Below are 227,593 nucleotides of genomic sequence, written 5' to 3'. Positions count from 1 at the left end.
CCCTCCTTGACGAGATGGAGCATGCCGAGAAGAAGCTCAGCGAGCAGAAGCAACTGCGGGTGAAGGCCTCGCTGGACGCCGCAGTGGCCCTGGCCAAGGAGGCGGCGGCCGCTGAAGCGTCGAAGAAGGCCCAGCAGGACCTGTTCAAGCTGCAGCGGGAGCTCCAGCAGGCGGCGCAGGCACAGCAGCGCGGACACGACCAGGAGCTGTTCGCCATCGGCCATGGCGCAGCGGGTGTGGATCGCATGCAACGCCGTTCCGCACTGGATGAGGACCGGGACAATCGAAAGCGTGCGCTGGACGACGAGTCGCGTGGTGAAGACGGCAAGGTCATCGAGTCGGAGCGCTACAGAGCCCAGCTGGCCGAGCTCGATGCATTCCATGAACAGTCACTGCAACGCGAGGCCGCGTTCCAGGAGAACAAGAAGGCATACCAGTCCGATTGGAAGAACGGCGCAATGCGGGCGTTCGAGGACTATGCCGATGCCGCAGCCAATGCCGCCGAGTTGAGCCACGGCGTCTTCAGCAATGCACTGGGCGGGTTGGAAGACAGTCTGGTCAAGTTTGCCCAGACCGGAAAGCTGTCCTTCTCCGACCTCGCCGATTCGATCATCGCCGATTTGGCGCGCGTGGCAGCCAAGCAGATGGTCAGTGGGCTGATCAGTTCGATCGGGCAGATGTTCGGGCCGAAGATCACCGGCTTTTCCATCGGCGGCTACACCGGCCCGGGGGGCAAGTACGAGCCGGCCGGCATCGTCCACAAGGGCGAGGGCGTGCTCAGCCAGGAAGACATGGCTGCGCTCGGCGGCCCATCGGCATTCTTCGCCCTGCGCACGTCGCTGCGAACCGGCAATGGTCTGTCCGGTGGTGACAGCGGGGGTTATGTGCAGGTACCGATCGCCCGTGCCGGCGAGGGTGGGATGAATGTGGAAATCAACAACTACGGCGAAAGCCGGGTCAACACCCGGGAAGAGCGGCAGCGCATGCCCGATGGCAGCGAAGTGCGGCGACTGGTGATCGACATCGTGGGCGACAGCCTCAACGGTGGTGAGCTGGGCGCCATTGGACGGGCCCGATACGGGTGGACGGAGGCAGTGGGATGAGCAGTTGGCCAGAGTATGCAGAAATCCGCTTTGCGGATTACGGCGAGGAGATCGTCGCCTCGGAAGAACGGACCGAGATGGAGCGCGGCCCCAGCAAGATGCGCGCGCTCAACAGCCGGGTGATGAAGAACGTGTACGCCTCGGTGCAGTTTCGCACCGCGGCTGACGCCGAGGCATTCGAAGAGTGGTACCTGCACGATGTCGGTCGCGTTGGCTGGTTCACGATGGAGCACCCGCGGACCGGGCAGCCGATCAGCGCCCGCTTCCCGCAGGGCATCGGCCGCCTGGTGCCACTGAACACCCGGTTCCGCTTCTCCAAGCGCGATCTTGTACTGGAGTACATGCGATGAGTTCGTTCCATGAGCGCCGCCAGCGCCTGGCCGACACCCAGGGACCGCTGATGCTGCTGGAAGTGTCGGCACCGTCGATGCCGGAGGTACTGCGGATCGTCAACGACAACGTCAACTGGACCAGCAACGGCAGGGAGTTCATTGCCGCACCGTTCGGCTTCCAGCTTCCCGACGATGTCAGTGGACAGGCACCGCGCGCGCAGCTGGTGATCGACAACATCGGCCGCGCACTCACCGAGGACCTGGAAGGGCTGGTCCCCGGAGAGATGGTGACCGCACGGTTGATGCTGACCGATCGCGCCGATCCGGATGCCATCGAGGCCGAGTACGACCTGCCGATGACCCAGGTGTCGGTCAACACGCGCACGGTCAGTGCCCAGTGTGGTGTCGACTTCCTGATGCGCCAGCAGGCCGTGCTGCTGCATGCCAATCCGTTCACGTTGCCGGGAATCTTCTGATGCGCCTGGTCGACGTCGAGCGATGGGTGGGCATCCCCTATGACGAAGCGGCGTACGACTGCGCCGACCTGGTGATGCAGGTGCAGCGAGCGCTGTTCGCCCGTGAAGTGGCACTGCCCGGACGCCGGCCGCGCGGGCGGCGCGGCTCGGCCGAGCTGGGCGCATTGTCGCGCGCGCAGGCGGTACCTCGCGAGGGCCCTCCACAGGACGGCGACCTGGTACTGATGATCGAACGCGGACAACACAACCCCGGCCATGCCGGGGTTTTCTTTTTCCTGGCCCATGAGGGCTGGGTCTTGCACAGCAACGAAACGAACGGCTGCAGCGTGCTGCACCGCGTTCGTGACCTGCCCGGATTTGGGCTGAGGATCGAGGGATACTACGCATGGAACTGACACCACAACCGGCGGTCGACGGCCGCCTCATCATCACCCCGCACCCAGTGCTGCTGGATGGCCAGCGCAACGTGCCGGTCGACCTGCGCCCGGGTGAAAGCCTGTACGCGTTCCTCATGCGCCATGTAGACGGGCTCGATGGCCGCGCATGGCAGGTCTGCGTGGACGGGCTGGAGGTGCCGCGCGAGCAGTGGATGCAGGTGCGACCGCGCCATGGCCAGCTGATCGAAGTGCGCAGCGTGGTGGGCAAGGCCGTGATTCCGCTGGTGGCGATGATCGCGCTGACCTATTTCACCTTCGGCATCGGCACGCTGGTGGCCGGTTCCGCCTGGGGCGCAGGCGCCGTTGCGGGGCTCAGCGCCACCTACGGTACCGCGCTGGCGTCGGCGGTATACGTAGCCGGTAGCGTGCTGATCAACAAGGTGCTGGGCCCGAAGCCCCCCCGTGCGGGTGGTGGCGGCGGTGTCGCCGACACTGCGTATTCGCTGGCAGCGCCGCGCAACCGTGTGCGCGCCTATGAACCGCTGGGCCTGCTGTTCGGTTCCACGCGCCTCGCGCCGGACCTGATCAGCCGCCCCTATACCTGGTTCGAAGGCGATGAGCAGTACGTCGGCCTGACCCTCAGCCCGGGCATCAACGTTGGCCGGGTAGAGGCCCTGCAGAACGGTGATTCGGCGCTGTCCAGCTACGAAGGCGTGCGCACCTGGTTCCGCGGCTTCCCGCAGATGCCCGACGAAGCGATTCCGCTGTACAGCAACGCCGATGTGATTGAAGGTGCGCAGCTGCTCGATACCGGCAGCGATGCCAAGCACGTGGCCAGCCCGTGGGTGGAACGCACCAGCTCCGCCGAATCTCTGCGCCTGCAGGTGAACATCGAGTTCCGGCTGTGGGATACCACGTCCAAGGGCAAGGACAAGGACAACCGCGAGCAGATCCAGATCCAGTACCGGCCGGTCGGCTCCGATGCCTGGCAATCGTTCGGCAATTACAGCGTAGTGGGACGCACGCAGAAGGCGCGCCGCGTCAGCTACGGCCGCGACGTGGAACTGGGCCAGTACGACGTACGCGTGCGCGTGGCCGGGCAGAACACCGACGGCAGCGGCGCGCAGGCGAATTTCACCTGGACCACGCTGGTCAGCGTGCAGCGCGACGATGCCAGCCATGCCGGCATTCCTGCCATCGGCCTGCAGATGAAGGCGTCCGGCCAGCTCAACGGCACCCCGGATGAGATCCGTTGTGTGGCCCATTCACGACCGATCCCGGTGTGGAAGGGCGAAGCGGCCGGCTGGGTGACCGAGGAAACCAGCAACCCGGGCGCGCAGATCCTGGCCTACGCGCGTGGCATCCATGATGAGAACGGCAAGCGCATCGCCGGCCTGGGCATGGCCGACCGCCGCATCGATATCGAAAGCCTGAAAGCCTTCATGCTGCACTGCGCGGACAACGCGCTGGGCTATGACTACTGGCTGACCGAGGTGCGCAGCCACCAGGCAGTGCTCGACGCCATCGCGCTGGCCGGCTTCGGCCAGGTGACCTGGGCCAAGGGCCGGCTGGGCGTGGCCTGGGCGGCCGACGAGCAGCCCCTTTCCGGCGTGGTCAACATGGCCACGATCAAGAAGGGCCAGTTCCAGGTTGACTACACCCTGGCCAATGCTGCCGACGGCATCGAGTACAGCTACCTGGACCGTCGAACCTGGAAGGCGGCGACGCTGCGCGTGCCGGCGCCGGGCGTGGAGGTGATGCTCAATCCGGCCAAGATCACCGGTGAGGGCGTCAGTTCCGAAGCCCATGCCGCGATGCTGGCGCGTTGGCATCTGGCGCAGAGCGTCTATCAGTACAAGTCGATCAGCTACAGCACCGACATCGAGCACCTGGCCTACTCGCGGTTGTCAGTGCTGGCGTTGCAGCACGACCTGACCCAGTGGGGCTTCGGTGGCCGCCTGATCGGTGCCGCCGTCGACGCGGCAGGCGTTGCCACGCTGCAACTGGACGAGACGGTCCCGGCACCCTCTCTGGGCAGTGCGTTCATCGGCCTGCGCATTCCAGGCGAGCGTGTCTACCGCGTACTGCGCGTGGTTCCGGGCACGGAGCCAAGTGACAGGCTGGTGCTGGCCGATCCGTGGCCGGCAGATGCACCGCTGCCGGGCCACAACGACGGCAATCCTGCACACGACACGATCTGGATCTACGACTTCAAGCAGACGCCGGGTACCCGCGTGCGCGTGACCGGCATCCGCCCGGAAGGTGACCTGAAGGGCGCCGCAGTGGAGGTGGTGCAGGAGGGGCCCGAGTTCTGGCACTACGTGCGGACTGGCCAATATGTGCCGCCGTCGAATGAATCCTCGCTGCAGACCCGGCCGGTGGCCAGCAATCTGAAGGTGGTCGAGCGCCAGGTCAGCCGCGGTGGCAGCATGCACACCGAACTGCAGGCCAGCTTCGATATCAGTGGCCCGGCCGGCGAAACGCGGGTCCTGTCCGATCCAGACGGCAATGCTGCGCTGGAGGAAGTGGCACGCACCACCACGCGGTCGGCGAGCTGGGCGATTCCCGGAGCGGGCACCTATCCGGTGGTCGTTCGTCCGTACAGCCTCGATGGCCGTGCCGGCGTTGCCGTGTCCACCCAGTACACCACGCTGGGTGCTGATGCGCCGCCGGTCCTGGTCGATCTGTTCGACATCGAAGAGCTCAGCGGTGGCGTGCGCCGCTATGTGTGGGGCTTCTCCAGCGACACCGTGCAGTCGGCTGATTTCGCCGGCGTGGAGATCCGCTATACCGCCGGCAGCATCGACAACCCGTTGTGGGAGCACATGACCCCGCTGGGCGATGCCGGTGGCTTCTTCACCTCCGCAATCGAAGCCGTACTGCCAGAGGCGGGCAGCTGGACATTCGCCTGCCGCAGTCGCAACACCGCCGGCGTGCTGTCCGCCGGTGCCCGCTACCTGCGGCGCGCGCTGGGGCGCAACACCGGGCAGACGCTGGAGGGAATCGGCGGTGTGGTCGAATCGGTCAAGCAGGACCTGGGCAAGGAAATCAACGCCCGCATCGACAGCGACCTGGCCGCCGCCACCCGTGCCGCCGAGGCGCTGCGCAGCGAATCGCTGCGCCTGCAGGATCAGATCACCGCCAACGCCCAACGGCTTGCCGGCCAGGCCGAACGGCTGGACCAGCAAGCCCTGGCGCTCAAGGCCAGCACCGATGGCCTTGCACGCGAAGTGCTGGACCGCGCCGCCGGCGATCTGAATACCCGCACCGAGCTGACCACGGCGGTGACCCGCGAAACCAGCGAACGCCGGTCGGATGTGGAGAACCTCACCCGCATGGTAAGCCAGCTGTCGGCGGGCAGTGGCGTGCAGTTCGACAGCAAGCGCATCTGGTACTTCGACAGCAGCGTCGAAGGGTGGGGGGCAAACGGTGGCAGTCCAACGCTGGTGGAGGGCTGGCTGCGCCCGGCCAACCATGCCAGCGATGCCTTCGTGACCAGCCCGCGCGGCCAGGATGTCCAAGGCGCGGCGCATCGCTTCGTCAAGCTGCGCATCCGCAAGGTGGGCAGTCCTGCCTGGGACGGGCGCCTGCTGTGGAACGGTCCCGGCCAGTCGTGGGACAACGCACGCATGGTGCAGTTCGCGGAGCCAAGCTATGACAGCAACGGCATCGCGACGCTGGATGTGGACAACATTCCGTGGAACGGTACCGTCGTCGACCAGATCCGCCTGGACCTGTCCAAGGCGCAGACCGACGCCCACTACTTCCTGCTGGACTGGGTGGCGATCGGTCGCCCGACGCCGGGTGCGTCGGTGGCCATGCTGCAGGACGAAGCCACTGCACGCGTCGCGGCAGACAGCAGCGAAGCGGGCCGGCGCGAATCGCTGGCCGTGCAGATGCGGGGCAGCTACGAGGGCGGTGACCTGGCGGGGGTCAGCCAGGGCCTGATTGCGGCCGAGAAGACCGCGCGGCTGAGTGGCGACCAGGTCAACGCGCAGTCGATCCAGGCACTCCAGGCACGCATGCCGGCAGGCACCGGTGCGCTGGCCACCAGTGCCAGTGTCAGCAGCCTGCAGCAGGCGATGGTGACCGCTGACACCGCGCTGGGTCGGCGCGTGGACAGCCTTGATGCCACGATGGGGGACAAGATCGGATCCAGCGCATTCAATGCATTGAAGACCGAAGTCGGGCAGCTCGATGGCCGGGTTACCAGCAGCAGCCAGGACCTGGTGCAATTGAAGAGCCGCATGGAGGCGGTGATGGGCGCAGGCAGCAACCTCGCGCTCAATGGCGACTTCAACCTGGGCGCTGGCACCGGCTGGACGTTCTTCAACACCACCGCGGCATCGGTGGTGCGCGAGGGGCGCGGCAACAGTCTGTGCTGGAAGGCGGAGCCCTACGCGGGGGGAAGCAGTACGGTGGTCAGCGCCGCGGTCAATGAGGGGCGCGTCATCACCCTGACCGCAGGCCGTCGCTATCGAGTGTCGTGCTGGACGCGGACCAGCGAGGACTTCGACGGCACCGCCGACAACACCAAGCTGCGCGTCGCCGACCACAACGGCAACCTGATGGGCGGCGCAACGCAGTCGTTCCCGAAATCGGCCGACTGGGTCAAGACCGAGACCTTTGTGACGTTGCCGCCCACGGGAACGGTGCAGGGCATCAAGGTCACGATCAATCGCAATGGCACGGCCGGCACGTTGTGGCTGGACGATCTGTGGGTGGAGGATGTAACCGATGTCGACGCGAACGCTGCGGCGGTCAGCGGCCTGTCGACCAAGGTGGAACAGATCGATGGCAAGCTGGCCAGTGCCGCCGAGAACGTCACGCGGCTGGCCTCGGGCATTGGCAACATGGTGGCCTACAACATCATCGCCAACGCACATATCGCTTCCTCGCCTACAGGTGGCCCCCGCGCATCGGGTGTATACCGCGCCAATGGCAGTATCGTGCCGGGCATGGGCGCCAATCGGGGGCTACGGGTCGGCATCATCAATGCGGACAACAGCATCACCGATACGGCGGTGTTCGATACCCATGGCAACCTGCAGAGCGAGTCGGCCCGTTTCAACACTTGGTACGACCAGACGCTGAAGGACAACCAGTACTTCATTGCCTACACATCCGACGCAGTCGGGGCGATCAGCAGCGCCAGCAACGCTGACACCGGCGGCCTGCGCACCCGCCTGTTGGATGCGGGCCTGTCACAGGAGAACCTGGCGGCCCTGTCGGGGTCGCGGATGCTGGTGATGATCGGGCGGCGCAGGAGCGGCGCCGGCGGTGGCAGGCAGATCCTGTCGCCCTTGCCGGAGACCGGCCGTACCGGCATGTGGGTGGAAATGACCGTCACCGTGCTCAATGGCGTGCCGACCGGATCGCAGGATTCGTCGATGCTCGATCGTGCGGCGCGGAGCAATGCGGAAGCATTGACCGGGCTGCGCACCGACGTCAGCAAGCTCGGTACCGACCTGGTGTCCGCCGCCGACAGCCTGACCAGCCTGGCCGCGCGGGTGGAGACCTCGGTGACCAGCAGCGACAACGTGCTGCGCAACAGCTCCTTCGCTGGCAGTGCCGCCTGGTGGACGTTGACCCGCACCGTGTCGGCCAACACCGTGGAGTGGGTGAAGGCATCGGGCCAGAGTGGTGACGCACTGTTGATGACGCATGGTCCCCAGGCCGGGCAGAACCCCTTCATCACGGCCAATGATGCGCGGTGGTTGCTGGTGGTTGCCGGCAGGTCGCGGCGGTACCGCCTGGTGATGATCGCCCGCGCCTTCGACAATGCGACGGCCACCCTGGTCTGCCGGCTGCGCGTGCGGACCAGCGGAGGGGGCGAAAGCCATGCCGACGTGACGCTGAACCTGTCCGATGCAGCCTGGAAAACCTACACGGCCGAATGGTCTGCCGCGCAGGATCGCAACGAGATCATGCCGCAGGTGCATCTGACCAACGCGGGCGGCAAGGTGCTGTTCGACCGGGTCGAGCTCTACGACATCACCGATGCGCAGGACATCGCCGGCAACGCGACGGCCATCGCCAACCTGCGCAGCGACGTGGTGCAGCTTGGCGATCGTGTCACCAGCAGTGCATCCAGTGTGGTCAAGCTGCAGTCGGACGTGCAATCGGTCCTCAATGGTAGCGACAGCCTGTTCCCGCTGGGTGCGTTCGAAACGTTCCAGGACGGCCAGCTGCTGGGCAGTGCGGCGGGCACGATCTACACCGCCCGCGCCGATGCACGCCGGACCGGCGAGCGCGGTCTGGATGTGAATGTCGCGGCCAATACCAGCCCGAACACCAATGCGGACATGTACTTCGGCCAGTGGACCCCCATCACCGGCAATCGCCGCATCTATGTGGAGTACTACGCGCGCCTGCATCCGGACAGCATCCAGCCGACCGGTGGCTCGATCCGGGTGGGCTGGCAGACCACGAACGAAGCCAACGCGGAGAATTCGTGGCCCTTGCAGGCCTACGCACTGGCCTCCCTGCGCAAGGATGGCTGGACCAAGGTCAGCGGCTACATGAATACCGCCGCGTCTGCGGCGAAGTGGCGGATGCTGGTCAGCATCCCGGGAGGAAGCGGTGCGCGCGAAGTGGGCGTGCGCGTGCAGGTGGACGACATCCGCATGATCGATGTCACCGACGCCTACGCCGCGCAGCAGAGCGCCGCTGCCGCGGCCACTGCAGTGACCGCGCTGACCACCAAGGTTGATCAGCAGGGGACGAAGGTCGATGCGCAGGCTCAGCAGATCACCGACCTGTCCAGTGGGCTGAAGGGCGTACTCAACACCGGCAGCGGCCTGCTGCCCAATCCCGACTTCGCCGAAGGGCTGGGTGGCTGGACGGCATCGGCGGCCGCCAATGGCGCGGTGTGGAGCACGGTCAACGGTGATGGACGCCCAGGTGTGCTGCTCAACCGCTACACGAACGTGAATCCGACCCTGCAGGCCAACGGTGGCAAATGGGTGCCGATCAACGGCGCGCGCCGCCTGCGGGTGATCGTCCGTGCCTGCGGTGCTGGCGGTGCCAACAATCTGCTGGTGCGGATCTATCGCAAGAATGCGGCCGGCCAGCAGTCCTATCAGGATCTGCGTGCGGTGTTCGCAGTAGAGGCGTTCGAGACCCGATCGTTCGACTTCGATGCTTTCAACAGCGGCATCGATGCCTGGCGTTTGAACATCTATGCTCACCCCGACAACGGCCAGGTGCGGGTGGACAGCGTCCAGGTCTACGACATCACCGACCAGGTGGCCAACGATGCCAATGCCTCGGCCATCAGTGGGCTGAGCACCTCGGTAAGCCAGCAGGGCAGCAAGCTGGACACCACGGCGCGTGACCTGACCCAGCTCAAGACCCAGGTGGGCGACGTCTCGGCCAGCGGCTTCTCGCAGCTGAAAAGCCAGGTCAGCCAGCAGGGTACGCAGCTGACCGCACTATCCGGGCGGGTCGACGGCGTGCAGGCCTCATTGGGCGGCAAGGCGGACGCTGCCGTAGTGACCAGCATGCAGGCGCAGGTCAAGAACCTGGGCGCCGGCGGCAACCTGCTGATGAACACCACGTTCCCCTTCTGGCAGCGCTCGGGGTGGGGCTGGGGAAGCAATCCGAACGGCCGCTGGTCCGAGCTGGGCAATCCCACCGGCGATGACAGCTGGCATCCGAAGGGCATCACCGGACTGGGCTCAGTGACACCTGGCGTCGTCGCGGCAGGTGAAATCGCGTGGTGGGGAACCGAGTACGACATCGCCATCGAGGGCGGCAAGACCTATTGCGCGTCCGCCTGGATCAATACTCATCGCGTGGAAGTCAAGCTGGAGATGACGTTCTTCGATGCGGCCGGCAACCACCTGGGGCTGGTGCACAGCCCTGGCGTGAGGAGCGATACCGGAACGCCGATCACGCTCGACCGCTTGACGCGGACGTTCCTGATCACCAAGGCGCCCGCCACAGCATCCTTCGCTCGCTTCCGCGTGATCGTGATCGGTACCGGTGGAACCACGCCGTACTTCTGGATGTTCCGCCCAATGCTGAGCCAGGTGGATGCGTCGGCAACCGCCCCCCCCACCTGGTCGGCTGGAGGCACCGAGTCTTCCGCGCAATGGTCGGTGAACGTTCGTGCCGACGGCCGGGTAGGCGGCGTGCAGCTGGCGTCCAGTGGCCAGGTCTCGCGTTTCGATGTGGTGGCCGATGCGTTCAGTGTCAGTGCGCCCGGTGGCGGGCGCCGCACCGAGTACAGCGATGGCAACTGGCGGGTCTATGACGAAGCCGGACGCCTGCGTGTGCGCATGGGCGTGTGGTGAACCTCGCGCCTGCCCGTCGCGGTGGGTGCCTTGCATGAAAACCGTTCGGGCCGCCGGTGGATGCGGCCCCTTTTTTTGGAGATCCAACATGAAGTTCAATGCACGTCTCGTCCTGCTGACCCGCGCAGTGGAGCAGTCGGGGGTGGTCAATCTGCATTTCCGGCCGGAGGGCGACAACCTTCTTCCGCAGATGGTGATCCCGGTATCGCCGCTGGATGCGTATGCCTTGAAGTTTGGCGCGTTGTACCGGTTCGAGGCGATCGAGGTCGAAGAAGCGCTGCCCATTGAAGCAGTCGCTGGCTGAGATCGGGCGATTGTCAGGCGGCGGGTTGCCGCCGCCCGTTTCAGGGGGCCGCCTGCGCCCCCGTGTTTTCAAGGAGAAAGAAAAATGCCCGCGGGATTGCAGACATGGGACGCTGCCGGCCAACCGGAAATAGACCTGGCTACTCGCGTTTTCCGCACGTTGCAGGTCATTCCCATCGGCGCGGGGCCAGGGCAGATCGAAGTCAACGCCAGCGCCCAGGGCACGATACGTGCCTTTATCAACGCCGGTGGGTTCACCGGAAGCTCAAGCTCCAGGAGGGGCGTCACGATCAGTGGCAACCGGGTTTCCTGGTCCGCCGGCGACGGCGCCTATCTTTATCTTGTGGCCTGGTGATGGCGTACTTCGAAACAACCCTCGACGATGGCAATGGCATCCAGATCAGCGATGATTTCTCGTGCCTGCGGCTGGTGGATTACGAGCCCAGGTGGCCACAGGTCCATCTGGTCGCGAAAAGTCATGATCGCAGCTACCACTTTGCCGATGATCGTGTGATTCCCGCAGACGCCCGTGCGGGCCTGCAGGTATTCAATGGCGCCGGGCAATGTGCGTTCTGGTCCGGCTTCAAGTACGCGCGTGTGGTCGAGCTGATCGAGTACACGAACTCCTACGATTGGATCTATCGGATCATTCCGGTACCCGCCGGTCGAAAGTATGCGGTCGCGTTCCTGGTAGCGCCCTGGCAGGAGCTGATCGAAAACCAGCGCCTGCACGGTGGATGGCAGGCCCGCTGGATGACACGCCGTGCCGGTGTGATCGCCGGTGACAGCAGTCACCTGAAGCTGGGTTTCATCGATGGCATCTGGAGTGACTGGTCGATGATGTTCGAGACGCCGCAGCCAGGTCGGCCGGACTTCCGCGACCTGGTTGCGGTGGTGCTGGACGTGACCGGGTACTGACCGTTCACGGGCCAGGCGCCGCAGGCGGGAGCGGCGATTCAGGGCCCTGGCCCGAACCCCGGTATACTGGCGCCCTTTCAGGCCCCCGGCCCCCAGGAACCCCTGCCATGCCGGCAGGGGCCCAGGCCCCCAGAGTCCCGCGATTCCATGTCCCAGCTGAACCCCAAAGTCGGCTTCGTCAGCCTTGGCTGCCCTAAAGATCGCTAAAATATACTCCTGCTGCCGGGTCACTTCTTCGCGCCCGGCTTCTGCAGCACCCGCATGTGGCCCTCGCCGATCAGGAAGTTTCGGTAGGCCAGTACCGATGCTTCCCACGCAGCCTTCGCCACCTCCGGACCGGCAGCCAGCACGCGGCCATCCGCGTCCAACACTGCCAACGATGCAGGTCGGCCGTCGGCGCCCACCACCGTGATGCCCTCGAACACCACCGCAGAAATGACTGGTGGACCCTGTTCGTTGTCGCACTTCATGCCGCGTCCCTCATCAAGCTCATCACCAGGGCCTTCGCCGTGCGGTTCGGTACTGCGTTGCCGATCTGCTTGGTGATCTCGGTGGCGGTACCGGCGAAGTCGTAGACCTCGCCCTCGTCATCGAACGACGTGGCGCGGGCAAGTTCGCGCCAGTGCAGCATCCGGTAGTTGATGTCGATCACCACCTCGTCGGCCAGCTCGGCGGCCGGCTGAGCGAGCTGCACATGCCCGCTCGCGGTAACCGTGGGCATCGGGTTATCGACGCTGTGCGTGCGTGGAGTCTGCCCCGGCGCTTCACCGAAATTGGGCACCAGGAAGGGCTGGGCGAGTGCCAGCGACTCCGATGTGGTGATGGTGGCGAGCGGATCGCTCACCGGACGCATGTCGCGGACCCGGCCAGCACCGACGTTCCCGCGCATCACAATAGGCTCTGCGAGCGCGACCTCGTTGGATCCCGTCAGGGCCGGTACCGGATCACTGGCATCCAGAATTCGACTTGCAGGATCGCGGCCGTCGCTGTCGCCATGGCCGGCGCGCATCAGCACAGGCTCGGCCAGGCCGAACCGTGCCTTGGTCGTTACCGCCGGCACGGGCTCCGCGATCGAGGACGCGGTGAGCCCTGATCCGCCGCCGTAGTACGGCGCCACCAGCGGCATAGCCACCGCCTGGTCGCCGCCCTTGGCGGTGGTCACCGTGCGTATCGGCTCGGCCACCGAGCGGGGCACGCCCGCGCTGCTGGTGTTCGAAGTCGGGACGATGATGGGTTCCACCAATTGCGGCCGCGCACAACCGGGGCGCTGGCTGCCCGCGCCGCCGGTTGTGATGGTCGGCAAGGGCTGGTCCAGGTCGCGGGCTACGCCGCCGCTGCTGGTCGCCAGCACCAGCCCCACATGGGTGCCGCCGGCCGTGAGGGTCGGCACGGGCTCGTCCGTGGACCGAGAAGCGGACTGCAGGTGTTGCTCGCTGGTGCCGCGCAGGTTCAGCAGCATCGAGTCGGCGTGGACCAAGCCCAGCTCGACGGCCTCTTGCCGAGTGAACACCAGACGCGGTTGCCTGCCGTCGAGGAGCGCCTGCACGGCGTCGACGTAGGGCTGGGGCCAGTTGTACTTCACGGAGCCCGCGAGGATGCGGCGAAGGGTATTCGGCTTCAGCGCCTTCTTCCGGTGGAAGATGCTCTTGCCGGTCATGGTCCAGTCGATAACCTCACGTGCACCACGCCACCGCTGGCGGGTGCCGAACAGGTCGGTACCGCCCACGCGGTCGTGAGTGAACTCGGGCCACGTCAGGCGCTTCCCGTCGCTCCGACCGATCAGGAAGAAGCGACGGCGGGTGGTCGGGTCGCCATAGTCGGCGCAGCAGACCACCTTCCAGTCGACCTTGAAGCCCACCGCTTCCAGCGCCGCTACCCAGGCGCGGAAGTATTCGCCCTTGCGGCTCGGGATGGGCCGGCCGGTAACCAGGCTGCACGGGCCCCAGTCCATGAACTCCGGCACGTTCTCCACCAGGATGCGCGCGACACGCAGCTCGGTGCACCAGCGGACCACGTGCCACGGATCCATGCGCTGCTGATCGTGCACAGGACGGCCGCCGCGGGCCCTGCTATGGAACACGCATGAGGGCGCGGCGATGAGCAGGTCGAGGCGCCCCTCGGGCACCAGCGAGAGCGGCAGGGCGGATTCCAGATCAGCGCAGTGGATGCGGTCAGCGTCTTCCCGATGGTTACGGCGGTTGGTCTCGATGGCGACCGGCCAGTGATTCACGCCGATCAGCTTCACCGGCCGATTGAGCTGTCGCATGGCGCGCTTGGCACCATTCGACAGGCCACCGGCTCCGCAGAACAGGTCGCCGATGAGGGCCGGACGGATTCGTGTCTTGGTCCGCGTAACGCGGATGTCGGGTGAGCGGGAGCCGTCAGCCATTGGCAGGTTCCTTCATGAAGCAGATCCAGTGCGTGCCGGCGCGCTTGCCGGATGGATGGCCGAAAAGAGGAATTGCATCGGTCAGGGCCAGCACGTCCCGCGTGGCCACCTGGACTTCGGACCATTTGAAGATCAGAACGCCCTCGGGGCGAAGCACGCGGAAGCACTCCGCAAAGCCCGCACGCAGGTCCGCACGCCAGTCCTTGCTGAGCCGGCCGTACTTGGCTGCCAGCCAACTGTCTCTGCCAGCGCGCACCAGGTGCGGCGGATCGAACACCACCAGCGGGAACGAGCCGTCGGCGAAGGGCAAAGCACGGAAGTCCAGCATGCAGTCCGGGTGAATGGACAGCACGCGGGTGCCATCGGCGCGGTGGGTGCGGTCGATCACCGTGATGGTTTCGTGCCGCAGGTCGCCGAACAGGACACGCTGGTCGCTGGGGTCGAACCACATCATTCGGCTGCCACAGCATGGGTCCAGCACCAGAGGCGCGTTGTCAGCCATCGCTCTGCTCCTCGTGGCCAGGGCAACCGCCGCCGGCGTAGTCGAAGCCCTCGCAGGCGGGGCCGAGCGGAATGACCTTGTGGCCCGCCTCGAGGTGATCCAGCAGCACGTCCTTTGCTTCATCGGCGTTGAGCTTCCTGCCGGTGCTGGATTCGGTGAACATCGCGGCCAGCTCGCGCCGTGTCATGTTCTTCAGCGCGCCGCGCACGTCCAGATGGATGTGTCCGTAGAAGTTACCCATGGCTGCCGCCCCCTGGGACACCGCGCCAAATGTAATCGCCTTTGTCCTCGACCATCTTCGGCTCGCTCTCTTTGCAGTGGCATTCGATGCCGACCAGATGCTCAGCGACGGGACGCCACCAGTTACGGACGATGCCGTTGGGCACATGGTTGTCTTCTTCCGCCCCATCCATGTCGAAATCAGCGATCACTTGGCGCGCGTCAGCAGCGCTGCAGCGCTTCCCGTCGCGGCTGATGCTGATGTGATACTCGGGGCCCTTGGAAATGTCGCCCGGATCGGAAGCCACTTCGACGGCAGAGAACACCGTCAAGCCTCGCGCCGGATGGCGGAACGCCAGCGCGTCATATCCGAGGGACACCCAGGCCGGGGGATTGGGCTGCTGGATCCAACCAGCTCCGGCCTTCGGCCGTTTCGGTGCGATGAGCTGAATCACAGCGTCACCGCCTTGGGGGCAAGCAGGGTGCGGAACTCTGTGATCACTTCGGTGGCGATGCGCTCCACGTAGGTGCGCTCATGCTTCTTCACGTGCTCATGTCGCCCGCTCAGCATGTTGCCGGCCACGTAGTCGGCATCGCACGCGGCAACGAACTGCATCACCGTGCGGTCGCCCATAGCGCCCCAGAACCCGCACCATGCCTGCCCGTAGCAGGTCACCACGATTCGGCCACGCCCCAGCTCGTAGTCCTGCACGAAAACGTTGATAGGATCGAGCCCATTGCGACGTGGGATCTCGACCAGGCGGATGCCGTGCGGCATCTGCCCCAGGTCCACGGGCTGCGCAGCCGCATCGGCACGCGCCGCCTTCCAGAACGGCTCAGCCCAGTGACCGGCCGGCGGCGGCGTGTGGCCCTGCGCGCCGACCATCAACGTGCCGGTGATCACGTCGCACACGCGGGCGCGGATACCTGCCGGGTCGGCATCGAGCGAGTAGGGCAGGTCCAAGGCCTGCGCAGGCACGGATGCATCGGCGCTGCCCGGCAGCGGGGTGTCGAAGTGCAGCGCGTTCTTGGCTTCCTGCTTCGCCCTGATCTTCGCCATCACATCGGGCTGGTTGATGCGAGCCAGCTCGGCGTCGCCAGCAGTGTGCATGTTGAGGCCCGCCACCCAGCAGTAGCCGGCCAGGGTGACCATGACTCCGCCGACCTCCTGCGCCGGATCGCCGTCCGGGCGACCGAACACGTAGTCAACCAGGGTGGGCACGCGCGCCTTGTCGTAGCCGTGAGCCTGCAGCAGTTCCAGCACTTCTTCCAGCAGGCGGTCGCCGCGCTCGGTCATGTTGCTGTAGAGCGACGGCAGGAAGCACTGGCCCATCCACTCGGCAACGTCAGCCTGGAAGCTGCTCCCCACCGGCTGGCGGGAGGCGAGTGCAGCCTGCAACGTCTGCAGCTCTTGCGGTGCGACGACGACCCCGGTAGCAAGGGCCGATCCGCCGCTCGCCGTGTCTCGGAACCAACGCGCTTGCGGACGGGCAAGCAACGTATCGATGAGGTTGGCAGCGTTCATCGTGCTGCCTCCTTCTTGGCTCGGATCTCGGTGCGATCGATCTCGATTTCTGCCGGTGCGTCGAACGCCAGGCGGACCTGGCCGTTCCTGATTTCGGCAACAACAATGCGGATGTTCTCGCCGATGACGATGGACTCGCCGGCGCGGCGCGTGAGGATGAGCATGTGGGTTCTCCAAATTCCATGGAGCCGGCCGCCGGCGCGGCCGGCGTATCAGACGTAGCGGGTCAGGCGGAATGCCTGCTCGAGGGCGTCGAACAGCGCGCCGACCTCACCGACCTGCAGCACGAACCGGGCATCGATCTCGGCCCGCCGGCTGTCCACGTCAGTGACATCGAGCTGATCTACAGCCCCCTCGAGGAAGCGCAGCTTGCGAACGGTCAGATCCTCACCGAGGAGGAACGACAACCGATCCCTGAACACGAGCCCCAGTTTCGTGACCTGCTTTCCGGCGTCCAGGTGCTTGTCGATCTCGTCGCAGCGCAGCTCCTGGTTGTTGCACTTCACCACTGCGCCGCCCTGTACGGGATCACGCAGCTCCGCTTCCTCGCCGAGGCTGATCCCTTCGGGCAACGGCTCGCCGGCGATCCAGCCCGTCAGAACGGCACGGGGGGACACCTCCGCGTTGACCGGCATGGCAGGGAAGGATCCGAGTGCGCCCCGGATGGCGGACATCATGTTTTCGCCGGTCTTGCGGCTGGACGTGTCGACAAACACCACGCCGCGCGCGTGGTCGAGGTACATGTCGTTCCGCCGATAGGTCACGAATGCTTTGGGCAGCAGCTCGTGTAGTAGATCGTCCTTGATACGCTTCCGCTCGCGGCCACCTGGTCGGCGCCCCTCGCTTTCCTCAATTTCGGCCAGCTTGCGCTCCAGCATCTGATGGACGACGACGGCCGGAAGGATCTTCTCTTCTTCGCCGATGGTCAGCCACAGCGCCCCAGCGACCTCGTGGGAAAGCGGCTCGCCATCACCGCGGCCGAAAGGCGACACGAAGCCGGCGGAGTTGTATTCCAGCGGTCCGACCGGCTTGAGGGCGGATGCCTCGAGGCCATCCTGCAGCTCGAACATCGTGATCTGCGGCGCGCGGAACATGGTCAAATTGCGAAAGAACATGTGATTCCCCTTCTCGCCGCGTCAGGCGTTTTCGTGGTCGGCCATGGCCCAGTGGATTTCACGGCACGCCACCATGTCGGCGTGGGCTGTGTGAGCGCCGTCGAACTCGCGCCCCAGGAAATGCCTGTGCGCGTCGATCAGCTTCGGATTCTTGGTCATGCCCATCAGCGCCTTGGCCGCCTTGGCGGTGCACTGCGCGGTGCCTGCCTTCCATTCGTCCGCGACTTCTGCGGTCGCATAGCGCTTCAACGCGATTCGGAGGATCCGGGCATCGAAAGATTCGACATGGCCAATGCGGACATCCGACAACCGCCACATGTCGAGCACCAGCTCGGTCACAAGGCTTTCGTCAAGGCCACATTGCTCGGCCTGCTCGTTGGTGATCCCGTGAATGCGAGTTACTTCCTCGGGGATGGTCCAGCCGTCGGGCTTTACGAGCACATCGATGGACGAGATCACTTTACGGGTGGTCGCATCCACCAGCGATGCGGCGACCTGCACCAGGTGCGGCTGGTGGGGGGCGTCGGACGGTTCGCTGAAAGCTGGGAGGCCGGTGGTTTCAGTGTCGTAGAAGAAAATCAGGGACATCGTTGATCTCCAATCAGGCGCGGAAGCGCCAAAGGGGTTTGAGGGAACAGTTGGATGAGGCCGCCGGGGCTGCGCCGGCCTTCTCGATGCGCTTCTTGATCGATGCGCGTTTAGTCACGGCGCCCCAGCTCCGTGCGTCTGGTGGCGGCGGCAGCCCATTTGCTTCTGCCCAGCGCCTCGCCTCCTCGATGAGGAAAGGCTCGGCGTGCTGGCGGGCGAACGCGACCAGCAATCCCAGTGCCTGTCCGCTCCACTCGCTTTCAACCCGGTTGGCGTGGTTGACCGCGCGTTCCATTCCGAGCTGTGCGCGTTCGAGCGCAGGCGTGAAATCAATCGCGAGCTGTCGGCACGCTGGTTCGTGGTTTCGCATGTGATACCTCGTGTGCACAGGAAGGGGCTATGCGGCGGCGCCGAGCCAGACAACATCCACGCCTTCGCCCAGGTCGGGGCGTTCCTTCAAGGTGCCTGCGACGATCACCGTGTCGACATGGCCTTCCGCCACCAGGTGATCCATCCAATCCAGTGCATCCCCGCGCGCCAGTGGTGAAAGCACGTCGAAGCGGTCGAGCATCAGGATGCGGGCACCGGCAAGCTCTGCGATGGCGGCCGCGAACATGGCGTCAGCTCGCCACTGCTCAGATTCGGAAACCAGCGCGTAGGGACGGCCGCCGTAGGTCAGGGTGATGTCGCGGGTGACGGCTGCGGGTCGCCAGCCGGCGACGGAAGCGGCCGCGGCAAGAGTGGCGTTCACCGGGTCCAGCGCTCGGGCCAGCAGGATCGAGGGAATGCCCTCGGGTGCCAGGTTCTCCTCGGCCAGCTTCCATGCGGCCGCATCATGGTGATGGCGCGCGGCCTGTTCAGTGCGGTGCTTCGCACGTTCGTGCTGTGCCCGAGCATCGAGGAGGGCGCGGTGTGCGCGTTCGTGCTGCTGCAGCAACTCATTCACATCAGCCAGCAGATCCGGTGCGCGCAGCTCCTCGTCGGTGGGAGCTTCGGGAAGGTTGGCCAGCGTGGACGCGGCGGCCTGTGCGCAGGCGAGTGCCCGGCGAGCAACCTGCAGTTGCGTGTTGGCGTCATGGGCCCGCACCTTGGCGGCGGCGAGGTCGTTGCGCACCTTCTGCACGTCGGTGCCGTCGGATTCGGTGGCGGCGACGAGGCGCTGCCCATCGATCCGGATCGACTTTCCGCAGCATGGGCATGGGACGCCGCCACTGGCACCGGGCTGCAGTTGCACCTGCAGCTTTGCGACCGCTGCCGCCGTGTCGTCGTACACCTGCTGGGCCATGGCGAGGTCGCCCTCTGCTTTACCCTGACCGTCGGACTGCGCCTGCAACTCTGCCAGCTTGTCCGGTGGCAGCATGGCTTCAACCTTGGCAATCGCCGCGTGCAGCGGAGCCACGCGCGCCCGGAGATCAGCGATGGCAGCGGCGTGCTCGTCAATGGCGGCCTGGTCGGGCTCCTCGACCTCAACCGTTGCGGCCCAGCCCTCCGCCTTGGTGGAACCGTAGTTCTCACCGCTCACCGCGCGCCAAGCGCCGCGCGCTTCAGTGGCCTTGTCTCGAGCGTGGGCCGCCGCCGCCTCGAACCCGGCGCGCAGACGTGGCAACAGGTCTTGAATGATGTCAGCGCGAATGCCCTGGGCCTTCATCTGCTCGGAGACAGCCTCGCCATTCGCCTTTACACCGGCGATGGCAAAGAGCAACTTCCGGCGATCCTTGTCATCCAGCCGTGCGAACTGTGATGCCTCGAGGCAGAGGTCGAGGTGCGGGCTTTCCGGAGCATCACCCGTAAGCTTTGCCGTGGACACGGTGCGGCGCAGCGGGTTTCCGTCGACCTCCACCTGGACATAGCCTTTGCTGGCACCCTCGGTCAGCAGCAGGTTGCGGTCCGCAACTCTGGTGACGCCTCGGGGCATTGCGCCGGTCAAGGCGAAGCGGACGGCCTGCAGCAAGCTGGACTTGCCGTCGCCATTCCCGCCAGCGACGAACAAGACAGGCTCAGTAAGGGCGTGCTGAAAGTGGGGAAGGCCAAGGAAGTTGGATACGGTAATTCCGGTGATACGCATAATTGCTCCTGCATTCTGTAGGTTGAATATGTGAAACCTTGTGGGCGCAGTTACTCAATGATTCGGCGTCCGCTGCGCGCTTTCGGCTGTGCGTCTTTGGTTGGCGCCGTGTCGGTCGGAGGCGCCGAAGGCTCGTCTTCGGCGGGCGATCTTGGCTCCGCAAGATCAATGTGCGCGGCAGCGCTGCGTGCACGATCCGCAAGTTCATCCAGCAGGCCGGGCATGCCCCGGTCGTGGTCGTGTTCGATGACAGGAGAAGGCGACTCGCGTGCGTAACCCGGAGCATTCTCGAGATAATCCAGCTCCTCGACCGTGTGCAGACCGAGCGTTACGTCGCTGGCGTTCGTGCGGGACCAGAAGGAAGCCGCGCGATACTGGAACATCTGGTCGCGGAGCGTGTTCCACTTCGACTTCTGGCTGCCGTTATCGCGGTCCCAGCCTTCGCCGATGACCATCGCCCAGTCCACCCACGTGCCCTGCAGGACATCGCCCGTTTCGATCTCGGTCGCGTAGGCGCGGCAGCCGTAGTCGCCAGTAGGCTGCCCGGTGCCATCGTCGGGGGAGCCGCGCCACTCGAACTTGATTCGACTGAACAGTGGGCACGCGTTGATGAGGCCGATCAGGAATGCGCCGCGCAGTCCTGGCCGGCCCTTCACCACGTCCATGTTCTGCATCAGCATCACCGGCGACACGCGCAGACGTGCGGCGTAGTCGATGGCGATCAGGCAGTTGGAGGGATTGCCTTGGTACGGGGCCGGGATCACCGTGGAATCCGACAACATGCTTGCCATCTTCACGGCCAAGTTGAAGGCGTTGCCGTGGCTGAAAACGGTGTGCACACCTTCGAAGCTGGTGGCGTCCATGGCCAAACCACGTTCGATGCTGGCGGCTTCTCGGGCCGGGGAAAGCGCAGTGGATTGTGTGGAATCGGTCATGCTACCTCGTCGGTGCCGTAGTAGGCGTAGCTGGGGAGGGAAATCTGTCGGAAGCTGGTGGCATAGCCCGGCCAGCGGTCGGTACGCAGACACTCGGCCTGGATGCGCATACGCCGCCTACGCAACCCCATGCCGCGCTGCTCGGCCATGGGATCCAGGTAGTAGGGCTGGCACACATACGGCGGAGTGTCTTCGCAGGCCAGGAAGATGAAATGCTTCACTGGGGTGCCGCATGCGGCACCTCCCGCGCAGTAGTGAGCGGCCTGTTGGTCGTACTGGTAGTTGGCGATGGAGCGTGCAAAGGCCTCCTCGCTGGCGTCACGGGTCTTCTTGAGGTCGAGCATGAACAGGCCTGGCTCGTAGTTGTCGATACGTGCCTTGCACGCGAGGCCGGTTTCATCGTCCTGCCATCGCAATGTCGCCTCGCGAATCCCACCAACCAGCAGGCCCGCCACTTCATCCGAGTGCGAACGGATGCTCTCGGCCATGCGCTGGCAGCGGTCGTAGTCATCAACGCTGACCAACGTGCGACCTTCGTGGCCGGCGAGAAACATCGCCCACCAGTCGAGCGCAGCGCGGCTTTCGCGACCTGGCGATTTCGCGTTGAGTTGCCGCGAAGTGGGGCGGGCGGGTGCACCTGCAGGGATCACCGCATAGGTGCGACTGAACACGTCAGGTTCGAGCGTCGCGCAATGGAACGCTCTACCGAACGCGAAGTCCTTGGTGTCGCCATCGGACTGAGGGTTTTCCACCCAGTACCGGAAGTGGGCGGGGGAGCGCCCGATATGGCACAGGCCGGTGTGGTTGGCCACGTCCAGGCTGCGTGCGTAATACGTGCTTGGCGCCTCGTCAGGAATGAGACGAGCGCCGTCGATTGGTGGCGTCATGGTTCGCAAGGTTCAACATGTGACACCTGCGACAATACAGCTTTCCGCCGAGGCGTCAACCCCCCGGCTCGATTTTTCTAAATCAGATCCGGCGCGCCAGTGCCGAGGCGAAGCTGGCGAGGGTCTTGTCGGATACGTCCGGGGTGTCCATCAACACGTCGTACAGGCCGGCCACCACCTGGGCCAGGTCCGCGTGCTTGCCGTTGTCCGGCAGCGCGGCGGCGAGCGCGCGCTCGAGCGCATGCGTATCAAGTCGAACGGTGGAGGCCGCCTTTGCCTTCTGCGGTCCGCGTCCGCTGGAAATCCACTGGGCAGAGAAGCCAGTTACCGCCTCGATGGCGAACAGGTTGTCGTTGGTGGGGTTCTTCACGCCGTCGCGTTCCCACTGGCTGACCAGCGACTTCGTAACGCTGGACCCGCCTGCCTTGTTCACCTGCATGCCCAGTTGCTCCTGGGACAGGTTGGCGCTGATACGGGCGAAGCGTATGCGTTCCCCTTGGGTGCGGGGATTCGACGGCGCAGCGGTGCGCAGGGGTCGGCTCGTGGTCATAGGTAGCAACGATACGCCGGGCAAGGTGTGACATGTTGACACCTAGCGACAAGCGTGCTTTCCTTTCCGGCATGTCAACGATCCTTCGCACCTCAAATGTGCTCGCTTACTTCGGCGGCAATCGCGGCGAAGTCGCGCGCGCCTTCTCTCCACCCTTGACCCGCCAGGCCATCCGGCAATGGGGCGAGTTCGTGCCCGAGTTGCGGGCGCGGCAGCTCCTCGAAAAGCACCCGGACCTGCAGGCAGCAGTGCTGGACCCAGATACGGGGCGGACCCGCATGGAAGCGATGCAGGACCGCCTCGGAACCCCGGTTGCGGGGAAGTGAACGCAGTGAGCAACGCATTGTTGATCCGCCGCCGAGTCCGCGACGTGTCCCAGCGTGCCGTGGCGCGCCAACTCGGGTGTTCGGCCGCCACGGTCGGCCGAATGCTGCAGGGTATCGACCAGTTCGCCGCGCTGCTGGCTGCCCTGAACATCCACGCAGTTGTGCGGGCGGAATGACATGGCTGGCGACTGGATCAAGGTACGCACCGGGCTTGGAAGGCACCCCAAGGTTGTCCGCATGGCGTCCGCATTGAAAACGGACAGATTGCGGGTCGTTGGCGGACTGCATGCGGTGTGGTGCCTGTTTGACGAGCACACCACCGATGGCGTGCTTGAGGGCTACACGTTGGAGCTGGTGGACGAGCTGATCGGCCTACCCGGCATGGCTGGTGCCATGTTGGATGTCCGTTGGCTGGACGACAGCAAGCCGGGATGCCTTGTGCTGCCTGAGTTCGACACGCACAACGGCGCATCGGCCCGGCGTCGGGCGCAGGACGCGGACCGGAAGCGCGCGGAGCGGAGGGAGTCCGCAGGCGGTGCGGACGGGAAGCGGACCAGAGGAGAAAAGAGGAGAGGAGATTCTTCTACTCCAGATGGTAATCAGCTACCCCTTGGGGGGCTGGACGATCCACCGCCACCACCGCCACGCGAGGGCTACTTCGAGGGGCATGCGGAAGACCAGGCGCCCGTTCTGAGCCCTGCGGCGCCGATGGCCATCGCGCTCAACCGGCTTGGCTTCCGATGCACCAGCTACACGCCCGACCTGATTGCAGCGGCTGCCGAAGGTGTCACGGTCGAGCACGTTCTGGAAATCGCCGGGTGGGCTGAGTGTCGCGGGAAGCCCGCGACCTACGTAGTCGCTATCGCACGGCGTGAGAACGCCGAACGCCAGAATCCACCTCCACAGGGAGTGAGCCATGCAACGAATCGGAGAGGTAGTGCCGTCGAACGGATCGAGGCGGCAGTTCGCGCGGGACGCGAGGGAGATCAGCAGCGAGGCTGGGGCGCAGACGGCTACATCGAGGGCCGCGCCGACCGTATCGAATGACATCGTTGACTACCTGTGGCTCCGGATGGGCGGCCTGTACGGCGCAACCTGGGAGCGCGATTACGGCGCCAATCCTCGGTCATCGGCCGGGCGTGAGTGGGGGCTGACTCTCGCCGGTATGTCACGGCAGCAGATCGATTCCGGCTTGGAGGCCTGCCGAGTTGAAGGAAGTGACTTCCCGCCGTCCGCTCCGCGATTCCGCGCGATGTGTCTGGGCGTGCCCAGCCTGGGGCGGGTGAAGTTCGAGCTGTCGAAGCATTTCAAATTCCGCTCCGCGTTCACTCGCGCGGTTTGGCGGTACCTGGATGTCTATGCCTACCGCGCTGCATCGGCACGTGATGCCGAGCGGATGCTGCGTGACGCATACGACGTGGCGAAGGAAGCGGTAATGCGGGGCGAACCCCTGCCGCACGTGGTGGGCGAATTGGAAGCGCCGAAAGGCCGGCCGCACAAGCCGGCAACCAGAGAGCAGATGCGCAAGCACCTTGCTGACATCAGCGCCACGCTTGGCCTGTCGCCGAGCGAAGCTGAAAGCATGGGCAAAGATGGATTATTGCGTGCCGGCGATTCGCGTGGTGATTCCGACTGAGCACTGCTCGGTCGGTGCTGCTGCGCACGGCAAATTCCAAGGAACCAACAGACAGGGGTAGTACCGTATGAACAACGCAATTGAGCACCCACCATCGTTCAAGCTCGGCAATATCTGGCTGGTCGCGGCCAACCTCGCCCGCACCGCTGCGGATCTTGGCGGCGGAGCGCCCATGGTGGTGACGATTGACGCGGATGGAATGTTGGAGGCCGTGGGCCCGGACCACCCTGACTACAGCCAGCTCCTGACAGCGCCTGGCTTCGTGTGCACGGTCAGCGCGGCATCGAGCAATGAGCGCATCGCGGGGCGTATTCGCGCAGCCGCTACCGCGTTGGAGATCAGCAGTTGATCGGTGGAAACACGATGCGAGGAGGCGCGGGCACTCGCCCGCGTCACCCGGAAGATGCGCATCAGAAAGCGTTGTTCGATTGGGTGGCGGCAGCGAGCGCGCAGCTACCTGACCTGCAGTACCTGATGCACGTTCCGAACGGCGGACGGCGAGGGAAGCTCGAGGCGGCCAGGTTGAAAGCACAAGGCGTTCGCGCCGGCTACCCCGATCTGGTTCTCGATGTGGCGCGGGGCGAATATCACGGTTTGCGCATCGAGTTGAAGGCGACGCGAATGGACCTGGGGAGAAAGCCCGAGGTTTCAACAGCGCAGCGAAGCTGGTTGACCAGGTTGCAACAGCAGGGGTATCGGGCAGTGGTATGCGAAGGCTGGTTGGCAGCACGGGAGGAGCTGCTCTTTTATTTGGCCCTCGAGGTTTAACATGCGACACCTATAGCGAGTGGGGATCATGCGGAATTTCAAGAAGAAGCGGCGCCCTGGAAACAGGGCGATGAGAAAGTCTGAGGCAGCACGCGTTGATGAGGCGAAAGTGACGGTGTGCATCCCGTGCTTGATCTGGTCGGAAATGGGGCGCATGCCGCTTGAGCACGTGGCCACCTGCAGCGACTACAACCACGTGAAGTCGGGGAACATCCGCATCAGCCATGCGCACGGTTACGCCGGATGCCTCTGGCATCATCGCGGGCGCATCGAAGTGGACGGTTGGACGCACGCGCGGATGCGCGAGTATTTCGGCCCCAGTCTGGCCGAAGGGTCACGCACGTTCCACGAGACATTCGGAAGCGACGATTACCTCATTGCGCGCCAGACGGCGCTGCTGACGGGAGAGGCGGCGTGAGCAGGAATGTCGGAAAGACCATGGCGAGGCTCAGCCCGCGCAGCCTGCCGCTGCAGGTGGCCGGGTCACGCGGTACGGGCCAGCCAGAGCTGACCGCCATCGACATCGCGAACGCGCTGGCAGTTGCCGGCGGCGATCACCGGAAAGCGCTGGCAGTTGATGTGCTGTGCCTGCGGTGGTGGCCTGCGAGGATCGAAGGGCCCATGCGCGTGGTCGGCCATCGAGAGGTGAAGCGACCACTGCCACCAGTCGACGGCAAGCCCCGCTTCTACATCGAGCGAATGCCGGTAGAGAAGCCCAGCGAAACAGAGGCATTCCTTGGCATCGCGTCGCTACTGGCGCGGGCACTGTCCGGTCGGGCGCGCAAGGTGCTGGCACCCAAGACCCTCGCCAAGGTGGGGGAGCCTGCGTTTCTTCAACGATGGGCGAGGGCGGTCATCGATGAGTACAGAAACCCGCACCACTGCCCGGTGTGTCGGGATTTTGGCCGACCAGGTGAGGTAGCCAAGCCGGTATTGCAGGAGGGCAAGGTGGTCGGCTTCGAGTGGCATTTGTGCGAGGACTGCGAGGGCACAGGCGTGCAGCCCTGGGGAAAGCATCGCCGGGCCAAGGCTGTGCAGATCCGGGAGGCGACCTTTCGCGACGAGTTGAATCCGCTGCATGAGGGCGCTTTGGCATTGTTGCGGGAACTCGAGCACAGAGGGGCGCGCATGGTGAATGCAAAGCTCCGCGACGACTGAATGCGGGCGGTGTAGAAAAATTTAGGTTCAACATGTTGACACCGCCAAAAGGGCGGCGTAGTCTGCGCAGCAAGCCCGCCACGGAGGCGGGTTTTAACAGACCATGAGGTTTAACATGTCGAACCATGAGGTTTCCTCGACTGCCGTGGCGGAACTGCTGGCAAGCATCCGCGCACAGGCCACCACCAATCACTTCCAGCATGCCGACGACGCCGCCTTCATGGCAGAGCACGATCTGACGGCAGCGGGGAAGTATCAGATCCGTGAGCGGATCCTGATCGAGCGCGCAGTGATTCGGAAGGCTGTGTCGGACCTGATCGCTGAGGGCTACGCCATCCAGGTTCACAACGGTGAAGAACTCTCGGTGACCGGCACCCGCGACGCGGGCACGGTCATGGCGGCGATCATGCAGACCGATGAGGACCGCCTGTATCTGCTGAACGTCGAAGGCCCTGCGTATGCGCCCAAGATGACCCGCGTCGGCTGGGTGCACCTTGTCTATGGCAACGATGGGTGGGACGTGGTGAGCGACTACACGACCAACCTGGGTAACGCACTGACTGGCGCCGGCGACCTTGCTGACGCGCTCGGGGAGGTGCTGTGATGGGCGCCGCCGTGTTCTTGCAGGTGGAGGAAACCGCCACGATCCTCGCCGCGCTGCGGTTCTACCAGCAGCACGGCCAAGGTAATCCGGACAACCGTAGCGACGAGATCCACGAGATCGCAACCGGTGGCAACGATGACCTTACCTCCCTTGACGAAGAGGGTATCGACGGCCTGTGCGAGCACCTGAACATGGGTGACGACAACTGGCAGACGATCATGGCGGCACGCGACCGCTTGTATGAAGTGCTGCACGACCCCGATGGGGGCGACCTTGGGGACGAGTGCGATGCGGCCGGCAATCTCGTGGATGCCATCGACGCGTTCCGCGCCTCCCACGGGGATCCGTGATGACTGACGACACGAAGCCTGCGACCTGGATCACACAGTACGTGTGGGAAATGGCCGCGGTATTCGGCCTGATCGGCCTTGGCCTGGGTTTCGTGCTCGGCTGGGCCATAGGAGAGGCCCGATGACGCCCCCACCACCACCGCCCGGCGAAGCCGGGATCGCTTCACCTCGCCGGGCGCTGGCCCGGACCCACCAACACACGCCCATGAGGTTCAATATGCGACACCCTCCCGCGTTGACGCTCGCTCAGGCGACCAGGCTGGCCAGCCTTGAGGCCGGCTTGGCACGAGCGATCGATCAATCCCACCGTGAAGGCGACGTTGCACCGTTCCGCGCCTTCGAAGTGGCCCATTCACCGGAGTTGGAGCTGCTGCGCGCCGGCGCTGCTGGCGTCGACATTGACGTGCAGGAGATCAGCTCGCAGCGCTGGGCGGACCAGCTCAGCGTGATGCAGCCAGCCCGGCACCTGGTGCTGGACGTGGAGAACATCGAGACGTTCACCCCACGCGAGCCCTACAGCGGCGGTCTGTACCACCGCTACGTGCGTATCGGCCGGCACTGCTACCAGCTCGTGGCCCATCAGCTCGAATCGCTCGAGAGCATGGTCAAGCGCATTAGCGACTACGAGGTGGCAAAGGCGGGCGTCGCTGCCCAGGGCGGTGCCGCATGAGCGCCCCTGTCGATGTGCTGGCGGTGCTGGATCGCGCCATCGAAAGCGCCGGCCTGATGGTCAAGGCATCTGGTGACCTGCGAGCCGTGGCCTATCAAGACGACTTGTTCAAGGCCCGCGCCGCAGTCGCCGAGCTGATCGAGGCGGACAAGCGGATCGCCGAGAGGGCGCGCAGGAAGGCCGGCGGCGGCTGGTGGATGATCTCGAACGAGGACATGACCGCCCAGCGCACAGCCCTCGCCCGCGTCAAAGGCGGTGCCGCATGAGCCGCAGCGGATACAGCGACGACTGCGACACCTGGCCGCTGATCTGCTGGCGCGGCGCCGTTGCTTCGGCGTTGCGGGGCAGGCGCGGGCAGCAGTTCCTGATCGAGCTGCGCGATGCGCTGGACGCGATGCCCGAGAAGCGCCTCATCGCCGAGGAGCTGCAGGATGCCAGCGGCTGCCACTGCACGCTGGGAGTCATCGGCGCCAAGCGTGGCCTGGATATGACCGGGTTGGATCCCACCGACCGCGCTGCAGTGAGCCAAGCCTTCGGGATCGCAGAGGCGATGGCGGCGGAGATCGTCCACGAGAACGATGATGGTGAGTGGCGCAGGGACAAAGAGACGCCAGAGGCCCGGTGGACCCGGATGCGTGAGTGGGTCGAGGCACAGATCACGAAGGCAGGTGAGCCATGAACGGTCCGAACCTCGAGCGCTTCGTCAACGCCATCGCCTCAGACCTCGAGGAGGGTGGGTTCCGCGAGGTTACCGGCACCACGCTACGCCGGAATCTGACCACCGCCGTACAGGCGGCACTGCCGCTGCTGAAAGAACAGGAAGGCGGTGGCCACGCGCAGCCCGGTGGGAGGGTGAGGCTGGGGGATCAGGCCGAGCGGGCACGGTTTGAGGCATTCCTTAGCAGGAATCCGCTCATGGCTCTTTGTGCGGGGACGGCATGGCAGGTCTGGCAAGCCGCCCTCTCCGCCCAGCCCTCCCCGGGTGGTCAGGATGCGCGTGCGCAGTTTGAGGCGTATCGCGGTGGTGATTTCGAGCGTGATGCGCAGGGCTACTACACGAATGCGCGCACGGCGCAGGATTGGGCCATGTGGCAAGCAGCCCTCGCCGCCCGCCAGCCGGTGGGGGAGCCGGTGGCGGAAGTTGTCGAGATTGGTGGAGTGAAGAGGTTGCGTGTGTACCCCGACGCTGGGCTGCACGCACTCCTTCAATTCCCAGTGGGCACGCGGTACTTCACCGCCCCGCCCGCGCAGGCCGTGGACCTGGTGCAGCCGCTGCCGCTGATCGCGCGTGCACTGGCGGAGTGGCATGAAGACGATGGCAACGTGCTGTGGTGGGCGTGGTGTGGCCGGGGGTGGGCGGGGGAGCCGGCTTGGGCTGGCACGCCGAACGACAGTGACTGGCCCGGCTACCACACGCACTGGACCCCGCACCCGAATCAGCCGGCCCTGATCGACAGCCAGGCGGTGGGCAATGTGCAGGCGCTGCAGCTTGACCGTTACGACGCCGGCCTGCTGAGCGACGTGGGGGGAGGGGACACCGCGTGGTGGCTCAACTACCTGCGGTCGGAGTTGGCCCGCGCCCACGATCACTACCAGCACCAGGTGAACCCAGCAAAGGAGGCCGGCAATGGTTGAGTCGGCCCTGCTGCTGATCGTGGTGGTGATCGGCCCGGCCGCTGCCGGCGCGCTGCTGTATCACCTGTGGACCACCCGCCCGCGCCGACCAACGCACACGCACCAGGCCGTGGGTCAGATCCCGGTGAGCCGCCGCCGGCGGCAACAGGCGCTGCGGCGCCACGTGGAGGTGAGCTGATGGATCGCGAGATCAGCCTGCCGCTGTACGAGGCGGCCCGGCCCGTGCCCGAGGGCGGCTGGTACCTGACGTGGGGCTACGGGCAGAAGCCCATGGTCATGTACGCCAGCCAAGGCCTCACCCAGTGGCGCGATGGCATGCGCGCTATCCCGATCACCCACTACGCCGGCCCGCTGCCGGAAAGGAAGACCCGATGAGCGGCCACTACAAGCTCACGACCAAGCCATACGCCTCGCTCGGCCGAGCCACGCACAGGATCACCTCCCCTGGCGGCATCGTGTGTGCCGAGGTGCACGGCGACGAACTGCTGCCACATGCCGAGCGCCTGCTGGCCGATCTCAATGGCGTCCCGAATCCGTCCGCATCGCCGTCCGCATCCGAAGCGGACGCCTCCCCAGTGTCCATCCGTGGGGTGCTGCAGGCGATGCTCAACGGGATGGCCAAGGCCCACGGTGCAGATGCACCCGCTACCCAGTTGGTCCGCAATGCCATCGCCGATGCCGACCGCCTGGCCCTGGCCGCTGAGCAGGCCAAGGTCTACCTCGCCAGCAACGGCAGCGGCCCCGCACGCGACAAGGCATACAGGGGGCTGCATGCGGCCCTGCCCAGCTACAGGGGGGCGCTGTGATGGCCGAGCCGCAGCTCACGTACATGGGCATGCCGGTGCTGGTGTCCCCCATGGCGACGAAGACCGAGCCAGTCCGTCCGCACGTGAAGGGGAAGCACTCGCCCACCTACCACCGACGCATCAGCAAGAAGTGGCTCAAGCGGTTCGGTACCAGGCAGGTGCCGTGTCTCTACATGGTGGCTTCCCACCGGGTGGGTTTGCTGTCCTCTCCTGACACCGTGGTGGTTCATCCGGCCCTCTTGGACCGGGTAGCGGAGGCAGCTCGCCATGAGTAAGACCACCCATGGCGCATCGCTACAGGATGCCGACGACCTTGATTTCATTGGAGCTTTGACCAACGGCGCCCGACTCTTTGACGGGATTCCGATGGTGATGCCGCTCGCCCCGGCGCGCGCCGACACAGGTAAACCGTTGGTGCCCACCTCACGTGTGCGCGAGGAGACCGCCGATGAACAAGCCTGACGCCAGCCAAGGCTACGACTCGAGCAGCGGTCACACTCGCGCCCTCATCCAGCGGACGGGCCTCACCTACGCAGCGGTGGCGCAGCGCCTGGGGTGCAGCGTGCGGTCGCTCGAGCGTTGGGCTGGGCAAGGTGGGTCGATACCGTACCCCGAGCATTACCTCCTCGAGTGCCTGGCCGACCGTCGCGTCGCCAAGCCGAAGAAGGCTGCACGCAGGACCAAGGGCGCACCGTCGGGCAAACCGCACCCGCTGGCCGGCCTGCTTGGCCGATAGGTTCAACATGCTTGACCTGGCGCACCCCTATCCCTTACGTTTCCCCACGCTGGCGTAGTTCCCCCTGCTGCCAGCTTCCCCAACCCTCGGTCAGTCTGCGCTGGCCGGGGGTTTTTCTATTAGCGGGATAGAGCAGTCCGGCAGCTCGACGGTTTCATACGCCGTAGGTCGGTGGTTCGAATCCACCTCCCGCTACCACGTTCTTCGGCCAGCGCCCGGTAGTCACGGTCGCAGCGATACCCACACATTGGCCGTCGTGAGACGCGCCGTGCGGGTCCAGCCTATCTCTCCACTCGCAAGGTGATGCACAGCACCGCTGACGCAGCGGGCCGTGCCGGGCGCTGGCCGAACTTCCTCGAGGTCCACATGAAATCCATCGCTACCTGGCTGCGGCGCTGGCAGGAGCCGGTTGTCTGGCTGCCGGCCTTGGCCCTGATCGCTATTGCTGCATGGGTGGTGCTGGGCGCACTGGACCCGGCCTCCACCGTCGATGTCGTGGCTCGCTTGATCGAACTACCGATCCAGACCGCGTACGCGATCGCTGCGCTCGGGCTGGCCTGGCTGGCTCGCCGCCGCCAGCGCCGCAAGCTCAGCAAGGAAGAGGGACAGGAACTGTGGGCCGGCATCGTCGCCGGCCGTCGCGGTCCGCTGATCGTCTACATCACCGACACCATCGTGTGGATCGCATGCGTAGTTCTGCTGCTGCACTTCTTCTCGCCCTGAGCCTGGGCAGCGCGCACGGCGCGCAGCGGGCACTCGATGAGGTGCCATCGGCAATGGTCCGTGCGCGGGAAGCGGTGCAGTCCATCGTCCCGCCGGCGCCGCTGGTGCCGGAGCAGGTGTCCGACGCGGCCGTGGCCCACATCATCCGGTGGGAGATCACCAGCGCACGGCACTACGAAGAGCGCCTGCGCTGGCCGGTGTGGCCGGGTGGCGCGTCTGGCATCACCTGGTGCGTGGGCTACGACGGTGGACACCAGACGCCGGCGGTGATCGGCCGCGACTGGGCCAAGCACTACGCGGTGCAGCGCCTGAGCACCACCGCCGGCATCACCGGCCAGGACGCACGGGCTGTTCTTTCGCGCTACCGCGACATCACCACGCCGTACAGCTACTGCGAACAGGTGTTCCGCGCGGTGACGCTGCCGGCGTACCACCGGCTGGCGAAGCGGACGTTCTCCAACGGCTGGGACCGGCTGCCACCGGACGCGCAAGGCAGCCTGACGGCCACCGTCTACAACCGTGGCGCCAGCATGGCCGGCAGCCGCCGCAGCGAAATGCGCGCATTGCGCGACGTGTGCGTGCCTGCGGCCGACGTGGCCTGCATGGCGCGCCAATACCGCTCCATGTGCCGCCTGTGGCGTGGGACCGTCAACGAAACCGGGCTGTGCAACCGCTATGAAGACGCGGCCCGGCTTGCAGAGGGCCGCGCCCGATGAGCGATATGCAGATCCACCGCGACATGGGCCGAATGGAAGCAACGATCAAGGCTCAGGGAGAGCAGATCACCACGCTGGTGCAGCAGCAGAAGGAAATGCAGGCCCAGGTGCAGGAGATCCATGACGTGCTCACCGAGGCGCGCGGGAGCTGGAAGACGCTGCTGATGGTCGGCGGCCTGTCGTCGTTCATCACCGGGCTGCTGTTCAAGATCGCCACGGTGTTCAGCAAATGATCGCGCGCCTTGAGGCCTGGTGGGCTGCATGGAAGTGGGTGGCGATCCTCGCCGCGCTGTGTCTGGTGCTGGCCTCCCTCAACATCTGGCAGGCCTACCGCGCCATGACGGCACCGATGCGGCTCGAGAACGAGGCGCTATCGGCCAGCCTGCGCGCAGTCACCGGCATGGCCGAACAGCGCACACGCGACGACGCGAAGCTGATGGCCGACCTCGAGCGCATCGCTGATCGCGGCCAGCGCGTCCGCATCGAATACCGATCCATCGCAGCCAAGCAGCCGTTGCCGGAGCAGTGCGCTCCCGGCCAGCAGCGCGTGGATGCGATCAACCGCGCCCTCAGCGGCGCAACCAATCAGGAGTCGTCACCGTGACCCCGCAGACCCGTCAGTTCCAACCCCAGTACCTCGAGCAGGAGCTGGAAATCGCCCGCACCGAAGCCAGCATTGCCAACCTGGCCGCGCAGGCCAAGGAAGCCAAGGCGAAGGCATGGTTCTATCGCTCCCTCGCACTGCTGGCCCTCGTGCTGGCACTCGAGGTGCTGCTGTGAGCCGCGTCACCTTGGCCGAGATCGAGGCCGAGATCGTTGACGAGTTCTACGCCAGCGGCGCCGGCGCGTTCAGCAACAACTACCTGACGAAGGAGCACTACAGTGCGCTCAACCAGGTAACGCTGTGCGTGCTGATCCTTCGCAACGGATGCAAGGTGATCGGCGTGAACTACGGGGCCATCGATCCGGCGGACTTCGATGAAGCGCTCGGGCGTGCAGCAGCTCGCGAGGAGGCCATCGACCAGTGCTGGCCGCTGCTGGGCTTCCGCCGTCGCGATCAGATCGCGGGAACGGCAGAGGCCGCCGCCGCGAGCGAGCCGAAGGTCATCAAGCCGAGCGTGGGCCGCAAGGTGTGGTTCTTCCTGGATCCGCATCGCAGCATGCCGGCTGGGATGGTCAAAACCATGGCCATCGGTGAGGAGCAGCAGCCGATGGACGCCACCGTGATCTATGTGCACGACGATCACTGCGTCAACCTGTTGGTGACCGATCACCATGGCGGCCTGTTCCCCTTCCAGCGGGTGCAACTGATCCAGCCCGGCGACCAGGCCTGTGCAGCAGGCCATCGCGCGGAGTGGATGCCGTACCAGGTTGGCCAGGCCAAGAAGGCAGGTGGTGCGTGAGCGCTCCCTCGCCGCCGTGCGCGCCGCCATCCCTCGCAGCCGCCGGCATCAGCGCGGGCCGTGAGGACGTAGTAGCGCTGGTGACGCTGGACGCCCAGTTCGCCGAGAGCGGGGAAACCACGCTCAGCGCCGAGCAGGTGCAGCGCTTGGCAGACCTGGGCTGGGTGGAGGAGGGCGACGAGCCCGACGAAATCAGCATCAGCATGCTCGGCGAAGACGTGCTGGCCGAGATTGACCGGCAGGTGGCCACCATCACCCCGATCATCACGGCCGGTGCCACCGGCGAGAGCCAGGACTGAGCCATGCGCACTGCGCTTATCGCCATCGCCGTCGCGGCGCTGCTGGCCGGCTGCGGCCGGATCACGCGCCCGGTGCCGGCGCAGTGCAACGAAATCTGCCTCCTGCCGTGCACGGTTAACGGTGACGCCGGTGTGCGGTGGGAGGCAGACCCCAACAACGCCGAGGCGTGGGACGAGCTGGGTGGGGAGGTTGTGCCCACCCTGATCGGCAAGCTGCAGACCTGCGAGGTCCGCCGCGGCGCATGCGTCCAGTGCCTGCAACGGCTGGACAAGACCGGAATCATCCACCTGAAATGAGGACGCCCCATGGCGCTTGACGACTACACGATCCTGGTATCGGACACCCCCGAGGGCCTGGCCACCAAGGTGAAGGCCGCTGCGGCCGCCGGCCTGCTGCCGTTCGGCAGCATTGCCGTTGACGTGAGCCAGAAGCATTTCGCCCAGGCCATGGTGAAGGGCGACGTTGCTGGTGGCGGCGGTGGCGGTGGCACTCTGCCGATCACTGCCGACAACATCACCGACGCCAGCTCGGTCGGCAAGCAGGTGTTGACGGCCGCCGACCAGGCCGCAGCACGGACGGCCATTGGTGCGGGTACCGGCTCGTCCAACCTGGCCATCGGCGCGACTGCGACCACTGCAGCGGCTGGCAACCACACCCATGGTGCCGCCACCACCGCTGCTGCCGGCTTCATGTCTGGCGCCGACAAGGCCAAGCTGGATGGCATCGCAGCGAATGCCAACGCCTACTCACTGCCGGCTGCAGGCGTAGCCATCGGCGGCGTAAAGCAGGGCGTGGCCGTTGCTGATCCCACGAGCGAGACGGATGTCGTGGCGCAGGTCAAGGCCTTGATGGCGTCTCTGCGTGGGTCGGGCGCGCTGGCGACCTGATCGGCATAGGATCGACGTGAGCACGGACGTACTGGCCGGTGCACCTGCGCAGGTGATCGAGGCGTACAAGCGGCTGGGCGGGAAGCTCAAGGCGTTCGCGCTCGCCTTGCCGATGGCAGGGAGCCAGACGGAGGCAGCATTGAAGGCCGGCTACGCCGAGAAGACGGCCAAGGCCAATGCTTCGCAGTTCGCCGCGAACCCGGATGTCCGGATCGTGCACGACTACCTGGTCGGCTCCGTGGTGCGGACGGCGGAGATCACCTTCGAGCGCTGCATGGCGGAGCTGGCCAAGCTGGCATTCGGCGACCCTGCAGCGCTGTTCGGTGAGGATGGCGCGCTGCTGCCGCCGCACGAGTGGCCCAAGGATGCGGGCGCGATGATCGCGGAGGTGCAGCAGATCGACCTGTACGCCGGTGTGGGCGACACGCGCGAGAAGATCGGCGTCACCAACAAGATCAAGTTCGCCGACAAGCATGCGGCGCTGCGCACAGCGCTGCAGCTCATCGATGCGTTCCCGGACAAGAAGAAGAAGGTGGAGCACACCCACCGCGTCGGCGTGGTGGTGGTGCCGGCGAAGACGGGGCAGGGCCAGTCGGCAGGCCTGCAGGATGCGATCGAGGGCTCCGCGCAGCGCCTCGAGCAGCCGCAACGCAAGGGCAACGCGCCGGCATTCATGGTTCGCCGGGTGCAATCGCTGGCACAGCAGGGCTGAGCCATGAGCCTCGACTACCCCGCCGAGGACATCGTGTGGCAGCCCACGCCAAAGCAGTCTGATTTTCTGGCCTGCGACGACTACGAGGTGCTGTACGGCGGCGCTGCCGGCGGCGGCAAGTCGGATTCGCTGCTGATCGACGCATGGTGTCTGCCTTGGAACGGTCCCCAGCACCCGCAGCACCGCGGCATCCTGTTCCGCCGCAGCTTCCCGGAGCTGAAAGACCTCATCGACCGGTCACACGAGCTGTACCCGCAGTTCATCGAGGGCGCTCACTACGACAAGATCGAGCACCGCTGGAAGACGCCGTGGGGCGGCATGGTCGAGTTCGGCTATCTCAACGCCGACAATGACCGGTTCAAGTATCGAGGCCGCGCATGGAACTACATCGGGTTCGATGAGCTGACCCTGTGGCCAACCGCGACCTGCTACCTCTACCTGATGAGCCGCAACCGCACCACGGCGCGGGATCTGCCCAGGTACATGCGCGGCACCACCAACCCCGATGGCGTGGGCCAGCGCTGGGTGATGGAACGGTGGGGCATCGAGGAGGACGGCGGGCCGACGTGCCTGCCGGTCTCCATGATGTTCGAAGAGGAGGACGGCGAGGGCGGCTATCGTGAGGTGCCGAGAACCTTCACCCGCCGATTCATCCCGGCGAAGCTGACCGACAACAAGCACCTGCGCGGCACCGGCTACCGCGAGACGCTGATGATGCTGCCCCCGGAGGAGCGCGATGCGCTGCTGGCCGGTCGGTGGAGCGGCAACCGTGTCGAGGGTGCGTTCTACTTCCGCGAGCTGCAGGCGGCCCGTGCGCAGCAGCGCATCGGCAAGGTGCCGTTCGTACCAGGCGTACCGGTCAACACGTTCTGGGATCTCGGCTACAACGACTTCAATTCGATCTGGTTCCACCAGCAGATCGGGCTCACGAACCGCTTCATCCACGCGTACCAGAACAGCGGCTACGACATCTCGCACTACACCCGGTACCTGCAGGAGCTGGGCACCGAGCGCGGGTACGTCTACGGGAAGCACTACGTGCCGCACGACGCGGCCAACACCTCCCTGCAGACGGGCAAGACCATGATCCAGCTCCTGCGCGAGCAGATGGCCGGGCAGAGCTTCGAGATCGTGCCGCGCGTTGACCACGTTCTGGTCGGCATCAACCAGACCCGAGCCGCATTCGCAGGCTGCTGGTTCGATGAGGAGGAATGCGCCGATGGCCTGGCCTCGCTGGCCGCCTACCGGAAGCGATTCAACAAAGCCATCGGCGCGTTCACTGACGAGCCGATCCACGACAGCCACTCCAACTACGCCGACGCCTTCCGTCAGTACGCGCAGGGATACAACCCCGCCGCGATCATCACGAAGGATTCGGGCGACTGGAAGCGGCGCCTACTCGCGGCCAAGACCAAGGGCCGCAGCTACATGAGCCGCTGACCGATGAGCGACGTAACGAAGAACCGCGACACCGCCCGCGACGTGTTCTGGCGGCTGGACGAGTGCTACAAGCGCGGGCATGAGGACTTCATGGCCACCGCGACGCGGCTGGACGACTACTACCTCGGCGCGGGGCGGCAATGGGATCCCTCCATCCGGCAGGAGGTCGAGGCTGATGGACGGCCTGCGGTCGAGGTCAACATGTGCATGCAGGCAGTGAACGCTGCCGTCGGCTACCAGATCCAGAACCGTGTGGACATGGCCTACCTGCCCAAGGGCGGCCAGGCCGATGAGCAGCGCGCCAAGGTAATTTCGAAGGTCATCAAGCACGCCCTGGGCAATACCCAGTACCGGTTCCACGAGACAGACTCGTTCCTCGACGGTCTGATCCAGCAGCGCGGTTACCTGGACCTGCGCATGAACTACGACGACAACGACGAGGGCGAGGTCAGTCTGACCACCTTCGATCCGCGCGACGTGCTGCCGGATCCTGATGCAACGTCCTACAACCCGGACAGTTGGGCCGATTGCAGCATCACTCGTTGGCTCACGCACTCGCAGATCGAGCAGAACTACGGCAAGGACGCGGCGGACGAGATCCGCGACTCATCCATGGCCTACGTCCACAACAACTGGGGCGACGAGCAGGGGATGATGCGCGACGCGTTCGGCAACATGCCGCCGAGCTACGCGATGAACATGGGCTGGTACGGGGAGGAGGGAACCTGGCGTCGCTACAGGGTGGTGGACCGCCAGAGCCACGAGTACCAGCAGACGCTGGTGGCGAAGTGGCCAGCGACCGGTGACCTTCGCATCATCGAGGGCTTCGAGCCCGAGCTGATCGGCTGGCTGATCGAGCAGGGCGTTCACGTGATGCGCCGGCGCATCCGCCGCGTGCGGTGGCAGGTGTGCGCACCAGAGGTGTGCGTCTACGACAAGCTGTCGCCCTACGACCACTTCACGGTGATCCCGTACTTCCCCTATTTCCGTCGGGGCAAGACGGTCGGCATGCTCGACAATGCCGCGCAGGTACAGGATCTCATCAACAAGTTCGTGAGCCAGTACGCGCACATCGTCAACGCCAGCGCCAACGGCGGCTGGCAGGGCGAGGCCAACTCGCTCGAGAACATGACCGACGAGGAGTTCACCTCGCGCGGTGGCGAAACGGGCCTGGTCCTGCTGCGGAAGCCGGGCACCCAGCCGTTCCAGAAGATCGAGCCCAACCAGCCGCCGCGCGGCATCGAGAACATGATCGACTTCCTGCAGCGGAACATGCAGACGGTCACGGCGGTGAATGAGTCTGCGATGGGGCAGGGCAGTGCAGACATGAGCGGCATTGCCATCCAGTCGCGCCAGTTCGCCGCGCAGCAGGCGCTCGGCATTGCCCTGGACAACCTGAGCCGCACCCGGCAGATGCTCGCCGAGCGCACGCTCAAGCTGGTCCAGCGCTTCTACACCGCGCCGCGCGTCATCCGGATTGCCGAGCCTGACGAGTACGGCGTGGAGCGGCGCATCCCGCTGCTGCTGAACATGCCGCAGGACGACGGCACGATCCTCAACGACCTGACCATCGGCGAGTACGACGTAGAGGTCAGCGAGCAGCCCTATGCGGTCACCTTCGACAACGGCCAGCTCGAGCAGATGGAGCGGATCGTCTCGAAGATGGGTGTCCAGATCCCGCCGCAGTTCATCCTCAAGGCTTCGACGCTGGCGGACAAGACCGAGATCGCCAATGCGCTGCGCGAGGCGCAGGGCAAGGCGGATCCGGTCGCCGAAGCCGAGGCCGAGCTGAAACGGGCGCAGGCGCGCCTGGCCGACAACACGGCCGTTGGAAAGGCCGTCGAGGCGCAGTTCAGCGCGCTGCGCACGGCCGAGATCATCACCGCGATCCCGCAGACCGCCGAGATTGCCGACGCGCTGCTGCGGTCCAGCGGATTCAAAGACCAAGACGCGGCGCCGATCGTGCCGCAGCCGGCGCCGGGCGCCCTGCCCGAGCCCGAGGCGCTGCCGCCGGCATCTACCCATCCGCTCACCCCGGACAACCCGGAGGCGGGCATCACCGCCGGCATGCAGTCCCAGCAGCCGATCCAATAACCCAGGAGTCACCACCCTATGAGCACGCAGATCCCCGACGACAGCACCCACCCGAACAACATGGATGAGGCCACCCGCCAGAGCCTGCTGGCCTCCATCGATGACGATGCAGGCGACACCGACGACGCCGGCCAGGCCGCTGCTGGCACTGAGGGCGCCGCTGGCGCTGCCGGAGCTGGCACTGATGATCCCGATGCGGCCGCTGCCGCCGCTGCCGCCGCCGCTGGTGCTGCTGGCGGCGAAGGTGATGCAGCCGCCGGCGCTGCGGGTGCCGAAGGTGGTGGCGGGGAAGCCGGCAGCGGTGCGGCCGCAGGAGCAGCAGGTGCTGGCGCCGAGGGTGGTGCCGGTGCCGCTGGCAGCGAAGGCGGCGACGCCGGTGCGGCCGGCCAGGAGGATGACTCGAAGCCCGTCGACCGGGCTGCCTTCAACGGCGTGTTGAAGGAGCTTCGCGAGACTCGCGAAGAACTCAAGCAGTTCAAGGCACAGAAGCCATCTGTCAGCCAGCGGCCGGCAGATCGTGACTTCGCTGTGGAAAAGCAGAGCCTGCGGGAGAAGTGGGACGCCGGCGACATCGATACGGACGAGTACAACGAGCAGCGCGACGCGCTGGTGGTGGCCGAGGCCGAGCACCGCGCGACCCTGCGTTTCCATGAGCTGCAGGAAGCGCAGCGACAGGACACGATCCGCCAGCAGCAGGAGGCCGATCTGCAGTCCTGGAACGGCAAGGTGCAGAAGTGGGAGGCCGAGAATGCGGACTTCCTGGCCAACCCGATCCGCCGGCAGGCGGTGGCCTCCCTGATGGCGCAGCTCGACGCCGAGCAGGATCCGACGAAGCGCCTCAGCGATGATGCGCTGCTGGATACCGTGCGCAAGCAGGCGCACGAGGCGTTCAACTGGAATCCGGCTGGTGCTGGTGGTGCTGGCGGTTCCGCCGGTGCTGGCGCCGCCAACGTCGACCCGCGCGCAGTCGCTGCTGCCCGCGCCGCGGCGGCAGCATCGGGAACTCCGCCGCTGCCGACCGGTGGCATGGGTAGCGGCGCACTGGCCGGCAAGGTTAATCTGGAAGAGTTGAAGCCGGGTGACTTCAAGAAGCTGTCCCAGGCTCAGCGTGCTGAGCTGCTGGACGGCGAGCTGTAGGGTTCAGCAGTGGGAAAAGGGTGCCGCGCCCCACGCGCGGCTCGCTCACCGAGCAGGTGCTTCGCAGCACGCGAGCTGCGTTACCAATCGCGTCCCAAGGGTGGGTACCCCACGGCTCGCAGCCCCGATCCATGGCTGCGCTTCGCGGCGACCGGCGAACAGGTCAGTCCAGACATTTCCCCATTCCGACTGATGAACCCCGCAGGGAGAACCCACCATGGGTGCAACTGACTTTGGCTCGATGGAGCCGCAAAAGAAGCTCGCGTACCGCCTGAAGGCGTACGAGGAGATGACCGACAAGTTCTTCTTCACCAAGCTGCTGGGCAAGGAAGGCTCGGGCGCGATCGAGCACATCACCGAGCTGTCCAAGAACAGCAAGGGCGAAGCCGGCGCGTTCTTCCACCTGATTTCGCGCATGACCGGCGGCGGTACCGTCGGCGACAACCGCCTGAAGGGTCGCGAGCGCACCCTCGAGGCGCACTGGCAGCGTGTGAACTTCGACCAGATCCGCAATGGTGTGGTCAACAAGGGCAAGCTGGCCGAACAGAAGTCGGTGATCCAGTTCCGCCGCCCGGCGCGTCGCTCGCTGTCCGAGTGGCTGGCCGATTCGTGGGAAGACCAGGCCATCCTGACCGCTTCCGGTATCAGCTACGGCCTGAACACCGATGGCAGCCCGCGTGTCACCCCGGAAGGCCAGGATCCGTGGACCGACCTGGACTATGCGGCCGACATCCGCCCGCCGAGCAAGAATCGCCACTTCCGCTACTCGAAGACGCTGGGCCTGGTGGCTGGCGATACCAGCGCGATCGTGGCCGACGACAAGCCGGCCTACGCCATGCTGCCGTCCATCAAGGCCAAGGCCAAGATGAAGCGCATCACCCCGCTGAACATCGGTGGCAAGGATTACTACATCCTGCTGGTGCACGAAGAAACGATGGCGCACCTGTACCGTGATTCCGACTTCCGCCAGTGCCTGGTCGGTGGCGACGTGCGCGGCGAGGCCAACAAGATTTTCTCGGGCGCCGTCGTGACCATGAACGGGCTGGTGATCCACCCGTACACCCGCACCTTCAGCACCACCGGTGCGGCCAACAGCAACAAGTGGGGCAACGCGGGCACGGTCGACGGTACCCGCTCGCTGCTGCTGGGCGCGCAGGGCCTGGCCCTGGCCGACCTGGGTGCACCGGACTGGGACGAAGAGACCATGGACTATGGCAATCGCCAGGGTATCTCCATCGCCAAGATGGGCGGCTGGCTGAAGCCGCAGTTCCCCAGCTCCTACGACGGCGGCAGCGTCGAGGACTTCGGCATCATGGCGATCGACCACGCGCTGTGACCTGAAGGTTCCACATGAGACACCATCGGCCCGAAAGGGCCGATGCTTCATCCCAACGTCTGAGAGGTACATCCAATGAGCAAGACGCAGAGCGACACCCAGTTCGGGCGCAAGGTCGTGATCGACCTGGGCGTCAAGAACATCGGCGCCGGCAACGAGATCACCGTCAAGCTGCCGCAGGGCGCGATCATCACCGCGGTGGCGCTGCTGACCGTGGTCGCGTTCAACAGTGGCACCACCGCCACGGCCACCATCAGCGACGGCACCACCAAGTTCGCTGATGCTGTGGACGTGAAGTCCATCGGCAGCGAAACGACTGACAAAGCTCCGAAGCACTACGCGGAAGGCGGCACGCTGACCTTCTCGCTGGCGCAGACCGGTACCGGTGCCACCGCTGGCCGCGCACTGGCCATCGCCGAGTACGTCGTCGTCGGCGGCGGCGACGAAATCTACGGCTGATCCACGGGGCCGCCTTCGGGCGGCCCTCTCTTTATCACTTCGGAGTCACCACCATGAAATTCCGTCACCCCGATGGCGTGCGCCTGGCCCTGTCCAGCGGACACGTCACCCTTGTCGGTCCCGACTGGCAGCCCCTGCAGGAGATGTTCCACCAGGAAGCGCTGACCAAGGGCTGCGAATGCGACCAGACCACGATCCGGACGCGCACCCTCGAGCCGGCGGTCGCCGGTCCCAATGCCGTCACCCCGCTGGATGAGCGCGCCAAGATCCGGAAGGCGTTGATCCTTATGGTGGAGCGCAACGGCGAAGGCGACTTCACCGGTAGCGGCGCACCGAACATCAACATCGTCAGCAAGGAATGCGGCTTCCGCGCGGACAAGGGCCTCGTGCTCGAGGAATGGAATTCCATGGTGGAGGAGGCCCAGCAGGAAGAAGCTGCGCGCAAGGCTGCGGAGGCGGCCGGTGGTGCAGGCGCGGACGGCGGTGGTGCGCAGGTTGGCCAGCAGGGTGAAGCTGGTGCCGGCGCCGGTGTCGACGGTGCGCCGGGCGCTGGCCAGTAAGACATGAACCTGGCTGCCTTGATCGCCGAATACCGGCGGCGGGCCGATGACGAGGTGGCGCCCTTCTTCGCGGAGGGCGCCACCCTGATCGGATACGCCAATGAGGCCGTGCGGGAGGCATGCGTTCGCGCGCGCCTGCTGTTCGATGACGCGCCGCGGCCCGGCGTGACCACGTACGACGTTCAGCCCGGACAGGAGCGGGTGGAGCTGGGCGAGCTGGTGCACTGGATTGAGGCGGCCAGTTTCATCCGCGCGGATGGCCGCGAGTTCGAGCTTGAGCTGACTGGGTTGGATTGGATCCGTGACCACCCTGATTGGCGACGGAAATCGGCGAGCCGGCCGAAGGTGCTGGCGGACGACGGACGCGAACGCGTGCGCATGTGGCCCACCCCAAGCGGCGAAGGAACGCTGCAGCTCTCGGTCTACCGCTTCCCGCTGAAGGAAATGGTGGCCGACGAGGACACTCCTGAGATCCGCACCATCCATCACGCGGGACTGGTGGACTGGATGCTCTATCGGCAGTGGTCGCGGCCGGAGGCCGACGCCGAAGACCAGCAGAAAGCCGGCCTGGCGCTCACACAGTTCGAGCGCACATTCGGTACCCGAGACACTGCGGACGTGATGCGCAAGCACCGCGAACGCAAGCGCGTCACCACCACCTACGGCGGCATCCGCTAAACCTGGAGCATCACCATGGCAAATACCCTCTACGACAAGGGCCGGCAACGTTTCCTCGAAGGCCAGTTCAACTGGCTGAGCGACACCATCAAGTGCATCTTGGTGGACACAGGCGCATACACCGCGAACTTCACCACGCACGAGTTCCTGTCGGACATCCCGACCTCGGCGCGTGTGGGCACCGCCAGCGGCGTGACGCTGACGAGCAAGACCACGACCGGTGGTGCGGCAGATGCGGCGGACATCACATTCTCGAGTGTGACCGGCCCGAGTATTGAGGCGCTGGTGCTCTACGCAGACACCGGTACCGAAGGCACCAGCCCGCTGATCGCCTACATCGACACCGCCACCGGCTTGCCCATCACCCCCAACGGGGGCGACATCATCGTTACCTGGGACAACGGTACGAACCGCATCTTCAAGCTGTGAGGGCGCAGAGATGAGCCAGAAGCCGCCAACCCAGTCACTCGCGCCCGGCGGTATCGCCGCCTTTGGCGCAATGGGAGCAGAGCTTGCCTCTGCGCTCGATTTGGCTGCTCTCTGCCGGTTGCCGCCGTACCAGATGTACGTCGCCGAGCGGGAGCCGAACCATGTCGGCTTGGATGCAGAGCGCTATGCAATAGAGCGGACCGCGCATGCGCAAGCTCGCGGGGAGCTGCAGCGGTGGCTGGATCGCTACATCGCTTGGCATGCAGAGAAAGGCTGCTGGCGCAGCGAAAGCCCGTTCGGCGTGGCGTAACAGAGGAGTTGGAATATGCCTGTACTGGTGCCCATCAGCGATCAGCATTTCACCATGATTGACTTCACGTTGGAGGAGCGAACGCTCGATGCGATCTTCAGCCAGTGGGCGGCCGACGTGGTAAATCCGACTCCGTACACGGCAATTGGTGGAGACGACGGCATTTCGTTGATCGATGCTCCAGCTCTCTGGCCTGGCGGTCGCGACTCGCTATCGGTGGCGTACGAAGGCGGCATCGAGATTACTCCGCTGTACTTCGGCGCCGGCACGTCCTTTACCGCGAATCTTGCCTCGAACGGCATCAACCGGTACCAAAGCATGGACACGGGACGCCGGGTGGCGCTCATCTACCACCCGACAGGCCTTGACTCGGGTCTCTCCGAGTTCTCGGGAATTCGAAATTCCGTTGTTGGCCTGTTCCGCGGCAGCTACAACCGCACGGGTGAGGGGGTCAAGTTCGTAGCTCGAGCCGTGGCTGGAAAGCGTGTCGAAGTTGCTGTGGACAACACTGCGGCCGCCGCAGGTGTAACCGTAAAAGCTGTGGTGTTCGCCGGCACCAGCGTGGTTTCGGTTGCGGACGTTGGGACCATTCCGCGTGGCCAGCGTTACCTGATCCAGATGACCACTCGAGGGGGAGCCGTATCAGGCACGGTGGTTGACCAGGCAGGTGCGCCGGCGGCACGCCGTGTAGTGATTCATGAACGAGAGACGGGGAGTGTCGTTGGTCGAGGAATGAGCGGCACGGATGGCCGCTACTCGATCGACGTTTCGCTGCTGCCTGGAAAAGTGATGTACGTGATTGCGCTGGACGATGAGGTCGCACCACTGACCAACGCAGTGATCGCTGATCGCGTCGTACTGCAGTAACCATGGCCACCGAGGTCGAACTCCGATTTGACACACTTCCGACCGGATACATCCCGGCGGACAGCCGTGTTCTCGATCTCGGTTTCGGCGGGCCGCTGCCGAATCCACCGCCTGGCACGGTTTCTCCGTGGGGCATCGGTCGACTACCGATGCCGAGCGGGGCGACGGTGGTGCGTACCGTCCTGCCCGACCCGAAGGTTCGAGTTGATCTCGACTTCGGCACTACGCTGCCAGGCTATATCGGTCCGCCCAGCAACGATGTTCCGCTCTCGTTCCAGCCCATCGGTGGGGTGGATCTGGGCATCTTCCCTGGCGGTGAGGTCTTCACCGTGTTGGGGCAGCCGCTGGTGCGCAACCAGCAGATGCATGTTGGCCCTGCCGGGTTCCTCGCAGGCGCTGTCGGCGCTGGCGTGGTTCGGAACCATCTGGCCTACGTGCGACCTGCAGGCGCCGATCAGTCCCGCTACGGCCGGCCGTTGGTCGTCAACGGCTTCCCACAGGCCTTTCCGGTTGGCATCCCCCCGAGCGGCATCGGCCGGCCGACGGTATTCAACTTCAACCAAGAGGTGCGACCGGCTGGCCTGAATGCCTTCGGCGGGTTCGGTGAGCACTGGGTGAGCCTGGGTATTCGACGGATCACGCCGGCCGGGCTGGTGGCCACGCTGTGGGGCACGCATACCCTCGCAGGAGGAGTTCGTTGGATCGACCTTTCCAATCGCGGTATCACCTCCGCCGCGTTTGGCAGTGCCGTTGCCTGGTTCTTCGAGCGTCAGGTGTTTCCGCTGTGGTTTGTCGCGACGCGCTATGGCAACGCCCGATTGGACTTCAACCACGATGTGATGCCCGAAGGGATCCTGCCAGGCCGCGTGGGAACTCACGAGGTGCACGTCCCGCGTGTGATCGTAGACGTGGCTGGACGCGGTATGGCGCCGCCACCTATCCCGCTGCACCGGGTGGAAAATTTCGTCCAGCATGCGCAGCCGATTGGTTGGATGGATGGCGGCCCCAGTGAACCGGAGCGCTTCGGCCGCGGTGAGGTCATCAACAGGCTGCAGGTGATTCTGCAGCTATTCGCACCTTCCCCCAGCGATGGCGGGGTGTTCGGATCCTTCACCCGCGTGGACAACCGGAACAAGCTGGTGCGCACGGAAGGGCGCATTCATGCGGTGATGGGTGGACCTTCAGTGGCCAACAAGGCGCGGGTCGTCCGGACCCTGCCGGATCAGGACATGGCGCGGTGGGGCATGACGCTGGTAGCGGACCGAATCCGCAGTGTAAGGCCGCGAGGTGGGGATTCACTGGCGTGGGGCAGCCCGCTGGGGAACATCGTCTACAACGCGGCGCGCGTGGTAGCTCCTGCAGGCTGGCGAACTGAGGTCTTCGGTCAGCACGGGCCGGTGTGGAGCAACCGCCAGTGGTTCCGCCACGTGGGCGTAGACCAATCCGCGTTCGGCAGGGGAATGGTGTCGTTCCGGGTTCGTGCAGTAGCCGCGTTCTCGCTGCCCAACCCGCCGCCTTTCGGAGCGGCGGTTGTGCAGCACCTACAGCGAACGGTGAAGGCTGAAGGCTGGGCTTCGTTCCGTCACGGGTTGGCCACGCTGCACCAGCGCTTCAACATCATCGCTGCCTGGGCGGTTCTGCCGCCGGCAAACCAGATGGGCAGCAATACCGTGCGCAACGTCACCCCAGAGCTGAAACAGATGGGGGCAGTGGCCACTCTGTGGGGCGACGCACGGATCTATCACCGGTGGCGATCCTTCGACATGCAGGGATTCAACGCCCAGGCCTTCGGTACACATGTCGTAAAGGACCGGCGGCAGCCAGTGTTACCCGGTGGCATTGCACCGCGGCCGATTTCGCAAACGCATGCTGTCCGCAATGTGCTTCCGGATCCACCTGCAACGAGAACGCTCGGTGTGGTTGGGTGGGACAGCGGTGAGCGCAGGGTAGGTACGCCGATCGTGCGCGAGAATGCGATCCGGCCGGAAGGCTTCATCGCTACCCAGTACGGCATGCAACTGCTCGAGTACATGGGCATAGCGCCCATTGGCATCCCACCGCCTCGCGAAATCGGTGGTAACCAGTTCGGAACTCCCTCCCTCAATGCCTGGCGGACCATCGCGCCGGTGGGTGTGGTCGCGCCGGTTCCTCCTGTTGCAGACGTTGGGCCGCGCTACGTGTGGGCTCCGCGAGGCTATCCCTATAGCACCGGCCATTGGAACGAGCTGGGCCACATCATGGATTTCTACAGTCTGTTTAATGCCAACGGCCAGCTCACCACGGAGCGTCCGGTGTGGGGTCAGGCTGGCGTGAGCCATTTCCATCGGGCGGTCACTGCTGTAGGTGTCAATGCAGGGGCGCTGGGAATCCCAGCGCTTCGGGTCAATCCCCAGTACATTCGGATGGAGGGCAGCCGATTCCAGCGTTTCGGATTCCCGAAGGTGAACGCGGGTGGTGTCGTGGAAGCCGTTGGCAAGGACCAGGCAGAGTTCGGCAGGGCCATCATCATCGAGGCCGACTATGGGCCCCGAACGGCCAAGCCATCTGGGATCGTCGGGCTCAGCTTCGGGCTTTCCGAGGTCCAGCTCTTCCATCGCCAACTGCTGGGGCGCGGCTGGGACAGCTTCACGATCAGCTCGCCGGCGGCGCCATCATGGCCGCGGCGATCGCACTGGGTAAGCCACGCATACCCGCCGTTCAACGCGCAGGGCGCGGACATGGCGGTTTACGGATTGCCATGGGTCAGCAACGCGATTCGCTCCGTGTCGCCAGCCGGATTTGGAGACGGGGCGGTAGCTGAGTACACGCCAGGCCACTTCGCGGCGCGCATGCGTGTGCGCCGCACCGGGCGGGTTGTCAGCGCTTCGGTCGGGCCTGCCGGCAGCGTGGGTTGGCCGTCGATCAGCATGGGTACACGCTACGTCTGGCCCCGAGCGCTGGCGGCAGGTGGAAGCGGCGTTCCGCTGCTGGCGAGCACCTCCATTCTGCGCCCAAGCGGGTTGCAGGCCGGCGAATTCGGAGACATCGATCGGTGGGAGGCCGGGCACGCCAAGGTCCACGGTACCGATATGGGAGCGAGCGGGAACGCGATCATTCTGCGCGGGGTGCGTGCCGCCGGGTTTGCCGGCACGGTCGGCGCGCCGAGAGTTGGCCGTCCCGTCGCGCCCCACACATTCCGGGCAGACGCAGTAGGAGTGCCGACCGCCATCGCACGCTGGTGCGGCAATAAGGCAATGGCCGCGCAGGGAAGCGCACACGGCCGAGTAGGGATTCCGAAAATTGACACAGGACAGGTGAGCCCATGACTACTCCGCTCGGCCCGTGGCCGCTGGGAATGGACAACGTGAGCGCGTCCAGCACGCTCAAGCGAGACGAGGAGGGGCGGCAGGTTGCGCTGGTCGATGCCGCGAACGTCGACATTGACCGAGACGGCAGGCCTGGGCGGCGCCGTGGCGCACGCTTGGTACATGCGCGCGCGGACCTCCACAGCATCTGGTCCGGAAACGCCGGGGCGTTCGTGGCCGCTGGGGCAGAGCTGCTTTCTGCCCCCGACCTGCAACCGATCGCGCTGCTGAACAGTGCCGACCCATGTACCTATGCAGAGGTCAATGGGGAGGTTATTGTGGGAAATCGGACGACATTGCTGCGCGTCAAAAACGGCCGCGCAGCGCCCCTCGGAGTCCCTGATGCGCCTCCGCCGGCAGCTTCTGCAGGTGAGTCTGGAGGCATGCGCATGGGGCGCTACGGCGTGGCTGTGGCCTTTGTCTCCGATCAGGGTGAGGGAGGCCTTTCATCGCTGCGGTTCGTAGACGTGCCCGACGGAGGCGGAATCATCCTGTCCGCGCTGCCGACTGCGGGCGATGCTACGGCCCTACGTATCTACCGGACCCATCCGAACGGCGAGGAGCTGTACCGAGCGGCTGAGATCCCTCTCGGCTTCCCAAGCTACCACCTGGGCAACGGCGGGCTCGACGCCGCCGCAGACACCCGAAACCTGCGTCGCATGCCCCCAGGGCAGCATGTCGCCTCGTTCCAAGGCTATCTGCTAGTAGCGCACGGAAACGTGCTCCGGTTCAGCGAACCCCTCCGCTACGGCCTGCATTCGCCGCGGCACGGTTTCGTGCAGTTCCCGCACCGAATCACGATGCTTGCTGCCGTCGGGAGGGCCGTGTTTGTAGGGACGAGCGCAGGTGTCATAGTCCTGCGAGGGCCCCGTCCTCGCGAGTGGTCCCAGGACATGACGGGCGCGCTGGCGCCGATCGAGGGCGCTGTTGCTGTGGTCGCGTCCGGGGCACTGCGCACTGAACAGCCCGGCCAACGGATGGCCGTATGGCTGGCGCCCAACGGCTACGTGCTCGGAACTGAGGATGGGGCTGTGATCGAGCTGCAGGCAGATCGGATTACCGGTCTGATCCACGCTGCAGGCGCCCTGTGCGTTCACGGACGACGCGTCGTCGCCGCAGTCGCGTAGTACGATTGCAGTCGATGGCTGGGCATGGGCCCGGCCATTGTTGTGGCTGCAAGGTTCCATATGTCACACCATAAATCCACCAAGGAAACCGCCATGACTTCGAAGCTCGAACCGTTGATCCATACCGCCACCAAGAAGATGCGCAACTGGTTGCGGCGCTGGGATCGCCACCTTGCAGACGCACTGCGCCAGGGCAACTTCCGGGTCACGCCGGAAGGCATCGTGGTCTTTGATGACAAGGTGCTGCGCAACGCCTACTTCCATCGGGTCGTCGGGCGTGATGACGACTACACGGTTGACCACAACCTGCTGGTCGATCAGGGAATCATGAAGGCGTTGGGTGTCATGTTCTTCACCGATGCCAAGATCCCGGCCTGGTACCTGACGATGGGCAACGGTGCGGCCAATCCGGGCGCGGGCCTGACCGCTGCCAACTTCGCCTCGACACTGGGCGAGATCACCTCCACGACGGAGGGCTGGAGCAATACCACTCGGCCGAAGTGGAACCCTGCTGCGCCTGCCGCGAACGTCATCAGCAACGTGGCCAACAAAGCGCAGTTCAACATCGTGTGTGCGACCAGCATCAAGGTCACGTGCGGCATGCTCGTTTCCAGCGATGTTCGTGGCGGCACCGATGGCACGTTGTGGTCGGCGGCGCGTTTTAGCAATGAGCGCGAGCTGTACAACGGCGAGGTGTTCGAACTGGGCTACCAGACCAGCCTGACCGGTTGATGTGAGCCCCATGCGCTACGGGCCCGCCCGCGTCGTCTACAGCGGCGACAAGGAACGTGCGCAGGCCTTTCTGCCGAAGGGCCTGCAGCTCCTGCGCAATGCCCAGGAGCGCCAGCGGCTGGGTGGCTTGAACGTCCTGCGCGATTACCAGGTTCTGGACGACGACAGCTACTGCTACGTGATACTGGGCGGCGGCATGGCCGCGGTGCATATCGTCGCCGGGTACGCGCCCTCGGTGGGCGAAGTCGAGGTGGAGCGCAATGTCATTCCGGACTTTGTTTCCGGGGTCATTCGCAACGGGTACATCGAGTCCGCTTCGCGTTGGGAGGGTGACAGTCGACGGGTGCTCTCTCAATTTCATCCCACCTTGCGTTGCGCGGAAACCTATAGCCTGTGGGGGAAGAAGGTGCAGGTTCCTTCCTATGGTTATCAGGAGTTCGAGCGCCTGGCTGTGGAGCCGCTGCAGGGCTTCCCCGAGTTGCGCAACCCTGCAACAAGCGGACAGGCGGCCGAGCGCGTCTATTCGCAGTACACGCTGCTGCGCCCGACCATGTACTCGGGTGCGATGCGGGGGCTTGTACAGGCACTGATGGGCTTCGGCCGCCAGCGCCGTCGGCCCCCCGCGAAAGATGGGCAGTCGCGCGGGCGGGAAATCAGCCTGTACGAGAAGATCCGTAGTGGGCCAGCGCAGACCGACGTGGACGGTGGTACACCGCCATCATCCCGATCCACGTCCACATACCTCACGGAGGTGGCCAACGAGGGGCTGCAGGTTCGCTACGACTGGAAGTTCTACCGCACGCACGGCCTGACGCGGGCAGCGGATGGCCGCTGGTGGTTGGTGGAGATCAGTGGCAGTGCGGGAGTGATCGCGATGCCACTGCCGCTGCATGACGCCACGTTGAGCAGCACGTTCCGTGAGCTGCTCGAGCAGCGTGGAGACGTTGACGCGCTCCACCTCATTGAGCAGTTCGGAGGCTTCCCGACAGGCGAGCCGTTCCCCAAAGCAGGATCACTGGAATCATGGATCCGTGCGGGACGGGTTGTGCGCCTCGCAGCACGAGCGGATCTCGCTGAATTTTACCGTCACAGTCCCTACTCATCGGATATGGGCTGGGCGTTCAATCTGCGTGGCGACGAAGCGCACAATACAGCCTGGCGCTTTGGGGACGATGACCTGCAACGCGGGGTTCACTACGCCATCAGCTTGCAGATCGGCGCGGTCCGGCCGGTCAAGGAAACGGCTGATAGCCCGCTGTTGAAGCGCCTCGAGCGGATGCGCGATGCTGGTTTGTTCCCGGATCGAATTGACGCGGCAATCTGGAAGGCTGCGCGCATGTCAGCAAAGCAGCGCGCCCTGGCAATCGGTACCGATGAGGCGGTGTTTCGATACGTCGATGCGCTGGCTTTGGAGCCTATTGCGGTGGGTAGCGCTCGAGTGAGCAGGGTGAGCGAGGGCTTCCTGTGGTTCTCGCCGGCGGCCAAGCAGGACAACGGAAACATCATCAGGTTTCCTGAAACGGTGCTGGGCCACCTGGTTTCGCACTCCATGCAGCCTGCGTCGCGATTGGCGGAGCAGCCGGCCCTCTGCCACACGACCATGCATGTTTTCTTCGCAGGGAACGACCTGAAATGGGTCAAGTTCTACTGGGTTCGGGAATCAAGCGCACCAGCGCAGAACACCAGCGACTTTGAAGACTGCATGTACGTCGGCCAATGGCGCGCACATGACGAGGCGGGAACGCGACGCATCCCAATGATGTTCTACACGAACGATTTCGACCACCGTGAGGAGCTTCCTGCGGGGACCGTCGACACCCATATTGAGAGCAAAGACCTCGGATACTCGAGCGTCGATGTCATTGACTTTGGACCGCCCTATGCGAATGAGGGCTCCGTGACGCGCACCAAACGATTCCTTCGCCGTACCGAGGTGCGGCGCGTTTCGTCCCCGGACTTGGGTAGCGGCGTGGCGGTACCCTTCGGCGATCGCGAGAGCTACTACTATGCCTGGCGCCGCGGCCACGCCGGCACCGAGCGTGAGGTGCAGCACGAGTATCGCTATCTGCTTGACCCGCACCACTACGAGCATTGGCGGAACCGCGCTCCGTGGTCGGGCGGCGAGTGGTCAAGCGGCGTAGGCTGGCCGCCGAGCGAGGGTGAGGAACCCGGTACCAGCTACTGGATACGCCTCGAACAGCATCCGACTGGCTACGGTCCGGTGACTCAGCGCACTGTGTGCACGCCCGGCGTCCGCCACGCGCACTACAACTGGCTCGCCGGCACGGCCTGGCACGACGGCAACAGCTACAGCCCCTACGACTGCGGCGATGCCGCCGATGAGGGACCGTGGCTTTCGGGCGGCGAGCATGCGACTTCACTGGCGTACTCCGTCCCTGAGCCCCCTCTCCCCGTGCCGGTGAGGGAGTTGTCACCGCCGGGAGGCGAGTACGAGGTGTGGTGGATCAGCAGCTCGACTTTGGGGCAGATACGCACGCACCGCGAGGAGGGTCTGGGGTTCGGCCTTTGGGCTACCCCGTCACCGACGGTGGATACCAACCTGACCCAGTACATCGAAGCGACCTACAACTGCCTGGGCGAGGCCACGTCTGCGCGGTATGGCCTGAATCTCAACGGCGGAAGCCGAGCGGTGGGTGTACCGCAGTATCCAGGCATGGAGAGCCGCCCCCTCACCTACATCGGAGTAATCGACGGTGGCTGAACATCAGTGCCTGATGCTGGAAGACGGGATCTACCATTCCGAGCAGTGGCTGATCGCGAGGAATGACTTGCTGACCGACGCTGGAAGCGCGGTAGAGGCATACTCCTTCGGCCTGTCCGTGTCGCTACGCGACTCTGCCATGGTGCTCGAGAGCTACATTGGAATTCGAACTCTGGGGCTTGCTGAGGCCGGGGTTTGGCAGGAGGTCTACCGACCGGTCGCCTTGCCCGAAGCGCTGCTGCTAGACCGTGGAAGGATCGGCGAGCGGTGGATGACGCGACGGTCGGTCACGATCTCGGACGCCGGCGCTTGGGGAGAATCGTACGGCGGCAACAGCCGCCTGGCGGTGCAGGAGCGCGGTGCGTTTTCTGAGCAGTACGTGCCGACCGGATCGCCGTCCGCAATGCTTTCGGACATCGCCAAGGGGGCGGAGCGGTATTCAAGCGCCCGCACCGGAGCCTTGGCCGAGCTTGGTCATTGGGGCGAGCTCTTCACTGCAGCGCGTAGCGCGCTCCTGGCCGATGCTGGGCGACTCGGTGAGATCCTCTCGGCGGAGGCCAATGCGATCGTGTTCATCCGCGAGCGCGGCATGTTGGCCGACCAGTTCACGGGCATTGGGCGGCCTCGCGGACTGCTGGTAGACGCTGGATGGGGTGATGAGCGATATCTGCCATCGCCGCCGATGCCGGCCGGGGATGGGCATACCGCGCGGCGCGTCGGGATGACCACGGGCTGGACTGCTAACACCGACACCTGGGCCATGAGCCGCTACACCGATCTGCCGATGAATTCGCTGGCGGTGATTGACGGCGTGTTGTACGGCGCCGGCGATGCCGGACTGTTTCGCCTTGAAGGCGAGAACGACTTCGGGCTGCCGATCAATGCGCACGTGCGGACTGGCAAGCAGGCCCTGACCGGCGAGCAAACGGCGACGATGCGGACGGTGTATGCCGGCGCAACCACCGATGGACGGTTGCAGTTGACGGTGGATGCCGCCCCCAAGGGCGTGCCTGTGTTCTACACCTACGATTTCGAGCCACGCCTGGCTGAAGACCTGGCGCCCCAGCGGGCGAAGTTGGGGCGAGGCCTGAAGTCTCGCTACTGGCAGGCGACCATCGGCAACAAGGCCGGTGCTGATTTCACGATTGACAGCGTGTCGGTGCTCGATAGCGCCGGCCAGAGGAGGGTTTGATGGACAACTCGATCGCACCGTCGAATGACACGAAGAATGCCTATCAGGAGGCCATTCGGAACGTCAACAACGCCATGGAATACATGATGGGTGCGGCCGGCGAATGGCTGGGCCGGACCGAAACCAGCATCCACAACCTTGGACGCTGGACGCCGGCGCAGGAGCTGACGCCACCGGATATACGGCCCAGTGAGGTCGTTGTTGGCGATATGCCGACCTTTACCCCGCCCGATCCGAACTTGCTGGGGGAGGTGGGGGAGGTTGTGCCGCCGCCCTACGAGGATCTGCTGCACCTTATCGATGATCTTGATCTCGATGATCCTGGCCCGTTCCAGCCGAGCGTTGGCTTGCCGGTGATGCCGGCTACTCCGGCGCCGCTGAACCCTGGCGCCGCCCCCGAGCGGCCGGCGGTGAACCCGGTCGAGTTGCCGGTTGAGCCTGATCTGACGTTGCCTGCGGCGCCCTCGCTGGAAGCGCTCACGTTGCCGCCCGTGCCACAGGTGGACATTCCACCGTTCGATGTGGAGGAGGTGCCCACGTTCAATACCGATGTTCCGAGCCTGCGGTTCGACTGGCAGGAGCAGGAGTATTCACCGATGGCCCTCAACGAACTGTCGGCCAGCATCAAGCAGATGCTCGCCGGCGGTTTCGCGATGCCACAGGCGGTGCAGGACGCGCTATGGGCGGCCGCAGTGGAGCGGGAGGATGCGACCGCGCGTAAGGCGATCAGCGCGGCGGCTGATGACTGGGCGGCACGTGGGTACACCATGCCGCCGGGCATGCTTGTGGAGCAGGTGAACGCTGTCCGGGAACAGGCGGCGCTGAATGCCAATGGTCACAGCCGGGATGTGTTCTCGAAGGCTGCAGAATGGGCGATTGAGAATCTTCGAACTGCGGTTGCGCAGGGAATTGCCCTGGAATCGATGTGGTCGCAGCATTGGCAACAGACCGCGCAGAGGGCGTTCCAAGGCGCCGAGGTGATGCTCGGTGCAATGAAGGATGAGTTCAACCTCCATGCCGCGGCGTTCGGCCTGCGGCTGCAGAGCATCCAAGCCAAGCGGGAGGTGTTCGAAGCGCGGCTGCGTGCGGAGTTGGCCAAGCTGGACATTCTGCGTGCGCAGATCGAAGCGGAGCAGTTGAAGGGCACGATCAATGAGCAGAGGGTTCGGATTTATACCAGCCAGCTCGAGGGGGTGAAGGTGCTGGCCGACATGTTCAGTACCCGGCTGCAGGGGGCAAAGATCCGGTCGGAGATCGAGCGCGACAAGATCGACGCTTACAAGGTGGATGTGGAGGCCTGGGATGCGCGCCTGAGCGCCGAAAAGACCCGGTTTGAGGTGTACGACTCTCAGGTGCGGGGTGAGGTGGCCAAGGTGCAGGCCTTCGAAGCCGAAGCACGGGCCTATGCCGCCACTGTGTCTGCCGCCAGCGACCGCAACAACTCAAGACTGCGCGTGATCGAGGCGAAGCTGAGCGCCACGGATGCCAGCGTGCGGAAGTTCCTGGGCCTACTGCAGTCTCAGACAGCGGTAGTCGCAGCGCGAAAGGACGCGATCACTGCGCGGGCTCAGACCTATGCGGCTGATACTCAGCGGTGGGGCGAGCAGATGCGATATGCCGGCCAGGCTGAGGAGATCCGGGTGCGCGCCCAAGAGGCATCGGTGCGAAACAACATCGCGTACTTTGAGGTGGTCAGCCGTCAGTTCGAAGCACGCATGCAACGTTTGCAGCAGGTCGCGCTGGCCCTGAAGGATGCGATGAGCTCGGCGGGCCAGATGTCCGCTCAGATGGCCGCCGGCGCGATGAGCGCTATCCATGCCTCCGCATCGATCAGCGGCAGCGGCAGTGCCAGCGATTCGACTTCGGTCAGCCGCAGCTACAACTATTCCGGCGAGATCGCCGACGCCTCGTAACCACGAAAGGAACCGCCATGGCAAACGACCAACAGAAGCCCTATCCGCAGGTCAGCAGCACCTTCGCGCCTGCAGCGACGGCAAATCTCACTGGCGCCGACTACCGTGTAGGCCGGGGCCTGAGCAGCGGCGCGGTACCGTCCCTCCAGGCGGCGGCCGGACAGCCGGCGGCCGCTGCGGCACCCGCGCCGGCGGCGGGAACGCGGTTCGGCCGTGGGCTGCGTACGTGGGCCGACGAAACCGAGAAGGTGCACCGTCGAACGGTGAATGCGGGGCTGGGGGCAGCCGAAGGCCTGGCCAACGCCGCTCTGGCACCCGGCCGCACGCTTGGCGGCTTCGCTCGGGACGCAGTGAGCGGCTTCAATGGCACTGAGCACCCGGATGCCGGCAAACCGCTCAACCTGCGGGTCACGCTGCCCCGATTGAGCGCAGCGGCGGCCGCGCCAGCGGCGGGCGCCGTTTCAGCGGACAGCCCGGCAGCACCAGCCGCTACGAGCGCAGCGCCTGGCCCGGTGGGAGCTGCCGCGGCATCGCCGCAGGGGCCGACGGTGATCGTGAACGATGGCACGGTTGGGGCGCCGGAGAACCCCTACCTCAAGGACGATCCGAAAGCTCTCGTGCCGGGTATGCGAACGCTGGACGGCCAGCCGGGCGGAGTTGCCTCGCGCATCGGCGAACACGGCGAGAACGTGTACGACAACGCGAGCCTAGCCCGCCTTGGCCAGAACGAGAATCGCAACACGCTGGGCGCATTCGACGCGCGCACCGTTGGCGGACTGCCCGCCAGCCTGCCCGTGGTCGGCGCCGGGACCGCCGGTACCGGCGCGGTGGGTGCTGTGATCGGCATGCCCGGCGAAGCGGAGCGGCGCGCAGCGATGCGGCAGAGCGAGCTGGCCACGGACCTGCGGACCAAGGGGCGCGGCAGCCCGAGCATGCGCCGTGCGTTGGTGGATCAGTACCAGGCGGAGCAGGGCAACGCGGTCAGCATGGCGAACAACGCCGCCAAGATTGCCAGCGATGAAGGGCTGGCCGGTGCGAGCCTCGCCGCGCGCTCCGCCGAGGCTGGCGCTGATCGGCAGCTTCGCGGGCTGGGTCTGGCGGCCGACATTGCGCAGCGCAAACAGCAGGGCCAGCAGGTGGCTCGCATGCTGACGGGTGCCGATGGAAATGCCTATGGGCTGACCAACGATGGCGCCGTGCGGCAGATCACCGGCGCCGACGGCAAGCCATTCCGTGGGGCGGCCGACGCTGCCGGGGCGATCACCCCGAAGGTGCGACTCGACTTCCTCGGCGAGCAGCGCAAGAGCATCAACGATTCCCTGGGCCTCAGCGCCGAAGAGAAGGCCTCGGCGCTGGCTGACGTGGATGCCCAAATTGCTACACTCCTCGGCGGCAATCAGGTTCCACAAGGCGGACCTACGCCGCCGGAGGCGGCCATTGCCCAATTGCGAGCCAATCCCGGCACGCGCGCCCAGTTCGACGCCACGTTCGGCGCTGGCGCAGCGGCCCGTTACTTGGGGAAATAATCGATGTCGCAGGACAAGAACCCTTACGAGCAGTACGTTCAACATGCGGCACCAGAGGCCGGCTCGAGCAATCCGTATGCGGAGTTTGCCCAGCCTCGTCGGCTGAGCGGAGCGCCGGCGGCCGAGCCCAAGGCCGCTGGGTTTGGCGAGGCAGCATGGCGTGGCTTCAAGCGGAGCCTGCCGGAGACGAAAAGCCTCCTGTACGGCGCGGCCGCAGCCACCGGCGGGTTGGTTGGTGCCGATGGGCTGCGAGACTGGGGATTGGAGAACTACCAGCGCGTGCAGCGTGAGGAAGTTGAGCCGCTGCAGAACAACTCGTCGTTCAAGGGGTCGGTATCGGGCGATGCCTCCTTCGGCGAATGGGCCGGCGACACCCTGGGCAACTTCGGTGGCCAGGCGCTCCAAAGCCTGGCCGTATCCGCTGCTGGTGCCGCTGCCGGCGGTGCCGCCGGCGCTCCGGCAGGCGGCGTCGGCGCGGCGCCTGGCGCGGTGGTGGGTGCGGTCGGTGGTCTGGTTGCCAAGACCGGCGCCAAGAAGCTCATCAACGCAGAAGTGCGCAACCTTGTGGAACAGCAGTTGGCCAAGGGCGTCGGCCTTGAGGCGGCGGAGCTGGCGGGATCACAACTGGCGAAGAAGCGCCTTGCACAGCTCGGCGGGGGTGCCCTTGCCAACACCGGGTTGAACGTCGGGCAGGAAGTGGGCATCGCGTACACCGGCCGAGCGGATGATGCCGCTGAGGCCGGCGAGGCTTTGACCAGCGGAGACGCCGCGCGCGCGATCGCATGGGGTGTACCGGCCGGCCTGGTGGACTCTGCGGCCGAGGGCCTGATCGCGGGCCGGTTGTTCCGAGGCGCCTCCGCGAGCCCGCAGATGGGGCGCCGCATGCTGACGGGGGCAGTGGAGGGGGCGATCACCGAAGGTGCCACCGAGGGCGTGCAGGCGGTGATGGAGCGCGCTGGCGCGCGGCAGGCGCTGACTGGTGCGGAGGCCTACGACGACTATCTCGAGAACGTCGCCGCCGGGGCGCTGGGCGGCAGCGTGCCGGGCGCCGCGTCTGGCTTCCGCCGCAGGCTGCCGCAGAACGCGCCGGAGGAGCAGTCCAGCGTTCCGCAGCAAGCTCCGCTGGCGCTACCGCCGCCGGAGGCGGTCACCGTCGACCCCGAGGGGCAGGCGGTCACTGCGGCCCAGGCGTATGCGCGCGACGCGGCTGATGCGGCGTTTGCTCAGGAGCGGCAGAACATCGGCCTGACGCCGGATGTAAATCAGGCGCGCGCTCAGCACCCTGCGGCCGCGCCGGTGGCCACTCCGACGCTGCCGGATGGAAGCCCGGTACCGGACGCCTCGAATGGCCCGCTGTCGCGGGCAGTGAATGTTGCCGTGAACAATGGCGCAGCGCAGGCTGCCGCCGACGTGCAGGCGATGACGGCCGCATTGCAGGGCGAGCCCGTTGCTCCCCGCAAGGGCGAATTGATCGAGAGCACCGCGCGCCGCTTGCCGTCCGCGCCGCGCGGCGTGGATCCGGCCACCGGGGAAGTGCTGCAGCGGCCGGGTGCTGATGAAATGCGCTCCTTCCTGCATCGGCAGATGGAGACGAATGGACGCATGCCGGCCGTGAGCACGCTGGCGCGCGCCATGGGTGTTGATGCGTCCGAGGCCCAGCAGGTGGTGAGCGATGTGTTCGCTGATCGCCGTGCCCTGAACGAAGAGGCGAAGACCAATGCACGAGCTGCCGGACGATCCGAAGCCGGACGAGGCGACCTGGCGCGCGGCGCTGTGGACGCTGGCGGGGTTCCAGTCGAAGGTGTCGCTGTTCCGCAGCCTGTTTCTGGCGCAGAAAGCCCCCGCAGCGCCCCCGCCACCGCGGCAGTTGAGCGGGCGGCGACTGAGCCCCTGACCGCTCCGTCGGTCGTCCAGGCCGCCGCAGCAGAGGCTGCGACGAGCCCGGCGAACGCGCGTCCCGAGCCGACCGAGGCGCAGAAGGAGGCCGGCAACTACAAGAAGGGCCATGCGCGTGTGGCTGGCCTGGATGTGTCGATCGAGAATCCGGCCGGCACCAGCCGCCGCCCCGAGTGGCCGCCGCTGCAGGACCACTACGGGTATTTCAAGGGTTCCAAGGGCGCCGACAAGGACCACGTGGACGTGTTCATGACGGACCGGGCAGAGGACGAGAGCCTGCCCGTTTTCGTGGTGGACCAAGTGAACAAGGATGGCTCCTTCGATGAACACAAGGTGGTCATGGGGGCGCCGTCGGAAGCGGACGCCCGACAGACCTATCTGCGCAACTACGAGCCGGGCTGGGATGGCCTGGGCGGTATCACGCAGATGTCGCAGGAGGAGTTCCGCCGCTGGGTGAAGGATCCGAGCAAGACGACCGTGCCCGCTGCTGCCCAGCAGGTTCAACAAGCGGCACCTGGACGCGCCGCGATCGACACCCGCGAAGTGGATCGAGTCATGGGCGCAAAGGCGTCCGAGCTGACCACCGTGCGCAACGTCCACGGCGAAGCCTTCAAGGTGCGCAAGAAGGATCTGGAAGGTTCCCGCGTACTGCTGCCGACGTACGACGCCAGCGGAAAGCCCCGTATGACCAAGCAGGGCGTAACGCGCCTGCACCGGGACAACATCGCCAGCGATGAGCAGGTGGCCACCTACAACGCGGGAGCGAAGACGATCACGCGTCGCGGTGCCCGCAACACGAAGGAAGAGGGCTTTTCCAAGCCGGAAGTAGTGCAGCGCGAGATCAAGCGGCGTGGGCTCGATCCGGCCAACTATGAGGTGCGCAAGCACTTCGGCGGCTATGTAGGGGTGCTGAAGGAGGCCCCGGACACCGCGATCAAGAGCCAACCGCCGACGGCCGGCAACGAGGGCCGGGGTGCCCAGCCGACCAGCAAGGGCGACGGCGCCGCGCGCACGGAAATCCATCGCAGGATCGACCAGGAGTTCGCGGAGAACCTCGAGGCCATCGCAGAGGAGGGCATCGGCGCCGGTGACACCGTGAAGTTCCGCTCCGGCGATGAGACCCTGGCTGCGGAGGTGATGGAGATCGACAACGAGCAGGGCACGCTGCAGGTTCGCCTCGAGAACGGTGCAATTCGCATCGTTCCCGGTCGGGTTGCGGTGAAGCCCGGTGGCGACGCCGCGCCGACGGGCAAGCCGGAGAAGAAGGCGAAGAAGCCCGCGCGCGCTCCCGAGGCAAGCGCGAACACCATTTTCACGGAAGATGCGGCCGAGAGGGCGCGTGCGACTCTTCGTTCCAAGCTGAGCCAGCTCAACTCCGGGATCGATCCTGAGATCCTGCAGGCGGGCATCACGCTGGCCGGGTACCATATCGAGAAGGGCGCCAGAACCTTTGCGGCGTACGCCCAGGCGATGCTGGCTGACCTTGGCGAGGGCGTGCGTCCATACCTGAAAAGCTGGTACATGGGAGTCAGGTTTGACCCGCGCGCAACCGATTTCGAAGGGATGGACAGTGCGGCCGCCGTTGAATCGGCCGACGTGGACGCAATCGCCGCTGCTGCGGCACAGACCGAGTACACCGAGCAGGGGAATGCTGATGAGCAACCGACTGGACCCGAACTGGGTGCGGCAGATCAAGCAGGAGCACAAGCGCCTGCAGGCCGACGAGGACGTGATGCACAACCAGGAGCTGCATCGGCGGATCCTGGCAACGTGGAAGGAAACCAACCCGGAACTGCTGGCGAGCCTGCAGCGCGAGGGGATGGCCGACGCACTGGCGTACGTGCTGCAGCAGAGAATGTGGACGGAGCAGGACGAGCTGATGGCAGCCGGACTACCGGTGACCGACGCGCGCGAGCAGGCCGAGCGGAACAACCTGATGCTGGATCCCAGCGCCGCGGCGTAGCGAAGTCGCCGGCAGAGGTCAGCCCGGCCAATCCTGGGCCGGGGAACTTCCACATCGCGGATCCGACCGCAATCGCTGGTGGCGGTCCGGTGGCTCGCTTCAAAAAGAGCCAGGCCGCGATCGAGCTGTTCAATGAGCTGTCTGCCGTGGGGCGAGAGCCCACGATTGAGGAGCAGGCTGTCCTTGCTGGCTACACCGGCTGGGGCTCCTTCGGCCAGGAACTGTTCCAAGGCACGTGGGAGCGGCCCCGTCCGAAGGCCGGATGGGAGCAGCGCGACGCGTGGCTGAGGGAGAACCTTGGCCGTGAAGCATGGGAGAGCGCGCAGCGCTCGATCACGAATGCTCACTACACGGACCCGCCGACGGTCGCCGCCATGTGGGACATGGTGAAGACCATGGGCTTCCAAGGCGGCCGCGTGCTCGAGCCGGCAATGGGCATCGGCAACTTCTTCGGGCTGATGCCGCAGGCACTGCAGCGGCGCAGCCAGCTCGCCGGCATTGAGCTGGACCAGACCACCGGCGGCATGGCCAAACTGCTGTACCCAGGCGCCAACGTGCGGGTGATGCCGTACCAGGAGTCGAAGACCCCCGACAACTTCTACGACCTGGTGATCGGGAACTGGCCATTCGAGAACACCGTGATTGCGGACCGGCGGTACCAGCGCCTGAACCCGCATCTGCACGACTACTTCTTCTTGAAGGCCCTTGACCAAACCCGTCCGGGTGGTCTGGTGGTGGGCATCACGTCCGCCGGCACCATGGACAAGAAGGGGTTCGGCGTCCGCGCAGAGCTGGCGAAAAAGGGCGAGCTGTTGGCCGCATTCCGCCTTCCGTCCGGAGCGTTCGAGGAATATGCCGGCACGCAGGTGGTCACGGACATCCTGATTCTGCGCAAGCGCGACGTGCCGTTGGCGCAGGCGATGGATGCCGGATGGATCGAGTCGAAGGAGCTGATGACCCCGGCCGGCGAGCCGGTGCTGGTCAACGAATACTTCCATGCCAATCCTGACCATGTAGTGGGGCAGATCGACCACGGGCAGGGCGCCAACAGTGCTCGGCCAGGGATGCTGGTACGCCGGCCGGCCGACATGGGCGCCGAGTTGCAGCGTATTGCCCGCCTCGTGCCGAAGGGGGCGTACCAGAAGGATGCCCGCCCGGCGCAGGTCAGCTACATCACCAATCACACGGCCGATCGCGAGAACGCCCTGACCAAGACGGAAAAGGGATTCTTCATCGTGCGCGGCGAGCACCTGGCGCCGGCCAGCGAGGTGATTGCCTACGCCGTCAAGGATCCGGCCAAGACGGCCGCGCGCGAGCGCCAGCTCTCGAGCCTGATCGATATGCGGCAGCAGTATGCGGCCCTGATCGAGGCGGAACGGGCCGGTACCGACGCAGAGCAGGCGCGCACGGCCCTTCGAGCCCTCTACGACGGCTTCGTGCAGGAGCATGGCCGGCTTGGAGCGAGCTACGGGCTGCAGTACCTGCGGAAGGTGGACGATCCGTTCTACCCGGCGCTGGCGGCACTCGAGGTTCCGGATAGTCGGACGCAGGGCTTCCGGCCCGCCCGGATCCTGACGGAAAGCACCACGCGTGGCGCTCGCCGCATTGAGAACCCCAGCGTGGCGGATGCCTTTGTGCTGGCCCGCAATCGGTCGATCAACCCCAGCGCCGCCGAAATCGCCGAGATCGCCAGCCGCCCCGAGGCCGAGGTCAAGGCCGAGCTGATCCAGCAGGGCGCCGTGTTCGAGCTCCCTGGCGGCGACATCCTGCCTTCGGACATCTACCTGTCGGGTAATGTCCGCGAGAAGCTGCGGCAGGCGCAGGCAGCCGTAGCGGAGGGCATGGGGCACATTCAGCGCAACGTGGACGCGCTGAAGGAAGTAGTGCCTGCAGACATTCCCTATTACAAGATCGAGACGCAGCTCGGCGCCACCTGGGTGCCGGTAGATGCCTACCGCGACTACATCGCGCACATGCTCGGTACCGAGAGTGCACAGGGTGTTGAAGTGTCCTTCTCGGCCGGCCGCTGGCGGGTCCGAATTCCCGATTCAATGAAGGGGAGGGCGGAAGCCCGGACCAACTTCGGAACCGACAAGGTGCCGTTCCAGCGCCTGATGAACGCGGCGATCTCGAATCAGACCATCACGCTGCATCGCCCTGCCAGGGACGGCGGAGGTGTGGATGTCGACGCAACGAAGGAGGTGACGGAGAAGATCGCCAACATCCGCGGTCGCTTCGCCGAATGGTTGTGGAGTGACGCCGAACGCAAGGTGGCGGTGGAACGCGAGTACAACGAGGTCCGCAACGCCTACGCAACGCCCAAGTTCGACGGTTCCTTCCTGAGCTTCGAAGGTATGGCGCTGTCGTTGGGCAGCGGCCCGTTCGACCTCCGCGACCACCAGCGGAACGCCATCTGGCGAGGCCTGGTGATGCGCAAGTCCATCAACGCCCATGAGGTGGGTACCGGCAAGACGTTCACCATGGGCGGTATTGCCGTTGAATCGCGGCGCTACGGCATTGCCAAGAAGCCCTTGCTGCTGGCGCACAACGCCAACAGCGCCAGCGTGGCTGCTGAGATCCAGATGATGTACCCGGCTGCGAAGGTTCTCTATGTGGACAACCTGTCGCCGGCGACCGTCGATGTGAAGCTGCGCCAGATCGCCAACGACGATTGGGATGCCGTGGTGCTGCCTCATTCCCTGATGGATCGCCTGACGTTCCGGAAGGACACGCTGATGGGATTGGCAGCGGAAGAGATCGCCCAGCTCGAGGAGGCCGCGCACGAGGCCGCCAGCGATGATGGAACGAAGCTCACGCCCGAAATGCTGGCGGACGAGGATGAGCTGAAAAAGCTGCGCTCGCCGACGGCAAAGGAGCTGGTGAAGATCCGCAATCGCATCCTGAACTCGATCCAGATCCAAGCCGACCGTGCGTCGCGGCCTGGCGCCATCCCGTTCGAGGAACTGGGGATCGACATGGTGCTGGTGGATGAGGCCCACGAGTTCAAGAAGCCGCCGTTCACTACCAAGATGCGCATGAAGGGCTTGCAGACCCAATCCTCAGCGCAGTCGATTGGACTGAACTTCCTCACGCGCTACGTCCGCACCAACAACAACGGCAACAACGTGCACCTGTTCACGGGCACCCCGGTCACGAACACCATGACCGAGGTGTTCCACCAGATGCGGTACGTGATGGCGGAGGAGATGGAGGCGGCCGGCGTCGACCAATGGGACGGCTGGTTCGGATCGTTTGCGCGCGAAGTGCAGGATGTCGAGCTGAACGCGGCTGCCGAATACGAGGCGGTCACCCGCCTGGCCGCCTTCATCAACGTGCCCGAACTGCGCCGGATGGTCGGGCAGTACATGGACGTGGTGTTCGCCGATGACATGCCGGAAATGCGGCCGCGCCGCACGGCCTCTGGCAAGCGGCTGGGCGACAAGACCTTGACCGAGGCCGAGAGCGCTGAGCTGCTGAACGGCCGCACAGAAGGGGCCAAGGACCGGCCGTACAAGAAGGTGGTTGTTGAGACGGCAGACCTGACGGCGCCGCAAAAGGCTGCCTTCGAGCGCATCCAAGGGTATGCCCGCTCCTGGCGGGGCATGACCAGCAAGGCCCGAAAGGAGGCCATGCTCGCCGGCTTGCCCGAGTCGCCCATCATCACCGAAGGGCTGGCGAACAAGGCAAGCCTGGATGTTCGCCTGCTGGACGGCGAGAAGTTGGCCGGCCAAGAGGGCCGCGCGGAGGATGACCCGAACAGCAAGGCCAGCCGCCTCGTGCGTAACGTTGCGGACCTCTACCGCAGCCATCCGGAGGCGAATCAGGTCATCTTCACCGAGCTGGGGATCTCGACCACCGCCACCCGCAAGGTGGGCCCGGTGGGAGCGCGCATGGACCAGCGCTACAAGGTGTTCTCCACGATCCAGGACGTGGTGGCTCGTCTGGTCGAGCAGGGCATCCCGCGCGACCAGATTGCCCTGGTGGATGGATCGACCAGCAAGGAAAAGCGCAAGGAAGTTGCCGACCGCATGAACCGGTCGGAAATCCGTGTGGTCATTGGCAGCACCGCATCGCTGGGTGTCGGCGTCAACATGCAGCGCAATCTGCGGGCCATGCACCATCTGGACGCACCGTGGATGCCCGGCGACCTCGAGCAGCGCAACGGGCGCGGTCATCGACAGTGCAACCAGTGGAACACGGTGCTCGAGTACCGCTACCTGACGGACCGACTCGATGGCCGCCGCTGGCAGGTGCTCGCGGTGAAGGATCGCTTCATCAAGGCGTTCCTGCGCTCCAAGGGCGATGAGCGAGTAATCGAGGGAGAGGCGGCAGCGGAGGAGCAGAGCGACATCCTGCAGACCTTTGCGGAGGCGGCTGGCGATCCGCGCATCCTGATCCGGGAAAAGCTCCGCAAGAAGATCGAAGGCCTGCAGTCGAGGGAGCGCCTGCACAGCCGCGGCATCGCTGATTCGCAATCCAAGATTCGCTCGATCAGTAACCGTGCGGACCGCAATGAGGTGGTGCTTTCGAAGATCGAAAAGGCCGGCGCGGTTGACGCCGTGGACACCTTGGTGGCGATGAATGCCGGCAAGGGCTTCTCCATGGACGTTGACGGCAGGGCCCATGCCGACCGGAAGGAAGCGAGCGAGGCGATCGGGAAGTGGATCTCGGCCAACATGCGTGTTGGTGATGGCCCGGAGCGAGTGGCCACCTTCGGCGAGTTCCCGGTGAAGGCCATGTGGGACCGCTACGCGGAGGTGCCGCACCTGGTGCTGGATGTGCACGGCGTCGAGATAACGTCGAACCAGCCCACCGTGGCGAGCCTGGAGGCAGCGCTGCGCCGCTACCCGGTCGAAGTGCGGGAGCTGGCCGAAGGCATCGCCGAGGATCGCGCGACGGCGGAGCGGTTGCGCAAAGCCACGACGGAGCCCTTCCACATGGGCGACCAGCTCAAGGCGGCCGAGAAGGCGCTTGTGGAGCTTGAGCGCGACATTCAGGCCAATCCGGTTCCACCGCCGGCATGGCTCCGCAGCGGCGCTCCCGTCGAGACCGAGGTGGTTTGGAACGGCAAGACGTTCGAGGTGACCGGCCACCGGTGGACCGCTGACGGCTGGTTCGTGGTTGGCCGCGACGCACGCGGCGAGGTGGCCATTCCGTACGCGGAGGCGACCGACGGCCAGGGCATGCCGCTGTACGAGCCGCGCACCTTCGAATCCCCGGTGCTGGTCGACAAGAAGGCGGCACCGGCTGAGGCCGTGAAGCTGTCACGGCCGGCTGAGGTCGCCCCCCGCGGCATTTCGGCAGCCCAGGCCAAGAAGGCGATCGGCACGGTGACTGCGAAGTGGGGCAGCGAGGCGCCGGCGGTGGTGGTGCTGGAAAGCCATGCCGATCTGCCAGCACGGGCAAAGAGCGATCCCGAGCACGTGAGCGCGGAGGGGTTCTACGACGACTCGACCGGGACCGTCTATCTGGTGGCCAACAATCTGAGCAGCCCGCAGCGCGCTCTGCAGGTGCTGTCGCATGAGGCGGTGGGGCATTTTGGTATCGAAGCCATCACCGGCGACCGCACGTGGGCGGACATTGCGCGGACGATTGACCGCATGCGGGCCGGAGGAAAGCACGCCGCCCTGTTTGCTGAGATCGACCGCCGCTACCGTGGCGCGAATCGGGAAATCGGTATCCGCGAGGCCGTGGCCGTTATGGCCGAAAAGGGCGTTCGCAACAGCGTGATCGATCGAGCCGTCACGGCGGTGCGCAACTTCCTGCGGCAGCTCGGGTTCACGCTGCAGTTGAGCGAAGCGGAGCTGAGGCAGCACCTGGTCGCGGCGTCGCGATATGTCCGAGGCGGAGCGCGTCCGCGCGCGAGCAGTGCAGGTGCTGGCCTGGCCTTCTCCCGCACTGCCGGCGACCTCAACCAGTCCATCCCGGTAGTCGATGTCACGGTGGGCGACATATCGCCGGACCTGCCGCCGAAGGAGGCCCGTCGCGTGGCTCGCGACTACCTGGTGCGCATGCGCGATGCCGGCACGGTGATGCACAACGACGACAAGGGCTGGGACATCGGCCTCACCCGTCGTTCGATCAATGAGCTGGTGAGTTTCCGACCCGAGAAGCTGCTGCTGGTGCCGGCGCTGCCGCAGATCACGAAGGCGGCGGTACTGGGACGGTCACGCCCGAACGCGGACACGTCTGCGGTGAACCCGTCTGGCGATTCGGTGGTGGCCTATCACGACTTCTACGCACCGGTCCGGATCGGCGACGACCTGCGTGTGGCCCGCGTGGTGGTGCAGGAGCAGCGCAACGGGAAGTTCGCCTACGACCTGCAGCAATCGGATGTTCTGGAAAACGTAAGCCCCGCAGAAGCCGTGCGCGAACCCGGTCACATCCAAGGCGCGTCACGGCCCACAACGGGGCTCACGGCGCTGACCCTATCGCAGTTGCGGGATGCGGTCAATTCCGTGGATCGCCCCGGTTGGGTTATGTCAAGACCCGATCAGGTCCGCAGCCCCGAATTCAGGGAGTGGTTCGGTCGGTCGCAGGTGGCCGATGCCAGCGGCGATCCGAAGGTCGTGTACCACGGTACCGGCGAGGAGTTCTGGTCGTTCGATCCGGCAAGGCTGGGCCGTTCTACCGGGCACATGACGGCGCCACTGGGCTTCTTCTTCGATGAGAGCAAGGCGAAGGCGAAGCGGTACGCCGAGAAGGCCGCAGACGGTGTTCCCGCCGATGAGCGCGTGATCGACGCCTACCTGTCGCTGCAGAATCCCAAGCCCATGACCCTCGATCAGTTCCTCGCTGTCGATTCCTTCGAAGAGGCGAAGGCGCTTCGCTCGGCCCTCAAGGCTGAGGGGCATGACGGTATCCACCTTGCTGAAATCGGGCAGTGGATCGCGTTCGAGCCTGGTCAGGTGAAGTCGGCCACGGCCAACACCGGCGCGTTCAATTCGCGTAACGCCGACATGCGCTATTCGAAGCCCGATCCGGAGGCCACTGTTGCGGCCGTGGATGCCGCGTTGGGTGGACCGTCGAGCCGTGTGGCGGACAAGCTGAAAGCGATGTTCAGGGGGCTGAAGCCCGAGAATCTCCGCGAGAACACTCGGCCGGCCTGGCTCGGTGCGCTGACCTTGCGGCATCTGGCCGAGCTGGGCAGCGACTTGCATCTGCAGCAGGTCGCGGCCTACGCGGACCGAGTGCAGCAGATGGCTACCGACCGCAACATCATGCAGGAGGAGGCCGCAGGGATCGCGGATTCCTGGGAGAAGTTCCAGCGCAAGGACCGCGCCGGGGCTGATGCGACCGCGAACCTGATGCACGACACCACGATCGAGGGTGTCGACCCGTCCCAGGACTATGTGCCGTTGCGTACCGGCGCCACCCGCCGCGGTCCCGACGAGATCGTCACCCCTTCCAGCATCGAGCGCCGTAAGGCCTCGGTGGCAGAGGACATGCGCCAGGCGCGATCGTCGGAGGCTGTGGGCCGCCTGGAGGCCGAGCTGCAGGCACTGGATGACTTGCTCGCACAGGAGCAGGCTCGAAAGGCGGTCTACCCCGAGTTGGTCCGGCGCTTCCTGGCGCTGCCGGCCGCCGGCCAGCAGCTCTACCGCACCGCCAAGCAGGCCTACGTCCGCCAATCGGAACAGATGGAGCAGGCCCTGATCGACCGCATCGAAGCACTGCAGGCCGACCGGAAGTCCAAGGCGACGATGGTGAGCCAGATCCGACAGCAGTTCGAGTCGGCGCGTTTGAATGGTCCCTACTTTCCGCTGCAGCGCTTCGGTCAGTTCTGGATCTCCGCCACGGACGCTGCTGGCGAGCCTGCCTTCCTGATGTATGAGAAGGTCGAGCAGTGGCGGGAGGCACAGCGGGAGCTACCCGCGCGCGGCTTCACCGTGAAGAAGGCGGGCCGCAAGCTCGATGAGGCCCGCAGCCTGGCCGGTGCCAGCGGCGGCTTCATGGCCGACCTGCAGGAGCTGCTGGCCAACGCCGGCATTGACGAGAGCACACGCGACGACGTGTACCAGCTCTACCTGCGCACGTTGCCGGAGCTGTCGGTGCGAAAGCACCAGATCCACCGCAAGGGCACGGCCGGCTACAGCGCAGACGCCCTGCGGTCGTTCTCGTCAAACCTCTTCCACGGTAGCTTCCAGGTCGCGCGGCTTCGCCATGCCCACGAGCTGGACGCCGATTTGATGGACATGAAGGCAGCCGTTGACCGGTTGACCGAGAGCGATCCGGAGCGCGCGGCCAAGGGGGCGGCGCTCTATAGCGAAATGAACAAGCGGCACGAGTGGGTGATGAACCCCAAGGACTCCAAGACGGTCAGCGGGCTGACTTCGCTGGGCTTCGCCTGGTACCTGGGCACCACGCCGGCGGCCGCGCTGGTCAACCTGTCGCAGACGGCCATCGTTACCTTCCCGGTGCTGGCCGCCCGCTTCGGGGTCGGCAAGGCGTTCTCGGCCCTGTCGTCCGGGATGGGCCTTGCGCTGCGCACCGCGACGGGCGACATCACCGGCAACCTCAATGCGGAAGAACGTGCGGCGTACCACGTCTGGCGCACGTCGGGCGCGATCGACAAGTCCCAGGCACACAACCTGGCTGGCCTGTCGGAAACGGACACCCGCGCCTTTAACCCTGCGGTGCGCAAGGGCATGCAGGTGATCTCCTGGTTGTTCCACAAGGCGGAGGTAGTGAACCGAGAGGCAACCGCGTTGGCGGCCTTCCGCCTTGCGCGCCAAGGTGGCCAGACGTTCAACGAGGCGGTGAAGTACGCCGGTGATGTGGTGACGGAGAGTCACTTCGACTACAGCAACGCCAACCGCGCGCGCTTCATGCAGAGCAACGCAGCCAAGGTGCTGCTGCTGTTCCGGCAGTACAGCCTGAACATGACGTGGTTCCTGTGGAGAAACCTGTACCAGTCGATCAAGGGCCAGGCACCGGAGGTCCGCCGCGAGGCGCGCACGAAGCTGGGTGGGGTGCTCGGCATGACTGGCCTGTTCGCTGGCCTGATGGGCATGCCGCTGACCTCGGTGATGTTCGGACTGGCTGATGCCGCGGCGTCGGCGTTCGGCGATGACGACGACGAGCCGTTCGATTCGGAGGTGGCGTTCCGCAACTTCCTTGCCGATCTGCTGGGCGCGGATGCGGCCAGAATCTTGGCAAAGGGGCCGGTCGACTACTTCACCTCGGCCAGCATCGGCAGCCGCGTGAGCCTCAACGATCTGTGGTTCCGCGAGCCCAACCGCGAGCTGGAAGGCAAGGAAATGGCCGACTATCTGCTCGAGCAGGCCGGTGGCCCGTTGTTCGGCGGGATGCTGGTCAACACGCTGCGCGGCCTGGCACAGGTCCAAGAGGGGCACACCTGGCGCGGCGTCGAGACGATGATGCCCAAGGCGGTCAAGGACGGCATGAAGTCGGTCCGCTACACCACTCAGGGCGTCAACACCCTGCGCGGCGACCCTGTGATCGAGGATCTTGGGGTAGGCGGTTCGCTGTTGCAGCTCGCGGGATTCTCGCCTGCGAGCCTCAACGAGCGGTATGAAGGCATCAACGCGGCCAAGAACTACGAAAAGCGCCTGCTTGACCGCCGCTCATCGCTGCTGAATGCCTACGCGATGGCGTGGCGGGCGGGTGACGCCGATACGGTCACGAAGGTGTTGGGCAAGATCCGCTCGTTCAACGAGGCTCAGCCGGAGCTGGCGATCAACACGTCCACCATTCGCGACTCGCTGCAGGCCCGCATGCGTTACAGCTCCCGAGCTGAGGGTGGCGTTGTGCTGAACCCGAAGATCGCTGACAAGGCGCGGGAGGAGGCGCGCTTCGCCGAATAGTCAGCGCCTGGGGCGGAGCATCCTCTCGGCAATGATCGGGAGGGTGCATTGCCTGGGGTCGGCAGGATGCCCGACGTAGCCCGTCGGGCACCCGCCGAAGAAGCCGCGCTTCACGAACTGCGGCACGTCTTTTTCACAGCGATCCACATTCGCCGCCGGCGCGTGCTGGCCGTCGGGGCACACCTTGAAGCACGACTTGCCGACCGGCTTGAAGCCGGCAGCGCACTTCGGCTGCGCGTAGCGCGCATATGGGTTTGGTTCTTCGGCAGCGGCAGCGGTGGCAGCCAGAGCCAGGGCGAGCGCGGCGATGATGCGGAACATGACGATCCTCCTGATGTCAGGAGCGAATGATCGCCGGGCGCGGCCGGCGTGTCGAATCGTTCCGCTACAGCGGCGCTGGCAGCGCCTCAGTGGTCAGCTCCTCGCCAGCCCGCCATTCGCCGGTCTGCCGGTCAACGTGTAGCACCCGCGTGCTGCCGCGCTTGGCCACCAGCACCAGATCGATGGTTCCCTTCCATGACCGGGTTTGGACGGGCTCTATCCCGCGATGGTAGATGGCGATTCGCTCGAATGTATCTGCGACCATCTGGCGAGCCTTGATACGGGCGTCATAGTCGAGCGCACGCACACCCTCCACCAGATCGGCCCAGGCCTGCGCCAGCGCCGGCGGCGGCGTGGCGGCAGCGCTGGCCAGCTCGTGCTCGAGCGCGTCTACCTCGGCCTGCTGGCCGGCCAGCGTCTCTTCCAGCTCGCGGGCGCGGCGCATGAATGCAGCCGGGGCCTGGCCGGCGGCCGCCGAAAGCAGAGCATCGGTCACTTTTTCGATCTTGGCGGTGGTGTCGGCGACGGCCGCGCGGGCCACTGCGAGTTGACCGCTGATGCTGGCCTCCCGATTGCCCCCCTCGTGAAGCCGGGTCAGGTTCATCTGGTCGGCGCAGAAGGTCATGAGCGCGTGCTCGATCGGCACCACACTGCAGCTCCCGGAAACCGCGCAGCCCGAGCCCTGGGAGTTTCCGACGCAGATCATGCGGCGGTGCCCATGCTGCGGTTGCCCATCCGCCCGTCGACTGCGATTCATCAGATTCTGCGCGACCATGGCCGAGCCGCAGTATCCGCAGTAGGTGACGCGCATGCCGGCGATCAGGCTGGGGATCTCGCTGGTGCCCTTGCGGCGGATGCGCTGGCCGGCGACGTGCTGCAGGTCGGCAAACTCCTCCGCCGTCAGCAGGGGCGGGTAGTAGCCCGGCAGCCGGTACTCCTGCCCCTCCACCTCGAGCACCTTCTCGCCCACCAGCGCCCGGTTGCGGACGATCTTGTAGAGCTGGCCGGCGGGGTTGCCCCCGTTGGTGATCTGCAGTCCCTGCTCCTCGAGGGCGCGCATGATGGTGACCGCGCCGTTGCCCTCGCGGAACATGCGGACGGCCAGCCGAACGGCCTCGGCTCGATCCGGCACCAGCTTGAACTCGCCGGGCTTGGTCAGTTCCAGCCAGTGCGGGTCACGCCCGTTCCGGATGACCCCGCGCCAGGTGCCGGCGATCCAGCCCTGGCACTGCCGGTGGATTGCGGCGCGCACGCGCTTGCTCTTGGTATCGGACTCTTCGTGCGCCCGGATCATCACCAGGAGGCTGTAGACGAGATCCATGGGCTGGGCCTTGAGTCCAGCCCTGTTGTACTCACGGCCATCGCTGGCGGTCACCACCGTGATGCCGGCGTTGATGATCTGCGCCAACTGGGCCTGAGCCTGAATGGGCTCGGCGCGGCTGAGGCGGTCCAGGCCCTCCACGATCAGCACCGACCCGGAGGGGATCCGTCCCTCATCTATGGCCGCCAGGAACACCCCGAGGGCACCCTTTTTCACGTGGCGCTGGTGGTAGGCGGAAAGGCCCTCGTCCTGCATGGAAAGGGCCGAATCCAGGGTCATTCCGTGCTCGGAGGCCCAGCGGCGAGCGTACTCGAGCTGGCGGTCGGCACTGCTGCCGGCCGCCTGCTTGGGATCACTGAAGCGCAAGTAGCTGTAAACTCTCGCCTTTGTAGCCATAGAGCCAGGTGTCGCAGTGTCGGATCGCAGGAGTATAGGGTTTATTTCTTTAGGGTGCCCGAAGGCCCTCGTCGATTCCGAGCGCATCCTCACCCAGCTCCGCTCGGAAGGCTACGACATCGTCCCGTCCTACGATTCGGCCGACGTGGTGGTGGTCAACACCTGTGGCTTCATCGATTCGGCGGTGACTGAGTCGCTGGATGCCATTGGCGAGGCGATGAACCAGAACGGCAAGGTGATCGTCACCGGTTGCCTGGGCAAGCGCCCGGAGCAGATCCGCGAGGCGTACCCCAACGTGCTGGCGGTATCCGGCCCGCAGGATTACCAGAGCGTGATGGAAGCGGTGCATGAAGCACTGCCGCCCAAGCACGATCCGTTCGTGGACCTGGTGCCCGACTACGGCATCAAGCTGACCCCGCGCCACTACGCCTACCTGAAGATTTCCGAAGGCTGCAACCACAAGTGCAGCTTCTGCATCATTCCGTCGATGCGCGGCAAGCTGGTCTCGCGCCCGGTTGACGAGGTGTTGCGTGAAGCCGAGCGCTTGGTGCGTGGTGGCGTGCGTGAACTGCTGGTGGTTTCGCAGGACACCTCGGCCTACGGCGTGGACGTGAAGTACGCCGAGAAAATGTGGCGCGACAAGGCCTACCAGACCCGCCTGAAGGCGCTGTGCGAAGGCCTGTCCGAGCTGGATGCGTGGGTGCGCATGCACTACGTCTACCCGTATCCGCACGTGGACGAAGTAGTGCCGCTGATGGCCGAGAACCGGATCCTGCCGTACCTGGACATCCCGTTCCAGCACGCCAGCCCGCGCATCCTGCGCCTGATGAAGCGTCCGGGCGCGGTCGAGAAGACCCTGGAACGCGTGCAGAACTGGCGCCGCATTGCGCCGGACATCACCGTGCGTTCGACCTTCATCGTCGGCTTCCCGGGCGAGACCGAGGCCGAGTTCGAAGAGCTGCTGTCGTTCCTCGACGAAGCGCAGCTGGACCGCGTGGGCGCGTTTGCCTATTCGCCGGTTGAGGGTGCCACCGCCAACGATCTGCCCGATGCTGTGCCGGAGGAAGTGAAGCAGGAACGCCTGGCCCGCTTCATGGAGAAGCAGGCGCAGATTTCCGCCGCACGCCTGGAGGCCAAGATCGGTACCGTGCAGCAGTGCCTGGTCGATGCCATCGAAGGTGACATCGCCGTGGCCCGCTCCAAGGCGGATGCGCCGGAGATCGATGGCCTGGTGCATATCCAGAATGCCGACCAGGTGCCGCTGCGCGTGGGCGAGTTCGTCGACGTGGAAATCACCGAGAGCGACGAGCACGACCTGTACGGTGACGCGCTGCCCGCCGCTACCCGCCCGGCATTCGACCTCAAGATGCTGTGACCGCAGCGACGACCGCCGCCGGTGACGGGGGCGGCGTCCGCCGCTTCGTACCGCCGCCACGTGCGGCGGTCGATCCGCAGGTGTTCGGGCAGCCGCTGTTCGCCGGGCTGCAGGACGTCCGTGATCTGCTGGTTGGCCCCGACTGGCCGTCCATCGCGGCACTTGACGCACGCCTGTCCCTGCCGGGTTTGCAGCTGGTCGAACAGGATGCCGCGCTGCTGGCCGATGGCCTGCACTACGAGGCCCGCATCGCGCAGGGGCGCATCGCCACCCGTGCCGACAACTGGCACGACCTGTTCAACGCGCTGGTGTGGGCATCCCACCCGCAACTGAAGCGGGCACTCAACGTGCAGCAATGTCGGCATATCGAGGCCATGCCACCCGGACAGCGCAACCGCGCGCAGGCCGCCTTGACCCAGTTCGACGAAACCGGCGTGATTGTGCGTGTGCGCGATGACACATTGCTGCGCGCGTGGGATGGGCATGACTGGCCTGCATTGTTCGAGCCAACGCGCTGGCAGGGCGGTGACATCGCCATTGCCGCGGTATTCGGGCATGCGCTGATGGAACAGGCGTTGCTGCCGGGGCGATTGCTGGTGGGCAAGTGCGTAGTGGTGCAGGGTGATGCCGATGCTGCCTGCGTTGATGCAGTGACCGCGGCCATCGCCGAGGGCAGGGCAGTGACCGATCCACTGCAGCTGCGGCCGCTGCCATTGGCCGGTATTCCCGGCTGGCACGAAGGGCAGGATGACGCCTTCTATCGCAATGCCGACTACTTCCGCCCGCTGCGTGCCGGCCGCCAGTACCCGCCGCCGCTGGTGCGGTTGCCGTTGTAGAGCCGAGCCCATGCTCGGCTGCGTTTGCCCATCAGCCGAGCATGGGCTCGGCTCTACAGAGGGCAGGTGACGCTACACCGGCGCGTACTCCACCCCGATCACCGCAAAGGTGAACTGCCCGCCGGGCAGCTCCACCGAGAACTCATCGTCCAGCCGCTTCTTCAGCAGCGCACGCGCCAGGGGGGAATCGATGCTGATCCAGCCCAGACCAGCGTCGGTCTCATCCGGCCCGACAATGCGGTAGCGGCTGGTGTCGCCGCTGTCCACGTTCTCCAGTTCCACCCATGCGCCGAAGAACACCGCCAGCGGATCGGTTGGCGTGGTATCGACCACGCGCAGCGATTCCAGCCGCTTGGTCAGGTAGCGCACGCGGCGGTCGATCTCGCCCAGCTGCTTCTTGCGGTAGGTGTACTCGGCGTTCTCGGAGCGGTCGCCTTCCGCGGCAGCGGCGGCCAGCGCCTTCACCACTTCCGGGCGGCGCACGCGCCACAGCTCATCCAGTTCGGCCTTCAGTCGCGCATGCCCGGAGGCGGTGATCAGGGCGGTGCTTTTCTCTGCGGGGGGACGCCAACGCGACATGCAATACGACTTCTTTTCTGGATGACGAATGGGGAGCGGGGTCAGATCCCTTTCCAGCGGAAAGGGCTCTGACCCCGGTAGTGGCGGCTCAACGCTTGCCGCCGAAGATGCCACCGAGGATGCCGCGCACGATCTGGTTGCCCAGCTTGGTGCCGACGGTGCGCGTGGTCTGCTTGGCCATGGTTTCGATCATGCCTTGGCGGCGCTTGGTGCCGAAAATCGCGTCCTTGATCGCCTGGCCGAAACCACCTTCCTGCGCTTCGTCCTGCTCGCGGCTGCGCGCGGCCGGCGCCTGCGCCTGTTCGACGGTCTTCTGTGCACGCTGGGCCAGCAGTTCGGCGGCCGATTCGCGGTTGATCGCGGTGTCGTAGCGGCTGCCGACCGGGCTGCCGGCACGCACCTGGGCACGCTCGGCCTCGGTGATCGGCCCCATCCGGCAGCGCGGCGGCGCGATCATCGTCTGCTGTACCGGCATCGGTACGCCCTTGTCCTGCAGCGTGGAGACCAGGGCCTCGCCGGTGCCGAGCTGGCTCAGTACCTTGGCCACGTCCAGCTTCGGGTTCGGCACGAACGTCTCGGCCGCGGTCTTCACCGCCTTCTGATCGCGCGGGGTGAACGCACGCAGCGCATGCTGCACGCGGTTGCCGAGCTGGCCGAGGATGTTGCCCGGCACGTCGTCGGGGAACTGCGAGCAGAAATACACGCCCACGCCCTTGGAACGGATCAGGCGCACCACCTGCTCGATGCGCTGCACCAGCGATGGCGGTGCATCGTCGAACAGCAGGTGCGCCTCGTCGAAGATGAAGACCAGCTTCGGCTTGTCCAGGTCGCCCACTTCCGGCAGCTGCTCGAACAATTCCGACAGCAGCCACAGCAGGAAGGTGGAGTACAGCTTGGGCTTGAGTACCAGCTGGTCGGCGGCGAGGATGCCGATCATGCCGCGGCCGTCGTGGTTGACCCGCATGATGTCGGCCAGCTCCAGCGCCGGTTCGCCGAAGAAGTTCTCGCCACCGTCCTGCGCCAGGCGCAGCACCGAGCGCTGGATCGCGGCGATCGACTGCGCACTGACCAGCCCGTACTCGGTGGAGATGTCCTTGCGCTCCTCGGCGACGAGGCCGAGCAGGGCGCGCAGGTCGTCCATGTCCAGCAGCAGCAGGCCGCGATCGTCGGCCAGCTTGAACACGATATCGAGCACCCCGGCCTGGGTGTCGTTCAACTCGAGGATGCGCGACAGCAGGGTCGGGCCCATTTCGCTGACGGTGGTGCGCACCGGGTGGCCCAGCTTGCCGTACAGGTCCCAGAAGATGGTGGGGCTGGCGGCCGGCGCATAGTCGGCCACGCCGATCTCGGCAGCGCGCTGGAGCAGGTTCTCGGCGCCGCTGCCGGGCACGGCCAGGCCGGAGACATCGCCCTTCACATCGGCCAGGAACACCGGCACGCCCAGTCGCGAGAAGCCCTCGGCCAGCGTCATCAGGGTCACGGTCTTGCCGGTACCGGTGGCGCCGGCCACCAGGCCGTGGCGGTTGCCGAGTTTCGGCAGCAGGGTGACGGCAACATCGTCGGTAATGCCTTTGCCGAGCAGAATCGGATCCATGGTCCAGCCCTTGTGATGAATAGCCCAATGTTAACCGCCGGCAGTGACGGTCCGAAGGTCGGCTTGCCCGGACCTTGGCGGCGCCGCTACTCTGCCTGCCTGTTTCGCACACAGTGCCATCAATGCCCGTTCCTGTCCTGATTTCCCGTGGTTGGCCGCTGCTGGCCCTGGCCGGCCTGGTTTCCCTGGCGCCCGACGCCCATGCACAGCGGGTTTCGGCCCGGGACAAGGTGAAGGTGGATGCGCTGCAGCAGCGCATGACCGCCGCCGAAAAGCGCTACAGCGACGCCCTGCTGCTGGTCGCCAATGCCGATCCCAAGGGCAGCAACGAGGCAGATGCCGCGCTGGAGGACATGGAAGATGTCCTCAACGACTGCGTGAAGCAGAAGGGCTGCCAGATGGGCACCCTGCTGGCCAGCTACAAGCGCCTGCTCAAGCACGACGCCGATGCGGCCGCCAGCGATGACGTGGCCGACGAGGGCGGTGACCGCCTGGAAGCCGACCCCGACCACATCGGCCCGCTGACCGCGGACGTGCCCGAGGCCGCGCGCGCAGCCGCGCTGCTGAACGACAAGCGGCACGCCTTCGACAGCATGGTCGAGTACAACCCGGCAGTGCAGGCCGGCATCCGTCGCTGGCTGACCGACATGCGCCCGGCGCTGCTGACCAGCTACGAGAATTACCAGAACCTGCGCGCGGTGATGTGGCCGGAGTGGGAGAAGCGTGGCCTGCCCGAGGCACTGCTGTTCGGCATCATGGCCAAGGAATCCAACGGTCGCGTGCATGCCTCCTCGCGTGCCGGCGCCGCCGGCCTGATGCAGTTCATGCCGGCCACCGGCCGCCGCTTCGGCCTCGGCCCGGACGGCACCGGCTTCGATACCCGTTTCGACGCACGCAGCGCGGCCGAGGCCAGCGCCAGCTACCTCAACGAGCGCCTGCGCGAACTGAACAACAACGTGGAAATGTCGGTGGCTGCCTACAACGGTGGCGAAGGCCGTGCCGCACGCGTGTTCAAGCAGAGCGCCGGCCAGAGCTTCTGGACCGACAGCGTCTACAACCAGTTCCCGGGCGAGACCAAGGACTATGTGCCGATGGTGATCGCTGCGGCCTGGATCTTCCTGCACCCGCAGCAGTACGGCGTGGAGTTCCCGAAGATCAGCGCGCAGCCGGCCACGCTGCGCCTGGCCAAGTCCACCACCATCTACGAACTGACCATCTGCCTGGGCAGCCACGGCACCCGTGATGGCTACATGCGCGCGCTGCGCAACCTCAACCCGCGCTATGAAGCCGATGGCTGGATTCCGGCCGGCACCCTGATCAACGCCACCACCCGCATCGCCGGCCTGTACCAGCGCAACTGCGTCAGTGGCCCGCGTGCCGACCTGGCCCGCACCCTGATCACCGCCGATCTGAACGCGGCGATCAAGCGCCCGACCGCGGCCAGCTACACCGGCAGCGTGGCGGTGGGCGGTGTGGTACCGGTGGCCGATGCCGCTGCATCCACCAGTGTGCCGACCACGCCGGTGGCGGCGGTGGCGACGCCCCGCCCGGCGCCGGCCGCGCGCCCGAAGCCGGTGCGCAGCCACAAGGTGGGCAAGGGCGAGACCCTGGGCGCCATCGCGGCGAAGTTCCAGTGCGACGTGCCGACCCTGGCCCGTGCCAACGGCCTGAAGGCCCCTGCCTACAGCCTGCGCCACGGCCAGACGCTGAAGCTGCAGGGCTGCGACAAGTAATCCCCCCGACCCCTGGAACCTGCATGGACCTCGAAGCCACCCGCAACCTGTTCGCCAACCTCCGCGAAAACACCGACTGGGACATCAACGGCCCGTTGCTGTGGGGGTATTTCTTCGTCCACTCCAGCGCCGAGCCGCTGCAGGCACTGGCGGACCACCTGCAGGCGCAGGGCTATGCCTTCGTGGAACTGTTCGAGCAGGAGCCGGAAGAGGGCGACGCGCCGTTCCACGTGCTGCACGTGGAGCGCGTGGAGATCCACGACGAAGCCTCGCTGGACCGTCGCAACCAGGAATTCGCGGCGCTGGCCGCGGAGAAGGGCGTGGAAGACTACGACGGCATGGACGTCGGCCCGGCCCCGGCCCTGCAGTAACGAGAAAAAGGGGACGGAGGGGATTAAGTCGTTTATGCATAAACGACTTAATCCCCTCCGTCCCCTTTTTGTCAGCGCAGCTTCGCCAGCGCCTGGCCCAGCTGCACCGGGCTTTCGGCGCCCAGCTGCGGGGCGAAATCGGCCACGCCGGGCGGCAGCAGCACGATCACGGTCGAGCCGTAGTTGAAACGTGCCATTTCGGCGAAACGCTCCAGCTTGATGCCCTGGCCGCGGTAGTCCTTGCGGGTGATGCGATCACCGTAGGCCGGGATCTCCTCGCCGCTCCACACGGTTTCCACGCCGGACACCAGCAGCGCACCGACCATCACACTGACCATCGGGCCGAAGCTGGTGTCGAAGTGGCAGACCAGGCGCTCGTTGCGTGCGAACAGGCGCGGTACGCCGTTGACGGCGGCCGGGCCGACACTGAACAGGCGCCCCGGCACGTGCACCGTCTCGCGCAGGGTGCCGGTCCACGGCATGTGCACGCGGTGGTAATCGCGCGGGGACAGGTACACGGTGGCGTACAGGCCATCGTTGTACGGCTTGGCATCCTCGTCACTGCCCAGCAGCTCGGCGGCGGTGAACGACTGGCCCTTGGCCTGGAAAATGCGGCCGGCCTCGATCCTGCCGAGCTGGCTGATGCGGCCGTCGGCCGGCATCACCAGGCTGCGCGGATCGGCATCGGCCGCGCGCGCGCCCGGCTTCAGTGCGCGGGTGAAGAACTGATTGAAGGTCGCATAGCTGCGCGGGTCCGGGTTGGCCGCTTCGTCCAGGTTGACGTTGAACTTGCGGGTGACCGTGTCGATCAGCCAGCGCGACACGCGCGGATCGTCCGAGTACGCCAGCGAGCGCGCCATCGAGGACAGCAGGCGATGGGGCAGGGCGTACGTCAGGGCGGTGGTGAGGCTCATGGGGCGGTTTTCTCGGTCAGCTTCTGCAGGTCGCGGGCAATCGCCGGCGCGTTGAACGGGGGGCGCACCAGGCCGGCAAGACGGCCCTGCGGGTCGAGCACGGCCAGGCTGGCCGAATGCTCGACGGTGTAGTCCTCGGGGTTCTCGTCGAAATGCTTGCCCGGCACTTTCTGGAACACGAAGCCCAGCGAGGTGGCGAAGCGCTCCAGCGAGGGGATATCGGCGGTGGCGGCCAGGGTGTCCTTGTGGAAGCCATGCACGTACTCGCCCAGGCGGGTGGCGCTGTCGCGGTCCGGGTCGACCGAGATGAACAGCACGCGCGGGCGCAGGCCATCGGGCAGGGCCTCCCACTGGTTCTGCGCGCCGGCCAGCTCGGCCAGCGTGGTCGGGCAGACGTCGGGGCAGAAGGTGAAGCCCAGGAACACCAGGGTCCAGTGGCCCTTCAGTTCGCCCGGGATCAGGCGGGTGCCATCGGACTGGGCCAGGTTGAAGTCGGGCAGTTCACGCGGGTGCGGGTACAGGGTGATCGCTTCGGTGGCCGGGGCGTTGGCCGGCGGCTTCGGCGCGAACACCTGCTGGGCGGCCAGCAGGCCGAGCCCCGCCGCCAGGGCGATCAGCAGGATGATGCCGGCGTTGCGATTGAACATGGGGGCTCCCGCGCGAAATGGGCTCCATCATACCGGCTGCGGCCCGATCGTTTCCGCCGCAACGGATGCCGCCGCGGGCGCCAGCCCCTATAATCGGGGGCCACTTTGCCCGCAGTACCGCCATGACCGCTGAAACGGCCGCCGAACTCCACACGATCATCGATCTGATCCGCTACGGCACCAGCCGTTTCAACGAAGCCGGGCTGACCTTCGGGCACAGCTACGACAACGCGCTGGACGAGGCCACCCAGCTGGTGCTGCACAGCCTGCACCTGCCGCACGACCTCGGCCCGGCCTACGGCCAGGCGCGCCTGCTGCAGGCCGAGAAGCTGCGCGTGCTGGAGCTGTTCCAGCGCCGCATCGACGAACGCATCCCGGCCGCCTACCTGACCGGTGAAGCCTGGTTTGCCGGCCTGAGCTTCAAGAGCGACAAGCGCGCCCTGGTGCCGCGCTCGCCGATCGCCGAACTGATCGAGTGCGGCTTCGAGCCCTGGCTGGCCGGCCGCGACGTGTACCGTGCGCTGGACCTGTGCACCGGTTCGGGCTGCATCGCCATCGCCATGGGCCACTACTACCCGAACTGGCAGGTGGACGGCGTCGACCTGAGCGACGACGCGCTGTCGCTGGCTGAAGAAAACCGGGAGCGGCTGCAGGCGTACAACGTCAACCTGATCAAGTCGGACCTGTTCAACGGCCTGTCCGGCCGCCACTACGACCTGATCGTCACCAATCCGCCGTACGTCACCAACGACGAGACCGATGCGCTGCCGAAGGAATACTCCTACGAGCCGGAAATGGGCCTGCGTGCCGGCGACGACGGCCTGGACCTGGTGCTGAAGATCCTGCGTGACGCGCCGCTGCACCTGAGCGAAGACGGCCTGCTGATCTGTGAAGTGGGCGAGTCCGAACAGCATCTGATCAAGCTGCTGCCGGAAGTCGATTTCGCCTGGATCGAGTTCAAGGTCGGCCAGATGGGCATCTTCGCGGTCGAATGCCGCGAGCTGATCGCCCACAGCGCGCGCATCACCGAACTGGCGGCGCAGCGCCCGTGAGCTCCAATTCGTTCGGCAAGCTGTTCACCGTCACCACGTTCGGCGAGTCGCACGGGCCGGCCATCGGCTGCGTGATCGATGGCTGCCCGCCGGGGCTGGCGCTGGACGCGGCCGAATTCGCCCACGACCTGCAGCGCCGCGCCACCGGCAAGAGCCGGCACACCTCGGCGCGGCGCGAGGCCGATGAGGTCGAGATCCTGTCCGGCGTGTACGAGGGCCTGACCACCGGCACCCCGATCGCGCTGCTGATCCGCAACACCGACCAGCGCAGCAAGGATTACGCCAACATCGGCCAGCAGTTCCGCCCGGGCCATGCCGACTACAGCTACTGGCACAAGTACGGCATCCGCGACCCGCGCGGTGGTGGCCGTTCCTCGGCGCGCGAGACCACCATGCGCGTGGCCGCCGGCGTGGTCGCCAAGAAGTGGCTGGCCGAGCGCTTCGGCGTCACCGTGCGTGGCTACCTGTCGCAGCTGGGCGACATCACCCCGGCCGGTTTCGACTGGTCGGCGGTGGAAGACAACCCGTTCTTCTGGCCGCACGCCGCACAGGTGCCCGAGCTGGAGGCGTACATGGATGCGCTGCGCAAGTCCGGTGATTCGGTCGGTGCGCGCGTGGACGTGGTCGCCGACAACGTGCCGCCGGGCTGGGGCGAGCCGATCTACGGCAAGCTTGATGGCGAACTCGCTGCCGCGCTGATGAGCATCAACGCGGTGAAGGGCGTGGAAATCGGCGACGGTTTCGCCAGCGCCGCGCAGAAGGGCACCGAACACCGCGACCTGCTGACCCCGCAGGGCTTCGCCAGCAACCATGCCGGCGGCATCCTCGGTGGCATTTCCACCGGCCAGCCGGTGGTTGCCTCGATCGCCCTGAAGCCGACCTCCAGCCTGCGCCTGCCGGGCCCGTCGCTGGATACCGCCGGCAACGTGGTCGAGGTGGTCACCACCGGCCGCCACGACCCCTGCGTCGGCATCCGTGCCACTCCGATCGCCGAGGCGATGGTGGCGATGGTGCTGATGGACCAGGCGCTGCGCCACCGCGCGCAGTGCGGCGATGTCGGCACGATCACCCCGCGCATTCCCGGGCAGATCGATGGCTGACACGCGGCCGACCGTGTGGGTGAGCCAGCCGCTGATCGACGCGGCCATCGCGCCGCTGCGCGATCGCGTGCAGCTGCGCAGCACCGACACGGTCACCGCCTGGTCGCCCGGGCAGATCGCCGAACAGCTGGCCAGCGCCGATGGCGCGATCATCACCCTCAACGAGCGCATCGGTGCGGCCCAGGTGGCCGGCGCCGCGCAGCTGCAGGTGATCGCCAATGTCGGGGTGGGCTACAACAACCTGGACGTCGACGCGCTCAGCGCGGCCGGCATCCTCGCCAGCAATACCCCGGACGTCCTCACTGAAACCACCGCCGATCTCGGTTTCGCCCTGTTGATGGCGACCGCGCGCCGCATCACTGAATCCGAGCGCTGGCTGCGCGAAGGCCAGTGGCAGCAGTGGTCGTTCCAGACCATGCTCGGTGCCGACATCCACGGCAGCACGCTGGGCATCCTCGGCATGGGCCGCATCGGCCAGGGTATCGCCCGCCGCGGCGCGCACGGTTTCGGCATGAAGGTGCTGTACCACAACCGATCGCAGCTGCCGGCCGCGACCGAGGCGGAAGTGGGCGCCACCTATGTGGACCTGGATACGCTGCTCGCGCAGTCAGACCACCTGCTGCTGGTGCTGCCGTACACGCCGGCCTCGCATCATCTGATCGATGCCGCCGCGCTGGCGAAGATGAAGCCGTCGGCGACGCTGGTGAACATCGCCCGCGGCGGCCTGGTCGATGAGATCGCGCTGGCCGATGCGTTGGCCAACGGTCGCCTTGCTGCAGCGGGTCTGGATGTGTACGAAGGCGAGCCAAAGGTACGCCCCGAACTGCTGGCGCTGCGCAACGTCGTGCTCACTCCGCACATTGGCAGTGCCTCGCTGGCCACGCGCACGGCGATGGTACAGCTGGCCGTCGATAATCTGGTCGCCGGGCTCGGCCTGGACGGCGGCCCGTCGCGCATGCCGAGCGCGATCAACGCTGACGCGGCGATGGCCGCGCGCGTGACCCTGGGCAAAAAAACCGGGAAACGATAGGGAACCTCCGCGCGCCCCGCTTGAGGAGGTTCCCCGAACCCAGCTGTCGTGCGTGTTTTTTCCCATCCCCGTTTTCGTGAGAGTTTCCCCCATGAGCAATGCACAGCGCAGTTTCCACGTCGCCGTCGTTGGTGCCACTGGCGCCGTCGGCGAGACCATGTTGTCGATCCTGGCCGAGCGTGACTTCCCGGTCGGCACCCTGAGCGTTCTCGCCTCCGAGCGTTCGGCCGGCGGTGAGATCGAGTTCAACGGCCAGAAGGTCACGGTCCAGGACCTGGCCACCTTCGATCCGACCGGTGTCGAGATCGCGCTGTTCTCGGCCGGCGGCAGCGTGTCCAAGGAATACGCACCGAAGTTCGCCGCCGCTGGTGCGGTGGTGATCGACAACTCCTCGGCCTTCCGTTACGACGATGACGTGCCGCTGGTGGTGTCCGAGGTCAACCCGGAACAGGTCGCCAACCGTCCGCGCGGCATCATCGCCAACCCCAACTGCTCGACCATGCAGATGCTGGTGGCGCTGGCACCGCTGCACCGCAAGTACGGCATCGAGCGCATCAACGTCTCCACCTACCAGTCGGTGTCCGGCGGTGGTCGTTCGGCCACCGAGGAGCTGGGCAAGCAGACCGGTCAGCTGCTGAGCTTCCAGGAGATCGATCCGCAGCGCTTCCCGGTGCAGATCGCCTTCAACCTGATCCCGCACATCGACGACTTCCAGGACAACGGCTTCACCAAGGAAGAGATGAAGCTGATCTGGGAAACCCGCAAGATCCTTGGCGACGACAGCATCCTGGTGAACCCGACCGCGGTGCGCGTGCCGGTGTTCTACGGCCACTCCGAATCGGTGGCGATCGAGACCCGCGACAAGGTCACCGTGGCAGAAGCACGCGCGCTGCTGGAGCAGTCGCCGGGCATCGAAGTGGTGGATCGCCACGAGGCCGGTGGTTACCCGACCCCGGTCACCCACGCCTCGGGCACCGACGCGGTGTATGTCGGCCGCATCCGTGAGGACCTGTCGCACCCGCGCGGCCTGAACCTGTGGATCGTGTCGGACAACGTGCGCAAGGGTGCTGCCCTGAATGCCGTGCAGCTGGCTGAGCTGGTCGCCGCCGAGCAGCGCTGATCACTGCGGTTGCCTCACCGGTCGTGCCGGCCGCTGGCCGGCATTGCCCTGAGCCACCGGCCGAAGGGATTGCCGGCCAGCGGCCGGCACTCCCTCAAGGGTCTTTCCGGTGGGTGCGGACTCCGGTCCGCACGCTTTATAGTGTCGCCCATGAATAAATGGGCCAGGGGCGCAAAGCGCCCGCTCCTCTATCTTTCCACCGCGCTGCTGGCCCTGGCCAGCAGTTCGGCGCTTGCGCTGGGTCTGGGCGACATCCGTGTCCTGTCCAAGCCGGGCCAGCCCCTGTTGGCCGAAATCCCGGTGGTCTCCGCCGATCCGTCCGAGCTGGAGAACCTGCGTGTCGCGTTGGCCTCACCGGTCACCTTCGAGCGCGTTGGCCTGCAGCGGCCGACCGGGCTGGTCGGCGAACTGCAGTTTGAACTGACCCGCAATGCGCAGGGCAGGGCGGTGGTGCGGGTAACCTCGCAGACGCCGGTCGAGACCCCGTCGCTGAGCTTCCTGATCGAGGCCGACTGGGGCCAGGGTCGCCTGGTGCGCGAGTACTCGGCGCTGGTCGATGCACCGTCCAGTGCACTGGCCGTGGCCGAGCCGGAAATCGTTGCACCCGCAGGTACGCTCTCCAACACCATCGCCCGTGAGGCCACCCCGTCGCCCGCCGCTGCGGAGAGCGCGAGCGCGCCTGCGGCGTCCACTGCCGCCACGCCGGCACCCGCACCGGCCCGCCCGCGTGCAGTGGCTGCACCCGCTGCCGCGCCAGCAGCCGATGGCAGCGTCACCGTCCAGCGTGGGCAGACCCTGTCGCAGATCGCCAGCGCGGTGGCCCGCGGCAACCAGGTCAGCCGCGACCGCGCCATGATCGCGCTGCTGCGCGCCAACCCGGAGGCCTTCATCCGCGGCAACGTCAACCTGCTCAAGCAGGGCGCCGTGCTGCGCATGCCCGGCAGCGATGCACTGGCGGCGGTCGATGCCGCCGAGGCCGCAGCGCTGGTGCGTGAGCATGCCGCACAGTGGCGGCAGGCACGCACCGTGCCGCAACCAGCGGGTACCGTGGCCCCGGTCGCCACGGCGGCAACCACGAACGCTTCTTCCCCGGCTGCGGCCAATGGGGCACGACTTGAAATCGCTCCGGCGCTGGCCTCCGACGCCGCGCACGCGGGCACAACCACCGGCACTGGAGCCGGCAGCGAGGGTGACATGCTGGGCAACGAACAACTGCGCCAGGCACGCGAGGACATCGCGACCCGCGATGCCGAGATCGGCGAGCTGAAGCAGCGCGTGGCCGACCTGGAAAAACTCAAGGAACAGCAGCAGTCGCTGATCGCGATGAAGGACAACGACCTGGCCGCCGCGCAGCAGCGCCTGGCGCAGGCACCGGATGCCCGCGATGCGGCCACGCCGTGGTACTGGCTGGGTCTGCCGGTGCTGTTGCTGGCGGCCGGCGCGGCCTGGCTGCTGCGTCGTCGCAAGCCGTCGCCACTGCCGCCGCTGCGCGAGGAAGGCGATGCCGCCGGCCTGGCCGCTGCGGTACCGGCGGGCGCGGCGCTGGATACGCTGGCCGAGCAGTCTTCGTGGTCGACGGCGGTGTCCGACAGTGGCCGCCAGGAGCCGGCGATGCCGGCCTGGGCGAGCGAAACCGAGGTGCAGGATGACGTGGCTGCCGAAGCGGTCGCCGACGTCGCCGCCCAGGCTGACTGGCAGGCGCAGACGCTGCGCGATGACGAAGTGGTGCAGCTGCCCGAGGCCGTGACCGACCTGCCGCGCTGGGACGAGCCGGTGACTACGCTGGACACCCCCGTGCCGGACGCCGCCGTGCAGGATGAGCCGGTCGTGCAGGCGGTCCCTGACGAGATCGCAGTGCCGGACTACGCGCTGCACGCCGAACAGCAGCCGCAGTTCCGTGGCGTGTTCGACCTGCCGGCCGAGCACCATGACAACGGCGATTCCAGTGGCGCGCCACACGACGCGCTGGCCGCGGCCGCGCACGAAGAACACACCGCGGCACCGGCCAGCGATGCCGGCTGGGCGCCGCGTGCCGGGCAGGAACGCCTGGAGCTGGCCATCGCCTACCTCGATCTGGGCGATGCCCAGACCGCCCGTACCTTGCTGCAGGAAGTGGCCGAGGGCGGCGACCTGCACTGCCAGGCCCAGGCCCGCGAACTGCTGGCCCGCCTGCCGTGACCGAACCCGCCGACAAGGACCGTGCCATGAGCCGCGAGCGCCGTATCGACTACGTTGAATTCGCCTCCAGTGACCCGGCCGCCAGCCGCGCCTTCTTCGAAAAGGTGTTCGGCTGGTCGTTCGTCGACTATGGCAGCGACTACACCGCCTTCGACGATGGCCGCCTGCAGGGCGGCTTCTTCCGCGGCCAGCCGCAACGGGCCAGCGACAGCGGTGCGCCGCTGCTGGTGCTGTATGCCGACCAGCTGGCGCCGATCGAAGCGGCGGTGCGCAACGCTGGCGGTGAGGTCGTGCGGCCGGTGTTCTCTTTCCCCGGCGGCAGCCGCTTCCAGTTCGTCGAGCCCGGTGGCAACGAACTGGCGGTCTGGTCCGAACGCGATCCGGCCTGAGCGCCGCCCCACCCGCAACATCGAGGTAGCACATGCGTTACGCGCTTGGCGTCGAATACGACGGCAGCGATTTCAGGGGCTGGCAGAACCTGGGCGAGGGCGGCCCCAGCGTGCAGGCCAGCCTTGAGCAGGCCCTGTCGTCGGTGGCCGATGCGCCGCTGCAGGTGGTCTGTGCCGGCCGTACCGATGCCGGTGTGCATGGCCAATGCCAGGTCGTCCACTTCGATACCGACGTGGTGCGCGATCCGCGCGCCTGGATGCTGGGCACCACCACCCGCCTGCCGCGCTCGATCGCGGTGCGCTGGTGCGTGCCGGTGGCCGATGATTTCCATGCCCGTTTCTCGGCGCGTGCGCGCCGCTACCGCTACCGCCTGCTCAACCGCGAAGTGCGGCCGGCGCTGCAGCGGCAGACCCTCAGCTGGGAGCGCCGTGCGCTGGACGCGGACCTGATGCATGCTGCCGGCCAGGCCCTGCTCGGCGAGAACGACTTCAGTGCGTTCCGCTCGGTGCAGTGCCAGGCGCTGCATGCACGGCGTGAACTGCAGTCACTGCAGGTCAGCCGCCAGGGTGAGGTGATCGAGGTCGCCGTGCAGGGCAATGCATTCCTTCATCACATGGTCCGCAATATCGTCGGATCGCTGATCCTGGTGGGCAGCGGCGAAAAACCGGTGGAATGGATCGCCGAACTGCTGGCCGGGCGCGATCGCACCGTAGCCGGTCCCACCGCACCGCCGCAGGGCCTGGTGTTCCTTGGGCCCCTGTACCCCGACAACTGGCATCTGCCCGCCGAGGTCACGCTATGAGCCGCTCCTACTACCGCACGCGCATCAAGTTCTGTGGCATGACCCGGGCCGGCGACGTCCGCCTGGCCGGTGAACTGGGTGTGGACGCGGTGGGTTTCATCTTCGCCCGTGAAAGCAGCCGCCGGGTCGCCCCGGCCGAGGCACGCGCGATGCGCCAGGCGATCGCGCCGATGGTCGACGTGGTGGCGCTGTTCCGCAACAACAGCAAGGAAGAGGTGCGCGAGGTGCTGCGCACGGTACGACCGACCCTGCTGCAGTTCCATGGCGAGGAAGACGAGAGCTTCTGCCGCAGCTTCAACATGCCGTACCTGAAGGCGATCGCCATGGGCGGGCGTGAAGAGATCAACGCCCGCACCCTGCAGCTGCGCTATCCCAGCGCCGCCGGCTTCCTGTTCGACAGCCATGCGCCGGGCGGCGGTGGCGGCACCGGCGTGGCCTTCGACTGGGGGCGGATCCCGACCGGCCTGCATCGCCCGTTCCTGCTGGCCGGTGGCCTGAACCCGGAAAACGTCTACGACGCGGTGCTGGCCACCCTGCCGTGGGGCGTGGATGTCTCCAGCGGCATCGAACTGGAACCGGGCATCAAGGACGGCTACAAGATGCGCACCTTCGTCGAGGAAGTGCGCCGCGCCGATTGCACGGTTCTCGAGTGATTCGCGTCACTATTTACCCTGATCAGCGCCCCGATTTGAGCCTGCACGCATTCTTCACATAGGATGGTCCCAAGCGCGCCTGCCATGAGGGCTGGCGCGGGGATCGACGGGACGCGCTCGGCGCGCCCCGAACGGGCGGCCGCCGCCCATAGCCCAGGAAGGCAAGCGATGCAGGAGTTTCTCACCGTCGTACTCGGTTACCCGACGCTGCCGTACAGCATTCTGCTGTTGGTGTCGGTGATGTATTGGGCGGTTGCGGCGTTCGGCCTGGTCGATGACGGTTTTGGCGATCTCGGCGCCGATGGCGCGCTCGAGGCGGGGACCGACCTCAGTGGCCTGTCGGCCATGCTGGCGCGCTGGGGCCTGGGCGGCGTCCCGATCATGGTGGTGGTCACCCTGCTGGGCCTGTTCGGCTGGCTCATCACCTATTTCATCCATCTGTTCGTACTGCTGCCGCTGCCGGACCTGCTGCGCTGGGGCCTGGGTACGCTCGTGGCGGTGCTGGCACCGCTGCCTGCGGTACCGGTCGTCGCGCTGATCCTGCGCCCGGTCCGGCGCTTCCTGCTGCGCCTGCGTCCGGTGCCGCAGGCATCGCTGCTGGGCCGGATCGGCGTGGTCGCATCGCCGAAGGTGGACGCACGCAGCGGTCATGCCACTGTCGATGATGGCGGCGCCGGGCTGGTGCTGCAGATCCGCAGCGACATCGAACTGCAGCGTGGCGAGCGCATCGTGCTGGTCGAGCACATGGCCGAACAACACTATTACCGGGTGGTCCGCGCCGATGCGATCGCCCTCGATTTCCAGGACAACCTGCTTCCGGGCAACAAGGAGAATCATCAATGACGTTGGCATCCCTCTTACCGATCCTGGCCGTCGCCGGCGGCCTGCTCGTCCTGCTGCTGGGCGTGGCCGGGCTGTTCAAGGCCTTCTATCGCAAGGTCGACCAGGGCGTGGCCCTGATCGTCAACGACATGAGCTCCACGCCCAAGGTGCACTTCACCGGTGCGCTGATCATCCCGGTGCTGTACCGCGCCGAGCTGATGCGGATCAGCCTGATCACCCTGCAGATCGACCGCCGCGGCAAGGAAGGCCTGATCTGCCGCGACAACATGCGTGCCGACATCGCCGTGGCCTTCTACCTGCGGGTGAACGAGACCCAGGCCGATGTGCTGCGCGTGGCCAAGGCCATCGGTGCCGACCGTGCGTCGGACAAGCATGCCGTCGATGAGCTGTTCAACGCCAAGTTCTCCGAAGCGCTGAAGACGGTCGGCAAGAAGTTCGACTTCACCGAACTGTTCGAGAAGCGCCAGGAGTTCCGCGACGAGATCATCGCGGTGATCGGCAACGACCTCAACGGCTATGTGCTGGAAGACGTGGCGATCGATTACCTGGAGCAGACCCCGAAGTCGCTGCTGGACCAGTTCAACATCCTCGACGCGCAGGGCATCCGCAAGATCACCGAGCTGACCGCCGCGCAGAACGTGGTGACCAACGAGCTGGAGCAGAACGAGAAGCTCGCCATCACCAAGAAGAACGTGGAAGCGCGTGAGGCGCTGCTGGCGCTGGAACGCCAGCAGGCCGAAGCCGAAGCACGCCAGAAGCGCGAGATCGAGACCATCCGCGCGCGCGAGGAGGCCGAGACCGCCAAGGTGCAGGAAGAGCAGCGCCAGCTGTCCGAGAATGCCCGCATCGAAGCACAGCAGCTGATCGAGATCCGCGACCAGAACCGCCTGCGCGAAGTGGAAGTGGCCGAGCAGAACCGCCAGCGTGCCGTGGCCATCGAGGCCGAGCGCGTGGAGCGCGCACGCCAGCTGGAGCAGGTCACCACCGACCGCGAAGTGCAGCTGCAGGGCGTGGAGCGCGACAAGGTGGTCGAGCAGGGCAAGATGGACGTGGCCAACATCACCCGCGAACGCATCTCCATCGACAAGACCGTGGCGCAGGAAGAAGAGCGCATCAAGGAAGTGCGCGAGGTCTCCGAGGCCGACCGCCAGAAGCAGGTGCTGATCCTGGAAGCCGAGGCCAAGGCGCAGGAATCGCTGGTGCGCGAGGTGAAGGAAGCGCAGGCGCGCGAAACCGCCTCCAAGCACCGCGCGGTTGAACTGACCACACTGGCCCAGGCCGAACACGAAGCAGCCGGCAAGCAGGCCGAAGCCAAGCGCCTGCTGGCCGACGCGCTGCGCGCCGAGCAGGCGGCGCCTGGCCTGGCCGAAGCGCAGGTGCGTGAAGCTTCGGCACTGGCCATCGAGAAGGTCGGCATCGCCGAGGCCCGCGTGATCGAAGCCAAGGCCGAAGCCAGCCTGAAGCAGGGCAGCAACGAAGCCCGCGTGCTGGCCGAGACCCTGCAGGCGCAGGCGCAGGGTGAGGAGAAGATGGGCCTGGCCCGTGCCACCGCCACCGAATCGCTGGGCAACGCCGAAGCCGGCGTGGTGCAGAAGAAGCTGCTGGCCGAGGCCGAGGGCCTGGTGCGCAAGTTCGAAGCCATCGCCTCGCTGAGCGACCAGGCGCGTGGCCACGAAGAGTTCCGCATGATGCTGGACAACAGCCTGAAGCAGGCGCTGGCCTCGATCGAAGCCGGCAAGGAAGTCTCGCGCGAGAACGCCAATGTCATCGCCAGCGCGCTGCGCAACGCCGACATCGACCTGGTCGGTGGCGACGGCGGCATGTTCGAGAACCTGGTCAAGGCGGTGTCGCTGGGCAAGTCGATCGAAGGCTTCGCCGGCAAGAGCCCGATCGTGCAGGAGTTGATGCAGCGCTACCTGGGCGTAGCCGTGGCCGAACCGGCACCGCGCCAGATCGCCGAGGATGCCGAAGCGGTGCCGACCGTGTCGGCCACCGTGGTCGACAGCGCCCGTTGATGCATGGGGCGATGGCCGCTGCGGCCATCGCCCGCCCGCGCCGGCCGCAACCGCGGCCGTCCGCCCGTGAGCCGGAAGCCTGCTGATGTCTGAAACCCATCCGTCCGCCGAATCCACTGCACCGGAGGCCGGCGGCAATACCGTCGACCAGGCCGTTGCCCAGGGCGGCGCCTACGAAGTCCTGCGCCGCCGCCTGGCCGAGCAGGGCCAGCGCCTGCAGGGCCTGGCCGAGACGCTCAACCGCCAGCGCCTGGCCGAGTTCGGCGACAGCCGCCTGGAGGTGGTCGGGCGCTTCCGCATCCGCAGCGAGAACAACTGCGTCGGCCGTGACATCGTGCAGGTCGGCCCGGACCGCCTGCTGTTCGGCTACAACGTGTTCATCGGGCTGAAGACCCAGACCCGCATCGAGGACGTGTTCGGCCTGTACCGGCTGGTGCAGGGCAGCGACGGCTACGACGTGGCCGCGCTGGAGCTGAAGGGCAGCTTCCTCGACCAGCCCGGCTTCGTGCACGACTTCAACGAGCTGTACGCCTACTACAAGCACGCACGCCTGCTGCAGCTGATCGTGGTGGGCGACAAGCTGCTGGCCTCGTTCCAGATCGGCGAGCGCAGCAGCGACGTGCGCGTGTTCCGCTGGGCGCTGTCGCGCGATGGCGAACTGGCCTATCTGGATGCGCGCGGCGAGCGCGATATCGCACTGCCGCCGCCGTTCGACTTCGAATGGACCAGGGCGACCCGCGACCTGGCAGTCAATGGACGCCATTCGCACCTGAACATCCTCGACACCCTGTTCGTGGAGACCACCGGCGGCGACCTCACCATCAAGGTCGAGAACAACACCGAGACCGGGCAGGGCATCTACAGCGAACCGGTGGAGGACAGCACGCAGTCGCTTGACGACGCCCAGTTCGAATTCGCCCGGGTCGGCTCGCTGGTGCTGCTGAAGGTGCTGCCGTACCGCGAGACGGAGTGGCGCGGCCTGATCTACAACACGCTGACCGGTGGCATCGTGCGCAATGATGCGATCGTGCAGGCCTGCGTGCAGCTGCCCGAAGACCACGGCGTGATCTTCCCGGGTGGGTATTACCTGCAGGGCGGCGAGCACAAGGCATTCGACGCCTCGATGGCCGGCATGCAGTTCAAGCGCAGCATCCGTTCGCCGAACGGCGAGGACGTGCTGTACATCTTCTACGAGCGCGAAGGTGGGCGCTCGGCACTGTTCGTCTACAACACCATCCAGCGCGTGCTGCAGAACCCGGTGTTCGGCCATGGCTACGCCTTGATGCAGGACGGGCGCATGGTGCTGTTCCATGCCGAAGGCAGCGAACCGACCCGCATCCATCCGATGCAGGTCTGGCAGACCCCGTTCAGCAGTGACGAGTTTGCCGCCAGCCGACCGCCCGGCAACACCTTCATGGGCCGCATCGGCAACGCCGAGCTGGTGCGCGGCATTTCCAACCTGTTCAACCTGGCGCGCGAGATCGAAGGCCAGGACGTGTCGGTGCAGCGCTACCAGCGCCTGGTGGCCGACACCCGGCGCCTGTTCGATGCCCACCACTGGCTGGGCGACGCGGCCTGCGATGGCGCCGAGGCGCTGCTGCGGCAGATCAGCGCCACCGGCGAATCGGTGCTGGACGAATACGAGAAAGTGCAGTCGATCCGCCAGCAGTCGGCGCAGGCGATGGTCGAGGCCGAGGCTGCGCACAAGGCGCTGCTGGGCCGGCTGCAGCCGCAGAACTGGAACGAGGTGCAGGCCTTCGTCGAGGCGCTCAATGCGATCACCGCCTTGCGTGGACGGCTGTTGACCATCCGCGAGCTGCGCTACATCGACACCGCGCGTATCGAAGTGATGGCGGCCGAGCTGGTGGAAGCGCAGGATCATGTCGGCGCCGCCACGGGTGACTTCCTCGCCGGTGATGCTGCGCTGGCGCCACTGACCACGCGCCTGCAGGCGCTGGATGAAGCGGCCCAGCAGGCACAGAGTGCCCGCCAGCTGGACGAGCAGCTGGAAGGGTTGCGTGGCATGGCCGCCGACCTGGACATGTTGTCCGAGCTGATGGCCGGCCTGAAGGTGGACGATGCCACCGCCCGCACCCGCGTGGTCGAGTCGATCTCGGTGCTGTACGGCCGCCTCAACCAGGCCCGTGCGCGTGCTGATCAGCGTCGCCGGTCGCTGGGTTCGGCCGAGGCCGTGGCGCAGTTCGCCGCGCAGTTCGCGCTGTTCTCGCAGTCGATCACCAGCGCGCTGGCGCTGGCCACCGATCCGGAACGCGCCGACGAGCAGCTGTCGCGCCTGCTGGTGCAGCTGGAGGAGCTGGAGAGCCAGTTCGGCGAGCACGAGCAGTTCCTTGGCGACATCCTGAGCAAGCGCGAAGAGCTGGTTGAAGCCTTCGAAACGCACAAGCAGGCACTGCTGGATGATCGCCAGCGCAAGGCACGTTCGGTGCTGGACGCGGCCAGCCGCATCCTCGATGGCCTGGCCAAGCGCACCGAGCGCTTCGCCACCGCCGATGAGCTCAATGCGTTCTTCGCCGGCGATCCGCTGATCCTCAAGCTGCGTGAGCTGGCCGAACGCCTGCGCGCGCTGCATGACAACGTCAAGGCCGACGACATTGAGGCGCGCCTGAAGGGCGTGCGTGACCAGGCGGTACGCCAGCTGCGCGACCGCAGTGATCTGTACGAAGCGGGCGGCAACGTGGTGCGGCTGGGGCCGCGCCATCGCTTCAGCGTCAACACCCAGGCGCTGGACCTGACCCTGCTGCCGCGTGGTGACACGCTGGCGATCCATCTGACCGGCACCGACTTCCTGGAGACCCTGCACGATCCGGAGCTGGATGCGCTGAAGCCGTTCTGGCCGGTCACCCTGGACTCGGAGTCACCTGCGCTGTATCGCGGTGAGTATCTGGCCGGCAGCCTGCTGATGGCCGCGCAGGAGGGGAGCGACGGCCTTGACCTGGCCACGCTGCAGCACGATGTCGCCACGCCCGAAGCACTGGACCAGCGCGTGCGAGCATTCGCCGCACCGCGCTACCGCGAAGGCTACGAGCGCGGCATCCATGACCATGATGCCGCGCTGATCCTGCGTGCATTGCTGCCCTTGCAGCAGGCGGCCGGCAGCCTGCGCCATGCACCGCGGGTGCGTGCGCTGGCACTGCTGTTCTGGGCCGCCGAGCAGCGGCGCGAAGCGGTGGCGCAATGGCCGGGCCGGCAGATGGGTGCCGAAGCGCTGGCACGCCTGCTGGGGTCCGACGAAGGCCGACTGGCGTTGCGTGCGGAAATGGCCGAGGCACTGCTGGCGTATGCGCAATCCCACGCGTTGCCGTTCGATGCCGATGCCGCAGAGGCCGCGGCCGCCTATCTGGGCGAAGAGCTGGCGACCGGCGAGCCGGTGTTCAGCAGCAGTCGCCATGCGCTAGCGCTGCTGGATGCACTGGCGCAGCAGCTGGAACAGGCCGGGCAGCGCGAGGCGGTCGAACGCGCCCTGCAGCGCAGCCAGGATCCGCTGGCCACGCGCTGGGCGCTGGCCGGGCAGTGGCTGCGGGCGCTGGCGCGGATGCCGGGGCATGCCCTACATGCCGGCTACGTCGACGAGGCTGCGGCACTGCTGCTGGTGCAGCGCCAGCTGCGTACCCGTGCCAGCGACGCCGCGTTGCAGGCGGAGGTCAATGGCCTGCTGGGTGAACACGCACGCATCAGCAACGGCACGCTGGTGGTATCGCTGGATGATTTCCATGCGCGCCTGACGCAGCACCTGCGTCATTTCGTGCCGGCGTTCCACGCCTACCAGGCGCTGCGCCAGGGCATCATCGGGCGCGAGCGCGAGACCCTGCGGCTTTCCGAGTTCAAGGCGCGGCCGCTGTCCTCGTTCGTGCGCAACAAGCTGATCAACGATGTCTACCTGGGCGTGATCGGTGACAACCTGGCCAAGCAGATGGGCACGGTCGGCGAGAACAAGCGCAGCGACCTGATGGGCCTGCTGATGATGATTTCGCCGCCGGGCTACGGCAAGACCACGCTGATGGAATACGTGGCGCACCGCCTGGGCCTGGTCTTCATGAAGATCAACGGCCCGGCGCTGGGGCATGAGGTGCGCTCGCTGGACCCGGCCCAGGCGCCGGACGCGACCTCGCGGCAGGAGCTGGAAAAGCTCAACCTCGCGCTGGAAATGGGCAACAACACCATGCTGTATGTGGACGACATCCAGCACACCCATCCCGAGTTCCTGCAGAAGTTCATCTCGCTGTGCGATGGCACCCGCCGTATCGAAGGCGTGTGGCGCGGCCGCACCCGCACCTACGACATGCGCGGCAAGAAGTTCTGCGTGGTGATGGCCGGCAACCCGTACACCGAGTCCGGCGAGGTGTTCAAGATTCCGGACATGCTGGCCAACCGTGCCGACATCTACAACCTCGGTGATGTGCTCGGTGGCATGGAGGCGGCCTTCACCCTCAGCTACATCGAGAACAGCCTGACCTCCAACCCGGTGCTGGCGCCGCTGGCCACGCGCGACATGGCTGACCTGTACATGCTGGTCGACCGTGCGATGGGCAAGGAGGTCTCGACCAACGGCCTCAGCCATGCCTACAGCAGCGCGGAGATCAACGAGATCACCGCCACCCTGCAGCGCATGCTGCGCGTGCGCGACGTGGTCTACCGGGTCAACCAGCAGTACATCGCCAGTGCCGCACAGGACGATCGCTACCGTAGCGAGCCGCCGTTCCGGCTGCAGGGCAGCTACCGCAACATGAACAAGCTGGCAGAGAAGATCTCGCCGGTGATGAACGAGGACGAGCTGCAGCAGTTGATCTCCGACCACTACCTGGGCGAGGCACAGCTGCTGACCACCGGCGCCGAAGAAAACCTGTTGAAGCTGGCCGAGCTGCGCGACGTGCTGGACGACACGCAGGCGCAGCGCTGGGCGCAGATCAAGCGCGATTTCCTGCGCAACAAGGCCATGGGTGCCGACGACAGCGATGTCGGCGGGCGCGTGGTCGCGCAGCTGGCCGACATCGCCACCGCCCTGCAGCTGCCACCGCCGGCGCCGGAAGCGATTGCCGTTGCCGATCCGGCACCGTGGCCGGCGTTGCTGGAGGCCCTGCATCGCCTTTCTGAAACACGTCCCGCCGTCGCGGCGCCGGAGCCGGTCGCGGCGGCCCCCAGTGTGCCGGCCTCGGTCCTGGCCGACGACCTGCAGGCGGGCCTGGCGCCATTGGTGGAACTGTTGGCGGCATCGCAGGCGCAGCAGGCACAGGTGTCGCAGACCCTGGCCGCGTTCGCCGGCTGGGCGCGGCAGCAGGTCGAGCGTGGGGTGCCGAACAGTGCGGTGGCGCAGCGTGCGCGTGTGCGCCGTGCCACGACGCCGGAGGAGCGCGCGCTGGATGAGGCCCTGATGCGCCACTTCTACGGTGAGTCGTTGCCGCCGGATGAAGGTGAGGAGATTCCGGCAACGACACCGAAGCCGCCGCCGCTGCCGTGACCACGCAGGCGCCACTGCCGCCACCGAGCTTGCCGGACACGGCCGATGTCGCCGTGCTGGCCGACTATGGTGCGCCGTTGCTGCAGGCACTGGCGCGGCGCGAAACACCGTTGCCGCCGGGTGCGGGCGAAGGCCTGGTGGCCGCACTGGCACGCATCGCGCTGGCCCTGCAGGCCGCCAACCCGGCGCAGATCCGGCAGCAGGAGGGCTGGTGGGGCCGCCTGCTGGGGCGCGATGTCGATCGCGAGGCGGAAGGGCGTGCGTTGCAGTCGCAGCTGGGCGTGCTGGCCCTGCAGGCTCGCGAGCAGGCCCTGCACCTGCAGCAGCACCTGCAGCGGCGGGCCATGGCCATCGCAGGGCATTCAGCGGCGGCCGCAGCGCTGGACGACTGGATCGGGCTGGCTGAGGCGCGGCTGGCGTCGCTGGATTTCGCCGGGCAGGCCGCGTTGTCGCAACGGCTCGATCATCTGCGCCGGCTGGCCATGCTGCGCCGTCTCGAGTCCGGCCAGTGGCAGCTGCTGCAGGACCAGGACAACGTGCTGCTGCAACGCTTCGCGCGCATCCATGATGTTCTGCTGCCGGCTTGGCGGCAGGCCGCCGTGGCGGGCCAGGCCGCGGCCGGCGCCACACTGGCGGCGAAGGCCGCCACGCTGCACGCACAGATCGATGACGAGGTCGCGGCGGCTCAGGCTAGACTGCCTTGAGCCGGCCGCCGCTGCCGCTTACCCAACTGCAAGGAGACTGCCCGATGACCCAGGACAGCCAGACCCCCGGTGCCCTCGTGCCCGGCACGACCACCGCCACTCCGCTCGATGACGGCGCACTGCAGGCGCTTGGCCTGGTCCGCGAGGATCTGCCGCGCATCGCCGAGATCCGCCTGGAGCTGGATGACCTGCGCCCGGGCAACCTGCAGGTGTTCGGTCGCGAAGCGGCCACGCGCACCGCAGCGTTCTCCAGCCAGTTGCTCGACCAGGTGCGCAATCGTGACCTGGATGCCAGCGGCGAGAAACTGGGCGAAGTGGTGCGCATCGCGCGCAGCCTGAAGCTGGACGGCTTCGCCCAGCGGTCGAAGGTGCCGGTGATCGGCGGCCTGATCGACCGCCTACGCGTATCCAAGGGCGAGCTGGTGCAGAAATTCAGCGACACCAACGCGCAGATCGAGCAGCTGCTGGGCGATGTCGGTGTGCAGCAGGCGTTGATGGGCAAGCGCGTGGGCGAGTTCGACCGCATGCATGACATCGTCCGAGAAGAACGCCATGCGCTGGGCCTGTATGCTGCCGCCGGCAAACAGCGCCTGGCCGAACTGCAGGCCGAGCAGCAGGCCGGGCAGGGCAGTGAGGATCCGCAGCAGCGCATCCGCCAGGGCGAAGTCGACAACGCGATCCGCCTGATCGAAAAGCGCGTGTCCGACCTGCAACTGATGCAGCATGCGGCCGATCAGTCGCTGCCGATGATCCGCCTGATCCAGGCCAATGCGCTGCAGCTGATCGAGAAGTTCAACACGGTGCGCGAGATCACCATCCCGTCGTGGAAGCGCCAGTTCGCCATCCAGCTTTCGCTGGGTGAGCAGAAGGCCGCGGTCGAGCTGTCCACCGCCATCGACGATGCCACCAACGAGCTGATGCGCCGCAATGCCGATCTGCTGCGCCAGGCCTCGGTGGATACCGCGCGCAGCAACCAGCGCGGCGTGATCGACGTAGCCACGCTGCGCCACGTGCACGACCAGTTGATCGCCACGGTCGAGGAAGTGCGCAGCATCCATCGCGAAGGCATGCAGCAGCGGCAGCAGGCCGAAGTCGAGCTGTCGCGCCTGCGCGAAGACCTGCAGCAGCGCCTGGCCACTCCAACCGCCAGCTGAAAAAAAGGGGACGGAGGGAATTAAGTCGTTTGTGCCACTTGCGACTTAATCCCCTCCGTCCCCTTTTTGTTGTCAAGGGAGTTGCTGGCCCAGCCAGTCGGCCAGCGCATCCACGCGCGCATCGGCCGGTCCGTCCGGTCGCGCCAGCACCCAGAAACCACCGGTGGCGGCAAACCCCCACGGCGCGACCAGTCGCCCGGCGGCCAGGTCCTCGGCCACCAGCGGCTCAGGTGCGATCGCCGGACCCAGCCCGGCTACCGCTGCCTCCAGCAGGTAGTACAGATGCTCGAAGGCCGTGCCCAGCTGCAGCTTGGCGGTGTCCAGAGCGTGCGCCTGCGCCCACGCCGGCCACGCCTGCGGCCGTGAGCTGGTGTGCAGCAGCGTCTCCTGCAGCAGCGCCGAGGGCGGTACATGCCGCAGGCGCTGCGCGGCCGGGTGCGAGGGGGCCACCACCACGCCGACCCGTTCCGGCGCCAGCTCACGCACCTGCCAGCCCCGGGGCCACGGCCCCTGCGCCAGCAGCAGGACCGCATCCAGTGCGGCCTGCGCCTCGGTGAAGCTGCCATCCAGCGCCGACCACTGCAGGCGTACGCCGGGCAGGGCGGCCTGCAGTGCGGGCAGGCGCGGGATCATCCAGCGGGCCAGCACGCTGCCGCTGCAGCCCAGCACCAGCGCCGGGGCCGCCGTCGGCCGCCGCAGTTCGCGCACGCAGTCTTCGATGCCGCTGAAGGCCTCGCTGCACGCGGCCTGCAGGCGCGTGCCCGCAGCGGTCAGGCGCAGGCCGCGACCGGCACGCTGGAACAGCGCCAGGCCGAGGTGGTCTTCCAGCAGCTTCAGCTGGCGGCTGACCGCACCGTGGGTAACGTGCAGGTCCTGCGCGGCGCGGCCAACCCCGCCCAGGCGGGCGGTGGCCTCGAACGCGCGCAGCGCCTTGAGCGGTGGCAGCAGGGAGCGGCTCATGTGAGATTTCCTGACGATATGCGCCAGATAATATCCATTTTCCGGTCACGACCCGTGCGCTAGAGTATCCACCTGTCTCGAACCAGCGGTCGCTTCCATGTCTGCCTCCCCCATTGCCGACTACCACGCCTTCCCGGATGCCCAGGGCCATTTCGGCCGCTACGGCGGCAGCTTCGTTGCCGAAACCCTGGTCGGCCCGCTGCAGGAACTGGCCCAGGCCTATGACCAGGCCCGCCAGGACCCGGCTTTCCAGGCCGCCTACGACCGCGACCTGGCCCACTACGTGGGCCGGCCGAGCCCGATCTACCACGCCCAGCGCCTGAGCGACCATGTCGGCGGCGCGCAGATCCTGCTCAAGCGCGAAGACCTGAACCACACCGGCGCGCACAAGATCAACAACACCATCGGCCAGGCGCTGCTGGCGGCGCGGATGGGCAAGAAGCGCATCATCGCTGAGACCGGCGCCGGCCAGCACGGCGTGGCCAGCGCCACCGTTGCCGCGCGGCTGGGCCTGGAATGCGTGGTGTACATGGGCGCCACCGACATCGAGCGGCAGAAGATCAACGTCTACCGCATGAAGCTGCTCGGCGCGACGGTGGTGCCGGTCACCTCCGGCTCGGCCACCCTGAAGGACGCGCTCAACGAAGCGATGCGCGACTGGGTGACCAATGTGCAGGACACCTTCTACATCATTGGTACGGTCGCCGGCCCGGATCCCTATCCGCGCATGGTGCGCGATTTCAACGCCATCGTCGGCCGCGAAGCGCGCGAGCAGATGCTGGCCGAGTACGGCCGCCTGCCCGATGCGATCACCGCCTGCGTCGGCGGCGGCAGCAATGCCATCGGCCTGTTCCATGCCTTCCTCAATGATCGCCAGGTCGAGATCGTCGGCGCCGAAGCCGCAGGTGATGGCATCAGCACCGGCCGCCACGCCGCGTCGATCGCCGCCGGTCGTCCCGGCGTGCTGCATGGCAACCGCACCTATGTGCTGTGCGACGACGACGGCCAGATCATCGAGACCCATTCGGTGTCGGCCGGCCTGGACTATCCGGGTGTCGGCCCCGAGCACGCATTCCTGGCCGATACCGGCCGTGCGCGCTACCTCGGTATCACCGATGAAGAAGCGCTGCAGGCCTTCCACCTGCTGGCGCATACCGAGGGCATCCTGCCGGCGCTGGAGTCCAGCCATGCGCTGGCACAGGCGATCAAGCTGGCGCGTGAGCGTCCGCGTGACCAGATCGTGCTGTGCAATCTGTCCGGCCGTGGCGACAAGGACGTGCATACCATCGCTGCGCGCGAAGGGCTGGTGCTGTGAGCGCGCTGCTGCGCAACAGTGGCGTGCTGCTGCTGGCGCTGGGGTTGGCCGCGTGCCAGCCGCCGGAGCCGCCGCTGCTGGCGCCGGCCGCCAAGGCCACCACGCAGCCGGCACAGCAGCCGGCCGCCAACGATGACCTCGACCCGATGGCGCGTGCGCCGATCGTCGATCCGCCGTCCATGGAAGATACGGACAGCGATGGCGCGCCCGCGGTGGTCTCGGTGGCGCTGGACCATGCCGGCGAGGTGCTGATCGGCCAGCATATGACCGATCTGAAGGCACTCGGGCCGTGGACCGCGCAAGGGGCGGTCGAAGCCATCGGCGGCAGTTGCGAGTACTACGACGGCAAGGGGCTGCCGCCCGGCGTGTCGATGATGACCGATGAAGATCGCGTCGTCCGTTTCGATCTCGGCCTGGATCCGGAGAGCGGGGCGCCGACCCAGCAGCCCGGGCCATTCGGCCTGCGCGTCGGCATGACCCGCGCCCAGGCCATGGCCCAGTTCCCGAAGCCGTCGGTATCCAGCCCGCATGCCTACGACGGTGACCAGGGCGAGTACCTCACCTGGCAGGACCCGGGTTCGGACCTGGGTATCCGCGTGGAACTGTTTGAAGGGAGGGTCACCCAGATGTACTGGGGAACCAGCGATGCGATTGAACTGATTGAAGGATGTGCCTGAAATGTCCGTATCCCGACTCGATGCCTGTTTCCAGCGTCTGCGCGAACAGCAGCGCAAGGCGCTGATCCCCTTCGTCACGGCCGGTGATCCCTCGCTGGAAGCCACCGTGCCGGTCATGCACGCACTGGTCGATGCCGGCGCCGACGTGATCGAACTGGGCGTGCCGTTCTCCGACCCGATGGCCGATGGCCCGACCATCCAGCGCAGCTCCGAGCGCGCGTTGGCGCGCGGTGCTGGCAGCCGCTACGTGCTGCAGGCCGTGGCGCAGTTCCGCGAGCGCGATGCGCAGACCCCGGTGGTGCTGATGGGCTACCTGAACCCGGTGGAGATCCACGGTTACGCGGCCTTCGCCAAGGCCGCCGTGGACGCCGGCGTGGATGGCGTGCTGCTGGTCGACCTGCCGCCGGAAGAAGCGGGCGAGGCCCTGCAGGCGTTCGACGCAGCCGGCCTGGCGCTGGTCCTGCTGGCGTCGCCGACCACCAGCGAGGCGCGCGCCGACAAGCTGCTGGCGTTGGCCCGTGGCTATCTCTACTACGTCAGCTTTGCCGGTGTCACCGGTGCGTCCGAGCGCCTTGACAGCGATGCCGCCAGTGCCCGCCTGCAGGCGTTGCGCGCGCGCGCGTCGGTGCCGGTGGTGGCGGGCTTCGGCATCAAGGATGCCGACAGTGCCGCGGCGATGGCCCGCCAGGCCGACGGCGTGGTGGTGGGCAGCGCGCTGGTGGCGGCGCTGGCCGAAGCGGGCTCGGCGGAAGAGGCCGCGCAGCGCGCCCGGGCCTTCCTCGCCCCGCTGCGGGAGGCGCTGGACGCGTAACAGGACGACCGGCCGCTGGCCGGCATCGTCCATACCCGCCTGCGCGCAGGGGCTGCCGGCCAGCGGCCGGCACTACCCATCGGTCCAAACACAATGGTTGCCGGCCAGCGGCCGGCACTACCCCACACCTAAACGTACGTCCCAGCATGGTTTTTTCCGGCGGCCCCGTGGCCGGCAAGGGGGTGCACGGGCGGGGAAAGCGGAGCTAGACTGTCCGCCTTTGCGGCCCCTGGGCCGCCCTGAACGGAAGTGTCCTCCCGCATGAGTTGGCTCAGCAAGTTGATGCCGTCCGGCATCCGCACCGACAACACCCCCAGCAAGAAGCGCAGTGTCCCCGAGGGCCTGTGGGAAAAGTGCAGCAACTGCGGCAGCGCGTTGTACCGTCCGGAACTGGAAGAGAACCTGGAAGTCTGCCCGAAGTGCGGCCATCACATGGCGATCCGTGCGCGTGCGCGCCTGGCCGCCCTGTTCGACGCCGACAGCACCACCGAGATCGGTGCGCGCCTGGGCCCGACCGACCTGCTCAAGTTCAAGGACCAGAAGAAGTACAGCGAGCGCATCAAGATCGCGCAGAAGAACACCGGCGAGTACGACGCGCTGATCGCCATGCGTGGCCTGCTCAAGGGCCGTGCGCTGGTGGCATCGTCCTTCGACTTTGCCTTCATGGGCGGCTCGATGGGCTCGGTGGTCGGCGAGCGTTTCGCACTGGCCGCGGAAACCGCGGTCGAGATCGGTGCGCCCTACGTGTGCTTCTCGCAGAGTGGTGGCGCGCGCATGCAGGAAGGCCTGTTCTCGCTGATGCAGATGGCCAAGACCTCGGCGGCGCTGGGCAAGCTTCGTGAAGCCGGCCTGCCGTACATCTCGGTGCTGACCCATCCGACCACCGGCGGCGTGTCGGCCTCGTTCGCGATGCTGGGCGACATCAACATCGCCGAGCCGCAGGCGCTGATCGGCTTCGCCGGCCCGCGCGTGATCGAGCAGACCGTGCGCGAGAAGCTGCCGGAAGGCTTCCAGCGCTCGGAGTTCCTGCTGGAGCATGGTGCCATCGACCAGATCTGCGACCGCCGCGAAATGCGCGACCGCCTGTCCGATCTGCTGGCAATGCTGGGCCGTCAGCCGGCGCCGGAGGTGGCTTGATGGGAGGCCGCAAGTACTTCGGTACTGATGGCATCCGTGGGCGGGTCGGCCAGGGCGTGATCTCGGCCGACTTCGTGCTGCGCCTGGGCAATGCCCTGGGCCGTGTCCTGGTCGCCCAGCGCGGCCAGGACGGGCGCCGGCCGATCGTGGTGATCGGCAAGGACACCCGCATTTCCGGCTACATGTTCGAAGCGGCACTGGAAGCCGGCCTGGTCGCCGCCGGTGCCGACGTGCAGCTGCTGGGGCCGATGCCGACCCCGGCGGTGGCGTTCCTGACCCGCACGCTGGGCGTGGATGCCGGCATCGTCATCAGTGCTTCGCACAACCCGCACTACGACAACGGCATCAAGTTCTTCTCCGCCCAGGGCGAGAAGCTCGACGATGCCACCGAGCTGGCCCTGGAAGCGGCGCTGGACGTTCCGTTCACCACCGCCGAATCGGAAAAGCTGGGCAAGGCGTCGCGTGCGCGCGAGGCGGTCGGCCGCTACATCGAGTTCTGCAAGGCCAGCGTGCCGCGCGCGTTCGACCTGCGTGGCGTACGCCTGGTGCTTGATTGTGCGCACGGCGCCACCTACCAGATCGCACCGCTGCTGTTCCGCGAGCTGGGCGCCGAGGTGATCGGCATTGGTGCCGAGCCCAACGGCGTCAACATCAACGCCGGTGTGGGTTCCACCCATATCGACAACCTGGCGGCCAAGGTCCGCGAAACCCGCGCTGATCTCGGCATCGCCTTCGATGGCGATGGTGACCGCGTGCTGATGGCCGATGACCAGGGCAATCCGGTCGACGGCGATGACCTGCTGTACATCCTGGCCCGTGCATGGAAGGCCGAAGGCCGCCTGCGCGGCCCGGTGGTCGGCACGCTGATGAGCAACTACGGTGTGGAGAAGGCATTCGCCGACCTGCAGATTCCGTTCGTGCGCAGCAATGTCGGCGATCGCTACGTGCACCAGGCGCTGATGGAAGGCGGCGGCGTGCTCGGCGGCGAAGCCTCCGGCCACCTGCTGTGCCTGGACCGGGCCACCACCGGTGACGGCATCGTCAGCGCGCTGCAGGTACTGGTGGCGCTGCGCAACAGCGGGCAGACCCTGCGTCAGGCGCTGAAGGGGCTGGTGCGGGTGCCGCAGAAGACGGTCAACGTGCGGCTGGGCAATGTCTCGGCCAAGGCCACGGTGCAGGCCGACAGCGTGCAGGCCGCGCTGGCCGTCGCGCAGCAATCGGTGGCTGGCCGTGGTCGTGCATTCCTGCGCCCGTCCGGTACCGAGCCGGTGGTGCGGGTCACGGTCGAGGCCGATGATGCAACGCTGATGCAGGACACGCTGGACCGCCTGTCCGCTGCGGTGCGCGACGCCGCCGCCTGAGCCCGGCGACGGTACAACCTGGCACCCCGACATGGCCGCTTCTGCGGCCATGTCGCTTTCCAGCACCACTGACTGAACCGATCGCGACCCGTGATCACGTTCAGCTGCGGCTGTGCGCTTTGTGACGCGCTTTGAACGATGCGCGGCGTATCCCCGGCATCAGGATCCCTGCATCGACGCACGCGATGCGCAGGCGGGGGCCCGGTCGGAGCGGACCACGCTCCATCCTTCTTCCTTCGTTGCAAGGACCATGACCATGAACACCTCACTGCGCTACAGCCGCCGCCTGCTGGCAGGTGCGCTGCTGGTGCTGCCGCTGCTGGGCGGTGTCTCCATTGCCAGTGCCGAACGTCGCCCCGAAGGCGGGCCGCATATGACCGCCCCACGCGAGGAGCCCATGCGCGCGCCGTGGGGCTATCCGCGAATGGAGCGGCCACGTGAGCTGGGCAATGCACGACCGGTGTTCCGTGAAGACTACCGGCACAATTTCCGTGCCGACCATGCCTTCCGCATCGGCCCGTACCATCCGCCAGTCGGCTACGCCTACCAGCGTTGGCATTACGGTCAGATTCTGCCGCGCCCCTACTGGGTCGGAGACTACATCCTCAACGACTTCTGGCTGTTCGGCCTGGACATGCCGCCGATGGGCTACGAATGGGTTCGCTACGGTCCTGATGCGCTGCTGATCAACACGGGCAACGGCGAGATCGTGCAGGTCGTCTACGGGCGATTCTTCTGACTGACAGAACCTGCCTGCGTCACGGCGCAGGCAGGTGCAGTCGTTCGTTCACGGGCGTGTCGGTGGCGCTTGGGCCGGCATTTCCCGCTGCCACTTCCAGGTGTCACGACACATGTCGGACAGCGAGTGACGGGCCTTCCAGCCCAGCTCGCGCAGCGCCAGCGAGGCGTCGGCGAAGCTGACCGCGATGTCGCCATTGCGTCGCGGGACGATGCGGAACGGAATCCGAATGCCGGTGACCTGCTCGAAGGCCTGGATCAGTTCCAGCACGCTGTGGCCCTGGCCGGTGCCGAGGTTGAGCGTGATGCTGCGTCGCTGGTCGCGCAGGAACTGCAGGGCCAGCACGTGGGCGCTGGCCACATCCTGCACATGGATGTAGTCGCGTACGCCGGTGCCGTCATGGGTCGGATAGTCATCACCGAAGACCTGGACTTCCGGCAGCAGGCCAGCAGCGACCTGCGCGATGTAGGGCATCAGGTTGCTCGGCGTGCCGTGCGGCAGCTCACCGATCAATGCCGTGTCATGTGCGCCCACCGGATTGAAGTAGCGCAGCGTCGCCACGTGCAGGTCCTGGCCCGTCGCGACCAGGTCCGCGAGCAGCTGCTCCACCACCAGCTTGGTACGGCCGTAGGGCGTCATTGCACAGGTTGAAGCGGACTCGGCCACCGGGCAGTGCTCCTGGTTGCCGTACACGGTGGCGGAGGAGCTGAAGACCAGCAGCGTCACCCCCGCATCCTGCATCGCACCGAGCAGGGCAATCGTGCCGCTGATGTTGCTGTCGAAGTACTGCAGGGGCACCTTCTGCGATTCGCCCACGGATTTGAGCGCCGCGAAGTGCAGCACGGCATCGATCGCATGCTGCTGCATCAGGGCGGCCATGCGCGGTCGATCACGGATGTCAGCCTGCACGAACACCGGCGCCGTGCCGGTGATCCGTCCGATGCGCTCGACGACGCTGGCGTCGCTGTTGTACAGCGAGTCCACGATGACGACGTCGTGTCCCTGCTGCAGCAGCTCGACGCATGCATGCGAGCCGATATAGCCAGCGCCGCCGGTCACCAGTACGTTCATTGCCTTCACTGTTCCTTCGAATCCATTCAAGAAGCGGGTGCTGCCGATCACAGGGATAGGCGCCTCTGCGCCGTTTACGGGCCCGGCACCATCTTCTTCTGCCGGGCCTTGAAGCCGTTGAAGATCGGCGCGATCAGCGGGTTGTAGCTCCAGGCGATGCGTTTGCGCAGCCAGCTGGCCGGGCGGTTGCGGATCGCGAAACGGTAGATGCGCTCCGGATCTCCACCCACCACGTTGCGGCCGAACGGATGGGTGGTATGCAGGTAGCGGAAGCCCTGTTCGCGCGCCACTTCGATGTAGTCATCGTCGAAGTCGCCATAGGGCCAGCACAGCGTGTCGGAGACTTCGCCGAGCTTCTCCAGCAGCGTCTGCCTGGCCATCGCCAGGTCACCGCTGATGCCTTCGCGGCGCTGCCCACGATCCAGGTCGTCACGCTTCAGCCAGCGGGTGTGGCTGTGGGTATGGCAGTGGACCTCGAACGTGCCGGCTTCGATCGCCGCGCGCGCTTCGCTCCAGCGCATCATCACTTCGTCGCTGCGGCCCTGCTTGTAGATCAGGTCTTCGCAGGCACGGTGCTCCGGCGTAACCGGCAGCTCGGCGCCTTCGATGCCGGCGTGCGGGCGCACCGGGCCTTCGTGCATCCAGCCGGTGACCACGAACACCACCGCATGCATGCCGTACTTCTGCAGGATCGGGTGGGCGTAGACCCAGTTGTCCAGGTAGCCGTCATCGAACGTGATCACGATCGACTTGCGCGGTACCGGCTTGCCGGCAAGGAAGTCGGCGTACTGGTCCAGCGTCAGCGATGTCCAGCCGGTACGTGCGAGCCAGGCGATCTGGCTCTCGAAGTTCTCCGGGGATACGGTGATCATGCCCGGCGAGTTGCTGACATGGTGGTGCATCAGCACCGGTACGGTTCTGGCATTAGCCATGACCCAGCTCCTTCAACCATTGGAGGTAATAATTTTCGGTGGCCTCGCCATGGCCGGCCGCGCTGAACCGCGCAGTGCTGCGGATCCAGTCCCAACCGGCACGGCCCATCTGCCGCCGACGTTCCGGATCGTCCACCAGCAGGCGCAATGCGCCGGTGAGGGCGGCGTCATCGCCCAGCCGGGTGAGGATGGCATTGCTACCTTCCACCAGCATTTCAGGCACGCCGCCAACGCGGTGCGAGACGATCGGCAGCGCTGCCTGCGCGGCTTCGAGGAACACCGTGCCCGAAGCCTCCTTGTGGGTGGCCAGGGCAAAGACGTCGAAACCGGCCATCAGCCGGTGGGCGTCGCTGCGGAAGCCGAGCAGATGCACCTGCTGCTCCAGGCCGAGTTCGCTGCGCAGGGCCTGCAGGCGGCCCATCACCGGCTCGCCGTCGCCTATCACGCACAGGTGAAGATCCGGGTTGGCTTTGCACAAGGGTGCAATGGCATGCAGCAGTTCGGCATGGCCCTTGGCTTCGCGCAGCACGGCCACGCAGCCGACCACGATGTCGCGCTCGGCGAAACCGAGTTCGGCACGCACCTGTGCACGGGTGTCCTGCAGGCTTGTCCAGGGATCGCCCTGCTCGGCGCCGTCCCAGCGTGGCGGCGTCGCCATCGGCGGCACGATGCCGATGCGCTCTGCGGCGATGCCACGGTCGACCAGCAGCTGCTTGACGAAGTCGCTGACGGTGATGATCCGGTGCGGCAGGCCGGTATAGGTCAGCAGTGAGTTGACCGGGCTCATCAGGTGGCGCGAGCGCACCACCAGCGGTGTGCCGCCGAGGCGTGCACCGGCCGCGGCTATCAATGCATCACGGCGGCTGGTGGTGTTGACCACGTCATAGCGCTCGCGGCGCACCAGTCGCGAGACCGACCAGATGCCGCGCAGCAGGCGCGGCAGGCCGCCCATGCGCAGGGTGTGCACGGTGAAGCCATCATCGCGTGCAAGCTGGGCCAGTCGCGCCTCGGGCTGGCACAGCAGCGCCACCTCGTGGCCACGCGCGCGCATCACCTGCATGTGGCGGAAGATGTAGATCTCCTGCCCGCCCATTCCCTTGGCGGCTTCGGTGTGCAGGATGCGCAGCGGACGGTTCATGCGGGATCGATCCTTGAGGGTCAGCGGTTGCGGAAGCGGGTCAGCGCTTCCCATGCAGTGCGTACGGCGGCTGCGTCGGGCGCCTGCTGCGGCAGCGGGCGGTAGTGCAGGTCCAGGGCGGTGGCGTTGCCGAATTTGTCGAACACGTAGATGGCGTCGCCATGGCGTATCGCACGCTGCGACCAGCTTTCGACCACCAGGGCGCGCTGGCCCTGCGGCTCGGCCAGCAGGTCCTGGCCGGTGCTGTAATCGCCCAGCGCGTTCTCGCAGCCCAGTGCGTGGCGCATCAGCGTCGGCACCCAGTCTTCGTGCGAGCTGGTGCGTGCGTCGTGGCCAGCGGCCTTGCCCGGCCAATGCAGCACGAACGGGACCTGCAGCTGGTAGTCGGAGAAGTTGCCGTTGTGGCCCCAGTAATTCAGCTTGAGGTCGTTGAACTCTTCGGCATGGTCACCGGTGACCAGCACGATGGTGTCCTCGGCCAGGCCCTGTGCACGCAGGTCGTCGAGCAGCGTGCCGATCAGGCTGTCGGCATAGTGCACGGCGGTGCGGTAGCGGTTGAGTTCCGGCGTCGGATCATGCTCCGGGCCGAACTTGAGGAAGTCGATGTCCGCGGCCATCGGCGTCGCCACCGGCGGGTAGCCGTCGGGCATGTGGTAGGGCGCATGGGTGGAGTCGAGGAACACGAAGCCGAACCACGGGCGCTGCGCGGCCTGGCTGGCGCGGATGTCCTGCTGCAGTGCACTGATGATCGCGCGGTCGCGGCCGTCGGACTTCAGTGCCGACGGCCCCTGGTGCAGCTGGTCGCGCACATCGGCGAACACGGTGCGGTCGAATTCCGGGCTGTACATCGGCGCGCTGCCGTACAGGTGCAGGTCGTAGCCCTGCTGGCCCAGCACCTGGAACAGCTGCGAGCCACGCTGCTCGTCAAGCATGCTTGGCCAATAGCCGCCGGGCAGGCCGTAGAGCAGCCCGAACAGGCCGTAGCGGGTGGCATTGCCGGTGCTGAAATGGTGGTCGAACACGCGCGCATCCTGCGCCAGCGCCGACGCGTTGGGCATCAGCTGCGGTGTCAGCACATCGTGGCGCAGCGACTCCAGTACCACCATCAGTACATTGGGGCGATGTGGGCTCTGGCAGCGCAGCGGATGCAGCGGGTACAGCAGCTGCGCATGGCGCGGGTCGGGCAGGCCGGCATGCTGCTGGCTGACCACGCCCAGGCGCCGCATGAAGCTCTTGGCCGTGATCGGCTGTGCCCACGGCAGGTAGTTCCACTGCGCGATCACATCGCGGTCGCCGCGGGCGTCGTAGTAGGCCGTGGCGACCTGGCCGCCGCCCATCAGCAGCGCGACCACCGCCCAGGCCTGCAGCACCCGTCGACGGCGCGGCGCGGCCGGCAGCAGTTTCCAGCACGCCCAGGCCAGCAGGCCCTCGGCGGTGAAGACTGCGGCAACCAGCAGGCCGACCTGCAGCCAGGTCTTCCAGGACAGGGCAACCTGGTCCTGCAGTGCGCCGCCGAACACCATGTTCACGACCATGGCATTGAGGTGGAAGCGGTACAGGGTGAAGACCTTGGCGTCGACCAGCAGCAGGCACAGCCACAGGCCCTGCAGCACGACCGCGCTGATGCTCAGCGTACGCGCACTGCGCGGCCACAGGCCCAGCAGCAACGGCAGCAGGCCGGCCAGCGCACCGAATGCGAGCAGGTGGCCGGGCAGGGCGACCGCCAGATAGGCCAGGCCGGCGCCGCCGCCCGGATTGTCACGCAGCGGTACATTGCCCAGCGTAATCGCCGCGGCCAGAACTGCATTGCCGGCGATGAACAGCGACCACCAGGCCAGCCGGCGCCAGCGCCGGGCGGAACCTGCATTGTCGGGGGTGGCAGAGGCGGCTGCGGGCATGTCGGGGCAGGTTCAGGGGGCGCGGGGAAAGGGGCGGGGCCGAACGTGACGGAAGCGTTACGCCGCGCGCGGGTCGCGCATTGTATCGGTTTGTTTCTTCGTATCGAGTGGCGTCCCCCGGGCGATCTGTCACAATGTTCAGGCGGGCCATGAATGCGCTGGCCCCTTCAGACCCAACGACAAGCCAGGAACCGCTGTGAGCCAGATCCCCACCCTCGACATCACCCGTTTCGACAGCGACCGCGAGGCCTTCGTGGCCGAGCTGGGCGCGGCCTATCGCCAATGGGGATTCGCGGGCATCCGCAACCACGGCATCCCGCAGGCCGACATCGACGCGGCCTACGATGCCTTCAAGGCCTTCTTCGCCCTGCCGGAAGAGGTCAAGCGCAAGTACCACGTGGCCGGCAGCGGCGGCGCCCGCGGCTACACCCCCTTCGGCGTGGAGACTGCCAAGGGCTCCAAGCACTTCGACCTGAAGGAGTTCTGGCACATCGGCCGCGAGATCGCCGACGACTCCAAGTACCGTGACGTGATGGCGCCGAACCTGTGGCCGACCGAGGTCGAAGGTTTCCGTGAGCGCGGTTACGGCCTGTATCAGGCGCTGGACAACCTGGGGTCGCGCGTGCTGTCCGCGCTGGCCCTGCACATCGGCCTGCCGGAAGACTTCTTCGCCGACAAGACCAACTTCGGCAACTCGATCCTGCGCCCGATCCACTACCCGCCGATCACCACCGACGACATTCCGAACGTGCGTGCCGGTGCCCACGGCGACATCAACTTCATCACCCTGCTGGTCGGCGCCAGTGCCGCGGGCCTGGAAGTGCAGTCGCATGAAGGCGAGTGGGTGCCGTTTACGTCAGATGCGGACACCATCGTGGTCAACATCGGCGACATGCTGCAGCGCCTGACCAACCACGTGTATCCGTCGACCATCCACCGCGTGGTCAACCCCCCGGGTGACCTGGCGCGCCAGCCGCGCTACTCGGTGCCGTTCTTCCTGCACCCGAACCCGGACTTCCTGATCGACGTGCTGCCCTCGTGCATCACCGCGGAGAACCCGAGCCGGTACCCGGAGGCGATCACCGCCCACGGCTTCCTCGAGGAACGCCTGCGCGAGATCAAACTGAAGTAATGAGAAGGCCGCCGAAAGGCGGCCTTTTTCTTTGCAGGGCTGCGCCCTGCACCCGCAGAGGCTGAAGCCAGAGCCAAAGCCAAAGCCAAAGCGGCTCTGGGTTTCTACTGGTTGGGCGGGGCGGTGTGGGTTGGCAGGACACGCCGTGAACCCGTCCCTGGGGGCTCGATGGCGCCATCCATGGCGCCAACGGTCCTGCCAACCCACACCGCCCCACCCCCGACAGTTTCCCGGTGACGGTGGGTAAATCGCGATTTCCGGTAGGTGTCGACCTTGGTCGACACGCTAGATCCAGGCCATGGGTGTGGGGTAGGGGTCAGATCCCTTTTCCGCAGGAAAAGGGATCTGACCCCGGCAGCTACCCGCAATGCCGCTTTTGCTTTTGATCTTCTTATTTCTTTCCGTGGTGGGCGGAACCGCCGGAATGTGTCAGAGGCCGGGCGGGTGGGGATGGCGGGGGTGTCCGCGGCATGGATGCCGCGGCCAAGCCCCCAGGGGTGAGGGCGCTTTGCTTGCGAAGCACTGCTTCGCAAGCGTCCGAACGCACAGCCGCCAGCGGCTGGGCCGGCCTGGGGGTTTACGGCGTCCCCCGCCATCCCCACCCGCCCGGCCCGGCCCACCAACCCAACCGGACTCTCCGCGACCCACCCAGCCCAGCCGGCCCGCCACGAGGGGCTGCGCCGTTGGCTGAAAATCCATGTAACCGCTTACACGGAAACGGATTTTTGCCGTAGCGGGTATCATGACCGGCTGACTTCACACAGGAGCCACCCGCTCATGCGCCGCAAGATCGTCGCCGGAAACTGGAAGCTGCATGGCAGCCGTCAATTCGCCAATGAACTGCTGGGGCAGGTGGCCGCCGGGCTGCCGCTGGAGGGGGTGGACGTGGTGATCCTGCCGCCGCTGCCGTACCTGGGCGAGCTGGTCGAGGACTTCGGCGAGACCGGCCTGGCCTTCGGCGCGCAGGACGTGAGCAGCAACGAGAAGGGCGCCTATACCGGCGAGGTCTGCGCGGCCATGCTGGTCGAGGTCGGGGCCCGCTATGGCCTGGTCGGCCATTCCGAGCGCCGCCAGTACCACCATGAAAGCAGCGAGCTGGTCGCGCGCAAGTTCGCCGCCGCCCAGCATGCCGGCCTGGTGCCGGTGCTGTGCGTGGGCGAGACCTTGGAGCAGCGCGAGGCCGGGCAGACCGAAACGGTCATCGCCAGCCAGCTGGCGCCGGTGCTGGAGCTGGTCGGCGCGGCCGGTTTCGCCAAGGCCGTGGTTGCCTACGAGCCGGTCTGGGCCATCGGCACCGGTCGTACCGCCAGCAAGGAGCAGGCACAGCAGGTGCACGCGTTCATCCGTGGCGAAGTCGCGCGTATCGATGCTAGAATCGCTGATTCACTGCCCATTGTTTACGGCGGTAGCGTGAAGCCCGACAATGCCGGGGAACTGTTCGCGCAGCCGGATGTCGATGGTGGGCTGGTCGGCGGCGCCTCCCTGGTGGCCGCGGACTTCCTGGCCATCGCACGGGCGGCGGCCGCGAACTAATCCTAGAAGTATTGTCCGAGGGCGGTTTCCAATGCTGATGTTGATCCTCAATGTCGTCTACGTGCTGGTCGCTGTGGCCATGATCGCGCTGATCCTGATGCAGCGTGGCTCGGGTGCGGCGGCGGGTTCGGGCTTTGGTGCCGGTGCCTCGGGTACGGTGTTCGGTGCGCGCGGCGCCTCGAACTTCCTGTCCAAGTCGACCAAGTGGCTGGCTGTCGTGTTCTTTGGCATCAGCCTCTTCATGGCCTGGTATGCCGGTCACGGCACCCGCCCGGCGGCTGACCAGGACCTGGGCCTGATGTCCGCCCCGGCGGCGACCGCTCCGGCGGCTCCGGCGGGCGAACTGCCGGCCGTTCCGAAGGCCGATGCGGTCCCGGCCGCCCCGGTTCCGGCCGCGAATGTGCCGGCTAAGGCGGAATCTTCGGTTTCTGGTGAAGAAAAGCCTTCGGAAGGCTCCCAGAAAGACTGAAGCCGGTTACAATACGCGGCGCATCGGGAACATAGTCTGATGTGATCGTTTGCCCAGGTGGCGGAATTGGTAGACGCACTACCTTGAGGTGGTAGCGACGCAAGTCGTAGGGGTTCGAGTCCCCTCTTGGGCACCATTTGTAAGTAAAGCGGGTTCGTCTGGCGCGCAAGGCGCCAGGCAGATTCCCGTCCACTCCCCCATGCCAAAGCGCCTGCAGGCGCAGCGGCAGAGGCAAGAGAGAATCGCTGTGCTGGCCGAATATTTGCCGTCTCTGCTGTTTCTGATCGTTGCCACCGGTATCGGCATTACGCTGATGCTGGTTGGTCGATTCCTCGGTCCCCGCCGCCCCGATCTGGAAAAGCTGTCGCCGTACGAGTGCGGCTTCGAGGCCTTCGAAGACGCGCGCATGAAGTTCGACGTGCGCTACTACCTGATCGCGATCCAGTTCATCGTCTTCGACCTGGAAATCATCTTCATCGTGCCGTGGACCCAGGTCTTCATGGAACTGGGCGCCCGTTCGCTCATCACCATGGGCCTGTTCGTCGGCATGCTGTTCCTCGGTTTCATTTACGTCTGGAAGAAGGGAGCGCTGGAATGGGAGTGATTCAGACTCTCGATGGCCTCATGAACAACCCGTCGCCGGAAGGCCGGGTTGATGACATCCTGCGGCCGGAAGGCGACAACCCGCTGCTGGAAAAGGGCTTCGTCACCACCAGCGTCGACGCACTGCTGAACTGGGCGCGCACCGGCTCGATGTGGCCGATGACCTTCGGCCTGGCCTGCTGCGCGGTCGAGATGATGCACGCCGGCGCCGCGCGCCTGGACCTTGACCGCTACGGCGTGGTGTTCCGCCCGTCGCCGCGTCAGTCCGACGTGATGATCGTGGCCGGTACCCTGGTCAACAAGATGGCCCCGGCGCTGCGCAAGGTCTACGACCAGATGCCGGACCCGAAGTGGGTCATCTCGATGGGTAGCTGCGCCAACGGCGGTGGCTATTACCACTACTCCTATTCTGTCGTGCGCGGCTGTGATCGCGTGGTGCCGGTGGACGTCTACGTCCCGGGCTGCCCGCCGACCGCCGAGGCGCTGGTGTACGGGATCCTGCAGCTGCAGAAGAAGATCTGGCGTACACAGACCATCGCCCGCTGACCCCTTCACCTGACAAGAGCGCGCCAAGCCCCCATGGCAGAGCAAGCATCCTTCATCGACCGACTCTCCGCACGTTTCGCAGGTGCGAAGGTCATCGTGGTCGAACCCCGCGGCGAAGTGACGCTGGAAGTGCCTGCCGCCGAGTGGCACGCCACCGCCCTGGCGCTGCGTGACGAGTTTGGTTTCGAGCAGGCCGTGGATCTCTGCGGCGTCGACTACCTCGGTTATGGCTCCGACGAATGGGACACCGCCGACGTGTCCTCGCAGGGCTTCAGCCGTGGCGTCGAAGGCAAGGCCCAGGGCCGTTTCGCGTGGGGCGAGTTCCCCACCGAGGAAAACGGTGCCGACGGTGCCCGCCCGCAGCACATGCCGACCCAGCGTTTCGCCGTGGTCGCCCAGCTGCGTTCGTACCAGCACAACCTGATGATGCACCTGCGCTGCTTCGCCCCTGACGAAGCACTGCCGGTGGTGTCCTCGCTGACCGGCATCTGGCCGGGCCTGAACTGGTTCGAGCGCGAAGCGTTCGACCTGTACGGCGTGATCTTCGAAGGCCACCCGGACCTGCGCCGGATCCTGACCGACTACGGTTTCGTCGGCCATCCGTTCCGCAAGGACTTCCCGCTGATCGGCAATGTCGAAGTCCGCTACGACGAAGAAAAGAAGCGCGTGATCTACGAACCGGTCACCTCGGTGGAGCCGCGTGTCGGCGTGCCGCGCGTGATCCGCGACGACGCCCGCCTGCAGACCGCAGAAGGTGAGCGCGCGCAGGAGGCAGTGAAGTGAGCCACGTACACCAGGCCGGCGAAGCGTTCGCCAGCAATGCCGCCGAAAGCCGGCAGGAAATCCGCAACTACACCATGAACTTCGGCCCGCAGCATCCGGCCGCTCACGGTGTGCTGCGCCTGATCCTGGAAATGGACGGCGAGACCATCATGCGCGCCGACCCGCACGTGGGTCTGCTGCACCGTGGTACCGAGAAGCTGGCCGAGTCCAAGCCGTTCAACCAGTCGATCGGCTACATGGATCGCCTGGATTACGTGTCGATGATGTGCAACGAGCACGCCTACGTGCGCGCGATCGAGACCCTGATGGGCATCGAGGCGCCGGAGCGTGCGCAGTACATCCGCACCATGTACGACGAAATCACCCGCATCCTCAACCACCTGATGTGGCTGGGTTCCAACGCGCTCGACCTGGGTGCGATGGCGGTGATGCTGTACGCCTTCCGCGAGCGCGAAGAGCTGATGGACTGCTACGAAGCGGTCTCCGGCGCGCGCATGCACGCGGCGTACTACCGTCCGGGCGGTGTCTACCGCGACCTGCCGGACCACATGCCGAAGTACAAGGAATCGCGCTGGCACAAGGGCAAGGCGCTGAAGCAGCTCAATGCTTCGCGCGAAGGCTCGCTGCTGGACTTCCTGGAGAACTTCACCGTCGAGTTCCCCAAGCGCATCGACGAATACGAAACCCTGCTGACCGACAACCGTATCTGGAAGCAGCGTACCGTCGGCATCGGCGTGGTCACTCCGGAACTGGCTCACCAGTGGGGCATGACCGGCGTGATGCTGCGCGGCTCGGGCATCGCCTGGGACCTGCGCAAGAAGCGTCCGTACGCCAAGTACGATGCCGTCGATTTCGACATCCCGCTGGGCAAGGAAGGCGACTGCTACGACCGCTACCTGGTCCGCGTTGCCGAAATGCGCGAGTCCAACCGCATCATCAAGCAGTGCGTGGCGTGGCTGAAGGCCAACCCCGGCCCGGTCATGGTCAAGAACTTCAAGGTCGCTCCGCCCAAGCGCGAGGACATGAAGGACGACATGGAAGCGCTGATCCACCACTTCAAGCTGTTCAGCGAAGGCTATTGCGTGCCGGCCGGTGAAACCTACGCGGCAGTGGAAGCGCCCAAGGGCGAGTTTGGCTGCTACCTGGTCTCCGATGGCGCCAACAAGCCCTTCCGCGTGCACCTGCGCGCACCGGGCTTCGCCCACCTGTCCTCGATCGATTCGATCGTGCGCGGCCACATGCTGGCCGACGTGGTGGCGATGATCGGTACCTACGACCTGGTGTTCGGCGAGGTTGACCGGTAATGCCGTCCGCCACGCCAACGCCCGCTGCAGGCAGCCGGCGCAAGCCGGCGCCGCAGTTTCTGGAATTTCACGTTATGCATTTCGCTGAGGTCGGCCGATGAAGGCGACAGGTAATTTCGAGGCGGCGCGCGACGTCGACCCGATGGTGGTGCTGAGCGACAAGACCCGCGCTCACATCGATCACTGGCTGTCCAAGTTTCCGCCGGACCGCAAGCGCTCTGCCGTGCTGCAGGGCCTGCATGCGGCCCAGGAGCAGAACGAGGGCTGGCTGACCGACGAACTGATCGCCGGCGTGGCCAAGTACCTCGACCTGCCGCCGGTGTGGGCCTACGAGGTCGCCAGCTTCTACTCGATGTTCGAGACCGAGAAGGTGGGCCGCAACAACGTGGCCATCTGCACCAACATCAGCTGCTGGCTCAATGGCGCCGAGGACATCGTCCGCCATTGCGAGAAGAAGCTGGGCATCAAGCACGGTGAATCGACCCCGGACGGCCGCGTCTACCTCAAGCGCGAGGAAGAGTGCCTGGCCGGCTGCGGTGGCGCGCCGATGATGGTCATCAACGGTCACTACCATGAGCGTCTGACCCTGGAAAAGGTCGACGAGCTGCTGGACGGGCTGGAGTAAGGGCATGGCACATCACCACGAATCCAAGGGTCCGGTCGGCCCCGCGCCGCTGCCGCACCAGGTGGTCTACACCACCCTGCATTACGACACCCCGTGGTCGTACGAAAGCTACCTGAAGACCGGTGGCTACGCCGCCCTGCGCAAGATCCTCGAAGAGAAGATCCCGCCGGAGCAGGTCATCGAGATGGTCAAGGCCTCGGGCCTGCGCGGCCGCGGTGGCGCTGGCTTCCCGACCGGCCTGAAGTGGTCCTTCATGCCCAAGGGCAACATGCAGAAGTACATCCTCTGCAACTCGGACGAATCCGAGCCGGGCACCTGCAAGGACCGCGACATCCTGCGCTACAACCCGCATTCGGTGGTGGAAGGCATGGCGATCGCCTGCTACGCCACCGGTTCGACCGTGGGTTACAACTACCTGCGCGGTGAGTTCCACCACGAGCCGTTCGAGCACTTCGAGCAGGCCCTGGCCGACGCCTATGCAAATGGCTGGCTGGGCAAGAACGTGATGGGCTCGGGCGTGGACATCGACATCTACGGTGCGCTGGGCGCCGGCGCGTACATCTGCGGCGAAGAAACCGCGCTGATGGAATCGCTGGAAGGCAAGAAGGGCCAGCCGCGCTACAAGCCGCCGTTCCCGGCCAACTTCGGCCTGTACGGCAAGCCGTCAACGATCAACAACACCGAAACCTATGGTTCGGTGCCGGCGATCATCCGCAACGGTCCGGAGTGGTTCAAGGGCCTGAGCCTGACCGCCAACGGCGGTCCGAAGTGCTTCTCGGTGTCCGGCTGCGTGCAGAACGGCGGCAACTTCGAAGTGCCGCTCGGCACCAAATTCCACGACCTGCTGGAAATGGCCGGTGGCCTGCGTCCGGGCCGCACCCTCAAGGGCGCGATCCCGGGCGGCGTGTCGATGCCGGTGCTGACCGCGGCCGAGTTGAAGGATCTGCCGATGGACTACGACACCATCCGTGCGCTGGGCTCCGGCCTGGGTTCGGGTGCGATCGTGGTGCTCGACGACAGCGTCTGCTGCGTCAAGTTCGCCTGCCGCATCAGCCAGTTCTTCCACAAGGAATCGTGCGGCCAGTGCACCCCGTGCCGTGAAGGCACCGGCTGGATGCATCGCGTGCTGGAGCGCATCGTCGCCGGCAAGGCCACGATGGAAGACCTGCACCAGCTGAAGGCGGTGGCCGGCCAGATCGAAGGCCACACCATCTGTGCGTTCGGTGAAGCGGCTGCATGGCCCATCCAGGGCTTCCTGCGCCAGTTCTGGGACGAATTCGAGTACTACATCGTCAACGGTCATTCGATGGTTGACGGCAAGAAGGTGGAGGCAGCCGCCGCATGAGCGCGCAACCCGTAAACCCGAACGTGCCACCGGACCACGTGACCATCGAAATCGATGGCAAGTCGCTGGTCGTGCCCAAGGGTTCGATGATCATCCAGGCGGCCGACAAGGCCGGCATTTCGATTCCGCGCTTCTGCTACCACGAGAAGCTGCCGATCGCCGCCAACTGCCGCATGTGCCTGGTGGACGTGGAGAAGTCGCCGAAGCCGGCGCCGGCCTGCGCCACCCCGGTGATGGACGGCATGAAGGTCGCCACCCGCAGCGAAAAGGCACTGAAGTTCCAGCGCTCGGTGATGGAGTTCCTGCTCATCAACCACCCGCTGGACTGCCCGATCTGCGATCAGGGCGGCGAGTGTGAGCTGCAGGACGTGTCGCTGGGCTATGGCCGTTCGGTCAGCCGCTTCAACGAGCGCAAGCGCGTGGTGCCGGACGAGGACATGGGCCCGCTGGTCGCCACCGAGATGACCCGCTGCATCCAGTGCACCCGCTGCGTCCGCTTCACCGCCGACGTTGCCGGTACCTACGAACTGGGTGGCATGTACCGCGGTGAGAACCTGCAGATCGGTACCTTCGACGGCAAGCCGCTGACCACCGAGCTGTCCGGCAACGTCGTCGACGTCTGCCCGGTCGGCGCGCTGACCAACAAGGTGTTCCAGTTCCGCGCCCGTCCGTGGGAACTGACCGCGCGCGAATCGCTGGGCTACCACGACGCGATGGGTTCGAACCTGTTCCTGCACGTGCGTCGCGGCGAAGTGCTGCGCACCGTGCCGCGCGACAACGAAGCCGTGAACGAGTGCTGGCTGTCCGACCGTGACCGCTACTCGCACCAGGGCCTGTACAGCGAAGACCGTGCGGTCAAGCCGCTGCGCAAGGTCAATGGCGAGTGGAAGGAAGTGAGCTGGGCCGAAGGCCTGGCCGCGGCCGCCGAGATCCTCAAGGCCAACCAGGGCGACAACCTGGGCGTGCTGGTGCACCCGTCGACCTCGAACGAGGAAGGCGCGCTGCTGGCCCGCCTGGCCAAGGGCCTGGGCTCGAGCAACATCGACCACCGCATCAACAACCGCGATTTCTCCGACGCTGCAACCGCCGAAGTGTTCGGCCTGCCGCTGGCCGAGATCGAAGGCGCTGACCGCATCGTCGTTCTGGGCAGCAACATCCGCCACGAACTGCCGCTGCTGCACGCCCGCCTGCGCAAGGCGCAGACCACCAACGGCGCGAAGATCCACGTCGTCAACCCGGTGGACTTCGACTTCGCCTTCAGCATCGCCGGCAAGCAGATCGTCGCGCCGTCGAAGTTCGCCGACGCGCTGGCCAACGCCGAGCTGCGTTCGGCGGTGCAGGGCGGCAACAACACCGTGCTGATCGTCGGTGGCATTGCCGAAAACCACCCGCAGGCTGCCGCGATCCGCGCTGCCGCGCGTGACTTCGCTGCCGCCACCGGTGCCAAGCTGTGCCGCATCCCGCAGGGCGCCAACGCCGTTGGCCTGACCCGCGCTGGCGTGCTGCCGGCCGGCAAGGACGTCGCCGCGATGCTGGCGCAGCCGCGCCAGGCCTACGTGGTGTACGGCCTGGAGCCGGGCCTGGACTTCGCCGACGCTCCCGCCGCGCGCAAGGCGCTGGCCGGTGCCCAGGTGGTGGCCTTCAGCCAGTTCGCCTGTGCTTCGACCCGCGACGTCGCCGACGTGATCCTGCCGATCGGCGCGCTGCCGGAAATCGACGCCACCCTGACCAATCTCGATGGTCGCGAGCAGTCGGCCCGTGCCGGCGGCAAGCTGCCGGGCGAGGCCCGTGAAGGCTGGCGCGTGCTGCGCGCCCTGGGCGGCGACCTGGCTGTGGCCGGTTTCGACTTCACCGACCTGGCCGGCCTGCGCGCCAGCCTGGCCCCGGTGTCGGTCACCGTTGCCGCCTCGGCACAGCCGGTGGTTGCCGGCGAAGGCCTGGAAGTGGCTTCGACCGCCGCGATCTACCGCACCGATGCGGTGGTCCGTCGCGCCCCGGCGCTGCAGTCGCATCCGCTCAACAACGCCCCGCGCATCGTGCTGAACGCTGAAGATGCCGCTCGCCTGCAGCTGCAGGAAGGGCAGATGGCCAAGGTCGGCACCGATGCCGGCAAGGCCACCCTGCCGGTGGTGGTCGACGCCCGCGTCGCTGCGGGTTCGGTCTGGATTGAATCGGGCCACGGCGCGACCGCGCCGCTGGGTGCCGCTCGCGTAACGGTGGTGGCTGCATGAACGAATTGCTGTTGAACGCGGTCGACCCGCTGCACCAGTGGCTGCTTGGCCTCGGTGACATCGGCGCGCTGATCTGGATCATCCTGAAGATCCTGGTGATCACCGTGCCGGTGATCATCTCGGTGGCCTTCTACGTGGTCTGGGAACGCAAGCTGATCGGCTGGATGCACGTCCGCCACGGCCCGATGTACGTGGGCATGGGCATCTTCCAGGCCTTCGCCGACGTCTTCAAGCTGCTGTTCAAGGAAGTGGTCCAGCCAAGCAGCGCCAACAAGGCGATCTACCTGCTGGCCCCGCTGATCACCCTGGCACCGGCCTTCGCGGCCTGGTCGGTGGTGCCCTTCGATTCGCAGATCGTGCTGTCCAATGCCAACGCCGGCCTGCTGTACCTGCTGGCGATGACCTCGCTGGGCATCTACGGCATCATCCTGGCCGGTTGGGCGTCCAACTCGAAGTATGCGTTCCTGGGTGCGATGCGCGCCTCGGCGCAGATGATCAGCTACGAAATTGCCATGGGCTTCGCCCTGGTCGGCGTGATGATCGCGTCGGGCAGCCTGAACCTGAGCAACATCGTGATGGCGCAGGCCGGCAGCTCCGGCTTCTTCGACTGGTTCCTGCTGCCGCTGTTCCCGCTGTTCGTCATCTACTGGGTGTCGGGCGTGGCTGAAACCAACCGCGCGCCGTTCGACGTGGTGGAAGGCGAATCGGAAATCGTCGCCGGCCACATGGTCGAATACTCCGGCGGTGCGTTCGCCCTGTTCTTCCTGGCCGAATACGCGAACATGATCCTGATCAGCTTCCTGATCTCGATCTTCTTCCTCGGCGGCTGGCTGAGCCCGGTGCAGGGCTGGGTCAACTTCGGCGACGTCTCGCCGCTGGTCGACTGGATCTGGAAGGGTGGTGCGCCGTGGCTGTTCGTCAAGGTGTTCTTCTTCGCCAGTGCCTACATCTGGTTCCGTGCCAGCTTCCCGCGCTTCCGCTATGACCAGATCATGCGCCTGGGCTGGAAGGTCTTCATTCCGCTGGCCATTCTGTGGATCGCGGTTACCGCCGTCATGGTGTTCTTCGGCGTGATTCAAAAGGGCGTCTAAAGTGATGAACAGGATTACCCATTACTTCAAGAGCCTGCTGCTGCTCGAACTGCTGGCCGGTCTCTGGCTGACGCTGAAGTACAGCTTCAAGCCGAAGTACACGATGATGTACCCGATGGAGAAGTTCCCGCAGTCGCCGCGCTTCCGTGGCCTGCACGCCCTGCGCCGTTATCCCAACGGTGAAGAGCGCTGCATCGCCTGCAAGCTGTGCGAAGCGGTGTGCCCGGCGCTGGCCATCACCATCGACTCGGCCAAGCGCGAAGACGGCACCCGCCGTACCACGCGCTACGACATCGACCTGTTCAAGTGCATCTTCTGTGGCTTCTGCGAAGAAAGCTGCCCGGTGGACTCGATCGTCGAAACCCACATCCTCGAGTACCACTTCGAGAATCGTGGCGAAAACATCGTTACCAAGCCGCAGCTGCTGGCCCTGGGCGACCGTCTCGAAAACGAGATCGCCGAGCGTCGCGCCGCCGATGCCGCTTACCGCTGAGGTCGAGAGATGGATTGGGTAAATATCGCTTTCTGGGTGTTCGCCATCGCGGCAACGGTTTCGGCCGGTGCGGTGATCAGCGTGCGCAACCCGGTTCACGCCGTGCTCTGCCTGGTGCTGACCTTCTTCTCCATCGCCTGCGTGTGGCTGCTGGTGGGCGCCGAGTTCCTCGGCGTGGCGCTGGTGCTGGTCTACGTCGGCGCAGTGATGGTGCTGTTCCTGTTCGTGGTGATGATGCTGGACATCGACCCCACCAAGCTGCGTGAGGGCTGGGTGCGCTACCTGCCGGTCGGCCTCATCGTCGCGGTGGCGATGCTGGTGCAGATGCTGATCCTGATCGGCGTCAAGGCCCGCTCGGTCACGCCGTTCCCGGCCGACAACGCTGCAGCGGTCGCCGCCGACAGCTCCAACGTCACCTGGCTGGCGCGCACGCTGTTCACCGAGTACCTGCTGCCGTTCGAGTTCGCCGCCGTCATCCTGACCGTGGCCGTGGTTGCCGCGGTGATGCTGACCCTGCGCCGCCGTACCGGCGTGAAGAGCCAGAACCCGGGCGAGCAGACCATGGTCAAGGCCGGCCAACGCCTGCGCATGGTGAAGATGGGCGCCGAAGCACCGGTCGTGCACAGCAACAGCAAGCCGGCCGCCGGCGAGGAGACCCAGCCGTGATTACCCTTGGCCACATGCTTGCGCTCGGCGCGGTGCTGTTCGCCATCAGCCTGGCCGGCATCTTCCTCAACCGGAAGAACGTCATCGTCCTGCTGATGTCGATCGAACTGATGCTGCTGTCGGTGAACATCAATTTCGTCGGCTTCTCGCGTCAGCTGGGCGATCCGTCCGGCCAGCTGTTCGTGTTCTTCATCCTGACCGTCGCCGCCGCGGAAGCCGCCATCGGCCTGGCGATCCTGGTGACCCTGTTCCGTACCCGCCGCACGATCAATGTCGGCGAAGTCGATTCGTTGAAGGGCTGATCCACAGATGGAAATCACTCTCTCCAAGAGTCTGTTGATCGCAGTGGTGCTTGCACCGCTGTTCGGCAGCATCATCGCCGGCCTGTTCGGTCGCCAGGTCAAGCGCTTCGGCGCGCAGACCATCACCATCCTCGGCGTCGCGGTTGCCTGCGGCCTGTCGATGTACACGCTCTACCAGCTGCTGTGGGGCGGGGCGCAGCCGTTCAACCAGAACATCTACACGTTCTTCGAAGTCGGCCAGTACTCGGCCCACGTCGGTTTCATGGTCGACAAGCTGACCGCGATGATGATGGTGGTGGTGACCTTCGTGTCGCTGCTGGTCCACATCTACACGATCGGCTACATGCAGGACGATCCGGGCTACCAGCGGTTCTTCAGCTACATCTCGCTGTTCACCTTCTCGATGCTCACCCTGGTGATGAGCAACAACTTCCTGCAGCTGTTCTTCGGCTGGGAAGCGGTGGGCTTGGTGTCGTACCTGCTGATCGGCTTCTGGTTCAAGCGCCCGACCGCGATCTTCGCCAACATGAAGGCGTTCCTGGTCAACCGCGTCGGTGACTTCGGCTTCCTGCTGGGCATCGCCGGCGTGCTGTGGGTGTTCGGCACCCTGGACTACTCGCAGGTGTTCTCGCAGGCCGGCATGCTGGCTGACCCGCGCGCCCAGCTGCAGATCTGGGACGGCACGATCCTGGGCATGCAGCTGCTGAACGAGCCGGTGATCTGGTCGATCGCCACCGTCATCTGCATCTGCCTGTTCATCGGTGCCATGGGCAAGTCGGCCCAGGTCCCGCTGCACGTGTGGCTGCCGGACTCGATGGAAGGCCCGACCCCGATCTCGGCACTGATCCACGCCGCGACGATGGTGACCGCCGGTATCTTCATGGTCACCCGCATGTCGCCGCTGTTCGAGCTGTCGCAGACCGCGCTGAACTTCGTGCTGTTCATCGGTGCCACCACCGCGTTCTTCACCGGCCTGATCGGCATCGTGCAGAACGACATCAAGCGCGTGGTCGCGTACTCGACCCTGTCGCAGCTGGGCTACATGACTGTCGCCCTGGGCGTGTCGGCCTATTCGGCCGCCGTGTTCCACCTGATGACGCATGCGTTCTTCAAGGCCCTGCTGTTCCTGGGCGCCGGCTCGGTCATCATCGCGATGCACCACGAGCAGGACATGCGCAAGATGGGCGGCCTGCGCAAGTACATGCCGATCACCTTCATCACCATGTGGATCGGTACCCTGGCGCTGGTCGGTACGCCGTTCTTCTCCGGCTTCTACTCGAAGGACACCATCATCGAGGCCGCCGAGCTGCACGCGCACCTGTCCAACAACTGGGTGGCCACCTATGGCTACTGGGCGGTGCTGGGTGGCGTGATCGTCACCAGCTTCTACAGCTTCCGCCTGCTGTTCCTGACCTTCCACGGCAAGGAGCGTTTCCGCGACGCGCATCATGACGATCATGGTCACGGCCAGGACGATCACCACGCCGCCGACGCCCACCACGGCGATGCGCATCACGACGACCACGGCCATGGCCACGGTCCGCACGAGCCGCACGAAACCCCGTGGGTGGTGACCCTGCCGCTGATCCTGCTGGCCATCCCGTCGATCGCCATCGGTTTCTTCAGCATCGGTCCGATGCTGTACGGCACCGACTGGGCCGGCAACCATGCGCACGATGCCATCAAGGGCCAGGCGCATACGTTCTTCACCGGCGTCGTCGACTTCTACGATCCGGCCAAGAACACCATCGGCTTCCTGGGTGAAGAGTTCCACGGCCCGGTCGCCTTCGCGCTGCACGGCATGATGGCTCCGGCGTTCATGCTGACCGTTGCGGGCTTCCTGCTGGCCGCACTGTTCTACCTGTGGAAGCCGGACCTGTCGGGCAAGGCTCGCAAGACCTTCGCCCCGCTGGTGTCGGTGCTGGAAAACAAGTACGGCTTCGACAAGCTGTGGATCGATGGCTTTGCCGGTGGCAGCGTCAAGCTGGGCAAGGTCTCGCGCTGGATCGACAGCAACATCGTCGACGGCGTGGTCAATCTCTCGGCACGTGTTGTGGACGTCGCAGCCGGCGTGCTGCGTCGTACCCAATCCGGTTTCCTCTATCACTACGCCTTCGCGATGATCATCGGCCTGATTGCCCTGCTGGGCGTGCTGATGCATTACCTGCGTTGATGACCTGTACGGAATAAGAAGACGTGTCGAACTGGCCTCTACTCAGTGTCCTCATCTGGCTGCCGATCCTCGGTGGCGCCCTGATCCTTGCGATCCGTGATGCGCAGACCGCCCGCTGGGCGTCGCTGGGCGTAGCGGTGCTGACGTTCGTGGCGAGCCTCTCGCTGCTGAGCGGCTACAACGCGGGCATCGACGGTCTGCAGTTCGTCGAGACCCATGCCTGGATCCCGGCGTACAAGATCGGCTACAACCTGGGCGTGGACGGCATTGCCGTGGCGCTGATCCTGCTGACCACCCTGGTCAGCGTGCTTGCCCTGATCGGCGCCTGGAGCGCCATCGACAAGCGCGTGAACCAGTACGTGGCGGCCTTCCTGATCCTGGAAGGCGTCACGGTCGGTATCTTCTCGGCCACGGACGCGATGCTGTTCTACGTGTTCTTCGAGGCGATGCTGATCCCGATGTTCCTGATCATCGGTGTCTGGGGTGGCCCGCGCCGCATCTACGCCGCGCTGAAGTTCTTCCTGTACACCTTCCTCGGCTCGGTGCTGATGCTGGTGGCGCTGATCTACCTGTACCTGAAGGGCGGCAGCTTCCAGCTGGCCGACCTGTACGCGCTGCCGCTGTCGGCCAAGGAACAGACCTGGATCTTCTTCGCCTTCCTGATCGCCTTCGCGGTCAAGGTGCCGATGTTCCCGGTCCACACCTGGCTGCCGGATGCCCACGTGGAAGCACCGACCGCCGGTTCGGTGATCCTGGCCGCAATCGCCCTGAAGATCGGTGGCTACGGCTTCCTGCGCTTCAACCTGCCGATCGTCCCGGACGCATCGCAGGAATGGGCCTGGCTGGTGATCGCGCTGTCGCTGATCGCCGTGATCTACGTCGGCCTGGTCGCCCTGGTGCAGGACGACATGAAGAAGCTGATCGCCTATTCGTCGATCGCGCACATGGGCTTCGTCACCCTGGGTACTTTCATCGCCCTGTGGCTGGTGCGTGAAGCCGGCAACGCCGATGCCGCCCGCCTGGGCCTGCAGGGCGCCATGGTGCAGATGATCTCGCACGGCTTCGTGTCCGGCGCGATGTTCTCCTGCGTCGGCGTGCTGTACGACCGCATGCACAGCCGCCGCATCGCCGATTACGGCGGCGTGGTCAACGTGATGCCGTGGTTCGCCACCTTCGCCATGCTGTTCTTCATGGCCAACGCGGGCCTGCCGGGTACCAGCGGTTTCGTCGGCGAGTTCATGGTCATCCTGTCGGCCTTCCAGCGTAATCCGTGGATCGCGCTGGGCGCGGCCACCACCCTGATCATCGGCGCCGCCTACACCCTGTGGCTGTACAAGCGCATCTTCTTCGGTGAAGTGGCCAACAGCCATGTTGCCGAACTGAAGGACATCAACGGCCGCGAATGGCTGGTGCTGGGCGTGTTCGCCATTGGCGTGCTGGCGCTGGGCATCTATCCCAAGCCGCTGACCGACCTGATGGAGCCCTCGATCGCGAAGCTGGCGATGCAGATCGCATCCAGCAAGCTGCTGTAATTCCAGGATTTGATGATGACCACCTCGCCGCTGCTGCCATTGACCGCCGCTGACCTGCCACCGCTCGCTCCCGAGCTGGTGCTGATCGGCAGCGCCTTCGCCCTGATGATCCTCGACCTGTTCGTCAGCAACCGGAACAAGATCGTCACCCACCTGTTCTCGCTCGCTGCGCTGGCCGTGGTGCTGTTCATGCTGGCCACCGGCGTGGGCGGGCAGGGGGAGGTCTTCCATGGCATGTTCGTGCGCGATACCGCCGCGGACGTGATGAAGACCGGGATCGTGCTGCTCAGCGGCCTGACCCTGGTCTACGGCTGGCGCTACCTGCGTGACCGCAACCTGTTCCAGGGCGAGATCCCGGTGCTGATCCTGTTCGGCACCGCCGGCATGATGATCCTGGTCTCGGCCGGCAGCCTGCTGATGGTCTACCTGGGCCTGGAACTGCTGGCGCTGTGCTCCTACGCCCTGGTCGCCAGCAACCGCGAAAACGGCCTGGCCTCGGAAGCGGCGATGAAGTACATCGTGCTGGGTTCGCTGGCCTCTGGCCTGCTGCTGTACGGCATGTCGCTGATCTACGGCGCCACCGGCAGCCTGCACCTGGACGTCATCCGCGAGGCCATCCCGCACTCGGAAGAGCGCGTGCTGCTGATCACCGGTGCGGTGTTCATGATCGCTGGCGTCGCCTTCAAGCTGGGTGCCGCGCCGTTCCACATGTGGCTGCCGGACGTGTACCAGGGTGCCCCGGCACCGATCGCACTGTTCATCAGCTCGGCACCGAAGCTGGCCGCCTTCGGCATGGCGTACCGCCTGCTGGAAATGGGCGTGGGCCCGCTGTCGACCGAACTGCAGCTGCTGATCGCCGGCCTGGCCGCGGTCTCGCTGGTCATCGGCAACCTGATGGCCATCGCGCAGAGCAACCTCAAGCGCATGCTGGCGTTCTCCACCGTCTCGCACATCGGCTTCCTGCTGATGGGCATCGCCGGTGGCGGTTCGCAGGGCTATGCCGCCGCACTGTTCTACGCACTGGCCTACGCCATCATGTCGACCGCCGCCTTCGGCGCGATCATCGCGCTGTCGCGTGCCGGCTTCGAAGCCGAGAACATCGAAGACTTCAAGGGCCTGAACGCCCGCAACCCGTGGATGGCCGGCCTGGTGCTGTGCATCATGGCGTCGCTGGCCGGCATCCCGCCGTTCCTGGGCTTCTGGACCAAGCTGGCGGTGCTGGGCGCGGCCGTCAACGGCGGCCTGCTGTGGCTGGCCATCCTCGGCGTGCTGTGCGCCGTGGTCGGCTGCTTCTACTACCTGCGCGTCATCAAGGTCATGTACTTCGATGAGCCGGTGGGCGAGGCCATGCCGCGCAGCAACGACCGCGTGCTGGGCGTGGTGCTGGGCGTGAACGCGCTGGCACTGCTGGCCCTGGGCCTGGCCTGGAACCCGATCATGGTCTGGTGCCAGCAGGCATTTGCGCATCTTGCATAAAAGTTGACACAAAGCTGCGTGATTCGTGTAATATGCGCAGCCTGAGTTGTCACTGCAGCGGTTCAGCCAGAACATCGTTGCGGTAGCCCTCCTCGAAAGAGCAGGGCAGCAGTTCAAACACTTCCGGTGCGGGGTGGAGCAGTCTGGCAGCTCGTCGGGCTCATAACCCGAAGGTCGCAGGTTCAAATCCTGCCCCCGCTACCAACTTCATATCGGCGCCAACCGGTTTGATGAATGAGGGAAAGCTTGCATGTTTTGAAGCATTCACTCATAATTCCGCTTCTGATGCGGGGTGGAGCAGTCTGGCAGCTCGTCGGGCTCATAACCCGAAGGTCGCAGGTTCAAATCCTGCCCCCGCTACCAAGTAAAGAGATCGCCTTCGAAGTCCTGCTTCGAAGGCGTTTTTCTTTGGGGTCTGCGTCGTTTCCGCGTGATCGGGGTCAGATCCCTTTTCCCGTGGAAAAGGAATCTGACCCCGGGTCCGCACCTTGCACCAGCGCGGTGCAGTCGCTATCATCAGCGGCCTAGCAGTACCCCTGAAGGCGGCCTCCCAGCGGGAGTCCGGACCCGGAAGGAGGGCCGCAACCGGCAGGCAATGCAGGTTGCAACCGGAATCCAGTCACCGGAGTCTTTCCGGAAAAGGGGCCCAACGGGCCCTTTGTCGTTTCCGGGGCGTCATGTTTCCACGCCGGCCAAGGCCGGCACCCAACCATAGAGATCAAGGCAGGCTGTGAGCGACAAGGCAACCGACATCGCGAATCTGCTCGCCCCGACCGTTGTGTCGCTGGGCCTGGAGCTGCTGGGCGTTGAGTATCTGCCGGCCCCCGGCGGTGCGACCCTGCGCCTTTACATCGACGTGCCGCTGGCTGAACAGCCCGAGCGCATCATCAATGTCGACGACTGCGAGCGCGTCAGCCGCGAAGTGTCGGCGCAGATGGACGTCGAAGACCCGATCAGCGGCAACTACACGCTGGAAGTGTCTTCGCCGGGCGTCGACCGTCCGCTGTTCAACCTGGAGCAGTTCGGCCGTCACCTCGGCGAAATGGCCAAGGTCACGCTGAAGCTGCCGCAGGACAACCGTCGTCGCCTGCAGGGCCGCATCGAAGCGACCGACGAGGCCGCGGACACCATCACCTTCATCGTCGACAAGGCTGAAGTGGTCGTGTCGGCCGACAACATCGACAAGGCACGGATCATGCCCGACTGGGTGGCGCTGGGGCTGGCCCCGAGCAAGCCGACCGGTCCGGCACCGAAGCGTCCGAAGCCGAACAAGAATTCTTCTTCCAACGAGCCGGCGGCAAAGAAGCCGCGCGCGGAGTGAGCCAATGAGCAAGGAACTGTTGCTGGTAGTCGACGCAGTCGCCAACGAGAAGGGCGTGCCGCGTGAAGTGATCTTCGATGCCATCGAGGCCGCCCTGGCCTCGGCAGCGAAGAAGCGCTATCCCGACGAGGAAGTGCTGACCCGCGTGGTCATCGACCACAAGGACGGCAGCTACGAAACCTTCCGCCGCTGGGAAGTGGTGGCCGATGACGTGGTCATGGAATCGCCGGACCGCCAGATCCGCCTGATGGACGCCGTCGATGAAGCCGAAGGCGTGGACGTCGGCGACTACATCGAAGAGCAGATCGAGAACCCGGACTTCGGCCGCATTGCTGCCCAGGCCGCCAAGCAGGTCATCGTCCAGCGCGTGCGCGAAGCCGAGCGCCAGCAGGTCGTGGATGCGTGGAAGGATCGCGTGGGTGAGCTGATCACCGGCGTGGTCAAGCGCGCCGAGCGCGGCAACATCTATGTCGACCTCGGTGGCAACGCCGAAGGCTTCATCCCGAAGGACAAGGGCATTCCGCGCGACGTGCTGCGCGCCGGTGACCGCGTGCGCGGCTACCTGGCCGAAGTGCGCTCGGAGCCGCGTGGCCCGCAGCTGTTCATCAGCCGTGCCGCCCCGGAATTCATGATCGAGCTGTTCAAGCTGGAAGTGCCGGAAGTCGGCCAGGGCCTGGTGGAAATCAAGGCCTGCGCCCGCGATCCGGGCGACCGCGCCAAGATCGCCGTGCTGGCCCACGACCAGCGCACCGATCCGATCGGTGCCTGCATCGGCATGCGTGGTTCGCGCGTGCAGGCCGTGTCCAACGAGCTCAATGGCGAGCGCGTGGACATCGTGCTGTGGAACGACAACCCGGCCAACTTCGTCATCAACGCGATGGCGCCGGCCGAAGTGCAGTCGATCATCGTCGATGAAGACAAGCATTCGATGGACCTGGCTGTTGCTGAAGACCGCCTGGCCCAGGCGATCGGCAAGGGCGGCCAGAACGTGCGCCTGGCCAGTCGCCTGACTGGCTGGCAGCTCAACGTGATGACCCAGGACCAGGTCACCGCCAAGTCGGAAGCCGAGCAGGCTTCGGCCCGCCAGCTGTTCATGGACAAGCTGGAAGTGGACGAGGAAATCGCCGGCATCCTGGTCAGCGAAGGCTTCGGCACCGTCGAGGAAATCGCATATGTCCCGGTCGGCGAACTGCTGGCCGTGGAAGGTTTCGACGAAGACATCGTCGAAGAGCTGCGCGCCCGTGCCCGCGATGCGCTGCTCAATGAGGCCCTGGCAGTCGAGGAAGGCCTTGAAGACGGCCAGCCGGCGCAGGACCTGCTGTCCCTGAAGGGCATGGACGAAGCCACCGCATATGCGCTGGCCGGCCACGGCGTGCGTACCAGCGAGGACCTGTCCGACCTGGCCGCCGACGAGGTCATGGACTTCGGCATCGAAGGACTGGATCAGGCGCGCGCCGCTGCGCTGATCCTGGCCGCCCGTGCCGAGGAGATCGCCCGACTGGAACGCGGCGAATGAGCCGGCAATGAACAGGGCCCTGAGCCGCTCAGGGCGTAGAATCCGCGCCACCTCCAGATGCGGGGGGGCGCCCACAAGATCATAGGATCCGAATGTCGCAGCAAACCACCATCCGCAAGCTTGCCGAACTGGTCAACACGCCGGTCGAAAAACTGCTGGAACAGCTGGCCGGTGCCGGCATGAAGTTCAGCGGTCCCGACCAGGTCGTGACCAGCTCCGAGAAGGTTAAGCTCCTGGGCTTCCTTCGTCGTTCGCACGGCAAGCCCGAGCAGGCCCCGGAAGAGACCGATCAGTCTGCAAAGAAGATCACGCTCAACCGCCGGAAGCAGCAGGAAGTGACGGTCAATTCCGGTCGCAGCAAGACGACCGTGAATGTCGAGGTCCGCCAGAAGCGTACCTACGTCAAGGATGGTGCTCGCGCCATGACCCCGGACGAAGAGCGCGCCGACATCCTGCGCAAGCTGGAAGAGTCGCGTGCCCGCAACCTTGCCGAACAGCAGGCCCTGGCCGAGAAGGATCGTCTGCGCGACGAGGCCATCGTCCGCGCCCGTGAGGAAGAGGTTGCCGCCAAGGAGCGCGCCGAAGCCGAGAAGAAGGCGGCCGAGGAAGCTGCGGCTGCCGCCAAGGCGGCCGAGGCGCTGGCTGCCAGCAAGCCCAAGCGTGCTCCGATCGACGAAACCGCGCCGCGCCCGCCGCGCGCCCCGGCCGCAGCCCCGGCTGCACCGCGTGGTGCGCCGCCGCCGCCGCGCAGCGACGACCGCAACAACCGCAGCGCGCCGCGCAACGAGCGTGGCCCGGGCGATCGCTTCGCCGGCCAGATGCACCTGTCGGCTGCCGACCGTGCGCGTCGTGGCAACAGCAACAACAGCAATTCCCGTGGACGTCCGGGTGGCCGCAACCAGTCCGGTGGCCGTCGCGACATGTCGCGTGGTGGCAACAATGCCGGTCCGCACGCCTTCGAGCGCCCGACCGCACCGGTGGTGCGTGAAGTGGCGATCGGCGACACGATCACCGTGGCCGACCTGGCGCAGAAGCTTGCGCTGAAGGGTGGCGAGGTGGTCAAGGCGCTGTTCAAGATGGGCGTGATGGCCACCATCACCCAGTCCATCGACCATGACACCGCCGCGCTGGTGACCGAAGAACTCGGCCACAAGGCGATCCGTGCCAACGACAATGACGCCGAAGACGCACTGCTGGCCTCGACCGGTGAAAACCAGGGCGAAGCCACCCAGCGTCCGCCGGTGGTCACCATCATGGGTCACGTCGACCACGGCAAGACCTCGCTGCTGGATTACATCCGCCGTACCAAGGTCGCCACCGGCGAAGCCGGCGGCATCACCCAGCACATCGGCGCTTACCACGTCGATACGCCGAAGGGCGTGATCAGCTTCCTGGATACCCCGGGCCATGCTGCCTTCACCTCCATGCGTGCGCGCGGTGCCAAGCTGACCGACATCGTGGTGCTGGTCGTGGCCGCCGATGACGGCGTCATGCCGCAGACCAAGGAAGCGATCCAGCACGCCCGTTCGGCGGGTGTGCCGCTGATCGTGGCGATCAACAAGATCGACAAGTCCGATGCCGACCCGATGCGGGTCAAGAACGAACTGCTGTCCGAGCAGGTCGTGGCCGAAGACTTCGGTGGTGACACCCAGATGGTGGAGATCTCGGCCAAGACCGGCCTGGGCATCGACGACCTGCTGGACGCCATCTCGATCCAGGCCGAACTGCTGGAACTGAAGGCCGTCGACGAAGGCCGCGCTTCGGGCGTGGTGATCGAATCGTCGCTGGACAAGGGCCGCGGCCCGGTCGCTACCGTGCTGGTGCAGCAGGGCCGCCTGAAGAAGGGCGACTACCTGGTGTGCGGCATCCAGTACGGCCGCGTGCGTGCGCTGTTCGACGAGACCGGCAAGCAGCCGGAGTTCGCTGGCCCGTCCATCCCGGTGCAGGTCCTGGGCCTGTCCGGCGTGCCGGAAGCCGGTGACGACTTCGTTGTGGTCGAGGACGAGCGCCTGGCCAAGGACGTTGCCCAGCAGCGTGAGACCAAGCGTCGTGAATCGCGCCTGGTCGCCACTGCGGGCAGCCGCATGGAAGACATCATGGCGACCCTGGGCAAGGGCGAGGGCCAGCAGGTCCTCAACCTGGTCATCAAGGCCGACGTGCAGGGTTCGGTACAGGCGCTGAGCCAGGCACTGGTCGCGCTGTCCAACGAAGACATCCGCATCAACGTGATCCACTCCGGCGTGGGCGGCATCACCGAGTCGGACGCCAACTCGGCGGCCGCTTCGAAGGCCACCGTCATCGGCTTCAACGTGCGTGCGGACGCTTCGGCCCGTCGCATCATCGAATCCAATGGCGTCGACCTGCGTTACTTCTCGATCATCTATGACGTGATCGACCAGGTGAAGCAGGTGGCCTCCGGTCTGCTGGGCGTGGAGATCCGCGAAGAGATCATCGGTATCGCCGAGGTCCGCGACGTCTTCCGCAGCTCCAAGCTGGGCGCCGTCGCCGGCTCGATGGTCATCGAGGGCGTGGTCAAGCGCAACAAGCCGATCCGCGTGCTGCGCGACAGCGTGGTGATCTTCGAGGGCGAACTGGAATCGCTGCGTCGCTTCAAGGAGAACGTCGAGGAAGTCCGCAACGGTACCGAATGCGGTATCGCCGTGAAGGCCTACAACGACGTCAAGCCGGGTGACCAGATCGAGTGCTTCGAGCGTATCGAAGTGCCGCGCACCCTGTAATGCTGCGTGGCGGCCCGGCCAACGGTCGGGCCCTACCGGCATGCAAAGCCCGACCCACGGTCGGGTACCATGTAGATGTAGCGCCCGACCGTTGGTCGGGCGACAACTGAACCAAGAGCTCCTCGTGCCCAAGACTTTCCATCGAACCGACCGTGTCTCCGCCCAGCTGCGCCGTGAACTCGGCACCCTGGTGCACAACGCCGTGCGCGAGCACGGGTTGCCCTCGGTGAGCGTGTCCGACGTGGAAATCACCCGCGACATGGCCCATGCCAAGGTGTTCGTCACCGCGCTGATGCCGGAACGTTCGGCCGAAGCCGTGGCCGGCCTGAAGGAACTGGGCTACCGCCTGCGCATGGACCTGGCCCGTGCGATGAAGCTGCGCCACGTGCCGGAGCTGCATTTCCACTACGACGACTCGGTCGACCGTGGTGAGCACATCGACAACATCCTGCGCGACCTGCCCGATACGCTGGCCGCCGAGAAGCGTCGCGAGAGCGACGAAGAATAAGGTAGCGCCGGGCCCATGCCCGGCGTCTTTCCATTCCGGCAACGCGAAGCCCCTGCGGGCCGCGCTGCGGCAGCCGAGCACGGCCCGGCTCTACACACTCCTGTCATGACCCGAATTCAGTTCCGCCGCCTGGATGGCATCCTGCTGCTCGACAAGTCGACCGGCATGAGCTCCAACGCTGCCCTGCAGGTGGCGCGCCGCCTGTTCCGCGCCGAGAAGGGGGGCCATACCGGCAGCCTCGACCCGCTGGCCACCGGCCTGCTGCCGCTGTGTTTCGGCGAGGCGACCAAGATCGCCGGCCTGCTGCTGGGTTCGGCCAAGGCCTACGACGCCGAGATCGTGCTCGGCCAGACCACGGATACCGACGATGCCGAAGGCCAGGTGCTGCTGCAGCGCCCGGTGCCGGCGATCAGTACCGAGGCCCTGCAGGCTGCGCTGGCGCCGCTGACCGGCAACATCCGCCAGCGTGCCCCGATCTATTCGGCGCTGAAGCAGGGCGGTGAACCGCTGTATGTGAAGGCTCGCCGCGGTGACGCCATCGAAGCGCCCGAACGCGAGGTGCAGGTGCACGCCATCGAGGTGCTGGAGCAGCGGCCGGAACGGCTGCGGTTGCGCGTGACCTGTGGTTCCGGCACCTATATCCGCAGCCTGGCCCGCGACCTCGGCGAAAGCCTGGGCTGTGGCGCCCACATCAGCGCGCTGCGCCGGCTCTGGGTCGAGCCGTTCCGCGAGCCTGCCATGGTCACGCTGGACCAGCTGCGGGCGATGGTCGAGGCCGGTGACGAGGCCGGCATGGATGCGTTGCTGCTGCCGTTGGCGGCCGGCCTGGCTGAATACCCGAGGGTCGACCTGGACGCCGACCAGGCCCATCGGTTCTGTGTCGGCCAGCGCCAGCGCGACCTGTCCTGGCCGCGCGGCCTGGTGGCCGTGTTCGGTCCGGACGATGCTGTCCAGGGCCTCGGCCAGGTCGACGACAGTGGCCTGCTGGCCCCGCAGCGCCGATTCAACCTCTGACCGGGGCCTGCCGGTTCAGCCCCGGTCCTTGTCCCGGAAGCCCCCGGCCGTTACAATTTCGCGGCCGTTTTCCGGCAACCTGCCTCGCGCAGGTTTCATCCTCGTAGTCCACGGCGAGCCTGGCGGTGCGCGAAGCGCGTTCCTGCCGGCCACGCATCACAGAGAAAAAAGAAATGTCGATCGACACCCAGAAGGTCATTGAAGACAACAAGCGCAGCTCGGCTGACACCGGCTCCCCGGAAGTCCAGGTTGCACTGCTGACCGCCCGCATCGAACTGCTGACCGGCCACTTCAAGACCCACAAGAAGGACCACCACAGCCGCCGCGGCCTGCTGCAGATGGTCAACCGCCGTCGCAGCCTGCTCGACTACCTGAAGAAGAAGGACGTCGAGCGTTACAAGGCCCTGATCGAGAAGCTTGGCCTGCGTCGCTAAGCAACGAATCCCCCGCGGCGCAGCGATGCGCCGCGGTTTTGTTTTGTAGCACCGCAATCCCCGATTCAGGCCGGAACGATCCGGCCACCCGCTGGCGGCAAGGGTCGCCGACGGTCCAAATTCGCAGACAGCATCCCCAAGGACACCCTCCGTGGCAAAAATCACCAAAACCTTCCAGTACGGCAAGCACACCGTCACGCTTGAGACCGGCGAAGTCGCCCGTCAGGCCAGCGGCGCCGTCATCGTCAAGATGGACGACACCGTACTGCTGGTCACCGCCGTCGCCGCCAAGAGCGCGCGCGAAGGCCAGGACTTCTTCCCGCTGACCGTCGATTATCAGGAAAAGTTCTACGCCGGCGGCCGCATCCCGGGTGGTTTCTTCAAGCGCGAAGGCCGTGCGACCGAGAAGGAAACCCTGATCTCGCGTCTGATCGACCGTCCGATCCGCCCGCTGTTCCCGGAAGACTACAAGAACGAAGTGCAGATCATCGCCACGGTGATGTCGCTGAACCCGGACGTGGACGGTGACATTCCGGCCCTGATCGGTGCTTCGGCTGCCCTGGCCCTGGCTGGCACCCCGTTCATGGGTCCGATCGGCGCGGCCAAGGTCGGTTACAAGAACGGCGAGTACATCCTGAACCCGACCGTCAGCGAACTGGCTGACTCGCAGCTGGAGCTGGTCGTCGCCGGTACCTCCAACGCCGTGCTGATGGTTGAATCCGAAGCCGCGCTGCTGTCCGAAGAAGTGATGCTGGGCGCCGTGACCTTCGGTCACCGCGAAATGCAGAAGGTCATCAACGCGATCAACGAGCTGACCGTCGAAGCCGGCACCAAGCCGTCGACCTGGGAAGCCCCGGCCAAGAACGACGCGCTGATCTCCGCCCTGAAGGAGGCCATCGGCCCGCGCCTGGGCGAAGCCTTCCAGGTGCGTGACAAGCTGCAGCGCCGCGATGCCATCTCGGCGATCAAGAAGGACGTGGTTGAAACCCTGGCTGGCCGCGTGGCCGCTGAAGGCTGGAACCCGGCCGAGCTGTCGAAGGAATTCGGCGAGCTGGAGTACCGCACCATGCGTGACTCCGTGCTGGACACCAAGGTCCGTATCGACGGCCGTGCGCTGGACACCGTCCGCCCGATCGCCGTGAAGACCGGCGTGCTGCCGCGCACCCACGGTTCCTCGCTGTTCACCCGTGGCGAAACCCAGGCCATCGTGACCATCACCCTGGGCACCGCCCGTGATGGCCAGGTCATCGATGCCGTTGCCGGTGAGTACAAGGAAAACTTCCTGTTCCACTACAACTTCCCTCCGTTCTCGGTGGGTGAGTGCGGCCGCATGATGGGCCCGAAGCGCCGCGAAATCGGCCACGGTCGCCTGGCCAAGCGCGGCGTGCTGGCTGTCATGCCGTCGCTGGAATCCTTCCCGTACACCATCCGCGTCGTCTCGGAAATCACCGAGTCGAACGGTTCCTCGTCGATGGCCTCGGTCTGCGGTTCGTCGCTGGCCCTGATGGACGCCGGCGTGCCGGTGAAGGCGCCGGTGGCCGGTATCGCCATGGGTCTGGTCAAGGAAGGCGAGCGCTTCGTCGTCCTGTCCGACATCCTGGGTGACGAAGATCACCTGGGCGACATGGACTTCAAGGTGGCCGGTACCGCTGAGGGCATTTCCGCCCTGCAGATGGACATCAAGATCGAAGGCATCACCGAAGAGATCATGAAGCAGGCTCTGCAGCAGGCCAAGGCTGGCCGTCTGCACATCCTGGGCGAAATGGCCCACGGCCTGACCGCTCCGCGTGAAGAGCTGTCCGACTACGCGCCGCGCCTGCTGACCATCAAGATCCACCCGGACAAGATCCGCGAAGTGATCGGCAAGGGTGGCTCGACCATCCAGGCCATCACCAAGGAAACCGGCACCCAGATCGACATCCAGGACGACGGCACCATCGTCATCGCTTCGGTCAATGCCATCGCTGCCCAGGCCGCCAAGGCCCGCATCGAGCAGATCACCTCGGACGTCGAGCCGGGCCGCATCTACGAAGGCAAGGTCGCCAAGATCATGGACTTCGGTGCGTTCGTCACCATCCTGCCGGGCAAGGACGGTCTGGTCCACGTGTCGCAGATCTCCAGCGATCGCGTCGAAAAGGTCGGCGACGTGCTGAAGGAAGGCGATGTGGTCAAGGTCAAGGTGCTGGAAGTCGACAAGCAGGGCCGTATCCGCCTGTCGATGAAGGCCGTGGAAGAAGGCGACGCCGTCAGCGCCGAGTAATCGGTACTGCTGATTGTGCGGTGGGTGAGGACCGTTGGTCCTCACGCTTTCGCAAATGAGAAAGCGGGCTTCGGCCCGCTTTTTCTTTGCCTCGATGTCATGAAGAGCCGCTCATCCGGGTCGCTGCATGTCCTGCCGCAGTGCGTGAGCGCCGCCACGTGGCCATCGTTCTGTCACGGTTGCGCGGATCGCACCTGTCCACTGGACGACATGCCACGACAACCGTCCCACAGCCCCATCCGTTTGCTAACGTGGCTTCGCCTTCGAACCGGGAGATCCCATGTTCCGCCAGACCGTGGCTGCCCTTGCCGTGCTGATTGCCGGTGCCTTGCCCATTGCCGTGCATGCGGCGCCCGCGCAGCCTCCGATCTTCGGTGCCTACTACCCCGGTGGTTCGGCCGAGCGCTACCCGGTGTCGAGCATTTCCGCCGAGCGCCTGACCCATCTGTTCTATGCGTTCTCCACCATCGAGGACGGGCGCTGCACGATCGGCGCGGAAGCGCCGAAGAATTTCGCGGCGCTGGCCGAGCTGAAGAAGGCGCACCCGCACCTGCGCACGCTGATCTCGATCGGTGGCTGGGGCGCGGGCGGTTTCTCCGATGCAGCGCTGACCGAAGCCAGCCGCAAGCGCCTGGTCGATTCCTGCATGGCGCTGTTCTTCGATCGTCACGCCGGCAGCTTCGATGGCGTGGACATCGACTGGGAGTTCCCGGTCAGCGGTGGGCCGAAGGAGCTGGCACATCGCCCGCAGGATCGCGCCAACCTGACCCGGCTCGCGCAGGCCTTCCGCGTGGCCCTCGATGCGCGTGGCCGCAAGCTCGGGCAGCCGATGCTGCTGACCGCCGCGCTGGCCGCCGGTCGCCTGCAGACCGATGGCCCCTACGATCCAGCGGCGAGCTATGACCTGCCGGCGCTGGCCAAAGTGTTCGATTTCATCAACCTGATGAGCTACGACATGGGCACCGGCTTCTCATCGGTATCGACCTTCAATGCGCCCCTGCATGAAGTATCGACCGATCCGCTGGCACCGGAGCTGCGGCGCTGGAACAACGTGGCCGGCGCAGTGCAGTACTACCGCGAGCACGGTGTGCCGGCCGACAAGCTGGTGCTGGGCGTGCCGTTCTACGGGCGCGGCTTCAAGGTCACCGGCGATGCACCGGATGGCCTGTATCAGCCCTACAGCGCACCGGCCGACGCCGGCGACTGGCGGGTGATCAAGGCGCGCTATCTGGACCAGCCGGGCTGGACGAAGCACTGGCAGCCGCAGGCGCAGAGCCCGTGGCTGTACAACGCCGGGCAGAAGATCTTCATCAGCTATGAAGACCCGCGCTCGATCGGCCTGCGTGCGCAGTTCGCCCGCGAGCAGGGCCTGGCCGGGGTGTTCATGTGGGAGCTGACCGGCGACGACGAGCAGGCCAGCCTGCTCAACGCGATGCTTGGCCCGTGGCAGAAAGCACGCATCGGCGATTGAGCCTGTCCTTCGTGGGGTCGAGCCTGCTCGACTGCGCTTGGCGTGAAATCAACGGCAGTCACGCAGGCCTGGCTCTACCGGGCCGGGCCTGGCCGGTGCGGACAACGTAGCGCCGGGCCACGCCCGGCGAACGCTCAATCGGCCCAGACGCTGTTGGGATCACCGTTGCGGGCGCGGCGCTGGCTGGCGACGGCCAGGCGGGCGAAGCCGAAGGCCATGGCCAGCGCGATGGCATCGACCCAGAACAGCGGCCAGTGGCCACGCGCCGCCGCGCGCCACAGCCAGTCACCATTGAGTGCACCGTGCAGGACCGGCACCAGTGCAGTGCTGATTGCTGCGGCCCACAGCAGCTCGCGCGCGGCCTGCGCGGGTCGGCGCAGTGCAGCCCACAGCGCACAGGCTGCCCAGCTGCCGAAGCAGGCCCAGCGGATGCCGTGGTCGACCGCCGACGGTGCCAGCCGCTCCAGCACCAGTGCGGTGACGAACGCGACCGAGATCGCCACGCACAGGCCGATGCACACGCCGACCGTGGCCCGTGCCATGTTCACCCCGGCACGCGGCTGTTGCGGCTGGCGACGCTTGCGTCGCGACTCGATCCACAACAGGTTGCCGGAGTAGAACAGGAACGCACCGCCGAGGCCGAGCAGGAAGTACAGCCAGACCACGACGCCGTTGCCGAACTCGCCGAAGTGCAGTGCGTAGGCCGCGCTGAGCGTGGCGTGGTTGGCATCGCGCTGGCCCGGCAGCTGGGAGGCCAGGACGTTGCCGGTGGCCACGTCCAGGGCCACCGAGCCGAGCGGGCCGAGTGTGCCGGTGGATTCACCAGTGATCTCGATCGTGGCGTTGGCATCGCCGGCGTTGGCCAGCTTCAGGTAGGCGGGTTCGAAGTTGGCCACGCCCTGTGCGCGGGCCACTTCAAGCGCACGCGCATGCAGCAGGCGCAGGCTGCCCGGCGGTGCCGGGATGCCACTGGCGTCGCGCACCGGCGCGGTGTCCATTACGGTCGGTACCGCCTGCAGGGCCTTGCCGTCGTAGATCAACGGATTGAGCAGGGCCATCTGCACGAACACCAGGCAGAGCAGGGCGCCAGTGACCGCGAACATCAGGTGGAAGGGCAGGCTGAGCACGCCGATCACGTTGTGCGCGTCCTGCCACAGCTGCTTCAGGTTGCGGCCCGGCCGCAGCGCGAACAGGTCGCCGAACAGCTTTGGCAGGTGGATCACCAGGCCGCTCAGCAGCGCCATGCCATACAGCAGGCTGACGATGCCCATCACGTAGATACCGGCCACCGGCAGTCCGAGGCTGTAATGCAGTTCGTTGACCAGTTCGGCCAGCCCGGTCTGTGGCGGCGTCGGGCTGCCGGCAATCTGGCCCGGCCAGGCATAGCGCCAGCTGCCGTCATCTGCCTGCCAATAGGCCAGTGGTTGTGGATGCTCGGCGCCAGGGAAGGTCATGCCGACGTGGCGGCGGGCTTCCGGGTGTGTCGCCAGCACGTCTTCCAGCAGGTACTGCGCGTCGTCCAGGCCCGCCGGCAACGCGGTGGCTGCACCCGGGGTCTGCCACAGCGGCAGGTCGTGGTGGAACAGGGTCAGCGCACCCGCGTAGAAGGCCACGAACAGGCCGAAGCCGGCAACCAGGCCGACCCAGGTGTGCAGGGTGGTGAACGTACGCAGGGTCTGCGAGCTGAACTTCATGGGGTGGGTCTCATTGCACCGCGCCGGTCAGGCGCAGCAGCGTCAGCACGGCGAAGCCGGCCGCAGCGTTGCCGGCCAGTGTCAACCAGGCGCGCAGTGCGCTGCGGAAGCTGAACGCCCACAGGGCAGCCAGCATCCACAGCGGGATGAACGTGATCAGGCTGGGCACCAGCGCGTTCTGCCAGGGGCCTGGCGGCAGCCAGGTCACCAGCCCGGTCACGGCCGCGGCCAGGAAGAAGCCGGCCACGATGCCGGCGAAGGCGCGCGGCCACATCAGGGCGACTCCGTGCCCGGGCGATGCCAGGCGGCCAGGGCGGGCAGCAGCATCGCGGCCAGCATCCAGGTGCACAGCATCGCCACCAGGCCAGCAGCAAAGCCGAGTTCGGCCATCCACAGCCACAACGCGGCAGCGGCAGCGACCAGGCCGATCTGGCGGCCGAGGCGGCCGGCGCGGCGCAGGCGCGGCCAGCGGCAGTGCGGCGAGGCGGCATAGAACGCCAGCACCGAGAACATCGCCGCCAGCATGCCCAGGCTGCAGAAGCCCAGCGTGGAAAGGCCGACGGTGATCATTGCGGGCGGCCGCCTTGGCAGCGGGCCGGCGAACGCGGGGCACGGGCGGGGCCGGCGGGAGCCGGTCGGAGCGGGTGGCGCATCACGAGGTCCTGGGGGAAAGCGGGCAGGCTGGCACGGGGCGGGCTGCGCGGACATGGTAATCATTGCGTTTTCACGCCGCCAGCGCTGGCCATTCAGCGGACCGTACGGTAGCCCTTGGGCTTTCCGGTGCGCTGGTTTAAGATCATCTCAGAACCCTGACTGGAACAAGGTGGCCCGCGCCCAGCGCCGGCCGAGCGTGCGACATGAGCACTACCACCGCCCACTGTTGACCTGCCCCCGAAGGCCCTGTGTTCCAGGCGCCCTCGCGGCGCTTTTTTATTGCCCGGGCAATGGCCCGGGAACGCTTTCCAGCCCGCCCCGCGGGCCCCGCACGAAGCCAATGCGATGATCAACATTACCCTTCCCGACGGCAGCCGCCGCGAGTTCGAAAACCCCGTCAGCGTCATGGACGTCGCCCAGTCGATCGGTGCCGGCCTGGCCAAGGCCACCATCGCCGGTTCGGTCGATGGCGTGCTGGTCGATGCCAGTGACGTCATCGACCACGATGCCAGCCTGCGCATCATCACCGCCAAGGACGAGGAGGGCGTGGAGATCATCCGCCACTCCTGCGCCCACCTGGTCGGCCACGCCGTCAAGCAGCTGTACCCGGACGTCAAGATGGTGATCGGCCCGGTGATCGCCGAGGGCTTCTACTACGACATCTACTCCGAGCGCCCGTTCACCCCGGATGACATGGCCGCGATCGAGAAGCGCATGGGCGAGCTGATCGCCCAGGATTACGACGTCATCAAGAAGGTGACGCCGCGTGCCGAAGTGATCGAGATCTTCAAGGCCCGTGGCGAGGACTACAAGCTGCGCCTGATCGAAGACATGTCCGACGACATCCAGGCGATGGGCATGTATTACCACCAGGAATACGTGGACATGTGCCGCGGCCCGCACGTGCCGAACACGCGCTTCCTGAAGGCCTTCAAGCTGACCCGCATCTCCGGCGCCTACTGGCGCGGCGACGCGCAGAACGAGCAGCTGCAGCGCATCTACGGCACCGCCTGGGCCGACAAGAAGCAGCTCGAGGCGTACATCAAGCGCATCGAGGAAGCCGAGATGCGCGACCACCGCCGCATCGGCAAGCAGCAGGACCTGTTCCACCTGCAGGAAGAGGCCCCGGGCCTGGTGTTCTGGCACCCCAAGGGCTGGGCGCTGTGGCAGGTGGTCGAGCAGTACATGCGCAAGGTGTACCGCAAGACCGGCTACGGCGAAGTGCGCTGCCCGCAGATCCTGGACGTGAGCCTGTGGCAGAAATCCGGCCACTGGGACAACTACCAGGACGCGATGTTCTTCACCGAATCGGAGAAGCGCACCTACGCGCTCAAGCCGATGAACTGCCCGGGCCACGTGCAGGTGTTCAACCAGGGCCTGCACAGCTACCGCGACCTGCCGATCCGCTACGGTGAGTTCGGTGCCTGCCACCGCAACGAGCCGTCCGGCGCGCTGCACGGCATCCTGCGCGTGCGTGGTTTCACCCAGGACGACGGCCACGTGTTCTGCACCGAAAACCAGGTCGAGGCGGAAGTGACCGCGTTCCACCAGCAGGCGCTGGCGGTTTACCAGCACTTCGGCTTCGATGAGATCCAGGTCAAGATCGCGCTGCGTCCGGAATCGCGCCTGGGCGACGACGCCACCTGGGACAAGGCCGAGGGCGCGCTGCGCTCGGCACTGTCCAGCAATGGGGTGGAGTGGCAGGAGCTGCCGGGCGAGGGCGCCTTCTATGGCCCGAAGATCGAGTACCACCTGAAGGACGCGATCGGCCGTACCTGGCAGCTGGGCACCATGCAGGTCGACTTCATGATGCCGGGCCGTCTGGGCGCCGAGTACGTGGATGAGAACAGCCAGAAGAAGCACCCGGTCATGCTGCACCGCGCCATCGTCGGCTCGATGGAGCGCTTCCTGGGCATCCTGATCGAGCACCATGCCGGCCAGTTCCCGGCCTGGCTGGCGCCGACCCAGGTGGTGGTGGCCAACATCACCGACGCCCAGGCCGACTACGTCTCGGGCGTGACCAAAACCCTTGCGGAGCAAGGCTTCCGCGTCAGCTCGGATTTGCGTAACGAGAAGATCGGCTATAAAATCCGCGAGCATACGTTGCAGCGCGTGCCCTACCTGCTGGTCATTGGTGACCGCGAGAAGGAAAATGGGGCTGTGGCGGTGCGTACGCGTTCTGGCGAAGACCTGGGCAGCATGAGCCTGCAGGCCTTCATCGAGCGGCTCCACGCCGAGGGCGCGTAAGCAAAGGTCCGGTCCGGGCGCACAGGCACCCGGACCGGTTCGATACCCTTGGGAGAACGTAATATCAGCACCCCTGACAACAAACAGAACCGCAAGAATCAGGAAATCCGTGTGCCGCGCGTCCGCGTGATCGGCAGTGACGGAGAAATGATCGGCGTGTTGTCGCGCGACGAAGCGCTGTCCATGGCCGAAGATGAAGGCCTGGACCTGGTCGAAATCCAGCCGCAGGCCGATCCGCCGGTCTGCAAGATCATGGACTTCGGCAAGTTCAAGTTCGAAGCGCAGAAGAAGGCCAGCGAGGCCAAGAAGAAGACCAAGCAGGTCGAGATCAAGGAAGTGAAGTTCCGTCCGGTCACGGACGAGGGCGACTACCAGATCAAGCTGCGCAAGATGCGCGGGTTCCTCGAAGATGGTGACAAGATCAAGGTCAACATCCGTTTCCGTGGCCGTGAAATGAGCCACCAGGAACTGGGCCGCGAAATGGCCAACCGGATCGAGACCGATCTGGGCGAGGACATCGTCATTGAATCCCGTCCGCGCCTGGAAGGGCGTCAGATGGTCATGATGATCGCGCCGAAGAAGAAGACCTGAGGCCTGACGGGCCGCCTTCCGGGGCGCCTGGCTGAATGGTTCAGGGTAAAGGGACGCCATGGGCGTCCCTTTGCTTTTGCAGCAAGCCGGTGAATTGCCGGCGAAAGGGTTGCAGGGGCTGGTGGCAGGGCTGTTTTGCCTGTATCATGCCCGGCTCGACCCACCCAGGACGGGTCGTACGCCGATCATGGCAGGACGGAAAGAGCGGCCCAGGCCGCCGCCAGATCAGTCAGAAACCAGGGTCATATCCCATCAAGGACATTGCAATGCCCAAGATCAAGACCAACCGGGCAGCGGCCAAGCGTTTCCGCAAGACCGCCTCGGGCAAGTACAAGTGCGGCCACGCCAACCGTAGCCACATCCTCACGAAGAAAGCGACCAAGCGTAAGCGTAATCTGCGTCAGACGGGCCATGTCCGTGCAGAAGACGCAGGCCGTCTGGACCGCATGCTCCCTTACCTCTGAGGAACTGAAAAATGGCACGAGTTAAGCGTGGCGTACAGGCGCGTCGCCGCCACAAGAAGATTCTGGATCTCGCCAAGGGCTATTACAACGCCCGTCGCAAGGTCTTCCGCGTCGCCAAGCAGGCGGTCATCAAGGCACAGCAGTACGCCTACATCGGCCGTAAGCAGAAGAAGCGCAACTTCCGTTCGCTGTGGATCACCCGTATCAATGCGGCTGCCCGCATCAACGGCCTGAGCTACAGCCGCTTCATGAACGGTCTGCTGAAGGCCGGCATCACCCTGGATCGCAAGGTCCTGGCTGACATCGCCGTGCACGACGCAGCTGGTTTTGCTGCGCTGGCCGAAAAGGCCAAGGGCGCGCTGGCGGCATAAGTCCTTCCCGATGCCGTAACCGTTCACTCGGAACGGTGTCAGGTCAAGGCAATGCATGGGGAAGGGCGCAAGTCCTTCCCCATTCTTTTTTGGGTCCCGGCGCGGCCACAGCGGCAGCGCGGGGACGGCGGTGGCGACAGGGGTCGGCCCTTCGCGCATCGCGATGGCAGATCGACTGGAGTTCCGGCCCCCCATGAGCGACATCCAATCCCTCACCACCCAGGCGCTGGCCGATGTGGCCGCCGCACAGAGCCCCGACGTGCTGGAACAGCTGCGCGTGGCCCTGCTTGGCAAGAGTGGCAGCATCACCTCGCAGCTCAAGCAGCTCGGCGCCCTGCCGGCCGACGAGCGCAAGGCCGCCGGTGAAGCGATCAACCAGGCCCGCGACGCGCTGACCCGCGCGCTGGGCGAGCGCAAGGCGCTGCTGGAAGACGCGGCACTGGATGCACGCCTGGCCGCCGAAACCATCGACATCACCCTGCCGGGCCGCAATGGCGATCGTGCCGGCCTGCATCCGATCACGCGCACCCTGGAGCGCATCACCGGCATCTTCGGCCGGCTGGGCTACGAGCTGTCGGAAGGTCCGGAGATCGAGGACGACTGGCACAACTTCGAGGCGCTGAACTTCCCGCCGCACCATCCGGCGCGCGCCATGCACGATACCTTCTACTTCGGCGACGGCCGCCTGCTGCGCACGCACACCTCGGGTGTGCAGGTGCGCTACATGGGCGACCACGCGCCGCCGCTGCGCATGATCGCCGCCGGCAAGGTGTACCGCAGCGACAGCGACCAGACCCATTCGCCGATGTTCCACCAGGTGGAAGGCCTGCTGGTGGACGAGCATTCGACCTTCGCCGACCTGAAGGGCACGCTGGCCGAGTTCGTGCGTGCGTTCTTCGAGCGCGACTTCGAGATGCGCTTCCGCCCCAGCTATTTCCCGTTCGTTGAACCGGGCGCGGAAGTGGACATCGCCTGGCAGCAGCCCGATGGCAGCACCCGCTGGCTGGAAGTGCTCGGCTGCGGCATGGTCCATCCGAACGTGCTGCGCAACGTCGGCATCGATCCGGAGCGCTACACCGGCTTCGCCTTCGGCATGGGCGTGGAGCGCTTCGCGATGCTGCGCTACGGCGTCAACGACCTGCGCGCGTTCTTCGAGAACGACGTGCGGTTCCTGAAACAGTTCGCGTAAGCCGCAACCGTGTAGAGCCGAGCCATGCTCGGCTGCTTTTCTGGATGGACGCCTCCTTGCGCATGCGCTGGGCGACCACAAAAACCGCAACGGGAGGCGCGCCTCCCACCAGGGTGACACCATGAAATTCTCCGAAAACTGGCTGCGCAGCCACGTCCCGACCGGCGCCTCGCGCGATGAACTGAGTGCGGTGCTGACCGCCATTGGCCTGGAAGTGGAAGAAGTGACCGCGCTGGGCGAGGGCCTCGAGCACGTGGTCGTGGCACGCATCGTCGAAGCCGTACGCCATCCGGAAGCCGACCGCCTGCAGGTGTGCAGGGTCGACGCCGGGCAGGGCGAGCTGCTGCAGATCGTCTGCGGTGCGCCGAATGCGCGCCCGGGCCTGGTTGCGCCGCTGGCAATGGTCGGTGCGCAGATCGGCGAGCTGAAGATCAAGCCGGCCAAGCTGCGCGGCGTCGAGTCCAACGGCATGCTGTGCTCGGCCAAGGAGCTGGGCCTGGACAACGATGCTTCCGGCCTGCTGGAACTGCCCGATGACGCCCCGGTCGGCCAGACCCTGGTCGACTACCTGGGCCTGCCGGACGCCAGCATCGAGATCAAGCTGACCCCGAACCGCGCCGACTGCTTCAGCCTGCGCGGGATCGCCTACGACGTCGCCGCCGCCACCCGCAGCGAAGTGCTGGCGTTCGCCGCCGACGCCATTCCGGCGGCCGGCAGCCGTGAGCTGAGCATCCAGCTCGACGCCGGCGCCGAAGCGCCGCGTTACCTGGGCCGTGTCATCGAAGGCGTCGACGCCGCTGCCAGGACCCCGTTGTGGATGGCCGAACGTCTGCGCCGCAGCGGCGTGCGCCCGGTCTCGCTGCTGGTCGACATCACCCAGTATGTGATGTTGGAACTGGGCCAGCCGATGCACGCCTACGACCTCGGCACCCTGCAGGGCAGCATCGCCGTGCGCCGTTCGCGCGCTGGCGAGAGCCTGAAGCTGCTGGACGGCCGCGATGCCGCGCTGGACGACAGCTTCCTGGTGGTCACCGACGCCGATCGTGCGGTCGGCCTGGCCGGCCTGATGGGCGGCTTCGACACCCGTGTCACCGACGCCACTACTGCCGTGTTCCTGGAAGCCGCGCATTTCGCGCCGGCCGCGATCATGGGCCGTGGCCGCAAGCTGGGCCTGCACACCGATGCCGGCCACCGCTTCGAGCGTGGTGTCGATCCGGCACTGCCGCGCACCGCGATCGAGTACGCCACCCGCCTGGTGCTGGACCTGGCCGGCGGTACCCCGGCGCCGGTCACCGAGGCCGTGCGTGAAGCCGATCTGCCGCAGCCGGCAACCATCGTGCTGCGCCGCGCCCGCATCACCCGCGTGCTCGGCATCACCATCGACGATGCGGAAGTCGAGCGCATCCTGCGCGCGCTGGGCATGGACGTGGTTGCCACCGCCGATGGCTGGCAGGTGGCCGCGCCGAGCCGCCGCTTCGACATCGCCATCGAAGAAGACCTGATCGAGGAGCTGGCCCGGATCCACGGTTACGAGCAGATCCCGACCACGCTGCCGGGCGGTGCCTCGCGCGTGGCGATGCCGAGCGAGACCCAGCTGGATGCGCTGAGCGTGCGTCGCCAGCTGATCGCCCGTGACCAGCAGGAAACCGTCAATTTCGCCTTCGTCGACGACGCACTGCTGACCCAGTGGCAGCTGCGCGACGGCCTGGTGCCGCTGGCCAACCCGCTGTCGGCCGAACTGGCGGTGATGCGCCCGTCGCTGCTGCCGGGCCTGGTCGCCACGTTGGGCCGCAACGCCGCCCGCCAGCTCGGCCGCGTGCGCCTGTTCGAGCTGGGCCGCGTGTTCGCCCAGCAGGCCGGAGACGGTCAACCGGCGCCGCTGGAGACCCCGCGCGTGGCCGCTGCGGTCTGTGGTGACGCGCAGGCGGTGCAGTGGGGCCTGCCGACCCGCAAGGTCGATTTCCATGACCTGAAGGGCGACCTGGAATCGCTGGCGGCCGCCAGTGGCGCGCAGCTGGAGTTCCGCCCGTCGGCGCGCGCCTACGGCCACCCGGCGCGTTCGGCCGAGGTGTTCCGCGATGGCGTGTCGATCGGCTGGATCGGCCAGATCCACCCGCGCCTGGCCAAGGCGATGGAGATCGAAGCCGACGTCTATGCCTTCGAGCTGGACCTGGAGCCGCTGACCGCCCGCCGCCTGCCGCGTGCCGGCGAACTGTCGCGCTTCCCGGCGGTGCGCCGCGACCTGGCGTTCCTGGTGCCTGAACAGGTGGCCTGGGCCGATCTGGCGGCCACCGTCCGCCAGGCCGCCGGCCCGCTGCTGCGCGACCTGAACCTGTTCGACCGCTATGTCGGCCAGGGCGTCGAGCCGGGATTCAAGAGTCTCGCTATGGGCTTGATTTTGCAGGACAAGTCGCGCACTCTGACGGACCGCGACGTGGATGCGGTGGTGGCCGAGGCGGTCACTGCCATCGAGCGTGAACACCACGCCCGGATCCGCGGCTGAGCGGGCAGCACTCGGGGGTAGCAGGCAATGGCATTGACCAAGGCGGAGATGGCGGAAAAGCTGTTCGACGAAGTCGGTCTGAACAAGCGGGAAGCCAAGGAATTCGTCGACGCGTTTTTCGATGTGCTGCGTGAAGCATTGGAACAGGGACGTCAGGTGAAGCTGTCGGGCTTCGGTAATTTCGATCTGCGGCGCAAGAACCAGCGCCCGGGTCGCAACCCCAAGACCGGCGAGGAAATTCCGATTTCCGCCCGTACGGTGGTCACCTTCCGTCCGGGCCAGAAGCTCAAGGAGAGGGTGGAAGCTTATGCTGGATCCGGGCAGTAACCGCGAACTACCGCCGATCCCGGCCAAGCGCTACTTCACCATTGGTGAGGTCAGCGAGCTGTGCGACGTCAAGCCGCACGTGCTGCGCTACTGGGAAACCGAGTTTCCCAGCCTTGAGCCGGCCAAGCGCCGAGGCAACCGCCGCTACTACCAGCGCCATGACGTGCTGATGGTGCGGCAGATCCGCAGCCTGCTGTACGAACAGGGCTACACCATCGGTGGTGCACGCCTGCGTCTGGACGGTCCCGATGCCCGCGAGGAATCGGCACTGAGCAACCAGATCATCAAGCAGGTGCGCATGGAGCTGGAAGAAGTGCTGCAGTTGCTGCGCCGCTGATCCCATTTCCATCGTAATCCGCTATACTTCACGGCCCGCCGCACTGGCGGGCACATCGCAGCATCAGTCGGGGCGTAGCGCAGCCTGGTAGCGCATCTGCCTGGGGGGCAGAGGGTCGTCGGTTCGAATCCGGCCGTCCCGACCACTGTGATGAATCAAGAAGCCTGCGCAGCGATGCGTGGGCTTTTTTGTGCGTGCGGTGTATGCTGCGCGCCACTCGTACTACCGCGGCTGCTGAACCCGGTACTCACGAGAACACATCATGGAATCTGCAAGAAACCGTGCCTGGCGTCGCAGCCAGGCCCGCAACCGCGGTGGCGACCGCGCTACGACTGCGTACAGCTATAAGCCTGAAAAGAACTGGAAGCTGTTGTATACGCGCGATGCCAAGCTCGCGCGTGCACGCCAGCTGGGCTTCACCTATCCGGTCCTCAGCGCCCGCCAACTGCAGGAACAGGAATGATCAACCTGCTGTTCGTCTGCAGCCGCAACCAGCTGCGCAGCCCGACCGCCGAAGCCATGTGGCGACGGCGGCCCGGCTTCACTGCGCTGTCGGCCGGCACCAGCCCGCATGCACGGCGCCCCATCGGCCCGGCGGACATCCGCTGGGCCGATGTCATCTTCGTGATGGAGGCCAAGCACCAGCATCGCCTGCAGGCCGCGTACGCGCGCCTGCTGGAACACAAGCGCCTGCATTGCCTGGACATCCCCGACGACTATCGCTGCATGGATCCGCTGTTGATGGACCTGCTGGACGCCAAGGTAACTACGTATCTGGATCAGCTGCCGGCAAAGCGGTAGATCAGCTCCGGATCCCCTTCGTCCAGGCCATGCACGATGCCGCTGTCGATGAAACCCGAGGCGGCGAGCAGGCGTTGCATGCCGGTATTGGAGGCATTGGTCGAAGTGAACAGCTTGCCCTGGCCCTGGAGCGCGATGGCATGGCGCAGCAGCGCGGCGCCGACGCCCTGGCTGCGTTGCTCGCGCGCCACCATCAGCATCTCGACGAAGGCTTCGCCGAAGAAGTGACGATGGATGACCAGGTAACCGGCCAGCTGGCCGGCGCGTTCTGCCACGTGCATGCCATCGCTGGCCTGCCAGTCGCTGATCTGCCGTGCGCGTTGTGGATCACGGGCCGCAACGCTGTCGAGCGCGATCAACGCGGGAACGTCGGCGAGCATTGCCTTGCGGATGTGCAGCATTGTCGCGGAGGGATCGGGCGGTACCATCGCATGCTCCTGGGCTGGGTGCGCCCAGTCTATCGATCACCTCGGCGGTGCCTGCCGATCCGCCGCAGCCAGCGTGTGGACGGCAGTCAATACACACGGAATTCTGCGCGGCAGCCATCGCTGACCCACACGCCGCGTCGGTCCCAGCCCCAGTTGCGGTCCTCGATGCAGGGGGTCACCGATTTCTGCTTCACCAGGTGCACCTCGCGATGCACGCGGATGCGGCATTCCTTGTCCTTCTGCTCATAGGACTCGCAGACCAGGCGCTCGCCGTCGTCCTCCCGGTCACGATCCCGGCCGCGCCCCGGCCAGCGGCCGCGTCCATGCTCGTCGGCCACGAACTCGGCGCGACATCCGTCGGTGACCCAGAGCATGCGGCGGCTCTGGCCCCAGTTCCTGCCCTCGACGCAGCGGGTGACCGACAGCTGCCTGGCCAGGCGCATGCGGCCTTCGATCAGGCACTGCTGGGTCTTGTTGGACTGCGACTCGCAGCGCAGCGGCGGAATGTGATCGCTGTCGTAATCCTGGGCGGCCACCGTGGTGGCGGCCAGCAGCAGGGCCAGGGAAGAGGCGGCGATCGGCAGCAGCAGGCGATGGGTCATGGAGAGCCTCGGCAGGGGAACGGGCCGCAAGAATGGACCAGCCCGAGGCTGTCGGAACGGATCGTTCCGGCGCTGGCTCAGTGGGGATTTAGTAGTGCGCACGGGCCCATGCAGGGCCTTACATCCCTTATCATCGCTGCACATCCGATCGCATCGGCTTACACCTTCTTACATGTCTCCCACGCTTGCCGGCACCGCCTGTGGTTGCCGTCACTGGCGTGCAGCCGGCTTGTGGAGGAGGATGCGCGGACCACGACGACCACAGGGGGTTGCGTTGATCAGCAGTACCGTCATTCATCGCTCGGCTGGCGCAGAGGCCGGGCAGGTGCGTGTCCTGGACACCACGTTCAAGGGCAAGCATGTGTTCATTGCGTGGGGCCTGCGCGGGCCGGAACTGACCCGCAGCGCAGACCCGGCCGCCACCGTGGCTGCGCGCAAGGCGCTGCATGCCGTGGCCGGCCACAGCGAGGGGCCGCGCAGCCCGGAAGTGTTCATCGCCAACCAGTCCGCGGTGGCGATCACCGTCTATCGGCTGCTGACCGAAGCGCGTTCGGGCGATGCCATCTTCTTCCTGTGTGATTCACAGGCGGTGGTCGATTGGCTGATCACCGCACTGGAAGTGCAGGGCGAGGGCTGACCGCGCGCAGGGTCAGGCCAGCGCTGCGTCCACCGCCGCAAGCGCGTGCAGGGTGGTGGTGTCGAACAGAGGCACCGCACTGTCTTCGGGGCGCACCAGCAGCATGATCTCGGTACAGCCGAGGATGATCGCTTCGGCACCGCGCGCGACCAGGCGCGCGATCACACTGGCATAGACCTGCCGCGAGTGTTCGCTGACCACGCCGGCGATCAGCTCCTGGTAGATGATGTCATGCACGCTACGGCGATCATCGGCCTCCGGAACCAGTACCTGCAGCCCGAAACGGTCCTGCAGCCGGTCGCGGTAGAACGCCTGCTCCATGGTGAAGGCAGTGCCGAGCAGCCCCACCTTGCGGATGCCAGCCTGGAGGATCGCAGCGGCGGTCGGGTCGGCGATATGCAGCAGAGGCAGCGGGCACTCCGCTTCGATCCGGTCGGTCAGCGCGTGCATGGTGTTGGTGCAGATCACCAGCAACTCGGCGCCGCCGGCCTGCAGGCGTCGTGCGCCATCGAGCATGTGGTCGCCCAGCGCACCCCAGTCGCCGTCGTGCTGCAACTGCTTGATCGGGGCGAAGTTCACCGACCACAGCAGCAGTTGTGCCGAGTGCGCGCCACCGAGGCGCTGCCGCACCGCCTCGTTGATGAGCCGGTAGTACTGCGCCGAGCTTTCCCAGCTCATGCCGCCGATCAGGCCGAGGGTCTTCATGCACTGCTCCATGCCAGAGGGGGCCATTGCAGCACAGATGGCCATGGCAATGCCGTGCACGGCTGCCGGCATCTGTAACCGTCGCATCCACCGCATGCTGTATGTGCCGCATCCTGCATGGGTGCCCTATGCTGGTGCCGTCTTCTGAAGTGGAAACCGGCATGGCCCTGCATACCTGGTGGTGGTTCCTGGCCACGGTCTTCGTGCTGTGCGGGACGCCCGGGCCGAACATGCTGCACATCCTTGGCCGCAGCGTCGGGTTGGGGTTTCGTGGCAGCGTGCCGGCCATGGCCGGCTGCCTGCTGGCGATGCTGCTGGTGCTGGCCGCTTCCGCTGCAGGCCTGAGCGCCTTGCTGCATTCTTCGCCGCTGCTGTTCGAGGTGCTGCGCTATCTCGGCGTGGCCTACCTGGCCTGGCTGGGCATCAAGGCGTGGCGTGACAGCACCCGGCCGGCACCGCCGGTGGCCAACGATGCAGAGGTCGTGCTGGCGCCGGTGCACGGCGCGGGCACGGTGTTCCGCGGCGGCCTGTGGGTTGGCTTGAGCAACCCCAAGTTGTTGTTGTTCGCGGCAGCGTTCCTGCCGCAGTTCGTCGACCCGTCGCGCAGCCAGGCCGTGCAGTACAGCGTGCTGGTGGCGACCTTCGCGACCTGCGAACTGTTCTGGTACGTGATGTATGCCGCCGGTGGCCACGGCCTGCGCCGTTGGTTGGCCAAACCCTTCGCACGGCGCTGGTTCGAGCGGCTGGTGGGGAGCGTGTTCCTGGCCTTCGCGGTGGCCCTGCTGCGCTTCCGGCCGCGCTGATTCACGCCGCGCACGCGGCCTGTTCACGACTGCCGCATCCGCGGCGGCCTAGCCTGATCACACCGTTTGCATTCCCTGCGGGGAAAGGACTGACATGATCAAGTGGGCCATCATCTTTGCCATCATCGGCATCATCGCAGGCGTGCTGGGCTTCGGCGGCATCGCCGGTGCCGCCGTGGGCATCGCCAAGTTCCTGTTCTGGGCCGGCATCATCATCGCCGTGGTGCTGTTCCTGATCGGCATGAGCGTGGCCAAGAAGGTCAGCTAGCGCCTGTCGCGCAGCAGCGGGTTCAGTGCGCGCTGCTGCGCGAGAACAGGTTGATCACCAGCACGCCGGCACAGATCAGGCCGATGCCGATCAGCGCCGGTGCATCCAGGCGCTGCTTGAATACCACCAGGCCGATCAGCGAGATCAACACGATGCCGACGCCGGACCAGATGGCATAGGCAATGCCGGTCGGTATCGATTTCATGGTGACTGACAGCAGGTAGAAGCACAGTCCGTAGCCGACCAGCGCGCCAAGCGTCGGCCACAGCCGGCTCATGCCGTCTGAGGCTTTCAGCAGCGACGTGGCAATCACTTCCAGCACGATGGCCGCAGCCAAGTAGATATAGGGGTTCATCGCGGGCTCCGGGTCACTGCGGGTCGCACAGCTTGAGGGCCTGTTCGGCCATGGCCAGTGCATTGAGGCGTTCTTCTTCATCCAGCGGACGGCCGTAGGCGGTGGCCCAGTAGCCGTCGGCAACGCAGCGCGCTGCATACAGGCGCGGGTCGGAGGCTTCATCCGGGAATTCGGCCAGCATGCCTCGCAGCCATGCGCCCCACTGGGCAAGCAGGGCAGGTTCGAGCATGTTGCCCAGGGTCAGGCCGATGTCGTTGTCCCGCTCCTGCTGCAGCAGGTGATCGAAGTTGGCCCGTACGTAGGCGCGGCTGAAGCAGCCATGGCGGGGGCTGCCTTCCATCAGGCCGCGCACCTGCGCTTCGAAGTCGGCGATGAGTGTGGCGATGGCTTCATCGACCAGCACCTGCTTGCTGCTGAAATGGTGGAACAACGCGCCTTTGCTGACCCCGGCCGCGCGCGCGACATCCTGTACGGTCAGCGCCGCCAGTCCATGCTGGCCGATCACTGTGATGGTGGCCTGCAGCAATGACTGGCGCACGCTGTCGGGCGCCTTGCGGCGCGAACGGGAAGGGGATGCGGACATGGGCGGGAAAAAACCGACTGGACGGTACGATTGTAGCGCAGGCCTGCCGCCGCGCCGTGGCTGCCGGCCCGTGCCGGCAGCGTGGATTCAACCGTCGATGCGTGCGAAGCGTGGCTGGGGGCCGTGCTCGCCGGGCACCTGTTCGATGAACATCGGGTAGGGGCGCACCCACAGGCCGCCTTCGCCATACAGGGCGCGGTACAGCACCAGCGGTTCCAGTGTCTCGCTGCTGCGGACGATGTCGATTACTTCGTACTCGCCGCCCTTGAAGTGGCGATACCGGCCACGGGCGAGGTCGGGCAGGGGACTCAGCTCAGCCATGACGGAGCGTGCTCACTTGCGCGCCGGGCTGGCCGGCGTGGCGCAGTACGCGTCGATGGCTTCGGCGGTGTTGGCCATGCCCTGTGCCTGCGCCAGTTCCCATGGGCGTTCGCAGCGCTGGCTGTGCTCGCACCACTGGTAGCCGGCCGAACCAATGCAGCCATGCGCATCGCGATCACCACCCACCACGGGCGTGGCCGTCGACTTAGCGCTGGCATCGGCACGCGCGGTCGCCGCCTTGTCCGGGCTGGCACAGGCGGACAGCACCAGCAGGGCGGGAATCAGAAATAGCGCTTTCATCGGGCGGGCTCCGTGCCTAAAGCAACAGTGTCCGCCGCAGCCCTCCCGACGGCAAGCGCTCAGTGCACGGCGGCGCGGACCAGTTCTTCGATCAGGATCAGATAGCTGGCCACGAAATAGAACTTCAGCAACGTCCAGCGCTGCTGCGAGAAGAAGGTGCGCATGTGGAAGGGGCCCCTGTTGATGACGGTAGTGTGAAGCCAGGCTGACTCCGTGACAAGGATCACGGAATGAACGGGCTAAACGGACTCAGGGATGTGATGAGGGTGGTGTTCTGACGGACAGGCGCGGGTTTTTCGTACTTATCTGATGGGAGCGCCCTGATGGGCTGGCTAGGGTGACGGCATCAGCAGAGGGGCTAGTACCCCCTGCGCCTTTCCCAGAAGGAGCGTCCCATGGTCATTACCGTCAAGTGCAGTGCCGCGCAGTGGTCCCTGTTGGACCCGGCTGAGGGCGTGGCTGAAGCATTCAACACCGGCGCCGCAGCGTTCGATGCCGCGGTTGGCCGGGCCAGCGCCCACCACCGCCGGACCGGCCAGGGCGCCATAGTGCGTGTGGAAGCACTGGGCAACAGCGTGGATGCCGTGCACTTCGAGGCGTTGGCGATTGCCTCCGGGCCGGTTATCGGGCTTAATCCTGCGCCGGTGGCGTAACGCCAGACGATCCCTCGCGCACTGCCTGGCTTACGAAATGGCTCAGCCACGATGGATTGACCGTCTTGGCATAGACATGACCGATCTGCGCCGGCAGGGCGCGATCCTGCAATACGCGCAAGGGTTGTTGGGCCAGGACGAGGATGAGCAGATCCCTGCGCAGGCAGCAGATGCGGCGCAGCAGTGGCATGCCGTCAACCTGGCCCACAGTCGGCATGCAGGGATCGATGATCAGTGCCTTGCATCGCGGGCTGGCAATCTGGGTCAGGACCTCTGCGGGCGAGCGTGCTTCGCCGAGCGCTTTGCCGCCCAGGTAGGGGAGGGCGCCGTGTATCAGTTCGCGTCGGATCCAGGGATTTGCATCGGCGATGACGAGGGTGGGGATCGGGGATGACCGGTTTTCGCAGGCGCCGCTGCCTGAATGGAGCGGCAAAGCGTCAACAGCTTGAGGTATGTGCATGAAGGCTATGGATTGTCGGGGCCACAGCCTTTGGGCAGGAGGTCGTAATAGGGGATGTTAGTCCAGCAGCGCCATTCACGGCTGCGCGTGTCCATGATCAGCACCAGGTTGCTTCGCCATTTCCCCAGGTTGTAGCCAGCATCGAATCGCAGCAGGCAATCGATCTCGAAGCCGCCATCTGCACGATAGCTTGCCGCGATGGTTTCACAGCGCTCACTGCTCTCCGGTAGTCCCAGCTTGCGGTTGTCTGAGCCATAGAAATCCCCCCGTTCGGCCAGCCACGCCTCCACTCCTGCCTTCCCGCCGGCCAGCTCGGTCAGGGCCGCCGCCAGCTTGGATCGGGTAGAGAACTTCTTGTATTGCGGGACTGCGATCAGCGAGAGAATCATGATGATGGCCAGGACCACCATGAGTTCGATCAGAGAGAATCCGCGCTGGTGGTGTGCGTGATTCGATCCGCAGCCAGCCTTTGATGTTTTCATTTTCATCGGTTCCTTCGTCAGGAAATCAACGTTGAATCGTGGATGGCGCACGCAATGGAAAGGCGCATGCGACTGTGGGCAGGTTGAGCAGTCCGCGCAGTGGCATGCGCCCGTGATCAGGCCTGGCAGCCCTGGGGAAGCAGGCTCTGGTCCGAGATGTCGCTCCTGCGGAGCCAGACGCCCTCCGAGTCGCGATCCAAGGTCAGGTTGCCACTGCCGATTGCAGCGTCGTTCTTGAGCTCGCAGTTGATGCTCGTAGATCCATCCGTGACATCGCTTGTCACCGTAATCCAGGTACAGCGGGAGCTCGACTCGGGCAGGCCAATCGATGCCGACGTGGTGACCTCGCTGCCCTCGGCGAGGAGTGATTCAACGCCAACTTTTCCGCCGGCAACTTCTGCGAGGGCGCCAGCCAGCTTTGCCTTGGCCGAGAACCGCTGATACTGCGGCAGGGCAATCATCGCGAGAATCCCGATGATCGCCACCACCACCATGAGCTCAACAAGGGAAAAACCCTTCTGCCGGGATGGGCCTGTGCCTGCGCGGGGTGTCGGGCCGGGTACGGTATTCATGATAATCCTCTGTGACATGGCGGTTTCCTGGGTTCGGCCACGAAACGATCATTCGCGGCGCAGCCATAGAAAATCACGTGTGCAGCAGTGGGTATATTCAAGAACTGGTAAAGTCGAACCTGTTTAGTAACTGCACGATTGTTTTGCAGGTAATCAGAAGGTGCGCCGTAGCTCCATGGGGCACGGCGTCGCCACTGCATGCACATCGGCCTTGCTTGCAGTGCATCGCCATGCGCCCGCAGGGGTTCGCCGCCATCGCACGCTGCCCTCCTGGTGCAGATCACAGGTCAGCACTGCGCGGCCGGTATCGGGGAGTGCGGCGCGCAGGCGCGCGCAGTGTGCGGTGCTGGCAGGCAGGCCGAGGTGCGGGTCGGTCACGGTGAGATCACCTTCGGCGTAACTGTTTTCCACGGCGGCGATGGCGCCGCCCAGCACGTTGGCCGCATCGCGCAGCCGGGTTCGGCTGGCATCGTCATCCAGGCGGGGCGCACACAGCAGTAGTGCGTAGATGGCTGTCAGTCCGGCGACGATGCTGACCGAAGCCCATCGCCGGTAGTGCCGCGGGTGATGTGTCGCCTGGGTGGTTGATCGAGGGCGCATGGACGGCAGCTCCTGCGGTTGAGAAGGGCGCGCGGCGCAACTACAGGCCGGGGCCGCTCTCCCCAGAGCAGCCCCGGCATTCCGATCCCCTGCCTATCGTTGCCTCGCGTTACAGCGCCAGCGAACTTTCCACGTCCAGTACGATGCGCCGGGCGAGGGCAAGATTGGCCTTCTGCCGGTCCAGCACCACATAGAAGAACAGGCCCTTCTTGGCCGACACCGGGCGCAGCACGTGGTACGCCCGACCCAGGGTGATCAGCACGTCTTCGATGTTGTCGTTGAGGTTCAGCGCTTCGGCCGTCTTCATCTTGGCGCGCAGCACCTCGGTGTTTCCGGCTGCCGCCAGTTCCATGTCCACGCCCGAGCCGGCGTCACCCAGCAGCATGCCGCTTTCGAAGTCGACCAGGGCAACGGCTTGCGCGCCGTTGATCTGCATGAGCGTGTCCAGGCATTTGTTGATGGCGATATTCATTTCAGTGGTCCGTTGCGGGTGTGAGGGGGTGAAGAGGCGTCTGAGTACTGAGAGGGACATGTATCAGTCCGGGGTGTTGGCCAATGCGCGCACGCACTGCTTGGCATGCCACAGCACGGTGCCGATGACGCAGCTGTGGTCGCACGCCGTCATCAACAGGCGCGGTTGCTTCCCTGGAATGGCGAGCATCAGTACCTTGCCGTTGGCGGCATCGAGGATGAGTGTGTCGAGTTCACCAAAGTGCAGTTCGCGACCCAACGCACTGGCCAGGCCGAGCATCGAGCTGGTCATCGCGGCCAGTCGATCGGCGACATGGCCCTTCGGGCCGGCCTGGGCCAGGGCGAAACCATCAGTGCTGGCAACGACGAGCGCCTGGATGCCGGTGACATCGTGTACCAGCGCGTCGAGTGCCGATGTGCGGTCGACGTCATTCATGGGTGGCCGCCATGGCATTGCATTCGATCTGGCTCATCAGCAGGTCCATCGCAATGACGGCCTGTGCCATGTCGCGTGGGTCCAGCGGCAATGCCGGCAGGTGTGGCGCATGGTCCTGCAACCAGTCCTGCCAGTGCGGCTGTACCGGATCATCGGTGCTGCCGCATCGGGTGAAGCCGATGACCACGGGCAGGCCCGGTGCGCTTTCGGCGATGGCTCTCAGATGCCGCCCGGCCAGCGTGGCGCCCACGCTGGCGCTGCCATCGATCAGGACGATGGCACCTTCTGCACCGGCCAGCAGGATCGGCCAGATGTAGGAGAAGCGTTCCTGCCCCGGCGATCCGTACAGGCGCAGGCGGTCGCCGCCTGGCAGGTCGATGTCGCCATAGTCCATCGCCACGGTGGTGTATTGCTTGCCCACGGAAGGGTCGGTATTGCGGGCTTCCGTCACCACGGCCGTGCCCTGGGTCAGGGTCTGCACGAGGGTGGACTTGCCCGCGCCGAGTGGGCCCATCACTACGATCTTGTGCTCACGCACGGTCATGCACTCCAGCGGATGCGAAGTTGTCGCCACAGATTGACGAGGCCGTCGGCGGGCGAGGGGCGCACGGGAGCGTCCTCGCCCACGACGGGAAAGGCATAGGCGGTGAGGAACGCTGCGTTGAAGAACGACTGCACGGATTGGCGTGGCAGATCGAGGATGTCGCAGCATGCCCGCACGGACGCGCCCTGCTTGATCAGCAGCGCGCACAGTCGGAAGTGATCGGGACGATGGGTCAGGATGCGGAAGTCTGGCCAACGCCGGAGGCGCAACTTCGTGCAGTCCTGCAGGGGCGGGATCGGCACGCCGCGCCCGTCCGTGACCAGGGCAACGTTCCACAGCGTCAGACGCAGCGGAACATTGCTGCACACCGTTGCACGCTGCACGAAGACCTCCTGTGTCACCGGTACCAGGCTCAGCCGAGGGTCTGCGTCGCCCAGTAGTCTCTGCAGCAGTGTCAGCGTGATCGGCGCGGGTGCGGTGGTCATCATCCGGTCGTTCCTGGCGTCCAGCCAGCACACGGTGGCCCCGTCATGAATGATCGCGGCATGGGCCGAACGCCGTGGCAGCGCGCCATCGCTTGCCAGGTGCAGGCGCAACTGCTGTACGAACGGCAATGCGGCAGTTGGCAATGCGGCCGGCGCCAGTGGCTCTGCTTCAAAGGGCTCTTGCAGATCCTCAAACGGTTGACGACGGAAACGGACCATGGGATGTCCAGGGCAGCGAGTGATCGGAGGTCACTTTGTAAGCGGCCCCTCTGGCTTTCTGGAATGAAACTATTGGGAAAACTGCAGTGCCATTCGTGTTTTTGATGCTCTCTGCAACAAATGGAATTGGCCGGATGTTTATGCTTCGATGAAATCAATTGCAGTGAGCGATTATTAAGTTGACGTAACATGGAATGATTACTAGCGTCTCCACTGCGCACTGCGGCGTGACTATTGACGGGTAATCAGCATGCTCACTCGAATTGCCATTGCGGATGATCATCCACTGGTCCTGCTTGGCACGCGCATCGTGATCGAGGCCGGTGGGCGCCATCGCGTGGTGGCGGAGGCGCGATGTGCAGAAAGCCTGCTGGCCATCCTGGCCGAAGAACCGGTGGATCTGGTGGTGACTGATTTTTCGATGCCGGATGTCGGCCGCTCGGACGGCCAGGCGATGCTGCAGGCATTGAGTCGCAATTACCCCAAGGTGCCGGTGATCCTGGTCACGATGGTCACCAATGCCACCACCTTGAACATGGCCATGCGTACCGGTGTGCGCGGACTGGTGTGGAAGTGCAGTTGCGTGGATGGCACCCGCAAGGCGGTCGATACCGTGTTGAGCGGAGGGATCTACCTGGACCCCCAGTTGGCGCACTGCCTGCAGGAGGGTGGGCGCGAGCGATCGCTTTCGGTGTTGTCGCCCAAGGAGCTGGAAGTTCTGCGGCTGTATGTGTCGGGGCCTTCGATCACAGAGATCGCCGGGCAGCTGCGGCGCACCGTCAGTACCATCAGCCGGCAACGCATTTCGGCGATGAGGAAGCTGGGCATCAGCAATGATGCCGAGTTGTTCGCCTATGCGTTCGAGGAACGCCTGGGCAATGCCGGTGGCATGGCCAGTGGGGCAGCAAACGGGAGCCCGTGAGCTCACAGCGGTCCAGTCAGGTCCGGTTGCGTTGTTTGAATGGGGAAAAACTGCCGTTGCGCCCCCCTCTGTGCGGCGGGCCGTGAATCCCGGATGCTTGCGCCATCGTATTCATCTGGAGATCTCGATGGGCAAGGCACTCACCTGGCGCACCCTGGCCTGCACCCTGTTGCCGATGCTGGCGGCTGCCGGTGGCGCTCAGGCGCAGAGCTATGGCTACGGCTATGACGACGACCGCTATGGTGGCCGCGATGGCAGTGGCATCGTGCGCTGCGAGTCGGTCAAGAACCGCAGCAATGAGTGCCGCCTGGACGGCCGTGCGCGGTTGATTCGCCAGCTGTCCGGTTCGCCCTGTGTGGAAGGCGAAACCTGGGGCCAGTCGCGCAATGGCGTCTGGGTCACACAGGGGTGCCGTGCCGAATTCGTGGGTGAGTACCGCCGCGGTGGTGGCTGGGGCGGCAATGGCGGCGGCTGGGGCAATGGCAATGGCAATGGGTGGGGCGGCGGCGATGTGGTCACCTGCCATTCCAATGGTCATCGCCAGGAGTACTGCGATGCCCGCATCCGCCGGGGTGTCCGCCTGATCCGCCAGGACTCGCGCAGCGCCTGCATCGAAGGCCAGAGCTGGGGCTGGGATCGCCGTGGCATCTGGGTCAGCGATGGCTGCCGGGCGCAGTTCCAGGTGAACTGAGCATTACGGGTCTGACCCGTAAAAATCAGAATAATCTGATACAGCTCACATTTTGAACGCCGTATCGTCTGCGATCAGGGCACGTTGCGTGCCCTGAATCCCAGCGGTGCCGCGTGCCCTAGCCGGCATGCGCATCGCGCCGCCATCGATACGCTGCCTCAAGGAGTGAGCTGCATGTTGATCCGCCTGCAATGCGAACAGCGCCAGTGGCGCGTGCTGCATCCGGACCGGCCGGAGCCGATCGAGTTCCGCGATGGCGCCCGTGCCTATGACTTCGCCGAAACCCTGGCCCGCCTGCACTTTGTCGACACCGGTCAGCGTGCGGCCGTGCGCGTGGAAGCCAGCGGCGCATTCGTCGAAGCGGTCAGCTACGGCTGAGCGCGGGTGCCTGCCGAGGCAGGTCTCCGGAGTTCCGCCGTCCACGCATGGCGTGGATCTACGCGTTTCGATCCTGAAGGGGGCGGACTCTGTCCGCGCCCATTGGGCTCTGTGCGGATCTACCGGCTGGTGATCGGCCTCAGCCTGCCGCGCTGAGCGGCGGGGTGCCTGCGGCCAGCTGCGGCCAGCGCTTGAGCACAGCGGCGCGGATGCCGGCCGCGTCGATGCCGGCTTCGGCCAGCAGGTCCTCGCGGCTGGCGTGGTGCTGGTAGCTGTCGGGCAGCCCCAGGTGCAGGATCGGACGCAGCACGCCTTCGGCATTGAGCAGTTCACCGACGCCGGACCCGGCACCACCGGCCACCACGTTGTCTTCGATCGTCACTAGGCCCTCGTGCTGGGCGGCCATGGCCAGCACCAGCTCGCGATCCAGTGGCTTGATGAAGCGCATGTTGACCACGCTCAGGCCCAGTTCGCGGCCGACCTGCTCAGCGGCGGCCACGGTGCTGCCGAAGGCGAGCAGGGCGATGCGGCTGCCCTGCAGGCGCAGCTCGCCCTTTCCGATCGGCAGGGTCGACAGGTCGGTACCGGCCGCAACGCCGGTGCCGGTGCCACGCGGGTAGCGCACGGCGGCCGGGCCCGGGTGCTGCAGGCCGGTGCTGAGCATCTGCCGGCACTCGGCTTCATTGGACGGTGCCATCACCACCAGGTTCGGCACGCAGCGCAGGAAGCTCAGGTCGAGGTTGCCGGCATGGGTCGCACCGTCCGGGCCGACCACACCGGCGCGATCGATCGCAAACAGCACGTCCAGGTCCTGGATCGCCACGTCGTGCACCAGCTGGTCGTACGCGCGCTGCAGGAAGGTGGAATAGATCGCCACCACCGGCTTGCCGCCCTGGGTGGCCATGCCGGCGGCGAGGGTGACCGCGTGCTGCTCGGCGATCGCCACGTCGAAGTAACGCTGCGGGTATTCCTTGCTGAAGCGCACCAGGCCGGAGCCTTCGCGCATTGCCGGGGTGATGCCGTACAGGCGCGGCTCGGCGGCGGCGGCATCGCACAGCCAGTCGCTGAATACATCGGTATAGGTCGGCTTCTTGGCCCCGGCCTTGGCCACCAGGCCTTTGTCCGGATCGAACGGGCCCACGGCGTGGTAACCGATCTGGTCGCCTTCGGCCGGCTCGTAGCCCTTGCCCTTGGTGGTCATCACATGCAGCAGCTTCGGGCCCTTGGAGGCGCGCAGCGTCTTCAACGTGGACAGCAGGGCAGGCATGTCGTGGCCGTCGATCGGGCCGGTGTAGTGGAAGCCCATTTCCTCGAACATCGTGGAGGGCACGAACATGCCCTTCCAGTGTTCTTCCCAGCGCTTTACGAAGCGCGCGGGGTTGTTCTTCTTGTCACCGAGGATCTTCTTGCCGCCTTCGCGCAGTGCGTTGAGCGTGCGGCTGCCGGTGGCGCGTCCCAGCATCTTGGTCAGGCCGCCCACGGCCTCGGAGATCGACATGTTGTTGTCGTTGAGGATCACCAGCAGGTTCGGTTCCGGCTCCATGCCGCCGGCATGCATCAGTGCTTCGAACGCCATGCCGGCGGTCATCGCGCCGTCGCCGATCACCGCCACGACCTTGCGGTCGTCGCCTTCGGACTGGCGGGCGATGGCCATGCCGAGTGCGGCCGAGATCGAGGTCGAGGAGTGGCCGACGCCGAAGGTGTCGTACTCGCTTTCCTCGCGCTTCGGGAACGGCGCGACGCCGTCCTTCTGCTTGACGGTGTGGATCTCGTCGCGGCGGCCGGTGAGGATCTTGTGCGGGTAGGTCTGATGGCCGACGTCCCAGACCAGCTGGTCGTGCGGCGTCTGGTACAGGTAGTGCAGGGCCACGGTGAGTTCGATCACGCCCAGGCCGGCGGCGAAGTGGCCGCCGCTCTTGCCCACCGATTCGATGAGGTAGGCGCGCAGTTCGTCGGCAACCGCCCTCAATTCGGGTTCGTCGAACGTGCGCAGGTCATCCGGTGTCTGGATGCGCGCGAGGCGGGGATAGCGGGCAGAGTCGATCATCATGTTCGCACTTTTTCTGAACGCCCATTTTCGCCCTCAAACGGGGGTGGGGCAAGCAAACGCCGCCGTCCGTGACAGGACGGTGAGGGTTGCATTTTCGGGCGTTCAGGTGCTCAGTTTCGACCGCTTGGGCAATTGCGCCTTCAGGAAGGCCATCTGGTCGGCCAGGATGTTGCGGTTGGACAGGATCAGGTGCTCGATCCAGCTGGGCCGGTAGGGCACTGCCAGCAGGGGCATGCCGGCCTGCTGCGGGGTGCGGTCGCTCTTGCGCGAATTGCAGTGGAAGCAGGCGGTGACCACGTTTTCCCAGCAGTCCAGCCCGCCCTTGGACAGCGGCATGACGTGGTCGCGGGTAAGCGTGGGGCGGCTGAACTGCTGGCCGCAGTACATGCACAGATGGGCGTCGCGGGCGAACAGGGCCTGGTTGGTCAGGTTCGGTGTCGGGTCGATCGCGCGGGAACGGGCATGGCCGCGGGCGGCGATGATCGGGTGCAGGTCCATGCCGCTCTGCAGGCCGCTGAAGCGGTTGGTGCCGCCATGGATGTGCAGGCAGGGATCGCCGAGCGTCCAGGCCACCGCTTCGCGTGCGTAGAGGCACGCCGCGTCCTGCCAGGTGATCCAGTCCAGTACGCGTCCGTGGGCATCAAGCGAGAGCAGCCGGACCGAACCGGGGCGATGCAGCGTCGTGGCGTTGGGCGATGCTTCGGCGCCCGGAGCAGAAAACGGAGCTCCGGCTTCGATCAGACCCAAGCGTGTAGTGTCTGTCTCCATCGGGAGAACAGCTTATACCTGAATGTTGACGATTTGTGTATCGCCTGTCGGCGATACGCAAAACGCAACGATTCAGGTCCGCGCATTCTGCATCCCAGCCCGCCGTCGGCGGGTTGGGATGCCCACGCATTTCTCCTATCCCCTGCGCCGTTGGCGCGCCCCCCCTTAACAAAGGGGGGCTCTTCTCCAGAGAGATCCCGGTGGTTTCCATCCACGCGTGGCGTGGATCTGCCATGTCGACCAAGGTCGACACCTTCCATCAGCCGAGTGAACCTGTCAGAGGCCGGGCGGTGTGGGGTGGCAGGACCGTTGGCGCCATGGATGGCGCCATCGAGCCCCCATGGATGGGTTTACGGCGTGTCCTGCCAGCCCACGCCGCCCAGCCATTCATCGGGATGCAGCTGTTGCTGTTGCGGTTGCCGGCCAGCGGCCGGCACTACCGCGGGTGCCGGGCGCAGCCCGGCTCAGGCGCCGAAGCGCTCGTCGTCCATGGCCATCAGCGGGGCGGCGCCGGCCTGGATCGCGGCGGCGTGGCTGAGCGTGCGCGGCAGCACGCGGGCGAAGTAGAACCGTGCGGTCTCGCGCTTGCCCTGGGCGAAGGCGGCGCCGTGCGCGCTGGCGTCGGCGGCGGCGACGCTGCGGGCCCACCAGTAGGCCAGCACCACGTAACCCGAATAGAACAGGTAGTCGTAGCTGGCCGCACCCAGTTCGTCGGGGTTGGCGGCCGCGCGCTGCAGTACGTCCAGGGTCAGCTTGCCCCATTCGGCGGCCTTGGCGCGCAGCGGGCCGATGAACTCGGCCAGCGCTTCGTTGCCCTCGTTCGCCTTGGCGAAGGCTTCGATCTCGGCCAGCATCAGCTTCAGGCCGGCGCCCTGGCTGGACGCGGTCTTGCGGCCGATCAGGTCCAGCGCCTGGATGCCGGTGGTGCCTTCATACAGCGTGGTGATGCGTGCATCGCGGGCCAGCTGCTCCATGCCGTGTTCGCGGATGTAGCCGTGTCCACCGAAGCACTGCAGGGCGTTGTAGGTGTTCTCGATGCCCCATTCGGTCTGGCAGGCCTTGGAGATCGGGGTCAGGAAGCTCACCAGGGTGTCGGCGCGCTCGCGCTCGGCGGCATCCTCGGCGTGGTGGGCGACGTCGATCAGGGTGGCCGCGTGCAGGGCCAGCAGGCGGCTGCCTTCGACCAGCGACTTCACCGTCAGCAGCATGCGGCGCACATCCGGGTGGACCAGGATCGGGTCGGCCGGCTTGTCCGGGAACCTGGCGCCGCTGAGGGCGCGCGACTGCAGGCGCTCACGGCTGTACTTCAGTGCGTTCTGGTAGGCGCGCTCGGACAGGCCGATGCCCTGCAGGCCAACGCCCAGACGCGCGGTGTTCATCATGGTGAACATCGCCTGCAGGCCCTTGTGCGGCTGGCCGACGAGGTAGCCCTGCGCACCATCGAAGTTCATCACGCAGGTGACCGACCCCTTGATGCCCATCTTGTGCTCGATCGAGCCGCAGCGCAGTGCGTTGCGCTCGCCGACGTTGCCCTCGCGGTCGACCTTGAACTTCGGGGTGACGAACAGCGAGATGCCCTTGGCGCCCGGAGGGGCGTCGGGCAGCTTGGCCAGCACCAGGTGCACGATGTTGCCGGTCAGGTCGTGCTCGCCGGCGGTGATGAAGATCTTGGTGCCGGTGATCGAGTAGCTGCCATCAGCGTTCGGCTCGGCCTTGGTCTTGAGCAGGCCCAGGTCGGTGCCGCAGTGCGGTTCGGTCAGGCACATGGTGCCGGTCCAGCGGCCCTCGATCAGCGGCTTGAGGAAGGCCTCGTGCTGCCAGGCCTCGCCGTGCTGCTTCAGCGCTTCGATGGCGCCGTGCGAGAGCAGCGGGAAGTTGCCCCACGCCAGGTTGGCGGCGTTGATCATTTCGTTGAGCGGCACACCCAGGGTGTGCGGCAGGCCCTGGCCGCCCAGCTCCGGCGAGGCGGTCAGGCCGGTCCAGCCGCCATCGACGAACTGGTCGTAGGCCTGCTTGAAACCGGGCGGGGTGGTCACTTCACCGGTGGCCTGGTCGAGTACGCAGCCGATCTCGTCGCCGACGCTGTTGAGCGGGGCCAGCACGGTGGCGCTGAAGCGGCCGGCTTCTTCCAGCACGGCATCGACCACGTCGGCGGTGGCGTCGGTGAAGCCCAGGCGGGCGAACAGGGGTTCGACCTTGAGCACGTCGTGCAGGGCGAAACGGAGGTCGGAAAGCGGGGCGGTGTAGCTGCTCATCGGTACGTCTCGATTTGATCAGGGCAGGGGAGAGCGGCGCCGGGCGCCGCGACGAAAGGCGGGTTCAGCGCAGCACGCCGGGCAGGCCGGGGGCCTGGTTGAGGGTGCTGCGGCTGCTGATGTCGAAGCTGCGCTGCTTCTTTTCCTGCGGCGTGGCCGCCACCGTTCCCTTCAGGCTGTAGGCCAGGGTGCGGTTGCTGGCCAGTGCGTCGGCCACCACCAGGCGCGCGGCCGAGCTGGGCACGAGGTCGACATTGATGACGTCGGCGGAGGTGCCGCCGATGGAGATGCCGGGCTTGACCTGCAGGGTGCCGGCGTCGTTGTCGCCGACGGTCAGCGCCAGCGAGACGTCATCGAAGGTCATCGGCATCGAGCTGAAGTTCTGCAGGCGCAGGGCCACGGTCCAGTTGCCGTCGGCGCGCACGGTCAGCTGCTGCAGGCTGGCCGCCGGTTCCGAAACACGCTTGACGATGCCGTTGTTGCAGGCAACAAGGGCGAGGGTGCACAGGACGATCAAGGCGGTACGGAAACGGTGGAGCATGGGCGCAAGTCCTCTGGAGGGGGTGCGTTGGGGTAAGCATACTACGGCGTATGGTTTTGTGGATCGCCTGTGGCGACCCGTCGCAGAGGGTAGCGCGTGAAGATGGCGGCCGGGCGTGCGCAACGCTGGATCGGGCACGCCGGATGCCCCCGATGCGGGGCGGTTCAGTCGGCGGGCGTATCGCGCAACGGTGCCATCAGCCGCAGCGGGCCGAGGTCGTAGCCCATGGCCTCGGCCTTGGCTTTCAGCTGTTCGAACCGGGCGCGATCCATTTCCGGCAGTCGCGAGAGGATCCATAGGTACTTGCGGTCCGGTTCACCAACCAGCGCCCATTGATAGTCCGGGTCCAGCGCCAGCACCCAGTAGTCGGCCCAGACCAGGGGGACCCAGCTCAGCCAGTCGGGCACGAAGCGCACCTGCAGCTGCCCGGGGTGTCCGGCCACCGGGCGTGCCACGCCTTCGGCGACCACGCGTTCGCCCTCGCCATTGCGGCAGGCATTGGTGACGCTGATGCGGCCGTCGCGGCGCAGCCCGTAGTTAGCGGTGATCTCGCCAACGCACTGCTTCTGGAACGACACCGGCAGGTGCGCGATTTCGTGCCACTGGCCTGCGTAGCGGTCGATGTCCAGCGTGTCGACTGCGCGCACCGGTTCGGCGGCGATCACCGGGGAGGCGGCCAGCAGCAGGCAGGCGAGCAGGGCGGGGCGCAGAGGCATCGGCGGGCTCCAGGCAGGAGTCTGGAGCGTAGGTGCCGCCGCGCATGCCGGTGTAAATGTTTCGTCAACCGGGCGGCGGTGGATGCCGCTTGCGCGGAGCGCGAATAAAAAAAGACCTGCATTTCTGCAGGTCTCTGAAGATGGTGGCCGAAGACGGAATCGAACCGCCGACACGGGGATTTTCAATCCCCTGCTCTACCAACTGAGCTACTCGGCCAAATTGTGTGGCGACCGCGGTGAATGCGGTTTCCGGAAAAAAAAGACCCGCATTTCTGCAGGCCTTCGAAAGTGGTGGCCGAAGACGGAATCGAACCGCCGACACGGGGATTTTCAATCCCCTGCTCTACCAACTGAGCTACTCGGCCACATGTTTCGTTGCAGCGAGGTCGCTGCCAAGGACGCGTATATTACGGAGGTCGGCTGCCTTCGGCAAGCGTTTTGCCAAGATTTCTTCACATTGCCGTCTGCGCGCTCGCAAGTGCTTGATCCTCCGTCGTGGGGCGGGGCGTGGCCAGTCGATCATCGTCTGCGGTGGAAATCAGCAGATCGCCGCGATCGCCAAAGCTGCAAGGGCAAGGGCTGCGCTGGACCCGCGCCGGTCCGGGCAATGGAACGCTGTTTTCGTGGCCGCCATCGGGGATGGCGGCGGCGTAGTGTCGGCAGTCCTTTCCTGATGCTGGCAACAGCAGAGACCTGGCCATGTCCGATCCCTCCACCACCTCACGCATCGTGCTTGCGTCGCGTCCGCAGGGGGCGCCAAGTGCAGCCAACTTCCGCCTGGAGCAGGTTGCGTTGCCGGCATTGGCGGATGGCGAAGTGCTGCTGCGCAACCGCTACCTGTCGCTGGACCCGTACATGCGTGGACGCATGGACGAGGGCCCGTCGTATGCCGCGCCGGTGGCGGTAGGGGCGGTGATGGAAGGCCAGACCGTGGCCGAAGTGCTGCGATCCAACGCCGACGGTGTGACGGTGGGAGAGCTGGTGCTGGCGCCGGGTGGCTGGCAGACCCACGCGGTGCTGCCGGCCAAGGCGCTGGGGCGTCGTCTGGATCCGGCCGGACTGCCGCTGAGTACGGCGCTGGGGGTGTATGGCATGCCGGGTTTCACCGCCTATTCCAGCCTGCATGAAATCGCACGCCTGAAGCCGGGCGAGACGCTGGTGGTGGCTGCCGCGACCGGGCCGGTGGGCGCGACCGTGGCCCAACTGGCCAAGCTGCAGGGCGCGCGCGTGGTCGCCATCGCCGGTGGCGAGGCCAAGCGTGCCTATCTGCAGACGCTGGGCGTGGACGTGGCGCTGGATCATCGCGCCGCTGATTTCGCCGCCCAGCTGCGCGCGGCGGTGCCCACGGGTATCGACGTGTATTTCGAGAACGTGGGCGGGCACGTGCTGGATGCAGTGCTGCCGCTGCTCAACGACTTCGCCCGCATTCCGGTGTGCGGCACCATCGCCACCTACAACGAGCGCGGCGTTGAGCAGCCTGGCCCGGACCGGTTGCCGGCACTGTTCAGCCAGATCCTGCGCCAGCGCCTGACCGTGCGTGGTTTCATCGTGCACGACTTCAACCACCTGTGGCCGGACTTCGAACGCGAGATGCCGCAATGGCTGCGCGAAGGCCGCATCCAGTACCGCGAGGATGTGGTGGAGGGGCTGGAGAAGGCGCCGGAGGCGTTCTTCGGGCTGCTGAAGGGGCACAACTTCGGCAAGCTGGTGGTGACGCTGGATTGAGGGCCTGGCGGCGTGCCGACCAAGGTCGGCACCCACGTCAGGCAGTCGAGGCCTTTTCCCGGCGCAGCAGTTCGCGCTTGCGTGCCACGCCCCACGCATAGCCGGACAGGTCGCCATCGCGGCGCACCACGCGGTGGCAGGGCACGGCCACTGCCAGAGGATTGCTTGCGCAGGCACGTGCCACCGCGCGGCTCGATCGGGGCGCGCCGATGCGCGCGGCGATATCGGCATACGAGGCAGTGTGCCCGCGCGGGATCTGCTGCAGCGCCTGCCACACCCGCTGCTGGAACGCGGTGCCGCGGATGTCCAGCGGCAGCGTGGTGCCCCGCGTGGGATCCTCGACCAGGCCCACCACCTGCGCTACCAGTTGTTCATAGCCGCTGTCGGCGCCAACCAGTTCGGCCTGGCGGAAGCGCTGCTGCAGCGACTGCAGCAGCGTCTCCGGATCATCGCCGAGCAGGATCGCGACCACGCCGGTACCGCTGCTGGCCACCAGCACGCTGCCCAACGAGCTTTCAGCGATGGCGAAGTGGATGACTTCGCCGCGGCCACCTGCGCGCCATTGCTTGGGCGTCATGCCCAGCAACTTCGGTGCGTTCTCGTAGAAGCGCCCGCTGGAACCGAAGCCAGCATCGTGGAAGGCATCGGTGATGCGCTCCTGGTGTTCCAGGCCGGTGCGCAGGCGGTCGGCGCGCAGCGCGGCGGCGTACTGCTTTGGGGTCAGCCCGGTCGCCTGCTTGAACAGGCGATGCAGGCGCGTCGGGCTGCAGCCGGCGATCGCGGCCAGTTCCTGTAGCGAGGGTTCGTCGAGGCTGGTCTGAAGGTGGCGGCAGACGCGTTCGACGCGGGCATCGAGGGCGGTGGTGGCGGTACTGTCCATGGCCGGATTCTGGCACGTGCCGGTGCTGCGGAAACTCCGTTTCCTGCACCCATCTGTGAGGCCCGGAAACGGAGTGTTGGTGGGCCGAAGGCGCGGCATCGTGGCGGCCACTTCACAACCGGTACCACGACCATGCGCCTGAACAACAAGATCGCTCTCATCACCGGTGCCAGCGCCGGCATTGGCCGCGCCAGCGCCCTGCGCTTTGCCGCCGAAGGCGCAAAACTGGTGCTCAACGCGCGGCGGCTGGAGCCGCTGCAGGCGCTGGCCGAGCAGATTCGCGCCGCCGGTGGCGAAGTGGTGGTGCATGCTGCCGACGTGGCCGCCCCGGGCACGGCGCAGGCGCTGGTCGATCTGGCCCAGCAGTCCTTCGGTGGCCTGGACATCGCGCTCAACAACGCCGGCATGCTCGGCCCCGGTGTACCGGCGGCGGAGTTCCCGGTGGACGCCTGGCGCGAAGTGATGGCCACCAATCTGGACGCCGCCTTCCATGCTTCACGCGCGCAGCTGCCGGCATTGCTGGCACGTGGCGGCGGCTCACTGGTGTTCGTCGGCACCTTCGTCGGCCATACCGTGGGATTCCCGGGCATGGCGGCCTATGCGTCGAGCAAGGCCGGGCTGATCGGCCTGAGCCAGGTGATCGCCGCCGAGTACGGGGCGCGTGGCGTGCGCAGCAACGTGCTGCTGCCCGGTGGTACCGATACCGAGATGGGCCGGCAAGCGGCACCGACCGGCGATGCCCGCGACTTCGTGCGCTCGCTGCATGCGCTCAAGCGCCTCGCCGAGCCGGAGGAGATCGCCAATGCGGCGTTGTTCCTGGCCAGCGATGAAAGCAGTTTCGTTACCGGCAGCGCGATGCGCGTGGAGGGTGGGGTGTCGATCACCCGTACCTGAGTGGGGTCACGTGCGTGGGGAGTAGCGGATGCCGCTGCTGGCCATGAAGCCTTTCGGGTCGAACCGGGCCCAGGCCTCGCCCCAGCCGAAGCGGGCGTGGCCGCCGGCCAGTTTGCGCCCGAGTGCCGTAGCCAAGGTGCGGCGCATGAAAGCGACTTCGGCATCGATTGCTGCCTGGGTCGGCCAGCCGTCTTCCAGTGTTGCACCGGGCAGATCGACGCTCATCGTCACCATGTCGAGCCGTTGCCCGTGGAAGCACAGGCTGATGCCAGCGGGCGCACCGCCCAAGCTGAGCCGGTGCAGGCTCAGCCAGTGGTAGCCGGTGCCGACATCGCGCTCGTCACGCACCAGCGCGGCAAAGGCGACACGCGCTTCATCCCGAGACAGGGTGGGGCCGATCAGCGTCGGCAGGTTGCCGAGCTGGATGCTGCCGTCGGTCGGATTGAAGTTCATCGGCACGAATGACGCGAGGCGCTTGGACGTTGAGGGCATGGCGTACCGATATGCGGTTTGCATCGGGTTCTGGATGTACCTCGTCGATGGCTGCAAGCCGCTGGCTGCACACCGTGTTCGCGCCGGACTGACCTGCGGCTTACCCGTTGCGTTCTAGCGTGGCGTCAGCGCCGGACTCCACCGGCGAAGGAGTGTTCAATGAGTAAGCGAGACAACGACCACGGCGATCCGAAGCAGGGTGTGCAGGAAAGCCGCCAGGACAGGAAGCAGGACGACGTGGCCAGGCAGCGGCCAGGCCAGCGCGATCAACAGGTGCGTGATGCGCACTCGCGCAGCCCGCAGCGCAAGGACGGCGGCGAGGAGCCGGCCTGAGGCGGAACCCGGAAAAGAAAAAACCCGCAGATCGCGGAGATCTACGGGTTCTTCTGAATAGTGGTGGAGCCAAGGAGGATCGAACTCCTGACCTCGTCATTGCGAACGACGCGCTCTCCCAGCTGAGCTATGGCCCCACGGCAGGGTTTCAGTGTAGCGCTGCCTGCCGGGCTTGCCAAGCGCCGCGCCGGGACGGCGGCAGGCATGCATCTGCCGCCGTCCCCAGCCGGTTCAGGCCAGGGCCTGGCGCAGCAGGGCGCCCGCGCGCTGAACCGCCATGCCGGTGGAAGCCGCCACTCCCTGCAGGTGGATGCAGGCGTGGATCATTCCGGACAGCCGCTCCAGCGTGCAGTCGATGCCCGCCGCCTGCAGGCGATGCGCGTACCGTTCGGCCTCGTCGCGCAGCGGATCGTGTTCGCAGCTGAGCACGGAGGCTGGCGCCAGCCCCTGCAGGTTGGTGGCGTGGGCGGGCGAGGCCAGTGCCGGCGGCTGATCCCGACCACCCAGATAGGCCTGCCAGCAGCGCAGCATCAGTTCGGCGCTGAGATAGTAGCCAGTGGCGTAGTCGCGGTAGGAATCGCTGCCCATGCCGGCATCCAATGCCGGGTACAGCAGCAGCTGGTGGCGCGGTTGCGGCAGGCCCCGTTCGCGCAGCAGCAGGCAGCAGGCGGCGGCGAGATTGCCACCGGCGCTGTCGCCACCGATTGCCAGGCGCTGTGGGTCCAGGCCGAGGCGATCTGCATTGGCCTGCAACCACCGCCAGGCGTCGGCGACGTCATGCAGTGGAACCGGGAACGGGTGTTCCGGCGCCAGCCGGTAGCCCACGGCGACAATCACGCAGCCGCTGGCATTGGCCAGCGCACGGCAGGGACCGTCGTAGACCGCCAGCGAGCACTGGAACCAGCCGCCACCGTGGGCGAACAGCAGGGCCGGCGCTCGTTCGTCGGGCAATCCTTCCGGTGTGTAAAGACGGACGACCAGCGCATGCCCGTCGCGTGCGATCACCGTGTGCTCGATCACATGCGCAACCGCCTGTGGCGCACCCTGCAACTGTGGCAGCGCGCCCTCGCTGATCGCCCGCAGTTCGCGCAGGTCCTCCGGCAGCGGATGGGCCGCGACGGCGTCGACGAACTGCTGCAGCGCAGGTTCAAGCTGCATGGCGTGCCTCCTGCAGGAACGGCAGCAGCTGTGCAAGGAACGCCTGCGGCGCTTCTTCCATGATGAAGTGGCCGCAACCCGGCACGATGCTGCCGCGGACATCATCGGCATGCGGCTGCAGGGTCAGCATCGGCGCATCGCCGGTGGCGTGCTCGGCGCCGATCGCCAGCACCGGCATCGGCAGCCGGCGCTGCGCGCGCAGCTTGTTCTGGCGGATCGTTTCCGGAATCGCACGGTACCAGGCGAAGCCCGCCCTCAGCGCACCGGGGCGGCTGTAGGCGGCGATGTAGGTATCGGCCGCCACCGCATCGCGCCGGTACGACCAGCGATCAAACATGAATTCCAGGTAGGCGCGCTCGCGACCGGTGATGAGCGCCTCGGGCAGGTCGGCCACCTGGTTGAACATGAAGTGCCAGAGGAAGATGTTGTCGGCCGGTGCAGCAAAGATGCCGGGTTCCGGCGCCAGGCCGGGAATCACCGCTTCGGTGACGGCCAGCTGGCGCACGGCCTGCGGTTGGTCGCTGGCCAGTGCATAGGCGATCCACATGCCGATGTCATGCCCGACCACCTGGTAGCGGTCGTGGCCCAGCGCCAGCATGGTCTGGTGCAGCACGGCGGCGGCACTGCCGGTGTCGTAGCCGTGGGCGGGGCGATCGGATTCGCCGATGCCTGGTGGATCCACGGCAATCGCTTCGAAGCCGGCCTCGGCCAGCGCGTGCAGCACGTGGCGCCAGGCGTACCAGGTCTGCGGCCAGCCGGGAATCAGCAGCACCGGTTCACCGTGGCCCGCGGACACGCAATGCACGCGCTGGCCATCGATGCGCAGGTAGTGGTGGCGCAGCGAAGCGTCGCCGGCAGCGCCAGCGGAAAGGGAAGTGGTCATGGGGGAATGCTCCGTTGGGGCTCAGGCGATGCCGAGCATCTGCTGCATCTGTGCGGTGCTGATGGGAGCACCGGCGAAGTCGTCGAAAATCTTGTCGGTGACCGGGATGATGTGGTCGCGGATGAACGCGGCACCTTCGCGCGCGCCGGCTTCCTGGTCCTTCAGGCAGCACTCCCATTCCAGCGTCGCCCAGCCCGCGTAGTCGTACTGGGCCAGCTTGGAGAAGATCGACTTGAAGTCGACCTGGCCGTCGCCCAGCGAGCGGAAGCGGCCGGCGCGCTCGGTCCAGTCGGCATACCCGCCATAGATGCCCTGGCGGCCGCTGGGGCGGAACTCCGCGTCCTTGACGTGGAACATGCGGATCAGCGGATGGTAGATGTCCAGGTACTCCAGGTAGTCCAGCTGCTGCAGCACGAAGTGGCTGGGATCGAACAGGATGCGGCATCGTTCGTGCTGGCCGACGCGCTCGAAGAAGCGCTCGAAGCTGGTGCCATCGTGCAGGTCTTCGCTGGGATGGATCTCGTAGCAGAGGTTGATGCCGTTGTCCTCGCAGGTATCGAGGATCGGCCGCCAGCGTCGTGCCAGTTCATCGAAGGCCGCGTCGATCAGGCCTGGCGGACGCTGCGGGAACGGGAACAGGTAAGGCCACGCGAACGAGCCGGAGAAGGTGCCCATGTCGTGCAGGCCGAGACGGCGTGACGCGCGGGCGGCCAGGTGCAGCTGCTGCTGCGCCCATTCGCTGCGGGCCTTCGGGTTGCCGCGCAGTGCTTCCGGGGCGAAGCCATCGCAGAGTTCGTCGTAGGCCGGATGCACGGCCACCAGCTGGCCGAGGATGTGGGTGGTCAGTTCGCTGACCTGCAGGCCGTGCTCGGCCAGTGTGCCGCGGATGTCATCGCAGTAGTCCTGGCTGTCGGCGGCGGTGGCCAGGTCGAACAGGCGTGCATCCCATGCGGGAATCTGCAGGGCCTTGAAGCCATGGCCGGCGGCCCACGCGGCAATGCCGGCGAGGCTGTCGAACGGCGCCTGGTCGCCGGCGAACTGCGCGAGGTGCAGGCTGGGGCCCTTGAGGGTCTGCATGTGTTGCTCCAATTGTTTGTCGGTCGACAAAGAATAGGCGCGACCCTCGCGGTGGTCAACACCCGCGTTACACTGCGCGCCTCACTGGAGCAGGCAGGCAGATGGCAGGGCGACCGCGCGAATTCGACAGGGACCAGGCGTTGCGCAAGGCAATGCTGCTGTTCTGGCAGCACGGCTATGAAGGCACGTCGATGTCGGCACTGGTCGAAGCACTGGGCATCGCCTCTGCACGCATCTACGCTGCGTTCGGCAGCAAGGAGCAGTTGTTCCGCGAAGCCGTTGCGCTGTACGAGGAAGGCGAAGGCGGCTTCGCGCCGCGCGCGCTGGAGCAGGCCACGCTGCGCGAGGCGATCGGGTCGATGCTGCGTGACGCGGTGCTGACCTACACCCGGCGCGGGCGCCCGCACGGTTGCCTGGTGGTGTCCTCGGCCAGCAGCGTGTCGCCCGACGGCGAGGGCGTCCGGGACTGGTTGGCCAGCCATCGTCGCCAGCGCACGGCGGCGATCATCGCGCGCCTGCAGCAGGCGCAGGCCGAAGGGCAGCTGGCCGACGATGTGGCGGTGCAGGCGCTGGGCGATCACTTCGCCACGCTGCTGCACGGCATTTCGGTACAGGCCCGCGATGGCATCAGCCGTGAGCGGCTGCTGGCGATGGTTGATATCGCGCTGACCCCGTTGCCCTGAGATCCGGGGTCAGATCCGTTTCCCCCTGGGAAACGGATTTGACCCCAGGCGGTGCTGGCTGACTGTGCCGAAACCGCCTGTTTCACCGGGCGTGGGCGCCGCGCAACGAAATCGTAACAATTTGGGGGATAATGGCGGCTTGCGCAGTTTTCCTCCTATTTGCCGCCCGGCTCGCGCAGGCCGCACGGACGCCTCCTCAGAGCATTCCATGCCCTCCCATTCCGATTCCCGCCGCCTGTCGGGTATGTCGTCTTCCTTCGTTTCCTTCCGCCGCCACCCGCTGGCCCTGGCCTGTGCTGGCCTGGCCCTGGTCGGCAGCTTCGGCGCCGCCGCGCAGGACAGCGCGCCGACCCCGACCGGGCTGGACACCATCACCGTGACCGCCGAGCACCGCGAGCAGAACCTGCAGGAAGTGCCGGTCTCGGTGGGCGTGGTGCAGGGCGAGCGCATGCGCGACTTCACCGCCGGCGGCGACGATACCCTGCTGGCGCTGTCCGGCCGCGTGCCGAGCCTGTATGCGGAAACCACCACCGGCCGCATCTTCCCGCGCTTCTACATCCGCGGCCTGGGCAACATCGACTTCTACCTCGGTGCCTCGCAGCCGGTGTCGATCATCCAGGACGACGTGGTGCTGGAACACGTGGTGCTGAAGTCCAACCCGGTCTATGACGTGGACCAGGTGGAAGTGCTGCGCGGCCCGCAGGGCTCGCTGTTCGGCCGCAACACCACCGCCGGCATCATCAAGTTCGACACCCTGAAGCCGACCCAGGACTACACCGGCCGCGTCAGCGCCAGCTACGCGACCTACAACAGCGTGTCGATCGACGGCGGCTTCGGTGGCCCGATCAACGACATCGCCTCGTTCCGCGTGTCGGCCCTGTACCAGCACCGCGACGACTATGTCGACAACACCTACAAGGGCCCGAGTGCCGACGGCACGGTCAGCCCGAAGAAGAACGCCATGGGCGGCTTCGATGACCGCAACGTGCGCGCGCAGCTGCTGCTGACCCCGAGCGACCAGTTCTCGATCCTGGCCTCGGCCCACGCCCGTGACTACGAAGGCACCTCGACCCTGTTCCTGCGCGGTGCGCTGACCAAGGGCTCGAACAAGACCGACGTGCCGCGTGACAAGGTCGCCTACGACGAAGCCGACAACAACCCGCAGGCCTACAAGACCTACGGCGGTTCGGTGAAGGCGCGTTACGACTTCGGTGCGATCGACTTCACCTCGATCACCGCCTACGAAACCACCTCCGGCTACAGCCGCGGCGACACCGACGGTGGTGCAGCGGTGAACTTCCCGGTGAACGGCGTGCCGAATGGCTACGGCCAGTCGATGGGCCGCATCCGTGATCTGGACCAGTGGACCCAGGAATTCCGCCTGGCCAGCCATGACGACAGCGCCCTGCAGTGGCAGGCCGGTGCGTTCTACTTCAACGGCAGCGACACCACCGACTTCTACCAGCGCGCATGGTTCCTGCAGGGCGCGGCCCGCAACCCGAACAACTGGGTGCGCCTGCGCAACAAGAACACCTCGTGGGCCGGTTTCGGCCAGATCAGCTACGCCTTCACCGACAAGTTCACCGTTACTGCTGGCCTGCGCCAGACCAAGGACGAGAAGCACACCCGCCTGCTGAAGACGGCTGACACTGCCGCCGGCGTGGTCACCTACAAGGGCCGCACCGACGTCAAGATGTCCGACACCACCCCGAGCTGGGATCTGAGCGCGATGTATCAGATCACGCCGGACGTGAGCGTCTACGCCAAGGTCGCACGCGGCTTCCGCGGGCCGACCATCCAGGGCCGTTCGGCGGTGTTCAATGCCGACTTCACCACCGCCGATTCCGAGACCATCCTGTCCTGGGAAGCGGGCGTGAAGAGCAGCCTGTGGGACAACCGCCTGCGCCTGAACGCCACCGCGTTCACCTACACCGTCAACGACATCCAGCTCAACGGCAACGATTCGGACGGCAATGGCGTGCTGTTCAATGCCGACAAGGCCAAGGCCTACGGTTTCGAAGCGGACATGGAACTGCGCCCGATCCCGAACCTGACCCTGAGCGCCGGCCTGAGCCTGCTGCACAGCGAGATCAAGGACAAGCGCGTCTACGCGCAGGTCTGCGGCCTCAACGGCCAGGTGGTGTGCACCGTGAATGACCCGACCATCAAGGTCGGTGCCAACACCTTCGCGCAGATCGACGGCAACCCGCTGCCGAACGCGCCGAAGTACAACGTCAACCTCGCAGCACGCTACGATTTCCCGGTCAGCGATGCCGGCACCATGTTCGTCTCCACCGACTGGAACAAGCAGGGCTACACCAGCTTCGTTCTGTACGACAGCAAGGAGTTCAACTCCAAGGGTGACTTCGAGGGCGGCCTGAAGATCGGTTACTCGGGCAACTACGGTGCCTACGAAGTGGCGCTGTTCGCGCGCAACATCACCAACGAGAAGAACCTCAAGGGTGTGATCGAGAACTACATGGCCGCGGTCTACAACGAGCCGCGCACCGTCGGTGTCTCGCTGAACATGAACTGGTAATGCGCTGTCGCGGTGGCGGGTCGTCCCGCCATCGCGCTGCTGGAATGCAAAGGGCGGCCCGGATTAACGGGCCGCCCTTTTCGTTGCTTCAGACCGCGGTGAGGTCGCTGTCCTGGCTGCGCTGGCCGAAGGTCAGGGCCCAGGTCGCACTGTCCACCTGCTGGCGGTCCTGTTCCTGCTGCTTGCGTGCGCGACTGGCACCGAACCAGCGACCCTCGCCGTTGATCAGCGGCGCCATGCGCACCACGTCCACGTACTCCGGATCGATCTCGCTGGCACGCTGCAGCCAGGTCAGGGCGAGGAATGCATTGGCCGGCACGCCGTTGCCGACGTGGTAGATGTCGGCCAGGTAGCCGGCGGCCCACACCTTGTCGTCGTCATCGCCGCGCCACCACAGTGGGATCAACGCGCGCTCGACCGCTTCGCGCTTGTGCGCATCGTTCTGGCCATCCAGTGCCAGGCAGGCCAGGTTGCGGCAGGTCGGGCCCCATACGCGCTCACCGGCCTCGGCTTCATCCAGGCAGCGCAGGTACAGCTCGCGCGCACGTGCTTCATTCTCTGCGCCACCGGCAGCGACCAGGCGTACGCCGAGGTTGTAGGTGGCGATCAGGTCGCCGCCCTCCACCGCACGCTCCTGCCAGTACGCGGCCTTCCCTGCATCAACGAACTGCGGCTGGTCACGGCCACCGAGGCGGCCCTTGTACAGGTCGCACAGTGCGGACATTGCGCCTGCATCGCCCGCTTCAGCCATGCGCTGCAGCAGCGACAGGCCGGCAGCCTGCGAGACATCACAGAACAGGTTGGCCGCGAAGGTGACCGCAGAGGTGTTGTCCTGCTGCGCAAGCTTCAATGCGCGCTGCAGCAAGGGCGCAGCGCGTACCGGATCGGCTTTCTGGCCAAGCAGCCCATGCTCGATGGCCGTCGCGGCCCAGAGCAGGCCGATCGCCGAATCGCCCTCGCGCGCGGCGTAGTCCACCACCTGGGCGAACAGCGCTTCGGCACCATCGACGTGGGCAAACCAGGTGCAGGCCTCGAGATTGCTGAGGCCTTCGTGCAGGACCATGTCGCGGTCCAGCGCCCAGGCCTGCTGCAGGTCCTCGAACACCGCCTGCATGTGCTGCGCATCCCACTGCACATCGTCTTCGACCTCTTCGATGCGGCCGAGCCGATAGCGCAGTCCGGCACGCTGGGTCAGCACCTCCGCGCGCAGGTTGCGGTCCAGGTGCCAGTCGAGAATCTGTGCGTATGCGCGCTCGTGCGCGGCTACGGTTTCGTTGTCATCGCGCTGTGGCGACTCGGCCAGCCAGTCCTGTGCCTTGCGCCAGCGCAGCGCATTGCTCTGCGCCAGATCGAGGCCGCGGCACCAGCTGCCTTCGATGAAGTCTTCCATCGCCTCGTGGCTGCCGCCCCAGCGCGGGTACAGGAAGTACAGGGTGTCTTCCAGCGTGCTCAGGTCGTCGGGGCGCTGTTCCAGCACCAGGCGCATCCAGTAGGCCAGCGGCGCGTCGAAGTCGTCCTGGCTGCGACCGCGCAGCAGCGGCGGCAGGCTGTCGGGCAGGTCCCGCAGCGGTGCACCGAAGCGCGACAGAAGCTGCAGTGCCTGCGGCCACGCCTGCGGATAGTGTTCAGCCAATGCGGCATCGTCGGACTGCGCTGGCTGCCCGGCCTGCAGGGCGAGCAGCCAGTTCGGCTCGCGCAGGTAGCTGGTGATGCGCTTGATGCCATCCAGTGCCAACGCCGGGCGCGGCGACAGCGGGATGGCCTGCAGGTAGGCGTATACGGCGTGGTCGCTGGCCAGCTGCGCGGCCAGCCATTGGCTGTCCTCCACCAGCGCGGCCACGTCGGCGCTGCGCAGTTCGCCGGCGGCGTCCTGCCAGCACGCACCCAGGCGCAGCCAGGCGTAGTAGCTGTGCGGTGCGGCGGCGACCCAGCACTGTGCCTGCTGCAGGCGCTCATCCAGCGTCAGGACCTTGTCCTGCAGGCTGCGCAGGCGCCAGCGGATGCCGGGCAGCGCCCGCGCCCCGTCCAGCCAGGCTTGTTCGTGGGGCGCCAGCAGTGCATCCAGCGCTGCATGGTCGTGTTCCTGCAGCGCGGTGCGCGCCTGCGTGCGCCAGGCCAGGTCCTCGACGGAGAGGCCGTCCTTCGCAATTCCATTTGTCATCTGATGCCATCCAACAGTAGCGGGGCCGCTATTGGACAGGCCCGCGCCCGTGTCGGCAAGCGTGGCAGATGCTCATTCCGATGTTCGCAGGCGCCGCGGCAACGCCCCGGCGCGCTGTGATATCAGGCCGCGGGCAGCAGGGCCTGCAACCGCGACTCCAGCTCCTGCTGGCGCCAGCCGGCCAGTGCGGCCGGCCACTGGCGGCGTTCCAGATAGCTTTCCAGATGCTTGCGCGAGGCCAGCACGCCATCCGGCAGGCCCAGTTCGCGGCTGCGCTCGGCGACCGCATCCTGCAGCTTCTTCAGTGCCTGCTTGTTGCTGTCGTTGGCCGGCAGCGCCAGCGGTGCCTCGGCCTCATCGGCCAGCGGCGTATCCAGCGCCTGCCACACAGCGCCCGCGAGCTTGCGCGGAGCCTTCGGGAACTGTTCGAACAGCTCGCCCAGTGCGGCGGCATCGGCCGGTGGCGTGCGTGCCAGCGTGGCGGCCAGTTCGTTGTCCAGGATCCAGCTGCGCGGGCGATCGCTGCTGCGCGCCTGCACATCGCGCCAACGCAGCAGGCGCAGCAGGCGGTGCTGTGCGGCGGCGTCGAGGAACTGCGCCGAGCGCATCGCCAGGTGCGGCCAACGGTCTTCGTCGTTGGCAACGCTGGCCAGCAGGCGCTCGCCGTCGTCGTGCAGCCACTGCTGGCGGCCCAGCGCCTGCAGCCTGGCATCGATGGCGTCGTGCAGCGCGAACAGGTGCTCGACGTCGTCGGCGGCGTACTGCAGCTGCGACTCGGACAGCGGACGGCGCATCCAGTCCGAGCGGGTTTCGCCCTTGGCCAGTGCCACGCCGGTGATTTCCGCGACCAGCTTCTGGTAGCCCATGCCGCCGCCGATGCCGGCCAGCGACGCACCGATCTGGGTGTCGAACAGCGGCCGTGGCAGCACGCCGCAGGCCCACTTGAAGGCGACCAGGTCTTCGCTGGCGCTGTGCATCACCTTGATGATCGATTCATCGGCCAGCCAGGGCGCCAGGGCCTCGGTCATGCCGGGAATCAGCGGATCGATCAGCAGGATGTCCTGCCCGACCGCCATCTGCACCAGGGCCAGCTGCGGCCAGAAGGTGCGTTCACGGATGAATTCGGTGTCCAGGCCGATGCGGGCCGGGCGCTGCTGGAAGTATGCATCCAGCTCGGCGGGGGTGGTGATCCAGGTTGCCACGGGTCAGGGCCTACTACTCGGGTTTGCTCAGGCAGGGGAGAATAGCCTAACGTCGGTCCGCATCCGTGCTGAAGGAGATCCTGCTTGCGTTTTCCGCTGTCGTCCGCGCTGTGCACCGCCCTGGCCGTGGCCCTGGCCGGCTGCACGCCGTCGCCCTCGGCGACGCCGGAGCCGGGTCCGGCTGCTGGCGAAGACGCACGGCCGCAGGAAGGTTCGCAGGCGGATGCGACGCCGGAGGCGGGGCAGGGCAGCGTCACCATTGCCGGTGAGGATGCCGCCGAGGATGTGCAGCGGTGGACGCCACCGCGGGTCGATCGGCAGGGGCGCAGCCTGGCCCAGCTGCGTCGCGCGGCCGAGAAGGCATTCAGCGAAGGGCACCTGTACGAAGACGCCGACGCGGCGGTTCCGCTATGGCTGGCGGTGCAGGAGGAAGACCCGGATGACCGCCAGGCCCGCAACGGCCTGCAGCGCGCACGCCAGCGCCTGCAGCAGCAGGCCGATGCCCTGCTGGTCCGGCCGCTGCAGCAGCGCGAGGCGCTGGCCGAGGCCAGTCGCCAGGCGCTGGTGCTGCTGACCCTGGCGCCGAAGGATGACAAGGTGCGCGCGCTGCAGGGCCGGGTGGAGCTTGCCCAGCGCGTGGTGGCCTACAATCGTGCCGGCGAGGAAGACCTGCGTTCGGGGCGGATCGGTGAGGACGGTGACGGTGCGATCGGCAACTTCCGTGAAGCGCTGGCCCTGGATGAACACAGCAGCCGGGCACGGCAGGGCCTGGCGGCGGCCGAGAGTGGCCTGATCCGCCGTGCCGAGGACGCAGCGCGGGTGCGTGACTTCGCCAGCGCCGGCACCTGGCTGGCCGAAGCCAGCAAGGTCCGCGACTCGTCACCGACCATTGCCGATGCCTTCGAGCGCATCGAACAGATCCGCGCGGCCGCACTGCTGCAGCTGCGCGATGATGGCCTGCGCGAGCTGGCGACGCCGCAGGGCCTGAAGCCGGCGCGCGAGAAGCTGGCCGAGGCCCTGCGCATCGCCTTGCCCGGGGATGCGGTGGTGGCCCAGTTGCGCGAACGCATCGACCTGGCCACCCATTACGGCAGCTTCCGTCCCGGGCAGGTGTTCAGCGACGCCATGCGCGATGGTGGGCGCGGTCCGCAGATGGTGGTGGTGCCGCATGGCGGTTTCCAGATGGGCGCGGGTGATGCCGAGCCCGGCGCCACCGACGCCGAGCGGCCCTCGCATTACGTGCGCTTCGAGCGCGGGTTTGCGATGGCGATCACCGAGGTCACCGTCGGCGATTTCGAGCGCTATGTGAAGTCGACCAATGCGCGGCCGCGGGCAACCCGGCGCGGCCACTCGGTGGTGTATGACGAGCGCAGCGGCAATTTCATCCGCCGCAGCGGTGTGGACTGGCGTTCCGATTACGATGGTGCGCGCGCACTGGGCAATTCGCCGGTGATGCATGTGAGCGTGCGTGATGCCGAAAACTACGCGGCGTGGCTGTCCGAGCAGACAGGACGCAGCTACCGGCTGCCCAGCGAGGCCGAATTCGAATATGCGCTGCGCGCTGGCAGCAGTGGCCGCTATCCATGGGGCGACGCCGGTACGCCGCCGCCCGGCACCGGCAACTTCACCGGCAGCAAGGATGTTTCGCCCTCGGGACGGCACTGGCACAACGCCTTCATCGGCTATGGCGATGGCTGGTGGGGACCAGCACCGGTGGCCAGTTTCCAGGCCAATGCCTTCGGCCTGCACGACATGGCCGGCAATCTCAGTGAATGGGTGGCCGACTGCTGGCATGCCAGCTACCGGCGTGCGCCCTCCGATGGTGTCGCCTGGTTCAACCCGGGCTGCCGGTCACGGGTGATCCGGGGTGGCAACTGGGCCAACGCGCCCGAGCAGACCCGTGCGGCCTGGCGGCAATCGCAGGATTCGGACACCACCAACGCACGCATCGGCTTCCGCCTGGTGCGCGGCATCTGAGCGGCCCCGGCTTCACCCGCTGCGGGCATCGGCGCACTAAGATTGCGCCGTGCCCGCCAGCCGGCGGGACCTGCCGGAAGACCGCCTGATGCGCAACGATCCCTTCTCCCGCTCGCCGCAAGGCCCGCAACGGCGCGGCCTGTTCGGCAACATCCGTTGGTGGGTGCTGCTGCTGGCGGCCGGCTATGCGGTGTTCTACTGGTTTTCCAACCGCACGGTCGATCCGTATACCGGCGAGAAGGTGATGATCGACAGCAGCCTGGATGCGCGCCAGGAAACCGCGCTGGGGCTGCAGGCCTACCAGCAGATCCTGTCGCAGGAACGGCCGATGGATCCGAATGCACCGATCGCGCGCGATGTGCGCGATATCGCCCAGCGGCTGATTGCCAAGGTCGACGTGGTGGAGACCGCGCTGGCGCAGGAGCACGGCGTGCAGCCGGCGCATTTCGCACGGGATTTCCAGTGGGAAGTGAACGTGATTCCGTCCGAACAGGCCAATGCGTTCTGTCTGCCGGGGGGCAAGATGGCGGTCTACACCGGCCTGGTGCCGGTGGCGCGTACGCGTGATGCGATGGCGGTGGTGATGGGCCACGAGATCGCCCATGCGCTGCTGCGCCATGGTGCACAGCGGATGGCGCAGCAGAAGCTGACCCAGATCGGGCAGATGGCTGGTGCCGCCAGCGGCATGGATGCGCAGCAGCAACAGATGATGATGTCGGCGATGGGTTACGGCTACCTGCTGCCCTACGCGCGCAGCCACGAGACGCAGGCCGATGAAGTGGGACTGATGCTGGCCGCAGCGGCGTGCTTCGATCCCCGCGAGGCGGTGCCGCTGTGGCAGCGCATGGGCCAGGCCAGTGGTGGACAGTCGCCACCGGAGTTCGCCTCCACCCACCCGAACCCGGGTACCCGCATCCAGAACCTGCAGGCGCTGATGCCGAAGGCGCTCGAGTACCGGCAGAAATTCTGCGAGCAGGCAAAGTAGGGGGTGTTCGGCAGGGCTTGCAGCCCTGCGCCCGCGGTAGTGCCGGCCGCTGGCCGGCAACCTCAACAGCAACAGCGTGCATTCCGTGGGGTGGCGCGGTGGGTCCGGTTGCGGGAGACGCCGTAAACCCCGCTCCGCGGTCCGGCCCAGCCGCTGGCGGCTGTGCGTTCGGGCGCTTGCGAAGCAGTGCTTCGCAAGCAAAGCACCCTCACCCATGGGGGCTTGGCCGCGGCTTGCTCGTGTGCGCGGTCCTGCGCACACGGCAAGACCAGGGTTGGGCGTCCTGCCCAACCCGCCCGAGGCATGCCTCGGGCCCATGCCGCGGACACTCCCGCAACCGGACCCACCCCGCCTTCGGCAGATTTCTGCTGCTGTTGGTAGGTGTCGACCTTGGTCGACACGGTAGATCCATTCCCTGCGTGGATGCTTTTCGATCTTGATTCGAAATATTCGATTCCGATGGGGATTCATCCACGCATGGCGTGGATCTACCCGATCGCGGAGATCTGTCAGAGGTGGGGCGGTGTCGGAGTGCGGGGTGTCAGCCGCATGGATGCGGCTGCCAAGCCCCCATGGACGGGTTCACGGCGTCCCCGCGCTCCGACACCGCCCCGCCATCCCACGGAATGCCTGCTTTTGACGTTGACGTTGCCCTGGCTTGAAGCCTCTGTGGGTGCAGGGCGCAGCCCTGCCGAACACCCCTTTACTTGACCTGCACGTCGATTACGCCGTCGCCGACGCGGGCCTGCAGGGCGTCACCGGGCTGTACCTGATCGACCTTCCGCACCAGCGTACCGTCATCGCTGCGGGTCAGGATGCTGTAGCCACGCGCCACGGTCGCCAGCGGGCTGACCGCTTCCAGAGAACGCGCCAGTCCGCGCAGGCGCAGTGCATCGCGCTCCAGCAGACGCTGCATCGCTGCCTGCGGCCGCCCGCGCAGGGCAGCCAGACGACGCTGCATCGCATCGAGCTGGCGCTGCGGATGGTGCCCGCGCAGCACCGCCGCCGCATGGCGCAGGCGCGCGGCACGGCGTTCCTGCTGCTGGTTGAAGGCAGCATGCAGGCGCCGGCCCAGGTCCAGCTGGCGTCGGCGCAGCAGGTCCAGCCGCGCCTGCGGGCTCTGGGCGTTCAGGCGCAGCAGGGCGCGGTCGGCGCGCTGCATGGCCTGCTGCATCGCATGCCGTTGCAGCTGCACCATGCGCGCGGCCGTGCGGCGCAGGCGCAGCGCCAGTTCGCGCTGGTCGGGTACCAGCAGTTCAGCGGCCACCGACGGCGTCGGCGCGCGCAGGTCGGCGGCGAAATCGCTGAGGCTGAAGTCGGTTTCGTGGCCGACCGCCGAGACCACCGGGGTGCGGCTGGCGGCGATCGCACGGGCCAGGGCTTCATCGTTGAAGGCCCACAGGTCCTCCAATGAACCGCCACCGCGGGTCAGCAGGATCACGTCGTAGCGGCCACTGGCATCGGCCGCCTGCAGCAGGCGGGTGATCTGCGCGGCGGCGCTGCTGCCCTGCACCAGGGTCGGCAGCAGGTCTACTTCCAGCAGCGGGAAGCGGCGGCCGAGCACGCTCAGCACGTCGCGCACGGCGGCACCGGTCGGCGAGGTGATCACCGCCAGTCGCTGTACGTGTGCGGGCATCGGGCGCTTGCGTGCCGGGTCGAACAGGCCCTCGGCTTCCAGGCGTGCTTTCAGCTCCTCGAAGGCGCGGCGCAGTGCGCCTTCGCCGGCTTCCTCCATGTGGTCCAGCACCATCTGGTACTCGCCACGGGCGTCGTACAGGGTCACCTTGCCGCGCACCAGCACGCGCATGCCTTCGCGTGGCACGAATTTCAGGTACTGCGCCTTCATCCGGAACATGGCCGCACGCAGCTGCGCGCGCGCGTCCTTCAGGGTGAAGTAGAGGTGCCCGGAAGCTGGGCGCGCCACGCTGCCCAGCTCGGCCTCGACCCAGATCGCCGGGAAGCTGCCTTCGAGCAGGTCGCGGGCCAGGGTGTTGAGCTGGCTGGGGGTCAGGATGTCGTTGTTGCGTGGTTGCATGGAACAGCGTGCGGCGGGCGGAACGGGAGCTCAGGATCGCACGTCAGCGCGCCGTGTGCTGGCCCAGCGCCCATTGCACGTGTTCACGCACCAGCGGCGAGGGATCGTCGACGCGGGTGTGCAGGGCGGCCAGTGCTTCGGCCGAGGACGGTGCATTGCCCAGTGCCACGGCGATGTTGCGCAGCCATCGCTCGTGCCCGCTGCGGCGGATCGGGCTGCCCTCGGTGCGGCGCAGGAATTCGGCCTCGTCCCAGGCGAACAACTGGTCCAGGCGCGCCGTATCCAGATTGTTGCGGGCGCGAAAATCGGCTTCGTCGGTGCGCTTGGCAAATTTGTTCCAGGGGCAGACCAGCTGGCAGTCGTCGCAACCGTAGATGCGGTTGCCCATCAGTGGCCGCATGTCTTCGGGAATGGCGCCGTCGTGCTCGATGGTCAGGTAGGAAATGCAGCGCCGCGCATCCAGCCGCTGCGGGCCGATGATGGCCTGGGTCGGGCAGACATCGATGCAGCGCGTGCAGGTGCCGCAGTGCGCCGTGGCGGGCGTATCGATCGGCAGCGGGATATCGATGTAGATCTCGCCGATGAAGAACCAGGAACCACCATGGCGATCGATCAGGCAGGTGTGCTTGCCGATCCAGCCGAGGCCGGCATTGCGTGCCAGCGCACGTTCCAGCACGGGGGCGGAATCGACGAACACGCGATAGCCCAGCGGTGCCACCTCATCGTTGATCTGCGTGGCCAGCTTCTGCAGGCGGTTGCGCATCAGCTTGTGATAGTCGCGGCCCAACGCGTAGCGGGCCACGTAAGCGCGGCCCGGATCGGCCAGGGTCGCCCAGGCTTCGGTATCGTCCTTGTGGCTGTAGTCCATGCCCACTGAAATCACGCGCACGGTGCCAGGCAGCAGCTCGGCCGGGCGCGCGCGCAGCGTGCCGTGGCGCGCCATCCAGTCCATCGTGCCGTACAGGCCCTGGCCCAGCCAGTCGGCCAGATGCGCTTCATCCTCGCCCAGTTCGATACCGGCGATGCCGCAGCGCTGGAAGCCATGCGCACGCGCCAGTTCGCGGATGCGCTGCACGGCCTGGGCCGGATCGACAGGGGTGGGGGCGGGGGACATGTGCACCAGTATAAAATCCCTGCATGGCCAACCTTGCCGATCTGTTCGATTCCGCTGCCGCGCGTGCGCTTGATGCGCAGGCTTCGGCGCTGGCCGCCGACGGCGGCTGGGGCCTGATGGCGCAGGCCGGCCAGGCCGCCTGGCAGTGCCTGTTGCAGCATTGGCCGCAGGCGCGGCGGATCGGCGTGGTGGTCGGCGCTGGCAACAACGGGGGCGATGGCCATGTGCTGGCCCGTCACGCGCTGCAGGCCGGGCGCGAGGTGACGGTGATCGCCCTGCCGGGCAGGCCGCCTTCGACCGCGCTGGCACAGCGTGCGGCGCTGGAGTTCAGGTCCGCAGGCGGCGCCATCGCCGAGTTCGACGGCGCGCTGCCCGGGGCTGACATCTGGGTCGATGCCCTGTTCGGGCTGGGCTTCGATCGCGCGCCGGAGGGTACGGCGCAGGCGCTGATTGCCGCGCTCAACGCGCAGACGGCGCCGGTGCTGGCGCTGGATGTTCCCAGTGGCGTCGATGCCGACCGCGGGGCGGTGCCGGGCGTAGCAGTACGCGCTGCACTGACCCTGCAGTTCATCGTGGCGCATCGCGGGCTGTATTCCGGCGATGCGCTGGATCATTGCGGGCAGAAGGTCCTGGCGCCCCTGCAGTTGCCCGCGACGGCCTGGCATGGCGTGGTACCCGCTGCGGAGCACTGGACGCAGGTGCGGTTGCGGGCCCTGTTGCCACCGCGTCGCGCCAATACCCACAAGGGCGAATCCGGGCACGTGCTGTGCGTCGGCGGCAACCATGGCAGCGGCGGCGCCATCGCGATGGCGGCCGAAGCCGCCTTGCGCGCGGGTGCGGGGCTGTTGAGCCTGGGCACCCGCCGCGACCACGTCGGTCCACTGCTGGCCCGGTTGCCCGAGGCCATGACCCATGCACTGGAAGACGGCGATGTGCTGCCGGCGCTGCTGGACAAGGCCAAGGTGGTGGCGATCGGGCCCGGACTGGGCCAGGACGAATGGGCACGCGCCTTGTTTGCGCGGGTGCTGGCCAGCGCCAAACCATTGGTGGTCGATGCCGATGCCCTGAACCTGCTGGCGCAGGATCCGCGCGCGTTGCCCGATGCCATTCTCACCCCGCACCCGGGCGAGGCCGCACGCCTGCTCGGCTGCAGCACGGCTGAAATCCAGGCCGATCGCTATGCCTGCGCGCAGAGGCTGGCCGAACGTTTCCACGCCGTAGTGGTACTGAAGGGCGCCGGCAGCATCGTGGCGGCGCCTGGGCAAGCGCCCCGGTTGATCGCCGCCGGCAATCCAGGGATGGCCGTGGGTGGCATGGGTGACCTGCTCACCGGCATCATCGCCAGCCTGCGTGCGCAGGGCCTGATGGCCTTCGATGCCGCGGCCGCGGGTGCGTTGCTGCACGCGCTGGCCGGCGACGTGGCTGCCGCTGACGGAGCGCGCGGCCTGCTTCCTACTGATCTGCTGGTGCCGCTGCGGCGACTGGCCAACCCGGACCTCTCCCCATGACCGAATTCTTCCTTGCCGACAGCGACGCTACCGAACTGCTCGGGCAATGGCTGGCGGCCACCCGGCCGCCGCAGGCGCTGATCGAACTGCGCGGCGACCTGGGGGCCGGCAAGTCCACCACGGCCCGTGCGCTGCTGCGTGCGCTGGGCGTGCAGGGTGCGATCCGCAGCCCCACCTACACCCTGGTCGAGCGTTATCCGCTGGCCAGTGGCGGTGAGGCGTGGCACCTGGACCTGTACCGCATTGGCCAGGCCGGCGAGCTGGATTTCCTCGGCCTGGACGAGGGCAGTGCGGTGCTGTGGCTGGTGGAATGGCCGGAACGGGGCGCCGGCGCGCTGCCGCCCACCGACCTGGTGGTGGCGCTGGAGATCGAGGGGCAGGGGCGTCGCGTCCGTCTCACTGGGGCCAGCGACGTAGGACATGAATGGCTGGAACGGCTGCCCCAAGGGGGCGACTTGCAGGCCATTTCTGTCGGCTGACGAGAACAAACACCGGCAGGTTACGGATTATTAAGGAAAAAGGTGTTGCATTCCGTTCAGCGCGGTGATTGAATCCTGAGCCATGCGCCCGGGGAACCGTCTCATTGCCATCTGTGCCGCCGTCGGACTGGGTCTGGCGAGCGTCAGTGCGTGGGCCGGCGAAGTCCGCCAGGTCCTGCTGAACACGGGCGCGACCGGTACCCGAGCCGAAATCTCGCTGGTCGGCAGCGGCGGCTACAAGACCCTGTCGCTGGCGGGTCCGAACCGGCTGGTGGTCGATTTCCCGGACTCCAGCGCCATACGCAACCTGAAGATGCCGGCCGCGCAGGGCGTGGTCACGGCGGTGCGTACCGGACAGCCGGTCCCGGGCACGTTCCGTGTCGTTTTCGACCTCGCCGAATCGGTGGCGCCGTTCCGCCCGCAGATGCAGCGCGAGGGCAATGAATCCAAGCTGGTGATCGAATGGCCGGGTGATGGCCCGGCCGTGGCCGCCAGCCGCCCGGCGACGCCGCCGGCCGCACAGCCGCAGGCATCCGCTGCGGGTGCCTCGCCTGCGCCCACGCCAGCCGAGAGCGCGCAGTCGCGCACCGATGCCGCGCGTGCCACGGCCCTGCTGACCGCACAGGTACAGCAGCAGGCCAGCGCCACTGCCGCCGCACCGGCGACGCCGACCCCGGCACCGACCACCGCGCCGGCCCAGGTTGCTGCGGCCGGCGTCACCGCAAGCAGCACGCCTTCGTCCTCGCCGGCCGCGATCCTCGCCGGCCAGCGCACCGCAGCGGTGGTGACCACGCCGCCGGCCACCGTGCCCACACCGGCACCGACGCCGGCGGAGCCGCCGCGTCCAGCCATGCCCAGCGATGCGTCGCGTATCCGCATGCAGGCCGGCATGCGCCACCTGGTGGTGGCGATCGATCCCGGTCATGGCGGCCAGGATCCGGGTGCGATCGGCCCGACCGGCAAGCGCGAGAAGGACGTCACCCTGGCAGTGGCGCGCGAGCTGGCCCGCCAGGTCAACGCCACGCCGGGCCTGAAGGCCTACCTGACGCGCGACAGCGACGTGTTCATTCCGCTGCCGATGCGTGCGCAGAAGGCGCGCGCGAACAAGGCGGACATCTTCATCTCGATCCATGCCGACGCGGCCGAAAACCGTTCGGCCACGGGCTCGTCGGTCTACGTGCTGTCGACCAAGGGGGCCTCTTCGCAGCGCGCCCGCTGGCTGGCGGACAAGGAAAACGCGGCCGACCTGGTGGGTGGCGTGCGCCTGCAGCAGACCGAAGGCACCCTGGCCAACGTGCTGCTGGACCTGGCGCAGAGTGGCTACATGAAGGCGTCTGAAGACGCGGCCGGCCACGTGCTGGGCGGCCTGAAGCGGATCGGCAACAACCACAAGCCGAACATCGAGCGCGCCAACTTCGCGGTGCTGCGCACCTCGGACATGCCGGCGATGCTGGTGGAAACCGCGTTCATCTCCAATCCGGATGAAGAGCGCCGCCTGATGGACCCGGCGTACCAGCGCAAGATCGCTGGCGCCGTGCTGGATGGCGTGCATACCTTCTTCAGCCGCCAGCCGCCGCCGGGCACGTTGTATGCCGCCCGCGCCCAGGCTGAGATCGACGCGGCCGGCACCATGGCCGGCGGCAGCAAATAACCCGTCGAAGGCGGGTTACCGCTTTCTGTAGAGTCGAGCCGCGCTCGACTGGGCCTTGTCGGCAGCCCGTCAGTCGAGCATGGCTCGACTCTACCCTCGGCCGCTCCGTTATCATCCCCGCATGACGTCTGCTACCCATCCGCGCCCGATCCGGCCGTTGCCGGAGATCCTCATCAACCAGATCGCCGCTGGCGAAGTGGTCGAACGGCCCGCGTCGGTGGTCAAGGAACTGGTCGAGAACGCGATCGATGCCGGCGCCAGCCGCGTCGACATCGACCTGGAAGAAGGCGGTGTACGCCTGATCCGCATCCGCGACAACGGCAGCGGCATCGCGCCCGAACAGCTGCCACTGGCGGTGTCGCGCCACGCCACCAGCAAGATCGCCGATCTGGACGATCTTGAATCGGTGGCCACGCTCGGTTTCCGGGGGGAAGCGCTGCCATCGATCGCGTCGGTCAGCCGCTTCACCCTGTCCTCGCGCCGCGCACACGACGAGCACGGTTCGGCGTTGCAGATCGAAGGCGGCAAGATCGGCGAGGTGACCCCGCGCGCGCATGCGCCGGGCACCACGGTGGAAGTGCGCGAGCTGTTCTACAACGTACCGGCGCGGCGCAAGTTCCTGCGCGCCGAGCGTACCGAGCTGGGCCATATCGAAGAGTGGCTGCGTTCGCTGGCGCTGGCGCGGCCGGATGTCGAGCTGCGCGTGTCGCACAACGGCAAGGCCTCGCGGCGCTACAAGCCGGGCGATCTGTATTCCGATGCACGCCTTGCCGAAACGCTGGGCGAGGATTTCGCCAACCAGGCCGTGCGCGTGGACCACAGCGGTGCCGGCCTGCGCCTGCATGGCTGGATCGCGCAGCCGCATTATTCGCGTGCCAGCGCGGACCAGCAGTACCTGTACGTCAATGGACGTTCGGTGCGCGACCGCAGCGTTGCCCACGCAGTGAAGATGGCCTACGGCGATGTGCTGTACCACGGCCGCCAGCCGGCCTATGTACTGTTCCTCGAACTGGACCCGACCCGCGTCGACGTCAACGTGCATCCGGCCAAGCACGAGGTGCGCTTCCGTGATTCGCGGCTGGTCCATGATTTCGTCTATCGCACGCTGAAGGATGCGCTGGCCGATACCCGCGCCGGCATGTCGGCGCAGGAGATCGGTGCTGGCCCGGTGCATCCGGCGGATGCCGCAGTTGCAGCCACGGCATCGAGCGCGGGCGCCTCCGGTTTCGGGCTGGTGCGCGGTCCGGCACCCGGTGCCGGCTCCGGCGGTGGTGGTGGATTCTCCGGGTGGCGACCGCAGCAGCCACTGGGCCTGCAGGTAGCCGATGCACCGGCTGCCTATGCCGCGCTGTATGCCACGCCGGCCGGTGCCGAGCGTGCAGCGGCACTCCCACCCATGCCGACCGAAAACGGGTTGCCGGTGACCAGCGCCGAGGCAGGCGTGCCACCGCTGGGCTACGCGATCGCGCAGCTGCACGGCATCTACATCCTGGCCGAGAATGCCGAAGGCCTGATCGTGGTCGACATGCATGCGGCACACGAACGCATCGGCTACGAGCGCCTGAAGAACGCGCACGATGGCATCGGCCTGCAGTCGCAGCCGCTGCTGGTGCCGATCACGCTGGCGGTGGGCGAGCGCGAGGCCGACACCGCCGAAAGTGAAGCCGAAACCCTCGCGGCGCTCGGCTTCGAGGTGACCCGTGCCGGCCCCGGTTCGCTGCACGTGCGCAGCATTCCGGCACTGCTGGCGCATGCCGAACCGGAAGGGCTGCTGCGCGACGTGCTGACCGATTTGCGCGAGCATGGCCAGAGCCGCCGCGTGGCCAGTGCACGCGACGAACTGCTGTCGACCATGGCCTGCCATGGCGCGGTGCGTGCCAACCGGCGCCTGACCGTGCCGGAAATGAACGCGCTGCTGCGCGACATGGAAATCACCGAACGGTCCGGCCAGTGCAACCACGGCCGACCGACCTGGGCCCGTTTTTCGCTGGCGGAGATCGACCGCTGGTTCCTGCGCGGACGTTGAGGGGAGCATCGATGCGTTATCGGGGAATGGCGGGCCTGCTGGCCGCCGTGGTGTTGGCCGCCTGCAGCCCGGCAACACCGCCGGCACCGACGGTCGCTGAAGATCCGGCCTACGCGGCCGCGCAGCAGCAATGGCGTGTGGCGCGCTACCAGGACCTGACCCGGCCCGATGGCTGGACGGCCCTGGTCGGCCTGCACTGGCTGCAGAACAAATCCCATTTCGTTGGCAGCGGCGCTACCAACGGCATCCGCCTGACGGTTGGCCCGGACAAGCTGGGCCTGCTGCGTCGCGAAGGGACGCAGTGGTGGTTCACGCCTGAAGCCGGTGTCGATGTCAGTCATGATGGCCAGCCGGTGCGCGGCCGCATCCGCGTCGACACCGACAAGGACGCGCAGCCGACGCTGCTGGCCTTCGATGGCGGCAAGGGGCAGCTCAGCATCATCCGCCGGGGACCGCGTGACGCGCTGCGGGTCAAGCATGCCGATGCGCCTGCGCGGCGTGACTTCGCCGGCCTGCAGTACTGGCCGGGCGGTGCGGACTGGCAGGTGCAGGCGCGCTTCATCGCGCACCCGCCGGGCAAGACCCTGCCGGTCGTCGACATCACCGGCCTGACCACCGAGATGCCCAATGCCGGCGCAGTCGAGTTCCAGCGCGACGGCCGCAGCTGGCGGCTGGAAGCGATCGGTGCGCCCGGGCAGCCGCTGTTCCTGATCTTCGCCGACCGCACCAGCGGCCGCGGCAGCTATCCGGCCGGGCGCTACCTGGATACCGATGCGCCCGCCGCAGACGGCACCGTGCGCATCGATTTCAACCATGCCTACAACCCGCCGTGCGCGTTCACCGCCTACGCCACCTGTCCGCTGGCGCCACCGGAAAACCGGCTGGACCTGCGCGTGGAAGCGGGCGAGAAGGCTTACCACCTGCCTGAAGGAGAAGGCTGACCATGCCGATCAAACATCTGTTCCGTGCCGCGCTGCTGATGGCGGCGTGCGCGATGGCGCCACTGGCCACCGCCCGCGACGCGCCGGGCGCCACGGCTGCGGCCGCGACCACCGCGGCGGCCAAGCCGCCCGTACCGTTGTTGTGGAAAGTCACCGGCCCGGGCGATGCACGCGTGTACCTGCTGGGGTCGTTCCATCTGCTGAAACCGCAGGACTACCCGCTGTCACCCGATGTCGAACAGGCGTTCGAAGCCTCGCAGCGGGTAGTGTTCGAGCTGTCGCCGGAAGACATGCAGTCGCCACAGCTGGCCAGCCGCATGGTGCAGGCCGCGACGCGCACCGATGGCAGCGAGCTCAAGCGTGATCTCGATGCGGCGACCTGGCAGAAGCTGCAGGCCTTTGCCACCGAGAACAAGCTGCCGCTGGCACAGATGCAGGGCATGAAGGCCTGGTTCGTCGGCCTGAGCATTTCGGTCGGGCAGATGCAGAAGCTGGGCCTGGACCCGGCGCTGGGCCTGGACCGCCACTTCATGGAGCGCGCGCAGAAGACCGGCCGCAAGACCGCTGGCCTGGAGGACATCGATACCCAGATCGGCATGCTTGACGGGATGACGGTGCAGGAACAGCGGCAGATGCTGGCCGAAGCGCTGGACCAGGCCGGCAAGGCCGATGAGCAGGCGCGGCTGCTGCATGATGCATGGCGGCGCGGCGACGAACGCCTGCTGTGGACCAAGATGGCGGCGGAGATGCGCCAGCAGTATCCGCAGCTGTATCAGCGCATCAACACCGGGCGCAACGATGCCTGGGTACCGAAGCTGCAGCCGTACCTGCAGGCCGGGCAGGGCGGTACGCTGGTGGTGGTCGGCACGCTGCACCTGCTGGGCAGTGATGGCGTGGTCGAGAAGCTGAAGGCCAAGGGCTACAAGGTCGAGCGCGTGTGCACGGGGTGCAAGGCGAAACGCTGACGCATCGTTGGCGCGATGCCAAACAAAACGGCGCGCCAGGGGCGCGCCGTTTTCGTATCAGCCGTAGCTGCCGCTCAGCGGCGGGTCTTGCCGCCGGTGCCGGTGCCGGTGCCCGGTTCGCCGGGCTTGTTGCCGGTGCCGGTGCCGGTGCCCGTTCCGGTGCCGCCCGGGCGCGGGCCACCGAAACCGCTGCCCATGCTGCGCTGGAATTCCTGCCACAGCTCCAGGTTGCGCTCGGTCAGCTGGTTCATCATCGCCCACGGAGTCTGGCCCAGCAGGTTGCCCATCTGCTGGCGGAACTGCTGCTGCTGGTCGAGGAAGACCTGCATGCTGCGCTCCAGGTAGTTGCCCATGAAGCCCTGCAGGGAATCGCCATAGAAGCGGATCAGCTGGCTCAGCAGCTGGGTGGACAGCATCGGTTCGCCGTCCTGTTCCTGGTCGGCGATGATCTGCAGCAGGACCGATCGAGTGAGGTCGTCGCCGCTCTTCGCGTCGCGGACTTCGAAGTCTTCACCGTCCAGGATCAGCTGGCGCACGTCCTCGATGGTGATGTAGCTGGAGATCTCGGTGTCGTAGAGACGGCGGTTCGGATACTTCTTGATGATGCGGGTCGCAGCCATGAAGCGGTACTCGTCACAGTAGACGCGCAGCATGGCGCAGTGCAGCAGCGGTTGCAACCGCCCCAGCCCCCGCCAGGCTTGGCTTTCAGGGGCGATCATGTTGCGCAACAAGGGTTTGCGTGCTGCGCAGCATGACTCTTGGCAGGGGCCGGCGGTGATCGCCGCGAGGGCCCCCTGCGCGGCTCACCAGCCCATGTGGTGGCCGCCGTTGATGTCCAGGTTGCTGCCGGTGATCCACGAGGCTTCCTCGGCCACCAGGAAGGACACGCCATAGGCGATTTCCTCCGGCTTGCCGAGGCGTCCGGTGGGGATGTCGGCGATGATCTTGGCGCGCACGTCCTCCGGAACCGCCATCACCATGTCGGTGGCGACGTAGCCGGGCGAAATGGTGTTCACGGTGATGCCGAAGCCAGCGTTCTCGCGCGCCAGCGAGATGGTGAAGCCATGCATGCCGGCCTTGGCCGCGGCGTAGTTGGCCTGGCCGTACTGGCCCTTCAGGCCGTTGATCGAGCTGATCTGGATGACCCGGCCCCAACCGCGGCGGCGCATGCCTTCGATGACCGGCCGGGTGACGTTGAACACCGAGTTGAGGTTGGTGTTGATCACATCGTGCCACTGGTCCGCGCGCATGCGGTGGAAGGTGGTGTCACGGGTGATGCCGGCGTTGTTGACCAGGATCTCGACCGGGCCCAGCTCGGCCTCGACGGCGCGCACCAGCGCTTCGGCGCTGTCCGGATCGGAGACATCGCCCGGGAAGATCGACACGCTGTAGCCGCGTTCGGTCATCGCCTGCTGCCAGGAGCGGGCCTTGGCCTCGTCGCGGTAATTGGTGGCGACCCGGTGGCCCTGGTCGGCCAGGCGTTGGCAGATGGCGGTACCGATGCCGCCGGTTCCGCCGGTGACCAGTGCGACGCGAGATGTCATGGAATGCTGTCCGGGTATCAGGTGGGGGAAGGGGGATTCTGCAACATCGGCGCGGAAAGTGCGCCGGCCGGCAGCAGGATGTCGGTGCGCGGCAGCTGGGCAGGGTCGAAGGCCTGTCGAGCCGCGGCCAGCAGCGCGTCCAGATCGTGCGCGTGGTCCAGGGCGGCAGGCGCCTGGCCCAGCAACTGCCAGAGCTGGCGCAGCACGGGCAGCGGGCGCGAGGTGTCCACCGGCAGCGCCGCCAGCGACTTGGACAGTTTGTGGCCCGGGGCATCGAGCAGCAGCGGCAGATGCCAGTAGCGTGGCACCGCCAGGCCCAATGCCTGCTGCAGCAGGATCTGCCGCGCGGTGGAATCGAGCAGGTCGGCGCCGCGCACCACTTCGGTCACGCCCTGTGCGGCGTCATCGACCACCACGGCCAACTGGTAGGCCCAGCAGCCATCCGCACGGCGCAACACGAAGTCGCCAACCTCGGCATGCACGTCCTGGTGCTGCGGCCCGCGCAGGCCATCATTGAAGTGCACGATGCTGCCGCGCGTCACGCGGAAGCGGACGGCAGGGTCCGGTCGTGGCTGTCGCGCGACGCAGCGGTGGTGGATGCCGCCGCTGGCGGCCAGCTCGCTGCGGCTGCAGTGGCAGACGAAGGCTAGGTCGCTGGCCAGCAGCACGTCCAGGGCAGCCTGGTAGGCCTCGCCTCGCGAACTCTGCCAGAGGATCGGGCCGTCGTGGACCAGGCCGAACGCGGCCAGTGCCTGAAGTTGCGCATCCGCTGCACCGGATACGGTGCGCGGCGGATCGACATCTTCAACGCGCAGCCGCCACAGGCCGCCGTGATGGCGGGCGAGCAGCCAGCTGCCGAAGGCGGCAAGCAGGGATCCGGGGTGGAGCAGGCCAGTCGGCGAGGGCGCGAAGCGGCCGCAGGGAATGGGGGAGGTCATGCTGGCTGAATCGTCGGTCAGGTTGGCGCTTGAATTCAAGCTGACCACACCGCAAATTGACCGGTATCGACCCCTTCCGAGCCGGATTTTCCCATGTTTACCCGCATTGCCCTGTTCCTGGCGACCAACTTCGCGGTCCTGATCCTCGCCAGCATCGTGATGTCTTTGCTGGGGGTCAATCCGAGCCAGATGAGCGGCCTGCTGGTCATGGCCGCGATCTTCGGCTTCGGTGGCTCCTTCATCTCGCTGCTGCTGTCCAAGTGGATGGCCAAGCGCTCCACCGGTGCGGTGGTGATCACCGAGCCGCGCAACCAGACCGAGCGCTGGCTGCTGGCCACTGTCGAGCGCCAGGCCAAGGCGGCCGGCATCGGCATGCCCGAAGTGGCGGTCTATGACGGCCCGGAGATCAATGCCTTCGCCACCGGCGCCAACCGCAACAACGCGCTGGTGGCAGTGTCCACCGGCCTGCTGCACAACATGAGCGAAGACGAGGCCGAAGCGGTGCTGGGCCACGAGATCGCCCACGTCGCCAACGGTGACATGATCACCATGGCACTGCTGCAGGGCGTGTTGAACACCTTCGTGATCGTGCTGGCCCGCGTGGTCGGCGGTATCATCGACAGCGCGCTGTCGGGCAACCGCGAAGGTGGCGGCCGCGGCTTCGCCTACTACATCATCGTGTTCGTGCTGGAGATGGTGTTTGGCCTGTTCGCCACGATGATCTCGATGTGGTTCTCGCGCCACCGCGAGTTCCGTGCCGACGCCGGCGGTGCCTCGTTGGCCGGCCGCCAGAAGATGATCGCCGCGCTGGAGCGCCTGCAGCTCAACCACGGCCAGAGCACGCTGCCGACCCAGATCGCGGCATTCGGTATTGCCGGTTCGACGGCGAAGAAGCTGTTCATGAGCCACCCGCCGCTGGAAGAGCGCATCGCCGCGCTGCGGGCATCGACGGCGGCGTAAGCCTCCGTACTTCCACGGTAGTGCAGGAACGCCTGGCCTCGCGCCGGGCGTTTTTGTTTGCGCGTCGACGCATCGGTGGCGCCCGATCGTTTCCGCGACCGCGGAGGGGTGTCACTTTCTTTGCGCGCAAAGAAAGTAACCAAAGAAACGCTCCGCCGGCCGCGAGCCGTCGCTACGCGCCGGTACCCTGCGCTTCTCGGCGAATCAGGGGACGGCGCCGAACTCGCTGCGCTCAAACACCGGCGCCTCTTCGCCCCTGATTCCCCTGCGATGCTCGGCTCGCTCAAGGCAGACTGGAAGGTCAAGATCAACGGCAACAGCATCCACGCATGGCGTGGATCTACTGGGTGCAGCTGTGGCATTTGACCTTGGGTCCGCCTTGAGCGAGCCGAGCACCGCAGGTCCGGCGAGGGCGAAGAGGTGCGGGTGTCTGAGCGCAGCGAGTTCCCGCACCGTCCCTCGACGAACCGAGGAGCGCAGGGTACCGATGCGCAGCATCGGCTCGCGCCCCGGCGGCGTGTTTCTTTGGTTACTTTCTTTGCACGAGCAAAGAAAGCGACACCCCTCCGCAGTGGCGGAAACGAATCTCCGTGCGCGCAAACGAAAACGGCACCTTCGCAGGTGCCGTCTCCATGAACCGCTTTATACGGAATCTCAGAATTTCGCGTCGAACTCGGCGGCGTAACCGGTGTTGACCAGCACCTTCTGCAGTGACTCGGCCACCTTCAGGTTGCCGGCCACGATCTGGTGGGTCTCCGGGCCACGGTTGTCCATGCGGCCCAGGGTCGCGCCCTTGAAGTCGCAGACCTTGCCACCGGCCTCGCGGACCAGCAGCAGGCCGGCGGCGATGTCCCACGCCTTCACGCCAGCTTCGAAGTAGGCGTCGGCGCGGCCGCAGGCCACGTAGGCCAGGTCCAGCGCGGCCGAGCCGGTGCGGCGGATGTCCTCGCCGTGCACCAGCAGGGCGTCGACCGCCTTCAGCTGGGCGCTGGCACGGCTGCGCTCGCGCGGGGCGAAGCCGGTGTGGATCATCGTGCCTTCCAGGTCCTTGCGGTCGGCCACGCGGATGCGGCGGTCGTTCAGCACGGCGCCGGCGCCACGGCTGGCGGTGAACAGTTCATTGCGCAGCGGGTCGAAGATGACCGCATCGGTCGGCTCGCCATTCTCGACCAGGGCGATCGACACGCAGTAGTGCGGCACGCCGCGCAGGTAATTGCTGGTGCCGTCCAGCGGGTCGATGACCCACATCTGGCGGCGCTCGCCCTGCACGCCACCTTCTTCGCCGAAGATGCCGTAGTCCGGGTAAGCGCGCTTGAGTTCCTTGACGATGACCTTTTCCGCGTCCGCATCCACTTCGCTGGCGTAGTCCATCCGGCCCTTCTGCACCACGTTCAGTGCCTCGAGCTTGTTGATGTTGCGCAACAGGACGTTGCCGGCGAGGCGGGCGGCCTTGACCATGACGGTTACGGCGGGTTTCTGCATGGCGTGGGCTCCCGGAAAGGCAGAAGAGATGGACTGGCGGGGGAAAAGAGCGGGTCCGGCGCAGTGGCCGGCCGCACAGTTTACCATTGGTCATCGTCCAGCTCGACCTTTTCCCTGTTCATGTCCCAGTTTCCCGCCGCCACCCGCCTCCGATTCGTCCTGGTCGGTACCCAGCACCCCGGCAATATGGGCGCTGCCGCCCGTGCCCTGAAGACCATGGGCCTGGCCCGCCTGGTGCTGGTCGCTCCCGAAAAACCGCTGGACGAGGAGGCCTTCCGCCGCTCGGCCGGTGCCGAAGACGTGCTGGGGGACGCCCCGGTGGTGGCCACCCTGGCCGAGGCCGTGGCCGATTGCCGCCTGGTGCTGGGCTGCACCGCCCGTGCCCGCCGCGTCCAGCTGGAGGAGTACCTGCCGGCCGATGCCGCCGCCCGTGCGGTGGCCAAGGCCGGCGAAGGGGCCGAGGTGGCGCTGGTGTTCGGCCGTGAACGCACCGGCCTGACCAACGAGGAACTGCAGCTCTGCCATGCGGCGGTGCATATCCCGTCCGACCCGGAGTTCAGCTCGCTCAACCTGGCTGCCGCGGTGCAGGTGCTGGCCTATGAAACGCGCATGCAGCTGCTGGGCGCGCAGCCGGCCGCCGACGCCGAACCGGGTTTCCGCGAACAGGCGGCCAGCCACGAGCAGATGGAGAGCTTCTTCGCCCAGCTCGGCGACACGTTGGAGGAGATCGATTTCCACAAGGGCCGCGCGCCGGAATCGGCGATGCGCAAGCTGCGACGCCTGTTCCTGCGCAGCGAGCCGAGCGAGCAGGAAGTGCGCCTGCTGCGCGGCATCCTGGCCGACACCCAGCGCATGGCGCGACTGGCACAAGCGGGCAACAAGGACAGCTGACGACGTTCTCATTTTTTCGGGTAGTCTGTCTGGATACCCAGGGGGGATGAAGCCTGTGTCGGGTCTGCGAAGGGCAGTGCAGAGGGGACTGCTGAGCCTGGTCATGATCCTGCTGGCCGGGACGGTGCATGCAGCACCGGACCCGGTGCTGGTGCTGGGCCGGATCAGCGATGATCCCAAGGCCCATTACGAGCAGCTGCAGCCGTTGCTGGACTATGTGGTGGCACGCATGCATGACGTCGGCATCAAGGAGGGGCGGATCCTGATGGCGCGCGACCCGCAGCAGATGGCCAGCTATCTGCGGCGGGGGCGGGTCGACTGGGTCACGGAAACGTCGGGTACGGCGGTGGCGCTGGGCCAGCGCAGTGGCGCGCGGCCGCTGCTGCTGACCGAGCGCAACGGCGTGCGTGAGTACCAGACCGTGTTCTTCGTGCGCCGCGACAGTCCAATCCAGCGGATCCAGGACCTGCGCGGGCATCGCCTGGCGCTGCAGAACACGGCGTCCACCAGTGCCTACCTGGTGCCGGTGATGACGCTGCTGCAGGAAGGGTTGTCACCGCAGATCCTGGCGGGTACGTGGGATATGCCGGGCCGGGACAGCGTGGGGTATGTGTTCGCGCGCAGCGAGTTGAACATCGCTACGTTCGTGCACAAGGGCGTGGTCGAGGTGGGGGCGGTGAGCAGCGTGGACTGGAACGACGAGCGACGGGTGCCGGCGGCATTCCGGCGCGACTTCCGCGAGCTGCTGCGCACCGAACCCTACCCGCGGGCGGTGGAGATGGTGCGCGCCGACCTTGACCCGCGGGTGCGCGACCGGCTGCAGGAAGTCCTGCTGCAGGCGGCCAGTGACCCGCAGGCGCAGGGGGCGTTGCATCGGTTTTTCGGCACTTCCGGTTTCCACCGCGTCGATGCGCATGCGCAGCAGCGGCTGGATGAATTGAAACAAGGATTGACGCGCGTGCGGATGGAAGTGGAATGAAGTGGCTCGGCTCGGGAATGCAGGCCCGGTTCCTGCTCGCGATGGGCGGGGCGATGGTCGTGGTGGTGGCGATCCTGGCGGTATTGCTGGGGCGTCAGGCGGCAATGCAGGGCGAAGTGCGCAACCTCAGTGGTGGCGTCATCCATGAACTGTTCGACCGCAGCGTGCGCAGCCGCGGCGAAGCGATGGCGCGCGAGCTGTCCGACGCGCTGGCCAACCCGTTGTACTACCGCGACCTGGACCAGGTCGGTGCGCTGGTGCGCAGCACCGCACGGCAGCCGGTCGTGCGCTATGTACTGGTGTTCGACGAACGCGGCCGGCTGGTGCATGACGGCTCGATCGAGGTGTCCGGCTTCGGCCAGCCGATGGCCGATCCGTTGGCGCCCAAGGCCGCGGTGGCGCAGGCGCTGGTGGTGCAGGAATCGCCCAAGGTGCTCGACAACACCATGCCGATCATGGTCGGCAACCAGCGCATCGGCGGCGTCCGCGTCGGCATGGCGCTGGACGAGGTGCAGCAGCGCGAACAGGCGGCCAATGCCACGCTCGGCGAGCGCCTGCAGCAGGTCGGCAGCCGCCACCTGGGCTGGCTGCTGCTGATGCTGGGCCTGCTGGTGGTGATTGGCGTGGTGGTGATCCTGTACGTGCAGCGCACCCTGGTTGCGCCGATCCGGGACCTGGCTGCCGCAGCGCGCCGCATCGAGGCCGGCGACTACCAGGCGCCGCTGGCTGAGAACACCCGCGACGACGAGGTCGGCGAGCTGGTGCGCGGCTTTGCCCGGATGCGCGATTCCATCGCCCGCCATGACCGCGAGGTTCGGCGCATGGCCTATACCGATGCGCTGACCGGGTTGACCAACCGGCTGGCGTTCCGGGAAGCGCTGGACCATCGCCTGATGGCGGCGCGCGCATCCAATCATCGGCTGGGCCTGCTGTTCGCCGATATCGACGATTTCAAGCGCGTCAACGACACCCTCGGCCATGAGGCCGGTGACGAGGCGCTGTTGCAGTTCGCGCAGCGCATCGGGCGCGCGGTCACCGAGGCGGGCGGCGATGAGGCGCTGCTGGCCCGCTTCGGCGGCGACGAGTTCGTGATCCTGGTCGGTGATGGCGACGTGGCCGCCAACGCGCGGCTGCTGGCCGAGGTGCTGGTGCGCGAACTGGGCAAGCCGCTGGTGGTGCAGGGCAGGGAGCTGTTCCTGGGGACCTCGATCGGCGTGACCCTGTTCCCTGACGATGCCGCCGATGCAACCACGCTGCTGAAGAACGGCGACATCGCCATGTACCAGGCGAAGATGGCTGGCAAGAACTGCTACCGCTATTACAGCCGGGCGATGGACCATGCGGTCGAGCGCCGCGTGCACATGGAGCAGGAACTGCGCGGGGCCTGGGAGCGCGGCGAGCTGCGCCTGGCCTACCAACCGATTTTCCGCATGCGCGACCGCCGCATGGTCGGCGTCGAAGTGCTGCTGCGCTGGCAGCACCCGACCCTGGGCACGATTCCGCCGTCGGTGTTCATCGAAGTGGCCGAGCAGAGCGGGCTGATCGAGATCATCGGCCCGAAGGTGCTGCGTGCGGCCTGCATGGAAGCCTCGCAGTGGCCACGGGGCGCGGGCGGCGACGATCTGTTCGTGTCGGTGAACGTATCGCCGCGGCAGCTGCGCGGCGGCGAGCTGCCGGCGCTGGTTGCGCAGTGCCTGCACGAGTCCGGGCTGCCGGCCTCGCGCCTGCACCTGGAATTGACCGAAACCGCCGTGATCGGCGACGAGATGGTCGCCGCGCAGCTGCTGGACAAGCTGCACCGCACCGGTGTGAAGGTCTGGCTGGATGATTTCGGGACCGGCTTCTCCGGTCTCAGCCATCTGCGCCAGGTGCCGGTGGACGGGGTGAAGATCGACAAGAGCTTCGTGGCCGACATGCAGCGCGATCCCGACGATCTGGCGCTGACCACGGCGATCATCGCCATGGCCCACGCGCTGGGCATCACGGTGGTGGCCGAAGGCATCGAGCAGCAGGCACAGTTCGAGCTGCTGGCCCAGCGTGGTTGCGACCTCGGCCAGGGCTACTGGCTGAGCCACCCGGTGACCGCCACCGAAGTGGTGCGGATGATCGAATCGGGCGTCTGACCCCAAAAAAAGGGGACGGAGGGAATTAAGTCGCAAATGCATAAGCGACTTAATTCCCTCCGTCCCCTTTTTTGTTACACCGGGCGCTTGCTCGGGTCGCCGGGCAGTTCGCGCACCAGCTTGGGGATCAGGTAACCGGACAGGCGTGCGGTCAGGCCGGCAATCAGCGCCTTGGCCTGGCTGTCGTCCACTTCGAAGTGGGCCACGCCCTCGACCCGGTCCAGCTGGTGCAGGTAGTAGGGCAGCACGCCGGCGGCGAAGCTGCGCTCGCTCAGGTCCTGCAGGGCCTGCACGCTGTCGTTGACCCCGCGCAGCAGGACGGCCTGGTTCAGCAGCTGGGCACCGACACCGCGCAGGCGGCCCATCGCCGCGTCCACGCTGGCGTCGAACTCATTGGCATGGTTGGCGTGGACCACGATCGCCAGCGGCCACGGCAGGCTGCCCAGCCAGGCCAGCAGCTCCTCGTCCACGCGCTCCGGCAGCACGATCGGCAGCCGGGTATGGATGCGCAGGCGGCGGATGTGCGGGATCGCGCGCAGGGCGTCGGTCAGCTCCACCAGCTTGTGCGTGGCCAGCGACAGCGGGTCACCACCGGACAGGATCACCTCGTCAATGTCCGGGTCAGCGGCGATGGCGGCTACGGCCTCCTGCCAGCCGCCCTTGGCGGCGTTTTCCGCGCCATAGTCGAAGTGGCGGCGGAAGCAGTAGCGGCAGTTGATCGCGCAGCTGCCGGTGGCGACCAGCAGGGCGCGACCGCGGTATTTCTGGATGACCCCGGTGGCCTTCCTGGCGGCACCATCACCCACCGCATCGAAACTGAACCCGGGTGCCGGACGCATTTCCTCGTCGACCGGCAGCACCTGGCGCAGCAGCGGGTCGGCCGCATCGCCCACGCGCATGCGCGCCACGAAGCCCTCGGGCACGCGCAGCGCGAACTGGGCGATGGCCGCCTCCGAGACGCCCAGCGCGGCCGGGTCCAGCTGCAGCCGGGCCAGCAGGGCGTGCGGGTCGCGCAGCGCCTGGCGCCAGAGCTGCTGCCAGCGCGCGGGCGCGCCTGGCGACTGGGGCCGGGGGAAGGCGGAAAGCTGCATGGAGAGGGGGCCTGCGGTTATCATGGGGGCAGAAAAACAGTCGCCCACCGGCATCCGGTGGGCTTTCCATTCTAACGGCTCGCCGCACCCGCGGCGTTTTTGCCACTCAGGAGTTTACGCATGGCCAGCTACGGCATGAACGACGTCAAGAACGGGATGAAGATCCTGGTCAACAACCAACCGGCCGTCATCATCGACACCGAATACGTCAAGCCGGGCAAGGGCCAGGCCTTCACCCGCGTGAAGTACCGCCTGATCAAGGACGGCCGTACCCAGGAAGTCACCATGAAGTCGACCGACTCGCTGGATGCAGCCGACGTCGTCGATACCGACATGAACTTCATGTACAGCGACGGCGAGTACTGGCACTTCATGGACCCGGAATCCTTCGAGCAGGTCCAGGCCACCAAGGCCGGCATGGGCGGCGCCGAAAAGTGGCTGAAGGGCGAAGAGTCCTGCGTGGTCACCCTGTGGAACGGTGAGCCGATCTTCGTGCAGCCGCCGAACTTCGTCGAACTGAAGATCACCGAAACCGATCCGGGCGTCCGTGGCGACACCTCGGGCGGCGGCGGCAAGCCGGCCACCCTGGAAACCGGTGCCGTGGTCCGCGTGCCGCTGTTCGTCAACCAGGAAGAAGTGATCCGCGTCGACACCCGTTCGGGCGAATACTCCGCACGCGTCAAGTAAGGATCCGGCCGTAGGCTGACCTTACGGTAGTGCCGGCCGCTGGCCGGGTACGCGCCATCGCATTCGCGCTGGCGCTCCCATGATCTGCTTCGGCAGATCATGGGCCCCGCTTCACGAGTCTCCAGACCCCGCCGCTTCGCGGCAGCCCCTGACTCAGGGGCGTGTCCCCCAGAAGTATCTCGCCGCCCCCCCAGCCAGTGAGCCCGCATGAGCGATAGCCCGCACCTCCCCGAAGCCTGCGACCTGCTCATCGAAGCCGGTTACGTCGTTCCGATCGAGCCGCACGCGGTGGTGCTGGAAGACCATGCCGTTGCCGTGCGTGGCAGCGAGATCGTGGCCATCCTGCCGCGTGCCGAGGCGCGCGCACGGTTCCGCGCCACCCAGGTGGTGAGCCGCCCCGAGGCTGCGCTGATGCCGGGCCTGGTCAACGCGCACACGCACAACCCGATGACCCTGCTGCGCGGCGTCGCCGACGACCTGCCGCTGATGACCTGGCTGCAGCAGCACATCTGGCCGGTGGAAGCGGCGGTGATCGGCCCCGAATTCGTTGCCGACGGCACCACCCTGGCCATCGCCGAGATGCTGCGCGGCGGCACCACCTGCGCCAACGAGAACTACTTCTTCGGCGACGTGCAGGCCGCGGTCTACAAGAAGCACGGTTTCCGCGCGCTGGTCGGCGCGGTCATCATCGATTTCCCCACCGCCTGGGCCAGGACCGACGACGAATACTTCGCCAAGGCCGGTGAACTGCACGACCAGTGGCGCACTGATCCGCTGATCGGCACCGCGTTCGCGCCGCATGCGCCGTACACGGTCAGCGATGCCAACTTCGAGAGGGTGCGGATGCTGTCCGACCAACTCGACATGCAGGTGCACCTGCACACCCACGAGACCGCGCAGGAGATCAACGATTCGATCAAGCTGCACGGCCAGCGCCCGCTGGCGCGGCTGGACCGGCTCGGCCTGGTCAACGACCGCCTGATCGCGGTGCACATGACCCAGCTGACCGATGCGGAAATCCACCTGTGCGCCGAACGTGGCGTCAGCGTGGTGCATTGCCCGGAATCGAACCTGAAGCTGGCCTCCGGTTTCTGCCCGGCCTGCGCCCTGCAGCGCGCCGGCGTGAACCTGGCGATCGGTACCGATGGCTGCGCCAGCAACAACGACCTGGACATGTTCAGCGAGAACCGCACCGCGGCGATCCTGGCCAAGGCCGTGGCCGACGATGCCACTGCACTGGACGCGGCCACCACGCTGCGCGCGTCCACGCTGGGTGGCGCGCGCGCGCTGGGCTTCGGCGACCGCATCGGCTCGATCGAAGTCGGCAAGCAGGCCGACCTGGTCTGCGTCGACCTGTCCGCACTGGAAACCCAGCCGCTGCACAACGTGCTGTCGCAGCTGGTGTACGCCACCGGCCGCCAGCAGGTCAGCGACGTCTGGATCGCCGGCAAGCCGAAGCTGGTGCAGCGCGAGCTGGTCGGCATGGACCTGCCGGGCATCATCGCCAACGCGCGCCAGTGGCGCGAGCGCATCCGTCATATCCGCGCCTGAACCTTGGCGCCGCAAGGACTCCCTCATGACTGCCCCCCACGCATCCTCCAATTTCGATCAGGCCGAGCTGGACAAGTTCGCCGCGCTGGCCAACCGCTGGTGGGACGCTGACGGCCCGCAGAAGCCGCTGCATGCGCTGAACCCGGTGCGCCTGCAGTACGTGGCCGACCGCGTGCCGCTGCGCGGGGCACGCGTGCTCGACATCGGCTGCGGTGGCGGCCTGTTGAGCGAAGCACTGGCGCAGGCCGGTGCGGACGTGACCGCCATCGACCTGGCCCCGGAACTGGTCAAGGTCGCGCGCCTGCATGCGCTGGAAAGCGGTGCCAAGGTCGACTACCGGGTGCAGGCCGCCGAGGACCTGGCCGCCGAGCAGCCGGGCAGTTTCGACGTGGTCACCTGCATGGAAATGCTTGAACACGTGCCGGACCCGGGCGCGATCATCGAGGCCTGCAAGCGCCTGCTGAAGCCGGGCGGTCACCTGTTCCTGTCGACCATCAACCGCACCGCTGCCGCCTTCGCGGTGGCGATTGTCGGCGCCGAGTACGTGGCGCGGCTGCTGCCCAAGGGTACCCACCACTACCAGGAATTCATCAAGCCGGCCGAGCTGGCGCGCTGGCTGCGCGAGGCCGACATGCAGCTGGTGGATGTCAGCGGCATGGCCTACGAGCCGTGGCGCAACCATGCCCGCCTGAGCAGCCGTACCGACATCAACTACCTGGCCTACGCGGTCAAGCCGGCATGACCGCGGCCCGCTTCCCGCGCGCGGTGCTGTTCGACCTGGATGGCACGCTGCTGGACAGCGCACCGGACTTCGTCGCCACCTGCGACGCGATGCTGGCCGAGCGCGGTCGCGCGCCGATCGATCCGGCGATGTTGCGTCCGGTGGTCTCCAAGGGTTCGCGTGCAATGGTGAGCGCCGCCTTCCCGGAACTGGATGTTGCCGCACGCGATGCGCTGATTCCGGAATTCCTGCAGCGCTACGAAGCGTTGATCGGCCAGCACGCGGTACTGTTCGATGGCGTGGCCGGCATGCTTGCCGCGCTGGATGACGCCGGCACCGTGTGGGGCATCGTCACCAACAAGCCTGAGTACCTGGCGCGCTTGATCCTGCCGCAACATGGCTGGCAGCAGCGCTGCGCGGTACTGGTCGGCGGTGACAGCCTGGCCGAGCGCAAGCCGCACCCGCTGCCGCTGCTGCACGCCGCGCAGGCGATTGCCGTTGCCGCCGAAGACTGCGTGTACGTGGGCGACGACGAGCGCGACATCATTGCTGCGCGCGCTGCGGCGATGCCGTCGGTGGCGGCGCTGTGGGGCTACCGCCTGCACAGCGACGACCCGCTGGCCTGGCAGGCCGACGTGCTGGTCGAGAACGCTGAACTTCTGCAACTGGCCAGTCTGTGGCCGACCCGGCCGGCAGCCCCGGCCCAGCCGTAAGGAATCACGTAGTGAGCAGTACCGCGCTGGACAGTTTCCTCGACAAGTGGCGCAGCCGTTGGCCGGAATGGTCGGTGGCCGCCCCGTTCGTGGCCGAATCGCAACGCGAGCTTGCAGTGGCGTGGTTCGCGCTGCTGCAGGAATTCGACGACATGCTCAACACCAGCGGCGACCCGTTGCCGGCCGACGCCAAGCTGGCATGGTGGGGCGAGGAGCTGCGCAGCTGGGCTGCGCATCGTTCGCGCCATCCGCTGGGCCGTTTGCTGGAACCGGTGCGTGCGCCGTGGGCACAGTTGGCCGAAGCACTTCCGGACCTGGTTGAAGCGCGCACGGTCGCGCTGGACGTGGCCGGTGCCGAGCGCGCGCTGGCGAACTACGCCGAGGCCGTGGCCGCGGTGGAGGCGGCCTTGTTCGCCGACAAGCCGCGTACCGGCGCCGGTCGTGCGGTGCAGCTGCAGACCCTGGCCCAGCGCCTGCAGGACGCGGGCGTGGCCGGTGTGCCGCGCAGCCTGCTGGACGAAGACGCCAGCAATGCCGCACAGCGCTGGGCGCAGCATCTGTTGAAGGGGTGGGGCACCCGCGTGCCCGGCCCGCGTCCGCGCCGCGTGTGGTCCAGCCTGGCGCGTGCGCGCGTTGCAGCGCAGGCCGCAGGCAAGCCGATCGAAGCCACGCCGGTGCGCACCCTGCTGCGCGTGTGGTGGGCCGCGCGCGGTTGATTGATTCCGGTGGGTGCGGACCTGGGTCCGCATGCTGTCTGTAGAGCCGAGCCCACGCTCGGCTCGGCTCATCGCGCCCGCGCAATAGCGGCCGAGCAGGGGCTCGGCTCCACAGAAGCGGGATGCCACTCCAGCGAGTGACGCGTTATTTGCGCTCCAGCACCAGCAGCGGGTCGATACGGGTATCGAACCAGTTCATGCCCCAGTGCAGGTGCGGGCCAGTGGCACGGCCGGTGGCGCCGACCGCGGCGATCACCTGGCCCTGTTCCACACGGTCGCCGACCTTTACGTCGATGCGCGACAGGTGCAGGAAGTTGGAGCTGACTCCGAAGCCGTGGTCGAGCAGCAGCGTGCCACCGGTCAGGTACAGGTCCGGGCCGGCGAAGGTGACGATGCCGGCAGCCGGTGCTTTCACCGGCGTGCCGGTCGGCACCGCGATATCCATGCCGGAATGACCGGCGCCGGGCTGCCCGTTGTACACGCGCGCATTGCCGAAGCGGCCGCTGATGCGGCCCTGCACCGGCCAGATGAAGGTCTGGGTGAAGTCGGTGCGGTCGTCATCGCGGGCGCGTGCGGCGGTCACCTGCGCCTGTTCGCGCTTGATCCGCTCGGCAATCGCCGGCGGCGGATTGACCGTCTTGGGCGGCACACCGTTGACCCGCTCGGTCGGCCAGTCACGCGGGGTCACCGCAATGGTCGCGGTCTCGCTGCCACCATCGGGGCGCTGCACCTGCACGCGCAGTGGGCCCTTCTCGTCACGGCCGATGCCGAACACCACGCTGCCGTAGCCGCTAACCCGCAGCTGGCGGCCGGCGTACTGCACGCGGCTGCCGGCGGGTACCTTGCCGATCACCAGCGCGCCCTGCGACGCGCTGGCCGGGAACACCACGCGGCTGTCGATCAGGCTGCCGATGCCATCCTGCGCCTGCGCCGGGGATGAGGAAAACAGGGGCGCGGCCAGCAGCAGCGCCCCGATCAGAAGTGCGGAGCGCATCAGCGGTCGTAGGTCATGCGCTGGCCGGCGGGTTCGCCCACCAGCTTGCTGCCGTCCCACACCTGCTGGCCGTTGACCCAGGTGGAGGCGATGCGCGAACGGAAGGTGGTGCCTTCGAACGGCGACCAGCCGCACTTGGACAGCACGTCCTCGCGCTTGACCGTGAACGGCACGTCTTCGACCAGGACCAGATCGGCGAAGTAACCCTCGCGCAGGAAGCCGCGCTCTTCCACATCGAACAGCTGCGCCGGGGCGTGGGCGAACTTCTGCACCACCTGTTCGCGGGTCAGCTTGCCTTCGTGCACGCGCTCCAGCGCGGCCACCAGCGCGTACTGCACCAGCGGCAGGCCCGACGGCGCCTGCGCGTAGGGCTTCTGCTTCTCTTCCCAGGTGTGCGGCGCGTGATCGGTGGCCAGCACGTCCAGCACGTCATCGGCCAGCGCGGCGGTGATCGCCTCGCGGTCGGATACTTCCTTGATCGCCGGGTTGCATTTGATCAGGTTGCCCTTGGTCGCATAGTCCGGGCGCGCGAAGTGCAGGAAGTGCACGCAGGTTTCGGCGGTGATCTGCTTGCGGCTGCCGTCGGCGCGGATCAGCGGGCCCTTCTCGAACAGCGCCAGTTCGTCGGCGGTGGAGATGTGCAGCACGTGCAGGCGGGTGCCGTGCTTGCGCGCCAGCGACATCGCCAGGCGGGTCGACTTGATGCAGGCCTCGCGCGAGCGGATGTCCGGGTGCATGTCCGGGGTCAGCGCGTCGCCGTACTTCTCCTGGAAGGCCTTCAGGTTGGCATCGATCATCGGCGTGTCTTCGCAGTGCGTGATGATCGGGGTCGGGCATTCGCGGAAGATCGCATCCAGCGTTTCCGGGTTGTCGACCAGCATGTTGCCGGTCGAAGCACCCATGAACACCTTCACGCCGGGCGCCTTCTTCGGGTCCAGCGCACGGATCGCTTCCAGGTTGTCATTGCTGGCGCCGTGGTAGAAGCCGTAGTTGGCCCAGGCGCGGCCGCGCGCGAGCTCGTACTTGGCTTCCAGGATGGTCGAATCCAGCGTCGGCGGGTTGGTGTTGGGCATGTCCATGAAGCTGGTCAGGCCACCGGCCACGGCCGCGGCCGATTCGCTGGCGATGTCGCCCTTGTGGGTCAGGCCCGGTTCGCGGAAGTGCACCTGGTCGTCGATCATGCCGGGCAGCAGCCAGCGTCCGGCTGCGTCCACCACCTGCTCGCCGTCGCGCGGCGCCAGCCCGCTGCCGATCTGCGCGATGCGGCCATTCTCGATGCGCAGGTCGCCGTCGAAGGTGCGGCCTTCGTTGACCATGCGGGCGTTGGTGATGAGGGTGGAGGACATGTCAGTGTTTTCCTGTGCAACGGCAAGAGGGGGCGTTGGGGGACTCGGGCACGGGGTCGAAGCCGCCGGGATGGAACGGGTGGCAGCGGCCCAGCCGGCGCGCAGCCAGCCAACTGCCGCGCAGCGGGCCGTGCCGCGAGATGGCGTCCATCGCGTATTCAGAACAGCTCGGCACGAAACGGCAGCGTGGCCCCAGCAAGGGGCTGATGAAGCGCTTGTAGAAGCGCAGCAGGGCGATGAGCAGGCGCGAGATCACCCAGTCATCTTATGCCAGTTGGCATGAAGGCCGCATTTGTGCAGGATGGGCCGTTGGTCGCATGTCGCCGATGGCCTGCGACCGGTACCAGCACCTTCGGGTGCTGGCCAGGTTCCGTACCGCGCAAGGCGGTCCGTGTTCGTCGGACTGCCCCTTGGGCGCCTTGACTCCAGGACTGAATGGAGCAGGGTGCCGAGGTTGCTGCTGCGGGTCGGGTAGGCTATAAAGGCCCGCTTTCCCGGGCCCCGGGGAATCCAAGGAAGAGCGTTTCGTGGCTGCTAAAAAAACTGCAAAGAAGGCCGCAACGGCCGCCAAGAAAACCGCCAAGCCTGTTGTGAAGAAGTTGGCGGCAAAGCCCGTTGCCAAGAAGCCGGCCAGCAAGCCGGCGACCAAGGCAGCGTCCTCGCAACCGGCGGCCAGGAAGGCCACCGCAAAGAAAACGCCGGTGAAGGCAACCAAGCCGGTGGCGAAGAAGGCCGCTGCGCCTGCCAAGGCCAAGCCTGCCGCCGCCAGCAAGAAGGCGCCGGTGGTGAAGAAGGCTGCCAGCAAGGCCGCGCCGGTGAAGAAGGCCGCCGCCAAGCCGGTAGCGAAGAAGGCAGCAGCCAAGCCAGCGCCGAAGGCGGTGGTGAAGAAGGCTGCCGCCAAGCCCGTCGCCAAACCGGCGGCAAAGAAGGTTGCGGCGGCCAAGCCGGTCGCCACGCCTGCCGCTGTAAAGAAGGTTGCCAAGAATGTTGCCGCGCCGGCCGTAAAGCCGACCCCGGCCCCAGTAGTGAAGTCCGCACCGAAGCCTGCTGCCAAGCCGGCTCCGGCCAAGCCTGTCCCGGCCAAGACCGTGGCAGTGGCAGCAGCCCAACCGGCCTCCAAGCCGGCCCCGGCCGCCGCTCCTGCCGCCTCGAAGGCCCCGCAATCCAAGAATCCCGTGCCCGTTTCGAAATCGCCTGCCAAAACCGCCGTGAAATCCGATTCCGCCCCGAAGACCGTGTCGCGCCCTGTCGGCAAGGTTGCCGTGGCCGTCGCCGCCCGTTCGGCGGCACCGGCCCCGCGCAGCAAGTACAAGGTGGTCGAGTACAAGACCGACGAGGCCACTGGCCGCCCGATCCTGCCGGCTGGCTACAAGCCGTCCTCGGAAGAGGAATACATGAGCCCGCTGCAGCAGGAATACTTCCGCCAACGCCTGCAGAACTGGCGCGCGGACCTGGTGGAAGAGTCCAAGCAGACCATCGAGAACCTGCGCGAGGAAGTGCGTGACATCGGCGACGAAGCCGAGCGCGCGACCCGCGAGACCGAGAACTCGCTGGAACTGCGTACCCGCGACCGCTACCGCAAGCTGATCGGCAAGATCGACAGTACCCTGAAGCGCCTGGAAGCCGGCGACTACGGTTACTGCGTCGACACCGGCGAAGAAATCGGCCTGGAGCGCCTGGAAGCGCGCCTGACCGCCGAGCGCACCATCGACGCCCAGGAGCGTTGGGAGCACCTGCAGAAGCAGCAGGGCGACTGATTCCCGATCGTTGTGATGTCATGCAAAAAAACCCGGCCTCGGCCGGGTTTTTTGTTGGGTGATCGTCTTCTGTAGAGTCGAGCCATGCTCGACTGCTTTTCAGGGGAGCCAGTCGAGCATGGCTCGACTCTACAAAACAGCTATTGCAGGTCGCGAAGATTCAGCTTCCGCAACGTCGGGTTCTTCCACGCGGTGATCCCGGCCACGCTCAGCACCGCAAACCCGCCCAGCACCACTGCCGGCACCAGGCCGAGCAGCTTCGCCATCGTGCCGGCATAGAACGCGCCCAGTTCGTTGGACGAACTGATGAAGATGCCGTTGATCGACGACACCCGGCCGCGCATTTCCTCAGGCGTGGCCAGCTGCAGGATGGTCGAGCGGATCACCACCGAGACGCCATCGAAGGCCCCGTAGAACAGCAGGATCAGCGCCGACAGCCAGAAGTGCTGCGACAGCCCGAAGCTGATCACGCACAGGCCGAAGCCGGCCACTGCGAACAGCAGCACGCGGCCGGCATTGCGGTGCAGCGGGTGGCGGGCCAGCCACAGGCCCACGCAGACCGAGCCCAACGCCGGCATTGCGCGCAGGATGCCCAGGCCTTCCGGGCCGTGGTGCAGGATCTCGTGCAGGAACGCCGGCAGCATCGCCACCACGCCGCCCAGCAGCACCGAGAACATGTCCAGCGCCATCGCGCCGACCATGATCCGGTTGCCGACCACGAAGCGTGCGCCTTCAGCGATGCTCTTGAAGATCGGGGCGGCCGGGCCGGTATGCACCGGTTCTTCCACCTTCAGCGTGGCCAGGCAGGCCATCGCCACCAGCGCGAAGACGGTGGCCACCGCGTAGGACAGGCCCTTGCCGCCGAAACCCACCAGCACACCGCCCAGTGCCGGGCCGGCGATCATGCCGGCCTGGAATACCACCGCGCCCAGGCCGGCGCCCCGCGCGAACTGGTCACGGGCCAGTACGCGGGCGAACAGGGCGTTGTAGATCGGCGACAGGAAGGCGCGGACCATGCCGGTCAGCGCGATGGCTGCGTAGATCGGCCACACGCCGTCGATCGGCAGCCAGCCCATGGCCACGCTGGTCAATACCAGTGCGGTGGCGACCAGTCCGCAACAGGCGACCATGCCCAGCCGGCGGCGCGGCAGATGGTCCACCAGGTAACCGGCAAACGGCGCCACGCAGAAGAACGGCACGACCTCGGCCAGGCCGATCAGGCCCAGCGAGAACGGATTGCGGGTGACTTCGTAGATGTGCCAGCCGACGGTGACCGCGACCACCTGGTAGGACAGCATCGCGAAGATGCGGTACGCCAGCAGCCTGGCGAATCCGGGCCGGGACAGCAGGCCCAGCGCGCTGTCTTCGGCTGTGGCAGGTTCGCTCACGACGGGTCGCGCTGCAGCTGCGCCTGCGCGGTCTCGCGGATGAAGGCCAGCATCGCCGCCACGCCGTTGCTGCGGGTGGGCGAGAGGTGGCGGGCCAGGCCGATGTCCTGGATGTAGCTCGGTTCGGTGTCCAGGATCTCCTGCGCCGAGCGTCCGGAGTACACGCGCAGGGCCAGGAAGATCAGTCCGGAGACGATGGCCGAATCACTGATGGCGTGGAAGCGCAGCGACTGCGCGTTGCCTTCGGGCACGATCCAGACCATCGACTGGCAGCCGAGCAGGCGATGCTCTTCGGTCTTCCATTCTTCCGGGAAGGCCGGCAGCTTGCGGCCAAGGTCGATCAGGTACTGGTAGCGCTCGGACCAGTCGCCGAAGAAGCCGAATTCCTCGGCGATGGCGGTCTGGGCCTCGGCGGCGGTGGGTTCAAGCGGGAACGGGGAGTCGGTCACAACAGTCTCTACGGTGGGGGCGTGGCCGGCGTACCGGCCACGGGGCAGGGCGGGTCAGCTGCGCTTGCGCGACCAGCGCACGCCCTGCGGGGTGTCTTCCAGCACGATGCCTTCGGCGGCCAGCTGGTCGCGGATGGCGTCGGAACGGGCGAAGTCGCGCGCCTTCTTGGCAGCGGCACGCTCATCGATCAGGCCCTGGATGCGGGCGTCGTCGCCGTCTTCGCTGGCCGCGGTGCCGAACCACTGCGCCGGATCGGCCTGCAGCAGGCCCAGCGCCAGGCCGGCGCCGAGCAGTTCACCCTTCAGGCGCACCTGTTCGGCCGGGTCGGTGGCACGACGCGCATCGGCGGCGATGCGGGCTACTTCGGCCAGTGCCTGCGGGGTGTTCAGGTCGTCATCCAGGGTCGCCTCGACCGTGGCCGGAATCACTGCAGTGGCCTCGACCGATGCCAGTTCGCGCAGGGTGCCGTACAGGCGGTCCAGGGTGCGCACCGACTGTTCGATCAGGCCATCGGACCAGTCCAGCGGCTGCCGGTAGTGGGCCGACAGCAGGGCCAGGCGCAGCGCTTCCGGCGGGTGCTGGCGGACCAGGTCGTGCACGCGCTCGATGTTGCCCAGCGATTTGCTCATCTTGGCGCCGCCGAAGTTGAGCATGCCGTTGTGCAGCCAGAAACGGGCGAAGATCTTGCCGCCATGGGCGCATTCGCTCTGCGCCAGCTCGTTCTCGTGGTGCGGGAACTGCAGGTCGACGCCGCCGGCGTGGATGTCGATGGTCTCGCCCAGGTGGGCGGCAGCCATCGCCGAGCACTCGATGTGCCAGCCAGGCCGGCCCCGGCCCCACGGCGATTCCCAGCCAGGCAGGTCGTCACTCGACGGCTTCCACAGCACGAAATCACCCGGGTCACGCTTGTACGGGGCGACGTCGACGCGGGCACCGGCCAGCATTTCGTCCGGATCGCGGCGCGAGAGCTTGCCGTAGCCGTCGAAGCTGGCCACCGCGAACAGCACGTGGCCCTCGGCGGCGTAAGCATGATTGCTGGCGATCAGCTGCTCGATCATGGTGATGATCTGCGGAATGTGCGCGGTCACTTCCGGCTCGATGTCCGGTGGCACCACGCCCAGCGCGGCCATGTCTTCACGGTAGGCGGCGGCGAACTTGTTGGTGATGGTGCTGATCGGCACGCCCTGCTCACGCGCGGCGGTGTTGATCTTGTCGTCCACGTCGGTGATGTTGCGGGCGTAGCGCAGCGCGCCGAAACGGCGCCGCAGCAGGTCGGCCAGCACCCCGAACACCACCGGGCCACGGGCGTTGCCGATGTGCACGTAGTTGTAGACCGTCGGGCCGCACACATACAGGGTCGGACAGGCCGGATCGAGCGGGGTGAACGGTTCGAGCTGGCGAGTCAGGTTGTTGTGCAGGCGCAGGGTCATGGGGCTGTGGCTGGGGGACAAGCCTGTGATTTTAGAACGTGTCGGCCCCCTTTGGGGGCACCCGTTGCCACCGGTGGACGCCGGGTCCACCCCGGGTGGGGTGGGCAGGAGCGGCGTGGACGGGTAATGTTCAGCCCCTTGCGCTCGCCACTGCCTACACTATTGCCGTGTCCTTGCTCCCGTCGCCAATGAAATCCACCGCGTTGCTGACCCTGGCCTGCCTGTCGGCGCTGCCCGCCGTGGTGCTGGCGCAGGAGGCCGAGCCCCGCAACCGGGTGGTGATCGTGGAGAACGTGAAGTTCGACTACGCCCAGGTCCTGAACGTCGAGCCGGTGTTCCAGACCCTGCGTGCGACCCGCACCGAGGAGCACTGCGAGCCGGTGTCGACCCGGACCCTGGCCCCGGTGAACGTGACGGGCGAGGAGCCGGTCGAGGACAAGGGCCGGATCAGCCGCTTCTGGGACTCGGTGCGCTCGATGTTCAAGCGCAGCGACGAGGAAGCCGTTGAGGAGACCGGAGCCGAGACGCCGGCCCCGGCGCCGGCCAACACGGGCCCGATGCTGACCCGCGACTGCCGCATCGTGCCGGTGGGGCGTGAATTCCGCCGGCCCATCGCCTACGACGTGGATTACGTCTACAAGGGCACCAAGTACCGCTCGCGGCTGCCGGAAGACCCCGGCAACCGGCTCAAGATCCGGGTGTCGATCACTCCCTGGGTCGGCCCCGAACAGGGCACTGCCAGTAATCCCTGATTCTGCGACCCCGGCCCCTTGCGCCGGCCCCGGGCGCATGCAAAGATATTTGACCATGAAGCTCACCGACTTCCAGCACGACAGCAGCGCAGCCCGACAGGCGTCTGGCATGACCTCGCGTGCGCGTCGACCGGAACCCCACATCCTCGCTGGGTAACCGGAGCTTTTTGCTGTTCGTCCGAAAAAAACCCAGCCCGCCGGCTGGGTTTTTTCGTTTCTGCGTTCTGAAAGCTGCAACTGCAACCTTTTCGCTCCACCTTTGGTTCCTGCTTTTCCCTTCCACTGCGTCGAACCCGGCGCCGCCACGCAAGGAAAGATGATGTCCCCCAAGCACTTCCTGAACACCCAGGACTGGAGCCGCAGCGATCTCGACGCGCTGCTGACCCAGGCCGCGCTGTTCAAGCGCAACAAGCTCGGCGACCAGCTCAAGGGCAAGTCGATCGCGCTGGTGTTCTTCAACCCGTCCATGCGCACCCGCACCAGCTTCGAACTGGGCGCGTTCCAGCTCGGCGCCCACGCGGTGGTGCTGCAGCCGGGCAAGGATGCGTGGCCGATCGAGTTCAACCTCGGCACGGTGATGGACGGCGATACCGAAGAGCACATCGCTGAAGTGGCCAAGGTGCTGGGCCGTTACTGCGACATCATCGCCGTGCGCGCGTTCCCCAAGTTCATCGACTGGGCCTACGACCGCCAGGACATCGTCCTCAACAGCTTCGCCAAGTACTCGCCGGTGCCGGTCATCAACATGGAGACCATCACCCATCCGTGCCAGGAGCTGGCCCACATCATGGCCCTGCAGGAGCACTTCGGCACCCAGGACCTGCGCGGCAAGAAGTACGTGCTGACCTGGACCTACCACCCCAAGCCGCTGAACACCGCCGTTGCCAATTCGGCGCTGACCATCGCCACCCGCATGGGCATGGACGTGACCCTGCTGTGCCCGACCGCCGACTACATCCTCGACGACCGCTACATGGGCTGGGCCGAGCAGAACGTGGCCGAGAGCGGTGGCTCGCTGAAGATCAGCCATGACATCGACAGCGCCTACGCCGGCGCCGACGTGGTTTACGCCAAGAGCTGGGGCGCGCTGCCGTTCTTCGGCAACTGGGAACCGGAAAAGCCGATCCGCGACCAGTTCAAGCACTTCATCGTGGACGAACGGAAGATGGCGCTGACCAACAACGGTGTGTTCAGCCACTGCCTGCCGCTGCGCCGCAACGTGAAGGCCACCGATGCGGTGATGGATTCGCCGCAGTGCATCGCCATCAACGAAGCCGAGAACCGCCTGCACGTGCAGAAGGCGATCATGGCCGCGGTTGCCGGGCGCTGAATCAAACAAGGGGTAGAGCCGACCGTTGGTCGGCTGCTCCCGCAGCGGCGCATCCAACATTTCAGCCGACCAGCGGTCGGCTCTACCGAATTCCCATCCCCCAAGTGGACCTGATCCCCATGAGCAACAAAGACGTCGTTCTCGCCTTCTCCGGCGGCCTGGATACCAGCTTCTGCGTGCCGTACCTGCAGGAGCGCGGCTACAACGTGCACACCGTGTTCGCCGACACCGGCGGCGTGGATGATGAAGAGCGCGATTTCATCGAGAAGCGCGCCGCCGAGCTGGGCGTGACCAGCCACGTCACCGTCAACGGTGGCCCGGCCATCTGGGAAGGCTTCGTCAAGCCGTTCGTGTGGGCCGGTGAGGGCTACCAGGGCCAGTACCCGCTGCTGGTCTCGGACCGCTACCTGATCGTCGATGCCGCGCTGAAGCGTGCTGCCGAGCTGGGCACCAACATCATTGCCCATGGCTGCACCGGCATGGGCAACGACCAGGTCCGCTTCGACCTGGCCGTGAAGGCGCTGGGCGACTACCAGATCATCGCGCCGATCCGCGAGATCCAGAAGGAACACACCCAGACCCGCGCCTACGAGCAGAAGTACCTGGAAGAGCGCGGCTTCGGCGTGCGCGCCAAGCAGCAGGCCTACACCATCAACGAGAACCTGCTGGGCGTGACCATGTCCGGCGGCGAGATCGACCGTTGGGAAGCCCCGGGTGAAGGCGCGCGTGGCTGGTGCTCGCCGCGCAGCGAATGGCCGGAACAGGCGCTGACCGTGACCCTGAAGTTCGTTGAAGGCGAAGCCGTCGAACTGAACGGCAAGGCGCTGCCGGGCGACCAGATCCTGGCCCAGCTCAACAAGCTGTTCGCCCCGTACGGCGTTGGCCGCGGCGTCTACACCGGCGACACCGTGATCGGCCTGAAGGGCCGCATCGTGTTCGAGGCCCCGGGCCTGGTCTCGCTGCTGGCCGCGCACCGCGCGCTGGAAGATGCCGTGCTGACCAAGCAGCAGAACCGCTTCAAGCCGGACGTCGCACGCAAGTGGGTGGAGCTGGTGTACGAAGGCTTCTACCACGACCCGCTGAAGACCGACATCGAGGCCTTCCTGAAGTCCTCGCAGGCCAAGGTCAACGGCGAAGTGGTGCTGGAAACCCGTGGTGGCCGCGTCGATGCGGTGGCGGTGAAGTCTCCGCACCTGCTCAACACCAAGGGCGCCACCTACGCGCAGTCGGCCGACTGGGGCGTGGAGGAGGCTGAGGGCTTCATCAAGCTGTTCGGAATGAGCTCCACTGTCTATGCGCAGGTCAATCGCGGTTGACCTGTGACGGGGGTGCCGGCCGCTGGCCGGCGCCTCGCAACGTCAATGGAGGGTAGTGCCGGCCGCTGGCCGGCTCGTGGCACGGCTGGATCATTGCGGAGCCGGCCAGCGGCCGGCACTACCGATTTCGAACCCTACGGATATTCAGACACATGCTTGAACAGACGCTCGATCACCTGCAGGCCCTGGTGTCCTTCGACACCCGCAACCCGCCGCGTGCGATCACCACCGGTGGCATCTTCGATTACCTGCGCGCGAACCTGCCCGGCTTCAACGTCGAGGTGATCGACCATGGCGCCGGTGCGGTCAGCCTGTACGCCGTGCGCGGCACGCCGAAGTACCTGTTCAACGTGCATCTGGACACCGTGCCGGATTCGCCGCACTGGAGTGCCGACCCGCACGTGATGCGGCGCCTGGACGACCGAGTGGTCGGCCTGGGCGTGTGTGACATCAAGGGCGCCGCCGCTGCACTGGTGGCGGCGGCCAACGCCAGCGATGGCGATGCCGCGTTCCTGTTCTCCAGCGACGAGGAAGCCAACGATCCGCGCTGCATCGCCGCGTTCCTGGCCCGTGGCCTGCCGTATGAAGCGGTGCTGGTGGCGGAGCCGACCATGAGCGAAGCGGTGCTGGCGCATCGTGGCATCAGTTCGGTGCTGATGCAGTTCGCCGGCCGCGCCGGCCATGCGTCCGGCAAGCAGGATGCGGCCGCCAGTGCGCTGCACCAGGCCATGCGCTGGGGCAACCGCGCGCTGGACCATGTGGAATCGCTGGCCTCGGCCCGCTTCGGCGGGCTGACCGGCCTGCGTTTCAACATCGGCCGCGTCGAAGGCGGGATCAAGGCCAACATGATCGCGCCGGCTGCCGAGGTGCGCTTCGGGTTCCGGCCCCTGCCGTCGATGGACATCGACGGGTTGCTGGCAACCTTCGCCGGTTTCGCCGAGCCGGAAGCCGCATTGTTCACTGAAACCTTCCGTGGCCCCAGCCTGCCGGCCGGTGACATCGCCGAGGCCGAGAACCGCCGCCTGCTGGCGCGCGACGTGGCCGACGCGCTGGAGCTGCCGATCGGCAACGCGGTGGATTTCTGGACCGAGGCTTCGTTGTTCTCGGCCGGTGGCTACACCACGCTGGTGTTCGGCCCCGGCGACATCGCCCAGGCCCACACCGCCGATGAGTTCGTGACGCTGGAGCAGCTGCAGCGCTACACCGACGCCGTGCACCGCATCATCGCCGCCGGCGCCTGATCGACCCCACAACGCCGCCCGGCCCTGGCCGGGTGGAACTGCAACGCGGCGACCGCCGCCTGTGACGAAACCGAAATGTCTCCTGCCCTCCAGCCTCACCGCCAGACCCGCCAGACCATCGTGCGCCTGCTTTCCAGCATGGCCAGCGCGAAGGAGATCAGCCAGTACCTCAAGCGCTTCTCGCAGCTGGACGCCAAGCGTTTCGCCGTGGTCAAGGTCGGCGGCGCGGTGCTGCGCGACGACCTCGACGCGCTGACCTCTTCGCTGTCGTTCCTGCAGGAAGTCGGGCTGACCCCGATCGTGCTGCACGGCGCCGGCCCGCAGCTGGATGCCGAGCTGTCCGCCGCCGGCATCGAGAAGCAGACCGTCAACGGCCTGCGCGTGACTTCGCCGGAAGCGCTGGCGATCGTGCGCCGGGTGTTCCAGCAGTCCAACCTGCGCCTGGTCGAGGCGCTGCAGCAGAACGGCGCGCGCGCCACCTCGATCACCGGCGGCGTGTTCGAGGCAGAGTACCTGGACGTGGACACCTACGGCCTGGTCGGCGAGGTGAAGAAGGTCAACCTGGCACCGATCGAGGCCAGCCTGCGCGCCGGGTCGATCCCGGTCATCACCAGCCTGGGCGAAACCGCTGGGGGCCAGATCCTCAACGTCAACGCCGACTTCGCCGCCAACGAGCTCGTACAGGAACTGCAGCCGTACAAGATCATCTTCCTGACCGGCACCGGCGGCCTGCTGGACGAGCAGGGCAACGTGATCGATTCGATCAACCTGTCCACCGAGTACGACCACCTGATCGCGCAGCCGTGGATCCACGGCGGCATGAAGGTGAAGATTGAACAGATCAAGGATCTGCTCGACCGCCTGCCGCTGGAATCGTCGGTGTCGATCACGCGCCCGGCCGACCTGGCCAAGGAACTGTTCACCCACAAGGGGTCGGGCACGCTGGTGCGCAAGGGCGAAAAGGTGCTGCGCGCCACTGCCTGGAACGAGCTGGACCTGCCCCGCCTGAAGGGCCTGATCGAATCCAGCTTCGGCCGCACCCTGGTGCCGGAGTACTTCGAAAAGACGAAGCTGCTGCGTGCCTATGTCAGCGAGAACTACCGCACCGCGGTGATCCTCACCGACGAGGCCGAGGGTGTGTACCTGGACAAGTTCGCCGTGCTCGACGATGCGCAGGGCGAGGGCCTGGGCCGCGCGGTCTGGAACGTGATGCTGGAGGAAACCCCGCAGCTGTTCTGGCGTTCGCGCCACGGCAACCCGATCAACCACTTCTATTACGCTGAATCCGACGGCTGCTACAAGCAGGACCACTGGAAGGTGTTCTGGTTCGGTGCCGATGGCATCGACCGGATCAAGACCTACGTCGACCATTGTGCCCGGCGCGCGCCGAGCCTGCAGGGCTGAACACATGAACCATGCCGATTGGACCAAGGTCCCCACGCTGGCGGGCACCCATGCGCGGCTGGAGCCGCTGCAGATGGGGCATATCGATGGCCTGCGCGGCGCGCTTGGCGATGGCGCGCTGTCCAGGCTCTGGTACACCCAGGTGCCTGATGCGAAGACCATGGCCGGCTACGTGCAGGCAGCGCTGCAGGCGCAGGCCGAAGGCAAGGTGCTGCCGTTCGTGGTGTTCGATGCCAACGACCAGATTGTCGGCACCACCCGCTACTACGATCTGCAAGCGGACGTGCCGCGCCTGAGTATCGGTTACACCTGGTATGGCGAGTCGGCGCAGCGCACCGGGGTCAATACCGAGACCAAGCTGATGCTGCTCAGCCACGCGTTCGAGCGCTTGGAGTGCCTGAGTGTCGTGTTCGAGACCAGCTGGTTCAACTTCACCTCGCGCACCGCCATCGCCCGCCTCGGCGCCAAGCAGGATGGCGTGCTGCGCAACCACAAGCGGCACGCTGACGGCACGCCGCGCGACACCGTCATCTTCTCCATCATCGATGCGGAATGGCAGGGCGTGAAGCGCCACCTGCAGTACCGCCTGGACAGTCACGCATGAACGATTCGACTTTCACCCTGGGCATCGTCGGGGCCCGTGGCCATACCGGCGCCGAGCTGATCAAGCTGGTGGCCGCCCACCCGCGCCTGGAACTGGCCTTCGTCTCCTCGCGCGAGCGTGCCGGGCAGCGCCTGTCCGACCATCACCCGGAATTCCAGGGTGAGCTGCAGTACGAGAACCTGGACGCCGACGCGGTGGCCGCCAAGGGCGTGGACGCGGTGATCCTGGCCCTGCCCAACGGCCTGGCCGCTCCGTTCGTGGCGGCACTGGAAGCGGTGAAGC

General features: G+C 66.5%; 220 protein-coding genes and 8 tRNA genes (2 of these 228 running past the window's edge). 158 read left to right on the top strand and 70 right to left on the bottom strand.

Annotated features, from left to right (window positions below):
• The 8 genes from AB1281_RS13830 to AB1281_RS13795 all read left to right on the top strand — a co-directional run.
• Positions 1–1,103, top strand: the end of a protein-coding gene (locus AB1281_RS13830) for a phage tail tape measure protein (RefSeq protein ID WP_430347003.1). Its footprint begins 1,213 nt before the window's first position; only the last 1,103 of its 2,316 coding nucleotides appear in the window; the start codon falls outside the window, past its left edge; the stop codon is at positions 1,101–1,103.
• Positions 1,100–1,453, top strand: coding sequence for a hypothetical protein (locus AB1281_RS13825; RefSeq protein ID WP_014037988.1), 354 nt, complete (start codon positions 1,100–1,102; stop codon positions 1,451–1,453). The genes AB1281_RS13830 and AB1281_RS13825 overlap by 4 nt, the downstream gene beginning before the upstream one ends.
• Complete coding sequence (locus AB1281_RS13820) at positions 1,450–1,911, top strand: DUF1833 family protein (RefSeq protein WP_430346183.1); 462 nt, start codon at positions 1,450–1,452, stop codon at positions 1,909–1,911. The genes AB1281_RS13825 and AB1281_RS13820 overlap by 4 nt, the downstream gene beginning before the upstream one ends.
• A complete protein-coding gene (locus tag AB1281_RS13815; protein ID WP_049445594.1) occupies positions 1,911–2,306 on the top strand; it encodes a hypothetical protein in 396 nt (131 codons plus the stop codon). The genes AB1281_RS13820 and AB1281_RS13815 overlap by 1 nt, the downstream gene beginning before the upstream one ends.
• Positions 2,297–10,585: a host specificity factor TipJ family phage tail protein gene (locus AB1281_RS13810; RefSeq protein ID WP_430346182.1), complete on the top strand. Its 8,289-nt coding sequence runs from the start codon at positions 2,297–2,299 to the stop codon at positions 10,583–10,585. Before AB1281_RS13815 ends, AB1281_RS13810 begins: the two co-directional genes overlap by 10 nt.
• 88 nt (positions 10,586–10,673) lie before the next feature.
• Entirely contained in the window at positions 10,674–10,889 is a 216-nt protein-coding gene (locus AB1281_RS13805) for a hypothetical protein (protein ID WP_430346181.1), read from the top strand.
• 84 nt (positions 10,890–10,973) lie between these two features.
• The gene (locus AB1281_RS13800; RefSeq protein WP_430346180.1) at positions 10,974–11,243 is read left to right on the top strand and encodes a hypothetical protein; all 270 of its coding nucleotides are present in this window, start codon (positions 10,974–10,976) and stop codon (positions 11,241–11,243) included.
• Positions 11,243–11,806: a hypothetical protein gene (locus tag AB1281_RS13795; protein WP_313413012.1), complete on the top strand. Its 564-nt coding sequence runs from the start codon at positions 11,243–11,245 to the stop codon at positions 11,804–11,806. The genes AB1281_RS13800 and AB1281_RS13795 overlap by 1 nt, the downstream gene beginning before the upstream one ends.
• A 227-nt stretch (positions 11,807–12,033) precedes the next feature.
• Here AB1281_RS13795 and AB1281_RS13790 read toward each other — a convergent pair whose 3' ends face one another.
• The 14 genes from AB1281_RS13790 to AB1281_RS13725 all read right to left on the bottom strand — a co-directional run bounded on the left by AB1281_RS13790 (position 12,034) and on the right by AB1281_RS13725 (position 22,581).
• Complete coding sequence (locus AB1281_RS13790; RefSeq protein ID WP_180853795.1) at positions 12,034–12,276, bottom strand: hypothetical protein; 243 nt, start codon at positions 12,274–12,276, stop codon at positions 12,034–12,036.
• Positions 12,273–14,195 carry a DNA cytosine methyltransferase gene (locus tag AB1281_RS13785; RefSeq protein ID WP_430346179.1) on the bottom strand — a complete coding sequence of 641 codons (1,923 nt, stop codon included), beginning with the start codon at positions 14,193–14,195 and terminating at the stop codon, positions 12,273–12,275. The genes AB1281_RS13790 and AB1281_RS13785 overlap by 4 nt, the downstream gene beginning before the upstream one ends.
• Complete coding sequence (locus AB1281_RS13780) at positions 14,188–14,583, bottom strand: SAM-dependent methyltransferase (RefSeq protein ID WP_430346178.1); 396 nt, start codon at positions 14,581–14,583, stop codon at positions 14,188–14,190. The genes AB1281_RS13785 and AB1281_RS13780 overlap by 8 nt, the downstream gene beginning before the upstream one ends.
• A gap of 106 nt (positions 14,584–14,689) precedes the next feature.
• A complete protein-coding gene (locus tag AB1281_RS13775) occupies positions 14,690–14,938 on the bottom strand; it encodes a hypothetical protein (protein ID WP_099527663.1) in 249 nt (82 codons plus the stop codon).
• Positions 14,931–15,371, bottom strand: a complete 441-nt coding sequence (locus AB1281_RS13770) for a hypothetical protein (protein WP_099527662.1) — start codon at positions 15,369–15,371, stop codon at positions 14,931–14,933. The genes AB1281_RS13775 and AB1281_RS13770 overlap by 8 nt, the downstream gene beginning before the upstream one ends.
• Positions 15,368–16,315 carry a hypothetical protein gene (locus AB1281_RS13765; RefSeq protein ID WP_430346177.1) on the bottom strand — a complete coding sequence of 316 codons (948 nt, stop codon included), beginning with the start codon at positions 16,313–16,315 and terminating at the stop codon, positions 15,368–15,370. Before AB1281_RS13765 ends, AB1281_RS13770 begins: the two co-directional genes overlap by 4 nt.
• A gap of 122 nt (positions 16,316–16,437) precedes the next feature.
• Complete coding sequence (locus tag AB1281_RS13760) at positions 16,438–16,605, bottom strand: carbon storage regulator (protein WP_430346176.1); 168 nt, start codon at positions 16,603–16,605, stop codon at positions 16,438–16,440.
• Positions 16,606–16,653: 48 nt separating this feature from the next.
• Entirely contained in the window at positions 16,654–17,556 is a 903-nt protein-coding gene (locus tag AB1281_RS13755; RefSeq protein ID WP_430346175.1) for a recombination-associated protein RdgC, read from the bottom strand.
• Positions 17,557–17,577: 21 nt separating this feature from the next.
• Entirely contained in the window at positions 17,578–18,144 is a 567-nt protein-coding gene (locus AB1281_RS13750; protein WP_430346174.1) for a 3'-5' exonuclease, read from the bottom strand.
• Between the two features lie 13 nt (positions 18,145–18,157).
• A complete protein-coding gene (locus AB1281_RS13745) occupies positions 18,158–18,514 on the bottom strand; it encodes a hypothetical protein (protein WP_157635919.1) in 357 nt (118 codons plus the stop codon).
• A gap of 27 nt (positions 18,515–18,541) precedes the next feature.
• Positions 18,542–20,209 (bottom strand): AAA family ATPase, encoded by a 1,668-nt coding sequence (locus AB1281_RS13740; RefSeq protein WP_430346173.1) that lies wholly within the window; start codon positions 20,207–20,209, stop codon positions 18,542–18,544.
• Between the two features lie 50 nt (positions 20,210–20,259).
• Entirely contained in the window at positions 20,260–21,144 is an 885-nt protein-coding gene (locus tag AB1281_RS13735; RefSeq protein ID WP_430346172.1) for a hypothetical protein, read from the bottom strand.
• Positions 21,141–21,956 (bottom strand): PD-(D/E)XK nuclease-like domain-containing protein, encoded by an 816-nt coding sequence (locus AB1281_RS13730; RefSeq protein WP_430346171.1) that lies wholly within the window; start codon positions 21,954–21,956, stop codon positions 21,141–21,143. Before AB1281_RS13730 ends, AB1281_RS13735 begins: the two co-directional genes overlap by 4 nt.
• Before the next feature lie 157 nt (positions 21,957–22,113).
• Complete coding sequence (locus AB1281_RS13725) at positions 22,114–22,581, bottom strand: helix-turn-helix domain-containing protein (protein ID WP_083797325.1); 468 nt, start codon at positions 22,579–22,581, stop codon at positions 22,114–22,116.
• Between the two features lie 32 nt (positions 22,582–22,613).
• On the opposite strand from AB1281_RS13725, the gene AB1281_RS13720 reads away from it, so the two are divergent.
• From AB1281_RS13720 to AB1281_RS13475, 50 genes are all read left to right on the top strand, one after another.
• Entirely contained in the window at positions 22,614–22,907 is a 294-nt protein-coding gene (locus AB1281_RS13720; protein WP_040007332.1) for a Cro/CI family transcriptional regulator, read from the top strand.
• 5 nt (positions 22,908–22,912) lie between these two features.
• On the top strand, positions 22,913–23,083 hold the full coding sequence (locus AB1281_RS13715; protein ID WP_180853785.1) for a helix-turn-helix domain-containing protein: 171 nt from the start codon (positions 22,913–22,915) through the stop codon (positions 23,081–23,083).
• A gap of 61 nt (positions 23,084–23,144) precedes the next feature.
• The gene (locus AB1281_RS13710; RefSeq protein WP_157635924.1) at positions 23,145–23,954 is read left to right on the top strand and encodes a hypothetical protein; all 810 of its coding nucleotides are present in this window, start codon (positions 23,145–23,147) and stop codon (positions 23,952–23,954) included.
• 25 nt (positions 23,955–23,979) lie between these two features.
• Positions 23,980–24,543 (top strand): hypothetical protein, encoded by a 564-nt coding sequence (locus AB1281_RS13705; RefSeq protein ID WP_164085186.1) that lies wholly within the window; start codon positions 23,980–23,982, stop codon positions 24,541–24,543.
• Positions 24,544–24,610: 67 nt separating this feature from the next.
• Positions 24,611–24,892 (top strand): hypothetical protein, encoded by a 282-nt coding sequence (locus AB1281_RS13700; protein WP_040007336.1) that lies wholly within the window; start codon positions 24,611–24,613, stop codon positions 24,890–24,892.
• Positions 24,889–25,311, top strand: a complete 423-nt coding sequence (locus tag AB1281_RS13695; protein WP_430346170.1) for a VRR-NUC domain-containing protein — start codon at positions 24,889–24,891, stop codon at positions 25,309–25,311. Before AB1281_RS13700 ends, AB1281_RS13695 begins: the two co-directional genes overlap by 4 nt.
• A gap of 70 nt (positions 25,312–25,381) precedes the next feature.
• Positions 25,382–25,729, top strand: coding sequence for a Ref family recombination enhancement nuclease (locus AB1281_RS13690; protein ID WP_430346169.1), 348 nt, complete (start codon positions 25,382–25,384; stop codon positions 25,727–25,729).
• On the top strand, positions 25,726–26,469 hold the full coding sequence (locus tag AB1281_RS13685) for a hypothetical protein (protein ID WP_164085188.1): 744 nt from the start codon (positions 25,726–25,728) through the stop codon (positions 26,467–26,469). Before AB1281_RS13690 ends, AB1281_RS13685 begins: the two co-directional genes overlap by 4 nt.
• Positions 26,470–26,584: 115 nt before the next feature.
• Positions 26,585–27,073 carry a hypothetical protein gene (locus AB1281_RS13680; protein WP_430346168.1) on the top strand — a complete coding sequence of 163 codons (489 nt, stop codon included), beginning with the start codon at positions 26,585–26,587 and terminating at the stop codon, positions 27,071–27,073.
• Positions 27,073–27,423, top strand: a complete 351-nt coding sequence (locus tag AB1281_RS13675; RefSeq protein ID WP_430346167.1) for a hypothetical protein — start codon at positions 27,073–27,075, stop codon at positions 27,421–27,423. The genes AB1281_RS13680 and AB1281_RS13675 overlap by 1 nt, the downstream gene beginning before the upstream one ends.
• Positions 27,423–27,548, top strand: a complete 126-nt coding sequence (locus AB1281_RS13670) for a hypothetical protein (RefSeq protein WP_430346166.1) — start codon at positions 27,423–27,425, stop codon at positions 27,546–27,548. Before AB1281_RS13675 ends, AB1281_RS13670 begins: the two co-directional genes overlap by 1 nt.
• A gap of 92 nt (positions 27,549–27,640) precedes the next feature.
• Complete coding sequence (locus AB1281_RS13665) at positions 27,641–28,093, top strand: hypothetical protein (protein WP_430346165.1); 453 nt, start codon at positions 27,641–27,643, stop codon at positions 28,091–28,093.
• Positions 28,090–28,359: a hypothetical protein gene (locus AB1281_RS13660; RefSeq protein WP_430346164.1), complete on the top strand. Its 270-nt coding sequence runs from the start codon at positions 28,090–28,092 to the stop codon at positions 28,357–28,359. Before AB1281_RS13665 ends, AB1281_RS13660 begins: the two co-directional genes overlap by 4 nt.
• The gene (locus AB1281_RS13655; protein ID WP_180853778.1) at positions 28,356–28,772 is read left to right on the top strand and encodes a hypothetical protein; all 417 of its coding nucleotides are present in this window, start codon (positions 28,356–28,358) and stop codon (positions 28,770–28,772) included. The genes AB1281_RS13660 and AB1281_RS13655 overlap by 4 nt, the downstream gene beginning before the upstream one ends.
• Positions 28,769–29,728 (top strand): hypothetical protein, encoded by a 960-nt coding sequence (locus AB1281_RS13650; protein WP_430346163.1) that lies wholly within the window; start codon positions 28,769–28,771, stop codon positions 29,726–29,728. The genes AB1281_RS13655 and AB1281_RS13650 overlap by 4 nt, the downstream gene beginning before the upstream one ends.
• Positions 29,721–29,906: a hypothetical protein gene (locus AB1281_RS13645; RefSeq protein ID WP_040007342.1), complete on the top strand. Its 186-nt coding sequence runs from the start codon at positions 29,721–29,723 to the stop codon at positions 29,904–29,906. Before AB1281_RS13650 ends, AB1281_RS13645 begins: the two co-directional genes overlap by 8 nt.
• The gene (locus tag AB1281_RS13640) at positions 29,906–30,103 is read left to right on the top strand and encodes a hypothetical protein (RefSeq protein ID WP_008268603.1); all 198 of its coding nucleotides are present in this window, start codon (positions 29,906–29,908) and stop codon (positions 30,101–30,103) included. Before AB1281_RS13645 ends, AB1281_RS13640 begins: the two co-directional genes overlap by 1 nt.
• Positions 30,100–30,534 carry a hypothetical protein gene (locus AB1281_RS13635; RefSeq protein ID WP_040007344.1) on the top strand — a complete coding sequence of 145 codons (435 nt, stop codon included), beginning with the start codon at positions 30,100–30,102 and terminating at the stop codon, positions 30,532–30,534. Before AB1281_RS13640 ends, AB1281_RS13635 begins: the two co-directional genes overlap by 4 nt.
• A complete protein-coding gene (locus tag AB1281_RS13630; RefSeq protein WP_040007346.1) occupies positions 30,534–30,809 on the top strand; it encodes a hypothetical protein in 276 nt (91 codons plus the stop codon). The genes AB1281_RS13635 and AB1281_RS13630 overlap by 1 nt, the downstream gene beginning before the upstream one ends.
• Positions 30,802–30,996 (top strand): hypothetical protein, encoded by a 195-nt coding sequence (locus AB1281_RS13625; RefSeq protein ID WP_430346162.1) that lies wholly within the window; start codon positions 30,802–30,804, stop codon positions 30,994–30,996. The genes AB1281_RS13630 and AB1281_RS13625 overlap by 8 nt, the downstream gene beginning before the upstream one ends.
• Complete coding sequence (locus AB1281_RS13620) at positions 30,983–31,270, top strand: hypothetical protein (protein ID WP_430346161.1); 288 nt, start codon at positions 30,983–30,985, stop codon at positions 31,268–31,270. Before AB1281_RS13625 ends, AB1281_RS13620 begins: the two co-directional genes overlap by 14 nt.
• Positions 31,271–31,391: 121 nt before the next feature.
• Positions 31,392–31,468: transfer RNA gene (locus AB1281_RS13615), tRNA-Met, on the top strand.
• A 168-nt stretch (positions 31,469–31,636) separates the two neighbouring features.
• A complete protein-coding gene (locus AB1281_RS13610) occupies positions 31,637–31,993 on the top strand; it encodes a hypothetical protein (protein ID WP_430346160.1) in 357 nt (118 codons plus the stop codon).
• A complete protein-coding gene (locus AB1281_RS13605; protein ID WP_430346159.1) occupies positions 31,957–32,709 on the top strand; it encodes a hypothetical protein in 753 nt (250 codons plus the stop codon). The genes AB1281_RS13610 and AB1281_RS13605 overlap by 37 nt, the downstream gene beginning before the upstream one ends.
• Positions 32,706–32,942: a hypothetical protein gene (locus AB1281_RS13600; RefSeq protein ID WP_008268153.1), complete on the top strand. Its 237-nt coding sequence runs from the start codon at positions 32,706–32,708 to the stop codon at positions 32,940–32,942. Before AB1281_RS13605 ends, AB1281_RS13600 begins: the two co-directional genes overlap by 4 nt.
• A gap of 38 nt (positions 32,943–32,980) precedes the next feature.
• Positions 32,981–33,313 (top strand): hypothetical protein, encoded by a 333-nt coding sequence (locus tag AB1281_RS13595; RefSeq protein WP_430346158.1) that lies wholly within the window; start codon positions 32,981–32,983, stop codon positions 33,311–33,313.
• Positions 33,310–33,489: a hypothetical protein gene (locus AB1281_RS13590; RefSeq protein ID WP_040007350.1), complete on the top strand. Its 180-nt coding sequence runs from the start codon at positions 33,310–33,312 to the stop codon at positions 33,487–33,489. Before AB1281_RS13595 ends, AB1281_RS13590 begins: the two co-directional genes overlap by 4 nt.
• Entirely contained in the window at positions 33,486–34,112 is a 627-nt protein-coding gene (locus AB1281_RS13585; protein WP_430346157.1) for a Gp49 family protein, read from the top strand. The genes AB1281_RS13590 and AB1281_RS13585 overlap by 4 nt, the downstream gene beginning before the upstream one ends.
• Positions 34,109–34,411 (top strand): hypothetical protein, encoded by a 303-nt coding sequence (locus AB1281_RS13580; protein WP_180853771.1) that lies wholly within the window; start codon positions 34,109–34,111, stop codon positions 34,409–34,411. The genes AB1281_RS13585 and AB1281_RS13580 overlap by 4 nt, the downstream gene beginning before the upstream one ends.
• Before the next feature lie 3 nt (positions 34,412–34,414).
• On the top strand, positions 34,415–34,708 hold the full coding sequence (locus AB1281_RS13575; protein WP_430346156.1) for a hypothetical protein: 294 nt from the start codon (positions 34,415–34,417) through the stop codon (positions 34,706–34,708).
• 9 nt (positions 34,709–34,717) lie between these two features.
• The gene (locus tag AB1281_RS13570) at positions 34,718–35,299 is read left to right on the top strand and encodes a head fiber protein (protein WP_430346155.1); all 582 of its coding nucleotides are present in this window, start codon (positions 34,718–34,720) and stop codon (positions 35,297–35,299) included.
• Positions 35,300–35,351: 52 nt separating this feature from the next.
• Positions 35,352–36,011, top strand: coding sequence for a terminase small subunit (locus AB1281_RS13565; protein WP_430346154.1), 660 nt, complete (start codon positions 35,352–35,354; stop codon positions 36,009–36,011).
• Positions 36,012–36,014: 3 nt separating this feature from the next.
• Positions 36,015–37,451 carry a terminase large subunit domain-containing protein gene (locus tag AB1281_RS13560; RefSeq protein WP_008266580.1) on the top strand — a complete coding sequence of 479 codons (1,437 nt, stop codon included), beginning with the start codon at positions 36,015–36,017 and terminating at the stop codon, positions 37,449–37,451.
• 3 nt (positions 37,452–37,454) lie between these two features.
• On the top strand, positions 37,455–39,545 hold the full coding sequence (locus AB1281_RS13555; protein ID WP_008266975.1) for a hypothetical protein: 2,091 nt from the start codon (positions 37,455–37,457) through the stop codon (positions 39,543–39,545).
• A gap of 18 nt (positions 39,546–39,563) precedes the next feature.
• Positions 39,564–40,682 (top strand): hypothetical protein, encoded by a 1,119-nt coding sequence (locus tag AB1281_RS13550; RefSeq protein ID WP_008265989.1) that lies wholly within the window; start codon positions 39,564–39,566, stop codon positions 40,680–40,682.
• Positions 40,683–40,899: 217 nt separating this feature from the next.
• The gene (locus tag AB1281_RS13545) at positions 40,900–42,018 is read left to right on the top strand and encodes a DUF4043 family protein (RefSeq protein WP_008265674.1); all 1,119 of its coding nucleotides are present in this window, start codon (positions 40,900–40,902) and stop codon (positions 42,016–42,018) included.
• A 75-nt stretch (positions 42,019–42,093) separates the two neighbouring features.
• Positions 42,094–42,477, top strand: a complete 384-nt coding sequence (locus AB1281_RS13540) for a hypothetical protein (RefSeq protein WP_430346153.1) — start codon at positions 42,094–42,096, stop codon at positions 42,475–42,477.
• A gap of 53 nt (positions 42,478–42,530) precedes the next feature.
• Positions 42,531–43,037 carry a hypothetical protein gene (locus AB1281_RS13535; protein WP_430346152.1) on the top strand — a complete coding sequence of 169 codons (507 nt, stop codon included), beginning with the start codon at positions 42,531–42,533 and terminating at the stop codon, positions 43,035–43,037.
• Positions 43,038–43,040: 3 nt separating this feature from the next.
• Positions 43,041–43,715: a DUF6682 family protein gene (locus AB1281_RS13530; protein WP_430346151.1), complete on the top strand. Its 675-nt coding sequence runs from the start codon at positions 43,041–43,043 to the stop codon at positions 43,713–43,715.
• A 15-nt stretch (positions 43,716–43,730) separates the two neighbouring features.
• Complete coding sequence (locus AB1281_RS13525; protein ID WP_008266645.1) at positions 43,731–44,144, top strand: hypothetical protein; 414 nt, start codon at positions 43,731–43,733, stop codon at positions 44,142–44,144.
• Between the two features lie 10 nt (positions 44,145–44,154).
• Positions 44,155–44,454, top strand: a complete 300-nt coding sequence (locus AB1281_RS13520) for a hypothetical protein (RefSeq protein WP_164085143.1) — start codon at positions 44,155–44,157, stop codon at positions 44,452–44,454.
• Positions 44,455–44,469: 15 nt separating this feature from the next.
• Positions 44,470–45,321 (top strand): hypothetical protein, encoded by an 852-nt coding sequence (locus AB1281_RS13515; protein WP_430346150.1) that lies wholly within the window; start codon positions 44,470–44,472, stop codon positions 45,319–45,321.
• 2 nt (positions 45,322–45,323) lie between these two features.
• Entirely contained in the window at positions 45,324–48,626 is a 3,303-nt protein-coding gene (locus AB1281_RS13510) for a hypothetical protein (protein ID WP_430346149.1), read from the top strand.
• Positions 48,623–49,792 (top strand): hypothetical protein, encoded by a 1,170-nt coding sequence (locus AB1281_RS13505; protein ID WP_164085141.1) that lies wholly within the window; start codon positions 48,623–48,625, stop codon positions 49,790–49,792. Before AB1281_RS13510 ends, AB1281_RS13505 begins: the two co-directional genes overlap by 4 nt.
• 93 nt (positions 49,793–49,885) lie before the next feature.
• Positions 49,886–50,524 carry a hypothetical protein gene (locus tag AB1281_RS13500; protein WP_050413359.1) on the top strand — a complete coding sequence of 213 codons (639 nt, stop codon included), beginning with the start codon at positions 49,886–49,888 and terminating at the stop codon, positions 50,522–50,524.
• Between the two features lie 10 nt (positions 50,525–50,534).
• Complete coding sequence (locus tag AB1281_RS13495) at positions 50,535–53,246, top strand: hypothetical protein (RefSeq protein WP_430346148.1); 2,712 nt, start codon at positions 50,535–50,537, stop codon at positions 53,244–53,246.
• Positions 53,239–54,438 carry a hypothetical protein gene (locus AB1281_RS13490; protein ID WP_430346147.1) on the top strand — a complete coding sequence of 400 codons (1,200 nt, stop codon included), beginning with the start codon at positions 53,239–53,241 and terminating at the stop codon, positions 54,436–54,438. Before AB1281_RS13495 ends, AB1281_RS13490 begins: the two co-directional genes overlap by 8 nt.
• A complete protein-coding gene (locus AB1281_RS13485) occupies positions 54,438–56,351 on the top strand; it encodes a hypothetical protein (protein ID WP_008265179.1) in 1,914 nt (637 codons plus the stop codon). Before AB1281_RS13490 ends, AB1281_RS13485 begins: the two co-directional genes overlap by 1 nt.
• A gap of 17 nt (positions 56,352–56,368) precedes the next feature.
• Positions 56,369–57,877, top strand: a complete 1,509-nt coding sequence (locus AB1281_RS13480; RefSeq protein WP_430346146.1) for a hypothetical protein — start codon at positions 56,369–56,371, stop codon at positions 57,875–57,877.
• A gap of 3 nt (positions 57,878–57,880) precedes the next feature.
• The gene (locus tag AB1281_RS13475; protein WP_430346145.1) at positions 57,881–71,563 is read left to right on the top strand and encodes a PLxRFG domain-containing protein; all 13,683 of its coding nucleotides are present in this window, start codon (positions 57,881–57,883) and stop codon (positions 71,561–71,563) included.
• Here the strand turns inward: AB1281_RS13475 and AB1281_RS13470 are convergent, their stop codons facing one another.
• Together AB1281_RS13470 and AB1281_RS13465 are read right to left on the bottom strand one after the other, a co-directional pair.
• Positions 71,564–71,884, bottom strand: coding sequence for a hypothetical protein (locus AB1281_RS13470; protein WP_430346144.1), 321 nt, complete (start codon positions 71,882–71,884; stop codon positions 71,564–71,566).
• A 64-nt stretch (positions 71,885–71,948) separates the two neighbouring features.
• Complete coding sequence (locus tag AB1281_RS13465) at positions 71,949–73,571, bottom strand: recombinase family protein (protein ID WP_430346143.1); 1,623 nt, start codon at positions 73,569–73,571, stop codon at positions 71,949–71,951.
• 46 nt (positions 73,572–73,617) lie between these two features.
• Here AB1281_RS13465 and rimO point away from each other — a divergent pair, with 46 nt between their 5' ends.
• Both rimO and AB1281_RS13455 read left to right on the top strand, forming a co-directional pair.
• On the top strand, positions 73,618–74,976 hold the full coding sequence (gene rimO / locus AB1281_RS13460) for a 30S ribosomal protein S12 methylthiotransferase RimO (protein ID WP_430346142.1): 1,359 nt from the start codon (positions 73,618–73,620) through the stop codon (positions 74,974–74,976).
• Positions 74,973–75,812, top strand: coding sequence for a DUF3025 domain-containing protein (locus AB1281_RS13455; protein ID WP_430346141.1), 840 nt, complete (start codon positions 74,973–74,975; stop codon positions 75,810–75,812). The genes rimO and AB1281_RS13455 overlap by 4 nt, the downstream gene beginning before the upstream one ends.
• 72 nt (positions 75,813–75,884) lie before the next feature.
• On the opposite strand, the gene greB is transcribed toward AB1281_RS13455, so the two are convergent.
• A complete protein-coding gene (greB, locus tag AB1281_RS13450; protein ID WP_430346140.1) occupies positions 75,885–76,391 on the bottom strand; it encodes a transcription elongation factor GreB in 507 nt (168 codons plus the stop codon).
• An 88-nt stretch (positions 76,392–76,479) separates the two neighbouring features.
• Positions 76,480–77,985 carry a helicase HerA-like domain-containing protein gene (locus AB1281_RS13445; protein WP_430346139.1) on the bottom strand — a complete coding sequence of 502 codons (1,506 nt, stop codon included), beginning with the start codon at positions 77,983–77,985 and terminating at the stop codon, positions 76,480–76,482.
• A gap of 122 nt (positions 77,986–78,107) precedes the next feature.
• On the opposite strand from AB1281_RS13445, the gene AB1281_RS13440 reads away from it, so the two are divergent.
• Positions 78,108–79,718, top strand: a complete 1,611-nt coding sequence (locus AB1281_RS13440) for a transglycosylase SLT domain-containing protein (protein ID WP_075677085.1) — start codon at positions 78,108–78,110, stop codon at positions 79,716–79,718.
• 23 nt (positions 79,719–79,741) lie between these two features.
• Positions 79,742–80,089 carry a ribonuclease E inhibitor RraB gene (locus tag AB1281_RS13435; protein ID WP_014037978.1) on the top strand — a complete coding sequence of 116 codons (348 nt, stop codon included), beginning with the start codon at positions 79,742–79,744 and terminating at the stop codon, positions 80,087–80,089.
• A gap of 71 nt (positions 80,090–80,160) precedes the next feature.
• Here AB1281_RS13435 and asd read toward each other — a convergent pair whose 3' ends face one another.
• Positions 80,161–81,003 (bottom strand): archaetidylserine decarboxylase, encoded by an 843-nt coding sequence (gene asd, locus AB1281_RS13430; protein WP_430346138.1) that lies wholly within the window; start codon positions 81,001–81,003, stop codon positions 80,161–80,163.
• A complete protein-coding gene (locus AB1281_RS13425; protein WP_075677089.1) occupies positions 81,000–81,650 on the bottom strand; it encodes an SCO family protein in 651 nt (216 codons plus the stop codon). The genes asd and AB1281_RS13425 overlap by 4 nt, the downstream gene beginning before the upstream one ends.
• A 122-nt stretch (positions 81,651–81,772) precedes the next feature.
• Between AB1281_RS13425 and prmB the strand changes: the two genes are divergently transcribed.
• The 13 genes from prmB to AB1281_RS13360 all read left to right on the top strand — a co-directional run bounded on the left by prmB (position 81,773) and on the right by AB1281_RS13360 (position 100,167).
• Positions 81,773–82,702 carry a 50S ribosomal protein L3 N(5)-glutamine methyltransferase gene (gene prmB, locus AB1281_RS13420; RefSeq protein WP_014037975.1) on the top strand — a complete coding sequence of 310 codons (930 nt, stop codon included), beginning with the start codon at positions 81,773–81,775 and terminating at the stop codon, positions 82,700–82,702.
• Complete coding sequence (gene aroC, locus AB1281_RS13415) at positions 82,699–83,802, top strand: chorismate synthase (RefSeq protein WP_005410486.1); 1,104 nt, start codon at positions 82,699–82,701, stop codon at positions 83,800–83,802. The genes prmB and aroC overlap by 4 nt, the downstream gene beginning before the upstream one ends.
• Complete coding sequence (locus tag AB1281_RS13410) at positions 83,795–84,832, top strand: 2-hydroxyacid dehydrogenase (protein WP_430346137.1); 1,038 nt, start codon at positions 83,795–83,797, stop codon at positions 84,830–84,832. Before aroC ends, AB1281_RS13410 begins: the two co-directional genes overlap by 8 nt.
• A 91-nt stretch (positions 84,833–84,923) precedes the next feature.
• Positions 84,924–85,952, top strand: a complete 1,029-nt coding sequence (locus AB1281_RS13405; protein ID WP_049445577.1) for an aspartate-semialdehyde dehydrogenase — start codon at positions 84,924–84,926, stop codon at positions 85,950–85,952.
• Positions 85,953–86,102: 150 nt separating this feature from the next.
• The gene (locus AB1281_RS13400; protein WP_430346136.1) at positions 86,103–88,130 is read left to right on the top strand and encodes a FimV/HubP family polar landmark protein; all 2,028 of its coding nucleotides are present in this window, start codon (positions 86,103–86,105) and stop codon (positions 88,128–88,130) included.
• A gap of 26 nt (positions 88,131–88,156) precedes the next feature.
• On the top strand, positions 88,157–88,519 hold the full coding sequence (locus AB1281_RS13395) for a VOC family protein (RefSeq protein ID WP_075677367.1): 363 nt from the start codon (positions 88,157–88,159) through the stop codon (positions 88,517–88,519).
• A gap of 32 nt (positions 88,520–88,551) precedes the next feature.
• A complete protein-coding gene (gene truA, locus AB1281_RS13390; RefSeq protein WP_262228086.1) occupies positions 88,552–89,322 on the top strand; it encodes a tRNA pseudouridine(38-40) synthase TruA in 771 nt (256 codons plus the stop codon).
• On the top strand, positions 89,319–89,975 hold the full coding sequence (locus AB1281_RS13385; protein ID WP_014037969.1) for a phosphoribosylanthranilate isomerase: 657 nt from the start codon (positions 89,319–89,321) through the stop codon (positions 89,973–89,975). Before truA ends, AB1281_RS13385 begins: the two co-directional genes overlap by 4 nt.
• A gap of 168 nt (positions 89,976–90,143) precedes the next feature.
• On the top strand, positions 90,144–90,818 hold the full coding sequence (locus tag AB1281_RS13380; RefSeq protein ID WP_075677093.1) for a DUF1449 family protein: 675 nt from the start codon (positions 90,144–90,146) through the stop codon (positions 90,816–90,818).
• Positions 90,815–92,833, top strand: a complete 2,019-nt coding sequence (locus tag AB1281_RS13375; protein WP_075677095.1) for a hypothetical protein — start codon at positions 90,815–90,817, stop codon at positions 92,831–92,833. The genes AB1281_RS13380 and AB1281_RS13375 overlap by 4 nt, the downstream gene beginning before the upstream one ends.
• Positions 92,834–92,918: 85 nt before the next feature.
• Positions 92,919–98,309, top strand: coding sequence for a DNA repair ATPase (locus tag AB1281_RS13370; RefSeq protein WP_430346135.1), 5,391 nt, complete (start codon positions 92,919–92,921; stop codon positions 98,307–98,309).
• Entirely contained in the window at positions 98,306–99,013 is a 708-nt protein-coding gene (locus tag AB1281_RS13365) for a hypothetical protein (protein WP_430346134.1), read from the top strand. The genes AB1281_RS13370 and AB1281_RS13365 overlap by 4 nt, the downstream gene beginning before the upstream one ends.
• A 44-nt stretch (positions 99,014–99,057) precedes the next feature.
• Entirely contained in the window at positions 99,058–100,167 is a 1,110-nt protein-coding gene (locus AB1281_RS13360; RefSeq protein WP_049445566.1) for a toxic anion resistance protein, read from the top strand.
• A gap of 72 nt (positions 100,168–100,239) precedes the next feature.
• On the opposite strand, the gene AB1281_RS13355 is transcribed toward AB1281_RS13360, so the two are convergent.
• Complete coding sequence (locus AB1281_RS13355) at positions 100,240–101,127, bottom strand: LysR family transcriptional regulator (protein ID WP_430346133.1); 888 nt, start codon at positions 101,125–101,127, stop codon at positions 100,240–100,242.
• 97 nt (positions 101,128–101,224) lie between these two features.
• Here AB1281_RS13355 and trpB point away from each other — a divergent pair, with 97 nt between their 5' ends.
• From trpB to AB1281_RS13325, 6 genes are all read left to right on the top strand, one after another.
• On the top strand, positions 101,225–102,442 hold the full coding sequence (gene trpB, locus AB1281_RS13350; RefSeq protein WP_014647880.1) for a tryptophan synthase subunit beta: 1,218 nt from the start codon (positions 101,225–101,227) through the stop codon (positions 102,440–102,442).
• Entirely contained in the window at positions 102,439–103,119 is a 681-nt protein-coding gene (locus AB1281_RS13345; RefSeq protein WP_430346132.1) for a hypothetical protein, read from the top strand. The genes trpB and AB1281_RS13345 overlap by 4 nt, the downstream gene beginning before the upstream one ends.
• A 1-nt stretch (position 103,120) precedes the next feature.
• The gene (trpA, locus tag AB1281_RS13340) at positions 103,121–103,930 is read left to right on the top strand and encodes a tryptophan synthase subunit alpha (RefSeq protein WP_430346131.1); all 810 of its coding nucleotides are present in this window, start codon (positions 103,121–103,123) and stop codon (positions 103,928–103,930) included.
• Between the two features lie 261 nt (positions 103,931–104,191).
• Positions 104,192–105,067, top strand: coding sequence for an acetyl-CoA carboxylase, carboxyltransferase subunit beta (accD, locus tag AB1281_RS13335; RefSeq protein WP_005410473.1), 876 nt, complete (start codon positions 104,192–104,194; stop codon positions 105,065–105,067).
• Positions 105,067–106,428 (top strand): phosphoglucosamine mutase, encoded by a 1,362-nt coding sequence (gene glmM, locus AB1281_RS13330; protein WP_049445557.1) that lies wholly within the window; start codon positions 105,067–105,069, stop codon positions 106,426–106,428. The genes accD and glmM overlap by 1 nt, the downstream gene beginning before the upstream one ends.
• A gap of 256 nt (positions 106,429–106,684) precedes the next feature.
• Positions 106,685–107,167: an RcnB family protein gene (locus AB1281_RS13325; protein WP_197588379.1), complete on the top strand. Its 483-nt coding sequence runs from the start codon at positions 106,685–106,687 to the stop codon at positions 107,165–107,167.
• 48 nt (positions 107,168–107,215) lie between these two features.
• Here the strand turns inward: AB1281_RS13325 and galE are convergent, their stop codons facing one another.
• From galE to AB1281_RS13305, 4 genes are all read right to left on the bottom strand, one after another.
• Positions 107,216–108,238, bottom strand: a complete 1,023-nt coding sequence (galE, locus tag AB1281_RS13320) for a UDP-glucose 4-epimerase GalE (RefSeq protein WP_430346130.1) — start codon at positions 108,236–108,238, stop codon at positions 107,216–107,218.
• Between the two features lie 74 nt (positions 108,239–108,312).
• On the bottom strand, positions 108,313–109,170 hold the full coding sequence (locus AB1281_RS13315) for a polysaccharide deacetylase family protein (protein WP_430346129.1): 858 nt from the start codon (positions 109,168–109,170) through the stop codon (positions 108,313–108,315).
• Positions 109,163–110,308, bottom strand: a complete 1,146-nt coding sequence (locus AB1281_RS13310; protein ID WP_430346128.1) for a glycosyltransferase family 4 protein — start codon at positions 110,306–110,308, stop codon at positions 109,163–109,165. Before AB1281_RS13310 ends, AB1281_RS13315 begins: the two co-directional genes overlap by 8 nt.
• Positions 110,309–110,328: 20 nt before the next feature.
• Positions 110,329–112,206, bottom strand: a complete 1,878-nt coding sequence (locus AB1281_RS13305) for a DUF3413 domain-containing protein (protein ID WP_430346127.1) — start codon at positions 112,204–112,206, stop codon at positions 110,329–110,331.
• A gap of 196 nt (positions 112,207–112,402) precedes the next feature.
• Here AB1281_RS13305 and AB1281_RS13300 point away from each other — a divergent pair, with 196 nt between their 5' ends.
• The 28 genes from AB1281_RS13300 (at position 112,403) to AB1281_RS13165 (ending at position 141,772) form a co-directional block, all read left to right on the top strand.
• Positions 112,403–113,338: an isopenicillin N synthase family dioxygenase gene (locus AB1281_RS13300; protein WP_014037953.1), complete on the top strand. Its 936-nt coding sequence runs from the start codon at positions 112,403–112,405 to the stop codon at positions 113,336–113,338.
• A 777-nt stretch (positions 113,339–114,115) separates the two neighbouring features.
• Positions 114,116–114,871, top strand: coding sequence for a triose-phosphate isomerase (tpiA, locus tag AB1281_RS13295; RefSeq protein ID WP_014037952.1), 756 nt, complete (start codon positions 114,116–114,118; stop codon positions 114,869–114,871).
• Between the two features lie 31 nt (positions 114,872–114,902).
• Positions 114,903–115,340 (top strand): preprotein translocase subunit SecG, encoded by a 438-nt coding sequence (gene secG / locus AB1281_RS13290; RefSeq protein WP_014037951.1) that lies wholly within the window; start codon positions 114,903–114,905, stop codon positions 115,338–115,340.
• Between the two features lie 51 nt (positions 115,341–115,391).
• A tRNA-Leu gene (locus AB1281_RS13285) sits at positions 115,392–115,476 on the top strand.
• A 111-nt stretch (positions 115,477–115,587) separates the two neighbouring features.
• A complete protein-coding gene (locus tag AB1281_RS13280; RefSeq protein WP_008265012.1) occupies positions 115,588–115,944 on the top strand; it encodes an NADH-quinone oxidoreductase subunit A in 357 nt (118 codons plus the stop codon).
• Positions 115,935–116,489, top strand: a complete 555-nt coding sequence (locus AB1281_RS13275) for a NuoB/complex I 20 kDa subunit family protein (protein ID WP_005417936.1) — start codon at positions 115,935–115,937, stop codon at positions 116,487–116,489. The genes AB1281_RS13280 and AB1281_RS13275 overlap by 10 nt, the downstream gene beginning before the upstream one ends.
• 33 nt (positions 116,490–116,522) lie before the next feature.
• Entirely contained in the window at positions 116,523–117,272 is a 750-nt protein-coding gene (locus AB1281_RS13270) for an NADH-quinone oxidoreductase subunit C (protein WP_005410462.1), read from the top strand.
• On the top strand, positions 117,269–118,576 hold the full coding sequence (locus AB1281_RS13265) for an NADH-quinone oxidoreductase subunit D (protein WP_006458796.1): 1,308 nt from the start codon (positions 117,269–117,271) through the stop codon (positions 118,574–118,576). Before AB1281_RS13270 ends, AB1281_RS13265 begins: the two co-directional genes overlap by 4 nt.
• A gap of 97 nt (positions 118,577–118,673) precedes the next feature.
• Positions 118,674–119,201 (top strand): NADH-quinone oxidoreductase subunit NuoE, encoded by a 528-nt coding sequence (gene nuoE / locus AB1281_RS13260; protein ID WP_006381132.1) that lies wholly within the window; start codon positions 118,674–118,676, stop codon positions 119,199–119,201.
• Between the two features lie 4 nt (positions 119,202–119,205).
• Positions 119,206–120,546 carry an NADH-quinone oxidoreductase subunit NuoF gene (gene nuoF / locus AB1281_RS13255; protein ID WP_005410459.1) on the top strand — a complete coding sequence of 447 codons (1,341 nt, stop codon included), beginning with the start codon at positions 119,206–119,208 and terminating at the stop codon, positions 120,544–120,546.
• Positions 120,543–122,777, top strand: coding sequence for an NADH-quinone oxidoreductase subunit NuoG (gene nuoG, locus AB1281_RS13250; protein WP_430346126.1), 2,235 nt, complete (start codon positions 120,543–120,545; stop codon positions 122,775–122,777). Before nuoF ends, nuoG begins: the two co-directional genes overlap by 4 nt.
• Positions 122,774–123,868 carry an NADH-quinone oxidoreductase subunit NuoH gene (nuoH, locus tag AB1281_RS13245; RefSeq protein WP_006458641.1) on the top strand — a complete coding sequence of 365 codons (1,095 nt, stop codon included), beginning with the start codon at positions 122,774–122,776 and terminating at the stop codon, positions 123,866–123,868. Before nuoG ends, nuoH begins: the two co-directional genes overlap by 4 nt.
• 4 nt (positions 123,869–123,872) lie before the next feature.
• The gene (gene nuoI, locus AB1281_RS13240; protein WP_005410456.1) at positions 123,873–124,361 is read left to right on the top strand and encodes an NADH-quinone oxidoreductase subunit NuoI; all 489 of its coding nucleotides are present in this window, start codon (positions 123,873–123,875) and stop codon (positions 124,359–124,361) included.
• A gap of 9 nt (positions 124,362–124,370) precedes the next feature.
• Positions 124,371–125,027, top strand: a complete 657-nt coding sequence (locus AB1281_RS13235; RefSeq protein ID WP_006458640.1) for an NADH-quinone oxidoreductase subunit J — start codon at positions 124,371–124,373, stop codon at positions 125,025–125,027.
• A complete protein-coding gene (gene nuoK / locus AB1281_RS13230) occupies positions 125,024–125,329 on the top strand; it encodes an NADH-quinone oxidoreductase subunit NuoK (protein ID WP_005410454.1) in 306 nt (101 codons plus the stop codon). Before AB1281_RS13235 ends, nuoK begins: the two co-directional genes overlap by 4 nt.
• A gap of 7 nt (positions 125,330–125,336) precedes the next feature.
• Positions 125,337–127,502, top strand: coding sequence for an NADH-quinone oxidoreductase subunit L (gene nuoL, locus AB1281_RS13225; protein WP_430346125.1), 2,166 nt, complete (start codon positions 125,337–125,339; stop codon positions 127,500–127,502).
• Positions 127,503–127,525: 23 nt separating this feature from the next.
• The gene (locus AB1281_RS13220) at positions 127,526–129,034 is read left to right on the top strand and encodes an NADH-quinone oxidoreductase subunit M (RefSeq protein WP_008268294.1); all 1,509 of its coding nucleotides are present in this window, start codon (positions 127,526–127,528) and stop codon (positions 129,032–129,034) included.
• Positions 129,035–129,049: 15 nt separating this feature from the next.
• Positions 129,050–130,510, top strand: coding sequence for an NADH-quinone oxidoreductase subunit NuoN (gene nuoN, locus AB1281_RS13215; RefSeq protein ID WP_075677141.1), 1,461 nt, complete (start codon positions 129,050–129,052; stop codon positions 130,508–130,510).
• A 127-nt stretch (positions 130,511–130,637) separates the two neighbouring features.
• Positions 130,638–130,714, top strand: a tRNA-Met gene (locus AB1281_RS13210).
• 82 nt (positions 130,715–130,796) lie between these two features.
• Positions 130,797–130,873, top strand: a tRNA-Met gene (locus tag AB1281_RS13205).
• A 367-nt stretch (positions 130,874–131,240) separates the two neighbouring features.
• Positions 131,241–131,831, top strand: coding sequence for a ribosome maturation factor RimP (gene rimP, locus AB1281_RS13200; protein ID WP_014037945.1), 591 nt, complete (start codon positions 131,241–131,243; stop codon positions 131,829–131,831).
• Between the two features lie 4 nt (positions 131,832–131,835).
• A complete protein-coding gene (gene nusA, locus AB1281_RS13195; protein WP_005410449.1) occupies positions 131,836–133,347 on the top strand; it encodes a transcription termination factor NusA in 1,512 nt (503 codons plus the stop codon).
• Between the two features lie 92 nt (positions 133,348–133,439).
• Positions 133,440–136,085, top strand: coding sequence for a translation initiation factor IF-2 (gene infB / locus AB1281_RS13190; RefSeq protein ID WP_075677143.1), 2,646 nt, complete (start codon positions 133,440–133,442; stop codon positions 136,083–136,085).
• A 124-nt stretch (positions 136,086–136,209) separates the two neighbouring features.
• A complete protein-coding gene (gene rbfA / locus AB1281_RS13185; protein ID WP_005410447.1) occupies positions 136,210–136,593 on the top strand; it encodes a 30S ribosome-binding factor RbfA in 384 nt (127 codons plus the stop codon).
• 105 nt (positions 136,594–136,698) lie between these two features.
• A complete protein-coding gene (truB, locus tag AB1281_RS13180; protein WP_101765853.1) occupies positions 136,699–137,607 on the top strand; it encodes a tRNA pseudouridine(55) synthase TruB in 909 nt (302 codons plus the stop codon).
• A 173-nt stretch (positions 137,608–137,780) separates the two neighbouring features.
• Positions 137,781–138,041: a 30S ribosomal protein S15 gene (gene rpsO, locus AB1281_RS13175; RefSeq protein ID WP_005410445.1), complete on the top strand. Its 261-nt coding sequence runs from the start codon at positions 137,781–137,783 to the stop codon at positions 138,039–138,041.
• A gap of 151 nt (positions 138,042–138,192) precedes the next feature.
• Complete coding sequence (pnp, locus tag AB1281_RS13170) at positions 138,193–140,301, top strand: polyribonucleotide nucleotidyltransferase (protein WP_014037942.1); 2,109 nt, start codon at positions 138,193–138,195, stop codon at positions 140,299–140,301.
• Between the two features lie 280 nt (positions 140,302–140,581).
• Complete coding sequence (locus AB1281_RS13165; protein WP_430346124.1) at positions 140,582–141,772, top strand: glycoside hydrolase family 18 protein; 1,191 nt, start codon at positions 140,582–140,584, stop codon at positions 141,770–141,772.
• Positions 141,773–141,906: 134 nt separating this feature from the next.
• On the opposite strand, the gene AB1281_RS13160 is transcribed toward AB1281_RS13165, so the two are convergent.
• From AB1281_RS13160 to AB1281_RS13150, 3 genes are read right to left on the bottom strand one after another with little or no spacing between them, the layout of a single operon-like run.
• Entirely contained in the window at positions 141,907–143,466 is a 1,560-nt protein-coding gene (locus AB1281_RS13160) for a PepSY-associated TM helix domain-containing protein (protein WP_430346123.1), read from the bottom strand.
• A 10-nt stretch (positions 143,467–143,476) separates the two neighbouring features.
• Positions 143,477–143,740 carry a hypothetical protein gene (locus AB1281_RS13155; RefSeq protein ID WP_430346122.1) on the bottom strand — a complete coding sequence of 88 codons (264 nt, stop codon included), beginning with the start codon at positions 143,738–143,740 and terminating at the stop codon, positions 143,477–143,479.
• Positions 143,740–144,036 (bottom strand): hypothetical protein, encoded by a 297-nt coding sequence (locus AB1281_RS13150; protein WP_014037937.1) that lies wholly within the window; start codon positions 144,034–144,036, stop codon positions 143,740–143,742. Before AB1281_RS13150 ends, AB1281_RS13155 begins: the two co-directional genes overlap by 1 nt.
• A gap of 429 nt (positions 144,037–144,465) precedes the next feature.
• Here AB1281_RS13150 and thrS point away from each other — a divergent pair, with 429 nt between their 5' ends.
• The 11 genes from thrS (at position 144,466) to AB1281_RS13095 (ending at position 152,950) form a co-directional block, all read left to right on the top strand.
• Entirely contained in the window at positions 144,466–146,367 is a 1,902-nt protein-coding gene (gene thrS / locus AB1281_RS13145) for a threonine--tRNA ligase (RefSeq protein WP_075677155.1), read from the top strand.
• A gap of 48 nt (positions 146,368–146,415) precedes the next feature.
• Positions 146,416–146,958, top strand: coding sequence for a translation initiation factor IF-3 (infC, locus tag AB1281_RS13140; protein ID WP_005410437.1), 543 nt, complete (start codon positions 146,416–146,418; stop codon positions 146,956–146,958).
• A gap of 266 nt (positions 146,959–147,224) precedes the next feature.
• Positions 147,225–147,422: a 50S ribosomal protein L35 gene (rpmI, locus tag AB1281_RS13135; protein WP_005410436.1), complete on the top strand. Its 198-nt coding sequence runs from the start codon at positions 147,225–147,227 to the stop codon at positions 147,420–147,422.
• Between the two features lie 11 nt (positions 147,423–147,433).
• Entirely contained in the window at positions 147,434–147,793 is a 360-nt protein-coding gene (gene rplT, locus AB1281_RS13130) for a 50S ribosomal protein L20 (protein WP_005410435.1), read from the top strand.
• Between the two features lie 193 nt (positions 147,794–147,986).
• On the top strand, positions 147,987–148,982 hold the full coding sequence (locus tag AB1281_RS13125; RefSeq protein ID WP_014037935.1) for a phenylalanine--tRNA ligase subunit alpha: 996 nt from the start codon (positions 147,987–147,989) through the stop codon (positions 148,980–148,982).
• Between the two features lie 121 nt (positions 148,983–149,103).
• Positions 149,104–151,485 carry a phenylalanine--tRNA ligase subunit beta gene (gene pheT, locus AB1281_RS13120; RefSeq protein WP_430346121.1) on the top strand — a complete coding sequence of 794 codons (2,382 nt, stop codon included), beginning with the start codon at positions 149,104–149,106 and terminating at the stop codon, positions 151,483–151,485.
• 27 nt (positions 151,486–151,512) lie between these two features.
• Positions 151,513–151,812, top strand: a complete 300-nt coding sequence (locus AB1281_RS13115; RefSeq protein WP_005410432.1) for an integration host factor subunit alpha — start codon at positions 151,513–151,515, stop codon at positions 151,810–151,812.
• Complete coding sequence (locus AB1281_RS13110; protein WP_005410431.1) at positions 151,793–152,149, top strand: MerR family transcriptional regulator; 357 nt, start codon at positions 151,793–151,795, stop codon at positions 152,147–152,149. Before AB1281_RS13115 ends, AB1281_RS13110 begins: the two co-directional genes overlap by 20 nt.
• 68 nt (positions 152,150–152,217) lie before the next feature.
• Positions 152,218–152,294 (top strand) — tRNA-Pro (locus tag AB1281_RS13105).
• Positions 152,295–152,411: 117 nt separating this feature from the next.
• Positions 152,412–152,612, top strand: coding sequence for a hypothetical protein (locus tag AB1281_RS13100; RefSeq protein ID WP_014037933.1), 201 nt, complete (start codon positions 152,412–152,414; stop codon positions 152,610–152,612).
• A complete protein-coding gene (locus AB1281_RS13095) occupies positions 152,609–152,950 on the top strand; it encodes a phosphotyrosine protein phosphatase (RefSeq protein WP_197588393.1) in 342 nt (113 codons plus the stop codon). Before AB1281_RS13100 ends, AB1281_RS13095 begins: the two co-directional genes overlap by 4 nt.
• Here AB1281_RS13095 and AB1281_RS13090 read toward each other — a convergent pair.
• Both AB1281_RS13090 and AB1281_RS13085 read right to left on the bottom strand, forming a co-directional pair.
• Complete coding sequence (locus AB1281_RS13090; RefSeq protein ID WP_430346120.1) at positions 152,929–153,378, bottom strand: N-acetyltransferase family protein; 450 nt, start codon at positions 153,376–153,378, stop codon at positions 152,929–152,931. The genes AB1281_RS13095 and AB1281_RS13090 overlap by 22 nt on opposite strands.
• Before the next feature lie 86 nt (positions 153,379–153,464).
• Positions 153,465–153,980, bottom strand: coding sequence for a DUF3011 domain-containing protein (locus AB1281_RS13085; RefSeq protein ID WP_430346119.1), 516 nt, complete (start codon positions 153,978–153,980; stop codon positions 153,465–153,467).
• Positions 153,981–154,221: 241 nt separating this feature from the next.
• On the opposite strand from AB1281_RS13085, the gene AB1281_RS13080 reads away from it, so the two are divergent.
• On the top strand, positions 154,222–154,617 hold the full coding sequence (locus AB1281_RS13080) for a hypothetical protein (protein ID WP_014037929.1): 396 nt from the start codon (positions 154,222–154,224) through the stop codon (positions 154,615–154,617).
• A gap of 12 nt (positions 154,618–154,629) precedes the next feature.
• Here the strand turns inward: AB1281_RS13080 and AB1281_RS13075 are convergent, their stop codons facing one another.
• A complete protein-coding gene (locus tag AB1281_RS13075) occupies positions 154,630–155,322 on the bottom strand; it encodes an aspartate/glutamate racemase family protein (protein ID WP_430346118.1) in 693 nt (230 codons plus the stop codon).
• 161 nt (positions 155,323–155,483) lie between these two features.
• Between AB1281_RS13075 and AB1281_RS13070 the strand changes: the two genes are divergently transcribed.
• Together AB1281_RS13070 and AB1281_RS13065 are read left to right on the top strand one after the other, a co-directional pair.
• On the top strand, positions 155,484–156,125 hold the full coding sequence (locus AB1281_RS13070) for a LysE family translocator (RefSeq protein ID WP_430346117.1): 642 nt from the start codon (positions 155,484–155,486) through the stop codon (positions 156,123–156,125).
• A 94-nt stretch (positions 156,126–156,219) separates the two neighbouring features.
• On the top strand, positions 156,220–156,393 hold the full coding sequence (locus AB1281_RS13065; protein WP_005417836.1) for a DUF1328 domain-containing protein: 174 nt from the start codon (positions 156,220–156,222) through the stop codon (positions 156,391–156,393).
• A gap of 22 nt (positions 156,394–156,415) precedes the next feature.
• Here the strand turns inward: AB1281_RS13065 and AB1281_RS13060 are convergent, their stop codons facing one another.
• The 4 genes from AB1281_RS13060 to AB1281_RS13045 form a co-directional block, all read right to left on the bottom strand.
• Complete coding sequence (locus AB1281_RS13060; RefSeq protein WP_075677169.1) at positions 156,416–156,748, bottom strand: SMR family transporter; 333 nt, start codon at positions 156,746–156,748, stop codon at positions 156,416–156,418.
• Positions 156,749–156,761: 13 nt separating this feature from the next.
• Entirely contained in the window at positions 156,762–157,331 is a 570-nt protein-coding gene (locus AB1281_RS13055) for a TetR/AcrR family transcriptional regulator (RefSeq protein WP_430346116.1), read from the bottom strand.
• An 87-nt stretch (positions 157,332–157,418) separates the two neighbouring features.
• Complete coding sequence (locus AB1281_RS13050; RefSeq protein WP_262082767.1) at positions 157,419–157,652, bottom strand: DUF1653 domain-containing protein; 234 nt, start codon at positions 157,650–157,652, stop codon at positions 157,419–157,421.
• A 12-nt stretch (positions 157,653–157,664) separates the two neighbouring features.
• Positions 157,665–157,952 carry a hypothetical protein gene (locus AB1281_RS13045; RefSeq protein ID WP_430346115.1) on the bottom strand — a complete coding sequence of 96 codons (288 nt, stop codon included), beginning with the start codon at positions 157,950–157,952 and terminating at the stop codon, positions 157,665–157,667.
• A 395-nt stretch (positions 157,953–158,347) separates the two neighbouring features.
• On the opposite strand from AB1281_RS13045, the gene AB1281_RS13040 reads away from it, so the two are divergent.
• Complete coding sequence (locus AB1281_RS13040) at positions 158,348–158,605, top strand: hypothetical protein (protein ID WP_430346114.1); 258 nt, start codon at positions 158,348–158,350, stop codon at positions 158,603–158,605.
• Between the two features lie 76 nt (positions 158,606–158,681).
• A complete protein-coding gene (locus AB1281_RS13035) occupies positions 158,682–158,999 on the top strand; it encodes a hypothetical protein (RefSeq protein ID WP_430346113.1) in 318 nt (105 codons plus the stop codon).
• A gap of 71 nt (positions 159,000–159,070) precedes the next feature.
• On the opposite strand, the gene AB1281_RS13030 is transcribed toward AB1281_RS13035, so the two are convergent.
• From AB1281_RS13030 to AB1281_RS13000, 7 genes are all read right to left on the bottom strand, one after another.
• On the bottom strand, positions 159,071–159,547 hold the full coding sequence (locus AB1281_RS13030; RefSeq protein WP_430346112.1) for a type IV pilin protein: 477 nt from the start codon (positions 159,545–159,547) through the stop codon (positions 159,071–159,073).
• 116 nt (positions 159,548–159,663) lie between these two features.
• Entirely contained in the window at positions 159,664–160,119 is a 456-nt protein-coding gene (locus AB1281_RS13025; protein WP_430346111.1) for a pilin, read from the bottom strand.
• A 153-nt stretch (positions 160,120–160,272) separates the two neighbouring features.
• Positions 160,273–160,719 carry a pilin gene (locus AB1281_RS13020; RefSeq protein WP_430346110.1) on the bottom strand — a complete coding sequence of 149 codons (447 nt, stop codon included), beginning with the start codon at positions 160,717–160,719 and terminating at the stop codon, positions 160,273–160,275.
• 109 nt (positions 160,720–160,828) lie between these two features.
• Positions 160,829–161,191, bottom strand: a complete 363-nt coding sequence (locus AB1281_RS13015) for a hypothetical protein (RefSeq protein ID WP_014037914.1) — start codon at positions 161,189–161,191, stop codon at positions 160,829–160,831.
• Positions 161,192–161,254: 63 nt separating this feature from the next.
• Positions 161,255–161,626 carry a roadblock/LC7 domain-containing protein gene (locus tag AB1281_RS13010; protein ID WP_430346109.1) on the bottom strand — a complete coding sequence of 124 codons (372 nt, stop codon included), beginning with the start codon at positions 161,624–161,626 and terminating at the stop codon, positions 161,255–161,257.
• Positions 161,619–162,170: a GTP-binding protein gene (locus AB1281_RS13005; RefSeq protein ID WP_430346108.1), complete on the bottom strand. Its 552-nt coding sequence runs from the start codon at positions 162,168–162,170 to the stop codon at positions 161,619–161,621. The genes AB1281_RS13010 and AB1281_RS13005 overlap by 8 nt, the downstream gene beginning before the upstream one ends.
• Positions 162,167–162,874 carry a hypothetical protein gene (locus tag AB1281_RS13000; protein WP_430346107.1) on the bottom strand — a complete coding sequence of 236 codons (708 nt, stop codon included), beginning with the start codon at positions 162,872–162,874 and terminating at the stop codon, positions 162,167–162,169. Before AB1281_RS13000 ends, AB1281_RS13005 begins: the two co-directional genes overlap by 4 nt.
• Before the next feature lie 250 nt (positions 162,875–163,124).
• On the opposite strand from AB1281_RS13000, the gene AB1281_RS12995 reads away from it, so the two are divergent.
• The 3 genes from AB1281_RS12995 (at position 163,125) to AB1281_RS12985 (ending at position 164,865) form a co-directional block, all read left to right on the top strand.
• The gene (locus AB1281_RS12995) at positions 163,125–163,796 is read left to right on the top strand and encodes a response regulator (RefSeq protein ID WP_430346106.1); all 672 of its coding nucleotides are present in this window, start codon (positions 163,125–163,127) and stop codon (positions 163,794–163,796) included.
• Positions 163,797–163,923: 127 nt separating this feature from the next.
• Entirely contained in the window at positions 163,924–164,487 is a 564-nt protein-coding gene (locus AB1281_RS12990) for a DUF3011 domain-containing protein (RefSeq protein WP_032956176.1), read from the top strand.
• A 174-nt stretch (positions 164,488–164,661) separates the two neighbouring features.
• Positions 164,662–164,865 carry a hypothetical protein gene (locus AB1281_RS12985; RefSeq protein WP_005417823.1) on the top strand — a complete coding sequence of 68 codons (204 nt, stop codon included), beginning with the start codon at positions 164,662–164,664 and terminating at the stop codon, positions 164,863–164,865.
• Between the two features lie 139 nt (positions 164,866–165,004).
• Here the strand turns inward: AB1281_RS12985 and dxs are convergent, their stop codons facing one another.
• From dxs to AB1281_RS12950, 7 genes are all read right to left on the bottom strand, one after another.
• Positions 165,005–166,912: a 1-deoxy-D-xylulose-5-phosphate synthase gene (gene dxs / locus AB1281_RS12980; RefSeq protein ID WP_430346105.1), complete on the bottom strand. Its 1,908-nt coding sequence runs from the start codon at positions 166,910–166,912 to the stop codon at positions 165,005–165,007.
• Between the two features lie 105 nt (positions 166,913–167,017).
• The gene (locus tag AB1281_RS12975) at positions 167,018–167,683 is read right to left on the bottom strand and encodes an HNH endonuclease (RefSeq protein WP_032956174.1); all 666 of its coding nucleotides are present in this window, start codon (positions 167,681–167,683) and stop codon (positions 167,018–167,020) included.
• A gap of 464 nt (positions 167,684–168,147) precedes the next feature.
• Complete coding sequence (locus AB1281_RS12970) at positions 168,148–169,938, bottom strand: acyl-CoA dehydrogenase C-terminal domain-containing protein (RefSeq protein ID WP_164138836.1); 1,791 nt, start codon at positions 169,936–169,938, stop codon at positions 168,148–168,150.
• Positions 169,939–170,002: 64 nt separating this feature from the next.
• A complete protein-coding gene (locus tag AB1281_RS12965) occupies positions 170,003–170,479 on the bottom strand; it encodes an LEA type 2 family protein (RefSeq protein ID WP_164116757.1) in 477 nt (158 codons plus the stop codon).
• A gap of 164 nt (positions 170,480–170,643) precedes the next feature.
• The gene (locus AB1281_RS12960; protein WP_075677181.1) at positions 170,644–171,195 is read right to left on the bottom strand and encodes a lipocalin family protein; all 552 of its coding nucleotides are present in this window, start codon (positions 171,193–171,195) and stop codon (positions 170,644–170,646) included.
• A 141-nt stretch (positions 171,196–171,336) separates the two neighbouring features.
• Positions 171,337–171,412 (bottom strand) — tRNA-Phe (locus tag AB1281_RS12955).
• A 72-nt stretch (positions 171,413–171,484) separates the two neighbouring features.
• Positions 171,485–171,560, bottom strand: a tRNA-Phe gene (locus AB1281_RS12950).
• A gap of 334 nt (positions 171,561–171,894) precedes the next feature.
• Between AB1281_RS12950 and AB1281_RS12945 the strand changes: the two genes are divergently transcribed.
• Positions 171,895–172,920 (top strand): NADP-dependent oxidoreductase, encoded by a 1,026-nt coding sequence (locus tag AB1281_RS12945; protein WP_430346104.1) that lies wholly within the window; start codon positions 171,895–171,897, stop codon positions 172,918–172,920.
• A gap of 37 nt (positions 172,921–172,957) precedes the next feature.
• On the opposite strand, the gene AB1281_RS12940 is transcribed toward AB1281_RS12945, so the two are convergent.
• Positions 172,958–173,800 (bottom strand): bifunctional transcriptional activator/DNA repair enzyme AdaA, encoded by an 843-nt coding sequence (locus tag AB1281_RS12940; protein WP_430346103.1) that lies wholly within the window; start codon positions 173,798–173,800, stop codon positions 172,958–172,960.
• Between the two features lie 132 nt (positions 173,801–173,932).
• On the opposite strand from AB1281_RS12940, the gene AB1281_RS12935 reads away from it, so the two are divergent.
• Complete coding sequence (locus AB1281_RS12935; protein ID WP_164116763.1) at positions 173,933–174,694, top strand: SDR family oxidoreductase; 762 nt, start codon at positions 173,933–173,935, stop codon at positions 174,692–174,694.
• A gap of 6 nt (positions 174,695–174,700) precedes the next feature.
• Here AB1281_RS12935 and AB1281_RS12930 read toward each other — a convergent pair whose 3' ends face one another.
• Entirely contained in the window at positions 174,701–175,186 is a 486-nt protein-coding gene (locus tag AB1281_RS12930) for a hypothetical protein (RefSeq protein ID WP_430347002.1), read from the bottom strand.
• A 159-nt stretch (positions 175,187–175,345) separates the two neighbouring features.
• Between AB1281_RS12930 and AB1281_RS12925 the strand changes: the two genes are divergently transcribed.
• A complete protein-coding gene (locus AB1281_RS12925) occupies positions 175,346–175,519 on the top strand; it encodes a hypothetical protein (RefSeq protein ID WP_430346102.1) in 174 nt (57 codons plus the stop codon).
• A 61-nt stretch (positions 175,520–175,580) separates the two neighbouring features.
• On the opposite strand, the gene AB1281_RS12920 is transcribed toward AB1281_RS12925, so the two are convergent.
• The 4 genes from AB1281_RS12920 to AB1281_RS12905 all read right to left on the bottom strand — a co-directional run bounded on the left by AB1281_RS12920 (position 175,581) and on the right by AB1281_RS12905 (position 178,637).
• Positions 175,581–175,656, bottom strand: a tRNA-Ala gene (locus tag AB1281_RS12920).
• 94 nt (positions 175,657–175,750) lie between these two features.
• Positions 175,751–176,677: an alpha/beta hydrolase gene (locus AB1281_RS12915; protein WP_430346101.1), complete on the bottom strand. Its 927-nt coding sequence runs from the start codon at positions 176,675–176,677 to the stop codon at positions 175,751–175,753.
• The gene (locus tag AB1281_RS12910) at positions 176,667–177,560 is read right to left on the bottom strand and encodes an alpha/beta fold hydrolase (RefSeq protein WP_430346100.1); all 894 of its coding nucleotides are present in this window, start codon (positions 177,558–177,560) and stop codon (positions 176,667–176,669) included. Before AB1281_RS12910 ends, AB1281_RS12915 begins: the two co-directional genes overlap by 11 nt.
• A gap of 21 nt (positions 177,561–177,581) precedes the next feature.
• The gene (locus AB1281_RS12905; RefSeq protein ID WP_430346099.1) at positions 177,582–178,637 is read right to left on the bottom strand and encodes a sugar phosphate isomerase/epimerase family protein; all 1,056 of its coding nucleotides are present in this window, start codon (positions 178,635–178,637) and stop codon (positions 177,582–177,584) included.
• Positions 178,638–178,738: 101 nt separating this feature from the next.
• Here AB1281_RS12905 and AB1281_RS12900 point away from each other — a divergent pair, with 101 nt between their 5' ends.
• Together AB1281_RS12900 and AB1281_RS12895 are read left to right on the top strand one after the other, a co-directional pair.
• Positions 178,739–179,320 carry a TetR/AcrR family transcriptional regulator gene (locus tag AB1281_RS12900; protein WP_014037895.1) on the top strand — a complete coding sequence of 194 codons (582 nt, stop codon included), beginning with the start codon at positions 178,739–178,741 and terminating at the stop codon, positions 179,318–179,320.
• Between the two features lie 208 nt (positions 179,321–179,528).
• Complete coding sequence (locus AB1281_RS12895) at positions 179,529–181,859, top strand: TonB-dependent receptor (RefSeq protein ID WP_014037894.1); 2,331 nt, start codon at positions 179,529–179,531, stop codon at positions 181,857–181,859.
• An 88-nt stretch (positions 181,860–181,947) separates the two neighbouring features.
• On the opposite strand, the gene AB1281_RS12890 is transcribed toward AB1281_RS12895, so the two are convergent.
• Together AB1281_RS12890 and rnd are read right to left on the bottom strand one after the other, a co-directional pair.
• Positions 181,948–184,020 carry a DUF4034 domain-containing protein gene (locus tag AB1281_RS12890; RefSeq protein WP_430346098.1) on the bottom strand — a complete coding sequence of 691 codons (2,073 nt, stop codon included), beginning with the start codon at positions 184,018–184,020 and terminating at the stop codon, positions 181,948–181,950.
• A 122-nt stretch (positions 184,021–184,142) separates the two neighbouring features.
• Positions 184,143–185,222: a ribonuclease D gene (gene rnd, locus AB1281_RS12885; RefSeq protein WP_430346097.1), complete on the bottom strand. Its 1,080-nt coding sequence runs from the start codon at positions 185,220–185,222 to the stop codon at positions 184,143–184,145.
• Positions 185,223–185,306: 84 nt separating this feature from the next.
• On the opposite strand from rnd, the gene AB1281_RS12880 reads away from it, so the two are divergent.
• Complete coding sequence (locus AB1281_RS12880) at positions 185,307–187,199, top strand: formylglycine-generating enzyme family protein (protein ID WP_430346096.1); 1,893 nt, start codon at positions 185,307–185,309, stop codon at positions 187,197–187,199.
• Positions 187,200–187,287: 88 nt separating this feature from the next.
• On the top strand, positions 187,288–188,184 hold the full coding sequence (locus tag AB1281_RS12875) for a M48 family metallopeptidase (protein ID WP_088026614.1): 897 nt from the start codon (positions 187,288–187,290) through the stop codon (positions 188,182–188,184).
• 703 nt (positions 188,185–188,887) lie between these two features.
• On the opposite strand, the gene xseA is transcribed toward AB1281_RS12875, so the two are convergent.
• Together xseA and queG are read right to left on the bottom strand one after the other, a co-directional pair.
• Positions 188,888–190,219, bottom strand: coding sequence for an exodeoxyribonuclease VII large subunit (gene xseA / locus AB1281_RS12870; protein WP_430346095.1), 1,332 nt, complete (start codon positions 190,217–190,219; stop codon positions 188,888–188,890).
• Between the two features lie 43 nt (positions 190,220–190,262).
• A complete protein-coding gene (gene queG / locus AB1281_RS12865; RefSeq protein ID WP_164119298.1) occupies positions 190,263–191,333 on the bottom strand; it encodes a tRNA epoxyqueuosine(34) reductase QueG in 1,071 nt (356 codons plus the stop codon).
• 23 nt (positions 191,334–191,356) lie between these two features.
• On the opposite strand from queG, the gene AB1281_RS12860 reads away from it, so the two are divergent.
• From AB1281_RS12860 to AB1281_RS12835, 6 genes are all read left to right on the top strand, one after another.
• Positions 191,357–192,841, top strand: coding sequence for an NAD(P)H-hydrate dehydratase (locus tag AB1281_RS12860; protein WP_430346094.1), 1,485 nt, complete (start codon positions 191,357–191,359; stop codon positions 192,839–192,841).
• Entirely contained in the window at positions 192,838–193,320 is a 483-nt protein-coding gene (gene tsaE / locus AB1281_RS12855; protein ID WP_049405932.1) for a tRNA (adenosine(37)-N6)-threonylcarbamoyltransferase complex ATPase subunit type 1 TsaE, read from the top strand. Before AB1281_RS12860 ends, tsaE begins: the two co-directional genes overlap by 4 nt.
• A gap of 82 nt (positions 193,321–193,402) precedes the next feature.
• Positions 193,403–194,971 carry an N-acetylmuramoyl-L-alanine amidase gene (locus AB1281_RS12850; RefSeq protein ID WP_197588113.1) on the top strand — a complete coding sequence of 523 codons (1,569 nt, stop codon included), beginning with the start codon at positions 193,403–193,405 and terminating at the stop codon, positions 194,969–194,971.
• 121 nt (positions 194,972–195,092) lie between these two features.
• Positions 195,093–196,997, top strand: a complete 1,905-nt coding sequence (gene mutL, locus AB1281_RS12845; RefSeq protein WP_430346093.1) for a DNA mismatch repair endonuclease MutL — start codon at positions 195,093–195,095, stop codon at positions 196,995–196,997.
• 11 nt (positions 196,998–197,008) lie between these two features.
• Positions 197,009–197,938 (top strand): DUF1684 domain-containing protein, encoded by a 930-nt coding sequence (locus tag AB1281_RS12840; RefSeq protein ID WP_430346092.1) that lies wholly within the window; start codon positions 197,009–197,011, stop codon positions 197,936–197,938.
• 2 nt (positions 197,939–197,940) lie between these two features.
• The gene (locus AB1281_RS12835; protein WP_430346091.1) at positions 197,941–198,903 is read left to right on the top strand and encodes a TraB/GumN family protein; all 963 of its coding nucleotides are present in this window, start codon (positions 197,941–197,943) and stop codon (positions 198,901–198,903) included.
• A 74-nt stretch (positions 198,904–198,977) separates the two neighbouring features.
• On the opposite strand, the gene phaR is transcribed toward AB1281_RS12835, so the two are convergent.
• The 3 genes from phaR to gluQRS all read right to left on the bottom strand — a co-directional run bounded on the left by phaR (position 198,978) and on the right by gluQRS (position 201,385).
• Positions 198,978–199,523 (bottom strand): polyhydroxyalkanoate synthesis repressor PhaR, encoded by a 546-nt coding sequence (gene phaR / locus AB1281_RS12830; RefSeq protein WP_430347001.1) that lies wholly within the window; start codon positions 199,521–199,523, stop codon positions 198,978–198,980.
• Positions 199,524–199,706: 183 nt separating this feature from the next.
• Positions 199,707–200,447, bottom strand: coding sequence for an acetoacetyl-CoA reductase (gene phbB / locus AB1281_RS12825; protein WP_430346090.1), 741 nt, complete (start codon positions 200,445–200,447; stop codon positions 199,707–199,709).
• 17 nt (positions 200,448–200,464) lie between these two features.
• The gene (gluQRS, locus tag AB1281_RS12820; protein WP_430346089.1) at positions 200,465–201,385 is read right to left on the bottom strand and encodes a tRNA glutamyl-Q(34) synthetase GluQRS; all 921 of its coding nucleotides are present in this window, start codon (positions 201,383–201,385) and stop codon (positions 200,465–200,467) included.
• 93 nt (positions 201,386–201,478) lie between these two features.
• Here gluQRS and htpX point away from each other — a divergent pair, with 93 nt between their 5' ends.
• On the top strand, positions 201,479–202,345 hold the full coding sequence (gene htpX / locus AB1281_RS12815; protein ID WP_014037878.1) for a protease HtpX: 867 nt from the start codon (positions 201,479–201,481) through the stop codon (positions 202,343–202,345).
• A 654-nt stretch (positions 202,346–202,999) separates the two neighbouring features.
• Here the strand turns inward: htpX and AB1281_RS12810 are convergent.
• The gene (locus AB1281_RS12810; RefSeq protein ID WP_005417749.1) at positions 203,000–203,827 is read right to left on the bottom strand and encodes an inositol monophosphatase family protein; all 828 of its coding nucleotides are present in this window, start codon (positions 203,825–203,827) and stop codon (positions 203,000–203,002) included.
• Between the two features lie 120 nt (positions 203,828–203,947).
• Between AB1281_RS12810 and AB1281_RS12805 the strand changes: the two genes are divergently transcribed.
• The 3 genes from AB1281_RS12805 (at position 203,948) to AB1281_RS12795 (ending at position 207,820) form a co-directional block, all read left to right on the top strand.
• On the top strand, positions 203,948–204,718 hold the full coding sequence (locus tag AB1281_RS12805) for an RNA methyltransferase (RefSeq protein WP_430346088.1): 771 nt from the start codon (positions 203,948–203,950) through the stop codon (positions 204,716–204,718).
• 103 nt (positions 204,719–204,821) lie between these two features.
• Positions 204,822–205,697, top strand: coding sequence for a phosphate/phosphite/phosphonate ABC transporter substrate-binding protein (locus AB1281_RS12800; protein ID WP_424143769.1), 876 nt, complete (start codon positions 204,822–204,824; stop codon positions 205,695–205,697).
• Positions 205,694–207,820 (top strand): putative bifunctional diguanylate cyclase/phosphodiesterase, encoded by a 2,127-nt coding sequence (locus AB1281_RS12795; protein ID WP_014037876.1) that lies wholly within the window; start codon positions 205,694–205,696, stop codon positions 207,818–207,820. Before AB1281_RS12800 ends, AB1281_RS12795 begins: the two co-directional genes overlap by 4 nt.
• Before the next feature lie 74 nt (positions 207,821–207,894).
• Here AB1281_RS12795 and epmB read toward each other — a convergent pair whose 3' ends face one another.
• Positions 207,895–208,935: an EF-P beta-lysylation protein EpmB gene (gene epmB / locus AB1281_RS12790; protein ID WP_430346087.1), complete on the bottom strand. Its 1,041-nt coding sequence runs from the start codon at positions 208,933–208,935 to the stop codon at positions 207,895–207,897.
• A gap of 96 nt (positions 208,936–209,031) precedes the next feature.
• On the opposite strand from epmB, the gene efp reads away from it, so the two are divergent.
• The 5 genes from efp (at position 209,032) to AB1281_RS12765 (ending at position 213,299) form a co-directional block, all read left to right on the top strand.
• Positions 209,032–209,598, top strand: a complete 567-nt coding sequence (gene efp / locus AB1281_RS12785; RefSeq protein WP_014037874.1) for an elongation factor P — start codon at positions 209,032–209,034, stop codon at positions 209,596–209,598.
• Between the two features lie 207 nt (positions 209,599–209,805).
• Entirely contained in the window at positions 209,806–211,149 is a 1,344-nt protein-coding gene (locus AB1281_RS12780; RefSeq protein WP_075677217.1) for a TRZ/ATZ family hydrolase, read from the top strand.
• Positions 211,150–211,174: 25 nt separating this feature from the next.
• Entirely contained in the window at positions 211,175–211,891 is a 717-nt protein-coding gene (gene ubiG / locus AB1281_RS12775; protein WP_014037872.1) for a bifunctional 2-polyprenyl-6-hydroxyphenol methylase/3-demethylubiquinol 3-O-methyltransferase UbiG, read from the top strand.
• Positions 211,888–212,583 carry a phosphoglycolate phosphatase gene (locus tag AB1281_RS12770; protein ID WP_014037871.1) on the top strand — a complete coding sequence of 232 codons (696 nt, stop codon included), beginning with the start codon at positions 211,888–211,890 and terminating at the stop codon, positions 212,581–212,583. The genes ubiG and AB1281_RS12770 overlap by 4 nt, the downstream gene beginning before the upstream one ends.
• An 11-nt stretch (positions 212,584–212,594) precedes the next feature.
• Complete coding sequence (locus AB1281_RS12765; protein ID WP_430346086.1) at positions 212,595–213,299, top strand: squalene/phytoene synthase family protein; 705 nt, start codon at positions 212,595–212,597, stop codon at positions 213,297–213,299.
• Positions 213,300–213,444: 145 nt separating this feature from the next.
• Here the strand turns inward: AB1281_RS12765 and AB1281_RS12760 are convergent, their stop codons facing one another.
• Genes AB1281_RS12760 through yidD form a run of 3 tightly spaced genes read right to left on the bottom strand, consistent with a single transcriptional unit; the run spans position 213,445 to position 215,895 of the window.
• Positions 213,445–214,293 carry a M23 family metallopeptidase gene (locus tag AB1281_RS12760; RefSeq protein ID WP_071229709.1) on the bottom strand — a complete coding sequence of 283 codons (849 nt, stop codon included), beginning with the start codon at positions 214,291–214,293 and terminating at the stop codon, positions 213,445–213,447.
• Complete coding sequence (locus tag AB1281_RS12755; RefSeq protein WP_071229710.1) at positions 214,293–215,639, bottom strand: dihydroorotase; 1,347 nt, start codon at positions 215,637–215,639, stop codon at positions 214,293–214,295. The genes AB1281_RS12760 and AB1281_RS12755 overlap by 1 nt, the downstream gene beginning before the upstream one ends.
• 1 nt (position 215,640) lies before the next feature.
• Positions 215,641–215,895 (bottom strand): membrane protein insertion efficiency factor YidD, encoded by a 255-nt coding sequence (gene yidD, locus AB1281_RS12750; RefSeq protein WP_014037867.1) that lies wholly within the window; start codon positions 215,893–215,895, stop codon positions 215,641–215,643.
• A gap of 271 nt (positions 215,896–216,166) precedes the next feature.
• Between yidD and dksA the strand changes: the two genes are divergently transcribed.
• Complete coding sequence (dksA, locus tag AB1281_RS12745) at positions 216,167–217,396, top strand: RNA polymerase-binding protein DksA (RefSeq protein WP_101765815.1); 1,230 nt, start codon at positions 216,167–216,169, stop codon at positions 217,394–217,396.
• Between the two features lie 140 nt (positions 217,397–217,536).
• On the opposite strand, the gene AB1281_RS12740 is transcribed toward dksA, so the two are convergent.
• Genes AB1281_RS12740 through cysS form a run of 3 tightly spaced genes read right to left on the bottom strand, consistent with a single transcriptional unit; the run spans position 217,537 to position 220,664 of the window.
• Positions 217,537–218,784 carry an MFS transporter gene (locus AB1281_RS12740; RefSeq protein WP_101765814.1) on the bottom strand — a complete coding sequence of 416 codons (1,248 nt, stop codon included), beginning with the start codon at positions 218,782–218,784 and terminating at the stop codon, positions 217,537–217,539.
• A complete protein-coding gene (locus AB1281_RS12735; RefSeq protein ID WP_049458275.1) occupies positions 218,781–219,233 on the bottom strand; it encodes a SufE family protein in 453 nt (150 codons plus the stop codon). The genes AB1281_RS12740 and AB1281_RS12735 overlap by 4 nt, the downstream gene beginning before the upstream one ends.
• 54 nt (positions 219,234–219,287) lie before the next feature.
• A complete protein-coding gene (gene cysS / locus AB1281_RS12730) occupies positions 219,288–220,664 on the bottom strand; it encodes a cysteine--tRNA ligase (protein ID WP_430346085.1) in 1,377 nt (458 codons plus the stop codon).
• A gap of 188 nt (positions 220,665–220,852) precedes the next feature.
• On the opposite strand from cysS, the gene AB1281_RS12725 reads away from it, so the two are divergent.
• The 7 genes from AB1281_RS12725 to argC form a co-directional block, all read left to right on the top strand.
• Complete coding sequence (locus tag AB1281_RS12725) at positions 220,853–221,416, top strand: hypothetical protein (RefSeq protein WP_049442777.1); 564 nt, start codon at positions 220,853–220,855, stop codon at positions 221,414–221,416.
• 319 nt (positions 221,417–221,735) lie between these two features.
• Complete coding sequence (locus tag AB1281_RS12720) at positions 221,736–222,746, top strand: N-acetylornithine carbamoyltransferase (RefSeq protein ID WP_014037861.1); 1,011 nt, start codon at positions 221,736–221,738, stop codon at positions 222,744–222,746.
• Positions 222,747–222,865: 119 nt separating this feature from the next.
• A complete protein-coding gene (locus AB1281_RS12715; RefSeq protein WP_053450318.1) occupies positions 222,866–224,062 on the top strand; it encodes an argininosuccinate synthase in 1,197 nt (398 codons plus the stop codon).
• Positions 224,063–224,214: 152 nt separating this feature from the next.
• Positions 224,215–225,303, top strand: a complete 1,089-nt coding sequence (locus tag AB1281_RS12710) for an acetylornithine deacetylase (protein WP_032129400.1) — start codon at positions 224,215–224,217, stop codon at positions 225,301–225,303.
• A 75-nt stretch (positions 225,304–225,378) separates the two neighbouring features.
• On the top strand, positions 225,379–226,707 hold the full coding sequence (locus AB1281_RS12705) for an acetylglutamate kinase (RefSeq protein ID WP_014037858.1): 1,329 nt from the start codon (positions 225,379–225,381) through the stop codon (positions 226,705–226,707).
• A 4-nt stretch (positions 226,708–226,711) separates the two neighbouring features.
• Positions 226,712–227,311, top strand: a complete 600-nt coding sequence (locus AB1281_RS12700; protein WP_430346084.1) for a GNAT family N-acetyltransferase — start codon at positions 226,712–226,714, stop codon at positions 227,309–227,311.
• Positions 227,308–227,593: the start of an N-acetyl-gamma-glutamyl-phosphate reductase gene (gene argC, locus AB1281_RS12695; protein ID WP_430346083.1), read on the top strand. 668 nt of this gene lie beyond the right edge of the window; only the first 286 of its 954 coding nucleotides appear in the window; it begins with the start codon at positions 227,308–227,310; the stop codon falls past the right edge of the window. Before AB1281_RS12700 ends, argC begins: the two co-directional genes overlap by 4 nt.

This window comes from Stenotrophomonas sp. NRRL B-14846 (assembly GCF_050473585.1).
GTDB lineage: Bacteria > Pseudomonadota > Gammaproteobacteria > Xanthomonadales > Xanthomonadaceae > Stenotrophomonas.
This window is presented reverse-complemented; position numbering and strand designations above follow the sequence as displayed.

Coding starts and splice junctions, on each gene's coding strand:
- AB1281_RS13825 (WP_014037988.1), top strand. CDS start 1,100: ATGAGCAGTTGGCCAGAGTATGCAGAAATCCGCTTTGCGGATTACGGC.
- AB1281_RS13625 (WP_430346162.1), top strand. CDS start 30,802: ATGAGTAAGACCACCCATGGCGCATCGCTACAGGATGCCGACGACCTT.
- AB1281_RS13010 (WP_430346109.1), bottom strand. CDS start 161,626: ATGAATGACGTCGACCGCACATCGGCACTCGACGCGCTGGTACACGAT.
- AB1281_RS12795 (WP_014037876.1), top strand. CDS start 205,694: ATGAAGTGGCTCGGCTCGGGAATGCAGGCCCGGTTCCTGCTCGCGATG.
- nuoG (WP_430346126.1), top strand. CDS start 120,543: ATGAGCGCGCAACCCGTAAACCCGAACGTGCCACCGGACCACGTGACC.
- AB1281_RS13375 (WP_075677095.1), top strand. CDS start 90,815: ATGACGTTGGCATCCCTCTTACCGATCCTGGCCGTCGCCGGCGGCCTG.
- AB1281_RS13045 (WP_430346115.1), bottom strand. CDS start 157,952: ATGAAAGCGCTATTTCTGATTCCCGCCCTGCTGGTGCTGTCCGCCTGT.
- AB1281_RS13720 (WP_040007332.1), top strand. CDS start 22,614: ATGTTGACACCTAGCGACAAGCGTGCTTTCCTTTCCGGCATGTCAACG.
- AB1281_RS13060 (WP_075677169.1), bottom strand. CDS start 156,748: ATGAACCCCTATATCTACTTGGCTGCGGCCATCGTGCTGGAAGTGATT.
- AB1281_RS12890 (WP_430346098.1), bottom strand. CDS start 184,020: ATGACAAATGGAATTGCGAAGGACGGCCTCTCCGTCGAGGACCTGGCC.
- AB1281_RS13635 (WP_040007344.1), top strand. CDS start 30,100: ATGAGCGGCCACTACAAGCTCACGACCAAGCCATACGCCTCGCTCGGC.
- AB1281_RS13710 (WP_157635924.1), top strand. CDS start 23,145: ATGGCGTCCGCATTGAAAACGGACAGATTGCGGGTCGTTGGCGGACTG.
- prmB (WP_014037975.1), top strand. CDS start 81,773: ATGACCGCTGAAACGGCCGCCGAACTCCACACGATCATCGATCTGATC.
- AB1281_RS13520 (WP_164085143.1), top strand. CDS start 44,155: ATGAGCCAGAAGCCGCCAACCCAGTCACTCGCGCCCGGCGGTATCGCC.
- AB1281_RS13795 (WP_313413012.1), top strand. CDS start 11,243: ATGGCGTACTTCGAAACAACCCTCGACGATGGCAATGGCATCCAGATC.
- AB1281_RS13270 (WP_005410462.1), top strand. CDS start 116,523: ATGGCAGAGCAAGCATCCTTCATCGACCGACTCTCCGCACGTTTCGCA.
- AB1281_RS12705 (WP_014037858.1), top strand. CDS start 225,379: ATGTCTCCTGCCCTCCAGCCTCACCGCCAGACCCGCCAGACCATCGTG.
- AB1281_RS13470 (WP_430346144.1), bottom strand. CDS start 71,884: ATGTTCCGCATCATCGCCGCGCTCGCCCTGGCTCTGGCTGCCACCGCT.
- AB1281_RS12805 (WP_430346088.1), top strand. CDS start 203,948: ATGTCCCAGTTTCCCGCCGCCACCCGCCTCCGATTCGTCCTGGTCGGT.
- AB1281_RS12720 (WP_014037861.1), top strand. CDS start 221,736: ATGTCCCCCAAGCACTTCCTGAACACCCAGGACTGGAGCCGCAGCGAT.
- trpB (WP_014647880.1), top strand. CDS start 101,225: ATGTCTGCCTCCCCCATTGCCGACTACCACGCCTTCCCGGATGCCCAG.
- thrS (WP_075677155.1), top strand. CDS start 144,466: ATGATCAACATTACCCTTCCCGACGGCAGCCGCCGCGAGTTCGAAAAC.
- AB1281_RS12850 (WP_197588113.1), top strand. CDS start 193,403: ATGCGCCCGGGGAACCGTCTCATTGCCATCTGTGCCGCCGTCGGACTG.
- AB1281_RS13500 (WP_050413359.1), top strand. CDS start 49,886: ATGACTTCGAAGCTCGAACCGTTGATCCATACCGCCACCAAGAAGATG.
- AB1281_RS13005 (WP_430346108.1), bottom strand. CDS start 162,170: ATGACCGTGCGTGAGCACAAGATCGTAGTGATGGGCCCACTCGGCGCG.
- AB1281_RS12930 (WP_430347002.1), bottom strand. CDS start 175,186: ATGCCCTCAACGTCCAAGCGCCTCGCGTCATTCGTGCCGATGAACTTC.
- AB1281_RS12835 (WP_430346091.1), top strand. CDS start 197,941: ATGCCGATCAAACATCTGTTCCGTGCCGCGCTGCTGATGGCGGCGTGC.
- AB1281_RS13425 (WP_075677089.1), bottom strand. CDS start 81,650: ATGTTCAATCGCAACGCCGGCATCATCCTGCTGATCGCCCTGGCGGCG.
- tsaE (WP_049405932.1), top strand. CDS start 192,838: ATGACCGAATTCTTCCTTGCCGACAGCGACGCTACCGAACTGCTCGGG.
- nuoE (WP_006381132.1), top strand. CDS start 118,674: ATGAAGGCGACAGGTAATTTCGAGGCGGCGCGCGACGTCGACCCGATG.
- AB1281_RS13570 (WP_430346155.1), top strand. CDS start 34,718: ATGGCGCTTGACGACTACACGATCCTGGTATCGGACACCCCCGAGGGC.
- AB1281_RS12725 (WP_049442777.1), top strand. CDS start 220,853: ATGAAATCCACCGCGTTGCTGACCCTGGCCTGCCTGTCGGCGCTGCCC.
- AB1281_RS12965 (WP_164116757.1), bottom strand. CDS start 170,479: ATGCTCCACCGTTTCCGTACCGCCTTGATCGTCCTGTGCACCCTCGCC.
- pheT (WP_430346121.1), top strand. CDS start 149,104: ATGAAATTCTCCGAAAACTGGCTGCGCAGCCACGTCCCGACCGGCGCC.
- AB1281_RS13360 (WP_049445566.1), top strand. CDS start 99,058: ATGACCCAGGACAGCCAGACCCCCGGTGCCCTCGTGCCCGGCACGACC.
- AB1281_RS13800 (WP_430346180.1), top strand. CDS start 10,974: ATGCCCGCGGGATTGCAGACATGGGACGCTGCCGGCCAACCGGAAATA.
- AB1281_RS13655 (WP_180853778.1), top strand. CDS start 28,356: ATGAGCCGCAGCGGATACAGCGACGACTGCGACACCTGGCCGCTGATC.
- AB1281_RS13650 (WP_430346163.1), top strand. CDS start 28,769: ATGAACGGTCCGAACCTCGAGCGCTTCGTCAACGCCATCGCCTCAGAC.
- AB1281_RS13510 (WP_430346149.1), top strand. CDS start 45,324: ATGGCCACCGAGGTCGAACTCCGATTTGACACACTTCCGACCGGATAC.
- AB1281_RS13485 (WP_008265179.1), top strand. CDS start 54,438: ATGGACAACTCGATCGCACCGTCGAATGACACGAAGAATGCCTATCAG.
- AB1281_RS13435 (WP_014037978.1), top strand. CDS start 79,742: ATGGACCTCGAAGCCACCCGCAACCTGTTCGCCAACCTCCGCGAAAAC.
- AB1281_RS13085 (WP_430346119.1), bottom strand. CDS start 153,980: ATGACCCATCGCCTGCTGCTGCCGATCGCCGCCTCTTCCCTGGCCCTG.
- cysS (WP_430346085.1), bottom strand. CDS start 220,664: ATGACCCTGCGCCTGCACAACAACCTGACTCGCCAGCTCGAACCGTTC.
- AB1281_RS12700 (WP_430346084.1), top strand. CDS start 226,712: ATGAACCATGCCGATTGGACCAAGGTCCCCACGCTGGCGGGCACCCAT.
- AB1281_RS13275 (WP_005417936.1), top strand. CDS start 115,935: ATGGGAGTGATTCAGACTCTCGATGGCCTCATGAACAACCCGTCGCCG.
- AB1281_RS12710 (WP_032129400.1), top strand. CDS start 224,215: ATGCTTGAACAGACGCTCGATCACCTGCAGGCCCTGGTGTCCTTCGAC.
- phbB (WP_430346090.1), bottom strand. CDS start 200,447: ATGACATCTCGCGTCGCACTGGTCACCGGCGGAACCGGCGGCATCGGT.
- AB1281_RS13535 (WP_430346152.1), top strand. CDS start 42,531: ATGAAATTCCGTCACCCCGATGGCGTGCGCCTGGCCCTGTCCAGCGGA.
- efp (WP_014037874.1), top strand. CDS start 209,032: ATGGCCAGCTACGGCATGAACGACGTCAAGAACGGGATGAAGATCCTG.
- AB1281_RS13735 (WP_430346172.1), bottom strand. CDS start 21,144: ATGACCGATTCCACACAATCCACTGCGCTTTCCCCGGCCCGAGAAGCC.
- rpsO (WP_005410445.1), top strand. CDS start 137,781: ATGTCGATCGACACCCAGAAGGTCATTGAAGACAACAAGCGCAGCTCG.
- xseA (WP_430346095.1), bottom strand. CDS start 190,219: ATGCAACCACGCAACAACGACATCCTGACCCCCAGCCAGCTCAACACC.
- secG (WP_014037951.1), top strand. CDS start 114,903: ATGCTGATGTTGATCCTCAATGTCGTCTACGTGCTGGTCGCTGTGGCC.
- AB1281_RS13355 (WP_430346133.1), bottom strand. CDS start 101,127: ATGAGCCGCTCCCTGCTGCCACCGCTCAAGGCGCTGCGCGCGTTCGAG.
- AB1281_RS13555 (WP_008266975.1), top strand. CDS start 37,455: ATGAGCGACGTAACGAAGAACCGCGACACCGCCCGCGACGTGTTCTGG.
- queG (WP_164119298.1), bottom strand. CDS start 191,333: ATGTCCCCCGCCCCCACCCCTGTCGATCCGGCCCAGGCCGTGCAGCGC.
- AB1281_RS12760 (WP_071229709.1), bottom strand. CDS start 214,293: ATGCGCTCCGCACTTCTGATCGGGGCGCTGCTGCTGGCCGCGCCCCTG.
- AB1281_RS13385 (WP_014037969.1), top strand. CDS start 89,319: ATGAGCCGCTCCTACTACCGCACGCGCATCAAGTTCTGTGGCATGACC.
- AB1281_RS13050 (WP_262082767.1), bottom strand. CDS start 157,652: ATGGCTGAGCTGAGTCCCCTGCCCGACCTCGCCCGTGGCCGGTATCGC.
- AB1281_RS13610 (WP_430346160.1), top strand. CDS start 31,637: ATGAAATCCATCGCTACCTGGCTGCGGCGCTGGCAGGAGCCGGTTGTC.
- AB1281_RS12780 (WP_075677217.1), top strand. CDS start 209,806: ATGAGCGATAGCCCGCACCTCCCCGAAGCCTGCGACCTGCTCATCGAA.
- AB1281_RS13640 (WP_008268603.1), top strand. CDS start 29,906: ATGGATCGCGAGATCAGCCTGCCGCTGTACGAGGCGGCCCGGCCCGTG.
- AB1281_RS12925 (WP_430346102.1), top strand. CDS start 175,346: ATGAGTAAGCGAGACAACGACCACGGCGATCCGAAGCAGGGTGTGCAG.
- AB1281_RS13515 (WP_430346150.1), top strand. CDS start 44,470: ATGCCTGTACTGGTGCCCATCAGCGATCAGCATTTCACCATGATTGAC.
- AB1281_RS12900 (WP_014037895.1), top strand. CDS start 178,739: ATGGCAGGGCGACCGCGCGAATTCGACAGGGACCAGGCGTTGCGCAAG.
- AB1281_RS13560 (WP_008266580.1), top strand. CDS start 36,015: ATGAGCCTCGACTACCCCGCCGAGGACATCGTGTGGCAGCCCACGCCA.
- AB1281_RS12910 (WP_430346100.1), bottom strand. CDS start 177,560: ATGACCACTTCCCTTTCCGCTGGCGCTGCCGGCGACGCTTCGCTGCGC.
- AB1281_RS13750 (WP_430346174.1), bottom strand. CDS start 18,144: ATGTCCCTGATTTTCTTCTACGACACTGAAACCACCGGCCTCCCAGCT.
- AB1281_RS13820 (WP_430346183.1), top strand. CDS start 1,450: ATGAGTTCGTTCCATGAGCGCCGCCAGCGCCTGGCCGACACCCAGGGA.
- AB1281_RS13095 (WP_197588393.1), top strand. CDS start 152,609: ATGATCAACCTGCTGTTCGTCTGCAGCCGCAACCAGCTGCGCAGCCCG.
- AB1281_RS13400 (WP_430346136.1), top strand. CDS start 86,103: ATGAATAAATGGGCCAGGGGCGCAAAGCGCCCGCTCCTCTATCTTTCC.
- AB1281_RS13310 (WP_430346128.1), bottom strand. CDS start 110,308: ATGAACCGTCCGCTGCGCATCCTGCACACCGAAGCCGCCAAGGGAATG.
- AB1281_RS13620 (WP_430346161.1), top strand. CDS start 30,983: ATGAACAAGCCTGACGCCAGCCAAGGCTACGACTCGAGCAGCGGTCAC.
- AB1281_RS13075 (WP_430346118.1), bottom strand. CDS start 155,322: ATGAAGACCCTCGGCCTGATCGGCGGCATGAGCTGGGAAAGCTCGGCG.
- nuoH (WP_006458641.1), top strand. CDS start 122,774: ATGAACGAATTGCTGTTGAACGCGGTCGACCCGCTGCACCAGTGGCTG.
- AB1281_RS13405 (WP_049445577.1), top strand. CDS start 84,924: ATGAGCAATGCACAGCGCAGTTTCCACGTCGCCGTCGTTGGTGCCACT.
- AB1281_RS12935 (WP_164116763.1), top strand. CDS start 173,933: ATGCGCCTGAACAACAAGATCGCTCTCATCACCGGTGCCAGCGCCGGC.
- AB1281_RS12970 (WP_164138836.1), bottom strand. CDS start 169,938: ATGAGCAGCTACACCGCCCCGCTTTCCGACCTCCGTTTCGCCCTGCAC.
- AB1281_RS13025 (WP_430346111.1), bottom strand. CDS start 160,119: ATGAATACCGTACCCGGCCCGACACCCCGCGCAGGCACAGGCCCATCC.
- AB1281_RS13545 (WP_008265674.1), top strand. CDS start 40,900: ATGGGTGCAACTGACTTTGGCTCGATGGAGCCGCAAAAGAAGCTCGCG.
- phaR (WP_430347001.1), bottom strand. CDS start 199,523: ATGGCTGCGACCCGCATCATCAAGAAGTATCCGAACCGCCGTCTCTAC.
- AB1281_RS13530 (WP_430346151.1), top strand. CDS start 43,041: ATGAACCTGGCTGCCTTGATCGCCGAATACCGGCGGCGGGCCGATGAC.
- AB1281_RS13575 (WP_430346156.1), top strand. CDS start 34,415: ATGCGCACTGCGCTTATCGCCATCGCCGTCGCGGCGCTGCTGGCCGGC.
- AB1281_RS13100 (WP_014037933.1), top strand. CDS start 152,412: ATGGAATCTGCAAGAAACCGTGCCTGGCGTCGCAGCCAGGCCCGCAAC.
- truA (WP_262228086.1), top strand. CDS start 88,552: ATGCGTTACGCGCTTGGCGTCGAATACGACGGCAGCGATTTCAGGGGC.
- AB1281_RS13395 (WP_075677367.1), top strand. CDS start 88,157: ATGAGCCGCGAGCGCCGTATCGACTACGTTGAATTCGCCTCCAGTGAC.
- AB1281_RS13630 (WP_040007346.1), top strand. CDS start 30,534: ATGGCCGAGCCGCAGCTCACGTACATGGGCATGCCGGTGCTGGTGTCC.
- AB1281_RS13070 (WP_430346117.1), top strand. CDS start 155,484: ATGGCCCTGCATACCTGGTGGTGGTTCCTGGCCACGGTCTTCGTGCTG.
- AB1281_RS13090 (WP_430346120.1), bottom strand. CDS start 153,378: ATGGTACCGCCCGATCCCTCCGCGACAATGCTGCACATCCGCAAGGCA.
- AB1281_RS13675 (WP_430346167.1), top strand. CDS start 27,073: ATGGGCGCCGCCGTGTTCTTGCAGGTGGAGGAAACCGCCACGATCCTC.
- AB1281_RS13495 (WP_430346148.1), top strand. CDS start 50,535: ATGCGCTACGGGCCCGCCCGCGTCGTCTACAGCGGCGACAAGGAACGT.
- AB1281_RS13665 (WP_430346165.1), top strand. CDS start 27,641: ATGCGACACCCTCCCGCGTTGACGCTCGCTCAGGCGACCAGGCTGGCC.
- AB1281_RS13040 (WP_430346114.1), top strand. CDS start 158,348: ATGGTCATTACCGTCAAGTGCAGTGCCGCGCAGTGGTCCCTGTTGGAC.
- AB1281_RS12960 (WP_075677181.1), bottom strand. CDS start 171,195: ATGCCTCTGCGCCCCGCCCTGCTCGCCTGCCTGCTGCTGGCCGCCTCC.
- AB1281_RS13740 (WP_430346173.1), bottom strand. CDS start 20,209: ATGCGTATCACCGGAATTACCGTATCCAACTTCCTTGGCCTTCCCCAC.
- galE (WP_430346130.1), bottom strand. CDS start 108,238: ATGAACGTACTGGTGACCGGCGGCGCTGGCTATATCGGCTCGCATGCA.
- AB1281_RS13505 (WP_164085141.1), top strand. CDS start 48,623: ATGACTACTCCGCTCGGCCCGTGGCCGCTGGGAATGGACAACGTGAGC.
- glmM (WP_049445557.1), top strand. CDS start 105,067: ATGGGAGGCCGCAAGTACTTCGGTACTGATGGCATCCGTGGGCGGGTC.
- AB1281_RS13810 (WP_430346182.1), top strand. CDS start 2,297: ATGGAACTGACACCACAACCGGCGGTCGACGGCCGCCTCATCATCACC.
- AB1281_RS12755 (WP_071229710.1), bottom strand. CDS start 215,639: ATGTCCTCCACCCTCATCACCAACGCCCGCATGGTCAACGAAGGCCGC.
- AB1281_RS13670 (WP_430346166.1), top strand. CDS start 27,423: ATGACTGACGACACGAAGCCTGCGACCTGGATCACACAGTACGTGTGG.
- AB1281_RS13000 (WP_430346107.1), bottom strand. CDS start 162,874: ATGGTCCGTTTCCGTCGTCAACCGTTTGAGGATCTGCAAGAGCCCTTT.
- AB1281_RS13755 (WP_430346175.1), bottom strand. CDS start 17,556: ATGTTCTTTCGCAATTTGACCATGTTCCGCGCGCCGCAGATCACGATG.
- AB1281_RS13605 (WP_430346159.1), top strand. CDS start 31,957: ATGCGTAGTTCTGCTGCTGCACTTCTTCTCGCCCTGAGCCTGGGCAGC.
- AB1281_RS12940 (WP_430346103.1), bottom strand. CDS start 173,800: ATGGACAGTACCGCCACCACCGCCCTCGATGCCCGCGTCGAACGCGTC.
- nuoN (WP_075677141.1), top strand. CDS start 129,050: ATGACCACCTCGCCGCTGCTGCCATTGACCGCCGCTGACCTGCCACCG.
- ubiG (WP_014037872.1), top strand. CDS start 211,175: ATGACTGCCCCCCACGCATCCTCCAATTTCGATCAGGCCGAGCTGGAC.
- mutL (WP_430346093.1), top strand. CDS start 195,093: ATGACGTCTGCTACCCATCCGCGCCCGATCCGGCCGTTGCCGGAGATC.
- AB1281_RS13815 (WP_049445594.1), top strand. CDS start 1,911: ATGCGCCTGGTCGACGTCGAGCGATGGGTGGGCATCCCCTATGACGAA.
- AB1281_RS13055 (WP_430346116.1), bottom strand. CDS start 157,331: ATGTCCGCATCCCCTTCCCGTTCGCGCCGCAAGGCGCCCGACAGCGTG.
- AB1281_RS13705 (WP_164085186.1), top strand. CDS start 23,980: ATGGGCGGCCTGTACGGCGCAACCTGGGAGCGCGATTACGGCGCCAAT.
- AB1281_RS12985 (WP_005417823.1), top strand. CDS start 164,662: ATGTTGATCCGCCTGCAATGCGAACAGCGCCAGTGGCGCGTGCTGCAT.
- AB1281_RS13480 (WP_430346146.1), top strand. CDS start 56,369: ATGGCAAACGACCAACAGAAGCCCTATCCGCAGGTCAGCAGCACCTTC.
- AB1281_RS12840 (WP_430346092.1), top strand. CDS start 197,009: ATGCGTTATCGGGGAATGGCGGGCCTGCTGGCCGCCGTGGTGTTGGCC.
- nuoI (WP_005410456.1), top strand. CDS start 123,873: ATGAACAGGATTACCCATTACTTCAAGAGCCTGCTGCTGCTCGAACTG.
- AB1281_RS13690 (WP_430346169.1), top strand. CDS start 25,382: ATGAGAAAGTCTGAGGCAGCACGCGTTGATGAGGCGAAAGTGACGGTG.
- AB1281_RS12860 (WP_430346094.1), top strand. CDS start 191,357: ATGGCCAACCTTGCCGATCTGTTCGATTCCGCTGCCGCGCGTGCGCTT.
- AB1281_RS13235 (WP_006458640.1), top strand. CDS start 124,371: ATGGATTGGGTAAATATCGCTTTCTGGGTGTTCGCCATCGCGGCAACG.
- AB1281_RS13020 (WP_430346110.1), bottom strand. CDS start 160,719: ATGCGCCCTCGATCAACCACCCAGGCGACACATCACCCGCGGCACTAC.
- AB1281_RS13775 (WP_099527663.1), bottom strand. CDS start 14,938: ATGGGTAACTTCTACGGACACATCCATCTGGACGTGCGCGGCGCGCTG.
- gluQRS (WP_430346089.1), bottom strand. CDS start 201,385: ATGACCTCCCCCATTCCCTGCGGCCGCTTCGCGCCCTCGCCGACTGGC.
- rpmI (WP_005410436.1), top strand. CDS start 147,225: ATGCCCAAGATCAAGACCAACCGGGCAGCGGCCAAGCGTTTCCGCAAG.
- AB1281_RS13475 (WP_430346145.1), top strand. CDS start 57,881: ATGTCGCAGGACAAGAACCCTTACGAGCAGTACGTTCAACATGCGGCA.
- tpiA (WP_014037952.1), top strand. CDS start 114,116: ATGCGCCGCAAGATCGTCGCCGGAAACTGGAAGCTGCATGGCAGCCGT.
- AB1281_RS13550 (WP_008265989.1), top strand. CDS start 39,564: ATGAGCACGCAGATCCCCGACGACAGCACCCACCCGAACAACATGGAT.
- AB1281_RS13410 (WP_430346137.1), top strand. CDS start 83,795: ATGGCTGACACGCGGCCGACCGTGTGGGTGAGCCAGCCGCTGATCGAC.
- AB1281_RS13660 (WP_430346164.1), top strand. CDS start 28,090: ATGAGCGCCCCTGTCGATGTGCTGGCGGTGCTGGATCGCGCCATCGAA.
- AB1281_RS13080 (WP_014037929.1), top strand. CDS start 154,222: ATGCGCGGACCACGACGACCACAGGGGGTTGCGTTGATCAGCAGTACC.
- AB1281_RS12895 (WP_014037894.1), top strand. CDS start 179,529: ATGCCCTCCCATTCCGATTCCCGCCGCCTGTCGGGTATGTCGTCTTCC.
- AB1281_RS13790 (WP_180853795.1), bottom strand. CDS start 12,276: ATGAAGTGCGACAACGAACAGGGTCCACCAGTCATTTCTGCGGTGGTG.
- AB1281_RS12875 (WP_088026614.1), top strand. CDS start 187,288: ATGCGCAACGATCCCTTCTCCCGCTCGCCGCAAGGCCCGCAACGGCGC.
- AB1281_RS13305 (WP_430346127.1), bottom strand. CDS start 112,206: ATGCCCGCAGCCGCCTCTGCCACCCCCGACAATGCAGGTTCCGCCCGG.
- AB1281_RS13115 (WP_005410432.1), top strand. CDS start 151,513: ATGGCATTGACCAAGGCGGAGATGGCGGAAAAGCTGTTCGACGAAGTC.
- AB1281_RS13315 (WP_430346129.1), bottom strand. CDS start 109,170: ATGGCTAATGCCAGAACCGTACCGGTGCTGATGCACCACCATGTCAGC.
- AB1281_RS13440 (WP_075677085.1), top strand. CDS start 78,108: ATGCCCGTTCCTGTCCTGATTTCCCGTGGTTGGCCGCTGCTGGCCCTG.
- AB1281_RS12915 (WP_430346101.1), bottom strand. CDS start 176,677: ATGCAGCTTGAACCTGCGCTGCAGCAGTTCGTCGACGCCGTCGCGGCC.
- AB1281_RS12810 (WP_005417749.1), bottom strand. CDS start 203,827: ATGCAGAAACCCGCCGTAACCGTCATGGTCAAGGCCGCCCGCCTCGCC.
- AB1281_RS13805 (WP_430346181.1), top strand. CDS start 10,674: ATGAAGTTCAATGCACGTCTCGTCCTGCTGACCCGCGCAGTGGAGCAG.
- AB1281_RS12995 (WP_430346106.1), top strand. CDS start 163,125: ATGCTCACTCGAATTGCCATTGCGGATGATCATCCACTGGTCCTGCTT.
- AB1281_RS13160 (WP_430346123.1), bottom strand. CDS start 143,466: ATGAAGTTCAGCTCGCAGACCCTGCGTACGTTCACCACCCTGCACACC.
- AB1281_RS13680 (WP_430346168.1), top strand. CDS start 26,585: ATGTCGAACCATGAGGTTTCCTCGACTGCCGTGGCGGAACTGCTGGCA.
- AB1281_RS12770 (WP_014037871.1), top strand. CDS start 211,888: ATGACCGCGGCCCGCTTCCCGCGCGCGGTGCTGTTCGACCTGGATGGC.
- AB1281_RS12975 (WP_032956174.1), bottom strand. CDS start 167,683: ATGGAGACAGACACTACACGCTTGGGTCTGATCGAAGCCGGAGCTCCG.
- AB1281_RS12945 (WP_430346104.1), top strand. CDS start 171,895: ATGTCCGATCCCTCCACCACCTCACGCATCGTGCTTGCGTCGCGTCCG.
- AB1281_RS13155 (WP_430346122.1), bottom strand. CDS start 143,740: ATGTGGCCGCGCGCCTTCGCCGGCATCGTGGCCGGCTTCTTCCTGGCC.
- AB1281_RS13540 (WP_430346153.1), top strand. CDS start 42,094: ATGAGCAAGACGCAGAGCGACACCCAGTTCGGGCGCAAGGTCGTGATC.
- accD (WP_005410473.1), top strand. CDS start 104,192: ATGAGTTGGCTCAGCAAGTTGATGCCGTCCGGCATCCGCACCGACAAC.
- AB1281_RS13600 (WP_008268153.1), top strand. CDS start 32,706: ATGAGCGATATGCAGATCCACCGCGACATGGGCCGAATGGAAGCAACG.
- AB1281_RS13325 (WP_197588379.1), top strand. CDS start 106,685: ATGAACACCTCACTGCGCTACAGCCGCCGCCTGCTGGCAGGTGCGCTG.
- asd (WP_430346138.1), bottom strand. CDS start 81,003: ATGAGCCTCACCACCGCCCTGACGTACGCCCTGCCCCATCGCCTGCTG.
- AB1281_RS12990 (WP_032956176.1), top strand. CDS start 163,924: ATGGGCAAGGCACTCACCTGGCGCACCCTGGCCTGCACCCTGTTGCCG.
- epmB (WP_430346087.1), bottom strand. CDS start 208,935: ATGATAACCGCAGGCCCCCTCTCCATGCAGCTTTCCGCCTTCCCCCGG.
- AB1281_RS13065 (WP_005417836.1), top strand. CDS start 156,220: ATGATCAAGTGGGCCATCATCTTTGCCATCATCGGCATCATCGCAGGC.
- AB1281_RS13035 (WP_430346113.1), top strand. CDS start 158,682: ATGACCGATCTGCGCCGGCAGGGCGCGATCCTGCAATACGCGCAAGGG.
- AB1281_RS13015 (WP_014037914.1), bottom strand. CDS start 161,191: ATGAATATCGCCATCAACAAATGCCTGGACACGCTCATGCAGATCAAC.
- AB1281_RS13380 (WP_075677093.1), top strand. CDS start 90,144: ATGCAGGAGTTTCTCACCGTCGTACTCGGTTACCCGACGCTGCCGTAC.
- AB1281_RS13030 (WP_430346112.1), bottom strand. CDS start 159,547: ATGAAAACATCAAAGGCTGGCTGCGGATCGAATCACGCACACCACCAG.
- truB (WP_101765853.1), top strand. CDS start 136,699: ATGACCCGAATTCAGTTCCGCCGCCTGGATGGCATCCTGCTGCTCGAC.
- AB1281_RS12800 (WP_424143769.1), top strand. CDS start 204,822: ATGATCCTGCTGGCCGGGACGGTGCATGCAGCACCGGACCCGGTGCTG.
- AB1281_RS13165 (WP_430346124.1), top strand. CDS start 140,582: ATGTTCCGCCAGACCGTGGCTGCCCTTGCCGTGCTGATTGCCGGTGCC.
- AB1281_RS13725 (WP_083797325.1), bottom strand. CDS start 22,581: ATGACCACGAGCCGACCCCTGCGCACCGCTGCGCCGTCGAATCCCCGC.
- AB1281_RS13745 (WP_157635919.1), bottom strand. CDS start 18,514: ATGCGAAACCACGAACCAGCGTGCCGACAGCTCGCGATTGATTTCACG.
- nuoL (WP_430346125.1), top strand. CDS start 125,337: ATGGAAATCACTCTCTCCAAGAGTCTGTTGATCGCAGTGGTGCTTGCA.
- AB1281_RS13445 (WP_430346139.1), bottom strand. CDS start 77,985: ATGGATCCGATTCTGCTCGGCAAAGGCATTACCGACGATGTTGCCGTC.
- AB1281_RS13150 (WP_014037937.1), bottom strand. CDS start 144,036: ATGATCACCGTCGGCCTTTCCACGCTGGGCTTCTGCAGCCTGGGCATG.
- greB (WP_430346140.1), bottom strand. CDS start 76,391: ATGTCGCGTTGGCGTCCCCCCGCAGAGAAAAGCACCGCCCTGATCACC.
- dxs (WP_430346105.1), bottom strand. CDS start 166,912: ATGATCGACTCTGCCCGCTATCCCCGCCTCGCGCGCATCCAGACACCG.
- AB1281_RS13645 (WP_040007342.1), top strand. CDS start 29,721: ATGGTTGAGTCGGCCCTGCTGCTGATCGTGGTGGTGATCGGCCCGGCC.
- AB1281_RS13785 (WP_430346179.1), bottom strand. CDS start 14,195: ATGGCTGACGGCTCCCGCTCACCCGACATCCGCGTTACGCGGACCAAG.
- AB1281_RS12905 (WP_430346099.1), bottom strand. CDS start 178,637: ATGCAGACCCTCAAGGGCCCCAGCCTGCACCTCGCGCAGTTCGCCGGC.
- nuoF (WP_005410459.1), top strand. CDS start 119,206: ATGGCACATCACCACGAATCCAAGGGTCCGGTCGGCCCCGCGCCGCTG.
- AB1281_RS13125 (WP_014037935.1), top strand. CDS start 147,987: ATGAGCGACATCCAATCCCTCACCACCCAGGCGCTGGCCGATGTGGCC.
- nusA (WP_005410449.1), top strand. CDS start 131,836: ATGAGCAAGGAACTGTTGCTGGTAGTCGACGCAGTCGCCAACGAGAAG.
- AB1281_RS13525 (WP_008266645.1), top strand. CDS start 43,731: ATGGCAAATACCCTCTACGACAAGGGCCGGCAACGTTTCCTCGAAGGC.
- rplT (WP_005410435.1), top strand. CDS start 147,434: ATGGCACGAGTTAAGCGTGGCGTACAGGCGCGTCGCCGCCACAAGAAG.
- AB1281_RS13700 (WP_040007336.1), top strand. CDS start 24,611: ATGAACAACGCAATTGAGCACCCACCATCGTTCAAGCTCGGCAATATC.
- AB1281_RS13370 (WP_430346135.1), top strand. CDS start 92,919: ATGTCTGAAACCCATCCGTCCGCCGAATCCACTGCACCGGAGGCCGGC.
- AB1281_RS13760 (WP_430346176.1), bottom strand. CDS start 16,605: ATGCTCATCCTCACGCGCCGCGCCGGCGAGTCCATCGTCATCGGCGAG.
- infB (WP_075677143.1), top strand. CDS start 133,440: ATGTCGCAGCAAACCACCATCCGCAAGCTTGCCGAACTGGTCAACACG.
- htpX (WP_014037878.1), top strand. CDS start 201,479: ATGTTTACCCGCATTGCCCTGTTCCTGGCGACCAACTTCGCGGTCCTG.
- trpA (WP_430346131.1), top strand. CDS start 103,121: ATGTCCGTATCCCGACTCGATGCCTGTTTCCAGCGTCTGCGCGAACAG.
- AB1281_RS13110 (WP_005410431.1), top strand. CDS start 151,793: ATGCTGGATCCGGGCAGTAACCGCGAACTACCGCCGATCCCGGCCAAG.
- AB1281_RS12715 (WP_053450318.1), top strand. CDS start 222,866: ATGAGCAACAAAGACGTCGTTCTCGCCTTCTCCGGCGGCCTGGATACC.